This window comes from Alteromonas confluentis, from assembly GCF_001757105.1.
Lineage (GTDB): Bacteria > Pseudomonadota > Gammaproteobacteria > Enterobacterales > Alteromonadaceae > Alteromonas > Alteromonas confluentis.
In genome coordinates this window covers 1-230,686 of sequence record NZ_MDHN01000021.1, presented here as the reverse complement: position 1 = coordinate 230,686, position 230,686 = coordinate 1, and the positions used below count along the sequence as shown (strand labels likewise).

The 230,686-nt window shown below is 47.4% G+C and carries 183 protein-coding genes, 4 tRNA genes and 2 pseudogenes (1 of these 189 cut by a window edge); 100 read left to right on the top strand and 89 right to left on the bottom strand.

Annotation, left to right across the window (positions count from 1 at the left end):
• The 10 genes from fabB to purF form a co-directional block, all read left to right on the top strand.
• Positions 1-291, top strand: the 3' portion of a protein-coding gene (gene fabB, locus BFC18_RS09850) for a beta-ketoacyl-ACP synthase I (RefSeq protein WP_070125375.1). It extends 924 nt beyond the left edge of the window; 291 of the gene's 1,215 nt are visible here — the last part of the coding sequence; its start codon lies off the left edge, out of view; the stop codon is at positions 289-291.
• Positions 292-428: 137 nt separating this feature from the next.
• A complete protein-coding gene (locus BFC18_RS09845; RefSeq protein ID WP_070125374.1) occupies positions 429-1,580 on the top strand; it encodes a 4-phosphoerythronate dehydrogenase in 1,152 nt (383 codons plus the stop codon).
• Positions 1,581-1,630: 50 nt separating this feature from the next.
• Positions 1,631-2,647, top strand: a complete 1,017-nt coding sequence (locus BFC18_RS09840) for an aspartate-semialdehyde dehydrogenase (protein WP_070125373.1) — start codon at positions 1,631-1,633, stop codon at positions 2,645-2,647.
• Between the two features lie 374 nt (positions 2,648-3,021).
• A complete protein-coding gene (locus BFC18_RS09835) occupies positions 3,022-7,200 on the top strand; it encodes a FimV/HubP family polar landmark protein (RefSeq protein WP_070125372.1) in 4,179 nt (1,392 codons plus the stop codon).
• A gap of 74 nt (positions 7,201-7,274) precedes the next feature.
• Positions 7,275-8,066 (top strand): tRNA pseudouridine(38-40) synthase TruA, encoded by a 792-nt coding sequence (gene truA, locus BFC18_RS09830; RefSeq protein ID WP_070125371.1) that lies wholly within the window; start codon positions 7,275-7,277, stop codon positions 8,064-8,066.
• A gap of 193 nt (positions 8,067-8,259) precedes the next feature.
• On the top strand, positions 8,260-9,105 hold the full coding sequence (gene accD, locus BFC18_RS09825; protein ID WP_070125370.1) for an acetyl-CoA carboxylase, carboxyltransferase subunit beta: 846 nt from the start codon (positions 8,260-8,262) through the stop codon (positions 9,103-9,105).
• Entirely contained in the window at positions 9,106-10,389 is a 1,284-nt protein-coding gene (gene folC, locus BFC18_RS09820; RefSeq protein WP_070125369.1) for a bifunctional tetrahydrofolate synthase/dihydrofolate synthase, read from the top strand.
• 9 nt (positions 10,390-10,398) lie between these two features.
• Positions 10,399-10,980: an SPOR domain-containing protein gene (locus BFC18_RS09815; protein ID WP_070125368.1), complete on the top strand. Its 582-nt coding sequence runs from the start codon at positions 10,399-10,401 to the stop codon at positions 10,978-10,980.
• Between the two features lie 204 nt (positions 10,981-11,184).
• On the top strand, positions 11,185-11,673 hold the full coding sequence (locus BFC18_RS09810; protein WP_070125367.1) for a CvpA family protein: 489 nt from the start codon (positions 11,185-11,187) through the stop codon (positions 11,671-11,673).
• A 14-nt stretch (positions 11,674-11,687) separates the two neighbouring features.
• Positions 11,688-13,208, top strand: coding sequence for an amidophosphoribosyltransferase (purF, locus tag BFC18_RS09805; protein WP_070125366.1), 1,521 nt, complete (start codon positions 11,688-11,690; stop codon positions 13,206-13,208).
• Positions 13,209-13,288: 80 nt separating this feature from the next.
• On the opposite strand, the gene BFC18_RS09800 is transcribed toward purF, so the two are convergent.
• From BFC18_RS09800 to BFC18_RS09790, 3 genes are all read right to left on the bottom strand, one after another.
• Positions 13,289-13,888 carry a Yip1 family protein gene (locus BFC18_RS09800; RefSeq protein ID WP_070125365.1) on the bottom strand — a complete coding sequence of 200 codons (600 nt, stop codon included), beginning with the start codon at positions 13,886-13,888 and terminating at the stop codon, positions 13,289-13,291.
• A 266-nt stretch (positions 13,889-14,154) separates the two neighbouring features.
• Positions 14,155-15,168 carry a LacI family DNA-binding transcriptional regulator gene (locus BFC18_RS09795; protein ID WP_070125364.1) on the bottom strand — a complete coding sequence of 338 codons (1,014 nt, stop codon included), beginning with the start codon at positions 15,166-15,168 and terminating at the stop codon, positions 14,155-14,157.
• A 152-nt stretch (positions 15,169-15,320) separates the two neighbouring features.
• Entirely contained in the window at positions 15,321-17,537 is a 2,217-nt protein-coding gene (locus tag BFC18_RS09790; protein ID WP_070125363.1) for a TonB-dependent receptor, read from the bottom strand.
• Positions 17,538-17,718: 181 nt separating this feature from the next.
• Here BFC18_RS09790 and BFC18_RS09785 point away from each other — a divergent pair, with 181 nt between their 5' ends.
• Positions 17,719-18,684 carry a nucleoside hydrolase gene (locus tag BFC18_RS09785; protein WP_211481023.1) on the top strand — a complete coding sequence of 322 codons (966 nt, stop codon included), beginning with the start codon at positions 17,719-17,721 and terminating at the stop codon, positions 18,682-18,684.
• 3 nt (positions 18,685-18,687) lie between these two features.
• On the top strand, positions 18,688-19,923 hold the full coding sequence (locus tag BFC18_RS09780; RefSeq protein ID WP_070125362.1) for a NupC/NupG family nucleoside CNT transporter: 1,236 nt from the start codon (positions 18,688-18,690) through the stop codon (positions 19,921-19,923).
• 4 nt (positions 19,924-19,927) lie between these two features.
• Here BFC18_RS09780 and BFC18_RS09775 read toward each other — a convergent pair whose 3' ends face one another.
• The 6 genes from BFC18_RS09775 to BFC18_RS09750 form a co-directional block, all read right to left on the bottom strand.
• On the bottom strand, positions 19,928-20,365 hold the full coding sequence (locus BFC18_RS09775) for a type II toxin-antitoxin system VapC family toxin (RefSeq protein ID WP_070125361.1): 438 nt from the start codon (positions 20,363-20,365) through the stop codon (positions 19,928-19,930).
• Positions 20,362-20,583 carry an AbrB/MazE/SpoVT family DNA-binding domain-containing protein gene (locus BFC18_RS09770; RefSeq protein ID WP_070125360.1) on the bottom strand — a complete coding sequence of 74 codons (222 nt, stop codon included), beginning with the start codon at positions 20,581-20,583 and terminating at the stop codon, positions 20,362-20,364. The genes BFC18_RS09775 and BFC18_RS09770 overlap by 4 nt, the downstream gene beginning before the upstream one ends.
• Positions 20,584-20,679: 96 nt before the next feature.
• On the bottom strand, positions 20,680-21,351 hold the full coding sequence (locus tag BFC18_RS09765) for a 2'-5' RNA ligase family protein (RefSeq protein WP_083273010.1): 672 nt from the start codon (positions 21,349-21,351) through the stop codon (positions 20,680-20,682).
• A 110-nt stretch (positions 21,352-21,461) separates the two neighbouring features.
• A complete protein-coding gene (locus BFC18_RS09760) occupies positions 21,462-22,550 on the bottom strand; it encodes a lipocalin-like domain-containing protein (protein WP_070125359.1) in 1,089 nt (362 codons plus the stop codon).
• The gene (locus BFC18_RS09755; protein WP_070125358.1) at positions 22,547-25,144 is read right to left on the bottom strand and encodes an ABC transporter permease; all 2,598 of its coding nucleotides are present in this window, start codon (positions 25,142-25,144) and stop codon (positions 22,547-22,549) included. The genes BFC18_RS09760 and BFC18_RS09755 overlap by 4 nt, the downstream gene beginning before the upstream one ends.
• Before the next feature lies 1 nt (position 25,145).
• Positions 25,146-25,853 (bottom strand): ABC transporter ATP-binding protein, encoded by a 708-nt coding sequence (locus BFC18_RS09750; protein WP_070125357.1) that lies wholly within the window; start codon positions 25,851-25,853, stop codon positions 25,146-25,148.
• Positions 25,854-26,325: 472 nt separating this feature from the next.
• On the opposite strand from BFC18_RS09750, the gene BFC18_RS09745 reads away from it, so the two are divergent.
• The 4 genes from BFC18_RS09745 (at position 26,326) to miaE (ending at position 29,736) form a co-directional block, all read left to right on the top strand.
• The gene (locus tag BFC18_RS09745) at positions 26,326-27,102 is read left to right on the top strand and encodes a hypothetical protein (protein ID WP_139138986.1); all 777 of its coding nucleotides are present in this window, start codon (positions 26,326-26,328) and stop codon (positions 27,100-27,102) included.
• A gap of 926 nt (positions 27,103-28,028) precedes the next feature.
• Positions 28,029-28,280 (top strand): hypothetical protein, encoded by a 252-nt coding sequence (locus tag BFC18_RS09735; protein WP_070125354.1) that lies wholly within the window; start codon positions 28,029-28,031, stop codon positions 28,278-28,280.
• A 17-nt stretch (positions 28,281-28,297) separates the two neighbouring features.
• Positions 28,298-28,867, top strand: coding sequence for a histidine phosphatase family protein (locus BFC18_RS09730; RefSeq protein ID WP_070125353.1), 570 nt, complete (start codon positions 28,298-28,300; stop codon positions 28,865-28,867).
• Positions 28,868-28,983: 116 nt separating this feature from the next.
• Positions 28,984-29,736 (top strand): tRNA isopentenyl-2-thiomethyl-A-37 hydroxylase MiaE, encoded by a 753-nt coding sequence (gene miaE, locus BFC18_RS09725; RefSeq protein WP_070125352.1) that lies wholly within the window; start codon positions 28,984-28,986, stop codon positions 29,734-29,736.
• A 34-nt stretch (positions 29,737-29,770) separates the two neighbouring features.
• Here miaE and BFC18_RS09720 read toward each other — a convergent pair whose 3' ends face one another.
• From BFC18_RS09720 to BFC18_RS09670, 11 genes are all read right to left on the bottom strand, one after another.
• Positions 29,771-30,412: a pentapeptide repeat-containing protein gene (locus BFC18_RS09720; protein ID WP_070125351.1), complete on the bottom strand. Its 642-nt coding sequence runs from the start codon at positions 30,410-30,412 to the stop codon at positions 29,771-29,773.
• A 46-nt stretch (positions 30,413-30,458) separates the two neighbouring features.
• Entirely contained in the window at positions 30,459-32,309 is a 1,851-nt protein-coding gene (locus BFC18_RS09715; protein ID WP_070125350.1) for a methanol/ethanol family PQQ-dependent dehydrogenase, read from the bottom strand.
• Positions 32,310-32,645: 336 nt separating this feature from the next.
• Positions 32,646-33,281 carry a response regulator transcription factor gene (locus BFC18_RS09710; RefSeq protein ID WP_070125349.1) on the bottom strand — a complete coding sequence of 212 codons (636 nt, stop codon included), beginning with the start codon at positions 33,279-33,281 and terminating at the stop codon, positions 32,646-32,648.
• Positions 33,262-34,548, bottom strand: coding sequence for a sensor histidine kinase (locus tag BFC18_RS09705; protein ID WP_070125348.1), 1,287 nt, complete (start codon positions 34,546-34,548; stop codon positions 33,262-33,264). Before BFC18_RS09705 ends, BFC18_RS09710 begins: the two co-directional genes overlap by 20 nt.
• Before the next feature lie 235 nt (positions 34,549-34,783).
• Complete coding sequence (locus BFC18_RS09700) at positions 34,784-36,541, bottom strand: flotillin family protein (protein WP_070125347.1); 1,758 nt, start codon at positions 36,539-36,541, stop codon at positions 34,784-34,786.
• Between the two features lie 57 nt (positions 36,542-36,598).
• A complete protein-coding gene (locus BFC18_RS09695) occupies positions 36,599-37,225 on the bottom strand; it encodes a YqiJ family protein (RefSeq protein WP_070125346.1) in 627 nt (208 codons plus the stop codon).
• Positions 37,226-37,305: 80 nt separating this feature from the next.
• Entirely contained in the window at positions 37,306-38,046 is a 741-nt protein-coding gene (locus BFC18_RS09690; RefSeq protein ID WP_070125345.1) for a hypothetical protein, read from the bottom strand.
• A gap of 67 nt (positions 38,047-38,113) precedes the next feature.
• Positions 38,114-40,018, bottom strand: coding sequence for an alkaline phosphatase (locus BFC18_RS09685; protein WP_070125344.1), 1,905 nt, complete (start codon positions 40,016-40,018; stop codon positions 38,114-38,116).
• Positions 40,019-40,030: 12 nt separating this feature from the next.
• Entirely contained in the window at positions 40,031-41,614 is a 1,584-nt protein-coding gene (locus BFC18_RS09680) for an alkaline phosphatase (RefSeq protein ID WP_070125343.1), read from the bottom strand.
• A 321-nt stretch (positions 41,615-41,935) separates the two neighbouring features.
• Entirely contained in the window at positions 41,936-42,664 is a 729-nt protein-coding gene (gene lpxH, locus BFC18_RS09675) for a UDP-2,3-diacylglucosamine diphosphatase (RefSeq protein WP_070125342.1), read from the bottom strand.
• A 63-nt stretch (positions 42,665-42,727) separates the two neighbouring features.
• Positions 42,728-43,222, bottom strand: a complete 495-nt coding sequence (locus BFC18_RS09670) for a peptidylprolyl isomerase (protein WP_070125341.1) — start codon at positions 43,220-43,222, stop codon at positions 42,728-42,730.
• Positions 43,223-43,391: 169 nt separating this feature from the next.
• Between BFC18_RS09670 and cysS the strand changes: the two genes are divergently transcribed.
• Positions 43,392-44,771 carry a cysteine--tRNA ligase gene (gene cysS, locus BFC18_RS09665; protein WP_070125340.1) on the top strand — a complete coding sequence of 460 codons (1,380 nt, stop codon included), beginning with the start codon at positions 43,392-43,394 and terminating at the stop codon, positions 44,769-44,771.
• Between the two features lie 88 nt (positions 44,772-44,859).
• On the opposite strand, the gene BFC18_RS09660 is transcribed toward cysS, so the two are convergent.
• The 3 genes from BFC18_RS09660 to gloB all read right to left on the bottom strand — a co-directional run bounded on the left by BFC18_RS09660 (position 44,860) and on the right by gloB (position 48,462).
• Positions 44,860-45,912, bottom strand: a complete 1,053-nt coding sequence (locus tag BFC18_RS09660; RefSeq protein WP_070125339.1) for an ion transporter — start codon at positions 45,910-45,912, stop codon at positions 44,860-44,862.
• 7 nt (positions 45,913-45,919) lie between these two features.
• Entirely contained in the window at positions 45,920-47,599 is a 1,680-nt protein-coding gene (locus BFC18_RS09655) for a lytic transglycosylase (protein ID WP_070125338.1), read from the bottom strand.
• 65 nt (positions 47,600-47,664) lie between these two features.
• Positions 47,665-48,462 carry a hydroxyacylglutathione hydrolase gene (gene gloB, locus BFC18_RS09650; protein ID WP_070125337.1) on the bottom strand — a complete coding sequence of 266 codons (798 nt, stop codon included), beginning with the start codon at positions 48,460-48,462 and terminating at the stop codon, positions 47,665-47,667.
• A gap of 87 nt (positions 48,463-48,549) precedes the next feature.
• Between gloB and BFC18_RS09645 the strand changes: the two genes are divergently transcribed.
• Positions 48,550-49,329 (top strand): methyltransferase domain-containing protein, encoded by a 780-nt coding sequence (locus BFC18_RS09645; protein ID WP_070125336.1) that lies wholly within the window; start codon positions 48,550-48,552, stop codon positions 49,327-49,329.
• A gap of 41 nt (positions 49,330-49,370) precedes the next feature.
• Here BFC18_RS09645 and BFC18_RS09640 read toward each other — a convergent pair whose 3' ends face one another.
• Both BFC18_RS09640 and metG read right to left on the bottom strand, forming a co-directional pair.
• Entirely contained in the window at positions 49,371-50,573 is a 1,203-nt protein-coding gene (locus BFC18_RS09640) for a multidrug effflux MFS transporter (RefSeq protein ID WP_083273002.1), read from the bottom strand.
• 162 nt (positions 50,574-50,735) lie between these two features.
• On the bottom strand, positions 50,736-52,799 hold the full coding sequence (gene metG, locus BFC18_RS09635) for a methionine--tRNA ligase (RefSeq protein WP_083273001.1): 2,064 nt from the start codon (positions 52,797-52,799) through the stop codon (positions 50,736-50,738).
• Between the two features lie 108 nt (positions 52,800-52,907).
• On the opposite strand from metG, the gene apbC reads away from it, so the two are divergent.
• The 3 genes from apbC to BFC18_RS09620 all read left to right on the top strand — a co-directional run bounded on the left by apbC (position 52,908) and on the right by BFC18_RS09620 (position 54,859).
• A complete protein-coding gene (apbC, locus tag BFC18_RS09630; RefSeq protein ID WP_070125335.1) occupies positions 52,908-53,996 on the top strand; it encodes an iron-sulfur cluster carrier protein ApbC in 1,089 nt (362 codons plus the stop codon).
• 85 nt (positions 53,997-54,081) lie between these two features.
• Positions 54,082-54,675, top strand: coding sequence for a dCTP deaminase (dcd, locus tag BFC18_RS09625; protein WP_070125334.1), 594 nt, complete (start codon positions 54,082-54,084; stop codon positions 54,673-54,675).
• Between the two features lie 107 nt (positions 54,676-54,782).
• Positions 54,783-54,859 (top strand) — tRNA-Pro (locus BFC18_RS09620).
• Between the two features lie 215 nt (positions 54,860-55,074).
• Here the strand turns inward: BFC18_RS09620 and BFC18_RS09615 are convergent.
• Together BFC18_RS09615 and BFC18_RS09610 are read right to left on the bottom strand one after the other, a co-directional pair.
• Positions 55,075-55,968, bottom strand: a complete 894-nt coding sequence (locus tag BFC18_RS09615) for a hypothetical protein (protein ID WP_070125333.1) — start codon at positions 55,966-55,968, stop codon at positions 55,075-55,077.
• Positions 55,969-56,729: 761 nt separating this feature from the next.
• Positions 56,730-58,853 (bottom strand): KAP family P-loop NTPase fold protein, encoded by a 2,124-nt coding sequence (locus BFC18_RS09610; RefSeq protein WP_070125332.1) that lies wholly within the window; start codon positions 58,851-58,853, stop codon positions 56,730-56,732.
• Between the two features lie 477 nt (positions 58,854-59,330).
• Here BFC18_RS09610 and BFC18_RS09605 point away from each other — a divergent pair, with 477 nt between their 5' ends.
• The gene (locus BFC18_RS09605) at positions 59,331-59,687 is read left to right on the top strand and encodes a HopJ type III effector protein (RefSeq protein ID WP_070125331.1); all 357 of its coding nucleotides are present in this window, start codon (positions 59,331-59,333) and stop codon (positions 59,685-59,687) included.
• Positions 59,688-59,759: 72 nt separating this feature from the next.
• Here BFC18_RS09605 and BFC18_RS09600 read toward each other — a convergent pair whose 3' ends face one another.
• Positions 59,760-60,491, bottom strand: coding sequence for a TrmH family RNA methyltransferase (locus tag BFC18_RS09600; RefSeq protein ID WP_070125330.1), 732 nt, complete (start codon positions 60,489-60,491; stop codon positions 59,760-59,762).
• A gap of 175 nt (positions 60,492-60,666) precedes the next feature.
• Between BFC18_RS09600 and rlmE the strand changes: the two genes are divergently transcribed.
• On the top strand, positions 60,667-61,287 hold the full coding sequence (gene rlmE, locus BFC18_RS09595; RefSeq protein WP_070125329.1) for a 23S rRNA (uridine(2552)-2'-O)-methyltransferase RlmE: 621 nt from the start codon (positions 60,667-60,669) through the stop codon (positions 61,285-61,287).
• A 19-nt stretch (positions 61,288-61,306) separates the two neighbouring features.
• Here the strand turns inward: rlmE and fdxA are convergent, their stop codons facing one another.
• Positions 61,307-61,630 carry a ferredoxin FdxA gene (fdxA, locus tag BFC18_RS09590; RefSeq protein ID WP_070125328.1) on the bottom strand — a complete coding sequence of 108 codons (324 nt, stop codon included), beginning with the start codon at positions 61,628-61,630 and terminating at the stop codon, positions 61,307-61,309.
• A gap of 158 nt (positions 61,631-61,788) precedes the next feature.
• On the opposite strand from fdxA, the gene BFC18_RS09585 reads away from it, so the two are divergent.
• On the top strand, positions 61,789-63,405 hold the full coding sequence (locus BFC18_RS09585; protein WP_070125327.1) for an NAD(P)/FAD-dependent oxidoreductase: 1,617 nt from the start codon (positions 61,789-61,791) through the stop codon (positions 63,403-63,405).
• Between the two features lie 85 nt (positions 63,406-63,490).
• Here the strand turns inward: BFC18_RS09585 and BFC18_RS09580 are convergent, their stop codons facing one another.
• The gene (locus BFC18_RS09580) at positions 63,491-64,990 is read right to left on the bottom strand and encodes a mannitol dehydrogenase family protein (protein WP_070125326.1); all 1,500 of its coding nucleotides are present in this window, start codon (positions 64,988-64,990) and stop codon (positions 63,491-63,493) included.
• Positions 64,971-66,719, bottom strand: a complete 1,749-nt coding sequence (locus tag BFC18_RS09575) for a purine-cytosine permease family protein (RefSeq protein ID WP_070125325.1) — start codon at positions 66,717-66,719, stop codon at positions 64,971-64,973. Before BFC18_RS09575 ends, BFC18_RS09580 begins: the two co-directional genes overlap by 20 nt.
• A 377-nt stretch (positions 66,720-67,096) precedes the next feature.
• Between BFC18_RS09575 and BFC18_RS09570 the strand changes: the two genes are divergently transcribed.
• Both BFC18_RS09570 and BFC18_RS09565 read left to right on the top strand, forming a co-directional pair.
• Entirely contained in the window at positions 67,097-67,750 is a 654-nt protein-coding gene (locus tag BFC18_RS09570; RefSeq protein ID WP_070125324.1) for an HAD family hydrolase, read from the top strand.
• An 11-nt stretch (positions 67,751-67,761) separates the two neighbouring features.
• Positions 67,762-68,715 carry a sugar-binding transcriptional regulator gene (locus tag BFC18_RS09565; RefSeq protein WP_070125433.1) on the top strand — a complete coding sequence of 318 codons (954 nt, stop codon included), beginning with the start codon at positions 67,762-67,764 and terminating at the stop codon, positions 68,713-68,715.
• Between the two features lie 102 nt (positions 68,716-68,817).
• Here BFC18_RS09565 and BFC18_RS09560 read toward each other — a convergent pair whose 3' ends face one another.
• Positions 68,818-71,880, bottom strand: a complete 3,063-nt coding sequence (locus BFC18_RS09560) for a TonB-dependent receptor (protein ID WP_083273000.1) — start codon at positions 71,878-71,880, stop codon at positions 68,818-68,820.
• Positions 71,881-72,357: 477 nt separating this feature from the next.
• On the opposite strand from BFC18_RS09560, the gene BFC18_RS09555 reads away from it, so the two are divergent.
• Positions 72,358-74,766, top strand: a complete 2,409-nt coding sequence (locus tag BFC18_RS09555; RefSeq protein ID WP_070125323.1) for a glycoside hydrolase family 3 C-terminal domain-containing protein — start codon at positions 72,358-72,360, stop codon at positions 74,764-74,766.
• A 253-nt stretch (positions 74,767-75,019) separates the two neighbouring features.
• Entirely contained in the window at positions 75,020-75,355 is a 336-nt protein-coding gene (locus BFC18_RS09550; protein WP_070125322.1) for a DUF3718 domain-containing protein, read from the top strand.
• A gap of 101 nt (positions 75,356-75,456) precedes the next feature.
• On the opposite strand, the gene poxB is transcribed toward BFC18_RS09550, so the two are convergent.
• The gene (gene poxB / locus BFC18_RS09545; RefSeq protein ID WP_070125321.1) at positions 75,457-77,178 is read right to left on the bottom strand and encodes a ubiquinone-dependent pyruvate dehydrogenase; all 1,722 of its coding nucleotides are present in this window, start codon (positions 77,176-77,178) and stop codon (positions 75,457-75,459) included.
• A 279-nt stretch (positions 77,179-77,457) separates the two neighbouring features.
• Between poxB and BFC18_RS09540 the strand changes: the two genes are divergently transcribed.
• Positions 77,458-78,939 carry a carboxylesterase/lipase family protein gene (locus tag BFC18_RS09540; protein WP_070125320.1) on the top strand — a complete coding sequence of 494 codons (1,482 nt, stop codon included), beginning with the start codon at positions 77,458-77,460 and terminating at the stop codon, positions 78,937-78,939.
• Positions 78,940-79,002: 63 nt separating this feature from the next.
• On the opposite strand, the gene BFC18_RS09535 is transcribed toward BFC18_RS09540, so the two are convergent.
• On the bottom strand, positions 79,003-79,965 hold the full coding sequence (locus BFC18_RS09535) for a DMT family transporter (protein WP_083272999.1): 963 nt from the start codon (positions 79,963-79,965) through the stop codon (positions 79,003-79,005).
• Positions 79,966-80,097: 132 nt separating this feature from the next.
• On the opposite strand from BFC18_RS09535, the gene BFC18_RS22140 reads away from it, so the two are divergent.
• The gene (locus BFC18_RS22140) at positions 80,098-80,220 is read left to right on the top strand and encodes an AsnC family protein (protein WP_083272998.1); all 123 of its coding nucleotides are present in this window, start codon (positions 80,098-80,100) and stop codon (positions 80,218-80,220) included.
• Between the two features lie 159 nt (positions 80,221-80,379).
• Here BFC18_RS22140 and BFC18_RS09530 read toward each other — a convergent pair whose 3' ends face one another.
• The 6 genes from BFC18_RS09530 to BFC18_RS09500 form a co-directional block, all read right to left on the bottom strand.
• A complete protein-coding gene (locus tag BFC18_RS09530; RefSeq protein ID WP_070125319.1) occupies positions 80,380-80,982 on the bottom strand; it encodes a gluconate 2-dehydrogenase subunit 3 family protein in 603 nt (200 codons plus the stop codon).
• Positions 80,982-82,673 (bottom strand): GMC oxidoreductase, encoded by a 1,692-nt coding sequence (locus BFC18_RS09525; protein WP_070125318.1) that lies wholly within the window; start codon positions 82,671-82,673, stop codon positions 80,982-80,984. The genes BFC18_RS09530 and BFC18_RS09525 overlap by 1 nt, the downstream gene beginning before the upstream one ends.
• 308 nt (positions 82,674-82,981) lie before the next feature.
• Positions 82,982-84,145 (bottom strand): AGE family epimerase/isomerase, encoded by a 1,164-nt coding sequence (locus BFC18_RS09515; RefSeq protein WP_070125316.1) that lies wholly within the window; start codon positions 84,143-84,145, stop codon positions 82,982-82,984.
• A gap of 89 nt (positions 84,146-84,234) precedes the next feature.
• On the bottom strand, positions 84,235-85,227 hold the full coding sequence (locus BFC18_RS09510) for a patatin-like phospholipase family protein (protein WP_070125315.1): 993 nt from the start codon (positions 85,225-85,227) through the stop codon (positions 84,235-84,237).
• Positions 85,228-85,407: 180 nt separating this feature from the next.
• Positions 85,408-86,781 (bottom strand): alkaline phosphatase PhoX, encoded by a 1,374-nt coding sequence (locus tag BFC18_RS09505; protein ID WP_070125314.1) that lies wholly within the window; start codon positions 86,779-86,781, stop codon positions 85,408-85,410.
• Between the two features lie 242 nt (positions 86,782-87,023).
• Positions 87,024-89,735, bottom strand: coding sequence for a M14 family zinc carboxypeptidase (locus BFC18_RS09500; protein ID WP_070125313.1), 2,712 nt, complete (start codon positions 89,733-89,735; stop codon positions 87,024-87,026).
• Between the two features lie 207 nt (positions 89,736-89,942).
• Here BFC18_RS09500 and BFC18_RS09495 point away from each other — a divergent pair, with 207 nt between their 5' ends.
• A complete protein-coding gene (locus BFC18_RS09495; protein ID WP_070125430.1) occupies positions 89,943-91,247 on the top strand; it encodes an OmpP1/FadL family transporter in 1,305 nt (434 codons plus the stop codon).
• An 85-nt stretch (positions 91,248-91,332) separates the two neighbouring features.
• Here the strand turns inward: BFC18_RS09495 and BFC18_RS09490 are convergent, their stop codons facing one another.
• The 4 genes from BFC18_RS09490 to BFC18_RS09475 form a co-directional block, all read right to left on the bottom strand.
• Positions 91,333-92,085: a copper resistance protein B gene (locus BFC18_RS09490; protein ID WP_245680366.1), complete on the bottom strand. Its 753-nt coding sequence runs from the start codon at positions 92,083-92,085 to the stop codon at positions 91,333-91,335.
• Positions 92,078-93,913 (bottom strand): copper resistance system multicopper oxidase, encoded by a 1,836-nt coding sequence (locus BFC18_RS09485; RefSeq protein ID WP_139138985.1) that lies wholly within the window; start codon positions 93,911-93,913, stop codon positions 92,078-92,080. The genes BFC18_RS09490 and BFC18_RS09485 overlap by 8 nt, the downstream gene beginning before the upstream one ends.
• Positions 93,914-93,987: 74 nt before the next feature.
• On the bottom strand, positions 93,988-94,374 hold the full coding sequence (locus tag BFC18_RS09480; RefSeq protein ID WP_139138984.1) for a hypothetical protein: 387 nt from the start codon (positions 94,372-94,374) through the stop codon (positions 93,988-93,990).
• Positions 94,375-94,785: 411 nt separating this feature from the next.
• Complete coding sequence (locus tag BFC18_RS09475; RefSeq protein WP_245680365.1) at positions 94,786-95,274, bottom strand: GAF domain-containing protein; 489 nt, start codon at positions 95,272-95,274, stop codon at positions 94,786-94,788.
• Positions 95,275-95,490: 216 nt separating this feature from the next.
• Between BFC18_RS09475 and BFC18_RS09470 the strand changes: the two genes are divergently transcribed.
• Entirely contained in the window at positions 95,491-98,334 is a 2,844-nt protein-coding gene (locus tag BFC18_RS09470) for an ATP-binding protein (RefSeq protein WP_070125311.1), read from the top strand.
• A 28-nt stretch (positions 98,335-98,362) separates the two neighbouring features.
• Here the strand turns inward: BFC18_RS09470 and BFC18_RS09465 are convergent, their stop codons facing one another.
• The 3 genes from BFC18_RS09465 to BFC18_RS09455 all read right to left on the bottom strand — a co-directional run bounded on the left by BFC18_RS09465 (position 98,363) and on the right by BFC18_RS09455 (position 102,139).
• Positions 98,363-98,890 carry a response regulator transcription factor gene (locus tag BFC18_RS09465; protein ID WP_139138983.1) on the bottom strand — a complete coding sequence of 176 codons (528 nt, stop codon included), beginning with the start codon at positions 98,888-98,890 and terminating at the stop codon, positions 98,363-98,365.
• The gene (locus tag BFC18_RS09460; RefSeq protein ID WP_070125309.1) at positions 98,890-99,948 is read right to left on the bottom strand and encodes a sensor histidine kinase; all 1,059 of its coding nucleotides are present in this window, start codon (positions 99,946-99,948) and stop codon (positions 98,890-98,892) included. Before BFC18_RS09460 ends, BFC18_RS09465 begins: the two co-directional genes overlap by 1 nt.
• Before the next feature lie 85 nt (positions 99,949-100,033).
• Positions 100,034-102,139, bottom strand: a complete 2,106-nt coding sequence (locus BFC18_RS09455; protein WP_083272996.1) for a TonB-dependent receptor — start codon at positions 102,137-102,139, stop codon at positions 100,034-100,036.
• A gap of 327 nt (positions 102,140-102,466) precedes the next feature.
• Here BFC18_RS09455 and BFC18_RS09450 point away from each other — a divergent pair, with 327 nt between their 5' ends.
• Complete coding sequence (locus BFC18_RS09450; protein ID WP_070125307.1) at positions 102,467-103,009, top strand: hypothetical protein; 543 nt, start codon at positions 102,467-102,469, stop codon at positions 103,007-103,009.
• Between the two features lie 403 nt (positions 103,010-103,412).
• The gene (locus tag BFC18_RS09445; RefSeq protein ID WP_070125306.1) at positions 103,413-103,799 is read left to right on the top strand and encodes a response regulator transcription factor; all 387 of its coding nucleotides are present in this window, start codon (positions 103,413-103,415) and stop codon (positions 103,797-103,799) included.
• A gap of 83 nt (positions 103,800-103,882) precedes the next feature.
• Here BFC18_RS09445 and BFC18_RS09440 read toward each other — a convergent pair whose 3' ends face one another.
• Complete coding sequence (locus BFC18_RS09440; protein WP_070125305.1) at positions 103,883-104,848, bottom strand: endonuclease/exonuclease/phosphatase family protein; 966 nt, start codon at positions 104,846-104,848, stop codon at positions 103,883-103,885.
• Between the two features lie 244 nt (positions 104,849-105,092).
• Between BFC18_RS09440 and BFC18_RS09435 the strand changes: the two genes are divergently transcribed.
• The 6 genes from BFC18_RS09435 (at position 105,093) to BFC18_RS09415 (ending at position 110,600) form a co-directional block, all read left to right on the top strand.
• A complete protein-coding gene (locus BFC18_RS09435; protein ID WP_070125304.1) occupies positions 105,093-105,695 on the top strand; it encodes a BON domain-containing protein in 603 nt (200 codons plus the stop codon).
• 399 nt (positions 105,696-106,094) lie between these two features.
• Positions 106,095-106,262 carry a hypothetical protein gene (locus BFC18_RS21700; protein ID WP_170826589.1) on the top strand — a complete coding sequence of 56 codons (168 nt, stop codon included), beginning with the start codon at positions 106,095-106,097 and terminating at the stop codon, positions 106,260-106,262.
• Between the two features lie 53 nt (positions 106,263-106,315).
• Positions 106,316-106,657: a hypothetical protein gene (locus BFC18_RS09430; RefSeq protein WP_139138982.1), complete on the top strand. Its 342-nt coding sequence runs from the start codon at positions 106,316-106,318 to the stop codon at positions 106,655-106,657.
• A gap of 190 nt (positions 106,658-106,847) precedes the next feature.
• A complete protein-coding gene (locus tag BFC18_RS09425) occupies positions 106,848-107,537 on the top strand; it encodes an MlaA family lipoprotein (RefSeq protein ID WP_170826588.1) in 690 nt (229 codons plus the stop codon).
• Entirely contained in the window at positions 107,491-109,947 is a 2,457-nt protein-coding gene (locus BFC18_RS09420; RefSeq protein WP_139138981.1) for an efflux RND transporter permease subunit, read from the top strand. The genes BFC18_RS09425 and BFC18_RS09420 overlap by 47 nt, the downstream gene beginning before the upstream one ends.
• A 77-nt stretch (positions 109,948-110,024) precedes the next feature.
• On the top strand, positions 110,025-110,600 hold the full coding sequence (locus tag BFC18_RS09415) for a DUF6942 family protein (protein WP_070125301.1): 576 nt from the start codon (positions 110,025-110,027) through the stop codon (positions 110,598-110,600).
• A gap of 88 nt (positions 110,601-110,688) precedes the next feature.
• Here the strand turns inward: BFC18_RS09415 and BFC18_RS09410 are convergent, their stop codons facing one another.
• Both BFC18_RS09410 and BFC18_RS09405 read right to left on the bottom strand, forming a co-directional pair.
• Positions 110,689-110,883 carry a hypothetical protein gene (locus tag BFC18_RS09410; protein ID WP_070125300.1) on the bottom strand — a complete coding sequence of 65 codons (195 nt, stop codon included), beginning with the start codon at positions 110,881-110,883 and terminating at the stop codon, positions 110,689-110,691.
• Between the two features lie 26 nt (positions 110,884-110,909).
• Positions 110,910-111,086: a DUF1328 domain-containing protein gene (locus BFC18_RS09405; RefSeq protein ID WP_070125299.1), complete on the bottom strand. Its 177-nt coding sequence runs from the start codon at positions 111,084-111,086 to the stop codon at positions 110,910-110,912.
• A 278-nt stretch (positions 111,087-111,364) separates the two neighbouring features.
• On the opposite strand from BFC18_RS09405, the gene yfbR reads away from it, so the two are divergent.
• On the top strand, positions 111,365-112,009 hold the full coding sequence (gene yfbR, locus BFC18_RS09400) for a 5'-deoxynucleotidase (protein ID WP_070125298.1): 645 nt from the start codon (positions 111,365-111,367) through the stop codon (positions 112,007-112,009).
• Positions 112,010-112,042: 33 nt separating this feature from the next.
• Here the strand turns inward: yfbR and BFC18_RS09395 are convergent, their stop codons facing one another.
• From BFC18_RS09395 to BFC18_RS09335, 13 genes are all read right to left on the bottom strand, one after another.
• Positions 112,043-112,501: a DUF2383 domain-containing protein gene (locus BFC18_RS09395; RefSeq protein ID WP_070125297.1), complete on the bottom strand. Its 459-nt coding sequence runs from the start codon at positions 112,499-112,501 to the stop codon at positions 112,043-112,045.
• Positions 112,502-112,812: 311 nt separating this feature from the next.
• A complete protein-coding gene (locus BFC18_RS22025; RefSeq protein WP_070125425.1) occupies positions 112,813-113,343 on the bottom strand; it encodes a type II secretion system protein in 531 nt (176 codons plus the stop codon).
• 152 nt (positions 113,344-113,495) lie between these two features.
• A complete protein-coding gene (locus tag BFC18_RS09385) occupies positions 113,496-114,065 on the bottom strand; it encodes a CC0125/CC1285 family lipoprotein (RefSeq protein WP_070125296.1) in 570 nt (189 codons plus the stop codon).
• A gap of 5 nt (positions 114,066-114,070) precedes the next feature.
• Positions 114,071-114,328, bottom strand: coding sequence for a hypothetical protein (locus BFC18_RS09380; RefSeq protein ID WP_070125295.1), 258 nt, complete (start codon positions 114,326-114,328; stop codon positions 114,071-114,073).
• Position 114,329: 1 nt separating this feature from the next.
• On the bottom strand, positions 114,330-114,863 hold the full coding sequence (locus tag BFC18_RS09375; RefSeq protein ID WP_070125294.1) for a phage holin family protein: 534 nt from the start codon (positions 114,861-114,863) through the stop codon (positions 114,330-114,332).
• 1 nt (position 114,864) lies between these two features.
• Positions 114,865-115,203 carry a DUF883 domain-containing protein gene (locus tag BFC18_RS09370; protein ID WP_070125293.1) on the bottom strand — a complete coding sequence of 113 codons (339 nt, stop codon included), beginning with the start codon at positions 115,201-115,203 and terminating at the stop codon, positions 114,865-114,867.
• Between the two features lie 214 nt (positions 115,204-115,417).
• Positions 115,418-117,517: a response regulator gene (locus tag BFC18_RS09365; protein ID WP_070125292.1), complete on the bottom strand. Its 2,100-nt coding sequence runs from the start codon at positions 117,515-117,517 to the stop codon at positions 115,418-115,420.
• Positions 117,518-117,534: 17 nt separating this feature from the next.
• Positions 117,535-117,987: a response regulator gene (locus BFC18_RS09360; RefSeq protein WP_070125291.1), complete on the bottom strand. Its 453-nt coding sequence runs from the start codon at positions 117,985-117,987 to the stop codon at positions 117,535-117,537.
• Positions 117,977-119,488, bottom strand: a complete 1,512-nt coding sequence (locus BFC18_RS09355) for a sensor histidine kinase (protein WP_070125290.1) — start codon at positions 119,486-119,488, stop codon at positions 117,977-117,979. Before BFC18_RS09355 ends, BFC18_RS09360 begins: the two co-directional genes overlap by 11 nt.
• Positions 119,489-119,495: 7 nt before the next feature.
• Positions 119,496-119,720, bottom strand: a complete 225-nt coding sequence (locus BFC18_RS09350; RefSeq protein WP_070125289.1) for a histidine kinase dimerization/phospho-acceptor domain-containing protein — start codon at positions 119,718-119,720, stop codon at positions 119,496-119,498.
• A gap of 10 nt (positions 119,721-119,730) precedes the next feature.
• Positions 119,731-121,065: a sigma-54-dependent transcriptional regulator gene (locus BFC18_RS09345; protein WP_070125288.1), complete on the bottom strand. Its 1,335-nt coding sequence runs from the start codon at positions 121,063-121,065 to the stop codon at positions 119,731-119,733.
• Between the two features lie 167 nt (positions 121,066-121,232).
• Complete coding sequence (locus BFC18_RS09340) at positions 121,233-123,059, bottom strand: putative bifunctional diguanylate cyclase/phosphodiesterase (RefSeq protein WP_083272993.1); 1,827 nt, start codon at positions 123,057-123,059, stop codon at positions 121,233-121,235.
• A gap of 174 nt (positions 123,060-123,233) precedes the next feature.
• The gene (locus BFC18_RS09335) at positions 123,234-124,151 is read right to left on the bottom strand and encodes a LysR family transcriptional regulator (RefSeq protein ID WP_070125286.1); all 918 of its coding nucleotides are present in this window, start codon (positions 124,149-124,151) and stop codon (positions 123,234-123,236) included.
• Positions 124,152-124,536: 385 nt separating this feature from the next.
• Between BFC18_RS09335 and BFC18_RS09330 the strand changes: the two genes are divergently transcribed.
• Positions 124,537-124,854, top strand: coding sequence for an ArsR/SmtB family transcription factor (locus tag BFC18_RS09330; RefSeq protein WP_170826586.1), 318 nt, complete (start codon positions 124,537-124,539; stop codon positions 124,852-124,854).
• Between the two features lie 49 nt (positions 124,855-124,903).
• Here BFC18_RS09330 and BFC18_RS09325 read toward each other — a convergent pair whose 3' ends face one another.
• The gene (locus BFC18_RS09325) at positions 124,904-125,647 is read right to left on the bottom strand and encodes a hypothetical protein (protein WP_070125285.1); all 744 of its coding nucleotides are present in this window, start codon (positions 125,645-125,647) and stop codon (positions 124,904-124,906) included.
• Positions 125,648-125,860: 213 nt separating this feature from the next.
• Positions 125,861-126,217 (bottom strand): MaoP family protein, encoded by a 357-nt coding sequence (locus BFC18_RS09320; RefSeq protein WP_070125284.1) that lies wholly within the window; start codon positions 126,215-126,217, stop codon positions 125,861-125,863.
• Positions 126,218-126,543: 326 nt separating this feature from the next.
• On the opposite strand from BFC18_RS09320, the gene BFC18_RS21695 reads away from it, so the two are divergent.
• Positions 126,544-126,708, top strand: coding sequence for a hypothetical protein (locus BFC18_RS21695; RefSeq protein ID WP_170826585.1), 165 nt, complete (start codon positions 126,544-126,546; stop codon positions 126,706-126,708).
• A gap of 125 nt (positions 126,709-126,833) precedes the next feature.
• Positions 126,834-127,658 carry a LysR family transcriptional regulator gene (locus BFC18_RS09315; RefSeq protein ID WP_070125283.1) on the top strand — a complete coding sequence of 275 codons (825 nt, stop codon included), beginning with the start codon at positions 126,834-126,836 and terminating at the stop codon, positions 127,656-127,658.
• A 34-nt stretch (positions 127,659-127,692) separates the two neighbouring features.
• Here the strand turns inward: BFC18_RS09315 and BFC18_RS09310 are convergent.
• A pseudogene (locus tag BFC18_RS09310) lies at positions 127,693-128,046 on the bottom strand (GGDEF domain-containing protein); the annotation flags it as partial.
• 121 nt (positions 128,047-128,167) lie between these two features.
• Here BFC18_RS09310 and BFC18_RS09305 point away from each other — a divergent pair.
• The 4 genes from BFC18_RS09305 (at position 128,168) to BFC18_RS09290 (ending at position 136,807) form a co-directional block, all read left to right on the top strand.
• Positions 128,168-128,533, top strand: a complete 366-nt coding sequence (locus BFC18_RS09305; protein WP_070125281.1) for a DUF2750 domain-containing protein — start codon at positions 128,168-128,170, stop codon at positions 128,531-128,533.
• Positions 128,534-128,766: 233 nt separating this feature from the next.
• Positions 128,767-130,932, top strand: a complete 2,166-nt coding sequence (locus BFC18_RS09300; RefSeq protein ID WP_070125280.1) for a S46 family peptidase — start codon at positions 128,767-128,769, stop codon at positions 130,930-130,932.
• 145 nt (positions 130,933-131,077) lie between these two features.
• Positions 131,078-132,388: a ribonuclease J gene (locus BFC18_RS09295; protein ID WP_083273009.1), complete on the top strand. Its 1,311-nt coding sequence runs from the start codon at positions 131,078-131,080 to the stop codon at positions 132,386-132,388.
• Positions 132,389-132,667: 279 nt separating this feature from the next.
• Positions 132,668-136,807: an EAL domain-containing protein gene (locus BFC18_RS09290; RefSeq protein ID WP_170826584.1), complete on the top strand. Its 4,140-nt coding sequence runs from the start codon at positions 132,668-132,670 to the stop codon at positions 136,805-136,807.
• A 66-nt stretch (positions 136,808-136,873) separates the two neighbouring features.
• Here BFC18_RS09290 and BFC18_RS09285 read toward each other — a convergent pair whose 3' ends face one another.
• A complete protein-coding gene (locus BFC18_RS09285) occupies positions 136,874-139,126 on the bottom strand; it encodes a xanthine dehydrogenase family protein molybdopterin-binding subunit (protein WP_139138979.1) in 2,253 nt (750 codons plus the stop codon).
• Positions 139,123-139,575 (bottom strand): (2Fe-2S)-binding protein, encoded by a 453-nt coding sequence (locus BFC18_RS09280; protein ID WP_070125277.1) that lies wholly within the window; start codon positions 139,573-139,575, stop codon positions 139,123-139,125. The genes BFC18_RS09285 and BFC18_RS09280 overlap by 4 nt, the downstream gene beginning before the upstream one ends.
• Before the next feature lie 218 nt (positions 139,576-139,793).
• Between BFC18_RS09280 and BFC18_RS09275 the strand changes: the two genes are divergently transcribed.
• A complete protein-coding gene (locus BFC18_RS09275; RefSeq protein WP_070125276.1) occupies positions 139,794-141,464 on the top strand; it encodes an AMP-binding protein in 1,671 nt (556 codons plus the stop codon).
• 122 nt (positions 141,465-141,586) lie between these two features.
• Positions 141,587-141,967 carry a hypothetical protein gene (locus tag BFC18_RS09270; RefSeq protein WP_070125275.1) on the top strand — a complete coding sequence of 127 codons (381 nt, stop codon included), beginning with the start codon at positions 141,587-141,589 and terminating at the stop codon, positions 141,965-141,967.
• Between the two features lie 57 nt (positions 141,968-142,024).
• Here BFC18_RS09270 and BFC18_RS09265 read toward each other — a convergent pair whose 3' ends face one another.
• The gene (locus BFC18_RS09265) at positions 142,025-142,684 is read right to left on the bottom strand and encodes a dUTP diphosphatase (protein ID WP_070125274.1); all 660 of its coding nucleotides are present in this window, start codon (positions 142,682-142,684) and stop codon (positions 142,025-142,027) included.
• A gap of 494 nt (positions 142,685-143,178) precedes the next feature.
• On the opposite strand from BFC18_RS09265, the gene recC reads away from it, so the two are divergent.
• The 3 genes from recC to recD are packed head-to-tail and all read left to right on the top strand — an operon-like array spanning position 143,179 to position 151,963.
• On the top strand, positions 143,179-146,529 hold the full coding sequence (gene recC / locus BFC18_RS09260; protein ID WP_083272991.1) for an exodeoxyribonuclease V subunit gamma: 3,351 nt from the start codon (positions 143,179-143,181) through the stop codon (positions 146,527-146,529).
• The gene (recB, locus tag BFC18_RS09255; RefSeq protein WP_070125272.1) at positions 146,526-150,104 is read left to right on the top strand and encodes an exodeoxyribonuclease V subunit beta; all 3,579 of its coding nucleotides are present in this window, start codon (positions 146,526-146,528) and stop codon (positions 150,102-150,104) included. The genes recC and recB overlap by 4 nt, the downstream gene beginning before the upstream one ends.
• On the top strand, positions 150,101-151,963 hold the full coding sequence (recD, locus tag BFC18_RS09250) for an exodeoxyribonuclease V subunit alpha (protein WP_070125271.1): 1,863 nt from the start codon (positions 150,101-150,103) through the stop codon (positions 151,961-151,963). The genes recB and recD overlap by 4 nt, the downstream gene beginning before the upstream one ends.
• A gap of 20 nt (positions 151,964-151,983) precedes the next feature.
• On the opposite strand, the gene BFC18_RS09245 is transcribed toward recD, so the two are convergent.
• Entirely contained in the window at positions 151,984-153,015 is a 1,032-nt protein-coding gene (locus tag BFC18_RS09245; RefSeq protein WP_070125270.1) for a M14 family metallopeptidase, read from the bottom strand.
• Between the two features lie 348 nt (positions 153,016-153,363).
• On the opposite strand from BFC18_RS09245, the gene BFC18_RS09240 reads away from it, so the two are divergent.
• The gene (locus tag BFC18_RS09240) at positions 153,364-155,715 is read left to right on the top strand and encodes a zinc-dependent metalloprotease (protein WP_083273008.1); all 2,352 of its coding nucleotides are present in this window, start codon (positions 153,364-153,366) and stop codon (positions 155,713-155,715) included.
• Positions 155,716-155,809: 94 nt separating this feature from the next.
• Here the strand turns inward: BFC18_RS09240 and BFC18_RS09235 are convergent, their stop codons facing one another.
• Together BFC18_RS09235 and BFC18_RS09230 are read right to left on the bottom strand one after the other, a co-directional pair.
• Positions 155,810-156,931, bottom strand: a complete 1,122-nt coding sequence (locus BFC18_RS09235; RefSeq protein WP_070125268.1) for a succinylglutamate desuccinylase/aspartoacylase domain-containing protein — start codon at positions 156,929-156,931, stop codon at positions 155,810-155,812.
• Between the two features lie 3 nt (positions 156,932-156,934).
• Positions 156,935-157,696 (bottom strand): HesA/MoeB/ThiF family protein, encoded by a 762-nt coding sequence (locus BFC18_RS09230; protein ID WP_070125267.1) that lies wholly within the window; start codon positions 157,694-157,696, stop codon positions 156,935-156,937.
• A 104-nt stretch (positions 157,697-157,800) separates the two neighbouring features.
• Between BFC18_RS09230 and moaB the strand changes: the two genes are divergently transcribed.
• The 7 genes from moaB to BFC18_RS09195 are packed head-to-tail and all read left to right on the top strand — an operon-like array spanning position 157,801 to position 161,958.
• Positions 157,801-158,307 carry a molybdenum cofactor biosynthesis protein B gene (gene moaB / locus BFC18_RS09225; protein ID WP_070125266.1) on the top strand — a complete coding sequence of 169 codons (507 nt, stop codon included), beginning with the start codon at positions 157,801-157,803 and terminating at the stop codon, positions 158,305-158,307.
• Positions 158,307-158,783, top strand: a complete 477-nt coding sequence (gene moaC, locus BFC18_RS09220; protein ID WP_070125265.1) for a cyclic pyranopterin monophosphate synthase MoaC — start codon at positions 158,307-158,309, stop codon at positions 158,781-158,783. The genes moaB and moaC overlap by 1 nt, the downstream gene beginning before the upstream one ends.
• A 5-nt stretch (positions 158,784-158,788) precedes the next feature.
• Positions 158,789-159,037, top strand: a complete 249-nt coding sequence (moaD, locus tag BFC18_RS09215) for a molybdopterin converting factor subunit 1 (protein ID WP_070125264.1) — start codon at positions 158,789-158,791, stop codon at positions 159,035-159,037.
• A complete protein-coding gene (locus tag BFC18_RS09210) occupies positions 159,038-159,496 on the top strand; it encodes a molybdenum cofactor biosynthesis protein MoaE (RefSeq protein WP_070125263.1) in 459 nt (152 codons plus the stop codon).
• Between the two features lie 17 nt (positions 159,497-159,513).
• Complete coding sequence (modA, locus tag BFC18_RS09205) at positions 159,514-160,269, top strand: molybdate ABC transporter substrate-binding protein (RefSeq protein WP_070125262.1); 756 nt, start codon at positions 159,514-159,516, stop codon at positions 160,267-160,269.
• A gap of 10 nt (positions 160,270-160,279) precedes the next feature.
• Positions 160,280-160,957 carry a molybdate ABC transporter permease subunit gene (gene modB, locus BFC18_RS09200; protein ID WP_070125261.1) on the top strand — a complete coding sequence of 226 codons (678 nt, stop codon included), beginning with the start codon at positions 160,280-160,282 and terminating at the stop codon, positions 160,955-160,957.
• Complete coding sequence (locus BFC18_RS09195; protein ID WP_070125260.1) at positions 160,945-161,958, top strand: ATP-binding cassette domain-containing protein; 1,014 nt, start codon at positions 160,945-160,947, stop codon at positions 161,956-161,958. Before modB ends, BFC18_RS09195 begins: the two co-directional genes overlap by 13 nt.
• A 5-nt stretch (positions 161,959-161,963) precedes the next feature.
• Here BFC18_RS09195 and hemN read toward each other — a convergent pair whose 3' ends face one another.
• The 5 genes from hemN to BFC18_RS09170 form a co-directional block, all read right to left on the bottom strand.
• Positions 161,964-163,334, bottom strand: a complete 1,371-nt coding sequence (gene hemN / locus BFC18_RS09190) for an oxygen-independent coproporphyrinogen III oxidase (protein WP_070125259.1) — start codon at positions 163,332-163,334, stop codon at positions 161,964-161,966.
• Between the two features lie 182 nt (positions 163,335-163,516).
• A complete protein-coding gene (locus tag BFC18_RS09185) occupies positions 163,517-166,090 on the bottom strand; it encodes a TonB-dependent receptor (RefSeq protein ID WP_070125258.1) in 2,574 nt (857 codons plus the stop codon).
• 339 nt (positions 166,091-166,429) lie between these two features.
• On the bottom strand, positions 166,430-166,708 hold the full coding sequence (locus tag BFC18_RS09180) for a hypothetical protein (protein ID WP_070125257.1): 279 nt from the start codon (positions 166,706-166,708) through the stop codon (positions 166,430-166,432).
• 272 nt (positions 166,709-166,980) lie between these two features.
• On the bottom strand, positions 166,981-167,376 hold the full coding sequence (locus BFC18_RS09175) for a DUF3718 domain-containing protein (RefSeq protein WP_070125256.1): 396 nt from the start codon (positions 167,374-167,376) through the stop codon (positions 166,981-166,983).
• A gap of 220 nt (positions 167,377-167,596) precedes the next feature.
• The gene (locus tag BFC18_RS09170; RefSeq protein ID WP_070125255.1) at positions 167,597-167,992 is read right to left on the bottom strand and encodes a DUF3718 domain-containing protein; all 396 of its coding nucleotides are present in this window, start codon (positions 167,990-167,992) and stop codon (positions 167,597-167,599) included.
• Between the two features lie 241 nt (positions 167,993-168,233).
• Between BFC18_RS09170 and BFC18_RS09165 the strand changes: the two genes are divergently transcribed.
• The 14 genes from BFC18_RS09165 to rpsO all read left to right on the top strand — a co-directional run bounded on the left by BFC18_RS09165 (position 168,234) and on the right by rpsO (position 182,050).
• Positions 168,234-168,539, top strand: a complete 306-nt coding sequence (locus tag BFC18_RS09165; protein ID WP_070125254.1) for a 4a-hydroxytetrahydrobiopterin dehydratase — start codon at positions 168,234-168,236, stop codon at positions 168,537-168,539.
• Between the two features lie 161 nt (positions 168,540-168,700).
• Positions 168,701-168,777, top strand: a tRNA-Met gene (locus tag BFC18_RS09160).
• 36 nt (positions 168,778-168,813) lie between these two features.
• Positions 168,814-168,890, top strand: a tRNA-Met gene (locus BFC18_RS09155).
• Positions 168,891-168,923: 33 nt separating this feature from the next.
• Positions 168,924-169,000, top strand: a tRNA-Met gene (locus BFC18_RS09150).
• Between the two features lie 220 nt (positions 169,001-169,220).
• Entirely contained in the window at positions 169,221-169,529 is a 309-nt protein-coding gene (locus BFC18_RS09145) for a helix-turn-helix domain-containing protein (RefSeq protein WP_170826583.1), read from the top strand.
• Positions 169,526-170,761, top strand: coding sequence for a type II toxin-antitoxin system HipA family toxin (locus BFC18_RS09140; RefSeq protein WP_070125252.1), 1,236 nt, complete (start codon positions 169,526-169,528; stop codon positions 170,759-170,761). The genes BFC18_RS09145 and BFC18_RS09140 overlap by 4 nt, the downstream gene beginning before the upstream one ends.
• 190 nt (positions 170,762-170,951) lie before the next feature.
• The gene (locus BFC18_RS09135; protein WP_070125251.1) at positions 170,952-174,281 is read left to right on the top strand and encodes an MHYT domain-containing protein; all 3,330 of its coding nucleotides are present in this window, start codon (positions 170,952-170,954) and stop codon (positions 174,279-174,281) included.
• Positions 174,274-175,287 carry a response regulator gene (locus tag BFC18_RS09130; RefSeq protein ID WP_070125250.1) on the top strand — a complete coding sequence of 338 codons (1,014 nt, stop codon included), beginning with the start codon at positions 174,274-174,276 and terminating at the stop codon, positions 175,285-175,287. Before BFC18_RS09135 ends, BFC18_RS09130 begins: the two co-directional genes overlap by 8 nt.
• A 287-nt stretch (positions 175,288-175,574) precedes the next feature.
• Positions 175,575-176,033 carry a ribosome maturation factor RimP gene (gene rimP / locus BFC18_RS09125; RefSeq protein WP_070125249.1) on the top strand — a complete coding sequence of 153 codons (459 nt, stop codon included), beginning with the start codon at positions 175,575-175,577 and terminating at the stop codon, positions 176,031-176,033.
• A gap of 47 nt (positions 176,034-176,080) precedes the next feature.
• Positions 176,081-177,583 carry a transcription termination factor NusA gene (gene nusA / locus BFC18_RS09120; protein ID WP_070125248.1) on the top strand — a complete coding sequence of 501 codons (1,503 nt, stop codon included), beginning with the start codon at positions 176,081-176,083 and terminating at the stop codon, positions 177,581-177,583.
• 16 nt (positions 177,584-177,599) lie between these two features.
• The gene (gene infB / locus BFC18_RS09115) at positions 177,600-180,215 is read left to right on the top strand and encodes a translation initiation factor IF-2 (protein WP_070125247.1); all 2,616 of its coding nucleotides are present in this window, start codon (positions 177,600-177,602) and stop codon (positions 180,213-180,215) included.
• Between the two features lie 83 nt (positions 180,216-180,298).
• Entirely contained in the window at positions 180,299-180,697 is a 399-nt protein-coding gene (gene rbfA, locus BFC18_RS09110; RefSeq protein WP_070125246.1) for a 30S ribosome-binding factor RbfA, read from the top strand.
• Positions 180,697-181,677 carry a tRNA pseudouridine(55) synthase TruB gene (truB, locus tag BFC18_RS09105; RefSeq protein WP_070125245.1) on the top strand — a complete coding sequence of 327 codons (981 nt, stop codon included), beginning with the start codon at positions 180,697-180,699 and terminating at the stop codon, positions 181,675-181,677. The genes rbfA and truB overlap by 1 nt, the downstream gene beginning before the upstream one ends.
• Positions 181,678-181,780: 103 nt before the next feature.
• Complete coding sequence (gene rpsO / locus BFC18_RS09100) at positions 181,781-182,050, top strand: 30S ribosomal protein S15 (RefSeq protein ID WP_070125244.1); 270 nt, start codon at positions 181,781-181,783, stop codon at positions 182,048-182,050.
• Positions 182,051-182,186: 136 nt separating this feature from the next.
• On the opposite strand, the gene BFC18_RS09095 is transcribed toward rpsO, so the two are convergent.
• On the bottom strand, positions 182,187-183,002 hold the full coding sequence (locus tag BFC18_RS09095; RefSeq protein ID WP_070125243.1) for a hypothetical protein: 816 nt from the start codon (positions 183,000-183,002) through the stop codon (positions 182,187-182,189).
• Positions 183,003-183,164: 162 nt separating this feature from the next.
• Positions 183,165-184,718: a bifunctional GNAT family N-acetyltransferase/carbon-nitrogen hydrolase family protein gene (locus BFC18_RS09090; RefSeq protein WP_070125422.1), complete on the bottom strand. Its 1,554-nt coding sequence runs from the start codon at positions 184,716-184,718 to the stop codon at positions 183,165-183,167.
• Between the two features lie 173 nt (positions 184,719-184,891).
• Here BFC18_RS09090 and BFC18_RS09085 point away from each other — a divergent pair, with 173 nt between their 5' ends.
• Entirely contained in the window at positions 184,892-185,551 is a 660-nt protein-coding gene (locus BFC18_RS09085; protein WP_070125242.1) for a 2OG-Fe(II) oxygenase, read from the top strand.
• On the opposite strand, the gene BFC18_RS09080 is transcribed toward BFC18_RS09085, so the two are convergent.
• Positions 185,532-189,233 carry a PAS domain S-box protein gene (locus BFC18_RS09080; protein ID WP_483757030.1) on the bottom strand — a complete coding sequence of 1,234 codons (3,702 nt, stop codon included), beginning with the start codon at positions 189,231-189,233 and terminating at the stop codon, positions 185,532-185,534. The genes BFC18_RS09085 and BFC18_RS09080 overlap by 20 nt on opposite strands.
• Before the next feature lie 132 nt (positions 189,234-189,365).
• Here BFC18_RS09080 and BFC18_RS09075 point away from each other — a divergent pair, with 132 nt between their 5' ends.
• Positions 189,366-190,313, top strand: a complete 948-nt coding sequence (locus BFC18_RS09075; RefSeq protein ID WP_070125240.1) for a diguanylate cyclase — start codon at positions 189,366-189,368, stop codon at positions 190,311-190,313.
• Between the two features lie 138 nt (positions 190,314-190,451).
• On the top strand, positions 190,452-192,128 hold the full coding sequence (locus tag BFC18_RS09070; protein WP_070125239.1) for a response regulator: 1,677 nt from the start codon (positions 190,452-190,454) through the stop codon (positions 192,126-192,128).
• Positions 192,129-192,151: 23 nt separating this feature from the next.
• Here BFC18_RS09070 and BFC18_RS09065 read toward each other — a convergent pair whose 3' ends face one another.
• Positions 192,152-193,513 carry a DUF2252 family protein gene (locus tag BFC18_RS09065; protein ID WP_245680364.1) on the bottom strand — a complete coding sequence of 454 codons (1,362 nt, stop codon included), beginning with the start codon at positions 193,511-193,513 and terminating at the stop codon, positions 192,152-192,154.
• Positions 193,514-193,803: 290 nt separating this feature from the next.
• Between BFC18_RS09065 and ahpC the strand changes: the two genes are divergently transcribed.
• Together ahpC and ahpF are read left to right on the top strand one after the other, a co-directional pair.
• Positions 193,804-194,361 carry an alkyl hydroperoxide reductase subunit C gene (ahpC, locus tag BFC18_RS09060; protein WP_425388372.1) on the top strand — a complete coding sequence of 186 codons (558 nt, stop codon included), beginning with the start codon at positions 193,804-193,806 and terminating at the stop codon, positions 194,359-194,361.
• A gap of 76 nt (positions 194,362-194,437) precedes the next feature.
• Entirely contained in the window at positions 194,438-196,018 is a 1,581-nt protein-coding gene (gene ahpF, locus BFC18_RS09055; RefSeq protein WP_070125236.1) for an alkyl hydroperoxide reductase subunit F, read from the top strand.
• A 74-nt stretch (positions 196,019-196,092) separates the two neighbouring features.
• Here ahpF and BFC18_RS09050 read toward each other — a convergent pair whose 3' ends face one another.
• The 4 genes from BFC18_RS09050 to BFC18_RS09035 all read right to left on the bottom strand — a co-directional run bounded on the left by BFC18_RS09050 (position 196,093) and on the right by BFC18_RS09035 (position 200,794).
• Positions 196,093-197,415 carry an MFS transporter gene (locus BFC18_RS09050; RefSeq protein WP_070125235.1) on the bottom strand — a complete coding sequence of 441 codons (1,323 nt, stop codon included), beginning with the start codon at positions 197,413-197,415 and terminating at the stop codon, positions 196,093-196,095.
• A 108-nt stretch (positions 197,416-197,523) separates the two neighbouring features.
• Positions 197,524-198,963, bottom strand: a complete 1,440-nt coding sequence (locus BFC18_RS09045) for an aldehyde dehydrogenase family protein (RefSeq protein WP_070125234.1) — start codon at positions 198,961-198,963, stop codon at positions 197,524-197,526.
• A 35-nt stretch (positions 198,964-198,998) separates the two neighbouring features.
• On the bottom strand, positions 198,999-199,907 hold the full coding sequence (kdgD, locus tag BFC18_RS09040; RefSeq protein WP_070125233.1) for a 5-dehydro-4-deoxyglucarate dehydratase: 909 nt from the start codon (positions 199,905-199,907) through the stop codon (positions 198,999-199,001).
• A 143-nt stretch (positions 199,908-200,050) separates the two neighbouring features.
• On the bottom strand, positions 200,051-200,794 hold the full coding sequence (locus tag BFC18_RS09035) for a FadR/GntR family transcriptional regulator (RefSeq protein WP_070125232.1): 744 nt from the start codon (positions 200,792-200,794) through the stop codon (positions 200,051-200,053).
• Between the two features lie 223 nt (positions 200,795-201,017).
• Here BFC18_RS09035 and BFC18_RS09030 point away from each other — a divergent pair, with 223 nt between their 5' ends.
• The 4 genes from BFC18_RS09030 to BFC18_RS09010 all read left to right on the top strand — a co-directional run bounded on the left by BFC18_RS09030 (position 201,018) and on the right by BFC18_RS09010 (position 208,143).
• On the top strand, positions 201,018-202,388 hold the full coding sequence (locus BFC18_RS09030) for a glycoside hydrolase family 28 protein (RefSeq protein ID WP_245680363.1): 1,371 nt from the start codon (positions 201,018-201,020) through the stop codon (positions 202,386-202,388).
• Positions 202,389-202,425: 37 nt separating this feature from the next.
• Positions 202,426-203,637 carry a glycoside hydrolase family 88/105 protein gene (locus BFC18_RS09025; protein WP_070125231.1) on the top strand — a complete coding sequence of 404 codons (1,212 nt, stop codon included), beginning with the start codon at positions 202,426-202,428 and terminating at the stop codon, positions 203,635-203,637.
• Between the two features lie 87 nt (positions 203,638-203,724).
• Positions 203,725-204,846: an L-talarate/galactarate dehydratase gene (locus BFC18_RS09020; RefSeq protein ID WP_070125230.1), complete on the top strand. Its 1,122-nt coding sequence runs from the start codon at positions 203,725-203,727 to the stop codon at positions 204,844-204,846.
• A gap of 603 nt (positions 204,847-205,449) precedes the next feature.
• The gene (locus tag BFC18_RS09010; protein ID WP_070125228.1) at positions 205,450-208,143 is read left to right on the top strand and encodes a TonB-dependent receptor; all 2,694 of its coding nucleotides are present in this window, start codon (positions 205,450-205,452) and stop codon (positions 208,141-208,143) included.
• Between the two features lie 106 nt (positions 208,144-208,249).
• Here BFC18_RS09010 and BFC18_RS09005 read toward each other — a convergent pair whose 3' ends face one another.
• The gene (locus tag BFC18_RS09005) at positions 208,250-208,768 is read right to left on the bottom strand and encodes a hypothetical protein (RefSeq protein WP_083272988.1); all 519 of its coding nucleotides are present in this window, start codon (positions 208,766-208,768) and stop codon (positions 208,250-208,252) included.
• A 143-nt stretch (positions 208,769-208,911) separates the two neighbouring features.
• Between BFC18_RS09005 and BFC18_RS09000 the strand changes: the two genes are divergently transcribed.
• The 3 genes from BFC18_RS09000 to BFC18_RS08990 are packed head-to-tail and all read left to right on the top strand — an operon-like array spanning position 208,912 to position 213,616.
• The gene (locus BFC18_RS09000; protein WP_070125227.1) at positions 208,912-209,469 is read left to right on the top strand and encodes a TetR/AcrR family transcriptional regulator; all 558 of its coding nucleotides are present in this window, start codon (positions 208,912-208,914) and stop codon (positions 209,467-209,469) included.
• Positions 209,466-210,563, top strand: a complete 1,098-nt coding sequence (locus BFC18_RS08995; protein WP_070125226.1) for an efflux RND transporter periplasmic adaptor subunit — start codon at positions 209,466-209,468, stop codon at positions 210,561-210,563. Before BFC18_RS09000 ends, BFC18_RS08995 begins: the two co-directional genes overlap by 4 nt.
• Positions 210,560-213,616, top strand: coding sequence for an efflux RND transporter permease subunit (locus BFC18_RS08990; RefSeq protein ID WP_070125225.1), 3,057 nt, complete (start codon positions 210,560-210,562; stop codon positions 213,614-213,616). The genes BFC18_RS08995 and BFC18_RS08990 overlap by 4 nt, the downstream gene beginning before the upstream one ends.
• 58 nt (positions 213,617-213,674) lie before the next feature.
• Here BFC18_RS08990 and BFC18_RS08985 read toward each other — a convergent pair whose 3' ends face one another.
• Both BFC18_RS08985 and BFC18_RS08980 read right to left on the bottom strand, forming a co-directional pair.
• Positions 213,675-215,984 carry a YgiQ family radical SAM protein gene (locus BFC18_RS08985; protein WP_070125224.1) on the bottom strand — a complete coding sequence of 770 codons (2,310 nt, stop codon included), beginning with the start codon at positions 215,982-215,984 and terminating at the stop codon, positions 213,675-213,677.
• Positions 215,985-216,155: 171 nt separating this feature from the next.
• A complete protein-coding gene (locus BFC18_RS08980; RefSeq protein ID WP_070125223.1) occupies positions 216,156-216,608 on the bottom strand; it encodes a hypothetical protein in 453 nt (150 codons plus the stop codon).
• Positions 216,609-216,781: 173 nt separating this feature from the next.
• Between BFC18_RS08980 and BFC18_RS08975 the strand changes: the two genes are divergently transcribed.
• From BFC18_RS08975 to BFC18_RS08925, 11 genes are all read left to right on the top strand, one after another.
• Positions 216,782-217,246 (top strand): EVE domain-containing protein, encoded by a 465-nt coding sequence (locus tag BFC18_RS08975; protein ID WP_070125222.1) that lies wholly within the window; start codon positions 216,782-216,784, stop codon positions 217,244-217,246.
• A 59-nt stretch (positions 217,247-217,305) separates the two neighbouring features.
• Positions 217,306-217,509, top strand: coding sequence for an ATP synthase subunit B family protein (locus tag BFC18_RS08970; protein WP_070125221.1), 204 nt, complete (start codon positions 217,306-217,308; stop codon positions 217,507-217,509).
• 300 nt (positions 217,510-217,809) lie between these two features.
• Positions 217,810-218,874, top strand: coding sequence for a Fic family protein (locus BFC18_RS08965; RefSeq protein ID WP_070125220.1), 1,065 nt, complete (start codon positions 217,810-217,812; stop codon positions 218,872-218,874).
• Between the two features lie 353 nt (positions 218,875-219,227).
• Positions 219,228-220,136 (top strand): hypothetical protein, encoded by a 909-nt coding sequence (locus BFC18_RS08960; protein WP_070125219.1) that lies wholly within the window; start codon positions 219,228-219,230, stop codon positions 220,134-220,136.
• Between the two features lie 122 nt (positions 220,137-220,258).
• A complete protein-coding gene (locus BFC18_RS08955) occupies positions 220,259-220,459 on the top strand; it encodes a helix-turn-helix transcriptional regulator (protein WP_070125218.1) in 201 nt (66 codons plus the stop codon).
• Positions 220,452-220,940, top strand: coding sequence for a helix-turn-helix domain-containing protein (locus BFC18_RS08950; RefSeq protein ID WP_070125217.1), 489 nt, complete (start codon positions 220,452-220,454; stop codon positions 220,938-220,940). The genes BFC18_RS08955 and BFC18_RS08950 overlap by 8 nt, the downstream gene beginning before the upstream one ends.
• Positions 220,930-222,030, top strand: coding sequence for a tyrosine-type recombinase/integrase (locus tag BFC18_RS08945; RefSeq protein WP_070125216.1), 1,101 nt, complete (start codon positions 220,930-220,932; stop codon positions 222,028-222,030). The genes BFC18_RS08950 and BFC18_RS08945 overlap by 11 nt, the downstream gene beginning before the upstream one ends.
• A gap of 165 nt (positions 222,031-222,195) precedes the next feature.
• A complete protein-coding gene (locus BFC18_RS08940; protein WP_070125215.1) occupies positions 222,196-222,762 on the top strand; it encodes a recombinase family protein in 567 nt (188 codons plus the stop codon).
• Positions 222,763-222,862: 100 nt separating this feature from the next.
• Positions 222,863-224,746 (top strand): ATP-dependent nuclease, encoded by a 1,884-nt coding sequence (locus tag BFC18_RS08935; RefSeq protein WP_070125214.1) that lies wholly within the window; start codon positions 222,863-222,865, stop codon positions 224,744-224,746.
• Positions 224,743-226,584 carry a UvrD-helicase domain-containing protein gene (locus tag BFC18_RS08930; protein WP_070125213.1) on the top strand — a complete coding sequence of 614 codons (1,842 nt, stop codon included), beginning with the start codon at positions 224,743-224,745 and terminating at the stop codon, positions 226,582-226,584. Before BFC18_RS08935 ends, BFC18_RS08930 begins: the two co-directional genes overlap by 4 nt.
• 71 nt (positions 226,585-226,655) lie before the next feature.
• A complete protein-coding gene (locus BFC18_RS08925) occupies positions 226,656-227,564 on the top strand; it encodes a hypothetical protein (RefSeq protein ID WP_070125212.1) in 909 nt (302 codons plus the stop codon).
• Positions 227,565-227,666: 102 nt separating this feature from the next.
• Here the strand turns inward: BFC18_RS08925 and BFC18_RS08920 are convergent.
• Positions 227,667-228,293 (bottom strand): annotated as a pseudogene (locus tag BFC18_RS08920) (tyrosine-type recombinase/integrase); the annotation flags it as partial.
• A gap of 92 nt (positions 228,294-228,385) precedes the next feature.
• On the opposite strand from BFC18_RS08920, the gene istA reads away from it, so the two are divergent.
• Together istA and istB are read left to right on the top strand one after the other, a co-directional pair.
• Entirely contained in the window at positions 228,386-229,879 is a 1,494-nt protein-coding gene (istA, locus tag BFC18_RS08915) for an IS21 family transposase (protein ID WP_070125211.1), read from the top strand.
• The gene (gene istB, locus BFC18_RS08910) at positions 229,876-230,625 is read left to right on the top strand and encodes an IS21-like element helper ATPase IstB (RefSeq protein WP_070125210.1); all 750 of its coding nucleotides are present in this window, start codon (positions 229,876-229,878) and stop codon (positions 230,623-230,625) included. Before istA ends, istB begins: the two co-directional genes overlap by 4 nt.
• Positions 230,626-230,686: the final 61 nt, after the last annotated feature.

Here is a 230,686-nt window from a genome sequence, read left to right as displayed (position 1 = left end):
GCTGCAATCCAGGAAGTATTTGGTCAGTCAGGTGTGCCTATCAGTGCGACTAAGTCTCTGACCGGTCACGCGCTGGGTGCCGCTGGTGTAAACGAAGCGATTTACAGTCTGCTGATGATGAAGCATAACTTCATTGCACCATCCATCAACGTAGAGCAGCTGGACGACGCCGCTGCTGGCCTGGATATTGTGACGTCTACCCGCGAAGCGGTACTGAATACGGTAATGTCAAACAGCTTCGGCTTTGGCGGTACCAATGCAACACTGGTAATGCAGCGCCACAACGGCTAATACGCAATTGCTGTGGCTGTGATGCAGCCTTGATTGAACGCCCGTTCCGGCTCTGTCGGCACGGGCGTTTCGTTTTGTTTAATCACTTCGATTCCAGTATCATACCGCCCCCGGACAAAACGGCTGAACACTGACACATGACCCGCATCTTTTTTGAAGAAAGTATCCCTCAAGGCGAAGCGTATTTTTCTACGCTTGGCGACGCCACGTCATTTAATGGTCCTTCGTTAGCGCCAGAGCAACTCGGTGATGTGGATTATCTGGCGGTGCGTTCAACAACGGCGGTAACCCCGTCTCTGCTGGCAAAAGCCGACAAGCTGAAGCTGGTTACCACCGCCACGGCCGGTACCAATCATATGGATAAACCTGCATTGGATGTTGCCGGTATTGCATGGCGTTCAGCGGGTGGCTGTAATGCCGTGGCTGTGGCTGAGTACGTGGTGAGCGTACTTATGAGCGCCTATCAGGATAAGCAGCTCAACCTCAGTCGCATAACCGTAGGCATTGTCGGCGCGGGTCACGTGGGAACGGCATTGGCCGAGCGTCTGCATGCACTGAATATTGCCTTTAAACTTTGCGATCCGCCATTGCAACAAGCCGGCGATCACCGCCATTTTGTCGCTATGGATGAAATCATGGCGTGTGATGTGATTACGCTGCATGTCCCATTTGTGAAAGCGGGTGAGCATGCGACTGGTCATTTGTTAGATGCAAAACGTATTGCCGCGCTTAAGCCAAACCAGTTGTTGATTAACGCCTGCCGTGGTGAAGTGGTAGATGAAGCCGCTTTGCTTCATCGTTTGGGGCAACCTGACGCACCCACGGTGGTGCTCGACGTGTTTTTCAGTGAGCCGGAAATAAACCAGGCGCTGTTACCGTTGGTGTGGCTAACTACACCGCACATTGCCGGGCATTCTGTGGAAGGTAAACTGCGCGGTACGCAGATGGCTTATGAACACGTGTGTGAAGCAATGAATGTATCTTCATCTCTGACCATGGACAACTTTCTCGCTGTGCCGGAAGCAATGCCTTTTGCGCCATCAGACCGCACTGCAGAAGCGTTGGATTGGGACAGTTTGGCAACATTATTGTTAAGTATTTACGACATCAGAAAAGATGATCAACTGTTCAGGCAGGATACCTCCCGAGACGGTTTTCTGCATATGCGCAAGCACTACCCGGTAAGACGGGAATGCGGCTCCCATTTTCTTCGTATCCCAGCACCGGTATCCGAAGGTATTGTTGAGCAGTTGTCGGGTTTAGGATTTCAATTTAATTTTGTACGCTGAAATGGCGATTGCCACTTTCAGTGACAACAGAGTAAGTAAGAGGACAGAACATGTCACAGGTTTTTGATGTAGCCGTACTGGGCGCAACGGGGTTAGTTGGCCAGGCGATGATTGAAATGCTCGAAGAGCGAAAATTCCCCATAGGCACGCTGTACGCGCTGGCCAGTGAACGTTCTGCCGGCAGCACGATTAATTTCAAAGGCGAAGAAATTGAAGTGCAAAACGTGGATGACTTCGACTGGACGTTGGTGCAGTTTGGTTTCTTCTCAGCCGGAGGGGATGTCTCTGCCCGTATCGCGCCAATAGCGGCTGAAGCGGGATGTATTGTTATCGACAATACATCTCACTTCCGCTACGAACCCGATGTACCGCTAGTCGTACCCGAAGTGAACCCGCAGGCGCTGGCTGATTTTCGTAATCGCAACATCATTGCTAACCCAAACTGCTCAACCATTCAGATGATGGTGGCACTAAAGCCAATTCATGATGTGGCTGGTATTGAGCGCATTAACGTGTGTACTTATCAGTCGGTATCGGGTGGTGGCAAGAAGGCCATGGAAGAACTGGCGCTTCAAACGGCCAACTTGCTGAATACCCGTCCTATCACGCCGGAAGCTTTCAGCCGTCAGATCGCATTTAACGCCATTCCGCAAATCGATGCTTTCATGGACAACGACTACACCAAAGAAGAAATGAAAATGGTGTGGGAAACCCAGAAAATCCTTGGCGACAGTGACGTATTGGTTAATGCCACGGCAGTGCGCGTGCCGGTATTTTATGGCCACGGAGAAGCCATTCATTTAGAAACACGTATGCCGGTAGATGCGCTGCAGGTGAAGCAGTTGCTTGCCGATGCGCCAGGCGTGAAAGTGTACGATGCCCGTGAAGAATTTCCGACTCAGGTAAGCAGTGCCAGCGGCAACGACTGGGTGCACGTAGGGCGCATTCGCGACGATATTTCTCACCCCAACGGACTGAACCTGTGGGTGGTATCGGACAATGTGCGCAAAGGTGCTGCCACTAACAGCGTGCAAATTGCTGAAACCCTTATAAAAGACTACCTGTAAGTCAAACCGGCGCAGGGGTAAACTTCTGCGCCGGCCTGCCGATAACCTTTCTAAAGCAAATTAACGTGCCTGCACCGAAATTTGCGTTTTTCTAGATAGTTACCGTTAACTGGTTTATAGTTTTGGTAACGGTTAAGTGCAAATTATCATCATGGATTGAAGTTTGCGTAAAACCGTGAATCTACAGGAATATTTCTGATAGTGACGGTTTTCTGACTCGCCAGTCGGACTGGCACGTTACGAGCAAACAAGCTCTGACATTATAAGAATAACAGGCAGCGGTGTGCCGGCTTGTCCGTGTACCGGTTACACCACCTGGCCTGGCCAACTGGAATATCTCTTCCGGTGTACGCTTGAGGGCATATAGGAACGCTATGAAATCGCATGTTACGGGCTTGCTAATTTTTTTATTGCTACTGGCAGCCGCGCCGGGATTCAGTGACGCGCAGGAACGGCAAATGCCGATCCGTGGGCCAAAAAATGCCACCAGTCAGTATTCCGGCAATGTGTATGGCCCCATCGACGATAACGATACGCTGTGGCGTATTGCCAATCGCTACAAACAAAACAAGAACCTCTCTGTATACCAGGTAATGATTGGGATTTATGAACTTAATCCCGATGCCTTCGAACAGCAAAATCTCAATCTGCTGGTGAATGGCGCCATGCTGCAATTACCATCAGAGCGTTATATTGCCCGCATCGACCCTGAGCGCGCGAAAATGCGTGCCGAGCAAGATGACGACAATTTTGCCCGTATGGAAAATCGCCCGGGCAGCAGTACGAACAACATCAAACCGCCGGTACCACTGGTTAATCAAGAAGACCTAACCACCACCCGCAGTGCGATTGAAGATAAAATTACCCGCCTTGATAGTCAGCAAACTGAGCAGTTTGATGAGCTTCGTCAACAATTTGCAGCCTCCCTCGACAGTGTGCAGGCGATTCTGGATGAAAACCGCAAGCTGTACGATCGCGTCGAACAAGTGAATGAAGATCTGGCCTCTTTGCGGAATCAGGTCGAAGGCGACGTTCAGAGTAAAATGGATACGCAAACCAGCCAATTGATGCAAGTGCTGGACATGATGAAGCAGGAACAAGCCGAAAGACAGGCTGAAAAAGATGCTTCGTTCATGAATACCCTGATGCAACCCATGTCGTTGATCATTGGTTCAGGCGTACTTACCTTGTTGCTGGTGGGCGGTTTAGTTGCCTGGTTCTTAAAGCGTGGCAAGAAAAACAACGATGTGGAACCGGTGCAACCTGTTGCCCAGGTTTCGCCTGCGGATACCGCACCTGTTGCCGCTGCAGCCGCTTCAGCTGCCATCATTCCTGATCTGGATGACACGCCAGAATTGTCCGACGATGAGCTTTTCAATGATGATGAACTCCTCGATGACGTGCTCTCTAACGAATTAGAAGAGTCGCTCGATGACGATTTAGAGAGTTTTGCCGATCTTGACGATGACATGCTGGTGCCTGAAGAAGACTTTGCGTTTGAAGACGGAAATTCCGAATTAGGGCAGGACGAACTCGACAGCCTGTTTGACGATGATTTGTTAGCCGATGATTCGTTGGTGCCAGAAACCGATGAAATGGATGGCATCGACTTATCCGGCGATGACGAATCATCCGAACCGCAAACTGAAGAAACGCAAACCGAAGCCCCTGAACCCGAAGCGACGTCTGATGTTGTCAGTGATGACGACATCGATGCATTGCTGGCAGGAAACACGCCAGCGTCTGATGAACCTGCTGCAAGTGCGGACGACGATGATTTCGACGTAGATGCGTTGCTAGACGCCAATGCAGCTGATTTGGGTGATGGTGAAAATGAAGCCGGAGAAAGCGCTCAGGCGGATGCCGTTGTTGAAGAAGATCAGATGGTTGACCCTGACGATATTCTCTCTGAATTCAGTGCCGCGACTGCCGATGAAGACGAAAAACCTGAAATAGACATCGATGATCTGCTAGAGGATAACCAGCCAGGTCAAGACATTACCTCATCCGACGGCAGCGTAGATGAGGAAATGCTGGAAAAGCTTGATCGCGAAATCAACGATCAGAACCAGGAGCTCGACCGTCTCACAGACAACATTATCAACGAGATGGATCAGCTCGACCAGATGGCTGACATGTTAGGTGACGATGAGACTGCCGAAGAGGAAATCGAAACGCAGACCACACCGTCGCCTCAGGCCATCCAGGACTTAGACGCCTTTAGCGAAGATTTGGACGAAATCGATGTTGAGGACATGGAAAATGCGGATGAGTTCACCGATCCGCTTTCAGATGAATTAATCTCGGAATTACAAGGTGAGACCGCAGAAGATGACGGGTCAACTGACCTCGATGCCTCTGACGATCTTACTAACGACCTTTCAGACGACCTCTCAAACGATCTTTCAGACGAGCTATTAGCTGAATTAGAAGATGACGAAATGGACTCGTTGTCTGACGAACTGCTCGCTGAACTTGAAGCCGAAGAATCGGCTGATGATGACATCAATGCCGACACGGATGCGCTGGAAGCCAGCGACGATGAAGAAGATTTCAGCGCTGAGCTTGACGATGATCTCACTAACGAACTATTGGCAGAGCTCGAAGGCGATACAGACGATTTAGACATCGATGAAACTGATGAAGTCGCGTTCGATGAAGATGAACTTGGTAGTGATACCGAAGCGCTCGCTGAAGAAACGAATGAATCTGAAAGTGATTCTGTGGCGGATTCCGATGAAGATGAAGCGCTAGCCGAAGACACATCATTAGATGCAGATGCATTGATGGCGGATATTGAAGCCGCAGCGGAAGAGCCTGCCGCGGCACCAGATAATGACGTTGAACCAGAGGATGAGCTCGACGCACTGGCAACTGAAGCACCTGATGAGGAAGAAGATGAACGGGTAGCCGAAGAGGTTGATTCGCCGGTAACCGAGGAGAATACTGACTACGAAGCCGAAGCCGAAGCCGAAGCCGAAGCCGAAGCCGAAGCCGAAGCCGAAGCCGAAGCCGAAGCCGAAGCCGAAGCCGAAGCCGAAGCCGAAGCCGAAGCCGAAGCCGAAGCCGAAGCCGAAGCCGAAGCCGAAGCCGAAGCCGAAGCCGAAGCCGAAGCCGAAACCGAAACCGAAGCCGAAGCCGAAGCCGAAGCCGAAGACCGTTTCGACGCCGCTCCAGCGCTTGAAGAAGATGAAGCGTTTACCGAAGTGGAAGAGCAAGCAGAGCCAGAGGCAGAGCTTGCACCAGAGCCTGAGCTAGAACCAGAGCTAGAACCAGAGCTAGAGCTAGCACCTGAGACAGATGCAGAGCTAACGCCAGAACCAGCTGACACGGAAGGTGCAGAAGACACTGAGCAAAGTGATGATGTTGCGCCGCCATCGGCAGACGCGTCTCAAGCCGCCGATAGTGAATATGAACATTATCAGCCCGAAGAAGTGGATGCGCTGGCCGATGAGTTGTTGGCCGAACTCGAAGGGCGCGGCGAACCTGAAACGGATGATACGGCACAAGCCGAACCCGAACCCGTCTCACAACCCAGCTCACTGGAAGATTTACTTGAGCCTGTAGCAGACGCCGATGACACTGCTGCAGAGCCAGAGCCAGAGCCAGAGCCAGAGCCAGAGCCAGAGCCAGAGCCAGAGCCAGAGCCAGAGCCAGAGCCAGAGCCAGAGCCAGAGCCAGAAGTTGAAGCTTCAGCGGCCGATCCGCTGGACGAGGCGTTAGCAGAATTTGACCGTCAAATGATGGACGATATTCCTTCTTTCGCCAGCATGGATGCCGACACGCCGTCTGCGCCTGCGTCTGAATCAGACTTTGACGACAGCATTCTCGAAAACGTTGACGACTATGAATTAGAACAGGAAGTTGATGGCGAAATTCCACCCGTTAAAACCGCAACCGAATTTAACGAGCTGGAAGACTTACCGGGCCTTGATGACTGGTTAACGCAAGACAACAGTGAAGATCATAAACTGTTAGACGAACTGGATCAGGCTGATTTTGACGAATTGCTTGGCGGCATCGGCGCTGACGCAGACAGTGAGCCTGCTGCTGAAGACGACATTGCAATCGACAAACCGGATATGTCGCTGGGTAATCCTGATTTGGATTTAGCAGCATTACTCAACGACCCTGACTCAGTCGCAGACACTGCTGAACCTGAAACGGAAGCCGTTGACAGCTCTCCGCAAACATCTTCAATAGAAGAAACCCCGATTGCTGAAGGTGACATTGAGACGCTTGGCGGCAACGATGAAGAAGGTTTCCTCGATGTGGACTCGCTGATCAACGATGGTTTCGACGAGGACACCATTGATGACAACGCGCCACTGGACTTAGATGTCAGCCTGTCTGATTTTACCGGTGTGAGTGATGACGACGACGTTATCGACATCGATAAAGATGCCGGCCAGAGTGCGAACCTGGATTTGGCACGGGTGTATGTCGAAATGGACGATGTTCAGGCAGCCAAAGAACTGCTTCAGGAAGTAGTTGAGAAGGGCAGTGATGAACAGAAAGAAGAAGCGCAAGGCATTCTCTCTGCACTGGGTTAAAATCTCCCGCGCGTCTTGCATCTGGCAGGGCGCCTGACTACACTTAGCCGATTTTTTACAAGAGGCAGAGTTACATGGCAAGAATAGCCCTGGGCGTCGAGTACGATGGCGCCGCACACTTCGGCTGGCAGCGTCAGCAGAAATTACCGAGTGTGCAGGGATATCTGGAGAAAGCGCTCTCCGCTGTCGCCAATACTACCATTGATGTGCAGTGTGCCGGTCGCACCGATGCCGGCGTGCATGCTACCGGGCAGGTGGTGCATTTTGATTTCGATGGTGAGCGTCCTGATCGCGCCTGGACCATGGGCGTGAACACCAATCTGCCAGATTCGATTGCTGTGCGTTGGGTAAAGAACGTCAGCGACGATTTTCACGCGCGTTTTTCCGCCTCACACCGCCGTTATCGTTATGTCATTTACAATGCCACGTTACGCCCGGCCATCTTGCTAAACGGCGTTACCCATGAATATCAGCCATTAGATGCCGCGCTCATGCATGAGGCTGCTCAGGCTGTTATCGGTGAACAGGATTTTACGTCCTTCCGCGCGTCTCATTGTCAGTCAAAAACTCCATTTCGAAACGTAACGGATGTTTCTGTGTATCGGCAGGGGGCTTATGTCATTGTCGATATTCGAGCGAATGCATTCTTGCATCATATGGTGCGCAATATTGTGGGCTCGCTAATTAAAGTGGGCTGCGGCGAGCAACCGGTTAGTTGGATAGCTGAATTACTGGCAGTGAAGGATCGCACCAAGGCGGCAGCTACCGCGAAACCGAACGGCCTATACCTGGTGGATGTGACCTATCCGGAAACCTTCGACTTGCCGCGCAAGCCGTTAGGACCGCTGTTTCTGCCAGAAAGCTGAAAGCCGTGTAAACTGTCGGTGAACAGGCTGACTTCTTAGACCAGTTTTACTTTTTACTGTTTACCGATATGTGGTCTAATAGGCGGCTATATCGATTTTTTCAAATACTGTGCTCCAATAAATAAACACGGTTACAGACAACAGTTAACCACCAACTAAGCATGGTTACAGATAACAAAGGATTTTCCTTACTATGAGCTGGATTCAAAAAATTCTGCCTAAGACTCAGACATCAACCAAAGGTAACGTACCTGAAGGTGTCTGGACAAAATGTACCAGCTGCCAGGCTGTGCTTTATAAACAGGAACTGGAAAAGCTGCTAGAGGTATGTCCTAAGTGTGACAACCACATGCGCATTAACGCCCGTAAGCGTATCGATTCTTTCCTCGACGCGGGCGACCGTAAAGAATTAGGGGGTGATTTAGAACCGCAAGATTTGCTGAAGTTTAAAGACTCCAAGCGTTATAAAGATCGCATCACTGCGGCGCAAAAGAGCACTAACGAAAAAGACGCGTTAATCGTGATGCAGGGCAAGCTGAAAGGCATGCCTGTCGTGGTTGCGTCTTTTGAATTCGCATTTATGGGTGGCTCTATGGCCTCTGTGGTAGGCGCACGTTTTGTTGCTGCGGTTAATGCCTGTCTTGAGCACAACATGCCATTGATTTGTTTCTCTGCATCTGGCGGTGCCCGCATGCAAGAAGCGCTGATGTCACTGATGCAAATGGCAAAGACGTCTGCTGCGTTAGCGAAAATGAGCGAAAAAGGTCTGCCTTACATTTCGGTACTCACCGACCCGACCATGGGTGGTGTATCAGCCAGTTTGGCCATGCTGGGCGACATCAATGTCGCTGAGCCAAAAGCACTTATCGGTTTTGCGGGTCCTCGCGTTATCGAGCAAACAGTACGTGAAACCCTGCCGGAGGGCTTCCAGCGCAGTGAATTCCTGCTGGAAAAGGGGGCCATCGACATGATTGTTGACCGTCGTAAAATGCGTGATAAATTACACGGCCTGTTAGAAAAGATGCATCGTCCAAACTAAGTGAACAATCAATCTTCTCCTTTTACTGCGTCAGAGCATGATTCTCTGACGCAGTGGCTCACTCATCTCGAGTCAATTCACCCGTCATCCATTGACATGGGGCTGACCCGGGTTAAACAAGTCGCTGACAACCTTTCCCTTCAATTTCCCGATCAAACTGTTATCACCGTTGCTGGTACCAATGGCAAGGGCACCACGTGTCGTTTTATCGAGCAAGCCTGTCTAATGCAGGGAAAAACCACCGGTGTCTATTCCTCACCGCATTTGTTAGATTATCGCGAGCGCGCGCGCATTAATGGTGATGTCGAAGCTGAATCAGCCTACTGCATCGCTTTTGCGGAAATAGAACGAGCTCGTGGCGACATTACGCTAACCTATTTTGAGTTCGGCACACTCGCCGCTATGTTAATGATGCGCAAAGCAAACGTGGACGTGGTGATACTTGAAGTGGGCTTGGGGGGGCGTCTTGATGCCACCAATATCATCGAGCCGGACTTAGCGGTTATTACTACCATTGGCCTCGATCACATGGATTGGCTGGGCGATACCCGTGAACTTATTGCCGTGGAGAAAGCCGGTATCATGCGCGATAACGGCATTGCAGTGGTAGGCGAACTCGATCCGCCGGCAACCCTCGATGAATATGTAACGCAGCACAAGGTGGATACCTGGTGGGCAAAGCGGAACTTTTGTGTGGAAACCAACGTCGAAAACTGGCGTTGGCAGTGTGACGATGTCATCACCGACTGGCTGCCTATGCCACGCATTCCGCTGCAAAATACCGCAACGGCACTGGCTGCACTCAAGCGATTGAATTGGTTCCCCACTGCTGAACAACTCAAACAGTTGGTCGAAACGGTAAATGTACCGGGCCGACGACAGCAAATCGCCAGTCAACCGGATGTACTGGTTGATGTGGCGCACAATCCTCAGGCTTGCGCCCTCATGCGCGATTGGGCTGACAAAGGGTTAAACGGTGAATTGCATATTGTAGTGGGTATGTTAGCGGACAAATCTTTAGCCGCGACACTTGATGAACTGGCAACTGTGAAGGCCAAATGGTACCTTGGTAATACCAGTGGCCCCCGGGGACTCAGCGGCGACATCCTGATGTCTCATCTGCAGCCACACCAAAAACAATATGCCGCCGCTTTCGGTTCCGTTACTGACGCTTATAACGCAGCCAGAGAGCAGGCCGGGCAGAATGATCGCATCCTGGTGTTCGGTTCTTTTCTTACCGTTGCGGATGTATTAACGTTTCACAGGGACAGAAGTATCCAATAGGAGTTAATCGTGACCTCGGCGCTATCTAACCGGCTGGTCGGCACAGTGATTGTAGTTGCTCTGGCAGTCATTTTTTTGCCGGATTTTCTTGATAGAAAAAAAGAAACCAATAACGATGCATTCGTGAGCGTGCCGGCAACTCCAGCGAAGAAGCCTATTGTGAATCCGGAACCTTTTCCAACTGAGCGTGTTGCTGGTGTAACCCAGCGGCCGCTTGAAGTGGTAGACGAACCCGCAGTCGACGATTCGCAAACGCAAACCGCGGCGCCGGCTGAAGCCGCCAAAAATCAGGTTGAAGATAAGCTCGCAAGCCAGACCGTGGTAGAAAAGCCTTCGGCTGAACCACAAGATGGCAGTTGGGTTGTTCAACTGGGTAGTTTCAGACATCAAAAGAACGTAGGGCAACTGCTGGAAAAACTTGAGAAAGCGGGTTACCGCGCGTTCAGCCGCCCAATCGAAACACGTTCTGGCCCGCTTACGAAAGTATTTGTCGGGCCAGATATAAACAAAGACAAGTTACAAAAGGCATTGCCGCATCTTCAGGATATCACGGGCCTCAAAGGTAAGGTCGCACCGTTTAAGGTGGACTGATCCCGCATTGCGTTGAATGTCGACGTTCTGGCTTTGGCAATACCCTCTATGGGCGGAAACTTTTCTTACCATAACGGCAGCTTATAAAAATTATCGGGCAGATTTCGCATTGGTAATCTTTTAGGCTTCTGTTAGAATGCGCGCCATCTCGCAGCGAGGCTGATTTACTGCGTGTTCAACGACAGACGGATAACATAACGCTTCATGAATTGGGTCGACTTTTCCATTCTCGGTATTATCGTGGTTTCTGCCCTGATAAGTGTGATGCGTGGCTTCGTGAAAGAAGCCATCTCCCTAGTAGTCTGGTTCGGTGCACTGTTTATTGCCAGTGAATTTCATGCCGATCTTGCTGTCTATTTTTCGCAAATTGAAGATCCAACGCTGCGCAATGGCGCGGCGATAGTGGTGTTGTTTATCGTAATCCTGGTGCTTGGTGGCATGTTCAATCATGTCGTCGGACAACTCGTTCAGGCGTCGGGATTATCCGGCACCGACCGTGCGCTAGGTGCGATTTTTGGCGCTTTACGTGGCGCACTGATGGTAAGCGCACTATTGTTCTTTATGGATACATTTACTGATGCGGTGAATACCGGGTGGTGGGGACAATCACTGCTCATTCCGGAATTCGGTGTCATTATTGAGTGGTTTTTCACCTTTGTGAAAGACGGCTCCAGTTTTCTAAAAACCGCTTGATATAGGTAACGCTCATGTGTGGTATTGTCGGAATTGTTGGTAAAACACCTGTTGCTCAGTCACTGTATGATGGCTTAACAGTGTTACAGCACCGCGGACAGGATGCTGCTGGTATCATTACGATTGACCAGAGTCGGTTCAATCTGAGAAAGGCCAACGGTCTGGTGCGGGATGTTTTCCATACCCGTCATATGAAACGCCTAACGGGCAACATGGGTATTGGCCATGTTCGCTATCCAACCGCCGGTACTTCCAGCTCAGCAGAGGCGCAGCCGTTTTACGTTAACTCGCCGTTTGGTATTGCGTTTGCGCATAACGGCAACCTGACCAACGCCCACGAGCTGCAAGACGAAGTATTTCGTATTGCCCGCCGTCATATAAACACCTCATCCGACTCGGAACTGTTGCTGAACATCATGGCCCATGAGCTGCAGCAGTGCACAGACCTAACCGTGTCGCCGAAAGATGTGTTTAAAGTGGTAACCAACGTACATAAGAAAATTCGCGGCGCCTATGCGGTTGTTGCAGCGATTATCGGTCAGGGCGTTGTGGCTTTCCGCGACCCCCACGGTATTCGCCCGCTTGCATTGGGTAAGCGCGTAACCGAGCTGGGTGACGAATACATGGTTGCCTCTGAAAGTGTTGCCCTGGATGCTGTTGGTTTTACCTTCATCCGTGACGTTGCGCCTGGCGAAGCCGTTTATATCACTGAAAAGGGTGAGCTTTTCACACAGCAATGTGCCGAGAATCCGGTTACCGTTCCTTGTATTTTCGAATTCGTATATTTCGCCCGTCCTGATTCCTTTATCGACGGTATTTCCGTGTATGCGTCGCGAGTAAACATGGGCCGTAAATTGGGTGAGAAAATTGCCCGTGAGTGGGCTGACCTCGATATCGACGTGGTTATTCCTATTCCCGAAACTTCCATGGATGTGGCGCTGCAAATCGCCAACACCCTGGACTTGCCATATCGTCAGGGTTTCGTGAAAAACCGCTATATCGGTCGTACGTTTATCATGCCGGGTCAGGCAATGCGAAAGCAGTCTGTACGTCGTAAACTCAACGCGATCTCTTCAGAATTTAAAGACAAAACGGTTCTGCTGGTCGACGATTCTATTGTACGTGGTACCACTTCAGGCCAAATCATTGAGATGGCCCGTGAGTCGGGTGCGAAGAAAGTGTACTTCGCTTCTGCAGCACCGGAAATTCGTTTCCCTAACGTTTATGGTATTGATATGCCATCAGCGAACGAACTGGTTGCGTATGGCCGTGAGATTGATCAGATCGCCGACCTTATTCAGGCAGATGGTTTGATTTTCCAGGATATCAGCGATCTCGTTGCTGCCGTTCGGGAAGAAAACCCGTCTATCGAAGAGTTCGAAACCTCGGTATTCGACGGTAACTACATTACCGGAGACGTTGACCAGGCTTACCTTGAACGTATCGACATGGCGCGTAGTGAAGCGTCGAAGAGCCCGGTGGTTCAGGCAGAGCTGTCAAATCTTGAAATGCACAATATGGATTCTGATAACTGAGTTAAGTTATCCGCGCCGAACCAATAAAAAGCCGCTCATTCGAGCGGCTTTTGCGTAAGGATATGGATGTAATAATGTGATCAGTGAACGTATACCGGGCCGAAGCCCATACTCCACATGATCACGGTGCTTGCCATTAGAATGGCGAGTAACACCAGGCCGCAAGTCACTACGGAGCTGGCATATATGAATCCTTTACCGTCCGGGATGTGCATCATGATGGGCGTTCCCGAGTAAAGGAGATAAACAGAGTATGATAATCCGACCAGGCCAACGGCCATTACAAACCACAGTTCAGGGTAAAGGCCTGCAAAACCTGTCATAAAAAGTGGCGTGGCGGTATAGGCAGCAAGATCTAACGATTCTGTATAGTTAGGTTTTGCGTCAAACGCATTGGCGAGTTCGTGAATCATGTAAGTGAGGATCAGTACGCCCACGATCAATCCGAAATACATGCCAACCGCCAGCATTGCAGCACTGGATTCGGTCAGTTTGATTAAATCACCAGCCCCAATGCTCCAACCCAAATGCGCGCCAGAGTAGTAGGTTACCAGTGATGGAATAAGTGCTATTACGGCGATATGACTCAATGCGTAAACACTGCTTTCATGTCGTCTGTCTATGTCCTGCCATTCTTCACGGGGATGGGTGTAGATGCCGAGTAAATGATTAAGGATCATTGTTTGTCACCTTGTAATTAGGGCTGCAAGCAGCATTACGCTTATTTTCAATTATTAGTCATCATCAATAGTTAACATAATTAACATTGATTTTACATTTGAGTGTTGATCAGGTTTTGTACAACGTCAAACCTTTTTTGCTTAAAAAGTGTTCAGGTTGGCGGGGTGTTTGATTTTTAAGTAATTTTGAATAGTAGGTTTATAGGGAGGAAATAATAGTGAGGCCTGAACGGGTGCTCAGACCTTAATTTTTAGCGGTGCTTTACTTAAAACGACAGGGGAGCCGTTGAATGGCGAACAGAAAGGCTAACCCCAACCGTGCATTTTTTTCTTGAAGCCATTGGGTTTTCTTTGCGACGTAATAACATGGAAACTGCTTCTTCAGCCATTTCATCTAAAGGCATTTTTATGCTGGTCAGTTGCGGCGTCATAAATTCACACCAAGCAACATCATCAAAGCCTACCACTGACAAATCCTCTGGCACGCGCAGCCCAATCGTTGCCGCGTAGCGGATTATATTCAAGGCGATAGTATCGTTACCTGCAATAATCGCGGTGACATTTTTCTTGTTCAGCAACGTCTTTGCTTCAATCGATAACTTATCAGTAAAGTCGGTTTCGCAAATCCATTTGATTTCAGCGTCGCTGTCTTCTACCACTTTAACGGTGCCATTAATGCGAAGTTGCATGTTATCAACATGACGCGGGCCAGAAATTAATCCAATCTGTTGATGACCCAAATCCAATAGATGCGTAGCCTGTTGCACGCCACCGTCGAAATGGTCTGGCGTTACTACATCGAAATCGGTTAAATCACGGTCGATGACCACCACCGGCATACCATGGGTGGCGTTGTTGATGGTGTTTTGTTGACTGCCAGGAAACCAAATCAGACCATCTGCACCGCTTTGCGCAAAGCGCTGTGTGCGCGCAATTTCCGTTTCTGCCTTAGCGTAGCTGTTCGCAAAGAACACCGAATAATGCTGCTGGGCGCACACTTGTTCTATTTCTGTAGCAAGCTCAGAAAACAGTGGGTATCGAAAATCAGGTAAAAGCAAACCTATGCTGGCGCTGCTGCCGGTTTTCATGGTGCGAGCAGCGGTATTGGGTTGATAGCCTAACTGCTTCACCACTTCCCGCACGCGCTCGGTAACTTGTTTACTAATGGCACCTTTACCATTGAGTGCATAAGACGCTGTGGCAAGGGATACGCCCGCTTCCTTAGCAACGTCTTTTAGTGTTGGGGCTGAGGAGGCGGTTCTTGTTCGTTTTCCGGGCATAGATTTCAATTATAAGTATCAGTAAAAACTAAGTTAACATTTTGAATTTACGACAGATGAGCGCGAATAACCAGTAATAACCACTGGCAGACACAAAACGGGGCAGCGAATGCTGCCCCGTTTATCGGCTCTGACGCAAAGTCAGTGACAACTTAGAAGAACGTTGCTTTCAGTTCGATACCGAAGGTACGAGGCTGGTTAGCAATGGCTGTAAAGTTGTTAAAGTCGATTGCACCGGTGACGGTTTCTACGTCGGTAATATTACGTGACCACAGCGCCACTTCATATCCGTCGTAAGTCTGGTATCCCACTCTCAGACCACCTTCCAACGCGGCTTCAGCTGTGAATTCGGTTGATTCATACAGGAAAAGGTTGGTTTCGCTTTTGTAAGCCCAGTCGGTGAAGAAATACAGATCGCCGTTTTCCATTGGAATGGTGTAACGGGCAGTAAAACTACCAATCCATTCTGGTGCTTGCGGTAAGCTGTTGCCGTTGATAAGTGCAAAGCCGTTGTCGTTGATTGGATCAAGTACTGTACAACCTGAACCACATGCAGCAACACCTAAGTCAGCGTCTTTGATTTCCGTGTCGTTGTAGCTACCCGCAGCGGTGATGATAAAGTCTGGCGTAACCGCATATTCCAGTTCGGCCTCAATACCCTGACCGACAGACTCATCAGCATTCAACAGACGGGTGTCGTTATCTTCACCACCAACAGCCGTTAATTGCTGGCCATCTACTTCGTAGCGGAATACTGCCACGTTCAGGCGAGCATCGCCGTCCAGCAATGTAGATTTCACACCGGCTTCATAAGAAATCAGCGTCTCGGCGTCCACAGCAGTGGTGTAGGTGGGGGTGCCAGCAATAGAAGGTGCACGGAAACCACGGGCAATACGGCCGTAAACCATAACATCGTCAGACAGGGTGTAGTTGGAAGAGATGTCCCAGCTGATTTCTGACTCGTCAGTTTCAGCATAAGCACTTTGCGGATCGGCTACCGTTTGGCCACCGTTTGCCAATACTTCAATTGAGCTGAATTCTTTGGTGTCGTTAGTCCAGCGCACACCACCAGATACCGACCAGTCGTCTGCAATATCGTAAGAACCGCTTACGAATACGCCGACAGTGTGGTTAGTTTGTTTCTGGTCGTTCAGTGAATTCAGCGCATTGTTGTTTTCTGTGCTGTAGCCTAAATCGCCGTTAGTGGCTTTTTCATAGAAGTAGAAAAGGCCGGTTTGATAGTTGAACGGACCGGCAAAGTTGCTGGCAAGACGCAGTTCTTCAGAATACTGCTTAGCACCGTTGTCGCCAGCCGTTTCTACAGAGAAGAACGGGGCAGAGGCAGGATCGCAGCTAGCACAACCACCATCAACGTCGCCCAATGAGTAGAAGCTCATGTCTTCATAGGCACTAATTGAGGTTAAGGTGTACTCGCCCAACTCGAATGTGGCACGAATAGAACCACCATCTTGTTTCATACGAGAAGCATTGTTACCGTCCTGGTTAACCAGGTAACGATTCCAGCCGTCACGGAAACCTTTGGTTCCGCCTTCAATGGCATTCGCGTAGAAGATAGTAGAAGTACCGTTCAGATCGCGGTGGTGATAGTTAAACAGTACGCTGATATCGTCTGTCGGTGTCCAGTCAAGTTGAACACGGGCGGCATTGTCGTGGTATCCGCCTAATGCATCCTCTTCACCGGTATATTCATTCGATACGAAGTCACTACGGTTTTGGGTAATACCAGAAACGCGGCCGGTGAGTACGCCGTCGATGAGGGTGCCGCCAACAGCGCCTTGCAGGTTAGTTTGACCAAAGCGACCAAAACTCGCCGACACATAACCATCTGCATCAGCCGTTGGTTTTTTAGTATCGATTTTTACTACACCGGCTGGTGTGTTACGACCGAACAGCGTGCCCTGAGGACCTTTCAGTACTTCAATACGCTCGACGTCGAAAATTGGAAAGCCTTTCATGTTTGGCGAAGATTGAATGACATCGTCGTATACCAATTCAACAGGCTGGGATGCGTTGAAGCTGAAATCGGTGTTACCGAAACCACGAATGTAGAAACGAGGAAAACTACGGCCCATTGAAGATTCCGCTACCAGGCTTGGTACGCGGGCGGTAAGAAACTTGATGTCGTCGCCAGAAACGGCGTAAGAGTTAACCTTTTCAGCGTTAACCACACTCATGGTGATTGGAATTTCCTGAGCGTTTTCAACACGTTTTTGTGCAGTTACGCTAATTACTTCCAGACTGCCTTTTTTTTCTGCAGCAGGCGTTTCCTGTGCCTGTAGACCAAAGCTCACTGCAAGCGCGAGGGCACTTACCAATGGAGCTGATTTCATTTTGCTTGATAAAGTCATTCGTGTGATACCAGTGAAAAGTTAAGTGAATCGTTTCATCTACATATAACCTTATTATTCACATGGTTGTCAATTAAATGACATAAATCCGTAGTAAATCGAATTTTTCGTTGATATTCTTAAGTGAAACGTTTAATTAAAATGGTTAATTTGTCGTTAATCATTAGCACAAGGTAGTAACGTGAAAGATCATAATCTACAGGTATCACTGACAGAAACGCGCAGAGCGGCGTTAATGACAGTGGATACGCAATCGCCGGTTTCAGTGGTAATCGACTGTGACGCGGGTAATGAAATTGACGATCAGTTTGCCATTGCCTGGTCTCTGCTTCGCCAGGATCGTCTTGATCTTCAAGCCATTTATGCTGCTCCTTATACCAATGCTTTTTTCGAAAATCAGGATGGTGAGCCGACTCGTGTAGAACATGCGGCAGAAGGCATGAAACGCAGTTACGATGAAATCTTGCGGGTGCTGTCTTTAATGGATGCCACTAATACTGTACCTGTGCTTAAAGGCTCTGAACATTATCTTAAAGACATGCAGGAGATTGAAAATTCACCAGCAGTAAATGATCTTATAAACCGAGCGCGCAACGCTGAAAAACCTCTGCATGTAGTCACAATAGGCGCGCCAACAAACATTGCCTGTGCTTTACTGTTAGCACCAGATATCGCTATCAACATACACGTACTTTGGCTTGGTGGTCATAGCCAGGACTGGTACGACACGGAAGAATTTAACTTAATGCAGGATATGCCCGCCAGCCGCGTTTTACTTGACAGCGGCGTGGCGCTCACTCTATTTCCGTGTATGGGCGTAACGAACACCCTCGCGACTTCCATTCCTGAAATGCAGTTTTATTTGCTCAATACCAGCCGAATTGGTGATTATCTTGCCAACCTGGCACCTACCTTTAACTGGATCACCTTTGCATCGAGAAAGGTGATGTGGGATATCGCCAACATTGGCTACTTACTCGAACCGTCATGGTTTCGCTGCTCGCTGGAATCGTCGCCTGTACTTAACGATAATCTAACCTGGAGCCGTGACGACAGACGTCATAACATACGCATTGTTCGATACATTGAACGGGATCATCTCTTTAAAGATATCTTCCGCCGCATAATGGATGCAGATAAGAAATAAGCAATGACAACAATAATAACATTACTCGGCAGCGTCTTGTTGCTACTCGCAGTGGGATGGCTATGTTCAGAAAATCGCCGGGCAGTGAAGCCGCGAGTTATTTTCGGTGCGCTGGGTCTGCAATTGGCCATCGTCGCCTTTATCTTATTTGTACCTTTTGGCAACAAGGTTTTGCTGGCGTTGTCGGGCGGGGTGAATAACATTCTGGCGTATGCCAACGAAGGTATTGCGTTTATTTTCGGTGATCTTGGCAGCAGTGAGTATGGTTTTATCTTTGCCATTAAAGTACTGCCAGTCATTGTATTTATGTCATCGCTGATGTCGCTGCTGTATTACTTCGGCATAATGCAGTGGATTGTTCGCCTGGTGGGCGGTTCGTTACAAAAATTGCTGGGTACCAGTAAAACCGAATCTATGGCGGCCACGGCGAATATCTTTGTCGGCAATACTGACGTGTTTGTGTTGATGCGTCCTTACGTGGGCAGCATGACGCGCTCTGAACTCTTCGCTTTGATGACCGGCGGTGTCGCGTCGATTGCCGGAGGCGTACTGCTGGGTTACGCCGGTATGGGCATCAACATTGAATATTTGCTGGCAGCGGCGTTTATGTCTGCACCGGGTGGTTTGTTAATGGCAAAACTATTGTATCCAGAAACGGAGCAAACCAGCCCGCCGGAAGATATTGAAAAGCAGCTCGCTGAATCGAAGCCCTCTACCATGATTGAAGCTGTCACTGAAGGTGCATCCAGCGGTCTGCAGCTCGCACTTGGCGTAGGCGCGATGCTGCTTGCGTTCATTGGTCTGATTGCTTTAATCAACGGCGCTTTAAGCGGCGTACTGGGTTGGTTTGGCATCGAAGGTGTGACGTTGGAGCTGATCTTCGGTTATCTTTTTGCACCGTTTGCCTGGCTGTTAGGCGTGCAGGGCGATGAAGTGCTCACCGTTGCCAACTTGCTTGGGCAAAAGATGGTGCTGAACGAGTTTGTTGCCTATGTGAGCCTGTCAGGCGTTCAAGACGCGTTAAGCGCACATTCGCAGCTAGTAACGGTAATTGCACTTGCCGGGTTCGCGAACTTGTCAGCCCCGGCCGTTTTGCTTGGCGTACTCAGTCAGATGCTGCCAGACAAGAAAGACTATATCGCTAAAATGTGCCCGAAAGTGATTTTAGGTGGTTTTCTTTCAAACCTAATGAGCGCCAGTCTGGCCGGACTGTGTTATCAGCTTTCGCTAACTTTATAAAGACTTATGAGGGCAGGGCTGTGCCGTGTATTTGCAGTGCTGCTTTGTCGAAGGTATAGACCGTAGTTACACTGTTATTATTGAAAAGGCTGTGTCGCATGGCTTTATTCACAATTAAAGCATCAGGGAAATCGGCTTGCTTTACTTTCCCACCAGATTTGATTGGTACGGCATCTGTGTAGTCTCTCAGCGCTCCCCAAACGGATAACCCATCCTCAAAAACGATGTTGGGCTCAGCAAATAAACCGTGAATGACATCAATTATCTGGCTTTTTGATATATTGTAGCGTTTGCCTTTCAAGGTCCACACGGTCTCTGCTAGGACGATGTCGGTAATGAGTACAGAGTTGGAACCCGAAATTAATTGAGTGGCTGCTGCAGCTTGCTTTTCATCATCCTGCAGCAGATAGCGAAGCAGTACGTTTGTATCAATCGATATCATCGGTCCAGTGCACTTTCTAAAGATTCTTGCTCACTGAACTGTGTTTCTGTTCTCAGATTGCTGAGCAAGCCCTTTGCTGCGCCTGACTGCTTCTTCACAATGGAGATCACACCGTGCCGGTCAACATAGCTTTCAACGCTGTCGCCGGGCTGAATCTGTGCTAATAGGCACTGCTCAACTGGGAGTGTAATTTGTCTTTTTGTACTGACTTTAGCCATAACCATTTCTTTACTCTAAAGGAATAAGTAAAGAGTAGCGGTTTATAATTTGTACGCAACTGGTAATTCGTACTGTTTCACAATTGACAAACAGACCTAGGGTTTCAACGGGTAGACTTTCAGTATTTTGCTAACCTGTCCCTTGTCATCGGCAAGCCCCACACCAATAGCGGTGACACTGCCTTTCGTATAGGGCGGTTTAAGTTTCATTTTTTCTGCCACCGCTTTCAACGCTTCAGATTGTTCGGCTGCTAGCAGTGTCATGTGCGGTTCGAAGTTTTGAAATACATTCGGGCTGCCGTAGCGCTCGAATGCGGCCTTTTTCACTGGATAAGCATTTACCCAGCCCGGAAGTGGCGCTTTGTTATCACGCATTGGTTCCAAAGCCAGAGTCACGGTGTCGGCAAGACGTTGTAACTCATGGCTGACTTCCGCATCTACAAATACCCAGTTTCCAGCGGTAACAGTAAAGCCGTTGGCAGTAAGTGGAATAGTAGTTTGAGTTGCGGTTAACGCCTCGACCTTTTCTAGTATGGATGGCACCGCTGACTCGTCGAACTGTGTGAGGTAAAGCGTAACGTGAACTGGAAATCCTTTTTCATAAAAAGTTTTCATGCCTTCGTTGTTGAGTTCAGCACTCACGTCTGCCACGGTGTTCTCGATGTTCTGTGAGGGAATAGCGAATACGTTAACTGACACGGAAGCTGCCAGCGAATTGAAAGACAAAAGGGTGAAAGCGGCCAATGCCGCAGATTTCAGCGTGTTCAAAAAGGCGTTCCAGAAAAAATAAAAACCATACGCTACACAAATTGCTTTGCCGGAACAACTATCCGATACGGGCGCCAGCAATAAACTATGAAAGATGTCCTTTAACTATCTCAATACCCGGTCAATTCCATGAATCCATTACCCGAATGGGAACCGGCCACCTCAACTCTACCTTCATAGTAAGGGAAGCGGCCGTTGTTATGCTGTCCGGGTTTGAACGGATGCAGATTAATATCCAGTGACTTCATGGGAATTTGCAAGCGCCAGTTAACGGGATAATCATGTTCGTCGATTGACTCGTTCCCGGTGGGCGTTAGCTGGATTGTCTCGTCTGTCAGGGTTTGTTGCTCACCGGTCGCGGTGATGTAAGTACCGGTAACATAGGGCGGCTGCCCATTCACATGCATGCGGAACGCCATCAGTTTATCGCCGTTATCCAGATGCAGAGAAAACCAATCCCAGCCTAGCGCATTGTTGTTTGCCAGTTCGCTGGTCCATTCATGGTCGAACCAACCATTGCCGTTTACCTGCAGATTGTTTTCGCCAATTTTAATTTTGCCGCTGGCTCGAATAAAAGGTTGGCTGTAATAGTAAGAGCGATAGGTTTCATCTGCGGTTTTAATACTGTATCCGTTATCACCTTGCTTTATTACCGGCCCATCGGCAGATAATTGTAATGACACTGAGACAACATCGTTGATGGTAAAATCCAGCGTGGAAGGCGTTAGCGACGTCGATTCACTTTGCCAACGCCAGTTATCTATTTGTGCCGAAAACGTTTGTGTATCGGTTGATGGATCTGTCACAAACACGTTGCCCACGCCGCCTGAACCAAAACGTTCTTCAAAGAAATGCTCGGTGGGGGAATGCAACGAGGCGTGACCCATCCATAACTGGCCATCAGACCAATTACTCACATATTGCTGGTCGCCAGAAAAACGGAATAAGGTGAATTGCAAACCGTAAGGACGGTGCTGTGCATCTTCCAACACAAAAGTGAGATACCACCATTCGAGGTCGAACGCAGGGTGACTTTTGTGGTCGTTAGGCAGTATCACCGGTTTGTCACGACTCACCAAAGTAACGACAGGCTTTTCTGCATCAGCGGCAAATAGGCTGGTGTTGGGTTGTGGGTCAGTGCAGCTTATTAGCAGTACACTCAACAAGAGCGCTAAAACAATGATGCTCACGTTTTTCATAAGCGCTCTTCCTGCCTCAGATCAATTTTGCTGTTTAATCTCCCCAGCGGTAACAGTAGGACTACCAGCACCACCGCCAAACTCACTGCTACACTTTTCAGCAGCACAATCCAGTTTAGTGACAAGGGATAAACCCAGTAAAACGCGAAGCGATTCACATACTCAATAAAAATCCACGCCAATAAAATACCAAATGGCACGGCAATAGCCGCTGTGGCCGCGCATAACAACATGTACTGGGCAATTAGCGCGGTTTTTATGCTGCGTTGACTGATCCCCAGTGTGCGAAGCATGGCGAGTTGAGGTTTTAAATCCATGGTGAGCAGGGTTACGGATACCGCAAAGGCCAGTCCAGCAACCAACAGCGTGGCAACGTTTAAGGCATCAGTCACTACGAATGTGCGGTCGAAGGTTTCCATAGACACGGCAATTAACGAGGCTGAAGAAATCAGGTTCGCATCGTCTGGCAGCGTTTCTTGCAGTGATGATAATTCCTGCGCGGCTAAACTAGACGACGTGGCAAGCGCCGGGTAAATCGCCGCCACATTTCTGCGCGCCTCTGGCATGCCAATCAAGGTTTTACTCACTATGATTTGCATCTCTGGGTTGCCGTAGTCTGGATAAATGCCAGCAACGCGGAATACGTGTTTTCCGCCGAGGAGTTGTTGCTCCAGCCCCAGCGTGAAAATCGGTCCAGTTTCTAAACGGTCTCCAGTTCTCACACCTAAACGGAAAGCCAACTGCTGGTTCACATACACGGCTTCACCGGCATAGAAATCCGCTGGCGTACTCGGTGTTTCTTGTTCTAGGGGTAGATTAATCTGGTTGGGAGACGGCGACGGATAAGTACGTAATGTTACTTTGGAATTTTTCATAGCGGCTACATCACTCAGTCCAGCTGCATCACTCATACCGGCGTCGCTTACTGAGGTGACACCTTGATAGACAGGGAGTAGTCGAAGGCTGTCCGGCAAGGATGTTTCGTTGATAGGCTGCATGGAATATAAGTAAGCGGGTGCAGTAAGTCGTTGTTCTAGCCAGTCCAGGGTGGCCTGACGAAAGCTATCCGTCATCACGTTCATACCAATGTTGGCGCTGAGCGCGATGAAAAAGGCACATACCGCAAACCGACTTTTTCCCGATAGCATTTGGGCGCTGGCAACCACATAGCTGGCGAGGGGGCGAGTAGGCGGAACCAGTCTTCTTACCACGCCGAGAAGCGGTGCCAACCACAAGATCAAAAGTGCGCTGGCGCACAGTAACACCGCAGCAACGCTTAAAAGTGCCGTGGCGGTGGATGACGCGAATACGAGTGTCAGGGCGATAAGCAGCAACAGAACAAAGGAGCAAAGCAGTCTTTTTAATGGCGGGAGCGTCGCTGTTTGCACCCTGTTGCGACTGAGGGCCCCCGCGAGCTGCTTTGCTGGCGCAATAAAAAATATTGCTAATGCCGCCAGCGAAACAACAAAAGCCCCCGCGATTAACTGCGTCAGCACCGGCGATGGCGCAACAAAAGCGGATTCAAACAGACCGCTAAAAGTCGCCTGAAGCACGGGTGTTAGCGAAAGCGTTAATGCCGCGCCGGCAAACACGCCAACGGGGCTCGCTATGAGGCAGTAGAAAGTCAGCTCGGTAAACAGTGCTGACAGCAACATCCGACTACCCACGCCAGCTTGTCGCAAACGAATAAACGCAGGGAGTCGGGCACGGTACATCAGCATGAGGGCGTTAAGAATGATAAATATCGACACTACCGCCATCAACGCGCCCATTGCCCAAAGGTTAAGCTGAAAACTGTCTGCTAAGGTGCCCTTGCTGGTGAATGTTGGCGGAATAGTCAACTCAAGGTGGTCTGGCAACGCCTGCAGAAGCTGTGCCTGCTCCTTATTTGAGAGTGCTCTTGCGACGATCAAGGCCGTTAATGGGAAGTTTTCTGGCGTGCGGCCTTCGGTGTAGAAGGCATCAATGGGCAGTACCAGGCGTTCATCAGGTAAGCCTGTTACTACTTGCTGCGTGCTAAAAAGGAGATTGCCAAACCCTGTCAGTGGCGAATTGCAATTTAAGTAACGCGCAGTTTGCTCAGATACCGCTGCTCTTACGGTTGTGCGTTGAGTCGAGGCATTTGGGTTTGATGCTAACGTTGCATCAGTGGGGTTGGCGATGGGTTTGTTAGCCGTTTGCCGATTTAGCATACCCGACATACCACCAAATGCGCCCGCGTTACTCAAGGCCGCCGTGATATCCACGCCAGTTATCGTGATTGGTAGAGAATGGAGTTCGTTGGCCGGGCAGCTAACCTGTGCTTCCGTTTCTGTTATGGCAACAAGATAGGTAAAGCCCGCCGTGCGAAGGGCAATATAGTCGGCTCTAGTGATGGGAGTATCAGTACTTTGGGTGGTCACGCTGCCGCCTGCGAACCAGCCTGGTTGCGACGATGCCAGTTCGCCCTCGCTGGCCCCTTGATTGATGAGTGTAACCGACGAAAGGCCCGCGGTGGCTATAACAATAGCTACAATAATTAACAGCGGTTCCCAGAAGCGTTTGCGGGCCATTGCCAGCAGAACACGACACACCAACAGCAAGCGATTTACCATATTAGCGTTCCAGGCTCTTCTGTTCTGCATGTGTTTGTGAGGGGCGCTGCTGTTCACGATGCTGCTTTACATACAGTTGCCCATGACGCAGCCACAAAGGAACGTCGGCTTTTTCTGCCACTTCGTGACTGTGAGTAACAACAATGAGGGTGGTATTGAGCGTTTGGCACTGTGCAAACAAGGTGTTTGCGACCTGCTCGCTGGTCTCTTCATCTAAGTTTCCTGTAGGCTCATCTGCTAATACCAACGAGGGTTTGTGAACCAACGCGCGGGCAATGGCCACGCGCTGTTGTTCACCGCCGGATAACTGTTGGGGGAGCTTTTCTGACAGGTGAGCAATCGCCATGTCGTTCATCAACGTACGCTGAAAATCCTTATCGTGATTGCCTTTCAGGCGGGCGGTGAAGGCGATATTGTCCCACACGTTGAGGCAATCCAGCAGGTTAAAACTCTGGAATACCACGCCTAGATGGTCCCGGCGAAAAGCATCAGCGGCTTTGTCGCTGGTAAAGGGCAGGGTGACATCGTCAATATGAATGGTGCCGTCATCGGGGAGTTCGAATCCGGCAATGAGCGACAGCAATGTGGATTTACCTGAACCTGAGGCGCCGCGAATGCTGGCCGAGCTTCCACTTTCTAACGCAAAAGATAAATCTCGCAAGATCTGAATGTCACCAAAAGATTTTTGCAGGTTTTTCAGGTTTAGCATGGCCGGTCAGAACACATTATTTATAAACGATGGTCACCGTTATACGGCAAGTCAGCATTGAAGGTACAGCTTAACCCGATATTTTTCATTCTGTTACGATCGAATGCTGAACCCGAAATAAGATAATAAATGTACAATTTATGGTTGACAGGTGTTAGGAAGGCAACTGTGTGTTGGAGTTATTCTAAGGTCGCTAAACAATTAGAGTATGACCAACTGTCATAGTAATTGAAATGGAAAGTGGACCGGGGGACATCGAGACCAATTAGAGGCCTACTCACGCGAGGCTATCTAAATCTGTAAAAATTGTCCTTCGAAGTTGAATTCGTAGGAGACTAACGTCATAGAGTTTCCCAGAACTATTTTCTTCCTAATTTCTATTATTGATTGCATTTTTTAACAATTCGTGATTAAAAGATAGTAACAAATCTAAGAATCTATATGCATTAAGGACATGTAAATGTACTCTAGGATGAAAGCAACACTGTTCAAAAAAATGGATAACGCTGAGTACATTCAACATTTCTACGACATTTTCCATTCTGAGTACGCTAAAAAGGTTAAAAAAAAATATAAATTAAACCACTATCCGTTCGTCGAAAAAAGAAATCACGGTGTGAACTCCTATCAATTACCGATCGGGAATTCCACCTTCGATTTATCAACTTATAATTACCATCATAGTTTTGTAGAACAAATCCTACTTAACTATTATGTGATAGATGTTGCACTCATCCTGTTCAAGAATTCTCAAGGCCAAACATTGTCAAAAGCACAAGTTTCGGCTTGTCAGGAGGTCGCTCGAGCTTTCATAAAATCAGCTATCGAGTTCAGCGCTGATGTCGCTGTAAATTTCGGATGTAATACTCGAATTGGGACTAGAAATGTCTGCTTACCGCAAACATTGTGGACGAATAATAATCTTTTAGGAATTTTGAGTATCCAACAGTTCTACTCTGAAGTATGCAAGCCTAGTCGCATAAAAAAGCACATGCGTATCTCTGTTATTCGCTACATGAAAAGACACAATTTAATTAATCAGAAGTTTGAAGTTGAAGATCAGAAACAGTTTGTTTCACATATGAGACGAATAGGTGCTGGTGCTCTGGATGAACTCGAAAAGCTTGCCACTGAATTTATTGAAAATGACAGACCTCTGTCGGACGGTTTGAATCCGATCCTTAACTTACTCATATTTAATACACCTAAGCGTCGATTCAGAAAGGTAATAAAAACCTATGGACAATGACAAACTAATTTTTAGTCTAGAAAAATTTTCAGGAAGTCTTCTTATAACGATTTTCGCTATATTTGCATTTACATCTGGAGCGTTGCTAAGCACTAATAGCTACATCGTCAAGTCAATTTTTCTAATTTCTCTATCACTAGCAATATTGGGTCTTGTCTTTAGTTACCGAGCTATCTCTATACCTATTAATGTCTATGCCAGCCAAGACATAAAACATTTAACTGGAACAACATCGAGAGGTAGGAATCTGAATGTTGTTGAGCGAAATAAAATGATTCGTTACGTTAACTATCAGTGGCGTCTTTCTATAATCTCACTTCTACTACTCACCATATCTGTAGCTTTCTTCTTATTCACTGATAATACACCGAGTTTTAGAATTAAGGATTCAGTTAAAATTAGTGCAACATCCGAGTGAAATGATTTTTTAACATTGTTTTCTGGGGGCTAACTTTTACTATTCTAAATTTTCCCGAATTAAGACAATAATTGCACTACTTATTGTTAAAGGGTGAGATGGACAACTGTCTGTTAGTGGTGTTCTAAATTCGCATATCAATTTGAGTAGTACCATGAGTTATAAGCAATTTTTCTAGCGACATCAATCCTAGATTGAAGTTTATTTATGAGAGTTCAAATTACCGGGGGAGCCGGTGATGTTTGAGACTGACCCACAAAGCAATCATATGAGCTTAGATGTTTTATAGTATGAAATAGCAATTGATGCTAAGCCGTGCCGTTTCACAAACTAACAAGTAGTTTCTCATTATACTGACTCGTAGCAGACTATGCAGAAAGAAAAAACTTCGTGATAACAAACATAGCAACTTAGCTTGAAACAGTCTGTTACACAGGTTTAATCTGCCCCCCGGTATTATTTGAGCCAGCCCGGTGAATGCGATACATTGCTGCTCACGAGGTATCATATGGCAAAACCCAACAAGAAAGGGCCGGTTCGCACAGTGCTCATTTCCTGTCAGCAATGCAAATCCCCCATTTTTAAATACCGTAAAGGCGGCAAAGGTGCGCTGGTAAAATGTTTCATTGAACGCATTGTGGAAGACATGACGGTAAAGCCCTGTCATTGTCCGGGATGCGATCAGGAATTTGCCAGAGAAACCCTGATCCGCGGCACGCCAGCCTACAAGATGATTGGCGGCAAAGTGCATATGAAATGAATTCACAAGGAAACTTCATGGAAAAACACATTTATCTCTGCCGTCACGGTCAGACCGAATGGAATCGTGACAAACGCCTACAGGGTCAGCTCGACAGTCCGCTGACTGAGCAGGGGCGGGCACAGGCAGCGCAGCTGGCTGAAAAAGCAAAAGACTGGGCACTCGAGCTGGTGGTGAGTTCTCATCTCGGCAGAGCGAAAGACACCGCTGGGATATGCGCCAACACGCTGGGTACCGAGCACAAAATCTACGAAGGCTTTTGCGAGCGTAATTTTGGTGAATGGCAGGGGCAGCATACGGCAAACCTGGCGGCGTATCAGGCGTTTAAAGCCCATCGCTACACCCGTCCCGACCTGATGCCGGAGAACGGCGGTGAAAGCGCCAATATGGTGGTGGCACGGTTCACCAAGGAGTTTGAAAAGCTGGTTAGTAGTGAGTCGGCTGAGTCGCTCATGATTGTTAGTCACGGCGATGCCATGGCGTGCATAGCGCACAGCTTTGGCGAAGGGCGCACCATTGATAACTGCGGTGGTATGTTGCTTGGCTGGAAAAACGGCAAACTGCACTGGCAGCGCTGGATAGACTAATAACTCTTATCGGTTTTATGATAGGATCCGCGCCCACGCCCGCTGGTGGGCGTGTTGCTTCACCCTGTAAGTATTAAATCGATACCATTAAACCTGATAAGCAGTGCTAAAAGCCGATGAACGAATTACTCGCGCCAATCCATTCATTTCTACAATGTGAAACCCCGGACGCCTGGGTTGATAAAGCCGCAGACAAAGACAATCTGGCGGTGGTGTTAACCGATCATCTCATCTGCGAGTTAAAAGCTGCGCAAAGCGCTATGTTTCTGATCCGTCGCTATGCGGTAGATAAAGAAAGTGGCGATGCGTTGCTGGCCTGGTTGAAACCATTTGAAGATTTTGCCTACCGCAAGGAAGGTGACTGGCAGTCGCTGCTGAAACACAACAAGCTGTCGAAATCGATTATCCCCAAATCTGGCACGCCTTACGGGCAGGAGCTAATTGATAAAATGGTGCTGCTGATCAAAGAAGAGCTACACCATTTCTTTCAGGTGCTGGAAATCATGAACGAGTACGACATTCCCTATGAAAATATTGCCTCTAGCCGTTATGCGAAGGGGATGCTGCGTCACGTTCGTACCCATGAACCGGCAGCGTTAACAGACAAACTCATCTGCGGTGCATATATTGAAGCACGCTCTTGTGAGCGCTTTGCCAAATTGGCTCCACATGTGGACAAGCGCCTGGGCGATTTCTATGTATCCCTGCTGCGCTCAGAAGCCCGTCACTATCAGGATTATCTTACCCTGGCAGAGGAAATCGCCGGTGCTGATATTGCAGAGCGTATTGCTTTTTTCGGTGAAATTGAAGCCGAATTGATTGCTTCGCCAGATGAAGATTTTAAGTTTCATAGCGGTACGCCAGCGTAATTCTGCTAGTTTCGCTGGCGCTGAAAAATAAGTGTTACCAGTCGAAGGGGCAGTCTGTACAGCCTTCCATGTAGGTACCCTGAAACGTTGCAAAGTGAATGCGTGTACCGGTTAAAACGGCCCGTGATAAATTGGCGTCATTCAATTTTGCTTCCTGAATATTGGCGTTGGTTAAGTCTGCGCCTTTCAGCTGTATTTTGTTCATCCATGCCCTTTCCATTCTGGCACTGCGCAGTATTACGCTGTTCATTTTGGCGCCGGAAAGACGGGCCTGATCGAAATTGATGCCACTGAGGTTCGAGTTATCAAACTTTACACCCTGAGCAAATAATGCCCATCCTGTAGCACCTTCCAGATTACTGTTGATCACCGTTGAAGTTCTCAGATCGCTGTGGTTCAGGTTCACCATAGCCATATTCACATTGTCCAGATGACTTTTTTTGAAGGTGACATAGCTGAGGTTGCTGTGACGGAGATCGGCGCCATTAAATCTCACATTGGTAAACGTGGAACCTGAAAGGTCAATATTACGCAGGTCGGCACCTCGTAAATCGGCGTTAGCGCATTGGGTGTTTGGTGCCAGCGCGCAGCCATCAATCATCTTGATGTCGTCTTCAAAAGGGGGCGGGGCGGCTTGGCTAATAGCAGGAAGCAAGAGTAGTAAAAGCAGTCTCATTGTTTGTACTCCATGAGAAGGCGGGGCAAGGCCCCGCCGCGAGTGATTATCGGCTTGCTAGCTTTTTGTCGAAGTTAGGGATTTTAAATACCCAGAATGAACCGCCCTGAGCAACAGGTTTGGTTAACTCGGCCATATCGCCACCCCATAATGGTACAGCACCGCCGTAGCCTGAAGCGAAACCGATGTACTGTTCGCCATCCATTTCCCAGGTGATTGGGCAGGAAACAATGCCTGAGCCAGTCTGGAACTTCCACAGTTCTTCACCGGTTTTCTCATCGAAAGCTTTGATGAAACCATCACCGGTACCGGTAAAGATCAATCCACCTTTCGTGGCCAGTACGCCAGCCCAAAGTGGTAATTTCTCTTTGTGCGTCCACTTGATTTCGCCTGAAACCGGATCAACCGCCCGCAGTACGCCTACATGGTCATCAAATAGGGTTTTGATTCTGAAACCCTGACCCAGGTAAGCGTTACCTTTTACGTAGTTAACTTCTTCTGTCCAGTAGTCTTCTTTCCAGTGGTTCGCACCCAGATAGAACCAGCCGGTATTCTGGCTATACGCCATAGGGTTCCAGTTTTTGCCACCCAGGAAAGGAGGTGAAACTTCAATGGATTTACCTTTCTCTTCGCCTGGCTCAGGCAGTGGAGGACGCTGTCCTTCTACTTCCACAGGGCGACCGGTATCTGGGTCGATGTGGGTCGCCCAGGTGATTTTATCGACGAACGGGAAGCCTTTGATGAAGTCGCCGTTTTCGCGGTCGACAACATAGAAGAAACCGTTACGGTCGGCATGGGCTGTAGCTTTTACTGTTTTGCCATTATCTTCGTATTCAAACAGCACCAACTCGTTGTTGCCGGAGAAATCCCAGGCATCATTCGGTGTGTGTTGATAGAACCATTTTACTTCACCGGTGGTTGGGTCAACGCCCACTTGCCCTGAGGTATAAAGGTTATCCCAGTTGCGCGGATCATCACCTTTCGCTGTGCGCTTCCAGGTATTCCACGGCGCCGGGTTACCCGCACCAATGATGATGGTATTGGTTTCCACGTCAAAACTTGCACTTTGCCACGGGGCGCCGCCGCCATGGTGCCAAGCTTCAACTAACTCACCATTTTCGTCTCTGGGCCAAGTTGGCGCATTTTTATCTCCGGTTGGTGTACTCTCTTCACCATTCAAGCGGCCCATATGTCCTTCGACGAAAGGACGCATCCACACTTCTTCACCAGTGAGTGGATCGCGGGCGAATAGCTTACCTACAACACCGAATTCATCACCGGATGAACCGTGAATTAGCAGTACTTTTCCGCTTTTTTGATCTTTAACCAGGGTAGGAGCACCTGTCATGGTGTAACCCACACGGTAATCTTCGAAGCGTTTTTTCCACGCGACCTTACCGGTGTGACGGTCAAGCGCAACGATACCGGCATCTAACGTACCAAAGTAAACCAGATCGCCGAAGATCGCGGCACCACGGTTAATTACGTCACAACAAGGGCGGATGCCTTCTGGCAAGCGATGCGAATAGGACCATTTCTTTTCGCCTGTTCTGGCGTCGAAGGCAAAAATTCGCGAGTAGCTGCCTGTTACATAAACAACACCGTCATAAACCAGAGCCTGCGACTCCTGACCACGTTGTTTCTCATCACCAAAACTCATCGTCCAGGCGGGCGTTAGCATATGTACGTTGTCTTTGTTTATTTGATCCAGCGGGCTAAATCGCTGGGCCTGCGGACCCATTCCGTACATGAGCACGTCTTCTGGCGTATTTGCATCGTTCTCAATGTCTTCCCAGGTTACGCCTTTCGCGAGGGCGTTTTGGCTGGCCAGCGCTGCGGCAATCAGCACTGCCGATTTAAGCAGGCCTGTTTTCTTCAGAGTGTTACTTACTGACATATCGCACCTTTCATTTTGTTTATAAAGTGTTAACAGTATGCGACTGAATACAAGCAGAAAAATATAGACTTTTACCCAAAGAAAGTAGGGCAAAATTCCCGATCTTGGTGGGAATAAGGCCTTGATATAAAAGCAATTTATAGTTGATATAAAAAGTGTGAAGCAAAAAAAATGCTAACCCCCATTGAGGGTTAGCATGCAATTGTGTGAGCTGTTGAACCTCACTAAATCAAAGGGCGTCGAACGCTTTCCCCTTAACCTGAATAGAGTGTGTCAAAACAGCGTGAATATGGATACGGAACTCTTCCCGGTTTACGCTGGGGAAATTCCCGAATGTTAATTTGCTACCTTTACATAACCATTATCGATAGCTAAGTGCACCAGTTCTGTGCTGGTTTTTACCTGAAGCTTGTTCTTCAACTGGGTAATGGCATTCGATACCGTTTTGTCTGAAATATTTAAGTCCATGGCAATGCGGTTACGTTTCAGGCCTTTGGCCACGCCCATAAACACATCAAATTCACGGCGTGTGAGTTGGTCGAAAATATCGCGCTTTTCACTGTAGGTATAAGAAGCCAGATTAATAGCCAATTCATGTTCAATATAGGTGCGCCCCGCCATAACCGTTTTTACCGCATCCAGCATCACTTCAGGGCGGCAGCGCTTGCTGATATAACCCGATGCTCCGGTGTGCATGGCACGGTTCACAATAGATGCTTCTTCGAACATACTGAAAAATATAATTTTTAATTCTGGATGGCGGGAAAGAAATCGCGGTGCCAGATTCAGCCCACTCGCCTGGTCCAGGTTAATGTCCAAAATCATCACATTCACATCATGTTGCTTCAGGCACGTCATGGCATCCCGTGCATTTTCGGCTTCGTGAATGGTGGCGTCCGGCAGCATCATTGCCAGCAAAGCGCTGTAGCCTTGTCTGACTACAGCGTGATCATCAACAAGTAGTATGTGCATTTTTTTGTTTCTCCCTAAGGGGTTGCAGCGCAGGCTGCATGGGTGCCTTTAGCGTTATTGTTGTTCCGGCCAGCGCTGTAATATTGAGCGTACCGGCAATAAGGCGTGCTCGTTCGCGCATAGACTCCAAGCCAAGCCCTTCATTTTCTGCCAACGTATTGGGTGCCATGCCTATGCCGTTGTCACTGATAGTCAATTTCACATTTTCGCCCGCGGCATTTTCCTGGGTGTCACTTTCAACTTCGAGCGTCACGTTCGCTCGGGTTGCATGAGCGTGTTTAATAATATTACTGAGCGCTTCCTGCACAATTCTATAAATGTGCATATCACTGTCTGAGCTTACCGACACTGATGTGTCTGGCAGGGAATAGGTAATGGCAATGGTGTTCATTTCTGCCCAGCGCTCCAGCATTTCCTGTAATGCCGACACTAATCCCATTCGGCTCAACGTTACCGGATAAAGTTGTTGGACTAACTGGCGAATGCCCGACTGCATATCGTCGCACTGCTGTTCCAGCAAGGTAGCTGTACGCTCTATAAATTTAGGGCTGTTACTTTGTTGCTTAAGCATAAAGCTTTGCACCCGCAGTCCAGTAACGAGCTGACCAAGATTGTCATGAAGCTCTCTGGCCAGAATTTGACGCTCGTTTTCCTGCAACGATGCCAGACGTGCGCGTAACTGGTGTACTTTCGCTTCGCGCTGTTCCAGGGCGCTGGCCATGTCTCTGGAATGCACAATGACGCTGTCTATTTCTTCAATATCGCTTGGCGCAACATCAACTCGATAATTGCCCTGACCCACCTCGCGCAGAGCATTGCTGAGCTTGCGCAGTGGTTTCATGCGGCTCTGCACTGCCAGGTGAAGAAACGACAATGAAACAACTAACGACAGGGTTAGAATGCCAAAGACCTGGTAAACAGTTGTCAGTACTTCAGCGCGCTCAGCGGCGGGATTTGCAAAAATCAGTAACTGCCTGCCGTCATTATCTGAGGAAGTGAATTGGTCAATGAGCGGGTAGGGAAGCTGTGAACGTAATTCCGGGGTATCGGTGATGACCGCAGTGATGTGGCGACTATGCTGCAATGCCGCACCGATTTGCTGAAAACTCACGCCTTGCTCAACCAAAGCAATGGCCAGTTGATTGGCTGCATCAATTTCGGTTTCCACATCTTCAATGGCCTGACTATAAAGAGCAAACCCAAGCAGGCAGCCCAAAAGCAGGTAGATTGTAGATATAGACAGAACTATCTTGCGAGAAGCTTTCATCTGTTTACGTTTTATTAACCATGGTTACATAGTATGCAGTATTAACAGAAGTTGCTTTGCCACTTTAGCCAAACATTTATAGTACTTTGGTAGCGGTGGGTCATTACGGCGTTATCACAGTGGTGGCGTTTGGGTTTGCTTCGCCGTTCATAAAAAAGCGGAGTACTGGTGTACTCCGCTTTTACAAAATTGCTGGCCTGACTTCCAGTCAGCGGTGATGCTTCGACAAGCTAAATTACTCGGCTGGCGCTGCACCGTTTGACTTTGGCTTTTCAACCGGAGAAGCAACTGGCGCTGGCGTAGTCATGCTGTTCAGTAGCGTGCTGTCGCCTTTCAGCAAATCCGTCAGTGAACCGCCTTGCTTGTCTACCAAACCCACTTCACGGAGCAGAGCATCTACAACCGGGGCATTGGCGCGATAGTTGAGCGCAGCCTGCGTAACCTGGTCGGCCATGCTGCCATTACCTGTACTTAGCGTGCCTTCCTGACCGCTTCCGGAAGCGCCCACACCATAGCCCTGCAGTATTTTAATGCCTTCAATATTCTCCAGTGGCTTAACCGCACTGGCGATAACTTCAGGCAGCACTTTAAGAATAGCCAGCGCTTTTTGCAGCTCAATCTGTTCGTTCTTCAGGGTGTTTTCGGCATCGTACAATGCTTGTTTACCCGCCGCTTCAACGGCCAGTACTTTCTCATCGGCTTCGGCTTGCAGCATTTTCGCATCGGCAGAGGCTTTGGCTTCGGTGAGAATAGCCTGGGCTGCGTTTTCTGCTGCTTCTTTCTTCGCCTGTGCTTCAACGGTAATACCTACTGCCTCACGCTCAGCCTCTTTACGGGCATCGATAACTTCGATTTCCATGCGACGCTTGGCGTCGGCAACCTGACGGGCAGTAATAACCGCTTCTTCTTTTTCTACCTTGGCTTTTTCAGCTTCGGCGGCTTTTGCGCGGGCAGCAGATTCTTCTTCAGACTTGGTGGCAACGGCAATCTGTTTAACCTGCTCGGCCACTTCCACATCTTGCTGCTGAGAAATACGCGCTTCTTCCAATGCTTTTCGCTTGGCAATTTCACGGGTTTCGAGCTCGCGGGATTTATCGATTTCTGCCGCTTCAATGGCCTTTTCTTTGGCGATGGCCGCTTCGCGCTCTTCGCGCTCTTTTTGCTCACGCTGCTTGGAAATTTCTGCTTTCTGCTCCTGGCGCTTAAACTGCAGTACCTGTTCCTGAGTCAAACGGGCTTCTTCTTCTTCTCGTTTGATGTTCAGTGATTCTTTTTCAGCTTCCAGATTCCGGGTTTCAATTTTAATCCGGTTTTCCTGCTGAATGTCGTTGGTTTCTTTGCGCTTTTCTTCAATGATTTTGGCAAGGCGGGCACGACCTTCCGCATCGAAAGCGTTATTTTCGTTGAAGAAGTCTAAATCGGTTTGGTCGAAGCCAGTCAGACTCACCGATTCCAGCTCGAGACCGTTTTTCTCCAGATCGTTGGCCACACTCTGCTGTACTTTCTGCACGAAGTCTGCACGCTGTTCGTGCATTTCTGTCATCGTCATTTCTGCGGCTACTGCACGCAGCACATCAACAAACTTCGATTCCATGAGCTTTTTCACTTCCTCGGCGCGGGTGGTACGTGTGCCGAGTGTTTGTGCAGCCATAGAAATACCACTGGCGTTAGGGGCGACGCGAAGATAGAAATCGGCTTTTACGTCAACCCGCATGCGATCTTTGGTGATAAGCGCATCTTTCTGGGTTTTCTCCACTTCAATGCGCAGCGTGTTCATGTTCACAGGAATGATTTCATGCACCACTGGCAGCACGATAGCACCACCGTCTTTAATCACTTTTTCGCCACCCAGACCGGTACGCACAAAAGCGGTTTCTTTGGTTGCACGTTTATACAGTTTGGCGAATATCAGCCCGATAGCGAGCAGGGCGATGATGACAATCAATGCCAGGATCAGGATCTCCGGCAGATTATTCGATGAGTATGTTTCCATGTTTACTGCTTCCTTTGTTACTACTGTTTCCGTCGTTTATGTTCCCTTAAAGCCGGGCTAGCGATACCTTGTCGCCAACCAGCTTTGCGGATTTTTCTTCACCAGAATGATTTTCTCTCCTCGGGTGAAGGTGTCTTCTGTTTCGAATGGTTCAACAAGTACATAGTGGACCTGACCATACCTGTCAGGAAATTTGGCTTCTGCCGGGCTGCCTGTGCGAGCAACGCCAATGGTAATTTCCGCCACGGTGCCAACAAAGGAATCGGTATCCATTGCGGATGATTCGTTTTTCGGCAGCAAACGTGCCAGCGCGCCACCGAATCGACCGGTAAGGGGCAGGGCGATGAACATTGCAATGGGCACGCCAACAAGTGCAGATAAATAGCGTCCGCTGAAAAAGCTGGAATAGGTCAGATTCAACAGGTAGCCGGTTAATCCGAATAACGTTAACAACAGGATAAACCAGATCATCACGGGCAGACGGTCGAGTGAGAGCCAGCTGGTAATGCTGGACAATCCGGTTACTGTATCTGTACTGCCGTCTATGTCTGGTAAGTCGTCGAACAGACCCAACAAACTGGTGCCCAGCAACATGCCAAGGCATTCAATAATAAAGAAAAGTATGACTATGCCAACCGCTGCACTAAACAGAAAATTGGCATCGTGAAAGAAGAAAGTGGACATTCTTCACCATCCTTGATGAAAATTAAATCCCTTCTTTTATAGCACAAAATTTTACATTGAGGCGAATTTTGCGACAGAGATCAATGATGATGTTCACCAATGGCATTACCGTTGGCATCATAGAAGCCGCTGGCACCCGCTTCAATGAAGCCCTGGTGAACCATGTTGGTGAGAAATGGGTCGGTATGATCGTCGCCGATGTCGGCAAAATCCGTGGTCTGAAATTCTGATCGTTTGGCAAAGAACGCTTTGATGGCCTGTTGATCGTGATCGATGGAATCCTGCTGCCAGCGTATTTCCTTATCACCACGTTTTACACTAAACGAGACCAGTAAATCCTGCGCAGGCATCCAGACGAGATCTATGGTTTCATTGTCTTTTTCCAGATGATAACGGTCTTCCCGGGCACAACCTTCGCCGCGAGAGCTCACTTTCGTCAATTGGCTTATAAAGGCATCTTTGATCAGTTGGTTGCGGTATTCCCAATCGTTATCTACCCGGCCGTGAATGGCTTCGCCTGGTTGATATTCAATGGCACGGGCATGGCTATCGAAAAAGCGGGTAGCTTTCACTCGCTCATGCACATGTTCCCACATTTGGGTAATGTTGTTGGCCGGATATTCGTGGGCCACTACGTTGGGTTTGCGCCACAAGCCCAGGTGTTTTTGACTTTGTTTTTCACCGTGTTTCTCAGTGAAGGTGTATTCAGCGTGTGCCCAGTTTTTCTGTGCGTCACATTGTTGGGCGCTGGTGGAATCGCTGGTAGCAAAAGCGGAAGCCGAGAGTAGCAAGCTGCTTAAAGTGAGTACAATTTTCTTCATAGTTATAACCTGAAAAGGGATGCCCGCAGGCACCCCATAATTTTACTTTAAAAACGTGTCGAACGCGTTACTCAACGGCTGAATTAGCCTGTTCGGTTAGGTCAGCGGCAAAGTCCATCACGTGGAAGATAACGCTTTGCTCGTTGGTGCTGTTGATCAGGAAGGCACCCGGACCTTTTGCATAAATGCCAACGTCTTCACCTGAGTGAGTTTCTGACGACAGTGGCACTAATGCTTCCTGGTGGTAACCTGGTGTTGTGGTATCGACATCGGTGATGTCTTGACGACCAGCAGCCAAATCATAGTTGTAGCCTTCATCAGCATCAGTTTCTGCGCCGAGGTTACGGAAACCATTACCGTTCATGTAGCCCACGGTGGTATATGGCATGCCGTCAGCCGCTGTGGCCGCTTCTTCCGCACCCACGTTAACCACTTTGCCCAGAATTGGGTTACCACGCTTCGGATAACCGGCAATGGTGAACACGTGGCCGTGGTCGGCTGTCACGATGATCAGCGTGTCATCGTCATTGGTTAACTCGTCAGCAACTGCTACGGCGTCGGCCAGCGCGACAGTATCAGTCAGCGCATTGTAGGCGCTGCCCGCGTGGTGACCGTGGTCGATACGGCCCGACTCAACCATCAGGAAGAAACCGTCATTGTTGTTGTTCAGAACGTTAATGGCGGTCTCGGTCATTTCTGCAATTGAAGGTTCACCGGCTACATCGTTAGCGCGGTCGGCTTCGTACTGCATGTGTGATTCATTGAACAGGGCAAACACGCGCTCAGTGGTTTCAGTATCAAGACCATCGAAGCCAGCTTGATCGTAAATGTACACACCGTTTGGATATTGCGTCGCCCATTCTGCCGTTAAGTCACGGCCATCAGTACGATCACCTTCCACAGAACTTACTGCATCAGGGCTGTTAAACGCTTCGTCACGAGGCAGGAATGAACGACGTCCACCGCCCATTACCACTTCGATACCGTCGATGTCTGCACCGAAACGGGCTTCCGTAGCGGCTTCAAAACCAACCAGCTGTGAAGCAATGTCGGAACAGCCTGCTTCAATGGCTTCTGCTGGCATATCGCCATCGTCTTCCCAGTTGCGATCAGCCGATTTGGCGTAAGTCGCTGCAGGTGTCGCGTGGGTAATACGTGCCGTTGACACGATACCGGTAGATTTACCGGCCAGTTCAGCCAGTTCCAATGCGGTTACCAGTTCAGTACCGGCAACCGTGCTGCAATCGCCACGCACCACACCTTCGCTTACCCCGATAACACCCACGTCAGTTTTCACACCGCTCATCATTGCCGACATGGTGCCGGCAGAATCTGGTGTTTGCGCATCAACGTTATAGGTTTTAGACAAACCAGCGAATGGGAAGCGGTCAAAGCTCAATTGGTTCTCTTCACCGCTGTCACCGTTCATCTGGCCTTCCAGAATACGTGCAGCAGTCACCGTAGATACACCCATGCCGTCGCCAACGAACAGAATCACGTTCTTCGCTTTACCGTTTAACTGGGCAACCGCGGCTTCCAGAGATTCGTGCTTAGTAACCGTGGTGTTGCTGGTAAGGTTACGGGTACTTTCGGTAGAAGAGGTGCCGGTAGCCTGCAGCCACACATTTTTGTTTGCTTCTACTTCTGCCTGACCGGCAACGAAGTAGTCGTTGTTCAGGCTGGTCAGCAGTTCAGAATTATCGACCTGGGTATTTGCCTGCACACATACATAGCTGGTGTCTGTGATTTCGTCTTCACCCAGTGCGCCGTCAGCATTGCTGTCCAGACCGCTGTCGAAACGCACGCCACTGTTAGGGCAGTTTGCATCGCCAGTTGCCAGTTCAGTTTGTACTGTCAGGCTGTTCAGGCCGTTGTTGCCATCGGTACCGTCAGCACCATCGTCGCCGTCCAGAGAACATGCGGTCAGGCCAGCCATGGCCAAAGCTAATACGCTATATTTAAATGCTTTCATGATGTCCTCTTCTTATTCTTCAAGCAGACCAAGAGACTGGTTAATCAGGTGGAAAACAACAGACTGTTCAATAACACCCTGAATTAACTGGCTGCCAGGGCCGGTGCCGTGCAGTGAAATGTCTTCACCAGAGTGGGTTTCTGATGTCAGTGGGATCAGCGCTTCCTGGTGATAGCCAGGCGTGGTGGTGTCTACTGCGGTGATGTCCATACGGCCTGCGTTCACTTCTTCGCTGTAAATCGCATCAGAGTCGGTTTCAGTGCCCAGGTCGTTAAAGCCGTAGCCGTTCATGTAACCAACGGTGGTATACGGCATATCGTCGGCAGCGGTGGCGGGTTCGTCAGCACCCACGTTAACTACTTTGCCCAGAATTGGATTACCGCGCTTCGGATACCCAGCGATGGTAAATACGTGACCGTGGTCAGCCGTAACCAGGATCAGGGTTTCAGATGGATCTGTGTTTGCAACAGCAGCTTCGATAGCCGCTTCCAGTGCCAGTGTTTCAGACAGTGCGCCTGAAGCGTTACCGGCATGGTGCGCGTGGTCAATACGACCAGATTCAACCATCAGGAAAAAACCTTTGTCGTTATTGTCCAGAATATCAATTGCTTTGGTGGTCATTTCGGCAACAGAAGGTTCACCGGCAACATCGTTAGCGCGGTCTGCTTCGTACTGCATGTGAGATTCGTTGAACAAGCCGAACAGGCGCGTTGTGGCAGCCGCATCGACGCCATCGAAGCCTGCCTGGTCAGTGATGTAAACGCCATCGCTGTACATTTCTTGCCATTCCGCGGTGAGATCCCGTGAATCGTTACGGTCACCTTCCACTTCGCTAACTGCATCTGTGCTGTTAAATGCTGCATCTTTAGGCAGGAATGAACGACGACCGCCACCCATGACCACGTCAATACCGTTTACATCGATACCGGTGAAGCGGCTTTCCAGATTCTCTTCGAAGTGAACCAGTTGGTCAGCGATATCAGTACAGCCCGCAGTAAGGGCTTCTTCTGGCATATCGCCATCATCTTCCCAGTTACGGTCTGCAGATTTAGCGTACGTGGCCGCTGGGGTAGCGTGAGTGATGCGTGCTGTTGAAACCACACCCGTAGACAGACCTTTAATTTCTGCCAGTTCCAGTGCAGTTACGGCTTCGTTGCCAACAACCGTTGAGCAGTCGCCGCGCACAATGTCTTCATCCACACCGATAACCCCAACATCGGTTTTCAGGCCCGACATCATAGCGGTCATGGTACCGGCTGAATCAGGTGTTTGCGCGTCTACGTTGTAGGTTTTTACAAGTGCAGTTCCTGGAAAGCGTTCCCAAGCCAGATATCCTTCTTCACCCATTTCACCGGCGAGCTGACCTTTACGAATGCGCGATGCAGTGAGGGTAGAGACCCCCATGCCATCACCAACGAACAGGATGACGTTTTTAGCACGGAAATTATTATTGGTTTCCAGCTTTTCTGCGATTTTTGTCTGTGCATCTGTGAACCATGCGCTTTCCGCCTGATAGGCTGGAAGTACGTCGGCCTGCAAACCAGACGACACTGCCAGTGCAAGCGCGCTGACAGAAGCTTTCCAGTTAAATTTCATTGTGACATTCCTAATTTATGTTTTCGTTATCGGCGCTGTAGGCCGTTTGCCATCAGGAACAGGGGAAAGGGTGTGACGACGATGTGTAGCCGAGATCACCCTTGGTCAGTGGAGGACATCCCTATCCTGGGTCGCAAGATAGCCTAGGGATGATTTATGACGTAACCGTTAATGCTCCATGAAGGATTTATGGCAATGTGTGACGTTTCTGTGACGGGTAACGGTGAGCTAAGTCGTTGAAAATGTTATAACGTAACGAGTCTGTGATTGAGGTGAAGCCGTTTTTCTCGTCGGAGCTGCTATCGAAATGTTAGAGGAGTGTTACTGACTGAACTTTCTATTTTCGAGGCTAATTTCGTCAGTACTGACCTTTAAAACTGAGCCTTGATCATACCAGTCACCCAACACGATGCGGGTTGCGGGTTTACCATTCGCTTCCAGAGAATGAATGTTGGGGCGGTGTGTATGGCCATGAATGAACCGCTGCACGTTGAATTTTTCCATGGCTTTTACCACTTCTTCCGGAGTGACGTCCATGATTTCAGCCGTCAGGCCGCTCTGGTTCATTTTACTTTTTTTACGGCCGTTCTCAGCCACTTTACGGCGGTAAGAAAGGGGAAGGGCAAGCATTAAACGGGGCCACCACCAACCACGGCTTTTCTTACGAAATTTCTGATACGCCACATCCATGGTGCACAGTTCGTCGCCATGACTGATTAATGTTGGATTACCATATAAGTCGATAACCGCCTGCTCTGGCAGCAAGGTCATACCGGCTTGTTGTGCCCAGCCATCACGAATGGCGAAATCCCGGTTACCATGAATAAAGAACACGGGGGTGTTTAAACTGAGTGCTTTGAACGCTGCAGCGATTTTGTCGTTAAAAGGCGTTTTATTGTCATCGCCAATCCAGTATTCAAAAAGGTCGCCTAGAACGTAGAGGGCTTCAGCCTGTGGCGCTTCGTCTTTAAGAAAGGCAAGCAGACAGTCGGTAATATCAGGACGGTCTTCGCTTAAATGAATATCAGCAATGAAATAAGTAAATGGCATGCGACTACATCAGAATAAACGAGGCAGCAGGGCGCTGCCTCTGATTTTCAAAACTGCGAGAGATTACTCTGTAATAACAGCAGATTCGATGATGACCGGCTCTACCGGTACATCTTGGTGGAAACCATTGGTGCCGGTTTTAACGGCTTTGATTTTTTCAACCACGTCCATGCCGTCGGTTACTTTACCGAATGCGCAGTAGCCCCAGCCGTTTACTGATTCGCTGGTGTGGTTCAGGAAGTCATTGTCGTTCACGTTAATGAAAAACTGACCTGTCGCTGAATGCGGATCGTTAGTACGTGCCATGGCGATAGTGCCTTTTTCGTTGGCAACACCGTTATTCGCTTCGTTTGCGATTGGCGCGTTAGTGGCTTTTTGATCCATGTCAGGCGTAAAACCGCCGCCCTGGATCATGAAACCATTGATTACGCGGTGAAAAATCGTGTTGTCATAGAAACCTTCTTTCACGTAGTTTAGGAAGTTTTCTACCGTTGCAGGCGCTTTGTCTGCAAATAATTCGATGGTGATATCACCGTGATTGGTTTTTAAAGTAACCATGATTCGCCCCTTATCTGTGTCCCAGGCATTTAAAGTGGGCTAATGGTAGCCGATTTCCTGCGGGAGATAAATTATTCACTGATAAAAGGCGGCAAAACCTGTGCGACCGCTATCGGTAGTGCTACACTTTCGCCCCGAATTGATTCCATGTAAAAAATTGAGGATACCTATGCTACACCTATACAACACACTGACCCGGGAAAAAGCACCATTTGTTCCGTTGAAGGAAGGATGCGTGGGGTTATATGTGTGTGGTATCACGGTGTACGACCTCAGCCACATGGGCCATGCCCGTACGTACCTGAGTTTTGATATTCTGGTGCGTTACCTGCGTCACAAGGGCTACGACGTGAACTACGTGCGAAATATCACAGACGTAGACGACAAAATTATCGCCCGGGCCAATGAGAACGGTGAAACCACTGACGAACTGACCGCTCGCACAATCGCGATGATGCACGAAGATTTCGCGGCTATTAATTTGCTGGAGCCGGACATCGAGCCGCGCGTGACTACGCATATGGCGGAAATTATCGACATTATCGAAAAACTGCTGGATAAAGGCTACGCCTATGTGGCAGAAAGCGGCGATGTACTGTTCGATGTGAGCAAGTTTGGTGATTACGGCAAACTCAGCCGCCAGAATCTGGAGCAGTTGAAGGCCGGTGCCCGGGTGGAAGTGGCAGCAGGCAAAGATGATCCGCTGGACTTCGTGTTGTGGAAGCAGGCGAAAGCCGGCGAACCTTATTGGCAGTCACCGTGGGGTGACGGTCGTCCTGGCTGGCACATCGAATGTTCGGCCATGAACCATAAACACCTTGGCGCGCACTTTGACATTCACGGTGGCGGTTCTGACCTGACCTTCCCGCACCACGAAAACGAAGTAGCGCAATCCTGCTGCGCGTACGATACAACCTACGTGAATACCTGGATGCACACCGGCATGGTGCAGGTGGATAACGAGAAGATGTCCAAATCACTGGGCAACTTCTTTACCCTGCGCGACGTGCTTAAGGAGCATGATGCAGAATCGTTGCGTTTCTTCCTGATGTCAGCGCACTATCGTAGCCAGCTGAGCTATTCACTGGATAACATCACCCAGGCGAAAGCCGGTCTTGAGCGTTTGTACACGTCACTGCGTGGCGTAGATGTAAACTCTGCGACGGATTTATCCCACGGCGGTTATCTGGAACGTTTTGAATCGGCCATGAATGACGATTTGAACGTGCCGGAAGCGATTTCCGTGTTGTTCGACATTGCCCGTGAGCTGAACAAGCAGAAAGGCAATGCGGAGGAAGCCGGTAAGCTGGCGGCAGTACTGAAAGGCATTGGTGGCATTGTCGGTATTCTGCAGGCGGATCCGGAAGCCTGGTTGCAAGGTGGCAGTAACGACGATGAAAGTGCTGAAATTGAAGCGCTGATCAAGCAACGTAACGATGCCCGCGCCGCCAAAGACTGGCCTGCAGCGGATGCCGCCCGTGATGCACTGGCCGCCATGAACGTGGTGCTTGAGGATGGCCCGAACGGCACAACCTGGCGCAAAGGCTAAGCCTTCTTTAGTTATTAGCAATTAAAAAAGAGGTGCTGTTCAGCACCTCTTTTTGTTTTCAGCGATCATTGCCAGTTAAGCGTACGATTCACTCCAACGGACCGGGAGTCGTGTTTTTCACGCCGGCTTCTGGTACGGGTTTGTTTTGATTAGCGAGTTCGTCTTTCCAGCGCTGCTGCGCCACGTGGGCTTTGACCAGTTCCAGACATTCATTAATCACATTTAAGACTTCTTTATCGAGGTCGTCAGCCACTGGCGTGTAGTCGTGTAAACCGGCATCAACAAAATGGTCGATTTGTTTGGCATCGAGGTCTGAAAGCAGGTTGATTACCGAGGCGGTAACAATATCAGTAACGGCAGATTCCAGCGTATTTTCAATGGTTTTTCCAACCACAGGAATATAGTGGAGGGTGGAAACCTGATCGTTGCTTTTCACCGCTTTGCCTACGGATTTACGTACATGCTCGCGGATGACTTCGCCGTAGTGGCCGTGGCTGATGGCGTCGCCGAAATGATTTAACACCCCGGCCAGCCATTGGGTGAGAATAGGGCGGCATGGCGCCAGCACTTGTCGGCTTATATCATCAACCAGCGGCGAGCCAGCTGAAATGTCTTTTTGCGCATCGCTCAGTATTTTCACCACAATGCGATCTGACAATTCTTCTACCAGCACGTCATAGTAAAAGCGAAAGAATCGAAAAACGGCGGTTCGGTTCAAATCGATGATGTGCTGTTTATGCATGCGATGCAAAATGGAGAAAATGCGCAGAAAACGGAATATACGCGTCGCACCCAGGGGGATCAAACCGACAATATCGTACCAGTGCAGAAACGGGAAAAAGTACCAGCGCAGATGTTCTTTGCGCACCACTGACACGACCCATCGAAAACAGAATTCAACAAAGAAAATGATAATGAAGGTGAGGTCGACAAGAATAAAGTTCTTGTGAATGGGGTCGTAGGCGGCGGTAACACCGGGAAACCATGACTCGAGCTGGTCATGCACCAGCCCGGTACCGTACATGGCATCGAACAACAGCCAGGCCAGATTTATCAATAATAAACCCAGCATGACAAGGTCAAGAATTAACCAGGGTGTTTCATGACTTTTCCGTAAGTTTGCCCAGTTAATTCTTAACATGGTTGGTTTATCCTACATTTTTGAGTCTCGTTACATCCACGTGGAGTTTCAGCTTCTGACCCGGCTGAAGGTATCGCTTCTTGCTCAGGCTATTCCAGGTGGTGATGTCTGACACTTTTACATTAAACTTACTAGCGATACGGGAAAGACTGTCTCCCGGTTTAACCGTGTAAGTCAGAGAACGCATAATGGCAGAAGCATCCGCTTTCGGTTTATCACCACCTTGCCAGATAACTAACGTTTTACCCGGACGCAGCGTGTCACCCGGTGCCATGCCGTTCCACTTCGCCAAATCACGTGTGCTCACCTTATATTTACGGGACAAATCCCAGAAGGTATCGCCGGATTTCACTGTGTGCGTTACCTTCGTCGAAGATTGGGCACGGCTTTGCAGTGAAGCCAGACGTTGATCTTTCGAGAGTGAGTAGGCATCAAGCTCTTTGAGTGCCACCGGGATCATCACAAAATCACCCACGCGAATCATGTTGCCCGACAGACCATTCACTTTTTTGATGATGTCGGCAGTAGTGTGATATTGCTTGGCAAGTTTCAACAAGCTGTCGCCACTTTTTACTTTATGACGGGCCCAGTTAAGACGGTCGTGACGGTCGATGGCGGCCAACTCTTGTGCAAAACTGTCAGCTTTTTCTATTGGCAATACGAGCTGATGCGGACCATCAGGATCAGTGGCCCAACGGTTGAAGCCAGGATTCAGTGCATGTAAATCTTCTAAATCCATGTCTGCCAATTCGGCAGCGAATGCCAGGTCGACCTGGGAACCGATATCGACCAGTTTAATCACTTCCACGTTATCAATGGTGGGCCAGGCAAAACTGTACTCATCACGGTTTTTCAGGATGTCGGCAAGGGCCAGTAATTTGGGCACATAAGCGCGAGTTTCACGGGGCAAATCCAGCGACCAGAAATCGGTTGGCTTGCCGGCTTTACGATTTTGCTTAATAGCGCGAAGCACACGGCCCTCGCCCGAGTTGTAGGCGGCGAGGGCATGCAGCCAGTCACCGTCGAACATTTTATTTAAGTAGGTAAGGTAATCTAATGCGCCTGCGGTAGACGCTACTACGTCGCGGCGGCCGTCATACCACCAGGTCTGACGAATACCAAAGCGTTTGGCTGTGCCAGGAATAAACTGCCACATACCCGCTGCGCGACCGTGAGAGTAGGCAAAAGGATCAAAGGCACTTTCGACAATCGGCAACAGCACAATTTCCAGAGGCATATCGCGCTTTTCAATTTCTTCGGTAATGTAATATAAGAACGGACGCGCGCGATTCACCACACGGGCCATATACTCAGGGTGCTTTAAATACCAATTACGTTGACTGGTGAGACGACGGTCGTCAGGAATAGTAAACGCCATTTGCGCCGCGACGCGGGTCCACACGTCGTCTATGACCACTTCCGCCGGCGCCTCAGGTTCTACTGCTTCTTCCAGTGTCTCGTCTACATCTTCTACCGGGTGAACCACTTCGATAACGCCTTCTTTGGCGATTTCGCAGTCTTCCGCATCTTCGATTGGCGTTTGGCCAATCTCGCAGGTATCGGTATCGCTGGCAGCATTCATTTCTGCCGCTTGCTCATCGGCAATAGCCTGCTCGTCTGTCGTCTGGCAACCACTTAACAGGCTGACCAGGGTAATGCTGGCGAGAAGGCTCTTTACTGATTTCATTAATTTACTGCCCCGCGATTAAACTTCAAAACGTGATATTGTATCGGTGTCTGCCCCCGAATGCATTAAAACTCATCTTTCCACTTACGAATTGCAGCAAAAACGGCCACTTCATCGGCTGGTTGTTCACCTTTAAATGATGCCGCTGAATGGGCAACATCAGGCTGATTACTGCGCATAAACGGATTGATGGCTTTTTCTTTCTGCATGGTTGAAGGCAGTGTAATGCACTCTTCAGACCTAAGTTTGCGCACAAGGTTCGCATGTTCCTGCAATACCGTGTTGTTGGGTTCAACGGCAAGTGCAAACTTCATATTAGACAAGGTGTACTCATGTGCACAATACACTTTAGTCTCATCAGGCAGACGCTTCAGTTTATTCAGCGAGTGCAACATTTGTTCAGGTGTACCTTCAAATAAACGTCCGCAACCGCCGGAAAATAACGTATCTCCACAAAACAGCACGCCGTGACCATAAAAGCCAATATGATCGAGAGTGTGACCAGGCAGTTCAACCACCACCAACGTTAAATCAAGCACATTGAGGTGCACGTCATCACCTTCGTCAACCCGTTTCGTCAGACCGCTAATTTGATCGTTGGCGGGGCCAATGACAGGTAATGAAGGATTGGCTGAGACCAGGCGCGGAATGCCGCCTGTATGATCGTGATGGTGGTGAGTAATTAACACCGCCGCGAGTTCCAGTTCATGCTGTTGGCAGAATTGCATAACGGGCTCTGCGTCACCCGGGTCAACCACTACCGCATGGTGATCGTTATGCAGACACCAGATGTAATTATCGGAGAAGGCGGGAATGGCAGTGATGTGTATTCCGTCAGGGAGAGTCGAAGACGTCCGGTTCATGGGATACCTGCTTGTGAAAAGGGATTAATGCGATACTATAAGAACTTGATAGCAGCGACGCAACTAATTGGATCAGCCTGAAATTTAATGAAATTGGCTTACCGGGCGAAACCGCCCAGATACCCACTGTCGTGGTCAGAACTTCCTGCGGGTGAAGCAATTCACGACGCAGTGCAATCCGTCAGCAACAGCCTGTCGTCGCGGGTCTTTGGCTATCACTTCGTGAAATTAGGGGCGCTAAGCAGTGCCGTGGAATTACCAAAATGCGGTGTTTCTCATCACATTCGGCAGGCGCCAGAAAAGATAGATAACGCGTCTGTTGTTAGCCTTTCCTCTGAATTACCTTACGTTGAAAACAGTATCGACGGTTTTCTACTCGCCAACGAACTGGATTTCTGTCAGGACCCCCATCAAATCCTTCGCGAAGTCGACCGGTGTATAACGCAAGACGGCTACGTGATCATCAGTGGGTTTAATCCTTTTAGTCTCACCGGTATTGGTAAATATCTGCCGCTGAAACGGGGGAATTTACTACACGATGCCCGGTTCTTTTCATCGGGCCGGGTAAAAGACTGGCTGCAACTACTGGGTTTTGAAGTGATTGAAACCCGTCACATCTTGTTTTCTATGCTGTTTCTCAAGAAGCAGTTTTCGATTTCCGCGAAGTGGCACAGCCGCGTAAGCCGGTATTTTCCCTGGTGCAGTTCGGTGTACGTGATCATCGCCCGCAAACGGGTGGTGCCGATGACCACCATTAAACCGCAATGGAAACTCAAGCCACGTTTTTCAGCAGTAGGCGCGAGTATGCGCCTCTCTGATGGTGCCTGTAACGAGCAACTTGGCCAGCGTCGTCAGTCTTGTAAATAACAGACTTTTAAACAAACCGTTTGGCCCATTTGGCTTAGCCATTATGCCGTATGCGGATGTTGCGCATTAACGTGTACGCGTACTAAAAGTAATGCGCTAATCAGCGTAAAGACCAGCATGATGCCCGCCATCGGCAGTACTGAATCATTACCAAGCCAGGCCAACAATAACGACGACACAATGCCGCTGCCATATTGCAGCGAGCCTATCAGGGCAGAACCAGAACCGGCTAATTCCGGTACCAAATCCAGTGCGGCCGTTGTGGCGCAAGCAGCAATAATGCCGTTCATTGAAAAGAACACCAGTACGGTAGTCATTACGAAGGGAAGGGGCGGGTCAAAAAATACTACGCCGCCCACCAATACCAACATCGCTAGGGCAGACACGGTAGTGGATATTTTCAATAATTTTTCCAGCGACCATATTTTTACCAGCTTTCTGTTCAAAAAGCCCACGCCAACAATACCAACAACGTTAATCGCAAACAGCCAACCATAGATGTCGGGCGATACGCCATAAAGCCGGATATATACATGAGACGAGCCTGTGATGAATGCGTACGCAGCCACGTAGAAACTGGCCAGACTTAGCGTGAAGCGCATGAAAGGACCGTTTTTCAATAAGGTTGCATAGTGGCTGAATGCATGGGAAAGCGGCGCTGTTACGCGTTTTTCAGGCGGGTGTGATTCGTTAAGCAGAAACAACGCTGCAAACATGGCCACACCCAGTACCACCAGTAACCAAAAGATCCAATGCCAGGAGGCATAATGCACAATGAAGCCACCAAGAATAGGGCCACCAATCGGTGCAATCGCCATGATCATCATGAGTGTGGTTAAGGTATGCGCCGCTTCTGTTCGCTCAAAGGTGTCTCGCACTATGGCGCGAGCCAGCATGGGCGCAGTACAGGCACCAATAGCCTGAAATACCCGCCAGCACACGATTTCAGTAATGCTGTTAGAAAGGGCGCAACCGGCTGAGCCTATAATGAACAGCACCATGCCAATGAAAAGCGGTTTCTTTCTGCCAATGCGATCGCTTATTGGTCCCCAAACGAGCTGCGCAATCGCAAAGCCAATCAGGAAACCGGTAATCGTTAATTCGACGTTGCCATTCAGTTCCTCTTCCATCACCGGCATGGCAGACAAATATACATCCGTCGACAGCGACGTAAATGCCATCAGTGCACTCAGAATGAGTAATAAAGAAATATGCGAAAGGCCATGATTCTGGGACGTTTGCAAAGCGCAGCTCCGGAGCAGGTTTAATGAGTTATCACTATTATTGGGGAATAATCCAGATGAAAGAAATTAATTGATGTGCATTGGTTTATTTATTTTATTCATAAAAAACGGTGCTCTGAAGCACCGTTTTTGTCGTATAGCAGAGGTTTAACTCACCGGCGTTTACTTCACGCGCATACCAGGCTTAGCACCTTCGTGAGGCTCAAGGATGTATAAATCCTTGCCGCCAGGGCCAGCTGCCAGCACCATGCCTTCAGACATACCGAAGCGCATCTTACGCGGTGCCAGGTTAGCCACCATCACGGTGTGCTTACCAATCAGATCTTCAGGGGCGTAGGCCGACTTGATACCAGCAAATACCTGACGGGTTTCACCGCCTAAGTCCAGTTCAAGACGCAGCAGTTTGTCTGCTTTCTCTACGTGTTCTGCATTGGCGATGCGGGCGATACGGAAATCCACTTTAGCAAAATCGTCAAAAGTGATTTCTTCACTGATAGGATCTTTAGCCAGCGGGCTTTCAGGGTCCAGTTTAGGCGCGTTTGCTGCTGCCAGACTTTCTTTGGAATCTTCAACCATGGCGTCAATTTTCTCCATCTCGATGCGCTGCATCATTGCTTTAAATTTGTTGATCGCGTGACCTTTCAGCACTACCTGACTGCTTTCCCAGGTGAGGGTGTCGTTCAGGAAGGCTTCGGCTTTTTCGGCCAGAACAGGCAGCACCGGCTTCAGATACGTCACCAGAATGCGGAACATATTGATACCCAGCGAGCACACATCGTGGGTAAATTGCTGCTTGGTTTCATCTTTAATGGTTACCCACGGGGCATTGGCATCGATGAACTGGTTGGCTTTATCTGCCAGCGCCATAATTTCGCGGATGGCCTGGTGATACTTACGGTTCTCGAAGTTTGCCTCAATGGTATCCGCTGCCGCGTGGAACTCTGCCATCAGCGCTTCGTCAAGAACGGTGTCTGACAGCTTGCCGTCGAAACGCTTAGTGATAAAGCTGGCACAACGGCTAGCGATGTTCACCACTTTACCAACAAGGTCAGAATTCACTTTCTGGGCGAAGTCAGCAAAGTTCAGATCGATATCGGTAACACCATCACCCAGTTTCGATGCGAAGTAATAACGCAGGTATTCTGGGTCCAGGTGGTCGAGGTAGGTACGACCTTTAATAAAAGTACCGCGAGACTTCGACATTTTAGCGCCGTTAACCGTCACGAAACCGTGAATGTTCACACCGGTAGGCTTACGGAAACCCGCACCTTCCAGCATGGCTGGCCAGAACAGACAGTGGAAATAGGTGATGTCTTTACCGATGAAGTGATACAACTCGGTGTCGGTACCCTGGTTCCAGAAATCGTCAAAATTCACGTCGTTCTGGTCACAGAAGTTCTGGAAGCTGGCCATATAGCCAACTGGCGCATCAACCCATACGTAGAAGAATTTATTTGGCGCGCCCGGAATTTCAAAACCGAAGTAAGGTGCATCGCGGCTAATGTCCCACTGTTGCAGGCCTTCTTCAAACCACTCCTGGAGCTTGTTTGCCATTTCTGATTGCAGGGCACCCGAGCGGATCCATTCTTTCAGCATGCCTTCAAATTGCGGCAGGTCGAAGAAGAAATGCTCTGATTCTTTCAGTACTGGCGTGGCACCGGAAACCACACTACGTGGATTCTTTACTTCAGTAGGGCTGTACGTTGCACCACACACATCACAGCTGTCACCGTTTTGATCTTCCGCATTACAGCTCGGGCAGGTACCTTTTACGAAGCGGTCTGGCAGAAACATTTCTTTTTGCGGGTCGTACAATTGATTAATGGTACGCTTGCTGATGTAACCTGCTTCATCCAGACGGTTATAAATGGTTTCACACAGCGCCTTGTTTTCCGGCGAGTGAGTCACATAATAGTTGTCGTACTGAACGTGGAAGTCCAGTAAATCCTGGTGGTGTTCCGCACGGGTGCGGGCTACCATTTCTTCAGGCGTGATCCCCAGTTCCTGAGCTTTAAGCATGACGGGAGTACCGTGAGCATCGTCAGCACAAACACTGTAACATTCGTTACCGCGCAGGCGCTGGAAGCGGGTCCAGATATCAGTCTGGATATGCTCGAGTAAGTGTCCGAGATGGATAGAGCCGTTTGCGTACGGCAATGCACTGGTTACCAGAATGCGACGTTGCGCATTGGCCGGTGCAACAGAATTCGACGTGTTTTCAGACATAGTGTTATGTTTCTGTTCTCAGGCGTTAGAAAAGGCTGCAAATACTAGCGGAATCGCGCCACTTTTGCATTACGTAAATGGCACGAACGCTTATTTTAAAGGTGAATTATGTTCTTTTCCCGTAAGGGTGACAAGCGAGTGCAAACCGCTGCACAAACTCTGGCCGATTATTACTCTTTGTCGGTGGAGGAAACCAGCAAATGGTGCGACATCGACGGCAACAGTATCGCAATAACACTGCCGTTTTGTGCCTTAACGCAGCATGGTGCGTTACGCGACGTACTCACCGCGGCGTTGGATAAAGCCGGTCACGTTAATACGGCCATCGCGATAAATCAAAAAATCGTCGGTGCGAAAACCGCGCAACCACCGGTAACCAATATTCGCAATGTGGTGGCTGTGGCCTCTGGCAAAGGCGGGGTAGGGAAATCTACCACCAGTCTGAATCTGGCATTTGCGCTTATGCAGGAAGGTGCCAAAGTCGGTATTCTCGATGCTGATATTTACGGCCCATCCGTGCCCATTATGTTGGGAAACCCGTTGGCGCACCCGTCTACAGACGACAATAAACACATGAAACCCCTTGAAGCCTGGGGCATGGTCGCCAATTCCATTGGTTATCTGGTGCCCCAGGAAGATGCTGCGGTGTGGCGTGGCCCTATGGCCAGCAGGGCGCTAAAACAACTGCTGGATGAAACCTTGTGGCCGGTACTGGATTACTTGATTGTGGACATGCCGCCGGGAACCGGCGACATTCAATTAACCATGGCGCAGCAAGTGCCATTAAGCGCTGCCGTGGTAGTGACCACGCCGCAGGACCTCGCCGTGGCCGATGCGCAAAAAGGCATTTCCATGTTTGAGAAAGTGAACGTGCCGGTAGTGGGACTGATTGAAAACATGAGTTATTACCAGTGTTCAGCCTGTGGCCACACCGATTACCTGTTTGCGCAAGACGGCGGAAAAGCATTGGCCGAACGTTACAATTTACCGCTTCTGGCGGCGTTGCCACTGGATGTGTCAATTCGCGAGCAGGCAGATATCGGTAAGCCGCTGGTGGTAGATAAGCCAGATAGCCCGCTGGCCGCCATTTATCGTGATGCTGCCCGGGCACTTTCTATGCAAATGGGGCTGACATTACCTGCTCGAGAGAATGAATCGTACATTCGTGGTGAAACCATCGGCATCAACATTGTTTAAGAATAAATTCTTCCTTATGCGTTGTCTGACAAGCCCTGACAACGCATAATACCCCCCGTTTTATTCTCCCCCTTGGATAAGTTTCATGCGTTTATCAGACCGCGATATATACGAGTACCTGCAATCAGGCAAAATTAAGATTGATCCCACTCCCGAATACGAGCGCATTAGCGGCGTAACGGTGGATATGCGGTTGGGCAATAAATTCCGTGTATTTGAAGATCACCAAGCCGCTTACATTGATTTGTCCGGTCCTAAGCATGAAGTGCAAGAAGCGCTGAACTCAGTAATGAGTGACGAGATTGAGCTGGAAGAGGGCAAAGCGTTCTTCCTGCACCCAAAGGAACTTGCGCTGGCGATTACCCACGAATCTGTCACCTTGCCTGACAACATTGTGGGCTGGCTGGATGGCCGCTCTTCGTTGGCACGCTTGGGCTTGATGGTGCACGTAACGGCGCATCGTATCGATCCAGGTTGGTCTGGCAACATCGTACTGGAATTCTACAACTCCGGTAAGCTGCCGCTGGCCCTGCGCCCACTGATGAAAATCGGCGCGCTGAGTTTTGAAGTACTTTCCTCGCCAGCAGAAAAACCGTACAACGCCCGTGCTGATGCGAAATACAAAGGTCAGGCCGGGGCAGATGCCAGTCGGATTTCTTCTGATGATGATGGTAAATAGGTGAGGGTAATCAACGGATTGCTCATCAAATAATCGCTCGAACAAGTTTAGTCATAAATGTCGTTGCAATGTAGGCAAAAATGAGTAGACTTGTCGGCTCTTTCGGTCGGTGTGTGGCGCAGCTTGGTAGCGCACTGTCATGGGGTGTCAGGGGTCGGAGGTTCAAATCCTCTCACACCGACCAACTTCTCCGCTTTAAAATTAAATGCTTAATTCCATTTATCAAATGGTTCTTCAGGCAGGACACCCAAATTTAAAGCACTTCTCCAAAATATAATTCCTACTTCTCTTAAAGCTTAACAAAGTTAATTTTTATTGTTCCTAGGTGCTGTGTACTATTCCGTCAGTGAAGATTGTTGTCTTCGGGAGAGAAGCGTAAATTTGTCTGTTGCAGTTGTGCTAAACCTCATCCAAATGCCGACCAACGAACTCCATTGAGCCATTCCATGCAAGCTTAATCTCATTCGAATCAGGATCTCTATACCATGCATCAGACCAAGTATTCTCATGACTCCACTCCCAAGTGACTTTTCGTCCCTTTTCGAAGTGAGTCCGAGTAGTTGGGAAAACTCGGTAAAAAACTTTTTCACCATTAAAAGAGGCACTTTTCAAAATCACTCCTTTTCCGTTCTTAATTGGAACTGTGCATTCAGGATCGGAATAAATTAGCACCCCAGGGTCGTGTACCCAATTTGTCTGCCTAGGGAGTGCTCGGAGTGATTTTAGAATACTAACCCCCGAGTCTATTGCACTTAAAATGTTGCGTTCGTCAGTTTCACCACCGTGAATTATTTTATTTCTGGTTTCCCAAAACAGCCGAAGGCTGCTAGATATGTGCCTTGGCAAACCATAATGGCTATCTAATTCATCGATTGCTTGCCTCAGGCTTACACTTTTTCGACCCTTGAGCTTACCTATGCTAGCTAGAGTTTGTTTCGCCTCTTTTTCAATCTCAGCAGCGAGCAAAATCAAAGCTGCTTTGGGAGACTTTGAGGCCTCGTGAATTATGGTTTTTACCCCCGATTCATCACTTTTTAGCTCATTGTTGTTTTCGTCTGAACTATCAACCTCACTTGATGGAATAGCAGAAACTTCTTCAGACAATTGCGACGCTGAACGCTGGAGACTAACCAGAGAATCATTTAGCTCTACTTCTTGACCAAGCAATTTGCCTTTCTTAAATCTACCGATAGCTTCTGCCAGCTGACTTTTGAACAAGAATAACGCTACGAACGCAAAAATTGGCCACAAGAGACTTGCTAATGCTTTTAATAATTCAGATATTTCACTCATGTTTCAAATTCCATGGGTCACTCAACGCTCCTAGCAAGGGCAATAATACGTAGGTTAAAATACGGAACCAAGTGACGGGAGCCTGCGCGTTAGTGTCCCGCCGGCTTGGTTTGTTAAGCATTTCTTGCATTTTCAACAAGGGTGAGTGCCCTATCGAAACTGCGACCATACTCCATAGCTTCTTATAATGAAGCAGGTGAAACAAGATGCACATTTCCAGATAATTCGTTTGAGTCGTATTTTTGAGTCATATTTTTAACTCTTACTACCCTGTAATAATCCCAATCTTATTTCATAGTTGAAAGAAAAGGTAAATCACGTCAGACGCATTTTTAAAAAATTCAATAGTCTTTTCGTATGACGGGAATTCCCTTTTGTGACCAACGCTATTTCGAAAGGACACTATGCTTTTTGATAGCATCGGGGCTAGTTCACTATTTTCTATTGTCTAAAGAAAAATATATGCGCCTAAATGCCTTTCTGATTGAGGAGATACTTTTTCCATGCTTAGTAATAAATCTCTAATCGGTCTTATTTACACATACTAAGCTGGATATAAAATTCCTGAAACCTTTCTATTGCAGCGTTCATACGAAGCAACTGCATCACAATTTAATTCATAGATACCATTATCTGATACCAGAAAAGGTTATCTTTTCGTATCAATACATTTGTAACATTGAAGGTAAATCTTCATAAGTGCCTAACGCTGATCTTTGCGGAAAATTTGTGCAACAGCAGTACTTTGTTAGCGATTGTGGCTACCATAATTCACCTAGCTCCCCATCTCTGAGGTAGTATTTTTTTCCGTCAAGAATACTTTTTAGTGTAGCCTGAATATGAATTGGTTGATTTTCAATATCTACTTCCTTGACTTGATCTCTAAGTGCCTCGAAATCAATGACATCGCGGAAGCTTTTTTCATTAATCTGAACGTAAGGTCCGTTGGTAGAATCACAACCCGAGTTGCCAATTATTTCAGCCACCCTAATTGCGCCATTATCATTGCTCAAAATTTCTGAAATGAAGACAGAAGTCTTTACTTTTGACGATCTTTTCAATTCGTAGAAAATGTGTGACTCAAGGTGGTTGTTGATGAATGCCATATTAGTAAGTGCTTTCATCGCCATCTCTTGATAATCACCTTCAAGTTCTTCCAGCTGCTGTTCGGTGATCCATTCTTCATCATGGTTCTTCCCGTGCACCTGAACTCTAATTTTATACAGAACATCGGCTGCTATAGGGGCACTTTTTTCCCTATCTACCAAATATTTTATCAATGTATATTTATTGCCACTCTCAGATATAACCTTATTTGTCAGCCAATTCATTTGGCGATATAGATCCTTGGACATAAAGCCATAATTACTTTCTAAAGAGGATATAAGCTTGTCAGAATTAAGAAATGCATCATAAATGCTGGCCAGAATATCAGAACTATTGTCGCCGCATTCTCTCGCATAGTTCGTCATCATCTCAAGGAATCGATCTTCGGCGTCCTCAGTACTCACTTTTTCAAGAAAATCTGCTCGGTTAATTTCTCCAGAGATAAAGTCAAGAATCTCTTGATCTGAAAGATAGCCTATTGGCGTTTTGTAGTGAAATGCAACATGAAGTCTTTGAGGGGCTGACACTCGACCGGCGGAATCTGTATGGGAAACTCCATATTGAGAATAACCACCCGAATCCAGAAGTGGAAAGGTGTCACCAAGAAGTCCCTCAAGTAATTTGCGATCTCCTTCACTAAATACTTTGAGGAGAGAGTCTCGTTCATCCTTAAACGACTCGACCACCTTTTCTGGCTTATCCATCATAAGACCGTCATTTGACAATCTTTTACCGATGTAAGCTTCTGGCGAGTTCTTGATGTGCTCGTAAACAGAATTAGCTTTAGTAGCAATTATAGATAACGAGAAAAGATCTGAAAAACAAACCTGACCTTCAACCTGCTCCAAAACAAATCTCAAGTGATTAAAGGATCTTTTCAACTCCCTGGGGTTTTTGATTAGATGTTTGAAATAATTATAGTATATCCAGCTTAACCTCTCTTGATCACTTTCAAATCTATCAGTTAGGTTTCTATCGCTTAAGTTTTCCAGCTCAACATTAGCAAGCTCATTCATACCTCGTTCAGAAATTACAGGTAGAGGCACCCTGAGCTGTATTACCTTATTGATGTATTCGGAGGCATTAACTATGTCATTTTTATCCAAAACAGAGATAAGGTACTTTGAGTCAAAAGCCAATAGAAAAGATGTTCCAGAAAAGTCTGCTACAGCCTTAACGAGACGTAGGACTTGAAATGTTTCAGATGGGGTCAACCTATCAATATCATCTATAACAACAATTATTGGTGTTTTTATTTTATCTATTGCAGATACAACCTTCTTCTTTTTTCCGAGCAAATCTAGTTTTTTCAACTCTGCAATCTTTTTAGTTGAATTTCCAACCCCAGAAAATACTTTTTCAACAATTGACGCCCAAGGCTCTGCACCAGGAACTAGCTTAGCGACGCTAAAAAGGCTCGAATATGCTATTAATTCTTTGGCAGCTTTTAGAGCTGCATCAGAATTATCTTGAATATTTAGCTGTGATGAAAATTGAAGTAAGAAATCCTGAATTAACGATTCGGGTTTGCCAGCCAACCATGGGTTATATTCTATAATAATCGGTACAGATTCTTTTTCATTTAATGCGCCTTTGACTAGGTTAATTACTGACGTTTTTCCATAACCCCATTCCCCTTCCAAAGAAACAGTTAAACAATCATCATCATGATTCAATAGAAGTACATTAGCTAATTGGTTGGCAAAGTCGAGTCTATTTAGTAAATCCGGGTCATTGGGACCCCCCTGTATCGGTTGGTCGTTATGGTACTTTCCCATTCATAGATCCATCATATTGTGAATTTTACTGTTACTTGATAGTAACACCCGCTTCCCATGGAAAACCATATACTGTGTTTTCATAGTAAATAAAATAAAATAAAATAAAATGTCTATTTCACGCACAAACCAGCCATTCAATACACACGATTAGATTTCCATTACTGCTATCATAACAACATACATCAATCAGAGGCTGAAAAGAGTGCATTCGAACCACATAAGCTAAGTAAATGAATGCATTTATCGGCGCTGATGCGGCATGCGCAAAAGACGAGTATCAGCCACGTTCCATATACTACTGGCAAGATGGACGGGCGGCTTCTGTCCATTTCCATTCGACACTGCATCAGTACAGCCACCGAGAATACTGGGTAACGCTAATCTTATTCACATTAAAATAGATACCCAGAAAGCTGCAACTCCCAAACAAATCCGCCATAATGCCGCGGATTTTTGAAAATAGCGGAGTTTGAAATGGCTTATAACAGTCTGGATGAGCTGGTGGCTCAAGTTGAAAGTACGCCGGAAACCATTGAGTTTGCTGACGTGATTGCGCTGGTCGACAGCAGCTTTATCTTCACGCCGACCAACTTTACCAATGGTGAAGTGACGAATGTGGCGAATACTAACAACGGTTCTTGCAAGTTACTGGCATTGGGTCAGCACTTGAAGTTGTCAGAAGCGCAGACGCTGGCATTGTTTGGTGCGTTCTATCGAGACGATGTACTTCAGCACCCTGAAGGTGATGACCACGCCAATATCCGTAATTTTATGGTTACAGGTCATGCTGGTGTGTCTTTCGAACAATTTCCGCTGACGCTGAAAAACTAAGTTAGATCCATTTCCACACCTACATTCACAATCCCAGCCGGTTTAATTGTCTGGTAAACCGGCTAGTGCAGGTTAATTGCTCGACAGTTGATACGCACAAATGCCTACTGCACTACCTAAATTCAGCGATTCGATGTTGCCGCTACCTGCAATGGTAAAGGCATCTGCATTGGTTTGCTGTAACGCTTCTAGCGGCACCCCGCGGGCTTCGTTGCCGAATAAATAACAGGGGTAATCTTTGAAAGAACCATCGTTGATTGGCGTTCCCTGCAAATCTAAATAAGCGAAGCGGCTAAACCGGGCTTCCAGATCTGCCAGGGTGATGTCCATTTCCACTGGCATATGGAAAATGGCTCCCATGCTGGCGCGCACGGCCTTGGAGTTAAACGGGTCGACGCTGTTGGGGCTTAGTAGAAGACGAAAGTTACCGAACCAAGCTAATGAGCGAAGAATGGTGCCAAGGTTACCGGGGTCCTGAATCTCATGCAGGTAAATGCAACGTTCATTGCCGTTACCTTGCGCATTAGACGAACCGGGCAGGGGGACGCGGGCGATGACGCCCTGGGGCGTTTTCGTGTCGCTTAATGCTGCCATCTGGCGATCGGTGATGGTGACTACATCAAACCCGTCGGCCAGCGATTGCCCTCGGCTTAACCAGGCTTCTGTGGCATACAGGGTTACCGCAGCAGGTTTCAGCGGTGATTGCTTCAGTTCCTGAATCAGATGCTCCCCTTCCACTAAGTAAAATCCAAACTGCGAGCGGTACTTTTTTTGATGCAGTTTTTTGACGTCGTCTAATTTCATAGTGGAGGTAATTCCGGGCAACAGTGATAAATGCAGTAAAGATGGCGCGCATTGTAGCCTGTTCCAGCACTTAAGTCAGGCGGCCTCTGAAAGATTATTGTTGTGTGTCATTTGCAAAACCGGCATGCATGATTACAATAAACGCCGATTTTAAACCCATAACCGCAGAGTAAATATGGCCCGCTCAAAAACCAGTAAAAAATGGATGGAAGAACACGTAAACGATCCCTATGTGAAAAAAGCACAGGCAGACGGGTACCGTTCCAGAGCGAGTTATAAACTTCTCGAAATCAACGAAAAAGATAAGTTGTTTCGTGCGGGCAGCGTGGTAATGGATTTAGGTTCAGCGCCAGGCGGTTGGTCACAAATTGTTGCCCCGATTGTTGGAGATAACGGCCGGGTTATCGCCTCCGACATTTTGCCCATGGACAGCATTATTGGTGTCGATTTTATTCAGGGTGATTTTACCGACGAAGCCGTGTACGACAACATCTTACAAACCCTGGGCGACGATCGCGTTGATGTGGTTATTTCAGATATGGCGCCAAATATGAGTGGCGTGAACACCACCGATCAATATGCGTCTATGTATTTGGTCGAACTGGCTTTAGACATGGCGAGAAACGTATTGAAACCGGGTGGTAGCTTTTGCGCCAAAGTTTTCCAGGGTGTGGGCTACGACGAATATGTGAAGGATGTACGCTCGTCTTTCAATAAAGTGATTGTGCGTAAACCTGCGGCTTCCCGCCCACGTTCACGTGAGGTGTATTTGGTGGCGACAGGCTTTAAAGGTTAGCTTTCGGGTTAATCGCGCCTTACTTTTCTAGCAAGGGCAGTTTGTCTGGTACACCATTCCAACTGTCTGCGTCTTCAGGGGGCGGGATCACTTCGGTGATATTCGGCCACTGCTGACTTAACTCGGCGTTAATGGCGAGGTAAGGCTTTTGCTCATCGGTTAAATGGGTATCCTGAATAATCGCTTCTGCCGGGCACTCAGGCACGCATAATGCGCAATCAATACAAATAGCCGGGTCGATGGCCAGAAAATTTGGCCCCTCAAAGAAAGCATCAACCGGGCAAACTGCTACACAGTCGGTGTATTTGCATTTCACACAGTTGTCAGTCACTACAAACGTCATTATCAAATAAGTAAAAAGCTCAATTTGGCCGAATTATAAGGGTTCTGGCGCAGGATCGAAAGACAATTGCCATTGAATGGCTATCCCAACGACGGCATCTGCATTACACTATGCGGGCTCTGACAGACAGGCTGTCCGGCAAATTAGGATCTTCCCCCATGTTACGTTTAACCGATATAAAACTTCCCCTAAACCATGATGAATCTGCACTGAGTGAAGCTATTTTGGCGAAACTCGGTATTGCTGCCGATCAACTCACCGAAATCAGCGTGTTTAAGCGGGGTTACGATGCCCGTAATAACAAAGACATACAGCTTATTTATACGGTTGATGTAGCGGTAAACAATGAAGCGATTCTGCTGGAGAAGTTTGACCGCGATCCTCAGGTGCGCGTAACACCGGATATGACTTACAAATTTGTCGCTCAGGCACCAGAAAATATGAATAACAGACCGGTTGTTGTGGGCTTGGGTCCGTGCGGCATTTTTGCCGCCCTCATTCTTGCACAAATGGGGTATAAACCTATTGTGCTGGAACGGGGCAAAGCCGTGCGTGAGCGCACCAAAGATACCTTCGGATTCTGGCGTAAACAGCCTTTGAATCCGGAATCCAATGTACAGTTTGGTGAGGGCGGTGCGGGTACGTTCTCCGACGGAAAACTCTACAGTCAGGTTAAAGACCGCAAGCACTATGGCCGCAAGGTATTAAAAGAGTTTGTTGATGCGGGGGCGCCGGAAGAAATCCTGTATGTGAGCAAACCGCACATTGGTACCTTTAAGCTGGTGAGCATGGTAGAAAAGATGCGTCAGCAAATCATTGATTTAGGCGGTGAGATCCGTTTTTCCACTCGGGTTGAAAAGCTTGATATGGATGGAACTGACGGTGAGCTTTCGGTGAAAGGTTTGCATTTAAACGATGGTGGCTATCTGGCGTGTAAACAAGTCATTCTGGCTCTGGGGCACAGTGCCCGCGACACCTTCGAAAATTTATATGAACAGGGCGTGTACATCGAAGCCAAACCGTTCTCAATCGGATTTCGAATCGAACATGAGCAAAGCATGATTGACCAGTGTCGCTTTGGTGATAATGCCGGAAACCCGATCCTTGGTGCTGCCGATTATAAACTGGTACATCATTGCAAAAATGGCCGTACGGTTTACAGCTTCTGTATGTGTCCGGGCGGCACCGTGGTTGCTGCGGCTTCAGAGCCGGGAAGAGTGGTTACCAACGGTATGAGCCAATACTCTCGTCATGAAAGAAATGCCAATAGTGCGATTGTGGTGGGGATCACGCCGGAAGAAGACTATCCAGGACACCCTCTTGCAGGCATTGCGTTGCAGCGCAGTTTGGAAGAATTAGCGTATAAAGCGGGCGGTGAAAATTACAACGCGCCAGGCCAATTAATTGGTGATTTCCTGGCGGGTAAACCCAGTTCTGAATTAGGTGAGGTAACGCCATCTTATACGCCGGGTGTAACGTTAACCGATTTAAGTAAAGTGGTACCCGACTACGTTACCGCAGCCATTCGCGAAGCAATCCCCGCGTTCGACCGTCAAATCAAAGGTTTTGCCAAAGCGGAAGGTACGCTCACCGGTGTTGAAACGCGTACGTCTTCCCCGGTATGTATCAAACGCGGAAAAGACTATCAAAGTATTAACGTAAAAGGTTTGTTCCCTGCGGGTGAGGGAGCTGGATACGCAGGCGGGATCTGGTCTGCAGGTATCGACGGTATTCGTGTTGCTGAAGCATTGGCAGAAGTATTCGACAATGCCTGAGTGCGAAGTAGCGTAATATCAGGCTACGACTAATCACCAAGGGCCACGTTTCAACGTGGCCCTTTTTTTAGTGTGTCATATGATGCTAAGCATGCGCAGCTTGCGACGATGTTGCTATGGCCTGTATTATCGCGGCAACCGATGCATCATTGTTTAGCTGACTGAGAAAGCCCGCGTACAACTTTGCAAAGGCTGGGTATTCTGCCAGCTCACCAAAAATTTCTTTCTGACGTAGAAATATCAGCGGTTCATCTTTACTCAACGTTGCAAACTGCTTCAGTTTGCTGGCCTGAACATCAATAATCTCAAGCGGATTTCCGTGCTGATCTTTACCTGAATAGCTATATCGACACCAGGCTGCAACGATGAATGCGGCACAGTGCACGCTGCCACCTGATGCCAGATTTTCTTTAATCGTTGGTACCAGAAAGGTGGCAAACTTCGACGAGCTTTCAGAACAAATGCGACTCAGGTGATCTTTGATGTTCGGGTTACTGAATCGGGTAAGCAGGGTATCTTTGTACGCGGATAAATCGATGCCGGGAACGGGTTGAAGAACCGGTGTGGCTTCAGTATCCATAAACATTCGCAGAAAGCGGGCAAAAAGCGGGTCGCTTACGGTTTCATCTATGGTGCTGTAGCCGTGCAAAGAGCCTGATATGCCAAGCACTGTGTGGCCGGCATTAAGCAAGCGAATCTTCATGGTTTCATATGGGGTTACATCATCGACGAGTTGCGCGCCGCAGCGTTCCCAACCAGGGCGCCCAGTACTAAAACTGTCTTCAATTACCCATTGATGAAATGGCTCACAGGTTACCGGCCACGCATCATCAATGCCGCATTCCTGCAATTCATCGATTACCGCGGGCGTTGTCGCGGGGGTGATACGATCAACCATGGCATTAGGAAAACATACATTGGTTGAAACCCAATCGGCCAATTCTTCGTCGAAAGCACTGATGTAGCTGGTCAGCATTTTTTGGGTAACATGCCCGTTATGCTGAATGTTATCGCAAGATTGCACGGTGAATGGCTTCTGGTTGCGATCGCGCCGGAGCTTCAATGCCGCGGCCAAATAGCCAAATACAAGACGCGGTGACTCTGGATGGGCAATGTCATGTTTGACATCTGGGTTTGAGAAATCAAATTCGCCTGTAGCCGGATTAAAATTGTAGCCACCTTCGGTGATGGTAAGCGACACGATTTTAGTGTCAGAGGCGGCCATGGTTTCGATAACGGCAGCAGGGTTGTCTGGTCCAATCAGAAAATCTGTCAAACAACCAATAACCTGAACGTCACTTTGTCCATCAGGATGTTTAATAAGCAACGAATACAAGTAATCTTGTTGTTCTAAACATTGCTTGAGTTTCCGGTCTCCTTCCCGCAAACCTACGCCACAAATGCCCCACTGGGTATCGCCAGTTTCAGACATGTAGTTGTCGGTATAAAAGGCTTCATGAGATCGGTGAAAGCCGCCCACGCCCACATGTACGATACCGGGTTTAAGGGTTTCACGATTATACTCCGGCACTTTAATGTGTGCCGGTAGTTGATGAAGGTTTTGGTTATTCAGAGTGAGTGGCATTAACGAAATCCTGTTGTGAAGCTGTGGCCTGCTGCTGTCTGCGTTTCATCGCCCAATAAGCGGTAACAAAATAGCTTACCGTGCAAGCAAAGCCGATAGAGAAGAAGAGGCTGCGGTTAGATGCATAGTCCTGCATGTCGGGTGATAAAAACATGGTATTGACGGCTAGCGCCAGGGTAACCAGTAGACTGCCTACCGATACTGTGCTGAGTAGACGAGTAAGCGCTGACGTATCTTCTTGGAGTGTGGGTTCTGCAGCACCTTGCTTTGCCTGATGTACTTCAACACGTTGGTCGAAAGCTTCCATTTCTGCTTGTTCTGCTGGATACGATTCTTTAGCGCCATGCTTTCTGGCTAGGAAGATATACACGCCAATGGTGAACACCCACGTAGGCAGGAACAGGTAGTAGAACGAAATGACATCCAGCACATTCAAGCCGAATCCGAATACCAGTCCTAACGCCCACGCTGCAACGGCTGGCGTGCTGTGATTGAGCTTTTTATAACTGGCCCAGTAGCGTGTCATACCGAGTTTAGGAAACAAAAAGTGCTCGGCAAATACAATGGCGCCAACGGGCACCACCAGTAGTCCTGCGTAGGTAAGCAGTGGCAATAACTTGGTGAATACAAAAGGAAAACAAGCAATAACAACGGTCACCAGACCAACAATAAATGTTGTACGGTTACGAGAATGATTAGTGAAGATAGCTTGTGCAGCCAGGCCCGCGCGATACAGGTTTGCATTCGCTGTGGTCCATCCTGCAACGATTACGATCACCAGGCCCGACAAGCCAAGCGCATGGAACGCCACGTCACCGGGGTCGAGTTCAACAATGGATTTTTGCACCAGTATTGCGGTCCCTGCGCCCATGATACCGGCAGAAATCCAGGCAATATAGTGGCCGAATAACATGCCAGCAGAAGTACATAAACCATAGCTACGTTTACGTGCGTAGCGCAGTAAAGCCATATCGATAAGGCCAAAATGGGTGATGGTGTTCGCTGCCCAGGAAAAACCGATCACTTCCATGAGCCCAATGCCCGGTTCGCCGCTGGCATCAACGCCAGTCCACACAGAAACACTGCCGATGTGCATAAAGTCAGACCAACCGGAAATGGTTGTTTGCCCGATAACGGCGTTGGCCAATTCAGGCATCAGTACTAACGGCCCGCAAATAAACATTACGAAAAGCCAGGGCGCACAAATGCCGGAAAAGTTAGATACCGCATTGAATCCATACATGGCAACCAGTACCACGATAATGCCTACAGCCAGAACAACTAAAACAAACCAGGCATTGGTTGGGTACCAGTTAAGTTGCGCCGGAATATTCAGTGCGAAGCGCACCGCCGTGGCGGACACGGTAATCATTGCCGCTGAAATGACGGTGAAAATAATCACATTGGCCCAGTTATAGAGCCGCGTCATAGAACTGCCAGCAATTTTTTGCAGGTAGGTATACAAGCTAAGACGGGTTTCAACCGCGATTGGGGTAGTGATAAATGTCCAACTCAACACAGCAAGTATATTGCCGATTAGCAAGCCCAATAAAATATCAGTCATAGATGCACCAAGCGCTACAAAGGTGGCGCCAAATACAAATTCTGAGGCAGCGACGTGTTCACCGGCATAAAGCCCGAGAAAGTGCCGCCAGCCTTTAAGCTTATGTTGGGCAACGGGGAGTTGTTCTTCTTCAATCTGATGTAGATCGGTTTGAGAATTATGCATTGTTAACTTCCACTGGTTGTTCTCTTATTGTTCAGCGTTGGCACTCAGTAACCATAGTGAAAACTCGACCTGACACAAATTCAGGTCTTCAATATGACTGTTTGAGCATATGCTATTTGTGTGGGCATATTCTCAGCATGGTGTTAATGTGTCAACAGTGCATTAACAAACCTAGCGAGTATACCCAACTGAATTGCCACGCTTATATGAGCCGATTTTCAGTTACTGAACTGATTACGTTGGTTTTTATTTCTCTTTTAACAGTACGGCGAGTAATTCGGGCTGATGTAAAAATTGTTTTTAGATACACTGCGGCTCGGCTGCTTTATGTTTTAACGTTGAAGTCTGAAACGATTTCAAGCTGAACAGGATGTGAAATGGAACAAATCGAACTGGTCATTTTCGACTGCGACGGTGTGCTGATTGATAGCGAAGTGTTGAGTTTGCAGGTGTGGGTTCAATTACTCGCTGCCAGAGGGATCCGCATCGATAGTGCGTATTTTGCGAGCCATTTTCTTGGTCGAAGTATGGAGCACGTTAAAGCAAAAATTCTGCACGACTTTGAGTTAGAAGTGACCGACGCGTTAACGGATGAATTTGCCCACGAACTGCAAATGATATTCGCCAGGAAGCTCACCGTTACTCCTCACATCACAGCATTGCTGGAATCACTGCGTGTTCCTTATGTTTTGGCAACCAGCAGCAGCCCAGCGCGCACAGAAATGGCGTTGTCGGTTTCTGGCTTAAACCGTTACTTTACCAAACCGCAGATCTTTACCGCTTCTATGGTGGCGCGAGGAAAGCCTGCCCCAGATCTGTTTCTACACGCGGCATCCTGTTATCAAACTGCGCCGTCTTCTTGTTTGGTACTGGAAGATTCTGCCCCTGGCCTGGCGGCAGCAAAAGCGGCAGGTATGCATTTCCGGCATTACGTGGGTGGAAGTCATCTGACGCATGTGGGGCAGCAGGGCGAAGACACATTAGTAGATTGGCGTGATTTTGCCGTACAATTCTCAGAAATTATGAAGTAGTGAATAAACCGATGAAATCGACTTCTGCAGGTGAACAACAGAAACTGGAAGACGCCGCCCGAGCGGGCTGGTTGTACTATGTTGCGGGTAAAAGCCAGGACGAAATTGCACGGCAAATGCGTATCTCCCGGCAATCTGCACAGCGCCTGGTTGCGCTTTCGGTTTCTGCGGGCCTGATTAAGATGCGCCTGGAGCATCCGTTGGCCGCTTGCATGACGCTCGCCGCGCAATTACAGGAAACCTTTGGTTTAAGCACCTGTGAAGTGGTGCCCAGTGCTGAAAATAGCCCAACATCGACCGCCGGACTTGCTCAGGCGGGGGCTGCTGAGATGGAACGCTACCTTAAAGGCGCAGACCCCCAAGTGGTGGCATTTGGCACTGGTCGAGTTTTGCGAGCTTGCGCCGATGAGTTGTCTGTCATGGATTGCCCACAGCACAAAATTGTTTCGTTGGTGGGAAACATTACCGATGATGGTTCAGCCAGCCGCTATGAGGTTGCAGTGCATGTGGCAGAAAGAATTGGTGCTGTGCATTATCCCATGCCGCTACCTGTTATTGCCGGTAGTGCTGCCGAGAAAACCAACTGGCACAACCTGCCCAATGTTGCGAAAGTACAAACATTGGCTGCACAAGCTGATGTAGTGTTTGTCGGCATTGGGCAATTGGGCACGCAGTCGCCTTTGCACGATGATGGATTTATTATTGAATCAGAACTTGCTGAGTTGGAAACGCAGGGGGCGGCAGGCGAAATTATCAGTTGGATCTATAACCAAGATGGCATCATTCTCGACTGCTGCGTGAATACGCGCGTAACCAGCACTTCCTTATCTACCTTCGAGTATAAGCCGACCATCGGCATTGCCGCTGGGGAAGGGAAGGTGGCCGCAATACGTGGCGCACTGCGTGCGGGTTTGATAAACGGCCTTATCACCAATGAATACACGGCACGTCGATTACTGACTTGATTCACGATGTTGGAGCGTCGGGCACTGCAGGTCGCTATTGCGCTTGAATAAAAAAACGGTCACTGCTGAGTGACCGTTTTTGTATTTATCACACGCAAAACACTAGAACTCGATACCTACGGCGAGTTGGATACGGCGAGGGTTATAGAAGTTACGTGGTTGGCCGAATAACTCACTGGTCATCAGCGGGTTGGCACTGTAACCGGTTTGATTATCAAACACGTTAAACAAATCCGCACGGAATCGTGCCGTGTAGCCTTCCACAAATTCCCAGTACTGGGTATAACTTAAATCGAGCTGCCAGTGACTGGCGTCGCGGCGGGTTCCCGCCGGTTCGGCATAACGGGTTGTGCTTGAAGAATAGCCGTAAGGCGTTCCATCCCATGCTGTCCAGGCACCGCCAGACTGGAAGATGAAAAACGCGCCCAGTACGCCATCCCAGTCGGTGGTGTAGGTACTGTTAATTTTCACCTTGTGCGGCTTGTCGCCTGCCAGATTACCGTAGCGGAAATCCCAAGGCATCCGACCCGGGCCATCACCATAGTTCGATGAGCCAATGAACAGGTTGGCATCGTTGCCGGTTGAAGTGTTGTCCTGATCGAAGTTTCCGTAGTAGTGGCTCCACACGTAAGAGGCGTTCACAAAAACTTTATCGTTGTTGTATTCGCCTTCAACACTCCATTCCCAGTATTTGGTTTGACCGTCGTCAACTTCGGCAATGACATAACTGGAACCGCCCACTTCAGCACGCATGTCGTCGAGGTTAGGAATATACAAACCCTTCGCCGCAATGTTTTCCGGTACGCCGCCAGCAGGGCCGTACTCGCCATAGAGACGAGCGCCGTTAGGCATGTCTTCCCAGAAGTGGCTACCATAGCGATAACGCAAATGGGAACGCACGAAGAATTGGTTAGTCAGCAGTTTTGAGGTACCTAGTGTCCACTCGTCAATTCGGCGAGGGCGTAAATTGTCGGCAAAGAATTTGCCCGATGATCCTGGCGCACCACCGGCTGCGAGATATTCACCGTTTTCATCGAAGTGAACCAACAAGGTACCGCGGATGTTGCGATCCCACGAGGCTGCGCGGGCCAGAGAACTGGCGTTCGGGTTATAGCTGGCGTAGTTGGCGAACACGTTGGCGCCGTCCTGGTATTCCCATTTCACACCCAGGCGAGGCTGAAACATATCTTTCCAGTCTGTTTTGTACATTTCGTACTTTTCGCCCGGGGCTAACTCGTAGCCGGAAAGATTATTACTGTTCTCTCTTAAACCTTGCCCGTAAAGGGTGTCCTGACTCAGCAAGAAACCAATGTTATAGGTAAAATCACCGTGCTGAATTTCATCATTAAACTCTAAATCAATCGACTCTGAAGACGATTTCAGCGAGGGAATAATGGTACCGTCGGGATTAAAACTGGCCGCTTCAATGCTGACTTCATAGAACACATCCGACACATCATTTTCGCCATCAGAGCCTAAACCACCCACATAGGCGATAGACCCCCAGCCATTTGAAACTCGGCGCAAATCTTCGCCGAGTTCAGACCAGCGTGCTCCCAGGTGAATCATATGGGTGAGGTTACCGGTGTAAAGTTCGGTATCAAAGCCTACCTGGAACGACTCGCGGGAATATTCCACAGAGTCGATGGTAGGATAAACGCCCACACCACCACCGCCGCTTAATTCTCCGTCATCGCCCACATAACCGTACTGATTGATATATTGTTGGGCATAGCTGTTAAACAGGTCGTATTGGGCCATTGTCGCTGCATCAGCGCCCTCCGGGTAGTCGCGCAAACTTTGAATGCCAAATGCGCCCTGACTCGCTAAATCACTTGAATCTAGTGCATCGCCCATAACGGGCGTGAAGTTAAGCATCACATCCGGCAGGGTCGCACCTTCTTCTTTATATTTTGCATACTTGAAAGTGAATGAAGAGGCATCGCCAACCAACCAGGAGCCGTCAATTGAGGTAATGTTGATTTTCGATTCACTTCCCTGGGAGCGGTCATCGGTTTCAAATTCACCAATGGAAGCGCCGGTGATCTCTTTGTCTGATACACGGTGGCTGGCATTCAGTAAAATTTCTTCGGTGGGCGCCCAGGTTAGCTTGCCGAAATATTCATCGCGGGTACTTTTATACGATTTTGCCGGCCCATAAGCGGTGACTTTATCTTCGCCGGTTTCTTCAGGTCGGTAGTAAGAACCGTAAAAATACAGGGTATCTTCAATGATGGGGCCGCTCAGAGAGCCGATTATCCAGCTTTGGTCTACATCGCTGATCACGCCATCTTCAGGCGTTGCGGTGAAATCAGCATTTTGGAGTCGATATTCCAGGCTACCGTGGAACTCATTGGTACCGGATTTTGAGGTGGAGTTCACCGAGAAGCCACCTGCACGGTTAAAGCCAATTGCCTTGGCACCGCCACGGTCGACAGAAAGATAAGCGATATCGTGAGTAGCAGGTTCAGAGGACAGGTTACCGAACATGGGCAATGACAAATCTACGCCGTCTAAGGCGTAACTATTATCTACACCAGAGCCACCGGCCGACGGTCCTAGCTTACCGTTTTCTGTGTACTCCACACCTGGCAGTATTTTCAGCATCTCGCGATAGGACTGTCCGACAGGCATGTTAGAGATAACATCTTCTCCGAAGGAGTTAGAGAGCGAAGAATCGCCTTCAGTAATAATGGCCGAACCGTAAATTTCGATAACTTCGGTTTCTGCTGGCTGATAGGCTAAATCGACAACCGACGCTTGTTCCAAAAGTACTTGTGTTGAGGTTTTTCTTACCGAGCCATCGGCAAAGGTAAATGTGAGTTCGTAATAGCCAGGCAATAAATAAAGCAGGCTGTACGAGCCATCCGGGCGTGTGGTAGCGGTACGCGGTTTTGGCATAACATCACTGGTTGCCGTTACGGTTACGCCGCTAACGGAAACACTGCCGCTCGGCGCGGTTACGGTACCTTTAACGCTACCAGTAATTTGTTGGGCCTGGGCGGGGGCCACTATCATGGTTGTGGCAACCCCGGCAGTAAGTAAAAGCGCTGAAGAGATGGAAGAACGGTTTTTCCAGTGAGTGTGAATTGCGTGGTTTATAGCACGGCTGAGATACCCACCGACAAAACACGCTTTGGTGGTGTGCGTGAATCCCTGTTTCATTATTATGACCTTTTAAAGAATTAAAGATTTGGAAACTACTCCCTTCCAATGACTAACTTTCACTATTGTGTAAAGAGGGTCAAGATTTGTTTTGTCTTAAAAACGTAATATTGCTGTTCGTTTAGCTTAATAATGAAAGCTATGACGGGAAAAGTTATTTAGTTTCTGCAAGTTAGGGGTAACTGGTCACACTAGGAATTTACTTTGAATGGTTCTGTCGCCCACGCTTTTTAGACCGACATTAGCCTGTGTTCAACGGCGGTTAAATGCTTATCTCCAATCGACTGCCTGTTAACCTTTACGCAACTTTTTCTTTTCAATAACAACCGAAATAAGCAATAATGATATCGATGTCATTATTTCTGCCGATTAATATTTCCGTAAACTAATGAAATTGGCGGGCTACGTTTTAAATTGATACAAATTTCTATTGTTAAATGACATCGATATCTTCGTTCTAATTACAAGAGTAAACTTATGAGAAACCGTTTCCAATTTTCTTTAATTGCCTGTGCTTTAGCCGGCGTGGTGGGCTGTTCTGCTGATGTTCAGCAGGTAGCATCACAGGCAGGACCAAACGCATTGTCATTTAACGATCGAAACCACAACAACAAGCTGGATATTTATGAAGATACCAGTGCGCCTGTAACGGCTAGAGCAGATGATCTTATCAGTCGGTTGACCCTTGAGCAGAAAGTAAAAATGGTCACTGGAACCGGTTTCTCTGTAAGTGGGGTAGGCGGCTCTGAAAAAGTGCCGGGTGCGGCGGGTTCTACTTTCGAAATTCCTGAGTTGGGCATTCCCGCAATGGTATTAACCGATGGTCCTGCTGGCGTGCGTATTGAGCCAAAACGTGAAAACGACGACGCTACCTACTATGCCACAGCCTTTCCTATTGCCACTTTGCTGGCGTCCAGTTGGGACAAAACGCTGGTGGCCGAGGTGGGAGCTGCCATGGGCGAAGAAGTGAAAGAGTATGGTGCGGATATCTTCTTAGCACCGGGCATGAATATTCACTACAACCCATTAGGTGGGCGAAACTTCGAATACTATTCTGAAGATCCTTATCTGAGCGGCAACCTGGCAGCATCAATTGTTAACGGTATTGAGTCGAATGGTGTAGGCGCAACCATTAAGCACTTTGTTACTAACAGTGCGGAAACCAGCCGCATGTGGATGGACGCGCATGTGAACGAGCGTGCTTATCGTGAACTGTATCTACGCGGATTCGAGATTGCGGTAAAAGAGTCCCAGCCTTGGGCAATTATGACGTCATACAATAAGGTAAACGGTACCTATACCTCGCAAGACGAAGTGCTACTGACAGACGTGCTGCGCGGAGAGTGGGGCTTTGAAGGTTTGGTGATGACGGACTGGTTTGCAGGCGACAGCGCACCAGCGCAAATGCAGGCGGGTAACGATCTCATCATGCCGGGCATGCCAGATCAGCGTCAGGCCATTATTGATGCGGTGAAAAATGGTACTCTGGATGAAAGTACCCTTGATCGTAATCTGCGCAAAATTTTCACCGTGATGTTTGCATCACCGTCTTTCAATCATTATGACTACTCTGACAAGCCGGACTTAAAAGGCCATGCTGAGGTTGCCCGTCAGGCGGCAGCTGAAGGTGTTGTATTGTTGAAAAATAAAGGAGATGCGCTGCCGTTAACCGGTTCGCAAACGGTTGCTGCTTTTGGCAACACATCTTATGAATTCATTGCTGGTGGTACCGGTAGTGGTGATGTTAACGAAGCCTACACGGTTTCTTTGGTGCAGGGGCTGGAAAACAGTCCGTTGAAAGTCGAGCGCTCGCTGCAGAAATCCTACGATGCCTTTATGGCGGCTGAAAAAGCCAAACAACCTGAAAAGAAAAACTTCTTTGATTTGTTGCCGCCGCTGCCAGAATTTGAGCCCAGCGAGGCGATGGTTGCAAAGCTCGCTAATTCCACAGACGTCGCTTTGATAACCTTAGGGCGCAACGCCGGTGAATTTCAGGACCGCGGCGTTGAAGGCGATTTTGACCTGACTGATGCTGAACAGTCGCTGATCACCAAAGTGTCAAAAGCTTTCCATGCAAAAGGGAAAAAAGTGGTGGTGGCATTGAACATTGGTAACGTGATTGAAACGGCCAGTTGGCGAGATAAAGTCGATGCCATTGTTCTGCCATGGCAGGGCGGCCAGGAGGCGGGTAATGCATTGGTCGACGTGCTCACAGGGAAAGTTAATCCGTCGGGCAAACTGGCAACAACGTTCCCCATGTCTTATTCCGATGTAGCGTCGTCTGACTCATTTCCAGGATTCAATGTGAGCGATGAAGAGGTAACAGACCCTTATATCGGATTGTTCGTGGGTCATCACAGCCAACTAAATTACGAAGATGGGGTTTATGTAGGGTATCGTTATTATGATGCATTTAACATTGCGCCAGCATATCCGTTTGGCTATGGCTTGTCGTACAGCAGCTTTAATTACAGCGATTTACAGGTAACCAGCAACGACGGTAACGGTAATGTTACCTTGTCGGCCACCATTTCTAATCAGGGGGATGCCGCGGGTAAAGAAGTGGTTCAATTGTACGTTTCAGCCCCGAAGGGGAGTCTTGCGAAGCCTGTTAAAGAATTGAAAGGCTTTACAAAAACCGCAGCGCTGCGCCCAGGGCAGTCAGAAACGGTCACGTTTACACTTACGCCTAAGTTGCTGGCTTCGTTTAACCCCGCGCAACGGGCGTGGGTGGCCGATGCAGGTGAATACACGCTTATGCTAGGTGCATCGTCGGCGGATATTCGTGCTACTGCCACAATAAATTTGGCTACGCCAGTGGTTGCAGACAAAGTCTCGGTAACGCTTAACCCTTCACCGAAGGTGAAAGAAATTACTGCGCAGTAAATTTCCCCACTTAGAGCCGGCATTGTCGGCTCTTTCTTTTTTACTGAAAATCTGCTGGTCAAATGTCTATCACACTAAAAAATGGTGGTTTTTTAAAATAGGCTGGTCAGTATCGCTAATTCTTGAATCGGGGAATGACGGATTTTTTAGTAAGTCGTTGAAAATATTAAATTAATAATTTTGGCATCCGCCTTGCGATAGGAAGAGGGAGCAAACGGCTCCACTCTTTAAATAATTGCAAAGGATATAAATTATGAAAGTATTAGCGAAAACTCTGGCGGTAGTAGGTTTATTTTCTGGTTTGACTGGTGCGGCAATGGCAACGCCTGAACTGTATGTTGCTGATGATGCGGCGTCTTCAAAAATTTGTGTTACTGCTGCTACCGGCGATAAATTCGCGCTGCGTTCTGCCATTAAAGATGCGGGCCTAACCAAGCAATATGTTGAAAACAAAATTACCTGCAACGACATGCCTATTGTCAGCTTCGTTGCTCAGTACAGCGAGAACCCGCAGTCGGTTAACGATTTCATTACTAGTGGCCGCTACTCAGAAGAAAATTACTTAGCCAGCCTTAACGCTGCTCAGTAATTAGCATGGTAATGGTTTTACCCGCATTGCTTTTGTATCGATGTTGTTCAGTTCACAGGGGTTGGTGAAAAACGATTTGTCGATGCAATGCGGGTTAAACATTATCTCAACAGGTTTGTTTTTCCCAGCTCTACCAAGGCATTACCATCGCCATTCAAAATGGCTTTCAACATATAGAGGCTAAAGCCTTTAGCCTGTTCAAGTTTCACTTTCGGTGGCATAGCCAGTTCTTGTTTTGCCGTTTTCACTGACAACAGATAAGGCCCTTCACTGGCAAGCATGGTTTTTACTGCCTGTTCCAGTTCGCTGCCGTTTTCCACACAGGCCGCATCGATGCCGGCTCCTTTCGCTATCTCAGCAAAATCCGGGTTATCCAAATCGGTATCGTGTGAGTAGAAACCTGCGGCTTTCATTTCCATTGCGACAAATCCGAGTGAGTGGTTGTCAAACACCACCAATTTTACCGGCAGTTTATGCTGTTTAAGCGTAAGCAAATCGCCCATCAACATCGAAAAACCACCGTCGCCACACAGGGCAACCACCTGACGATTCTTATCAATACTCTGAGCCCCAATGGCTTGCGACATGGCATTTGCCATCGAGCCATGATTAAACGAACCCAGCAAGCGGCGTTGTCCATTCATGGTGAGATAGCGGGCAGACCAAACCGTCGGTGTGCCCACATCACAGGTGAAAATGGTGTCTTCATCGGCATGCTCATCGATGAGTTTAGTGAGGTACTGTGGATGAATTAGCGTTTTGTTGTCTGAAGGACGGGCAAGTTTGTCCAGTGACTTTCGCGCACTGTGATAGTGGTCTCTGGCAGCATTAAGGAAACTGGCGTCATCATTGCGTTGTAGCTTTGGCAACAAGGCTTTCAAGGTTTCTTTAACATTACCTTGAATAGCAAGGTCAACGTTAGCATGAGCACCCAATGCCAGTGGCGATTTATCTACCTGAATGATGGTAGCGTCTTGCGGATAGAATTCGCGATAAGGAAAAGCGCTTCCAAGCACAATGAGCGTGTCGGCATTTTCCATAGCGTGATAGCCAGACGAAAAGCCAATCAGACCAGTCATACCAACATCATAGGGGTTATCGTATTCTACAAACTCTTTGCCCCGCATCGCGTGAACAATAGGCGCTTTGAGGGTTTCAGCAAGATGAATAAGCTCTTTGTGGGCATGTTTACAACCTGCGCCCGCAAGAATGGTGATTTGATCTGCATTGTTTAGCAGCAACGCCATGTCGTCGATGCTTTCATCATTTGGTGTGATTGTCGGCAAGGCCGGCGCTTGCCAATTCATTGTAGCCGTTGGCGCATCGAGCAAAGCGACGTCACCAGGCAGTACGATAACGGCTACGTCTTGCTCTAAAATGGCTGTGCGCATGGCAACTTCAAGGACATAAGGTAACTGCTGTGGCGAAGTGATCATTTCGCAATAAGCACTGCACTCGGAAAACAGCATTTTGGGATTGGTTTCCTGGAAATAGCCTGAACCGATTTGATGAGAGGGAATATGGCTGGCAATGACCAAAGTGGGAACATGGCTACGATGGCAGTCGTACACACCGTTAATAAGGTGCATATTACCGGGCCCGCAAGAACCCGCACAAACAGCAAGCTTGCCTGTGATCTGACCTTCCGCGCCAGCAGCAAAAGCGGCGACTTCTTCGTGTCGGGTGCCAATCCACTGTACCGATTTATGTTTCTCCAGCGCGTCGCTAATGCCATTGAGAGAGTCACCCGTAACGCCCCAAATCTTTGTTATGCCCGCGTTAGCCAAACTGTCTACCAGATACTCAGCAATCGTTTTTGACATGATGATGTCCTTGATATCTTTAATAACCCGGGAGCAGAGAATGCGCATCCGGGTTGAAGGTGTGAAAAAGAGGTCTGTATAAACTGATACGCAGACAAAGAGGCTGTTGGTTTTCTGTTCGTCCACATCCTCGGTAGATTAAACGCATCGGACCAATTTCGGCGAGACATACAACGCCCAAGATGTTAATTTACTGTTACTAATCAGCAGTTTGATAACATATTTTTCAACTGCATCATCGATAGCTCGTCTACAAAACTCTGTAAATAAGGATAATCTATGGGCGTTTCTTCCCGGAAGTTTCTTTCAGCGGCAGCATTGCTTGTTGCATCCGTCGCCTTTACTTCACAAAGCGCGGCACAAGAACAGCCATTACGCCATACGCCGGCGGGTGACATTGTGGGAACGAATGTCAACGGGGTTAACGCTTTCAAAGGGATACCGTATGCAAAGGCGCCGGTTGGTAAACTGCGCTGGCAACCACCGCAGGCAAAAGAGGTCACATCAACCCCATTAAAGGCTACCGAATATGGCAGCAGCTGCCCGCAACGGAACAAGGCGGATACCAGCGAAGATTGCCTTTTTATTAATGTCTTTACGCCGCAAGACGTCAGTGCTGATAGCAAGCTACCCGTTTTCGTGTGGATCCACGGCGGTGGTTATGTCGGTGGTGCAGGAGATTTACCAGAAGAGGTGGTTGCGCGCTGGGTAAAAGAAGGCATGGTGGTTGTGTCGTTTAATTATCGACTGGGCGCGCTGGGCATTTTTTCACATGGCCAACTTGCACAATCTGAAGGGGCAAATTTCAGTATTATGGACATGACTGCCGCGCTGGCGTGGGTGCAGACCAACATCGACAGTTTTGGTGGTGACGCAGATAAGGTAACCATCGCTGGCAACTCTGCGGGCGGCATGGCCATTCAAATGATGATGGTGACAGCGAAAGGTGCAGGGCAGTTTCGCGGGGCAATATCGCAAAGTGGTTATGGTAGCTGGCCGTTACCACGCACCGCTGATGTCGCCACAGTGAAGGGCAGTGCCAGTGCGGAAGCCATTTCCCGCGCCATTGCCACAAAAGCAACGGGCTCATTACAACCCTCGCTGGAAACATTATACGCAACACCCGCAAACGCGTTTGTACACGCCATAGACGGTTTTCATTTACCCGTGGTAGACGGAATGACCCTTACCGATGAGCCAGCCAGATTATTTGAACAAGGTAAGCAGCACGCGGTGCCTTACATCAGTGGCGGTAACAGTTATGACGGTAGCGTTTACCCTTATGCTGGTGTCGCACCAAGCCGACTACTAACCATGATTACGCCGGTGAAGGACAAAGTAACGGCTGCTTACGGGTTGGCCGAACCTGCTTTGACAGCACTGCCATTTCAACATTTGTTTGGCGATATGCGTTATGTCATGGCTGGCTCTATTACTACCCGCGCCATGGCCAATGTGGGGCAGCCGGGATATCGGTATTTCTTCGACGTAGCACCATCCGATAAACCAGGCGCTGGCCACGGCTCTGAAACCGGCGCATTATTTGCCGGCAACGAGCCTGCAGTAAAGGCCATGCAGGCATATTGGCGTAATTTTATTCTAAACGGTAACCCCAATGGGAAGGGTTTACCGCTGTGGCAAGCTGTCTCTGATAACAATCAAAACTGGATGGTATTCGACGATAAAGCGCATCTTGAAAAGCAGGTGAGGGAAAACAAGTTAAATCTGCTGGAGCAAGCTTATCAACAGTGGCGTGACTAACCCGTTCTTGTCGCGCAGAAAAGCCTTACTGTAAAGCGCTTGCCTTTTAAGGGCCTGAGTTTATCAGGCCTTTTTTGTTTTGGTTCTACTGGCTCTTACCGAAACAATTGCAATACCGCAAAGAATAATTGCGCCACCAGCAGCCAGACTCACAGACAGCGTTTCACCCAGAAAAATCACCGACAGCAGTAAACCGGAAACAGGCACACCGAGCATCGCGTTAGACATAGCTGAAGATGACATCCACCGGCTTGCACTGTTTATAATGACAAAACAAAAAGCAGTAGCCAGAGGGCCTACATAAGCCATTACGCTCCAGAAGTTTGCCGACACCGTCATGTCAAAGGGGCCTTCTATATGCCTAGCCATGAAAAATAGCGGTAATGTCGCAGTGAGCATTTGCCAGGGTGCCAGTTCATAGGCTGAAGAATCACCCTTGTAATGGCGAACATGTAAAATTGTCATTGCCCAACAAAGTGAACAGAACAGCAACAGCATATTGCCCGCAACCACATTGCTATCTTGCCAGTCTATTGCCATCGGATTCAGCATTACCAAAACCCCAGCCAAACCCACAAGGGTGCCAATGGTTTGTCGACGGGTTAATCGTTCACCAAGCACGAAAACCGCAACAGGCATAACCCACAATGGCGTGGTATATCCCAACACGGCTGATCGGCCGGCATCGACAGATTGCATGGCCACGGAACCCAACGCCGTGAACATCATCATTTGAACGAGTCCGACGCTGGCGATTAAAGGAAAATCCCGCTTTGTGGGTAGTCGACATTTTCCTGTTAGCAATTGCAGCGCAAACAAACAGGCGCAACCCGTGGCAAAACGCAGGGCAGAGAACCAAAGCGGAGAAACATATTGAAGACCGGTTTTCATTACCGGCCAGTTCCCACCCAACACAATGATTGCCAGTGCCAGAAGAATAACCGCCCAGACCTGACGGGCAGCACTGATAGAAAGAGAAAGTGATGGAGCCTGACTGGAAAGTCCGGTTGCTGCAGGAGATTTCATATACCCTCGATAACCAACATTTTAGGGCGGTAAGTTTACGTTGGCTCGGCCAGAAAGTTTTTCCTGAAAATCTTGAAATTGGCGCTATAAAAGAATATTTTTCTTTAAATTGTGGTTTTAGAAGAAAATATAATGGTAAGTCTCGATAAGACAGATATAAAGATCTTGAGCGCATTGCAAGACAACGCTCGTATCACTCACGCCGAATTAGCAAAATTCCTTGTGTATCGAGTATTCGTTCGAGTTTTGCCCTGAAGCAAGTTCGCTACAAAACGGCTTTACCGTTGCCAGAGAAAGGCGTCACCCTTAAAACTGACTGATGTCAGCGTTCGGGCTGGTGGGTTTACTTTTAGAGAATAAAAAACGGGAGTGAAAAACTCCCGTTTTATCTGCGTTAACCTTGGCGGGTAAGACTTAAAGTGGCCACACCGTCATCCAGGCTTTATCGCCTTTTTTGTATTCGATATCGCGGTAGTCACCGGGAATATCCACGTGACGCAGTACCTGCGTACCGCCGACTTTTGAAGTGAAGAAACCGAAAATCATCAGCTGTTTGTACAGCGTGAAATAATGTGGTAACCCTTCATAATCGCTGCCATCCCAACCTGTGCTCTCGCCATTGTTAAAGGCAAGCGCTTCGGTATCTAGCGCTGAAGCGAGTTCGGTTTTTTGCTTATTATTCAGGCTAACAAACAGTTTTCCGTACTGATTTTTAGCGCGGGCATCGACATCTGCAAAGCCAGCCTCCATCAGTTTTTGCTGTTCGGCAGTGTAGCCCTCACGCATCATACCAATGAAGAAAGTAGGCAGCCCGGCATCTTTCGCTCCCGGCGTGTCAGTGCGAGGCAGAACGGTTTCACACAGTTCGGTGATTAATGCCACGGTGGCATCAGAAAGTCCGGATTGCGCAACGGTAGTTAGCGGGGCTTGTTCTTCCCATACGGCCATGGCCGGAGAGCAAACCAGCCCAGCACCGGTAGCGGTAGCAATCAGTTTTAATAGTGCACGACGTTCCATTATAGGTTCCCCCGCTTCAGTTCTTCTACTGCAAAGTCAGCGGCGCGGGCTGTCAATGCCATGTAAGTCAGTGATGGGTTTACGCATGAAGACGATGTCATACAAGCGCCATCTGTCACAAATACGTTGGGTGCATCCCACACCTGGTTGTGCTTGTTGAGCACAGAGGTTTTCGGATCGCGGCCCATGCGAGCAGTACCCATTTCATGAATACCTTTACCCATATGGTAAGTGGTTTCCCAGGCGGTGGCGTTCTTAAGACCAATGCTGTCGAACATCTCAACGATGTCTTCTTTCATTGCCTTACGCATTTTCAATTCGTTGTCGCGAATTTTCGCGTCCATTTCCAGTACCGGCAGTCCCCACGCGTCTTTCACGTCATGGTTGAGGCTCACTTTGTTTCTGTGATCTGGCAGAATTTCACCGAAGCCTACTGTCGACACGCTCCACGGACCTGGCTCACTCAGGCCGTCTTTCAAACCTGCACCAATACCCATTCCACTGGCATCGCGACTGAAGCCTGAACGAGAGGCATTACCCTGGAAGCCGAAGCCACGCAGGAAGTCACGTTTGTCGTTACCCCAGTTAGCAAAGCGAGGAATATAGAAACCGGTAGGGCGGCGACCATAAATATACTTGTCGAGATGCCCTGGTACTTCAGCCATACCGCCAAGCATGTAATGGTGATCCATCACGTTGTGGCCCAGTTCACCAGAGCTTGAACCCAAACCGTTGTCCCACACGTCGCGTGCAGAGTTCATTAGCAACCACGCTGAGTTCAGTGCTGATGCATTCAAGAACACAATTTTGCTGTGGAACACTTCGGTAAGGCCGGTTTCTGAATCAACAATTTCAACGCCGGTTACGCGTTTGGTGTCTTTGTCGTAAATCAGTTCTTTTACAATAGACAGAGGGCGCAGTGTCAGGTTACCGGTTTTCAGCGCTGCGGGCAGGGTAGCCGACTGAGTACTGAAGTAACCGCCGAATGGACAACCCGTCCAGCACTTATCACGGTGCTGACATTTTACTCGACCTTGTTCTGGGCGCTGTTCGGTAATATGCGCAGTACGGCCCATGATAATGTGACGCTCGCCTTTGTATTGCTTTTTCAGGCGTGCTTGTAAGTCTTTTTCTACGGCGTTGAATGCGAAAGCAGGTAGGAACTCGCCGTCTGGTAATACGTCCAGACCGTCACGACTTCCTGAAATACCAGCAAACTTTTCAACATAAGAATACCAGGGGGCCACGTCTTCATAACGAATTGGCCAATCTACACCAACGCCTTCTTTGCCATTAGCCATAAAATCTTCAGGGTTAAGGCGGTAAGACTGACGACCCCACAGCAATGAACGGCCACCTACCTGATAAGCACGGAACCATTGGAACGGCTCTTTTTCAACGTAAGGAGAAGTACTCGCGCTGGCCCATGCCCCCATAGTCGGTTCATTGAAAGGATAACCTTTACCGCGGGCCATGTTGGGTTCAGCAGCTAACTGTTCCAGACTTGGACGACCGTGGTGAGGGTAGTCCCATAGGTTTTTGGTCATGTTGGTGTAGTCTTTAACGTGCTCAACATTTTGACCACGTTCAAGCATCAATACTTTCAGACCTTTTTCGGTGAGCTCTTTGGCGGCCCAGCCGCCACTGATCCCAGAGCCTATAACGATAGCATCGTAGGTATTCTTAGACATTTTCGCCCCTGTTGCTGTTTTTGTTTTCCGGCCGTCTCTCAAAGAGTTGTGGTGAGCCGAATGGTGGATTGACCTTAACCGGATCGTCCGGAATTTCAATCAACGGAGTTAACAAAAAGTAAATTTAATAACACTATAATGTATTAATGTCATCGATGTCATTAATAATTTGTATAAAGAGGGCGGTTAAGAATAAATTTTTATGAAAGCGCTTACTCGCATGTGGCATATGGCCTTGTTTTGCTGCGATAAAGCCATCGAGACTAAACAGTGCGTCATTGTTAAATTTGCTTTTCTGGCTCTCGGTGTCAGACCAGCTCACTGTAAAGTGAGCGGGCTTCTTGGTGTGCCATACATAAGTGATACAAGGTACTTGCTGGCATCATTGCTTCCACCGGCGTGCCGTCGGCGGCAATCACATACGTATAATGAGCCGGTAGCGTTGGGTGGGAAAAGCCGTCTATAAGTTGGTTAATGGCAAATGTGGCATCAGAAATGTAGTGATTGCTGGTGGAGGCGTCGGCGTGATCCCGCATGACCAGAGCAGCTTTAATCCATTCTGTCATCGGCCAACTTTTAAAAGTTTCAGAAACCACTTCTCCCTGAGGGGTTACAGTATCTGCCAGCCAGCGATAACCGTCTGGTAGACCCATTTGACGGGCGTTGGTGTAAAGCGTTTGCTGATAATGCTGCGTGCTGATGCCACTGTGGCGTTGATACTGATTTAATAACCACACCCATTCCATCATATGACCCGGTTCCACAACGGTGCCTTTATCTGGGCAGGGTTGCCAGTCCACGGTGAAAAATTCGAGCAACACGCCATGTTGGGCGTCGTAAAAGTGTTTTTCAAATAACGTGTAAATGCTCGCAGACATGTCTAGCCAAAACGTATCTCGACTTGCCGCGTACAGTTCCAGAAATGCTTCGAACAAGTGCATGTGCGGATTTTGACAACGCACGTCATGAATGTAAGTGCCTTCTAACCAGCCCCCATGTTCACTGGCTAATACATCGTTAATGTGCAAGGCCAGAGCGCGGGCTTTTTCAAGTGCGCTGTCGTCATTAAAAGCAGATTTTTGCCAGGCAAAGGCGAGAAAGAAAAAGGCGATGTCATAGAGGTCGGCGTGCGCGTTTTTGATGTTGTCAGATGCATCTAACGACATAGGGTAATAGCCGGGTAGGCTGTCTTGACACACTGTGTCTATAAAACGATTTACCCCAGCGGCTAACGCTTTTGCCTCAGGTATCAGACCATTTTTGTAGCTGTACGACAACGTAAATAGCTGTCTGGCTTGTACCCGCAAACGTTTATCTGCCTGCCAGTCTGGCTGGCCTTGCGCGTTAAAACGCTCTAATGCAGCACCACTATCGGCAAAACCGAGTGTTGTCCATTTTGGCAAGAGCTCCTGCGAGAGCCAGCGATCAAAGCGTTGAAAAGCTTGCTGAAATTCACGTTTGACCGTGTCCATGGACTACTCCTGCCGGGTACTATCTGAAAAATCTGAGCTGATATTGTAATCATCAACGGCGGGTGAGGGTAGTCTTTTCGTTTTCTATACTAACTAAACAAACCCACGACATCGCAACTGTCTCGCTTGCCGAGATCGCCGCTATTGGTCTCAAGCCAATGTTCAGCTGTGGCAACGCCTTCGTCATATAAACATTGAAGAAACTCACTTGAGCTATTGTACTTACTAAATTGGTCAAGCGAATTCATAAGTTCTTCGTTTTCGATAAGGTGCGTATGCATCTGACGTATTTTTTTCTCGAACTCGCCAGATACCAAGCCCCAGCGTTGTGATGACATTTTCACATCGAGGATACCTCGCATTTCTCGCAGAAACGCACAATGAAAGGTAAGTTCGTTCACCCGATCTTTAATTTGCGCGGTTTTTTGTGGCAAAACGGTGCGCTGCAAGGGCTGCAGCAGCACAATTAACACGTCTTCTGCTTCACAATCGTGAATTAGCGGATATACCGCAGGATTACCAGAATAGCCACCATCCCAGTAGTGTTTATTGTGAATTTCTACGGCTTTATAGAGATTCGGTAAACACGCGGAGGCCAATACATGTTCAACGGTTAACTCTTGTTCGCGAAATAATTCCAGTTTTCCGGTGGTTACTTCAGTAGCAGCAATAAACAGCGAGTGCGGGCAGGCAAGCTGCAGCGCTTTAAAATCGACCAGGTCGACGAGCACATCTTTTAGCGGATTAATATCAAGCACGTTAATGTCATACGGGGAAAATTGTTCAAACATGCTCATAAAGAGCTTGTTGACTGACTGCTCAATAAAATTAGGCACTGGCATTTTAATGCCTTTTTCTGCAATGGCATGCCAGAAATCGCGCAATTGGTCTTTTGCACCCTGACGCCCGCCTTTCCGCCAGCCTTCCGCCAGCATTACCGCATTCATTGCACCTGCGCTGGTGCCGCTCACTCCCTCGAAGCTCAGCCACTGCTCATCGAGAAGTCGAGATAATACACCCCAGGTAAATGCACCATGCGCGCCGCCACCTTGCAATGCCAAGTTGATGGTAAGTGGTTTCATTTGGCTTCCCTCGTCAAATTTTTGCTGCTTTGCAGCATTTTCATTGTAACTATACGAAGGAAATCGGAATTGGAGTAGTAATTTGTTTGAAAATTAATCTGTTTGCGGCGCATGTCGTTGTCGACAGGTGTTATTTTTATTCAAAAACACCTGCCGACATTGGCGGGATAGGGGGGAATTTTAGCTTCTCACCGACCAAGGGCCGGTTATTGCGAGGGTTTTCGCCGGGGCATACAAATTAACGAATAAGGTGCTGCCATCAGGGGAGAAACAAGCCCCTGCCAGTTCCGTTTGGGCCCGTAATTTAGCGAAGTTGTACACCCTGCCTTCAGGTGTGACGCCCCGAAGATGATTGTCGACGATATCGGTGTATTGATCTTCACACACAATGAGGTCGCCAAACGGGGCCACGGTTAGGTTGTCACCAAAATTGAACAGGGCTTTATCTGTGCTTTCTAAAAATAGCTGAATCCGGCCCGGATTGGCTTTTTCACCTTCCGTGCCTTCAACCGTTGAGGGTTGATAACGCATGATCTGACCAAGCTGTTTATTGCCACCATTGGTACAGCAAAAATAAAGTTCACCATCGCCCCAGTGAATACCTTCGCCCCGGGCAAATAATGCAGCGCCATCCGCGTAGCCCCGTTGACGCAAATCATCTTCCGGGCTTTCCGGATTTTCCAAATCAATCCATTCGGCATCAAACCATTGGGCTGCAGGCATTTTGACATCGGCCCAGTTTCGGCTATCAAACTGCTTACTCCCCTTAATGACCAACGCTTGTAAGCGTCCACCTTCAGCGAGTTTACCTGCCACAGTTGGGATGAAGCGGTAGAACAAGCTGTCGCCACGGTCTTCCGTCATATAGACAATGCCGGATTTCGGGTCAACTGCTGCCGCTTCGTGATTAAAGCGGCCCATGGCTTTAAGCGGCTCTGGCGCAACCAACTGCTCTGCAGAAGCCGGGACTTCAAATACCCAACCATGTGACTTGCTGTTTTCTACGGAGGGTACAGCCACACTTTCTTCGCAGGTTAACCAGGTATTCCATGGCGTAATACCACCAGAACAGTTTCGAATGGTGCCACAAAGGCTAATAAACTGATTTTCAACTTCACCGCTAACCATGTTGTACACAATGTTACTGGTGCCACCAGGTAGGGCAGTTCCCGCAGCGTTGGTATCAAAGGCCTGGGTGGTTTTGTGCGAGGCAATGCTTGTATGCTGCTTGGCGAGATCGCCGGGTTTGAGCTCATGGTTACGTACCAGCACAACGCGATGGTCATCAACCCGGAAACAGCCCATTCCATCAGCTTTATCTGGCACATGCAGCCCGTCGTTCATGGGGTCACCCAGCTCAGAGATAATTTGGTAGCTAAATCCTTCGGGCAGGTCTAGTAAGCCTTTTGGATCTGGCATAAGTTTACCAAACCCTGCGGCGGTCTTAAGGCTGCCTTTTCCATAAGCCCCGGTGGCATTTGCAAGACCACTGAAAGCGGTACTTCCGGCTGACAAAGCAACCATTCCAAAGGTAAATTGTCGACGTGAAATCATATTGTTTTTCTTTGTGGTGATTAATCCGCTTCAAAAAGCAGAACAAAATAAAAAAGAGATATTGTTATATTGTAACAATACCTCTTTAATTAACAGTCGTCTGTGACGTTTACATTAAACCGGGTTGAGTGAAACGGAAAACCCGACGAGTGTCAGTCTTGCTCCATTTTGCACTGCCGTTTTCCGTCACGGTTCGTTCTCCGGTTTTGGGTAGTCTTCCCAATCATCACAGTGCTTCGGGATTAACGGTAAGGTGTTGCGTGTGCCGCGCCACGGAATACCGCATTTAGCATCATCACATTCAGGCCGTCCATAAATGCCCGGCTGGATGGGTCTTGGGTAAAGCTGATAACCATGCCATTGCCTGAAGGTTGATACATCAGGTAGGGCTTGTAGGCCATCTGCTTTTGATTTTCTTTCCACAAGTAACCCGATGCCAGTAACTCATCGCCTCCTTTAAACCAGGCCAGGTTTTTGCCTGCATCTAATTTAATAGGTGCATAGATGTCGTTACCCACCACCATGCTCACTACATTGGGGTTCACACCCGCTGTTAGCCAGTGCTCTTGATCAACTTCCACATTGGCTAATGCACCGGCTACATAGTCTGGTGATCGCTTTTCATTTTCAATGCGCTGAATAAGGTGAGATTTATCCTTAATGAGAGAACCGTCCACGTGACCGCGATGGTCTGCGGTTTCGTCCGGGCTCATGCCATCCTGATTCAGCGCATATTCCATACTGGCATCCAGTAAACCCGCTTCAGAACCCGCCACGAAAGCGGTAGCTGAACCAAGGGTAATGAGTACACCGCCTTGATTAACCCAGGATTTCAGATTTGCGGCGCCTCGTTCGCCCAGCGCGCCTTGATAAAAACCGGAAGGCAGAATAATGACTTGATAATGGTTCAGGTTGCGGCTGGCCAGCATGTCGCTGCGAATAGCGGTAACCGGGTAGTTAAACTGGCGTTCGAGAATAAAACGGGTGCTACCCGCACTCAACGAACTGGTGGGGCTATCCCACGCCATTGCTATTTTCGGTGCCACCATGCGCGGCGTGCCGCGGCTGCCAAAGCTCGGGCCATCGACTACCCAGCTTGTGTCGACGCCGGTCACCAGTGCACCGGTATCCGCAGCAATGCCTTCTATACGCTGCTGAATATCGCCATCGTTGGCTTTCACTTCAATAATCAGTGACCCGGCAGGAAATGCGCGCTTGTCATCCAGGGTAAACGCTTCGTCAGCGCTTTTCAGGTGAATACCTTCACGCAACGCTGCTGTTAGGAAGCGTCCAGCGGCGGCATCGCCCCAGGGTACAATATAAGCAACAGACGCATCCGCGTTTTCAACGTTGCCTTTTAATTTGTCGTCGGCTGCAACCAGCGAACCTTTTACCGATAAGCCATCGTCACAACTGACGGTTTCGATATTGAACAACAGCGGCAATGACCAGGCGGTGACATCATATATCTGGTCACGAAGCTTGCGACCACGACGACGCTCTTGCTCTTTGATGAAGTCTGCAGACATATCAACCTGCTGAGTGAAGGTGGTTTTCACAAAGCGGCCACGTGGCTGCGCAGTATCGATAATGTAGGCACCTTCGCTGTAGCGATTACCACAGGCTTTAAATGCTTCAGATGCCTGCGTCACTTCTACGCCATGTTGTGCCATCAATGTTGCAAGACGGTGACTGCCTGCACGGTCGGTGGTAGCGGGAATAATAAAGGTGCGCTCGTCATCTTTTTTACCCATGTCGATGGCATTCACCGAATACTGGTAAAAATCGCCAAGGATCTTTTCCCGGTTATCTGCCGCGGTCTCCAGAGTAGCCATAGAGGCGACAAAGTGTTTCTGAACCGGCTCGCGGAATAAGGCAACATGGCCATCGGTGGTGCGATAGGCCATGCCGCGGGTGGAGGCAACTTCATAAGTTGCCGCTGATGCACCATAAAACGTTGGCCAGCTGTCCCCATAGCCTGGATAGAAAGCGTCGTAGACTTCACGGGTAAAATAGTCGAAACCAAAACGATCGAAGTGCTTGGCGTTGTTTCTGCCAATTAAATCATTGTTATCTAACTGCGCCTTCTGCATGTGCGGGTTAATAGGGCTGGCAGAAGGTACGAAGAAATAGCTCGAATCGCCGCCCATTTCATGTAAGTCAATTACGATGGTAGGTTTGTAGTGATTCAGTGCGTCGATACGGCCAGCGGTTTCTGGCTGGGTAATGGCAAGCCAGTCGCGGTTCATATCAAACAAATAGTGATTGCTTCGACCACGAGGCCAGGGCTCGTTCTGATCAACACTCAGTCGATCTGCACTGTCTTCTAAACCCACCATGGAATAGTAATTAGCAATGAAGCGGCTGCGACCATCCGGGTTTTGCAGCGGATCGATGAACACCAGGGTGTTGTCCATGACCTTGTTTACTAAGGGATCATTCTGGGCGGCAAGTAAGTGGTAGGCTGTCATCATGGCAGCATCGGTACTGCTAATTTCATTACCGTGTACGCTGTGCTCTAACCATACTGAAGACGGGGTAGACTGAATCAGCTTTTTCGCGTCCGCTTTAGACGTTTCACGTGGGTCAGCCAAACGGTTCATGTTCTCTGAAAAGGCGTCTAGATTGGCAATGTGCTCAGGCGAGCCAATGGCCACATAAATTAAGTCGCGGCCTTCCCAGGTTTGCGCATATTTAACCAGTTTTACCTGGTTAGGGGCCGCCTCAGCCAAGGCTTCGAAATAACGCAACATATCAGGGTGCGACGTAATGCGGTCGCCGGTGTTATAACCCAATACGTCTTTTACCGAGGGGATAGATTGCTTATAGGTTGCGCCCGGCCACATCTGTCGTTGTGTGTCGGGCGTATCAGAATAAGGCGCAGCCATGGTCGCGGGCGCTAGCATTAGCGCGGTGGCCAACGCTGATACAGTAAAGAGTTTTTTAATTGTCATAGTGTGTGTCTTTTTTCTTATGGTAGAGCCAGTTTAGCAAGGAATAAATCAGCTCAACAATTCGCTAATCACCCCATATCGAAGCTTTATCGCATTCAAATTACTGTTATTCGTCGTAAAAATGCGCACTTGTCATAATTTAAGTTGAAGCCTGCAGGTCGAACCAGTAGGATGCCGACCCATTTTTTTAACAACCGTGAGACATTCATGACACATCGTTATTTTGTACGTTCTTCTCTCGCGCTTACCTTGGCCGGTCTATTTTCTTCTTCGGCACTGGCTGCGGGTTTTCAGGTAAATGAGCACAGTGCTAACGGTCTGGGTCGCGCCATGGCCGGACAAGCCGCCAAGCCCGAAAATGCCAGCATTCTGGCTACTAACCCTGCGGCAATTACTGCATTTGATAAATCTGAATTCAGTGCTCAAATCAGCTATTTAAACCCAGAAGTTGATATTCGTGGTGAGTCTACCGCTACCACCGCAGTAGGACCGGTTACGTTAGACGCAAGCGAAGAAGATGTGGCTAAATCAGCAGTTATTCCGTCATTATTTTATACCAGCCCGGTTAATGAACAGTGGTCGTGGGGCTTAGGTCTCTTTTCCAACTATGGTCTGGCGACAGATTATAGCGATAGCTACAACGCGCTGAACTTTGCTGACGAAGCAGAAATCACTTCTATTACCGTGAACCCTGCGGTTGCCTATAAGCTTTCTGATACGCTGAGTTTAGGCCTTGGCCTTAACATTACCTATGCAGATGCCAAGATAAGCACGTCTATTCCTCAAGGCGTGGCGCCTTACTTGGGTAACCCTGCGCTGGGTAACCTCACCATGGTAGAAATGTCGGGTGACGACGTAGGTTTTGGTTGGAACGTGGGCGCGTTCTGGACGCCGTCTGAGGCAACTTCTGTCGCGCTGAGCTATCGCGCTGAAACTCAGTTAACGCTTGAAGGGAATATCTACTCTGATCTTGGCGTGTTAAATCCTGACCTTGGTACCCTGTACAATCAAGGTGGTAGTCTTGATTTGAATTTTGCCGCGATCACTGAATTAGCCGTTGATCAAAAGCTGGATGAGAAATGGTCTGTACAGGCAAGTGTGAATTACACTGACTGGAGTACGTTTGACAAACTCGAAGCGAATCTGGACAGCGGCTACGATTTATTGCTGAAGCAGGAAGATTTTGAAGATACCTGGCGCTTGAGTGCCGGGGTAACGTATATCATGAATGATGAACTGACACTGCGAGCGGGTTATGCCTACGATGATGGTGCGGTAAGTCGTGCACACCGTTCATTAAGTATCCCTGACACCGACCGTCACTGGGTAAGTGCAGGTGCAACCTATTCTCTCACCAAAGACACAAGCATTGATGCTGCGTATGTATACATTAAAGGTCGCGAGGCCAATGTGGAGCAACAGCGCGCTATCGGCCCCGTAGTGACCAATTTAACCGCGACAGAGCATGCTAAAGCCCATATCCTGAGCGTGCAGATCAACACTCGCTTCTGAGTATTGCGCTAACAACAAAACAAAACGGGGCGCACTATTTTCACGTAACGGTGAAAAAGTGCGCCCCGTTTCTTTTATGTCAAATTCAGAACCACATTCTGACGCCGGCAATTACACCAAATTCCGAAGTGTCTTCACCCAGTCTTTGCGCACTGTTCGCCGTTTGTCCCAGTTGCTTTTGCCAGTAAACACCCAGGTACGGGGCAAACTCTCGCACAATTTCTTGTCGATAGCGTAAGCCTACCCGAATCGATTCCACGCCTGCTTCGCGTCCAAAACGGGTTGAATCTGTGATGTTGGTATTCACGCTAAGGCGAGGCTGAAGGTAACTGGTTTGTGTGAGCAGGAAGTCGTATTCCACTTCATTCAGCCACTGCACATCACCTTGCTCATTAATTAATAATGAAGAATCAACTTCAAAATAATAAGGCGCGAGTCCGGTAAGACTGAACACCGCATAATGCTCTAAGTCATTGTCAGACGACAGTTCACCTTTGACTCCTAAACCCGCCTGTACCGACCAGAATGTTGAAAGTAAATAGCTATAGCTAACATCAGTTCGCTCCAAATCGGTAGGCGCGCCGTCGTTTTGTTGATTTTCACCTTCGGTTCTCAGCACAATGCGATGATAATCGCCGCCGTACCAGGCTGTGGTATCCCAGGTAAAAACATTTTCCTGGTTATCGTTCCGCGTGACTTCCAGTCTATCGAACATAACCTGGCCGAAAAACATTTCGCTCATAGGAGAGGGCCAGTCAGACTTGTCTGTTTCGGCGTAAGCCGCTAACGATGAAGAAACGGCAGCGGCGAACAGTGACATCTTCATCAGTTTATTCATGATGATGCCCTCCGTGACTGACTTTCACGACACGAAACATGCCTGCATCCATATGGTAGAGCAGGTGGCAGTGGAAAGCCCATTCACCCATGGCATCGGCGGTGATCAGAAGTGACACTTTTTCCGCAGGTTTGACGCTGATGGTATGTTTTCGTGGTCGCGGTGACTGGCCATTTTCCAGTTCCATCCACATGCCATGCAAATGAATGGGGTGGTCCATCATCGTGTCATTCACCAAAATAAGCCGCAGACGCTCGCCGTGGGTAAAGTGAATTGGCCCATCAACTTCACTGAATTTCACGCCATCGAAAGACCACATATAGCGCTGCATATTACCGGTAAGATGTAATTCGAGATTGCGTGTGGGCTCACGTTCGTCGCCCCAACTCTGTGCCCCCACTAAATCCTGATAAACCAATACCCGGCGACCATTGTTTTCCAATCCTAACCCAGGTTCATCTAAACGCGACCGGGGATTAGCCGCAATCATGGCTGCGCCAGGCCCATGGCCATCTTCGTCGTGATGAATGGGAATATCGTTTACCGGTACTTTTAGTGGCATATGTCCGCTATGCGCCATTGAGGGCATATCGTGATTCATTTTGCTGTGATCCACGGACGGCATGTCATGATTCATTTTGCTGTGATCCATAGCCGGCATGTCATGATTCATTTTGCTATGATCTTTACTGCCATGGTCCATGCCTTCATGATCCATGCTCATCGCATCCATTCCCCGTTCGGTGATGGTGCGTCGCGGCGGAATTGCGGCAGTCAGCCCCGCTTTGGGTGTTAAGGTTCCGCGTACAAAGCCACTTCGGTCCATACTTTCGGCGAACAGGGTGTAGGCTTGGTTTCCAACCGGTTCAACGATAACGTCGTAACTTTCGGCAATAGCGATACGTAGTTCTTCAACGGCAACGGGTTTTACGGGTTGGCCATCGGCGGCAACCACGGTCATGGTTAGACCCGGAATGCGGAAGTCGAAATACGTCATGGCAGAGCCATTCACCAATCGGAGCCTGATTTTTTCGCCTGGCTTAAATAACGCTTCCCAGTTCATCACGGAGTCACGGCCGTTCATCAGATAGGTATACACGCTGGCGGACACATCAGCGATGTCACGTGGGTCCATGCGCATGTCGTTCCACATCTTGCGCACTTGCCAGGTGTCCATCAAGCCCTTTTCTTCCACGTCTTTCAAGGTGTCGAAAATAGTTCGTTTTTGATAGTTAAAGTAGCCTTCTGATACCTTCAGGTTGCGGAAAATATCGTGTGGATCTTCAAACGACCAGTCAGATAACAAAATCGTATGTTCGCGGTCGGCACCAATATCTCCGTCAGCTGGTGTGATAACCAGTGGCCCTAAGTGACCAATTTGCTCCTGTAAGCCGGAATGGCTGTGATACCAGTAAGTGCCACTTTGGTTGATATCAAATTCATAGCGGAAAGTTTGACCTGGACGAATACCTGCAAAGGATAAACCCGGTACCCCATCCATATTGGCAGGAAGAATGATACCGTGCCAGTGAATGGAGGTGTCTTCCTGCAGGTTGTTGGTTACGTCTATCACCGCCCGTTGACCCTCAGTGAAGCGTAACAACGGCCCAGGCATCTGCCCGTTAATGGTTATACTTTTTGCACTGCTTCCATTAAAGCTAAACGGACGTTGATCAATACGCAACGCGACGGGTTGGTTAGACACAACACCGCCTGTGGTTCCTTGGGCATGGGCCCAACGTGGTGCAGCTTGGTACAGCGACATGGCTGACAGCGAAGTCACGGCGCCACACAGAAAACGGCGTCGTGAAGAATTAGTTTCACTCATTATTTTATCCACATTTCAGATACAGAACATTCTCCGGACATTTCGTTTATCCGGTATTGAATCGTAGGTTTGTATCAGATGTGAATTGGGGGTCTGTAGGGTGGGCTGGAGAAGGCTGCCAGTGCCGGTGAGGTTGACGCTATGGTCTGCCCGGTAAAACCGACGCTAAAGGTGATAGCCAATCTCGCAGGTAGCACCAGTCCGGCATGGCAAAGCGACATATCACAGTGACAATCTTGTTGGCAGCACTCTTCGGACATGCCGTGGGCCGACATAGTCATCGCAGTTACACCCGCGTCGCTATTGGCGCTCACAGACATGTGCGCGCTCGCAGACATATTGGCACTTGCAGATGAATGGCTATGATTCATCATGTTTGCCTGCATTGGCATAGCATAAACCGTGCTTTGTACCAGCACAGCAATCACGCCAATTAATAGGTAAACAGCCAAGGCTTTCATATCTGCAAAAAATTCCAAAAGCGATATATCAAGATTCAGGCGCTAGCGTACCTTGAAAAGTTTTTGCAGTGCAAGCGTATCAAGATGTTTCGTTGAGTTTACACAATGAATTGCAGTTAAATTCGCTTCGGTGTGTGATTTTTTGTTAAATATTGGTTAATTTGTTGGGTGTGTATAGCAAGGAACTATTGCCTTTGAATTGTTTTTTTAAAACAAACGCCGAGCGATAAATAGCTTGGTGGCAATGGGTTGGTAGGACAGAGAAATGAAAAACAGATTAAGCCTTTGTAGACATGACATGCAGCATGAACATGCCGACGCTATTCTTTATCTTTGTGCCGTGGCGCTCGTGGTGCTTTTGAGCATAGAAAACAATGTTATGTTTATTTGATGAAAGCGGGCGCTAACTGTTTAGCGCCGCTGATTGTTTAACACGAGTTCGATTTTTTTACCGAGCTCACGTAATACTTCAACATCCTGCGATGAAAACTCTCTGGGTTCGTCATGAATGACACACAGTGTGCCGAGTTCATATCCTTGCACAGACTTGAGGATCATGCCTGCATAAGCGCGTATAAATGGTTCGCCTTTTACCAGGGGGCTACCCGCAAACCGATAATCCTTAGTCGCATCAGGAATGATAAGATATTCTTCTTCCGCAATCGCGTATGTACAAAACGATACATTTCGCGGTGTTTCTGTTGCGTCTAAGCATTGTCGGGATTTAAACCATTGACGATCTTCGGCTACCAGACTAATCAGGCATATTTTGCAGTTAAAATAATCCTGTGCGGATTTGGTGATGGCATCTAAATGTTCGTCTGGCTCAGTATCTAAAATATTTAGCTCTTCAAGCGCGCGCAATCTTTCTGCTTCATGGGGCAACAGCGGATAATCCATACATTCCTTTAAGAAAAACGTTACTAATAATTTAAATTAGCTAAATAATGGTTAGCGTATTTTATATGAAGTTTGTGTAATGAAGAATGGATTTTTGAAGTTTTAATGATTCTTGCATGGCTTACGTGTAATCTTCGCTGTCGTTAGTATGCATATAACTAATTGTCACCTAAGCTATATTGAGATAAATAACTCCATTTAGGAATGGAAGCCTTGATGTTTCAGACTTCGCCTCTTTTACAGCGAATATTTGCCGTTTTAATTGTGATGGCAGGCTATCTGCTTTTCGGCACTATCAGCATGTTGGTCGCCATACCGCCTGGCTATGCAACGGCGGTATGGCCTGCGGCCGGCGTGGCCTTATTGGCCGCTTTATTGCTCGGGGCACCCGCTTATTTAGGTATCTTCATTGGTGCTTCGCTGCTTAATTTCGGTATTTCCACGAATTACAGCGAAGCAGAGCCCTCAATACTTATGTCATCAACGATGGGGGCGTTTGCTGTACTGCAGGCGTTTGTTGGCCGGTTTCTTATTCGCGCAATCATCCCGCGTTCGGTTAACTTTAATCGGGCCAGTGCGGTGGCTAAGTTCATCTTGCTTGGCGGCATCATTAGTCCACTTTTCAATGCAACGATCAGCAATATTTTTCTTTGGACGCAGGGCATTATTTCCGATGCTGACTTTTTCAAAAATTGGGTTAGCTGGTACATGGGGGATGCCATCGGCATTATCTTTATTGTGCCCTGGCTGCTCGTATTCTTGCCAAAAACACTGTCAGCCAGAGTGTCGAAGGCACGTTTCGTTCTCTATTCACTGATATCTGTCACGTTATGTTCTGCGCTGTTGGGGTACTTAGTCACCAACACTGAAAAGCAGAAACACAGTATTGAGTTTGGTGTAAATGCGAATGTGCTGGAACGTTCACTAACAGGGCAATTGGCTCGTGTGTCCGATATTTTACAGGCTATTGCAGGCTTTGTAAGAATTCAGGAGCAAGTGACTCCCGCCGAATTCAGAACCTTCGTCACCGAATTATTAAAAAGAAACCCTGCTATACACGGCTTGTCCTGGAATGAACGTTTAAGCGAACGCGAGCTGGCTGCGTTTGAATCAGCCATGCAGAAACAGTATTCCGCATTTGACCCTGACATCCATTTTGCCGTTAAAAGCTTAGCTGCGTCTACTCAAGACGGCGCCAATGGTATCCATGTTGTTGTGTCGTATATCGAGCCGCTTGCCACTAACGTGGAAGCGCTTGGTCTGGACGTGTATTCAAACGCTTCTCGACGTGAGGCGCTGAATGCCGCGTGGCGCACAGATTCTCTTTATCCTACTGTGCCAATTAATCTGGTGCAGGGAGATTACGCCGAGCCCGGTGTCTTGCTGTTTTTGCCTGCTGGCCAAATCTCCGAATCTGAACATGGTGGTTACGCCACAGGGGTACTAAAAGCGCAGTCGATGATTGCAACGGCTTTCGAGGGTGCGCTTCTCGAACATGGTGCGGTGTTGGTTTTCGACCCCGACGTGACAGAAGGTAATGCGACGCTTTTTCGAAATAATATCGGCGAGAAAGAAGCCAATGCGGTGATTAGCCAGTGGGCGGCAATTCGCGATGGTGTAGACCAGCAGATAACCGAAAAGTATCCGTTGTTCGAAAAACGTATTATTCAGGTTGGCGCGAGGCAGTGGGTTTTACTGCAACTCAGTGAAAGTCAGTTTCTTTATCAGCCCTGGGGCGTTCACCTGTTGCTTGCAGGTACCGTGCTTTTCGCAGGTTTATTAGGGTGGTTTATCATTATTGTTGCGGGCCATACGGATGAAATTGAATTTCAGGTAGAGCGTCGAACTCTTGATTTAACGGAGGCCAATAGTCGCTTACGCGAATCTGAAAAAGCGCAGGCAGAAGCTGTGAAAGAAGCACAGCGTTCTAATCGCGCTAAAAGTGAATTCTTAGCGAATATGAGCCACGAAATCCGCACGCCCCTGAACGCCATTTTAGGGCTAAGCCGACTTGGGCTAGCACAAAATCCGCCAGCCAGTTTCGGCGATAAATTTTCCAAGATAAGCCATTCAGGCGAACTGTTGCTCGCCATCATCAATGACATTCTTGATTTCTCCAAAATTGAAGCCCAAAAACTCCAACTTGAACATCGGGTATTCTCGCTGAAAGATATTGTCAGCCAACTGCGTGATCTCTTTGAAGAGCAAGCAAAAGCGAAAGGGATTGCGCTGAATTTCCGCTTTGAAGGTAAGCTCACACCATGGATGCTGGGTGATTCACTCAGGCTGCGTCAGGTACTAGTGAACCTGCTGAGCAATGCCATTAAATTTACCCGTCATGGCAGTGTCACCATGACATGCCGAGCAGAGAAGATAAGCGAATCTGCCAGTGAGTTAATCATTACCGTCGAAGATACCGGCATTGGTATGTCAGCATCGCAGTTGTCAGTGGTGTTTGATGCGTTCACGCAAGCGGATTCATCAACCAGTCGTAAATATGGCGGCACGGGGCTGGGTATGGCTATCTCACACCGACTGGTGACGGCTATGGAAGGTAAAATTGAAGTCAGTAGTGAAGAAAACCAAGGCACCTGTTTTACCGTTTCGTTGCCGTTTGGCATACCTTCAGAGCAAGACGTTGCGCAATACCGGGAACAATCAAAATCGGCAACAGCCAAGGGACAAGCCGTTACCAGCGGGCATATCTTGGTGGTAGAAGACAACCAAATCAATCAGGAGGTTGTTGGTGAGCAATTACGTCAAATTGGCTTGCAGGTAAGCTACGCCGACAACGGTGCGTTGGCTGTTTCTGCGGTACGAGAAAACACCTACGATCTCATTCTAATGGATATTCAAATGCCAGTAATGGATGGCTATGAGGCGACACGACATATCCGCGATGCGGGTATAACCACACCCATTGTGGCGTTAACCGCTGCAGCCATGGTAGAAGATATGCGAAAAGCGAAGGCTTGTGGCATGAATGATCACTTAAGTAAGCCGTTTCGACAGGAAGAGATGATTCGAGTGCTAAATCAGTGGATAACGCACCGTGATTAGGTGCTCGTATTTGCAGAGGGCGGTTAAGTTAAGAAGGCGACAACTTCTGTAACTTTCGTTGCAATGTGCGCCTGTGCATACCTAGTGCTTTCGCGGTAGCCGAAATATTGTTGTTATTGTCGTGCAATGCCCGCTGTATGTGCTCCCATTCAGCTTGCGCAGGGGTCATGGGTAAGTGGGGTTCCGTTTGCTCGTGGTTAGGCTGTGCACCTTCGAGGCGCTGAAGCAACGCCTGAAACGTCACGGGTTTAGAAAGGTAGTCAGTCGCCCCTTTTTTAATGGCCTGAACAGTAGTGGGAATACTGGCGTATCCCGTCATTATGATGAGGTGCTCTGGTGAAAAGTGCGTTTTCAATTGGGTGATGAAGTCGAGCCCAATTTCATCTTCCAGCATCATATCAAGAAACACCGCAAACACAGATTGGGGTTCATGGGCCAAGGCTTCCGACGCGGACGAATAACAGTGTACAAGGTAGTCGGTTTTGGCTTTAAAACGGCGCGACAACACTTCTGACAGCCTCACGTCGTCGTCGATAATCAGAACAGTTTTCTTCATTATTGAACCGGTAAAAATACAGTCGTTTTAAGCACAGCGTTAGCTTTTGTGTGCATAATTTCCCAATTCACATGGCCATTGAATTTTTCAATCGTTGCATTGGTGATCACACTAGCCACACCATTCCCTTTGTCGCTGAAAACCAGTTTACGACCTAAATGTTGCACAGAATCGGATGACAGATTTTTAACCGGATTGGTAATTTCTAAGGTCCAGGTTTTATCTGTTACAGAAGTGCGAACCAAGGCTTGTTGGGTATCGTCATCTGCAATTTCTTCCCACGCGTTAATAATGATATTCGTCAGCGCTGGTAGTAGCGTGCGGTCTGCACGAAGCACCCCCTGGGCGACTTCGTTTTGCCATTCAATACTGGCTTCGGGCCTCGCGAGTTGCAAACTGTATCGCAGCGACTTAATAAGCTCATCGGTTCTATACACGGTGATTTTCGCTTCTCTGACTTCATCGGCAACCTGTCGCCAGTTGCTCAGCAATTGATTCAGCCGCGTGATTTGGCCGCTCATTTCGTCAATTAACGCATCATTACGTTCTTCTTGCCATTCCTCCAGTAGCAGGTTAATGGTTTGCACAGGCGTGGCTGCATCGTGGGTTAATTGCGCTGCGGCAGTACCAATGGCAAGTAATTGCTCATTGCGAAGTTGGGTTTCTCTTAACTGCAAAATAGCAGCATTGCGCTCACGTAATTGCCATCGATAGTAGCTGATAATGGCGGCGATGAATAAACTGGTGCCAACAAAGCTAAAAATCATATTTCGGGCATGCTGTAACATGCCGCCGTGATGCAGGCTGCTCTCTGGATAGAGTTGGCTTAACTGACCGCCAATACTGACTACTAATACAACGAATGCTGCAGGGAAGGGTAGCTGAATAAGCCCAATGACCAGGGGAACCAGCAAAAGGATGGCATAAGGGTTACTAGCACCACCATGGAGGGCGATTACCCAGTTTCCCAGCCCAATTTCAGCCAGAACTGAAAATAAAGCGGGCAAGACAGGCAACCGCTTTTTCCCAGCCAGCAGTGTGAATAATAGCAGTAACATAGTGGGTTATTTGTCGAATGGTGTTGCGCCATTGTACGTGCAGCGGCGAGGAAATGCTGCACGACAATGGCAAATACTGACAATATCAGAAGCTGTAGCTAATGCCTGCATCAAACGAACGGCCTCGGCCAGCAATTTGATTAAAGCCATTGGTGTTGTCTTGCCTGAACTCCGCCACGTTCACGCCACCCAGCGGCGCTTGGTAGTACTCGTCGAAAAGATTAGTGATATTAAAGTGCAGGGTGAATGACTGCCAGGTATACGCGGTGTTCACATCGACAACGGAATAGGCATCTGTGCTGTTTTCAAAACGACTTAAGTCCACATCGTTTTTATTGCCAACCCACTGCCAGCTTACCGATGATGAGAATGCATCGCGCACATATTCTACTGAGAGCGTGTTTTGCATTGGCAAAATTTGGTATAAATCGCCGCCGTCATCACGTTCTCCCCGCTGCCACTGGAATGCGTTTTTCAGCGTGAGTTTTCCACTTGTGCTGTCTATTAAAACCCGAGACGCTTTTACGCTGGCGCCGTAGAGTTGGGCATCGGTATTGCTAAACTGCAGAATATTACGTGCTCCGGAGGTAAGGCCCGAGCGGTTGAAGGTGCCAATGACTTCGACATCAATATAATCGCTGACATCGCTATACCAGGTGCTGATTTCAGCAGCCCAGTCACCGTTGAGAACAGAATAGGTGATCGAAGCAGTATGGGCCGTTTCCGGGTTTAGGTCGATATCGCCTACATAACCATTGCCATCGCCAAACCAACCGATCATCGATGTTGCCATTGCGCCGCGGCCCCAGGTATATCGCTCGTAAAGGTTGGGCGCGCGATTTTTGCGCGCCAATCCGAATATCAGTTGACCATTGCTCTCTAATTCGCGCATTGCCTGAATAGTCCCGTCAATCAGGGTGTCAGATTGTCCGCGGTCAGACATATTAAACATCATCGCCGCTTCCGCATCTGGGCTCTGCATGGCAGTCATACCGCCCATTCCACCCATGGAGCCCATTCCCATCATGTTGCCGTCGTTGTATGCCTGTACATCGCCGGTATCGGTGGTGACATATTCTAGCCGTGCGCCAGCGCTCAAATGCCAATCGCTTTCATGTGCAGACGACCACTCAGCAAAGGCTGCCAGTCGCTCTCGCTCACCGTCATTGATATTTACGTAATCGTTCGGCCCCATCATCATAGAATTCTCAACAGCGGGCCACCAATCGTCCAGATTATTGCGATACCATTCTTGACCGAATACCCATTGACCTTGCATTGATGCGGGGAGCAGCCATTTTAACTTTAATGTGAGGTCTTCACTTTCTGTGTTCATGGGCATCATGCCGGTTTTCTCTGGCGTGAAGAAACCCATCTCATGGGTAGTTCGACGCAGACTCAGCGTACTGTCCAGAGCAATATTGCTGAACTGATGTTGGTATAAAGCAGTAAAACCGGTACTACTGTTATCTGTCATATCCATGTATTGATTAGGAAAGCCCTGATAAGGGATAGACTGATGAGTCAGACTAACTTGTAGTCGTTGCTCATCATCCTGATAACCGGTATTAATGATATGGTTGGTAGACTTGTAAAGTGTATCGATAACCTTATTTCCGCGGCCATCTTCGTAGCTGTCTGCCGATACCCGGGTGCCGGCGTAGCGTATGTACCAGGTGTCATTGGCAACTAATGCGCTGGCTGACACGGTACGTGCGTTGTCGTTGCTTTGGAAGAAATAGCCAAGTTCCGCTTCCTGAACTTGAAAGTTACTTGTGTTTGAAAAGGCCGGTTCGAAGGTGCTAATGTTGATAACACCGGCAATGTTGTCACCGCCTTCACTGACTAACGACACCCCGGGAAAAACGCTGATGTTGTGTACCTGATTGGCTGAAACATAAGACAGCGGCGGATTCATCTGATTACCACAGGCTGCAGTAATGGGGGCGCCATCTGTGAGTAATTGAATACGATCTCCCATCATGCCATTCATGACAGGTAATGCGGAAACTCCTCCTGCTGCGGAAAATTGTAAACCGGCATCGGCTAAGCGTTCAGCGAGGGTTTTATCGTTATACAGTTTTAGTGGATGAGAAGAGACTTCAATAATTTCAACAGCGTCTGGAGTGGCGTGAGCTAACACACTCAATAATCCGGCACTGGAAAGCACAGCAAAAGGCAATAATTTCACGGCAAGTCCTGCTTTTAACTTGGGAACGATTAAATTGTGATGAAGCGCCGGCGATGGTGAATCTTTAAATTGAGTGCCGGTTTAGTTGGACCGAAGTGTATCGACTAGGTATGAAAAAGCGATGCGACATATTGTCGCACCCCGTATGTTTTTCGCTCAAAATGAAGTGCTTAAGCAAGAAGTGAATGAAAATTGGACAATTACGCTGCTAAGTATGAAAGAAGTGTCATGATCGAGTCATTTCTCATTGTCATACTAATGTTTAGTTGTCATCATGACACATAGGATATACCTTTTTTGTATATACTTATTCTGTAGGAATTCGTTGTGTCTGAGAATCAAGTTTCTGTAAAGACGTTCAGTAAAGAAGAATTGAAACACGCGGTTATTTTTTCCGGCATTAGCCCTAAAGCCATGCGTCGCGTTTTTGCGGCATGGTGCGTGTTCTGTGTAGTCGTAGCAATTATTGTGGTAATGGCGCCCGACTTGAGTCAGGTGTTTCAACTTACCGTTTTCGGTGTGCTCATTGCGTTTTCAGTGGCGATGTTCGCCCAAAGCCGTATTGCTGAAGGTTGGCCGGCGATGCTGTCGTGTGAAGACCAAATTTGTGTGGTGAGAGACCCGCAGATGCGCGAGTTTGTTTGTGTTCCATCGTCGTTAGTAACTGCGGCCGAACCCACATTAATCAAACCAAACAAAAAAGCTATTGCCCTAAAGCTGAACACCGAGAGGCTCACTGCCACGGATTTAGACACACTGAACCAAGCCGTTTGGCCTAGAGACGACCGGCTGCTGGCATTGGCTCAATTCATTTCACGAGACAAAGCTTGCACCAGGCTGCGTAAATCTTTTCCACACCTGGCATCATAGTGGTTGATGCGCGCAGTTTGGTTGCACAAAAAATGCACAGTGCGTCGGTTGTTGTGCATTTTTTTCCGACATTCCGTTAATTATTCCCGTCTGATTGCTGTTCTTAAGCATGTCTAAATGGTAATGTTGTCTTACCATTAAATGTAAGAATTTACGCAAATTAAGCTAACATATTGAATTTGTTTGCCTAATTTACATGGCTTTTGCAAGTTGATAGTAAAGCTTACGCTTTTTTAATCACCATGCAGTAAATGGCGTGAAATCTGCAATTCAATTTTTACGGCGATGCACGCACTGGTAGTGCAACGTGTCGTTGGGTAAGTTTCCTTAAGTTTTAGGTCCTGATGAACCAGTCGCAAGGTGTGTGGGCGAGATGAGTGCGAATAAACCGCAAGGAGGCAACATGACCCCGAATACTATTTTAAATATTCTCGTTGTTGAAGATGATCCAACCTTAGCAAGCCACTTAACCAGCTTTCTTACTGGCCTGGGTTGGAACGTTGATTTTGCTGCCAGCGGACGAATGGCAGTTAGATTATGCAAGAGCAATCAATACGACGCTGTTTTGCTTGATGTGGTAATGCCAGACTTGAGTGGTACGGCTATCTTGCAGCATATCAAGAGTTGCTGTAATGCACCGGTTCTGTTGATGAGCGCCAGTGAAAACAGTGATATCTCTACCCGATTTACCGACGCAGATGACATTGTACCCGATCCGGCAAATTACCGAGATATTGTGTCTCGCTGTCAGCGGTTCGCAGAAGCTTCCGCTATGGCTATCACAGCCTAATATTCATATCTTCAAACAAAACCCGCGACTTGCTCGCGGGTTTTTTTATATCTAAATCGTGAGCCGATGGTTCGCACGCATACTCACGGCTTTAATCTTAACGTGGTTAAAAGCGGAAAATGGTCCGAACCTATGCTTGGCATGCGTTTTATGTGTACGAGCTCAAAATGGGACGAATGAAAAACGTGATCAAGCGGCCAGCGCAGAGGCGGATAATCGGCATGGAAGGTATTGAAAAATCCGCGGCCACGGCGAGGGTCAGACATCCCGCTGATTTTACGGAAGTCTCGCGTAGTCGGAGACCAAGCAACATCATTAAGATCGCCGGTAACAATGGCGGGGGCATCTAGCTTTGCCATTTCTTTACCTACCACAGTCAGTTCTCTATCCCGTGGCTCCGCCGATTTGTTTTCCGTCGGGCTGGGTGGCTTGGGATGAACAAAATGAATTTTCACATCTTGTTGATTGATTGTTGTCCAAATTTCCATAGACGGCACGTCGCCCTCGATGATGAATCGGATTTTCTCATTACTAAATGGTTTGCGGCTGTATAAATGCATCCCGTAGAGGTTTTCCAATGGACAGAAAAGCCGGTGAGGGTAGTCATCATGCAAAACTTCCAGTGCTGCTTCCCAGGCAGCGTTACTTTCTAGTGTGACCAGAATGTCGGGTTGATGCTGTTCCACTAAATCAATGAGCGCTTGATAGTTATCGTTTGGCATCAGCACGTTGCTGGTAAGAATAGAAATGGTCTGTGAGTCGTCGTTACCGCGATATTGGTTAACTTCTGTAGGCCACAAAGGAGTATAGGGGATGACCCAGATAAGTTGATAAGCAAACGCAATGACACAACCAGCTTGCATCCAAGCAGCCAAGACCGGTTCATCGACATACCAAAAGCACCAAAAGAGACTCAGTACGGCCAGAACAAATGCCTGTTGTAAACGAGGAAACTCCCAAACCCGAATTAACCAGTGTTGCCCTGGAAGATGGGGAATGAGGGTTGTAAGTATAAACAGCACTGACAGGATGATCATCACAGTAGTCATGGCAAGTCCATTCACTCAGAGATAGAAAAAAGTTCGTTATCTATAGTGAAATCCGCGTTGATTCGATCAATATGGTTAATTTGTAAACATAAAGTAAAACATTCCTTAAGTTGCGAAAAAATTGCAAGGTGTGGCACGCCAAAATGTGTTTATATTCTAAAAAAGTTATTTAAATCAGCGTTTTATTTAATTGGTATGAAGTTGGCATCAGCTAATGTGCTTGATAATTAAGGAGAGCAAAATTATGAAACGTACAATTCTTTCACTGTTAGTTGCTGGTACATTAACGACATCTGCTTTTGCAGGCACTATGGACTCTTCGAATAAGTGGGAAGAAGGTGCTAAAGATGCCTGGATTGATGGCAAAGCTGAAGCAACGTTGTTGTTTAACGGAAATCTGAATTCTTTTGACATTAATACCGACGTGCAGAACGGCAAAGTTGTGCTTACCGGTAAGGTGGAAAATTCGGTAGATAAAAAGCTTGCGGAAGAACTTGTCGCTAACATTGATGGCGTGACCGATGTCGACAACCAGTTGACCATTCTAGCGGACCACGATGATGCTGATGTCGATAATAACGATATGGATGGTGAAGCAGCCATGGATAAACTCACCGACGCAAAAATAGCGACAGTGATTAAAACCCGTCTGCTAATGGACACAGACATTTCAGGATTCGATATCGACGTAGATGTGAAGGCTGGTAATGTTACGCTTACAGGTACGGTCGATTCGGACGCTGAGCGCGACTTGGCGGTTGAGATTGCTAAAAATGCGTCTGATGTAACAGATGTGGAAGACAACCTGAAAGTGGTTGAGCCTCAAAAGGCAATGGCATCTGAATAACTAGCCAATTTGATAAGCTAATCGGAGTCGTTACTCCGTAACAAACGCCCGGTGATCCGCACCGGGCGTTTTCGATCTTGGCTTTCAGCGCTTTGTGTAGGTAAATAGCATGCTGTGAAAATCTTTCCTGCCTCAGGTAAAAACTATCCATAAGTCTAAAGTTGGCATTCTTTTACAGAGCTGAACTACCCGATATTAGCTTTTTCTAATAAAAAAGTGCTATTCATTGCGATTCTTTTAAGTTATTGATTAAATAGATTTTAATTGAGTTTTTTCGACTAATTAAACCATTTTCCAAGTCCGGCTAAAGCCTTTCTAACCCATTCACTCTAATCTGGCCTGAAAATTGGAAGTATGAAAGGTGTGTAAGTTTACTAATACCCTTCTAAAAGGATTTGTATGAAATTTTTAAAAACCAAGCATCGCCCACTTCCAGAAACGTCTTTTGAGCGGTTTATCCATTCGCAGCCTGTTTTTAACTGGTTCGATCGTTACAACAAAGCCGATAAAAAAGTGGGACGAGTGAGCCCTGTTTTCGGAGCAGAAGCGCAGGTAGTTGGTAAGTAATCAATTTTATAACGTTCTCGACAGCGTTCCGCTTAACCAAGATGGTGATAAACATGAATTACTTAAAAATTGCAGTAATGACAGTGTTACTTACAACCAGCCTTGTTGCACTGGGCTCAGGAAAGCAAATTTCTTCCTGGCTCGGCGAAACGCAGCCCATGTCCAAGCCTTCAGGCGATTTAACGCACGTTGAAGCACTCTATGACGAACTTGAATTTGATCCGCAAAATCGAATTCATCAAATTCGAAAATCAAGAATTGAGCATTATCTTCAGCAAGCACGTAGTTATGAAGAGAATGATTGGGATTACAACAGGGATGAAGCTCTGGAACGTGCCCAAAATATAATGATACACCACGAGAGGAAGGAAAGTGGTACCTATGCAAGTATCTAAGTCGAGCGCGTTAGCTCTCTGTTTTTTAATACTAGGGGGCTGTGCTTCAGCGCCACAAAATACTGCAAAATCGACCGCAGAAGTCAATTCAGTTCAGGCTCCAAAGGAGCCTGAACTTGCATCTGAACTGGCGCGAGGTGAGAAGGTTACAGTACAGACAAGCCAGGGACCGATCGAAATCGAGCCCACGGTGGTTGCGATTGGAGATGGCGGCCAGCCAGGCACGGAGCAGGGCGGTGAGCCGGTTTATAACGACCCGTGGGAAGGGTTCAACCGTGCCATGTTCAGCTTTAATAATGTCTCTTATCGTTACGTCCTTATTCCCCTTTCCGATGGCTACAAATTTGTTGTGCCGGGTGTTGTCCGAGACAAAATAGGCAATGCTTTTGATAATCTACGAGAGCCCCTTAACCTGGTAAACAATACCGTTTCTGGCGAGTTTAGCCACGCTGGTTCTAATCTTGGTCGTTTTCTGATTAATTCCACCATTGGGTTATTAGGATTGTTCGACCCCGCTGAAGCGTGGTTCGATATCGCGCCACAAAAACAAACTATTGCCAATACTTTGCAAGACTACGACATCACATCCGGGCCGTATTTAGTTATCCCGATCCTTGGCCCCAGTGATACCCGAGGCGCATTCTCTACCCTTACTGAAGGGTTTGTTCATCCTGTTAATTACATTGCGGATCCCCCCGAGCGTTATCAACTGAGAATGTTCGATGGTCTGGACGATTTTTCTGAGCAGTCTGATATCTATCAGCAGCTCTACGACCAGGCTGACGATCCTTACATCTACTTCCGTAATCAATATATTCAGGGACAGCGACGCGATGAACTCTTCGAACTCAGCGACAGCGAACAACAAAATAACGAGTAAACTCGCACGTGGAATCATCAGTGCACGCTGGTTTATTCTTGTTGCATTTGTCATTGCGCTAACGGGACTTGGTTTTTACATTAATCAGTTCCGTATTGATGCATCTGCCGATACCTTACTGGTAAAAGACAATAAGCTATACATTCAAACGCAGGTGGCAGACCAAACGTTTAATCCTCAAGAGTTCATATTATTGGCTTATCAGCCCAAAGGGCATGAACTCTTCAGCCGTCAGACTTTTGATGACATTGAAATGTTGTCAGCGCGAATCAAACAAATTGACCGCGTGGAAGCGGTGACATCGATTATCAATGTGCCACTGATCAACGATACGAGCGCATTAACCGGCGACACTAGTGTGGATTCCCTTACCTGGGAAAATCAACGCTATTCTCCGGCGCAAATGAAGCAGTTGATTGTGGGTCATCCCATCTTTACCGATTTGCTGGTTAATCGTCAGGGCACCGCCACGGGCATGCAAATCGTGTTCAAAGATAATCCTGAATTAGTGCGTATTAACAACGAGATTACCAATATTCAGAAGAAGGTGCTAAAAGGCGAAGCGCTCAGTGAAGAAGATAACGCCCGCATCGCATCGCTGCAGCAACAGGCCGATCCCATCCGCCAACAGCTTACCGAAACCCGAAAGCAAGAAATCGCACAGATAGAGGAAATTACCCAATCGGTTGCTACCAGAGCGAACACGTATTTAGGTGGCGCTTACGTGGTAGGGCAGCATCTCATTGATATCATCAAATCTGATCTCATGACGTTTGGTAGTGCCATCGCTGCGGTGATTATTTTGTTGCTGGCATTGTTGTATCGCTCTTTTAAGTGGGTGTTTTTCCCGCTGTTATCTTGCTCCGTGAGCGTGTTCCTTACTATGAGCCTGTTCGGGTTTCTGGACATGCGCACAACGGTGATATCAGCCAACTTTGTTGCGTTGCAGCTTATTCTTACTTTGGCCGTCATGATTCATATCATCGGGAGCTACCGAGAAATCAGTCGTGATAACCCTGACTTCAGTCAGCGCCAGCGTATTATTGCCACCCTTGAGGACAAACTATCACCTTGTTTTTACGCAACCCTGACAACGTCTGTGGGTTTCGGCTCGCTGATCTTTTCCGGCCTGCAACCTGTGGTCGCATTTGGTTGGATGATGCTGATGTCGATGCTCATTACCATGGCGGTGAGCTTATTATTGTTCCCGGCGTTACTGTCTTTCCTGCCTGCCAGTAAAGAGACTACCGAGTACCGTTTTATTACCGGTTTTCTTGCTGCTACCCGTAAGTTGTCATTAAAAGCACCGTTGGCGGTAAGTGCAGCTGTGCTGGCGTTGTTTGTTGTTGCGGCTCTGGGGATCAGTCGCCTTAACGTTGAAAATTCTTTCATTAACTATTTCGACACCGACACGCAAATTCACCAGGAACTGGCATTTATTGATCGTGAATTCGGTGGCTCAACAGCACTCGATATTGTGTTAAAGCTTGATGACGAGAATGCTGACGGAGAAGTGGTGCTGAATGCGAACACGGTAGCGCAATTGCAATTAGCGCAAGCGGCGATAAAAGCGTTTGAAGCGACCGGAAGCGTTACCTCGGTTGTGAATTTTACTGAATTAGCAAAGCAACTAAACGGCGGACGACCGTTAACAGAGTACGAGCTAAATACCATCTATGTCTTGTTGGACGAAAAAGTGGTGAATCAGTTAGTGGGTGCGTATTTTTCTGAAGCGGACAATACATTTCGTATTTCCACGCGCATTCAGGACACCACGGAAGGCCTGAATCGCCAGCAATTTATGGATCAGTTAAATAGCGACTTACAAGCTGTCGGACTGGAAAAAGACCAATATCAACTCACCAGCTTGTTCGTGCTTTATCAAGATATCCTCAGTCGTTTATTTGATTCGCAGATAAAAACACTGGGTATAGTGTATGCCGTTTTGGCGGTGGTGCTGTTTGCGATTTTCCGTTCGATAAAAGTAACGTTTATCGCATTATTGCCAAATGTGCTAACAACGTTGGGCATCCTTGGGGTGGTTGGTTGGGCAGGCATTTCGCTTGATATTATGACCATTACCATAGCAGCTATTGCGATGGGCATAGCGGTAGACGATACCATCCATTTCTTGCACAGCTATCTGCAGGGAATGAAATCGTCTGATGGCAAGACCGCAACCGCGGGCAGTGAGTCCGCATTTGGACATTCAGGATTAGCAATTCTGTTCACTTCAGTGATCATTGCCACGGGATTTTCACTCTTCGGGTTTTCCGATTTTCTGCCTAGTGTGTATTTTGGACTGCTCACTGCACTGGCCATGCTGTTTGCTTTGTTCACCGATTTAACCTTATTACCGGCTTTGCTAAATCGCTTCGTTGGCAATCGTAAATCCGCCAAGGCTGAATAGCTGGCACCTCAACAATAATGCTATGCAATAATAGGCACACCTTTCCCGGTGTGCCTTTTTTTATTTTGGAGTGTTAAATGCAGATATGCGGACCTGATGGTGTTGGTAATGTTCATGGGCCGGTGCAAGTTTATATGGCAAATCGCCCCGCGTTTGACCTACCCGGTGAAGCAGGTGTCGTTACTCCCATCGATATTCACATTATTAATAGTATTAACGCAGAATGTGGAAACGGTTGGCGAAAGGTATTTAACGTCTATGCCAAATGGATATTTAGTTTGCGTGAAGGCTTAGCTATTTCAAAAACGAGTACATGGCAAACGTATCGAGACGAACAGTTACTTACGGCCCAGGGCGATACGGCTTTATGGTTCGCACCGCCAGCAGCATTTAATCCGAAAAATCTAAACATCGTGATGGGCAAAACCTATGCGGGCCAGCTTGAACTGACTCAGCGCGTAAACTGGGTAAGCGCTGATTTTGCCGTTTGTCGACAACGAAACCTCATCGTGACGCCCTATTTCGATTATCGGCAACTCACTAACGAGAAAATCGGCTTTCTGAATTATTTGATCCGTAGCCAACTGCTCGACGAAAGTGCTACGCGGCAGGAGGGGAGTTGGCTACAGGTTTTGGGAAATAAAAAGTGTTAGTGGATTTCTTCTGGTATAGCTTTTTTACACAGTAATTCGGGCACAAAAAAACCAGGCGTAGAGCCTGGTTTCATTGTATCGATTGGTATTAGCAATCGGTATCTTTAGCGTCAGCGCCTTCTTTCACGTCTTCACAGGCGTCTTCAACAGCGTTACCAGCGTCAGTCATCACTTCGTCCAGTTCTTCGCCTGCGTTTTCTGCTTCACCGTCGCCACAAGCGGCCAGAGTAAATGCAAAACCTGCTACCAACATCGCTTTTAAAAATAACTTATAGTATTTCATCGTCCTTTCTCCTTGTTCCAATTAAATTATACTCTAGGTGATTTACCGCGTAATGCATTGGCGATAAGTGAAATCACCAGCAGCGCGACAAATACAAAGAATAAAAATTGAGCAATGCCTGATGCTGCACCAGCAATGCCACCGAAGCCAAAAACTGCTGCAATAATGGCGATAATGAAAAATGTAACTGCCCAACCTAGCATAATAATTTCCTCATATTGCTCTTCGTAAAGTTCGTTTAACTTTCGTTAAGTTCGTATTGTTTAATGCTGGTATTGTGCCAATCATGAAAGTTGTTATTAATCAGTGCTTTAGTTTGTTCCTGCTCGTTCATTCATGAAGCTGTTGGCAAAGAGTTACAACTAATCTGCATTTTTTACACATCAATTCCCAAAGCGACTAGCATCACTGGGTAAGCTTGATAAACTAGCTGAAGTAACAAAATACATTTATTCAATGGCATTCATTAAAGTAGAGCAACATGACAAAACATCATTCAGCATTTATTGGCCTTATGCAGCGAGCAAGAAACGTGAAGCGATGGCCGTTAATGGCACAATTTCAGGAAGAGATGCTCTCTACGCACATCTATGAAGCGGCAGTGGTGGCGCATATGCTTGGCGCCATAGCGAAAGATGTGTTTAACGAAGCCGTAGAACCAGATCGCGTTGCCAGTATGGCAATTTTCCACGAAGGCAGTGAAATAGCCGGCATGAGTGATATTCCAAGCCCTGTGAAATATCACGATCCGGAAACGACAGCAGCGATAAAGAAACTAGAACGACGTTTTGAGGCGATGCTACTGCAAACCTTACCTGAACCGCTCAGAGAAAGGTATCAGCCCTTAATCGAACAAGACAAAAAAGATATCCATGTTGCACTGGCAAAAGCGGCAGACGTCTTGTGTGCATATCTCAAATGTGATTATGAATTGTCGAAGTCAAACTCGGAGTTTTCTAATGCAATGCACGAAATGGAAATTCAATTAAAAAAGTATCGTGAAACTTTCAAAAGTGTCGACTATTTCTGCCAGGTATTCCTGGAGGATGCAAAGGGAACGTTAGATGAACAAACCCGCGATTTAGATTGGGTAGAACGGGCAAACACCATCAATATCAAAGAGTAAAGAAGGGCGCGTCGTCGGGCAGCATTGAATCAATTAAGCTTGATTGTGAATAAACCTTTTTCGCGCCGATTTAATTAGCTGAAGCTCGTCATAACACTGCAACAACCGGGTGCGGATTTTACGAAGCAACTGTGCGATATGTTGTGGCAGTTGCTCTTTTAAAACATCATCAAAATAATGCAGTACTTTACGTTCCATCGACGCCAGTTGCTCGGTAAACATCTGGTCGCTGTGTGATGTCACACGGCTAATGAGTCGAGTATATACATTTCTTGCATCGACGATAAAGTTGGAACCTGTGTCTTTCACGCCAGAGCAATGGCGGCGTAACTCAGTACAAGCCTGTTCTTTTTCTGTCAGAATACGTGTAAACATTTCTTTTGTATCGTCGCATTTAACCGCTTTAATACCTGCTTTATAAAAACGTATCCCACTCTGCAATACCTTAATAAGGTCAGCTAATTTTTCAGAGGGAATGGCGACTGATGACACTGTAAACTCCTGACGTAATAATTAACCAAATACAATAATAAGTTGCACAAATTGGGCCATTGCAAAAATGAATTGATTTTAATTAATTTATTGATTTAACAGCATAATTACCGACTCTTTGAAAGGATTAAAAGCGCTGAATTGTGCGGAGTGAAAATCTTTACAGGCTAGTATGTAAAAAATGGCAAATTTGTGGCGCAGCGCAAGGTCGATTTTTTGCACTACACCGCGAGTTTTACGGTAAGTGTTTTACGGTTAAATTTTTGTATTAAGGACGTGTTATTACACGGTACGTATTTTACAGACCAAAATTAAAGGTTGTAGATCTTCACTTCACCCGGGCTACCTGTATAGCCTGCACTTGGTTCGCTAAAATTCGTCATGTAATAAGCAAAGTGTGGCGTATTGCTGGGGTAAACCGTACCGCCACCACTCTGGCTTTTAATGTAGCCGCACACTTCGCCATAATAAAAAGCGTTCCATCCTGCAGATAATGTGTCAGTGTAATTGTTCAGCACGGTCACGGGCTCTGCGTCAGCAAAAACCTCACTCCACAGCTCTGCACAACCGACACTGTCATCGGTGGAGCCTTTCGGCCATCCATCATCGGTAAATTCAACTGTTTGACCAGAAATCGAAATACTGCTCTGGCGACGGATCTGCCATTTCGCATGTAATAGATTGACACCTGATTTAAATGCGCCCATCTGAGCCAGCGTGACAGAATCATTGGCATCGTCAGATAAATCGATGAAGCGAGGTGCTGCGGTAACGGCCAGAACGCCAAGGATGACGATAACAATTACGAGTTCGATAAGCGTAAAGCCTGCATTGTCATTCATATTTTTCATCATGGTATCGGTTTGTTGTAAAAGACAATGGCAGGATAGTTCACTGGTGGCGGAAGACCAATAGCAAAAAGCCCGGAACGGTTATGCCGGGCTTTGAATAAGTATTTGCTTTAATATGTAACGCTATTTTTTAAAACCTGCTTTTACATGGGTTTACGGGCTAACAGCTTTGCAACTTCAAAAGACTTGCTGCCTAAGGCCGTTTGAGACTCAGCCATGCGAACAAGAATGGAATAATACACGTCTTCTGTGTTTTCTGTTTGCACACGCAGCTCACCGCTCTGGTTTGGCATTGTTTGTCCCACCTCGTTACAGCCAGACATTGTGCATTGCGGATCTGTCAAAATGGGATTTTGCGAAATTTCAGGCGTTTCTTTAACAATGCGTTTGGCGACGGTATTTTTTCGCTCGATGTCAGTTTTAACAATAGTGAGATATTGAAAATCGTTTTTCTTGGCAATTTCAGCCGCACGATAAAGTGAATATTCTTGTACTAGTGACGCATCGGTGACTTCCGTTGCCCGAAACATAATGCGGTATTCATTGTCTGATAATTGCGTTGATGAGTAACCGTATTGTTTATCCGACTTCGCAGCCTGATAAGGAGTGGGTGTAAGGCTCGATACACTGCTACAAGCTGTAGCGGCAAGTAAACCCGCTCCCAGTACAACATAGCACATGCCTTTTTTTATCACTGATGCGGTAAAACTCATTATTGTTATCCTAAAAAATTGAAAAGTGCTGTCCTTGCGAACGTCATCATAGCCTGACGTTTGCGGCTAGGCGGGTTATCCGTGGTTGCGCCCTTGTAAGCGCCGGCACCAAAGCACGCCAGCAAGGTTTCTGGACGAGCTGCGAACAACTTCAACGTGACTTTAGCATGATTAACGGCAATGGCACTTTCCTGTTGCGATATAGCGTAGTTATCTTGCGCCTTATTTCTTGCCTTAATTGCAGAGTTAATAAAAACGGGCATTTTACTCATCCTTTTGAGGTTTGTTCTCAACGCCAATGCCACGAAGGAAAGTATGAATTGCTGGCATTAACGTAATGTACGCGTATGACTGCTTAGCAATCAGGAATGCACCAGCTGCAAGTCCAAGATTAATCAAGAACACAATTAGCGCGGTAACGCCGTTATGTACGTCGAAATGATGCAGGGTTAATGCGATACCTATGTTGGCAATTAACCAACAAAAACAGGCGAAGACAAAAGCTGCAAGGGTGGCGATTCCCGTCACGATAATCGACCGCTTTGCAATGTTTACTTCTGCTGCTGACAAATCGGCAAGGGCTGTGAGTTCCTGTTGTTTTTGGAATATCACCCATTGTGCGTTCGTGATCAGATCATCCAGCGACGGGTCGGACTCGTCATCAGGCGGATTGTCATCAATTTCCTTGGCCTGCTCAGGATCGAAAGAAGCCCGATCAGTAAAACTGACCGGGTCCTGTTTGCAAGCATTGCCAGTGACCATCTCTTCACTGGCGCTGTCGTTGCTCTTTTCCGTCATATTACTTCTTACGCAGTAATGACGTAACTAACATACCTGCGGCGAATGCGATACCTGCTGCTGCTACCGGATTATCGACAGCATATTTACGTACGCCTGACGATTTCCATTTGGCATCCATTTGAGCTTTGCGAGCAGCCATGTTGTCGGCAGAATCAGAGGCAGTGGCGCGTAAATTCTCTTCAGCGCGAGCAGCTGATTGCGCTAAACGGTCTACTGAATTTTGCAGAGTTGTTTGTGCTTTATCAGTAAAAGGATGAGTAGATTCGTCTACACCGTTTGTTGCTTTTTTCGCTGCACCGTTAGTCGCAGTAGTGTTTGGGGTTGCTGCGGTAGCCATTTTAAAATCTCCTTGTGGGTATATTCAATAAGGAGGGTTGCAATCGGAATACCAGATTTTAATATTAATTAAGTTGTTGATTTTAATGGTTTAAACTTAAATCGGGATAAAGGTTGAGTTTGTGAGAGAAGCGTTGTTACAAGGTTAATGTAATTATTGCAATGTTGATGTAATAAGATGCCCACTCAAATGTGGACATCTTATTACAGGTATACTAAAACAATGCTGCGAGATCGCTTCTGCTTACTGGTTTAAGAAGTGTACCGGAGATGTTGAGCTCTTCGAGTTCTGTATTGTCTGGCTCACGGCCGCTAACAATATAAATTTCCATTGCATCACTAACGGTGCGAATATTTCTTGCCAAGCTGATACCGTCATCATCCGGCAGTGTAAGGTCGAGAAGGGCGGCGTCGTAAGGGCGATGTTTAACCTTATCAAGGGCATCTTTCGCGCAATAGGCAACGTCCACGTTATGACCAAGATGACTCAGCAGAAGCTTCATCAGCTCAGCAGCATCATGATCATCTTCCACCAACAGAACCTGCTTGAGAGACGGGTCTGTCACTTCTTCTTTCGTTGCACTGGCTTGTTCTTGTTGTGGAGTAGGTGGAGTAGAAGCTGCTTCTCCATCAGGTGCACTCTCATTAAAGGCATCTTTTGTTCCCGAATAGGAAATAGATTGCATCGCTTTTTGGTAGTTAGGCTCTTCTTCTACGGAGTGACCTGAAATGCCTGGTGTGCTAATGAGGTAGCGATCTAAAATGGCAAACAATTCAGTTTTTTCAATGGGCTTACCTAATACATCATCGAAACCTTCATCAAGTAACGATTGCCTCAAACCCTTGCGGCTCGCTGCAGTAATGGCCACTACCGCCACGTTGCACTGGTGTTTACGCATGGCCTTTAGTGCATCGATACCATTCATCACTGGCATATGAATGTCCATCAACACCAGGTGATAAGGCTTGCCAGATTGCTCTGCCTGTAATACCGCTTCTAAGGCTTTAACACCGTTCTCAGCATAGGATACGGTGGCGTGGCACTGGCTGACCATGTGACCGGTAAGTTTACGTAGCTCCCGCAAGTCGTCGACGATAAGTACACGACCTGTCACATGTAATTTGTTCTTGTTCTGTTCATCAACCGTTGGGGCAGTGAGTTTGAACATGTCAAAATGTTGGTTACTGATATCACCCGGATCGATGGTAAAAGAGAACGTACTTCCGCGGCCAAAGACAGACTCAACGCTGATTTCGCCGCCCATTGTGTTCACGAGTTCGCGACAGATAGCCAAACCAAGACCTGCACCGCCATGATTAGCTCTCATGACATCTTCAATTTGCTCGAAGGGCCTGAATATGTCATCCAGTTTATTCGGCGGCATACCAATTCCAGAGTCGATTACCCGGAAAAGTAGCATCTCTTTATTGTCTTCGCGGCGTGGCGGCAAGGTTTCAACGGTAACCTGAATGGTACCGGTGTCTGTGAATTTAACTGCGTTACTGATTAGATTGATTAAGATCTGTCGAAGTCGCGTGGGGTCAGCAGAAATGAAGTCAGGTATATCATTACGAGACGATACTTCCATCGTCAGGCCCTTGTCTTTCGCTGCCAGGTTCATTAACGAATGAACGTCGGTGAGAAAGCCATTAAGGTTCACTTCGCGACGGGCTAACTCGAGCTTGTTGGCCATAATTCGCGACATATCGAGCAAGTCATTCAATAGACTAAGCAAGTGCTTGCCGTTGGTATGAATGATCGATAGCTCCTGGCTCATGTCGGCATTTGCCTTGTCATCCAATAGCAATTCGGTGTAGCCGAGAATAGACGTTAATGGCGTACGAAGTTCGTGTCCTAAGTGGGCGAGGAATTTGTCTTTCGCTTTATTCTGCTGCTCAACTTTGTGACGCTCTATTCGCTCATTTTCCATTTCCCGGCGAACCATGGCATAACGCATGGTTCGCATGAAGCGGGGCGACTCGATTTCGCTTTTATTCAAATAGTCTGCGGCACCTGCGCGCATGACCATATCATCAACCTGACTGTCAGTCTGGCCAGTAAGTATGACCACAGGAACCGTAATACCTGCAGCTTTAAAGGTGGCCATAACATCCAGTGCGTTTTCTGCACCAAGAATGTAATCCAGCAAGCAAATATCAAAGGTGCGTTTCTGGAACGCATCAATTGCGGCTTTGCCGTTTGTCACCCACGTAATGTGAAAGCGGGGTTCATCACACTGTGACATGTAGTCGGCGGTGAGGAAGTAGTCGTCCTCATCATCTTCTACCAGCAAAACCCGTATAACTTCAGACACGATTAATTCCTGTTTATTTAATCATGGGGTAACTCAACAAACTCAATCCAGTAGCGGCCTAACGCGCGCATCAGGTCGACCAATCCTTCAAAGTTTACCGGTTTGGTAATATAAGAAGCACAACCAAGGTCGTAACCTTTCAGCATGTCTTCTTCTTCTTTTGAGGTAGTTAGGATCACAACGGGAATGCCGCGCAGTGACGGATCTGCTTTAATTTCTTGTAACGCTTCGCGGCCATCCTTACGAGGCATGTTTAAATCAAGCAAAATCAGACTGGGACGGGGCGAGTCTTTCGGATCGCTGTACTTGCCCTCGCGGCGTAGAAATTCTAGCAACTCTACACCGTCTTCTACGCAAAAGAGGTTATTGAGTACGCGGCTTTCTTTCAGTGCGTCTAACGTTAACAAACGATCATCTTCGTCATCGTCTGCCATGAGAATATTTATGGGTGTTGAATGTTTAAGAGACATTGCTTAAAACTCCTTCACTGCCAGCGGCGAAAGGTTCACCGTCAATAGGGATAATGATGACAAACCGAGCGCCTTTGCCCGGTTCGCTAAATGCTTTAATGGTGCCATTATGACGTTCAACAATGCGACGGCATACGGCGAGCCCTATCCCCGTTCCCTTGTAGGCGCTGCGGCCGTGCAGACGCTGGAACGGAGCGAATATTTTTTCTGCAAATGACTGTTCGAAACCAATACCGTTGTCTTCGAAAGTAAGGGTAACCCACTCATATTCGTCTTTCATCAGGTTGTTTGCCAGTTCATCTTCCGTAGAAGGAGCGGCCGTAATGGTAATGAGCGGTGGTATTGCTTCAGAACGAAATTTGAGGGCATTCGAGAGCAGATTCAGAATAAGTTGTTCAATCTGTGATTTATCGCATTCGATAGTAGGTAAAGCACTGACATTTATTGTTGCATTACATTCTTCAATGGCGATTTCGAGATCACTGGTAACATCATCAACGATGGCATTTAAATCTGCACTGCTAAACTCTTTGCCTCGGGTCGTTACCCTCGAAAATGCCAGTAGATCGCTTATCAACATGGACATTCGTTCTGCTGCATTAAGCATGCGCTGAAGAAAGTCGCGGCCACGTTCATCCATGACTTCAACGTAACCTGCCTCGAGACGATTACCAAACGCGCGAATTTTTCGCAGTGGTTCCTGTAAATCATGAGAAGCGACAAACGCAAAATCTTCGAGTTCACGGTTACTTCGAGAGAGTTCGTCTGCAAACAGCTTTAATTCCTGGGTGCGTTGCTCAATTTTATCTTCCAGTTCTTCATTGTATTCCTGCAACTCAAGCTGATGTTTGAGATTATCTCGCATGTTTAGCCGCAGTAAGATCAGAATGGCGATGATGAGTAAGCCTGTGGTGACACCCGAAATAATCAAGGTATTCACAGAGTCGGCACGAAGTTTCATCAAACTGGCTAAGTGTTGCTCTTGCGCATCCCTCTCCGACGAATCAATAAATACATAGCGTCTATCGAACTCATCATATAACTTAAGCCCAAGATCAGTATTTAACATTTTTATTGCAGCTTCGTATTCTCCCTGACGGGTGAGCTCAACTGTCTCGATTAACTCATTCAGTTTGGATTTCGTCAGCGTAATCAGATCGTGGATATTCTCTTCTTGCTCGGGGAGATTACTATCCAGCGAGGCATTTTCTACTTCGTTGAGTAATTCGGTGAGGTTGTTTAACGTGACGGTATAGTCGTTGAGGTAAGACTCATCTTTGGTTAGCAAGAAACCACGCTGACCTGATTCTGCACGGAGTACCGCAACATGCAACTTATTAATAGCATTGATGACGCGGTTCGTACTAAAAAGTTGGCGCTCTAAGGAGGCCAGCTCATCTAGTGTGCTTATCACGTAAAATGCATTTCCGGTGATGATAATGATGATTATCGTCACCAGAGAAATCCAGCTATATGCCGACTGAACTACTTTATTCAGCATGAACTAATTATTCCGTTTTGCCATTTGCGAGCTCTTCCATCATTTCAGCCAGTGCATGACTGCAATCTTTGGTGCTTGCAATAATTTTATCCAATGCATCCTGTGCTTTTTCTGCCGGTATGTCGCCGTTCAAGGCCATCTTTACTAGCTCGGCCTGCATGGATATTCTATTTAACGGTTTACGAGCATCGTGGACCCAACGCGCAATTGCACCAATTTCTTCGTCTTTCATCTGCGTAACCTTACGATTCGTCTTTACTTAAGTCGCCGTAAGCGTGCAGGCGGTTGTACAGTGTCTTTGTGCTGATCCCGAGCATTTCAGCAGCCAATGTTTTGTTGCCATTCACTTTTTCCAACGTGGCATAAATCAATTCTTTTTCCACATCTTCAATGGTTCGTCCGGCTTCCAACGCTGGCGAGGTCGATTGCTTCTTCGCAAACGGAGATTCGATGGTTTTTGGTAGTTCGATATCGGTTTTGTCCGGATCGCTCATAATGCCCGCACGATGCACAAAATGGCGTAACTCACGGACATTACCAGGCCAGTCATAGGTCATCAGGTTGTCTAATTGCGTCTCTTCCCATTCAAACCGGGTACCATTTTCTTGGTTAAAATCGGTAATGAACTGAGACGCCAGTAATGGAATGTCTTCTTTGCGCTCTCTAAGAGGGGGAATCGTAATGGGGAATACCGCAAGACGGAAATAGATATCTTCCCGAAGCACCTTGCTCTCTGCGATTTCTTCCATTTTACGGTTGGTGGCAGATACTACGCGACAATTAACCGGAATGGTTTTTGTACCACCGACACGAATGACTACTTTATTTTCCAACACCCGCAACAAGTTAGGCTGCATATCGATTGGCATTTCCGTAATTTCGTCTAAGAAAAGGGTCCCGCTTTCAGCTTGCTCGAATACACCTTCCTTACGGTTAACGGCACCGGTAAACGCGCCTTTTTCATGACCAAATAATTCACTGCCGATCAATTCTTTAGAAAACGCGCCGCAGTTAGTTGCGATATACGGGCCGGTGACGTCAGAAGCCGCATGAATCGATTCTGCGACGACTTCTTTACCCACACCACTTTCACCAAGAAGCATCACGTTTGCACTGGTTCGGCTTACTCGCTCAATAAGCTTATAAAGCTCTTTCATTGGGGCAGATTCGCCAATCAAGTGACCAAAGTACTTCTTAATACGGGGGCCGCCGGAGTTCGGCTTCTCTTTCTTACCTGTTAAGGCAGCTTCAATGTCTTCACGTTGAATGGGCTTAACCAGGTAATCGATATTCGGGCCGCATAATCCTTTAATAATGCCGCGTACGGAAGGGTGACCAGTAATAAGTGTCACTTTCGGGCGTTTGGGTAGCGCGTCGAGCTCGTCAAAAAGATGTACGCCACTGCCGTCAGGTAACATAAAATCGAGCAGGATATGGTCGAAGGTTTCTTTCGTGAGCCATTCCCGGGCTTCAGCCAAATTGGCTGCGGTGAGGATATCATGTCCCAGGAATTCGATAATGGTGCAGGCAACCTCTGTAAATTCCGGGTCGTCATCCACAAGTAAAACAGTTAGCACGCGCTAGTCCTTTATTAATTTTTCTCGCAATATATGTATTACAACTTCACAGAAGTTTAAGATCAACTTCTGCGGCACAGATTTTGAAGGCAAAACGTAAATAAATCAGGTCTAAGCGCTGGATTCGCTTTCAAGTGATTAAAATCAGCAGGTTATATAAGCTTTTTTCACTGAGTAAGCCGTTCGTGACCGTTCAGATTGATGGTGATTTCACTGGCTGGTACAGGTCGACCATAGAAATAGCCTTGTACAATATAACAATGTAGTTGTTCGAGTACGTCTGCTTGTTCTTGAGATTCAACGCCTTCTGCGACGATTTCAATATTAAGATTACGGCACAGTGAAACAATGCCTTCCACAATTTTTGCGTCGCGAGGTTCGTGGGTAATGCCAGCGATAAATGATTGGTCTAACTTCACGGTATTGATATCGAGTTCGCGAAGATAAGCAAACGAGCTCATGCCGGTACCAAAATCATCGATAGAGGTTTTAATGCCCATCTCCCGGAAGTTGGCCAGCACTCTGCGACTTACTGCAATATCAACCATTGTGGCGCTTTCTGTAAGTTCAAATTCTAGTAGCTCAGGCTTTATGTTCGACTTATCTAACAATTCCCGCACGAAAGGGATAAAAGCGCTATCCAGCAGGTTGTAGGCCGAGAGATTAACCGATACGGGCAATTCATAACCTAGTGCAGACCACGCCTTGATTTGTTTAACTGCAAGTTCGAGGGTGTAGCGGGTGAAGGCGTGGATAATGCCGCTTTGCTCAACTAAATCAATGAAAAGCCCCGGCTGCAATAAGCCCTCGTCAGGGTGATTCCAGCGAACAATGGCCTCAACACCGGCTAAACGTTTTTGGCGGATATCTACCTTAGGCTGGTAATAAAGAACAAATTCATTATTCGTTAGGGCAGAGCGCAGTTGCCCGCGAAGCGTCACTTTTATTGTGCTGTTGTACGCTAACCGGTCATTGTAAATCTGCACACCTAAACGGAGTCTCTTGGCGCGGTGCATGGCATTTTCAGCATTGCGTATTAGCATTTCCGGGTGATGACCATGATCCGGATAGCGAGCAGCACCAATACTGCAACTGATCTCGAATGCGCTGTTGCCAATAAAAAGTGGCTCTCTGCACTGGTAAAGAAGGGTAAATGCGCGGTTTAAAATTTCGTCTGATGCAACGTCTGGCAGACAGATAATAAACTCATCACTGCGATAATGATAAACCGTGGCGGTTTCTTCAACAAGGCCAGACAAACGCTGGGCAAACGCAAAAAGCATTCTATCGCCCATACTGTGCCCTAATGCATTGTTAATTTCACGGAAACGGTCCAAATCGATAAAAAACAACGCCCCATTACCTTCGTTAAACACCGTGTTCGCAAGCAGAGCATTCCTGTTAGCGAGTTTGGTCAGCGGATCTTCCAGTGCAAGTTGTGCGAGCTTATCGTTTGCAGTCTCAAAACGTTTGGCGATAAATGCCGACATCAACAGGGCTATCCATACCGCAATCCAGAAGGTAATGAATGCCGCGATGGAAAGGGTATTAATAATTTCTGATGAGACAACGGTCTGATCTTTTGTGCGCCAGATGATAGTTAACGGGTCATTATTTTCGGATGAAGGAAAATATTGACGGTAGTAGCGCTGATTATTGATTTCACGAAATTTGTCGGGTGTGCTGTTAAGCTGGGAAACGGTGCTGCTGTCTATGTCGGCCCGTTGGAACAACAATGTCGTGTTGTTAAATACGGCAACTACACTGTCTGGAATGATGGTTTGCGGTTCGGTTTCTAACGTAATTGCTTTGGCAATTAGGGGCCCTTGTTGGTTGAAGTATTCGGTTTCAAAGTCTCGCTCCAAATCCATCAGAATACCGTGCCCAAGGTAGGTAATGATGCCTATGAGCAACGTCGACAATCCAATCGAGCCCATTAATAGTCGCTTACGCAAGCTGGCTTTGTTGTGTTGAATCTCGACGATATTTGCCATGTTGAGTATTTATTTAGGTCGTGTTTCTTCGCACAGACTTTGCGCTATGAGACTAAAAGGCAGGGCATTAAGGAATGACATCTATTTCCTGTTGTTTTTATTATAGGGAAGTTTAGCTTTTATACCCTGTAATAAGGCGTCAGGCAAATGAAGCTGAAAAACTGTACACCGGCGCTAGAGACTCAGAAAACCTTCTGCCTCTGCAGTGGGAAGGGTCATCGACTGATAGCGTAATTCACCAATAAAGGCCCTGGCCGCAGGCCCGAGTCGGTCTCCGTCTTCGAAGCACAGATATAACAGCCCTTTGCGCACACCACTTTTATCCAACGGTAAAGGTTTCAGCAATCCCTGGTTTAACTGGGGCTTTATAATTGCTAATGGAAGCCAGGCAAAACCGAGCCCCTGACAAATGATGTCTACCGAGGTTCTAACATGACTGACTGTCCAGCGCTGGTCGGCACCGAGCCAGCCTGATTCTGCTTTTCTTTCCGCAGAAGAGTCGCGTACCACAATTTGACGATGTGATTTAAGATCTTCAATAGTGAGAGGACGGTTCAGCTGGTGTAGCGGGTGATCGGGGTGCGCTACGGCAACAAACTCTATTTCGCACAAATCTTCGCTGAAGCCATTCTTAATGGCAAAGGGAGATATGGCAATATCCACTTCAGCAGATTTTAGCAGTGAGTTGGCTCCATTGAGTACTGTTTCCATCAGTTCAATACGTAAAAGCGGATATTCCTGGGAAACTTTGTTCAACACCTTATAGAGCAGAGTAGGAGGAAAAATAATATCAACGGCAATCCGAAGCTGTGTTTCTGTTCCGCATTGCAGATTGGCAGCCACCGCTTCCAATTTGTGTGCTTCATCAAGTAGAAAGTTAGCTCGGCGCAGCATAAGTTCACCGGCTTCTGTCAGCCTTACCCGACGACCGTCATTCTCAAACAACGGGATACCGAGGGCGGTTTCAAGTTTGTGAACCGCATGGTGAACGCTAGACTGACTTTTATGCACTTGTTGTGCTGCCTGATTGAAGCCGCCAGCTTCTACGACAGCCTGAAACATTCGCCACTGCTCTAAGGTTGCTTTCAACATAACTTTTTCAGATTTATTAAAAACTAAAGTTTACCCGACAATGCCAAGAGAAAAAACAGCGCAAGTGCTGTCTTTATGCTAATAGCATCATGGAGTTCGACGTTCCCGGTAAATTTGGAAAGCGAAATATTGATATTTGTCTATAGCTCAATTGCTGACCATATCATATTTCTGCTTGTTTAACTGAAGGGGCGAGATGTGTATGAACAATAGTCACCGGATTAACTCTAGCTACATAAAACGTAAAGTTAATCTTATATATGTTGCCATAAATAGACAGCGGGTTACTTTCAGTGGGTTATAATTCGCGATGAATCCTCTTGATGATTGAGAACCATTCGCGTTTAATTGACCGTGGTTTCCTAGAATAAGAAGTAGAACTACCATGACAGCAATTAAAGAAGAAATTAATACCGAAAAATTGTTGGCCCACGCAGCTGATGCCGAGCGATTCCTAAAACAATTATCCAATAAAACGCGCCTTATGGTGCTTTGTTCTTTGTTAAAAACTGAATATTCAGTGTCTGATTTACTTACCCGAATTCCTGTTACCCAACCTGTGTTATCTCAACACCTTGCGCTTTTACGTGAAGCAAAAATGGTTGCAACGCGCAGAGACGGTCAAACTATTTATTACAGTTTGGCTGATGAGCGTGTAAAACAAACCATCGGGATGCTTTATCAGTTTTTCTGTGCAGAATAATCAGTAAAGGCGGATCTACTCCGCCTTTTTTCATTTTTCATATTCTTTGTTAGCCCGAAATTTGAGCCTGATTCACCAAACTTGTCAGGTAATCGGAATCATCCAACCTTTCATCATCCACTTCTGGTAACGCCTTCAATACTTCATGAGATAGGGTGATATTCACCTTATGTGCCGACCAGTCTATGTCCTTTATCATTGCCGTTGATAGCGCTACTTTCTTACCTCCAGGTAACCAATCACGACTATCAACGATAAAGAGTGTGACCTGCCAGTTGTGCTTATCAATAATGAAGTCACAGATGTGGCCGCTGTCTTCGTCATTTGTACTTACTGTGTAGCCATCAATTTCGTCACATGAGCGCAGGTGGTTGGCGCCAGGACGTTCAATTTCTTCGATATCTTCCTGCATATTTTGTTGGTGAGCGAGTTCGGTGGGATGTGAAAAGTCGCCCCATGCACCCGGACCAATCCAGTAATAGCCATAACCGAAGTATTTAAACAGGATTTCTTCATACTCCCGTGACAGTGGCTTATGCTCATCAATTGAAGGGCTGTCTTTGAGCGCCTGCTTCGTCATGTTTACATGCAGTTTCTCTTCCGTGGTATTAACTTCCAAAAGCGAGATAGGAGACAGTACCACCTTACGGCCGAGTGGCAGCCATTTATGGGTATCTGCAACAAAATAGCGGGTAACATAATCCTGATCGTCAAAAAACACGTCCTTGCATTGCCCGATATCACCGTCTCTAGCATGAATACCGAAATGTTTTAATGAGGAAAATGCAATCATTCCTGTTGTCCTTATAGTTCTTGAATCACGATGTCAGCTTTTACTGCAAGCCTTTATGCTGTTTCGTAAGGGGCATCAGAACAGATCACAATTTTTGTGAGAGATAACAGGTAGGGAAGAGATTTAGGTGGGTGAGCAATCAAAGTAAACCGCCACAGCGTTGCTCTGGCGGTTTAATGTAAAAGGAAGCTTGCTGAAAACGCGAGTGCGAAATCAGGCTACATCAAATTCCTCGTCGGAATAGTCGTCATCAAATTCTGACGCATTGCTGGCAGAGCTGTGCAAGGTGTAAAAATGCTTTTTGCCTCGGGCAAGGTGCACGTATTTTTGCCAGGCCTTTTCCAGTGCATTTTCTGCAGGCACGCTACCTGATACGAAAGCAACAAAGTGTTTTTCGTCTTCGGTTTCGGCTTGCAGTGAACCGGTTTCTAATTCAGAAAGAATTTTTCCGTGTCTGCTTAGCAGGTCAGCTTCGGAAATACTAAAGTCTCCAGATTTTTTAAATCCGTAAGGAAATTTAGCGCGATCGATAAAAGGTTTTGGAGCAGGGCGAATATCAAACGTTTTCATGGCGAAGTCTCGATAAGGAGTGAACTCAGCAGACTTTTAAATCAATAAAACCATCATGGGAAACAAAAAATTTTTACCGTTAGGACAAATAATTTTTTTGAACTGTTTAGACCTACCGAAGTTGTCGAAAGGAAGCTTTTTCCTGTCGTTTGCATGCACAGCCAAACACAAACAGCATAGCGAACGGACATGGATTCTGGATAGTCCCTGAGCATATTTTATCCAGTTAAATTTATCATCGTGACGATGAATAATTTTTGTTTCCTATTTTCTGTACGAGCCTGATAATGAAGATGTGTCCTTAACGCAACAACTATGAGACTGCAATGAGTAAAGACTATCGTTACCACCGTGAAGAATGGGACTCGGTAGAAGATGGTGACCTTCAGGGTAAAAAAGGCCAGGATCGTCGGCATCAGGTGAAAACTAAGCAAAAGCGCGACGAACAACGTCGTGAAAAGCAGCGAAGGCTTCACCAGGAAAGTTTCTGATAACACCCACAAGCTGTTATCTGCGCAACGCACCAGATTTCTGGTGCGTTTGCTATGTTTTGTTTTACATCACCTACAACCTGTGAGAACGTATATCCGTTAACGTAATCAGCTGCGTAGCTTCTATGGATATCCGTTTTTTATCTACTTTTCTCGAGGTCGTAAAGACCCGTCATTTCGGCAAAGCTGCTGAAAATCTCTATTTGACACAATCCGCTGTCAGTGCACGAATAAAACTGCTTGAAGAATATTTTCAAACCACGTTGTTTATCAGGCACCGTAACAGTATACAGCTCACCCAAGCAGGTGAGAAGCTGTTACCTTTTGCCCATCAATTAACCGATACACTTAAAGAAGCCAAACGAGAACTGCAATTGGAGTCGGGCGAATATGTGGTTTGCGCGGCAACGCAACTGGCGAGTGAAATGGGCTTTTCTTCGGTGTTGGGTAAGGTGCATCAAACCTTTCCAGAGTGGTCAGTAAAAGCCGAAGTGCTAACCCTGGACAGTTTATCGCGACAATTACATGAAAGAAGTATCGATATTGCCCTGTCTTGTGAACCGCTAAAATCGGAAGAAATTGTAAGCAAGGAATTGCTTTGCGAGCCGCTGTCGTTGTTCGCTTGCAATACTGACGACACTGAACCAACTTCATCCAGTTTTGTGTCTGTAGAGTGGGGCAGTAAAGTCCGGGAGAAGCTTTTTCATCAGTCTCCACAGTTACGGGATGCCAGGCTGAGTACTAATTCACTTGGGCTTGCTGCCCGCAGCCTGATTGAAGAAGGCGGATTTGCTTATTTGCCCACTTCAGTGGCAGATTCTATTTTGCCAGCCGCTTCTCGTCGTCACATTAAAACCTGTGACGACATGATGGCTACCGTATACCTAAATACAATGAAAGCCGTGAAACGTCCGGGCTTATCAGAATTGATCACACTACTTACTGAGTAAAAGTCGGTCACTGAGTAAAGCCGGCTAAGCTGCGTTAAATCAGCAATGCATTGTCTACCGTATCGTTTTGACTAAACAGTGAGTCAACGCGGTTTCGCCCTTTTTCTTTTGCTTGATACAGGGCCTTGTCGGCCCGTTTCATTGCGTTTGTCATGTCATGGTCGCCAAGGTCAGATACGCCTATAGTTACTGACAGCGGGTAGTCGTCAATGATATCTGTTAAGTCTAGTTCGCAAACCGCTGCACGAATTTTTTCTGCAACCCGGTGGATACCGGGTTGATCAGTAGCTGGCAAAATGGCCGCGAACTCTTCCCCTCCCGAACGGCATATAACATCAGAACGCCTGACGGTGTTTTTGATTGTTACCGCGATAATTTTCAATATGGCATCGCCTGCATTAACAGTTAACTATTTTCAGGTCTATTGGTAGTATCGACACCATTCTATTTAGTACTCGCGCAAATGTTTACCTGATTGCGCTGGTGCGTCACTTATACAGAGGACTACTATGTCACTTTCCCACCCACTTCTGGAAGTTAACGCCGAAAAACGCCTAAGCGCGACAATCGACAGCATCATCAGTAATGAGCAGGTTTGGATCCTTAAAGATGAAGACGGATGCGTTATGCTTACGTCAGATGAAGAGGATGGCGTTCCAGTCTGGCCTGACAAATCACTGGCAACGTTGTGGGCCACTGACGAATGGGACCACTGCGAACCGCTGAGCATTTCTTTGCAGGATTGGATGCAGAAGTGGACGCCTGGTTTGCTTAAAGATGGATTGGTCATTATGGTGTGTCCGGTTCCTGCTGAAGAGGGCGAAATCATTGAGCCAGATGTACTGGCAGAGAAGATCCTGGCTGCAAAGAAATAATAGCACCCTCGTCTTCACCGGCTATCTAAGGCGTTATCCAGTTGGCTAACGCCTTCATACAGAAATATTTATTAACACTTCTTCTCTCTTTTCAGCGGCGTTTCGCCGGAATATGATTCACATTTCCTCCATGACAAAGCTACACTACCGCACTGCAATTACCGACGGATAAAACCTGCCACATCAACGGCGTGTCGATAACAGGTTTGACTTACAATAAGAAAGGAACAGTTATGTCTCGAAAACACTTACTTAGTGCTTCCCTCGCGATTATTTTTGCCAGTGCCGCTGTGCAGGCCAAAGAAGGTATGTTCACACCTGAACAATTACCTGATATTGCTGGAGATTTGAAGAAAACCGGGTTGGAAATATCCCCCCAAACGCTCAAAGATCTGACCGGCTTTCCTATGGGAGCCATCGTGTCATTAGGCGGCTGTTCCGCGTCATTTGTGTCTGAAGAAGGCCTCGCTGTTACCAATCACCATTGTGCCCGTGGTTCAGTGCAATACAACAGCTCGCCTGATCATAACTATTTAAAAGACGGTTTCCTGGCTAAAACTAAACAAGACGAATTACCTGCTGCGCCAGGCACCAAAATGTTTGTTACCGTTGATTTTGCTGATGTTACCGACCGCGTTATTGGCTCAATCAGCAGTGATGTGCAAGGTCGTGAGCGTTACGATGCCATTGAGAACAATAAAAAAGCTATCATTGCTGAATGTGAAGCGGAAGAAGGGTTTCGTTGTTCTGTACCGGCTTTCTTTCAGGGATTGGAATATAAGCTGATTAAGCAAATGGAAATTCGCGATGTGCGTATTGCCTATGCGCCTGCGGATTCTGTGGGCAAATACGGTGGAGACATTGATAACTGGATGTGGCCTCGTCATACCGGCGATTTCTCTTTTTATCGCGCATACGTAGGCAAAGACGGCAAACCTGCAGATTTCAGTGAAGAAAATGTGCCTTATCAACCAGAGCATATTATTAAAGTTTCAGCTGCTGGTTTAGAAGATGGCGATTTCGTCATGGCTGCGGGTTACCCAGGGGCGACAGATCGCTACGCACGACTGGGCGTCGTGTCTTATACCTTTGACTGGATGTACCCTACCTACGTGGATTTGATTGGTCAGTGGATTGACACCATTAACCAGGCTTCTGAAGAAGGCAGCGATGCGCGCATTAAGTACGAGGCGCTGTTGGCCGGTTTGAACAACTTCCTTAAGAATACAAAAGGCCAACTGGAAGGTGCAAAGCGTGTCGGATTGGTTAAACGACGCCAGGATCGTGAGAATGCCTTAAAAGCTTGGTTGAACGGGCAGGGTAAAACGCAACTGGTGGATAACATCGAGCGCTTGGATGAGGTTACTGACGAGCGAATTAAAAACAGTAAACAGAATTTCTGGTACAACAACTTGTCACGGGCGCAACTCTTCTCTGTCGCCCAGCAGCTTTATCGCAATGCTATCGAGCAAGAAAAACCAGACGCAGAACGGGATCGAGGTTTCCAGCAACGGGATCAGTCTCGTCTTAAAGAAGGCTTATCGCGGATTGATCGTCGTTTTGACGTAACCGTCGATAAAGCGGTATGGAAGAAAATGATTTCGCTTTACCTGGACCAGCCGGAATCTGCCCGGGTAGCGGCATTCGATGATGCATTGGGCATTACAAGCGAAACAACTGCCGAGCAACTTGAAGGCATTCTGGCAAATTTCTATCGCGAGACCAAACTCACGGATACGGATATTCGCCTTAGCTGGTTAACGGCTAAACCCGCTGATTTTGAGAACAGCAAAGACCCGTTCATTCAGCTTGCCGTTGCCCTGAACGACACGGAAATGCAGATTGAAGATAAAAACAAAGCGCTGGAAGGGCAGTCAGCTGCACTGCAACCCCAATACATGCAGGCAATCATCGAGTGGCAGAAATCACAGGGTAGTCTGGCATATCCTGATGCAAACAGTACGCTTCGCGTTACCTACGGCAATGTGTTGGGAGGTTCACCTAAAGATGGCTTAATCTATGAACCGTTTACCCGTCTGGAAGGTATTTTAGAGAAAGACACAGGTGAATCACCGTTTGATGCCCCCGAGAAATTGTTACAACAAATCAGGGATAAACACTATGGTGCTTATAAGCTGGACAGCATAGGTAGCGTGCCAGTGAATTTCCTCACCGATTTAGATTCTACCGGTGGAAACTCGGGTTCTGCTACCCTTAACAGCAAAGCGGAACTGGTTGGCCTTTTGTTTGACGGTACGTTCGAAAGTGTTAACTCTGACTGGGACTTCGATCCTCGTACTACCCGTACCATTCACGTTGATACGCGGTACATGCTATGGGTGATGGAGTATGTCGATGGTGCGACGAATCTCATTGAAGAAATGACAATAGTGAAATAATACTGTTAAGTCATGAATAAAGCGGCCTGCATACTTTGTGTCAGGCCGTTTTTTGTTTACGAATCAGGAGAATACTATCAGTAATCTTAATCCCGGAGCGGATGATCTTTGGTTTCTGCCACTTGGCGGAACCGGTGAAATTGGGATGAATTTAAACCTTTATGGGCACCAGGGTAAATGGTTGATGGTTGATTGTGGCGTATCCTTCAATGAACCCCTCGTCCCAGCAACTAAAGCGCCAGATAGCGCCCTGGCCGACACGTTCGCCGTTGTTGCGCCTGATCCCACCTTTATTGCTGAAAACAAAGACGCTCTGGCTGGCCTGGTTATTACTCATGGTCATGAAGATCACGTTGGCGCCGTACCGTATTTGTGGAAGCGGTTTCGCTGCCCGGTTTATACCACCCCTTTTACTGCTGAATTATTAAGACGAAAACTGGCAAGGGAGAATTTAGGCGGTCAAATTCCCATCATTGAGGTGTCTGGAGAATCAACGCACACCATAGGGCCGTTTGTGGTGTCCTGGCTCGCTATCACTCACTCAATTCCAGAACCCTATGCGGTTAAAATTGCCACGCAAGCGGGCACCGTACTGCATACCGCCGACTGGAAAATTGATGCTAATCCTATTAGCGGGAAACCGTTTAAGCACAGTTTGTATCAATCGCTTGCCGAGGAAAATATTCTTGCCTTGGTGGGCGATTCAACCAATGCATTAAAACCTGGCATGTCGTTGTCTGAGCGTACCTGTTATGACGGTTTGCTTTCCACTATCAAGCCGTTGACTGGACGGGTAGTAGTAGCGTGCTTCGCCAGTAATATTGCCCGTTTAATTTCATTAGCCAAAGTGGCAGCGAATACGGGACGATACATGGCATTGCTGGGATATTCCCTGGTTAATATGGTTGGTATTGCCCGTGCACAGGGCATTTGGCCTGAAGAGGCTACCCTGGCCGATGCCAGTCACATAGGATACCTCCCACCCGAAGAAGTGCTGGTTGTTGCTACCGGAAGTCAGGGGGAGCCCCGGGCTGCATTGTCGCGTCTTGCATTGGATAATCACCCGTTGCTGGAATTGAGTAAAGGTGACCATGTTATTTTTTCCAGTATTGTCATACCGGGTAACGAGAAAGAAGTTGAAAAACTGGTTTCTCGCTTTAATGCACGGGGTATAAGTACTTTGCTAAGTGAGGACAGCCAACTGCCAGTGCATGCCAGCGGTCATCCGTGTAGTGAAGAACTAAAATTGATGTATCACTGGGTAAAGCCGGAAATTGCTGTGCCTGTTCATGGAGAGCATCAGCACCTTGAAGCCCATGCGCAAATTGCAAAATCTTGCGGAGTGAGAAAAACCTATGTTGGTCAAAATGGCGATTTGTATCGTTTAGCGCCCCAAGCAGGCATTCGCCGTGGTCTAGTAAAAACAGGGCGAATTCCAATCCGGCAGAAAAACTAACTGACTTTTTTTTTTATTAATTGAAAGTCGATGTATTTTTTGTGATTTGATTACATTTCATGAATTTATGAGTAAAATACCACCACGACAGTAGCTCATTAATAAAGAAACTAACGCAGGGTTCTTTAGCTTCAGCGTTAACAAAAGAGCTGAATAAATTAAATCAGATGACATTCTGAAGTTCTGCGACGCTTATTGATAACAATGAAAAATCTCTGGCATTCCTTTCTACCTGCAAAACTACACTTAATCTGTTTGTTTTCCTTTCTGCAACTGTGTTTGATTACAACATCAGTTAAAGCTGTTCCGGTTATTAAAGATCCTGCTCTGAGACAGTTTGGGACTGCACAAGGTCTGGCGCAGGATAGCGTCCGCGATATTGTGCGTGACAAAGACGGGTTCATTTGGGTAGCCACCGAAGGGGGCTTGAGTCGCTGGGATGGTTATCGGTTCGTGACTGTTGAGGGACCGGAAGGCGCTTTCGTGAATAATCTGATCAGTAACCTGTTTGTCGACGACATGAATCGATTATGGATTTCCACCGACAATCAAGGCGTTTTCTACATTGATCTTAAAACCGATAATTATCAGAAAGTATTGAAAGTCGCTGATTTTCTAGAGCCCGACTGGGTGCAGAGTGCAGATGCCTTCGAATACCTGGCAAACGGCGATATGGCCATCGCTTTAGATCAAGTGGTGGTTCGCTACTCACCAGACAAACAAACTTCGACTGATATTTTCCGCCTAAGTGAACAAGAGCTATCGGCTAACGAAGCCATCAGAGATATCAAGAGTATAGGCAACCAGCTTTTCGTTGCGACCACGTCGCGGCTGTATGTAACTTCGTTACACGACAACGGTCAAACGGTAAAACAACTTCATTACCTGAATGAGCAAACGCGAACACGGGCTACGCAAAATGCCAAAGTACTGTATCAATACGCCGCAGATAAACTATTTGTGGGTACCGTGGGGGGATTATTCAGCATCGATGTCGATGATTTTTTGACGGCAACTGACGATGAAATTAATGTAAACACCCAGCTGGTATTGAACAACCGCAATATCTGGACAGTGGTGCCAGGGATCCATGGCGAATTCTGGTTGGGTACAGACCGAGGGCTGCACAGGCTCGAAAAAATCGAAAACGAATGGCAATCAGAACATATTCTCAATCCGGTCTCCGGGTCATTAGAACTGGCCGATAAAACGATTCATGCTATTTTGCCCGATGAATTAGGTAACCTTTGGTTAGGCAGTAACTTTGGTGGCTTATTGTTCTGGTATGCCAAACCACTCAGTATCGAGACATTTCAAAACACCATCCGTGATAGTAAGCCTGCGCTTGCCAGCAATATTGTCTGGTCGTTTTTGGAACTAGGGGATGATTTGTGGGTGGGGACCGAAAACGGTCTTACGCGATTTAACCTGAAAACACAGCAAAGCCAGCATTTTCTTCAGGTTGATGAAGATGATTATTTATCTCCCATGCAGTCAATCAATGATATTCATCCCGCTGGCCCCAATAAACTTATTCTCGAAATTAATAATAGCCTGAAACAATTTTCTATAGATACAGGCGAATTAACTGACATGCCGCTCACCACGCCGCTTGCAGAAAAGGTATTCAGCGATTGGTGTTTTGGTAGCGCCAGAGACAAACAAGGCCGGATTTATTTTCTGACCCATGGTTTCTACCGTTATGATCCTGCGACAAAACGCGTTGAAGAAATTCCCCTTGAAGAAGAGGGATTATCCGCGCTGCACGGTGGCATGTTTCTGGATGAAAGTGCGGGGTATCCCGGAAAAGTATTACTGTCGTTAAACGACGGGATCTATCAACTCGATACGCAGACGCTGTCCATTGAAACGGTGTTCGCACTGTCTGACGATATGCAGAAAACACTCAATTTTGTGTCTACCTATGTTGTCGACACCCATGGCATGTTGTGGTTAGGGTTTCTCAATAAAGGATTAATAGGGCTCGATGCTAAAACCTTTAAGGTTAAACAGGCTTTATCCTCGAAAAATAAACTCTACTCCGATATTGTTTACAGCCTTATTACCGACGATGCCGGCGACATCTGGTTTGCATCCCATGGCTATTTCGCCCGCTATCAGCCGCTAAGTGACACCTTGGAACGTTTCCGCTACGGCGAACAGGTGAGGGTGTCAGAATTTAACGAAGGTGCTGGCATTCGATTGCGGGACGGCCGCATAGCACTGGGCTCTACAACCGGTTTTATCCTCTTCGAGCCAGCGAAGTTAAGTGCAGAAACAACCACGAAAACGATAAATATCAGAAAAATGGTGATCAGTGGTGTTTCACTCGACTCCCGCACCATTACCCAGCCGCTGCGTAATTTCAGCGGTGAGCACATCAATTTTGAACACAGTGATTTTGGGTTAACCATACAATTTTCTGCACTTTCGTCTAGCTATATGTCAGACACAAAATTTCGCTATAAACTGGTGAGAGGGAATACGGTGGTCAACGAATCGATTATCGAAAATGGCAGTGTGAACTTTGCCTTCCTCGCACCGGGTGAATACCATTTCGAAGTCGCCCCGCTTAAGCAGAATACCGATATGTTGCTGCTTCCCGCGTCATTGTCTTTCAGTTTGCCATATCCGCCATTAAGGTCGCCGGTAGCGTTTGGCGTTTATACCTGTTTAGTCTTGGTGTTACTCAGTGCGTATCTGTTTCACCGGCAGCGCCAGCTACGACGCTTGCAAGATGTTCAGCACCAGGTAAAGCTGTTTGGCGACGCATTTCAACATACCCGCGATTGGGTAATGATTTTCGACAGTCAATTTGTTCCCGTGGCTGTGAACCCCTCCTGTTGCGCGGCGTTTGGTATAGAGCGAAATAAAGGTCTTGAGCGTCAACTTGGTCGCATGTTCGAAAATTCCCCGCGCTTAGGGGACAAGTTAAAAGAGAAGGTCACCTCACTGAATGCGGGCGAGTTCTGGAAAAGCGAAGAAAGGCTAACCGGCGCTGATGGCCGGCATTACGACGTGCTCGTCGAAGTCTCGGTAACCGGTTTTGGTGATGCTCAGAACAGCCATGTAGACCACTACCTGATCATCATGTCAGATATTACCGAGCAAAAAAATGCAGAGCGCAAACTGATTAAAATTGCTAACTACGATGGCCTCACCGGACTGGTGAATCGAACCCTCTTACTCGAAAAGCTCGAAGAGGCAATTGAACGTGCGGGTAAGCAGCGCCAGGAAGTCGGTATCTTATTTGTCGACCTAGATCGGTTTAAAGGGATTAACGATTCGTTGGGTCACGATTATGGCGATAAGCTGTTGCGTGTGGTGGCGAATCGCATGCTGAACCTCTCCAGTGAAACCGACACTGTGGCCCGGTTAGGCGGAGATGAATTCGTCATCGTGATGGAAAATGTCAGTGACAAAGTTGCTGTTGGCGCGTTTGTCAGACAATTGATCGAATCGGTGGAAACACCTATCGCATTGGGTGATGAAATCGTGCGGGTTTCTGCCAGTGTGGGCATATCTTTTTATCCTAATGATGCCCGAGAGCCAGCCGAATTGCTAAAACATGCTGATGTCGCCATGTACTCAGCGAAAAAAGATGCGCTGACGGGATTTAGTTATTTCACCGAAGAGATGAACGCCCGGGTGAGAGAGCGTCTCGTTTTGGAAAATCGCGTCAAAAAGGCTTATCAGGAAGACGGTTTCTACAATCAGTATCAGCCCATTGTAAACGCAAAAACGGGTAAAACGGTGGGTGTAGAGCTGTTATTACGATGCTCGTTGTCTGATCCTCCCCTTTATCCGTCGGAATTCATTCCTGTGCTGGAAGAACTCAGGTACATCATCGACGTGACCCGCATGGCGATGAAACGCGCTATTAGCGATTTACGTGACTGGTATGCCGATGGGTTCGACGGTTACGTTGCGATAAATCTATCAGCGCTGCACTTTAAAACCGACTTTGATGTGGATGGCGTTGTCGACATGCTGGAAAAGGCCGGGTTACCCAGTAAAGCATTACGGTTTGAGCTCACCGAAGGTATCTTGATGGATGATGCCGAAGGTGCGCTGCGTCAGGTTAACCGCTTTATTGAAGCTGGCTTTGTGCTTGCGCTGGATGACTTTGGAACAGGCTACTCTTCTTTGAGTTACTTGAAAAAATTCCCGTTGCAGGTGCTAAAAATAGATAAGAGCTTTGTTGACGATATTCAAATGGGAAGCGACGGCGATACGCTCGTGGTAGCCACCATCAACATGGCGACAAGTCTGAACATGGGGTGTGTCGCTGAAGGCGTGGAAAACCGTGAGCAGGTTGAGTATTTGCTAGATAAAGGGTGCTTGTTACATCAGGGTTACTATTATTCCCGCCCTGTCGATGCTGTGATGATACCGTCTTTGTTAATGAGACAATGGTAACAGGCCCAGAACATTAAAAAGCCCGGCGTACGTCAAGTAAGCCGGGCTTTTTTGTGACAAGTTACGTTAGCTGTTTTTCTTCAGCCGCATTGGAATTGGCAGTTCACGAATTCGCTGGCCAGTGGCAGCAAAAAGCGCATTTGCCAGTGCTGGTGCGAATGGTGGCGTGGGCGGTTCACCAACACCCGCTGGTGGCGCATCACTTTCAACAATATCCACTTCAATTTCTTTCGGCGCATGTTGCATACGCGCCACGGTGTAATTATGGAAATTAGACTGTTCTACTGCACCATCGGTTGCCGTGATTTGCCCCATGGCACAGCTAAGACCGAAAATGGAACCACCTTCACACTGTGCTCTCACGTGCTCGGGGTTAACTATCGTGCCTGGGTCGATACTGATATAGGTTTTCGGAATCGACCAGGTGCCATCTTCGTTCACAACCACTTCAACCACGGTGGCCGTATAGCTAACAAAAGAACGGTGGGCCGCTAAACCGAGAAAACGTCCCTCTTTTTTACGGTCATCCCATTTCGCCATTTTCGTTACCCGCTCAATAACATTAATTAAGCGAGTGGTGTCTACCGGATATTTCTCTAAGGATTCACCATAGTTCCCGGGTTCTGCCTTTTCCGCTGTAAGGTCGATAATGCGTCCTGGGCCAATAAGCTGTAACAAGTGAGCCTTGCTGTCTTTGCCTGCCGCATGGGCAAGTTCATCAGCAAAACTCTGGATGGCGAAGGCATGAAAAACGTTGCACACACTTCGCAACCAACCGATGCGCACATGGTTTACCGCTTTGCCTTTTTCCAGTTGCATGTTGGCTACATTGAACGGGTTGTCGATAAAGCCGAGGTCTAGTTCGCCACCGCTAGGCATATCAACGCCGGGGGCAAAGGTGCTGGAAATAGAAGGAAACGCTGTGCAATGATGCCAGGTAGTGGTGTTTCCATTTTCATCTTGTACGGCTTTAATATGCTGAGCACTCACAGCGTGGTAGTAGCCATGCTGAATATCGTCCTCGCGACGCCAGACAAGTTTCACTGGGGCGCCAACCTGTTTGGCCAGAATCGCGGCCTCTGCCACATAATCTGGCTTCGATTTACGACCAAAGCCACCACCGAGTAACGTTACATTCACCGTTACATTTTCTTCGGCAACGCCAAGGGCGCCGGCCACGTTGCTTCGAGCAGCTTGAGGATGCTGAGTACATGCCCATATTTCTACTTTATCGCCATTCACTACGGCAGTGGCAGCAGGCGGTTCCATGGGAGCTTGAGCCAGCATGGGGACAAAGTAAGTGGCTTCCATTAAGGTTTCAGCTTCAGACAGGGCTTTTTTCGCATCGCCTTTGGTGCGAACAACTTCACCGCCTTTTTGCGCCGACGCGATCAGAGCGGCTTTCTCATCATCATGGTTGTAATCGCTGTGTTCGTTTGATGTCCATTCAATGTCCAGCGCATTCGCGCCTTGCATGGCTGCCCAGGTAGACTCGGCAATTACCGCGACACCGCCTAAAGGATTAAACACAGCCGGTGCTTTCGCTGCTGGCAGAGTAATAATGTGTTTTACCCCTTTAACTTGCTTGGCTTTAGTGTCGTCTACCGATTTAGGCGATGTAAACATAACCGGTGGGCGTACAATGACGGCGACCAACATGCCATCGAGTTCCACATCCTGGCCATAGGTGGTGTTACCGCTAACAACAGCGGGAAGGTCAATACTGGCAACCGGTTTACCCACATATTTATATTTCGACTTTTCCTTCACCGTCACCGTCGCTTCTTCCGGTACCGGCAAAGAAGCGGCAACCGCAACCAGTGTGGCGAAGTCGGCTTTACGGCCACTCGGGGTATGCACGACCTGATGGTTCTCGCAATGACAGCTAGCTGCATCAACTCCCCAGCCTTTAGCGGCGGCTTGTTTCAACATCGTCGCGGCTGTCGCGCTGGCAAGCTGCAAGCGATCAAGATTACGACGAATACTGCGGGAACCATCGGTGTTCTGATCGCCATATTTAGGGTCGCCGAGGGCCTGAATGACATTGATTTTATCCCAGTCAGCATCCAGCTCGTCAGCAATAATCTGTGCAATGGCGGTGCGAATTTGCTGGCCCATTTCAGAGCGATGGCAAGTGATGTTCACGATGCCATCTTCTGCAATATTGATAAATACATTTGGCGCGAGTGCTTCGCTGGCTGCGCCTTGTGCTGCAAACGCGTGCTGGGCAGACAGCATCGACACTGACAAAGTAAGTCCAGCGGTGGCTGTGGTCTTTTTAAGAAAATCCCGACGGCTCATGATTTCAGGCATACTCATTTTCCGGCCTCCGCGACTTTCTTAATTGCACAGCGAATGCGAGGGTAGGTGCCACAACGGCAAATATTGCCTGACATGCCACGCTCAATATCTTCATCGGTAGGCGACGGGTTCGCAGACAGCAAGGATGCGGCTTGCATGATCTGCCCGCTTTGGCAGTAGCCACATTGCGGCACGTTTTCTTCTGCCCAAGCGATTTGCAGCGGGTGAGCGTGGTCTTTATCCAGCCCTTCAATGGTGGTGACAGATTTACCGGCAGCCCCAGACATGGGGAACTGGCAGGCGCGAACAGCATTGCCTTCCACATGCACCGTACAGGCACCGCATAGTGCCATACCACAACCGTATTTCGTCCCTTTCATTTTCAGGTCGTCACGGATAAACCAGAGTAACGGCATTGCGGGATCGCCGTCGTAATCATGTTGCTTGCCATTGATGGTGATTTGCATAGTCTTGCCTTGTCTGAATGCCTTCGCCGGTGTGTTCCCAGGATAGGCATGGTTGCCTGATTGCTGACTAAAAGCGTAGCAAGTTAGTCAGGTAAGCGTGGTGTATTGTTCTATAATTAATCAAGGTGCTGTTGAATGCACTCACTATTTTTATCACTGCTTTGTAAGTTTGATGTTAACCTGTCGACACAATACCTATAAAAACGGATGTACTGCCTATGTGTGCTGATTTCATTGCTGAAGATCAACAAGTTTTACTGACGCCACTTGCCATGATGTATCGTTGGGAGCGTGAACGCCCTGACGAAACGTATCTGGTGCAGCCGGTAGACGCGCTTTACCAGTCTTATTCCTTTTCTCGCATTATGGACCTAGCCCGTCGTGTCGCAACGCGGTTGGATGACTTAGCCCTACCAGCGGGCTCCCGTATTGGGATCTTTGCTAAGAATTGTGTTGAGTGGTTTATCACAGATTTGGGCATCATGATGGCAGGGCACATCTCCGTGCCAATTTTTGCTTCCGCTGGCGGTGAGACTCTCAATTTTGTTATCCGTCATGCCGACATCAAATTGTTGTTTGTAGGCAAGCTTGATAAGCCTGTCTTGCAGCATCCGACGATCCCTGCAAACCTTCGCACGGTGGCGTTTCCATACCCTGATATACCAGCAGGGCAACAGTGGGAGGAATTCATCGACTGTGCGCCTATGACAGATTCGCCAGACCGCGGTCTGGACGATGTTATGACCATTATTTATACCTCAGGCAGTACGGGTGAACCCAAGGGAGTGGTGCATAGCTTCAGGTCGGTGTGTTGGGCGGCAGCCAATTCGTTGGAAGCACTTACATTTTGTGCCAGCGACCGAATGATGAGTTATTTGCCGTTGGCGCATATTACTGAGCGAGTACTGGTGGAGCTGGCGAGCTTTTATTCTGGTGGCAAAATTTATTTTGTGGAATCTCTCGATACGTTCCAACGTGATGTCGTGCATTGTCAGCCCACGTTATTTATTTCTGTACCTCGCCTGTGGACAAAGTTCCAACAAGGCATTCTGGCGAAAATACCACAGAAAAAATTGTCGTTGTTGCTGAAAATTCCGTTTATTAGCAGCATGGTGAAAAACAAAATTCAGCAGGGGCTTGGATTGTCGCAGGCCCGGTTATTTGCCAGTGGCTCTGCGCCTCTTGCACCCGCGATCATCTCATGGTTTAACAAAATTGGTATTCCTATCAGCGAAGGTTGGGGCATGACAGAGAACAGCGCCTACGGCACTGCTTGCGTCCCCTTTCGAAGTGACAAAATTGGGTGTATCGGTTCTGCTTACCGTGGCGTGAATATCCGTATTGGCGAAGACGGCGAAATTCAGGTGAAGTCGCCTTGTAACATGGTGGAGTATTACCTGGACCCGGTAAAAACGGCAGAAGTGCTTACCCCGGATGGCTTCCTTAAAACCGGTGACAAAGGCGCCATAGATAACGACGGCTTTGTGCGCATTACCGGGCGACTGAAAGATATCTTTAAAACGGAAAAGGGCAAATATGTTACGCCTGCGCCCATTGAAGCGAGGATCATGGAAAATGATCTTGTCGAGCAGGTGTGTGTGGTGGGCACCGGGCTGCCACAACCCATTGCCTTGGTTGTGCTGGGTGAAAAAGGCGCGTTACAGCCGAAACTTACGCAGGAAACCCGCCTGCAAAGCACGCTCACCGCCCTTAATAGCACCCTTGAGAGCCACCAGAAATTAGACCGCATTGTAGTGATGCCAGAGGAATGGACTATAGAGAATGGATTGCTTACGCCCACACTGAAAGTGAAGCGCCATATTCTCGAAGACAAATTCCGGGATGTGATTATGGGTAGCTATACCGATTCTGTAGTATGGGTAAAATAATAGTTAAGTATTATTGAAGGTTGTTTTTTGTTCAGATAACTTGAACAGCTAAGCTGGGCTAAGTAAAGCTGTGCCAAAGATTAGAAAGCATCATCTAGCGAACCACTTACAGGGAAAGAGGTATGAGAAAACTTCTGGTTGTTACTACGTTATTACTGGCATCTAATGCCATTGCGGGTGTTGAAGAATATAAAGCTGCGGCAGCAGGTTTCTGCGACAAAATGAAAATGTGCATCAGCGAGAAAATGGAAAAGGAAATGGGCGGTAATGTGCCACCGCAAATGCAAAAGATGGTCGACAACATGTCTTCGCAAATGTGCGCGCAGTATGTGCCTCAGATGTTTGAGGAAAAGTTCAGCGAGCACGATGACTTAATTGAAAAAGGCACACAGTGTCTCACCGAAATGCAAAGTGTGTCGTGTAGTGACTTTGAATCTGGTACTACGCCGGCTTCCTGCAAGGAAATGGAAAGCATGGCGAAAAAGGCGGGTTTAGTAGAGTAGTTATCTTATCGATGTTGATAAAAAACGGGCTTTAAAAGCCCGTTTTTCGTAGGTGTACTATGCCTGCTGCGGGTAGCGAGCCGTGAGGCCTGCGTAAACCTGGTCACTATAATCAGCGTGGTTACTGTCGAGTGCGGCTAAAACCTCAACCAGATGTTCGTTATCCTCGCGGCCATTCCATACTTTGATGTAGGTACCTGCTTTGTAGCCATTGTTCTGGCGGAAGAAGTTGAGAATATTTTTCCCTACGTACTGGCGGAATAGCTCATCACTCGTCATTTCACACTGACCGACAATGTGCATGAATAACGGTACGCTAAATCGTTTGGCGGCACACAGTCCTGCCATCAGTTCCAGATTGTCCAGAAGTGAGAGGTGTTCTGGTTCGTAATCCTGGTTATCAAACTGCACATGCGCAGATGCTTGCGCCAATTGGGCCGATAAAGCATTGGCCGTTGCCAATACGTCACCTTGATAATCGATAATGCTAGCTGAAAGGGCAAAGTGCCAGATATCCACCAATTCCATTTGTAACTGTGGTAAATCTTTTTCCTGTGCCTTCCACCATTTCCAGCCGTGGTGCTCGATGGCTTCCACTGATTCCACCATTGCTGCACGCAGATAGCCGTATCCGGCGGTGAGCCACTGCGGATTCACTTTAGTGTTCATTTTATTTTGCAGAGAAAGCATGGTGGCAAGTTGTTGTTGGCTTAGCATGGTCGTGTTCACAATGTAATTCAGAAGCAGGAATTGTAACGGAACTGATGCAGACAGAAAAGCATAGCGGCACGCTTGCAGTGCGCTGGAGAAGGAGATGGTAATGCATTTATTTGGTGCAAGCGCACCAAAACTAAATACTGGGATGCCTTGGCAGAAGCATCGTTAACATCTAAGTTTTTGACTTTACGAGTTTTTTATTTTTGGCACGCATAGTGCCTTTATAATTTGTGTTATCTGCGCTTGTTCTTGGCGCTAACCTTATCCGGTGCCAGGCAACGCCGTGATTCGGTTGTCATGAGCAAGCCCGTAACCTTGCCCATACAGATTTTTCGTGTCCTGAGGTCTGTATGGGTTTTTTTCTGTCCGCTATTCTATCTTAAGCCCATTTTTTCGCCAATCATTTCTTCATTGAACTTTTGTCTATTCCTGCCACTGGTCGACAACCGTTTTATCCCGTAACATGACAAAAAACGTGTTGATATAGGTGATGTTTGTTAGCCCTTTACCCCTCCAATAAACTCGAACACCTTAGTTACCTTCTTTCCTCGTTACTAAAGCATCAGGGTATCAGTGATGGCCCGGTATCCTTGTTCAGGCCGCAAACAATCTTGGTTGAAAGCCCGGGCATGCAGCACTGGCTGAATATGGCCCTGGCTGAAGAGCATACCGTGGCGATGAATTTATCGTTTCCATTGCCGGTAAGGTTCATGTGGGATACCGCACGTCAGATCCTGGGTGAACACAGGGTACCTAAACAGTCAGCCTATCGCCGGGAAGTGTTAGTGTGGCGTATAGATGCCATTATCCGTAGCGATGCGTTTTCTGCCAGTGCTGAGGCGAAGACAGTTAACCGCTATTGGCAAGATATCGACAATGAAGATGAAGCCAGTCTGCAACGTTTGCAACTGGCTACCGCGCTAGCAGACGTTTACGAGCAGTACTTGCTGTTTCGTCCGCAGTGGCTGTTCGCCTGGGAAAATGGCGAGTTAGCAGAAACGGGATCTGACGATGAAGCATGGCAGGCGTCTATTTGGCGCATGCTGGTCGCAGAAGAAGCGGATCATCCCGCACGCTTGCATGCCGATGCCGTAGAGGCATTGTGTAACGGTGAAGCCGTCAACACGTTGCCGGATAACATTATTGTGTTCGCAATTAATACCATGGCTCCACAGCTTATTCAGTTTCTTGATGCATTGGGTCGTCATATCGACATTCATGTATTCCACCTGAACCCCAGCGTAAACTACTGGGGCGATGTAAAAAGTAACAAAGAGCAAGCCAGGCTGTTGCGGGAGGAAGGGCTGACGCAATGGCAAGAAAGCCGTCAGGATAATCCCCTGCTTGGAAACTTAGGGCAGCAGGGGCGGGACCTTTTCAATTTGCTTACACCGCTGGAGAGTTACGAAGTCAGTGCGTTCGAACTCGACGCGCCAGGCGAGGGCGATGCACAGCAAAGCCTGTTGCATGCGCTGCAGCAGGATATTTTCAACGCCATTGCTCCAGATGGCGGTTTTCAATACGACACGGCCGATACCAGTGTTTCAGTGTGTAGTGCGCACACCACGTTGCGCGAAGTTGAAGCGTTGCACGATTACCTGTTGGGATTAATGCAGGCAGGCGACGATACCAGCGACACCAGCGACGTCTTGAAGCCCTCCGATGTGGTGGTGATGTGTCCTGCCATTGAAGAGTATGCGCCTTTTATCGAAGCCGTTTTTCATCGCGTTGGTGCGCCGGAATCCCATGATCAGGCGCCTCCCCGTATTCCCTGTTCCATAGCTGACAGGGCGCCACTTGACGCTGAACCCATGATCGCTGCATTCATGCAATTGTTGTCGCTGCCCGATAGTCGCTTCGAGGTGAGTCAGATCATCGATTACCTGCGCTTGGAACCCGTACAGCGCAAATTCCGACTGAATGGCGATGATATTGAATTGATGAGTCAGTGGTTACACCAGGCGCACGTGCATTGGGGGCGGGACAAAACCCATAAATCCCGGCTGTTAAATGCCGAAGTGAGTGAAACGTTCAGTTGGGCGTGGGGGTTAAAACGGTTGCTCCTTGGTATGACCATGGCAGATTCGCCACAGTTTGTGAACGACCTGCTCACGGTGCCGGAAGTAGAAGGCCAGTACAGTGTATTGCTTGGGAAGCTCATTCAGTTATTAGAACAGCTTCAGGGGTTTGCCCAGGAATTGGCGCATCCTCGCACCGCGCAAGAGTGGCATCAGTACCTGGAAGAGATGAAGCAAACGTGCTTTGAAGTCTCAAATGACGATTTGTACAGCTGGGAGGCGCTGAGTCGCGCCACCGCGGATTTGGTCACCCATTGTGAGCAAGCGGGCTTTGAAGATACATTAACACTGTTGCAAATCCGCACTGTGCTGGTGAAAAAGTTTACAACGCCCGATGCCGCGAACCATTTCCTTACCGGTCAGGTAACTTTTTGCTCCATGTTGCCCATGCGAAGTATCCCATTCAAGACCGTCTGTATTCTGGGCCTCAATGACGGTGAGTTCCCCCGTCAATCCAATCCTTTAAGCATTGATTTGATGTCCCGGGGGCCACGTAAGCAGGGCGACCGCTCTCGTCGATTAGAAGATCGCTATTTGTTTCTCGAAGCGTTGATTTCCGCCCGTGACTATCTGTATCTCAGTTATCAGGGGCGGCGGGGCAAAGATAATACCGAACGACAACCCTCGTTAGTACTGGCAGAGTTGCTGGCACTACTGGAACAAGGGTATGGATTTACGCCTCAGAACATAAAGCAATTACCGCTGCATCCATTTAGTCCCGCTAACTTCACCGGCGAATCGCCTGGGTTCGAAAGCGGCTGGTTCCGTTTGGCAAGTGCGCTACAAAACAAACAAGCGCTCACACAAGGGGCATTCAGCGCGACAGCCACACCAGAACGCACAGACAATTTGAGTGTTGATGAGTTGGCTCGCGCTTTCGATAACCCGCTAAAAACCTTTGCTAACAAGCGACTGGGCGTTTATCTGGAAGAATCGTCACCACTGTTGAACGATGAAGAGCCTTTCGAAGAGAACAGCTTGCTACGGTTCAACAGTATTCGCGCTTTTGTCGAAGCCGATTTTAAACAACAAGACAAAACTGAGATCGCCCGCGTTCTGCAACACAGTGGGGATTTTCCTGATACGCCGCTTACGCCAGGCTTGCTTGACGATTGGCAGCAGGAAGCATCTGCGTTGTTTCAGAGCCTCGGCCTGCATGTAGTAGAACAAAACGTGATGCAGGTAGAAAGTCAGCAACATATCATCGAAGCCAGAGCCTGGCAGGGCGGTGATGGTTTACAGATGTTGCATTACGGCAGTCAGAATACCAAACGCAGCGTCGAGCAATATCTCACCCTGTTATGTTTTAACGCCAATGGCAATGCACTGCCGTTAAACGTTCATTTCATCAAGCGAGAGAAAGGTGAAGCCAAGATTTACAAGCAAGTCTATCAACCTGTACCCGCAGAGTTGGCGAAAAGACGGCTGGATATGATGATGTCGGCTTACCTGAAAATCTTGCAAAGTCCGGTACCTGACTTCGCCGATATCGGCGCTGGGCTTGCGCAGAAATACACCGGCGGCCCATCTGGTCGGCAGTGCAAAATACCCGATATCGGCTTTGACGAGTGGCTGATGAGTGCCCGAGGCGTAATGGCCTGGGATGCTGTACTCGACAACGGCAGTGAATTTCGTAAAAGCATCAGCGAAGACCCTTACAGCCGCTGGTTTTTCCCACTCGGTATCCAGCAGTCTCAATGCGATTTAGGACTGGTTCTCGACTTTTATGTGCCGCTGCGTCTTGGCAGCAAAGGAGAAGCCCTATGAGTGATATGAATCAGGCGTTTCAGACACTGGACGTGGCCGCCATGCCACTGCGAGGTCGGCATTTAATCGAGGCTAGTGCAGGCACCGGGAAAACATTCAATATTACCCGTATCTATTTGCGCCTTTTGCTAGAGAAAAAACTCACCATTCAACAAATCCTGGTAATGACATTTACGAAAGCGGCGACGGAGGAGATCCGTGGCCGTATTGGTGAGACGTTACGCGATGCTGTGAAGTTGTGGCACAAGGTCAGTGCTGACCCGTCAGCCCTCGACGATGTTGATGCGTTTTTTAGCGGCCTTTACCGCATTGCGCCCGCCGAAGAGGGATTACAAATACTTGAAGCCGCCATGCTAGAGCTCGACGAAGCGTCGGTGTTTACCATTCACGGCTTTTGTAACCATGTCTTGTCTCAGCAGGCATTTGCCAGTGGTTCTCCCATGTCGTTGTCGCTGGAAACCGATACCAGCGAATTGTGGGAGCAAGCAGCCGCAGACTGGATAAGAACGCTGGTGGTCGTACCGGAAAAATACGCATTACTGACTGAAAAAGGCTGGCATGTGCCTGGCAACTTTATTGGTGCTTTTGGTAAACCACTACGGGGCGATCTCACGCCGAAATATGCTGACGCGGCATCGATAGCCGATAATTACGAGAGTGCCATCACACTGCTGCGACATCAGTTTCTACCTGGTTTTCCCCATCACGTCCAGGCGGCACAAGAGGTGGAACCGATAGTGATGGGTAAAATCGCTGGCCATAAAAATGAAGCGCAGTGGCGCGAAGAATGGCAGGCGATGATGGCGTACCTCTCACAGGGGGAATTACTGGTTGCGGAAAAGTCAGTCACCGATGCCTTAAATGGCAGCCGCGGTTACATGAAAGATGCCACCGCGAAACCCGTGCTGGTGGCGGTAAAAACGTTTGTAACCGGCTTAAGCGATGAACTGAAAAAAGTCGACGCGCTGAAAGAAAAAAACGAAACACTGCTGCCTATCCATACCCTCATTGCCGATGGTTTCCAGTACATTCGGCGTCATGTTGCCGAAGCGAAGCGCAAGCTGGGCATTGTCGACTTCGATGATCTCATTCGTTTATTGGCCGATAAACTCGACAGTGAAGACAGCACGCTGCGCACTGTGCTCAGACAGCTTTATCCTGTTGCGCTGGTGGACGAGTTTCAGGACACCGATGCATGTCAGTACCGAATATTATCCGCGGTGTATCCCCGGTCGAGCGACGCACTCACGCTGATGATGATTGGCGATCCTAAACAGGCAATTTACGGCTTTCGTGGGGGCGACATCTTTACTTACCTGCAAGCGGGTGAAGGTGCCGATTTTCGTTGGGTGATGGACACAAACTGGCGTTCTACCGCGAATATGGTCACCGCTTACAATCGGGTATTTCATGGCGCGCCGCTAAATGAAGCGCCTGAAGATGTGTTCGGCTACGGCATTCGCTACGAGAAAGTCAATTCAACGGCCCATGCAAAAGCGGCAAAAGAGGTGTTCGAAGACCCTGCAGAACGACGTGCCATGAATTACGTGGTGCTGGAGCAGGAAGAAGGCGAGCCCTCCACTAAACCGTACCTTAGTCGCAAGTTAGCCGACTGGATGAGCGACGAAATTTTGCGTTTACTCAGTGATGCCAGATTCAACGGAAAGCCGGTAGAGCCCGCTGATATCGCGATTCTGGTACGTTCAGGGGCTGAGGCGGATATCGTTCAGCGCAGCCTGAAGCGAAACGATCTTGGCGCGGTGTTCCTCAGTACCAAGACATCGCTTTTCGCGTCTGAAGAAGCCAGTGACTTATACCGTGTGCTCGATGGAATTTGGCACAGTGAGCAATTAGCCCGGTTATCGGCGGCGTTGGCCAGTCCGCTGCTGGGCTATGAGCATGAGAAGCTGGTGGCCATGCTGCACGACGAAGATGACGTGCTCTGGGAAGCTTGCATGGCAGAAGTCTCTGCCTTACGTGCCATGTGGGTTAAGCAGGGATGTATGGCAGTGGTGTTAACATTGCTACGCCAGCATTTCGCGGTAACCGACGACAACACCGAGCGCCATCTTACCAATTACATGCACCTGGCCGAAGTGTTGGAAAAGCAGGCTTCTGCCACACCGCAGCCGGAGCAATTGCTTATCTGGTTGCATCGTCAGCTGGAAAATGCGGGTGATAACGAAGAGCATATTCAGCGTCTGGAAAGTGATGCCAGACTTATTCAGTTGATCACCCAACACGGTTCTAAAGGGTTGGAATATCCCATCGTCTTCGTACCTTTCGCCAGCATTTATAAAGATCCCGGCCGTGCCAATAAATCCCTGATGGATTTTTATCAGTTTAACGATCCCGCCACTCGACAGCAGGTGTTGCAGCTTGGCCATTCCGAGGAAGCCGAAGCACTGGTTCGCAAAGAAGGCGAGGCGGAAGCCATGCGCTTGCTGTATGTGGCGATAACCCGGGCTGCCCATCGTTGTTATTTAGGCATCGCCGAATTTGATAATGCGAGAAAATCATCCATTGCCGCCGCACTGGGTTTAACTGACGCGGTTAACTGGCATGGGGCTATCAGTAAAGTGGAACAGGAGGGAGAGCACACCCTTTTCCTGCCTGGGCACATCACGCCTGAAGCGACCGGCGAGCGAAGTATCGATGGGGCGCCGCCAGCGCTGAAGCTGTCGCAGTTTACCGGTACGGTAGAAGACGCATGGCGGTTATATTCATTTACCGCTTTAACCCGTCAGCAGGTGGCGGTAAAGCACACCCAACGTGATGAAGAAATCGCCGACGTGGTCGTCGAGACCGTCGCAGTTAACGACACGCTACCGTTCAGGTTCACGCTGGAGAAGGGCGCATCAGCGGGTAATCTTCTTCATGATATGCTGGAAGTCACTGACTTTTCGGCACCGGACTGGAGTGAGTCCCGCTCCCTGGCAAACCGGCTTGCCCTGACAGACGAAGACTACACGCAGCTTTGTGACTGGATGAATGAGGTACTATCAACGCCGCTGAATAATGGTGCAACCGAGGTTTGTATGCATGATTTACCGCTTGAGCATACCTTGCGGGAAGCCGAGTTTTATTTTCCCGTGAAACAGGCAAACTGGTGGGCACTAAGCCGAATTTTAACGGCTCATCGTCAGCAGGTTAACGGCGACAATGCGCAGCCTGTGCCGAAAATATCCCGCCCTATGCTGGAAGGCATGATGCACGGTTTTATCGATTTAATTTTTGAACACGATGGCAAGTATTATGTAGCCGACTATAAATCTACCCATCTTGGTAATGACATGGCGCATTATCAGTTTGCTCAATTGGCCCGCAATAATCAGCATCACCTGTACGACCTGCAATATTTACTTTATGCATTGGCGCTGCACCGTTATCTGAAAAACGGATTGCAGGGCTATCAGCCTCAACAGCATTTTGGTGGCGTATTTTATCTGTATCTACGAGGGATGCATCCAGACAATGCGCACTCTGAAGGGGTGTTCTATACACCGGTGGATATGGCAACGCTAGAAGCGCTGGATAATGCCTTTAATGGTGAAGCGGTGGAGGAGTTATCATGAGTACAGCGCTGCGCACGCAGTCAGATAAACGTTTGAGTCATTTGGCCGATATCGAAGCCATCGATTATTACTTTGCCTGTCAGTTTGCTGAAGTAACGGACGCAACACCGTTTTATCTATTGGTCGCGTTATCATGGCATCTTCGTCAGGGCCATACCTGTTTGTCACTGGCCGATATTGCTGGCAAGCGACTGTTCGATGACGCCGAACAGAACTGTGAAGGTGTGCAGTTTGATGACCTGACGACACTGGTGAAAGCGGCCAGGGAACTCAGTGAGCAATTCGGCGAACCACAGCAGTTGATTTACCACCGCGGAAAACTTTATACGGCGCGATATTGGCAATTTGAGCTCACTGTGGCAGAAGGCGTGGTGAGTCGAACGCGCCAGCGGGCGTTTAGCGATGACGACTATGACCGCTTGCACCAGGTGTGGCCGCAGCTTTTCCCCACCATGCCAATGTTAGAGCAAGACTGGCAACAAGTCGCTACCGCCTGTGCGCTCACCCGTGATTTTGCGGTGATTAACGGCGGCCCTGGTACCGGCAAAACCTATACCGTTGCCCGCTTACTACTGGCGCTACAGGCCGCTTCAGATAAACCGCTCACCATAAAACTGGCGGCACCCACGGGTAAGGCCGCGCAGCGGCTGACCGAATCCGTCAGTAACAGTTTACATGCCATTTCTGGTGACAGTATTGAAGGTATAAAGCAACGCATTGTTACCGAAGCAAGCACACTGCATCGATTGTTAGGCATGCGGCCTTTTTCAATAAAACCTAAGCACCACACTGATAACCTGATTCATTGTGATGTGTTAATTATCGATGAAGCCTCCATGGTGGACTTAGCGCTAATGACCCGTGTGTTTCGGGCATTACCTGCAAGTACCAGTGTTTATCTGGTGGGGGATGCTAATCAATTGCCGTCGGTGGAGTCGGGTAATGTGCTTGAAGCACTTACGCCGGATGACGACAGCCATGATTTGAAGGTGACTGACGCACTTGCTAAACACGTTCATCGGTTGTGTCCGCATTTACCTGGCATTGCGGTGGACGAACACAGCCTGACCACGGTTTTTCCGTTGAAGGTCAGTCAACGCTACAGTGGAAAACTGGCTGAAGTTGCCGTAGCCATGCGCGATGGCGACAGTGACAGGGTGCTAAATTTACTGACCAGAACCAGTGAGCCGGTACCGGGGTTGATGGAACTTGAGGACGTTGTGCTCATGCCTGTTCAGCAGGGCAACGGGTTACGCAAATTAATTAAAGACAGTTTCGCGGCGCTGTCACAGGCGAATAGCCCGGCCTCTGCACTTGAGGCTATGAATCACTGCCGCTGGTTAACGCCCGTACGCAATGGTGAAGGGGGCGTGAATACGCTCAATGAGGAAATAGAACGGGTGTTGCAACCCAATCGGATGGCAGGCAACAATGGTCATTATATCGGTCGTCCCATTATGGTGCTGGAGAACGACTACACGCAACGCCTCTTTAATGGCGATACCGGGGTGATATGGCCAGATGATTCGCAACAGTTAAAAGCGTGGTTTTACGACCGCCACGGCGAGTTACGGGCGGTAAGCCTTTCGCGGTTACCGGCGGTGCAAACTGTGTACGCCATGACGATTCACAAATCTCAGGGCTCTGAATTTCGCAATGTGGTGATGTGGTTACCACCCGCTCAGGGGAAAGCCGCGTCTATGGTGACTCGGGAGCTTATCTACACCGGATTGACCCGGGCCAAAAAGGGCTGTGTCATTCTCGCTGCGTCGGAACGGGTGAGTGCCGTTATACAAACCCGAGCGGTGCGTCATTCGGGGTTGGCTGAGCGCATTGATGAGAAATGGGCCGGTGCATGACACCGGCCTTGTTTGAAGCGCTAGCTACCGGTACTGAAGTAAAACAGGCAATTCGATTTGGCCAGGTCGGTACTTTTACCTAACACAAACAGTTTCATCGGTTGGGCTACCGTGAGACTGTTATCATCGGCACAGAAAAAGTCAGACACTTTCTCTCTCGGCGCTCGACCCACCACACGAAAATGCGCGAGCTTGTTATGATCAACCCAGCCCAGTACATCGCCGGGGTGCTGAACGGTAAAGCTGCAATTTTCAATATCCTGCCGTAGAGTACAATTCACACCGAAAACCGGTTTATCAGAAAACGTCAGCGCCGCACTGCGTCGTAGTTCCAATCTTCTGGGTTGTGAAAGCACGCTCACTTCTTGTTGTTGCTGCAACACATCGGTCTGCCAGAATCGCATGAGGTTTTTATACAGGTTGCACTGCTGAATACCTGCATAATCACTGGGCGCATGCACTGAAATGATCGGACACCCAATGTTTAAATCGGTTAAGGCGCCAATACTGATGGGCGAAAAAATCAGTAAATCGGTGAAGTAAGACGCAAGCACTTTATGTGCATGATTTTCACATACTGATATTGCAAAGGCGTGCGTCATGGCCAGGGTATCGTGAATATCGACCACGGATTCCGGACGCCATGTTTCAAGATAATTTAACAGCCGATTGGCAAGGTGATCAGATTGATAGAGAAAGGGCTCGCGAAAACAACGATTTAAATCTCGCTGGCCGGGTAAATATGAATGGCTAAACACCGGTGTTAATTTTGCCGCTTCGACAGAGACAATAATCACCTTCACGTTGGTTGCCGGTGCGCCTCCGTCTTTCAGCGTTGCTAACAGGGCACGCAAACTGTTCGCACTGTCGCCGTGGATCAGCGCGGTGATAACACGACAGCCATCAGTTCGGCCGTTAATGTGCAGCACGGATGGGCCGGGTAATTGTTGAATTACTTCTGAAGGTGTTTGAGGCAAGATCCCGGGATTGAGATCATAAAAATGGTACACACCATTCTGTTCGATACTGTAGTCCCGAAACGCTGCGGTCATAATTCATCCTGTATTCGCTTATCGTTTAGCATTCATTGAGAGCATAGTCACTGCGGTTTTTTGTGCGTTGACGCAGATCAACGGGACAGGTCATCTTGGCTATCTACTGGCCATGCACCTTAATCGCAAAACCGCCCATATTGATCGAGAGCGGTTGCCAGCGTTTGAATTTTCAGGGTAGGGTAGGATAGTAAATGGCAGCGAATAGCCGTTTTCAGCTGACTTAATAATTTAACAAGGTGCCTTCGATGCTTCGCCACCAGTCAGCCAGTAGAAAATAAATAACAACAAATGCAGCATTAACATGGAGAACTCACTTTGCGCAAATCCCTGACGTTTCTGTTATTGATGGTTAGCACGCCACTGTGGGCCGCGTTGCCGTCGGTGACAGAATTCACCAAAGACATGATTCGCAAGGATGGCTATTTGCCGTTCTATTACGATGCGAGCAGCGACAAAATATACCTGCACGTGAACAAACTCGATGAACAGATGTTACTGCAGACCAGTCTGCCTCAAGGTGTAGGTTCCAACGATATTGGTTTGGATCGCGGTCAGTTAGGGGAAGCCCATCTGGTGGCTTTTGAACGACACGGTAATAAGTTGTTGATGAAAGAGCTTAATACCCGCTATCGCTCGGTGTCTGAAAATGCCGCTGAACTGGCAAGTATCGATGAAGCTTTTGCCGATTCCGTGTTGGCTGGTTTTACTGCCGTTGCGGCAAGCAGCAACGGCGTGCTGGTGGATTACACCCAGTACCTGCTTAGTGATGTGCATGGCGTGGCTAAACGGTTATCGAGAGCTAAGCAAGGCAGCTATAACGTTGATGCCGCCCGAAGTGCCGTATTTATGCCTCGCAGCAAAGCGTTTCCAAAAAATACTGAACTGGAAGCCATTGTTACCTTTGCGGGAAGCAATCCTGGGGACTACGTGAGCCAGGTTACGCCATCAGCAGAAAGCCTAACAGTGCATCTGCATCATTCCTTCGTTGAATTACCTGAAGAGGGCTATTCTCCTCGCGCGTATAACCCTTATTCGGGCTTCTGGAAACAGGGTTACTTTGATTACGCCACGGATATCACCGAACCCACAGAAGTGAAGTATATTTCTCGTCACCGGTTACACAAAAAAGATGTGGATGCCGATGTCAGCGAAGCCGTCGAACCGATTGTGTATTATCTCGACCCAGGTATCCCTGAACCTGTCATGAGTGCACTTCGTGAGGGAACGAGTTGGTGGAATCAAGCGTTTGAGGCCATAGGTTACAAAGATGCGTTTCAGGTGAAAGTGTTGCCTGAGGGCGCCGACCCCATGGATCTGCGCTATAACATGATTCACTGGGTACACCGTGCTACCCGGGGCTGGTCTTACGGTTATTCTGTGCGTGATCCCCGCACCGGTGAAATTCTGAAAGGAAATGTTACCCTGGGCTCATTACGTGTTCGTCAGGATTTTCTCATCGCACTGGGCCTGACCAGCCCATTTGATGGTGAACAAACCACAGAAGCGCAAAAGGAAATGGCGTTGGCCCGCATCCGTCAGTTGGCGGCACACGAAGTTGGCCACACTCTTGGTATTGCCCATAACTTCGCCGCCAGTGAGAACGGCCGTGAATCGGTGATGGATTATCCTCACCCCATGTTGTCGGTGAAAAACGATAAAATTGTACTGGATAACGCCTATGCAACCGGTATGGGCAAATGGGATCTGCATACGATTGCCTATGGTTATCAGGATTACGCCACGGCAGAAGCCGAACAAGCGGGCCTGGCTGCATTATTATCGCAATCGAGAGCGCAGGGACTGGCGTTTAAAACCGACTGGGATACCCGTTCCTCCTCGCATCCATCAAGCAATGGTCATATGTGGGATAACGGCAGTGACCCACTTAAAGCGTTCGACGAGATGGTAAAAATACGGAAGCTGGCCTTGGCAAATATGGGGCTGAATACCATTGCTGACAATGCGAGCTTATCGTCTATTGAAGATGCGTTGGTGCCCGTGTATCTCTCGCATCGCTATCAGCTTGAATCCGTGGCGAAGCAAATTGGCGGATTGAATTATGAGTACGAGCGCAAGGGCGATTATGACAAACCGAAAGGGGTGACGTTTGTGGCGGCAGAGCGTCAGAAGCAAGCGCTTAAGCAACTTTTGGAAGCGACATCCCCAGCGTTCCTCGAGCTGCCTACTGAGCTGCTATCACTTATTCCTCCGACCGCCTTTGGCGATGATATTACCCGTGAGCAATTTAATAGTCGTATGGGCTTGGCTTTTGATCCGGTCTCTGCCGCTGAAGCCGCAGCAAACTACAGTTTAACCTTGTTGCTTGCGCCAGAGCGGCTAAACCGTCTTTCCTGGCAGGCCAGTCAGAGTCGGGGTATTCCCAGCGTTGAGCAAATCGTGGAGCGGATTTTCAAGCTGCATTGGTACGACAACAAACAAGCCGACTACGGACTCAACGCCCGTCTTCGTTTAGTTGCACTTAATGCGGTAATGAAAACCGCGATGTCTGATGATCTGGCACCGGAAGTGAAGCTGGTAATCGATGATGCGGTACTGAAATTTGCCGACTGGCTAGACGACGACAGCAAGTTCGCCGGCTCTGAGGTGCTACATGATCAGCTTGGCGTATACTTCGACACAGGCAAGTGGCCAGGGGCATTCGACGTGAAGCCGCTTCCACCGGGCTCGCCAATTTAAAAAATACGCTCCTTTACACATCAAAAAGCCCGATCTCTGTGAGAAAATCGGGCTTTTTTATTGTGTGATTATGCGCCATATTTTTGCGCTACGTTTACTCCGTGAGTGTGAAGTAGTTCGTGAATACCTTAAATAATTGTGTGCCGCTGAGCACTGACGCCGACGGAAAATGCAGCATTGGTATTAGGTCGCAGGGGGCTTCTACCGCAAAACAGCCAGCTTCGGTGTCCAGTTCGTCGATGTTCAGCACCCTGGCAATTGTCTCGCCACGCTTAACCCAATCCCCGGGCTTCACGCAGTATTCCACCATGCCACCCCATTGGGTAAACAGGGTTTTGTAGTCCTTGAGCATAACGCCCACTCTTTTCATGGCCGCAGGCGCAAGGGAGGAGTGGGGTAAAGCATTTTTGGCCGTCAGATAGGTAAGAATACTCTTTGCATCCACTTTCCCTTCAGAGAATTGAATGACTTCCTGACTGCCCATTTCCAGGGTGAACGCCTCGATACCAAATTGAATGCTACGACCAAATCGGGCTGAAAGTGCGTCTTGCAACGTCCACCACGGGCAAAAGGTGGCCTCGTCTAGTGCGCCGGCAAATTTGTTAGGAATAAAAATACAATGTGGAAAGTTAAACAGCGTGGCTGAATCTTTCGCATATTCAGGAATATAAACGTGGCGGGTAGACACTGGCCCATTGTGCAAATCGAGCACAAAGTCTGCGTTCACCGCCAGTTGTTGTAGTTTCAGGTTTAGCTGTTGGGCTAAGCCTAATCCCCAGGGAGAAGCCAGTTTTTCCGCGATACATTCTGCCCAATAGGTAAGAAAGTCATCACGAATGGTACTAATATCGTCGTTCTCGTTTACCGTATCGGCGAATGCATACACCTTTTCTTCATCGAAGAAATACCCTCGGTTCCAGTTGGTACCGTTAACCGGGTCGAAGCGGCCTAACGTGTACTCGCCAGCTTTTATATTTGTGCCAATAGGATTACAGTTCGGCACCAGAATGATTTCACCGGCCACATCCTGCTCTTTTAAAGCCTGGATTAGCTGATAAATCACCACATTTCCCTGTACCTCTGCACCGTGAATAGAGCTTTGAATGTACACCGTTGGCCCTGGCACCGCGCCTTTGAACCGGTAAATCGGCACATTCATACTTCTGCCAGAGGCATTTTGTGCCACCACCATGTGGGACTTGGTCATTGTTGTCATTATTTATTCTGCCGTATTGTTACAGATGTCGCATGCTGGATGAGGCGATACTTTAAATTTTTGCCACTGAAAATTGAGGCCATCGAATAATTGCAGTTCACCCGTGGGTAGTGTGCCAAATCCGCTGAGGCATTGCATTACCAGGTGTGCTTGTGCAATACCAATCATACTTACCACCGGTGAAAGAATGCCGGCTTCATTGCAGCTTAGTTCTGCCATGTGAAAGCGCTTTTCTACACAGCCGTAGCAGGCCTTACCGTCACCCGGTACGCTAACAAATAGCTGTCCCTCAAAACGGATTGCTGCCCCGCTTATCAGGGGAATACCCGCTTGAACGCTCACCTGATTAATTTGTCGCCGACTGGCAAGGTTGTCTGTGCAATCGACGATGATGTCATGCTGACTGGCTTGCTCCAGCAATGCTTCATCACTTAAGCGGGCACGCAGGGGCGTAATGCGGCAGTCCGGTGCCAGTGCGCCGAGCCGGGAGCGGGCCGCGTCGACTTTAAATTGGCCGCAGTCAGCATCGGTGAACAAAATTTGGCGGGGTAAATTATGTTGCTCTACCTTGTCGTCGTCTATCAACGTGAGTGCACCCACGCCGCCAGCAGCCAGGCTTTGTGCTACAGCATTGCCCAGGCCGCCCATTCCAATGAGCAGAATACGGGCGTTCAGCAGTTTTTCCTGTCCATCTATATCAAATTGGGGCAATACAATGTGGCGGTTGTATCGCATAGCTTGAGTATGCGTTAAAGTATCTGGCATAGTAATTTATTAATCTCAGTCACCGACCAGGTTGGTCGATTTTCAGATATCGTATTGGAAACGACGATTTGTCACAACCTGGATGAAATTTATCAGGAATTTTCATGTCATCAGCAGTATCACTGAATCTTGCCGTTCTTACTATCTCAGACACACGAACACTGGAAAGCGACACCTCTGGTGCGTACCTGGTTGAAGCCCTGGAAGCCGCTGGCCATACACTAACCGCCCGCGACCTGGTGAAAGATGATATCTACGCCCAGCGCGCCATTGTATCGGCCTGGATTGCCGATGCTGATATTCACGGCATTCTGGTAACGGGCGGAACGGGATTTACACACCGCGATTCTACCCCTGAAGCCTTGTCGGTACTGTTTGATAAAACCGTTGATGGTTTCGGTGAACTGTTTCGTCATTTAAGTTTTCAGGAAATTGGCACATCTACTGTGCAGTCACGGGCCATTGCGGGTTTTGCTAACCGCACGGTGATTTTCTGCTTACCAGGCAGCACAGGCGCTTGCCGCACTGCTTGGGATGGCATCATTAAAAGCCAACTAGATTCAGAATACCGCCCTTGTAACTTTGTGAAACATCTCACCGGAGAGCTGTAATGGCGGGGTTTAGTCATTTAAATGCTAGTGGCGAAGCCAACATGGTGGACGTATCTGACAAACAGGAAACACGAAGAGAAGCGATGGCAGAAGGGTTTCTGCATGTTTCTGATGAAGTGATTACAGCAATATCTGATCACAAGGTGATGAAAGGCGACGTGTTCGCTGTGGCCCGGGTGGCGGGTATTCAGGGCGCGAAACGCTGTGCCGACCTTATTCCATTATGCCATCCGCTGGCGCTGAATAAAGTCGATATTGACTTTGAATTGCAGACCGATTTAAAACGCATTCGCACCACCTGCTTTTGTAAAGTTAGCGGTAAAACCGGCGTGGAGATGGAAGCGTTAACGGGGGTAAATGTTGCACTTCTGACCTTATTTGATATGTGTAAAGCCATCGACCCTGGTATGCGCCTGGAAGGTGTGCGCGTTCTCGAGAAGCGCGGCGGTAAAACTGGCGAGTGGCTGGCGGAGTAAGGTGCATGATTAATATAAAGACCTTTGCTCAGGTCCGGGAGATCACGGGTGAAGACAGCCTGGCTTTACCATTGCCTGATGGATGCAGTACGGTTTCTCAGCTTAAATCGATGCTCGCAGCGCGTTCAGCGAATTGGCAGCAGGTACTGGCAGACGGCGTACTGTGTGCGGTAAATCAGGAGTTGGGTGACGACGATAGTCAGATCAAAGACAACGACGAAGTGGCTTTTTTCCCGCCCGTAACCGGAGGCTAAATGTTTGCAGAAGTCACCGATGCCGCCCTTGATGAACAGGCATACAACACACGATTGAAAGCAAAGGCGACGAATGCAGGTGCCATTGTTACCTTCACCGGCTTGGTGCGGGATTACAACAATGAAGGCGGCATAGACGGCATTAGCCTGGAGCATTATCCAGGAATGACTGAAGCCGCGATGATGAAATTACTCGAACAGGCGAAAATGCAGTTTGATCTTCGCAGTGCCGGTATTGTGCATCGATATGGGTTTGTGGGTAATCACGAGCCTATTGTGTGGGTGGGTTGTGCCGCTAGTCATCGTAAGGCCGCATTTGAAGCGGCTGAATTTGTTATGGATATGCTGAAAAAATCGGTGCCCCTATGGAAGAAAGAGCATCAAGACGGCGACGCAACCTGGGTTGCAGCAAAAGCTAGCGATGAAGAAGCGGCCATGAAGTGGCTGAATCAAAAATAAAATTTATCAGGATCATTATGAACAGATGGATAGTAAAAGCGTTGTGTGTCCTTGTTGTGATGTTCAATGTTTTTGCCCATGCCGACGAGCAGCAGGTGAATATTGCTGTTGCTGCTAATTTCGCCCAACCTGTTAAGCATTTTGCTGAAGCGTTTGAAAAGAAAACCGGTATTAAACCCATTATTACAGTAAGTTCGAGTGGCACGCTGTATGCGCAAATTCAGCACGGCGCGCCGTTTGACGTATTCCTTTCTGCTGATGCTTTGCGTCCTGAAAAGCTGGTGGCGGAAGGATTGGCAGAAAAACAAACCCTTCGCTCATATGCTACTGGCCGCCTGGCATTAGTTTCTCGCAGCGGTGCGCCGGATTCACTTAACGCTTTTGTTTCCCGAAAATTCGACAAGCCTGTGGCCATTGCCAACCCCAAATTAGCTCCATATGGGCTGGCCGCCTCTCAGGCATTGGGCACACTACCAGCTGACACTGCGCTACCGTTCAGACAAGTACAGGGCAAAAATATACTGCAGACGTATCAGTATTTTACTTCGGGAAATGTGGATGATGCGTTTGTCGCTTGGTCGCTGGTTAAGCGCAGCAATTATTCTTATCTGCTCATTCCTGATGATTATCATGCGCCAATCGTTCAAAAAATGGTGATCATCAAAGACAGCGCGCATCCGTATGCCGCCCGTCGCTTTATGCAATATCTCCTTTCTGCAAAGGTGCAAAAAAGCCTCATGGATTGGGGATACCAATCAGCCGGTAAAAGGTAGGTGCCGATAAATGCAAAGCGATATTGACGCTATCTGGTTAACGCTGAAATTGGCGCTTTTCACCAGTGTGTTATTGATGCTTATTGCCACGCCGCTGGCCTGGAAGTTGTCGCGTTGGCAACACAAAGCGAAAAACCTGGTGCTTGCTGTCGTCGCGTTACCGCTTGTATTACCGCCCACCGTTCTGGGATTTTATCTGCTGGTGGTTTTTTCTCCGAATGCCGTCGCAGGAGAACTTTGGCAGCTTATTACTGGTGAGCAATTGGCGTTTTCATTTGCCGGGCTAGTGATCGGCTCACTAATATATTCTTTGCCGTTTGCAGTACAACCGCTTTACGCGAGTTTCCTTCAACTGGATAACCGATACATTGATGTGGCGCGCACCATGGGCATGTCGAAATGGTCCCGCTTCCGCCGCATCATTATGCCAATTTGTAAGCCAGCCTTTATGGTGGCGCTGGGCTTGAGCTTTGCTCATACAGTGGGCGAATTTGGTGTAGTTCTCATGATTGGTGGCAACATTCCTGGCGAAACGCAGGTATTGTCTATCGCGCTGTTCGAGCACGTGGAAGCCATGGAGTACGGTAAGGCGCACGCGTTAGCGTTTGGCTTATTGGTGTTTTCATTCCTATTGATGGCGCTGTTGTACCGCTATAACCGCAACGGGGTGACAGCATGGAAGTCGTAGTTAATACAACCGGCGACAACCTTAGCCTGAATGTTCGGTTAGATTTCCCTGCCAGTGCCAGATTTGTTGGGCTAAGCGGTCCGTCGGGGGCGGGCAAGTCTACGCTTTTGCGCTGCCTTGCTGGACTTAGTCGTGCTGCTAAGGTGAACGGACAGTGGGACGCGCTGCGCATTGCCCGGGTTCGTACTGGACTGGTTTTTCAGGACAGCTTGTTATTTCCCCATTTATCGGTAGGCCAAAACCTCTTACTGGCTGCAGACTTTGCTAAACAGCAAACCCATCATTTCGATGAGGTGGTGTTGGGTTGCAAATGTCATCATCTCATGACGCGTATGCCAGAGACGTTATCCGGAGGAGAAGCCCAACGGGTGGCTATTGCGCGCGCCATCCTCAATTCACCGGCTATTTTATTGTTAGATGAACCGGTGAGTGCACTCGATGACAGTCTGAAACATGAAGTACTGAAATATCTTGCCACACTGAGCCGTGGTGGATTGAAGATTTTGATGGTTTCTCACGATCTACGAGAACTGGCGTTGTATACCGATTACATGGCCTGGATGGATGCGGGAACCATGGTTCATCAAGGGCCAAGCGACAATGTGCTGGCTGAACTGACTTCACAATTACCCGGCTTTGAACAACGCTTCTCTGTATTTACGGGAAAGCTCGAAGCGCATCTGGAAGAGCAAAATTGCTATGCCATACGCTGTGAAGGGCAGCTGATTTACGGTCGCTTCCCGGTTATTGATGGCAATGAAGCCATGCTCACCATCGACGCCAGAGATATCAGCGTCGACCGCGAAGCAGCCAATGCTTCCTCTATTGTGAACGGCTTGGAAAGCATCATTGAAGGTATTTCTGACAGCCAGGACGGGCAATTAATGCTCACACTTAAAACCGGACAGACGCAGATATTTGCACTTATTAGTCAGCTATCTCAGGAGCGGCTGCACTTTAAAGTTGGGGAAACCGTCACCGCTCGCTTTAAACTTCGATAGGCAAACTAAATCACTCGTGAATAACGGTGCTGATGCGCCGTGTCTTTCAGGTAAGCGTCAAAGGTCATACAGATAATACGTATGAACAGTCTGGCTGATGGGAGTACCGTGATCCCGTCAGCGGTTATCTTTAGCAATCCGTCCTCAGCAAATTCTCTCAATGCCTCCAACTCAGCGGCAAAGTGATGGGTGAAATCAATGGCGAAACGCTTTTCCACCTCGTCAAAACGCAAAGACAGGTTGCACATGAGCTGCTGAATCACATAGCCCCGCAACATGTCAGATGCCGACAGAAATAACCCGCGATGGGCGAGCTCCTGTTGACTATCTAGCTGACCATAATAGTCGTTTAAGGTTTTTGGGTTTTGCAGATACGCATTACCAATGGCACTAATGGAAGATACGCCCAAACCCAGTAAATCTAAATCACCACGGGTGGTGTAGCCTTGGAAATTGCGGTGCAGTTCACCATTGCGCTGGGCAACGGCGAGTTCGTCGTCGGGCAGGGCAAAGTGATCCATGCCAATCAGTTCATAGCCTATTCGGGTAAGGCTTTCTACAGCTTGCTTCATTAGCGCTGTTTTTTCCGCAGGCTTGGGCAGCCATTCATCTTTAATTTTACGTTGAGCCGCAAAGCGTGTGGGCAAATGGGCATAGCTGAACAAGCTAATTCGCTCTGGTTGCATGGCTTTAACTGCAGCCAGTGTGGTGGCAAAGGTATCAGGTGTCTGGTGGGGCAAGCCATAAATCAAATCGAGGTTCACTGATTTAAAATTCATGGCTCTGGCGTAGTCCACCAAATGGGCAATATGAGAAGTACTTTGTACCCGGTTGATGGCATCTTGTACTTTGTAGTCGGTATCTTGTACGCCGATGCTCAGCCGGTTGAATCCCAGGTTGGCTAAATGTTTGAGGTATTGGGGCGTTACCCGGCGGGGATCTATTTCAATTCCGATTTCGGCATCATCGATCACATCAAAATTGGCTTTTATCAGTGTCATTAATCGCGTTTGTTGGCGTTCACTGAGAAAGCTCGGTGTGCCGCCGCCTAAGTGAATTTGTTCTACTTTTCTACCGGCAAAAGCTACAGAGCGGATTGCCATTTCCTTGGCAAGATAATCTAAGTAGCGGTCAGCTTTTTCACTATGTCGGGTAACCACTTTATTACAGCCACAGTAATAGCAAAGGCTATGACAAAACGGAATGTGCAAATAAAGCGAAACGCTTCGCGCCTTTGACTGCGATAATGCATGCTCAACCGGTGACAAATGCGTGATTTCACCGAATTCAAGGGCTGTAGGGTAAGAGGTGTATCGAGGCCCGTTGATATTGTATTTCTGCATACGTGCGGGGTCGAAGAGTTCGCTGATAGCCATGCTTTTTCCGGTTTGTCTTTTAATACCTGGAAAGTATACCCACCGGCTAGCAGGCAAAAATTGATCTGATTCAATATTTTGCAGAATGTTGAAAGGAATTAGCAGTTCGAATATTGGCGCACAAAAAAAGCACTGCCAGCGGGGCTAGCAGTGCGCATTAACAACGCTCAATGAATCTGTAATTAAAAGGCTTTTCGTAGGGTAATTCCGTAAGACGCTGGCTGACCTGGATAAGCCATTAGCTTACCGGCTTGCACGGGTACATCGAAGCCATTGCGGGCGATGTACTCTTCGTCTAACACGTTGCGGCCCCACAAAGTCACGTCCATATCCCATTGCGGTATGTTCATGCTTATACGGGCGTTAACGATATCGAAGCTGTCCACATGTTTGTAAGGATCGTTGGAGTCGTCGAGGTACAAATCGCCTGTATACTGATAATCTAACGCCAGCAGGAATGAATAGGCGCCGATGTTGATAGTGTGCTCAAGATTAACGCCAAGGGTTGTTTCAGGTTCAAAACCCAGTCTGTCTCCCGTACGAGAACAGTAGGGGGCATCAGTTGAGGGGCGACCGGGATCATCGATGCCCGTGTGCCAACTATAGGCAACCCAGCATGTGCCTTTTTCAAACTTGTCGAATGTGGCTAAGGTTCTGGCCATATTTACGCCTAGCCGGGTGTCTGTGGTAGGAAACCAAATCATTTCCAGTTCAAAACCTTTAGTACTCAGGTCGCCGGCATTTTGCAGGTTGAAGCCAAATCCGGTAAAGGTAGATGCCTGGAAGTCATCAACGCGGGTGTGATGAGCAGCGGCATTGATACGTAAATTCAGTGCATCGATATCTTGTTTCAAGCCCACTTCAAACGCGGTGGCTTTTTCGGCATTAAACTGCGGGTCCAGACCTTCGGCAATACGGTCGGTATTCATACCGCCAGATTTAAACCCGGTGCCGACACTGGCGTAGTACAGGCGGTCATTGTCGGGCTGCCAGCTCAGTTTTACCGTGCCCGTGATTTGGTTGTCTTTACGGCTTTCATCTAATGCCGTCCGCGGCAGCACGGAGGCAGTGCCAAGGAAAAAGTAACCCCATCCAGCTTGTTGAAAGGGCGTGAGGGCGGCTAATTGTGACAGTTCCGGTTGATTCCCGCTTGCCAACGCCTGCGCAATCCCACCAAGGGCTGCGCCGGCCAGTATTGGGTTGGGGAGCAGCGCAGGGTCTTGTGGTAAACCATTGATACCCGGCCCTTGTTCAGAGTAGCGACCCACCAGAGTTTTCTCTTCGCGTGTGTAGCGTAATCCTGTGGTAAGGGTGAAATGCTCGGCAAATTGCCAGTCACTTTGGCCAAATACGGCAATGCTGTCTTGCTCTTGATAAGCAGTGTGGGCGAACTGGGTGTTGGCCGGGGTAGCTGCAGCTGCAGGCGCTATCAAGCCGCCAGTAGCAGCGCTAAGACCATTGATCCCCTCTATAAGCGGCGTGAGTTCTGCTGCGGAGGCTGCAAAAAATAACGGAAATTCCTCGCCCGTGGTGATGTCAAAATTTAGTCCGAGATTCTGACTGAAATAATAGAGTCCACCTATTACGGTTATTGAATCTCGACTGTACGTTGCCCGGAGTTCTTGGGAAAACGCTTGCTGACCCGCATCGTTTGTGGTGCTGAGCATATCTGCATCGGTAAAGTCGGTATCGGTAGTGTCGAGACTGTCAAAGCTGCGCCAGCCACTGACTGATGTGACAAGTAGCGTGTCGGATATTTGCCAGTTTACTTCGGCAGAAAGTCCTTTGTCGGTCATTGCTGAAACGGGTAGGGCCGAAAGGGCTGTGGTGTAGTCGTAAAAAGACTCGCCACCGAATAAAGTGGCACTGACGGGCGGCATCATAAGCAGCGCATCAGAACCAAATTTGCCAGCGATATCATTTGCGATAGCATTGCTTTGCAGTGTTAGTGCCCCGCAACAATGCTCATCAAGCTCTGCATAATCGGCGATAACGCGAATGCTTACATCTTCATTCGGCGTATAGAGGGCTTGCAACCGCACACCTGAGCGGTCTCTGTTATTAATCGTATTTTTGCCAAGATTTACATCGTCAATCCAGCCATCCCGCTGGGTGGTGAAACCTGATACGCGAGCAGCAAGTCTATCGTCAACGAGGCTAATAGAGGTGGCACCACTTAGGCGGTACAGGTTGTCACTGCCCAGTGTTCCACTGACAAAGCCATCGCCATTTTCAAAGGTCGGCGCTTTGCTGCGGAATACCACGGCACCCGCCGGTGTATTTTTACCAAACAATGTGCCTTGAGGACCACGCAGAATTTCTACTGCGTCGATATCTACCAAATCGTTAATGACCGCATTCTGACGTGAACGGTAGACACCATCAACATAAAGCCCGACAGAAGATTCAAAGCCAAAATTTTGCGATGATGTGCCTATGCCACGCACAGAAAAACTGGAGTTTGTTGCACTTTGGCTTTGGAAGGCCTGAAAAGCGGGAACGTAGCCTTGTAGATCATAGATATCCAGCGACACGCTCTCTGCGATATCGGTGCCAGATACCACCGTAAGTGCAACAGGCACATCCTGAAGATCCTGCGTCCTCTTCTGTGCGGTAACCTCAATCCGTTCTAACGGATGTTCTTTTTTCTTGTCGTCGACTTCTGTTGTTGCCGCTACAGCGATACCGGAATGCATGCATAGGGCAAGAGCAACAGTTGAAAATGAAAAAGGGATTGAGTATGTCACTGATGACATGAGCGTATCCTTTCGAGTGTTTTTATTTTATGTCGCTCATTCCATTGAAAATGCCGAGTCGTCTTACATCCATGACGAAGCGTGGAAAATTCGCGACGAATTGTAATCGGGTTTTGTGACCGATAAAAGTCATACAAAGCTAAAGTTGTATATAAATGTAAATGGACTACGAAGAATAATGCTCAGAGAGAGCGGTGCTTGGATGACAAGAGTATACGAGATTAGCGAATGATAGGAGCGCAAGAGGCCAAATAAGATGCGGCCCAACAAGTGGGCCGCGGAGATGCAGATTTTACTCTGCGTACCATGTTGAAGGTGTCACCCTCCCTGGTGAACTTGCTACGGATTTGCCGCAACAAGATGGTCTGGTAGTTTCTTAAACAGGCGGGATTTTTCGCTGCTTTGTAATGCGTCTGCAGCACTTAGCGAATTTTCATTTGGCAGCGATTTAGCCGAAAGTACGCGTTGAAAATTAATGTCTAGTCCTGAGCGGGCTTTTTTCTCAATCGGGTCGGCAGTGGTTGTTGCCGCGTCAGCAGATGTTCCCATATTTGCAGAGGCGGTTGCACAGGCCAGGAGCAATGCGTTTAGTAAAACAATTTTAGTTAGTTTATTCATTGACTCACCTTTTTTAAAAAGCGTTTCGGACGCCTGAGTAAGATGTTGTTTGTTCGGCTGTAATTAAAGATTAGTTAACAACGCAAATAAAGGCTAAAGCTAATACCAAGGTATGTAGGAATATACTGTTACGGCATTAATTAACTAAAATTCAGTAAGTTATCTTTATTTTATGTTCATTCCAAAAAAGAAAGCGGCGTTATCGCCGCTTTCAAAGTACAGGTGTTAAACCTGTTACCATGTTGAAATGGTAGTGGCGTTGCGCTTAACGATTAGAGACGCTTTGCCAGTTCGGCAGCTATGGGACTGCCTTGATTACCTGTTTCACTCACCCATGCCTGAAGCGTCTTACCGTCAGTTTCCGGCGACCCTAAATCACTCTTTGGCATTTTCTTAACCAGTAAGGTGCCGGTTTCAACCGCGTTATTCATAATCGCGGTACGAATCAGGCTGTTGCCACCGCAGCTTACGCCTGAATAGTAATCACGGAGCTTTAAGCGGTAGTCGGACTCGACTAAACGAATTTTCTTACGCAGCTCGCCCTTGTCGTCGGCCTGTACAATGGTACAAATGTTTGCAAGTGCATCGTTAATATCTGCATGCGCTGTACCTGCAAACCCCAGGCCCGTAGCAGCGATCAGAAAGGAAGTCTTAACAATTTTCAACATGGTTAATTCCTCAGAGAATAATGGTTTAAAAAGGGTGTTGTTTGTTCGCTAATAAGTAAACACCAGAACCGTCATTGGTAAAAGAAGTGCGCTAATACTTAGGTATAAGGTGTAAAACCTAATTCGCCAGGACAATGAAAAAAAGCGGCCAGGGGCCGCTTTTTGAGTGCAGGCTCAAGCCTGCAACCATGTTGAAATGGTTATATAAATAGCATTTTTGTTACAGGCGCTTAGTTAACTCTTCAGCGATAGGGCTGGCTTGATAGCCTGATTCATTCACCCAGGCTTGCAGCGTCTTGCCGTCGGCTTCTGGCGCAGACAAGTCGCTTTTAGGCATTTTTTTCACGAGCAGCGTACCTGCTTCAATGGCGTTGTTTGCAAATGCTGTTCTGATCAGGCTGTTGCCGCTGCAGGTTACGCCTGAATAGTAGTCGCGAAGCTTCAAACGGTAATCTGATTCCACCAGGCGCATTTTCTTACGCAATTCGCCTTTGTCATCGGCTTGCACGATAGTGCAGATATTTGCTAGTGCTTCATTTATATCTGCTTGCGCAGTGCCAGAAAAACCAAATGCCATTGAAGCTACGATCAGAGAAGTTTTAACAGTTTTCAACATGGTTAAGTACTCGTTAGTAATTGTTATTAAAATAAAGTGGTGTTGTTTGTTCGCTATCTAGTAAACCGATTTTCCGGTGACGAGAAAAGCATTCGAGCGACACATAGGTATTAGGAGTTATAACCAAAAATAGGGCAGTGTAAACAAGCTAATCCACTGAATGGATTAGATTAATTATCTTCAAGGCTTGAATCTACGGGGCGTAGAGAGGAAAGTAGAAGCATTGATAACGGAGGTCAGAATGACGGCAAAATTGAATATTGATGAAGCAAATAACGCGCTTAAAGATTTAAATTCGTGTTTATCTGAAGATAAAAAGTGGATCCTGCAAGATGGCAAACTAACAAAATCCTTCACCTTTCGTAATTTTATCAGAGCATTTGGTTGGATGACGGAAGTGGCCATTTGGGCAGAGAAGCTTAAACACCATCCGGAGTGGTTTAATGTATATAACCGGGTTGATGTGGCGTTAACCACCCACGATGCAGGTGGAATCTCGGAACTCGACTTCAAATTGGCAGCAAAAATGGAGAGTCTGCTTGCTTGAATTGGCGTAAGTTTGAGCGCTATGCTGGTTTATTGTCCATTTAGTCAATAAAATGAAATATAAATGATGCGATCCCTTGCCAAGGTATCGTGCGTATGTATAATACGCACCACTCAACGGCGAGGCGGAAATATCCAGCCAAGCTAATGTAGTAATTCGGACGCGGGATGGAGCAGTCTGGTAGCTCGTCGGGCTCATAACCCGAAGGTCGTAGGTTCAAATCCTGCTCCCGCAACCAATTCCTAATTACTTGTTGAGACTTATCTTTTACGGACGCGGGATGGAGCAGTCTGGTAGCTCGTCGGGCTCATAACCCGAAGGTCGTAGGTTCAAATCCTGCTCCCGCAACCAATTCGTAATTATAGATAAGACCCCCTTTTCGGACGCGGGATGGAGCAGTCTGGTAGCTCGTCGGGCTCATAACCCGAAGGTCGTAGGTTCAAATCCTGCTCCCGCAACCAAAACCCTTTCTCTGTAATTTAATATTACTCCAAGTAATAACAGTTTCTTTTTCAGAGATTAGTTTTTTTACTAAATCTGTGACTCTTAGATTAATAATCCATTTCTTCACGCTATTACTCAATTTTATTTTCCACTTGTGTTTTAAGTTTTGTTCGTGACATATTTGCTTAGTGACATTATAGTGTCATTAATCGTGAATATGACTGGTTAAGTAACATAATGATGTCATTTTTAACTTCTTACAAAGCGCAAAAAAAACTTGCGGCGAATGCGAGAGCTAAGCGTCTGACTTTGGCGTTAACGCAAGAGGGATTGGCAAATCGCTCGGGCGTGCCTCTTCGAACATTGCGTAAGTTTGAGCAAGAGGGCGCTATTTCGTTGGAATCATTTTTGAAAATCTACATGGTTCTTGGGGATTTGGACGACATTGTTAATGCCACTGCTCCCAAAGAAACTTCATTTTCATCAATTGATGACGTATTGAATGCGTCAAGTAAATCAGTACGCAAGCGGGGGACGCGTAAATGACTTTCGTTAAGTCAGTTGATGAAATAAAAGTTGCTTTAGACTTCGGAACAAAGCAGATAGCTGTCGGCCGCCTCGCTATTAATAACCGTAAGATATATTTTGAGTATGCTCTCGACTTTATCGACCGCCACATTGAAATATCGCCGTTCAAGCTACCCCTGCAGCCTGGTTTACAGACATTCGAGCATAGATTGTTTGAGGGTTTACCCGGTGTATTCAATGACAGTTTGCCTGATGGGTGGGGGCGATTGTTATTTGACCGTCTCGCACGCAGTATAAATATTCCATCCTCAGCTATCACGCCGCTGGACAGGCTTAGTTATATTGGCACTAATGGATTGGGGGCTTTGGTATTTGAGCCTGACTTTAGCTCGCACGATCAAAGCGATATTGTGAGCCTTGATAGACTGGCCATGGAAGCGCAAGACGTGCTCAGAGGTGAGAGTGTTGATGTTTTGCAAGAGCTTATCGCACTTAATGGGTCTTCTGCTGGTGCGCGGCCTAAAGCTCTTATTGGCGTAAACAAAAGCCACGACCATATTATTCATGGTGCGAGCGAGCTTCCGGGAGACTTTGAACCATGGATGGTAAAATTCCCCAACATGCAAGACGGCTCGGATGCCGGGGCAATTGAATATGTCTATGCCTTGCTTGCAAAGAAATCCGGTATTGATATACCGGATGTTTACCTTTTTCCTGCGGAAGTAGGCCCCGGATATTTTGCAATCAAGCGCTTTGATCGTGATGGCCTAAGGCGCTATCACATGCATACTGCCTGCGGGTTGCTTCATTCAGATTTTAGAGCGCCGTCGCTGGACTATGAAGACCTGCTAAATCTAACTGCAATTCTGACGCGCGATTTTCGTGAAATTGAGAAAATGTTCAGACTGGCGGTTTTTAATGTGTTAGCACATAATCGCGATGATCATTCCAAGAATTTTAGTTTTCTTATGGATGAAATGGGTCAATGGCGAGTCGCTCCAGCATACGATTTGACGTTTTCTTCAGGTCCTGGCGGGGAGCAAAGCACCACGGTTATCGGTGAAGGCAGGAAGCCGGGAATACCGCATTTAATTAAGCTTGCTAAAGAAGCCAATATTTCAGAAGCAAAAGCGTTAGAGGTAATAGAAAGTACTCAGTCTAGTTTAATGCTATGGACTGACTTAGCGAAAAAATACCGAGTTACAAGTGAAAACATCGAGTTAATCAGACAGCATCTTATAACAGAGTAACGATTCAAAGTTATTCAATGCTAACCCATTAAAAATAATTTAACGACTATTTATGTGGAATTATTGAATTCACATCTGAATAATAATCGCTTCAGTTGCCGCATCCGTCTCTTTTGTATAATCAATGATTTGAGACAGAATAAATACCTGCTAGTCTTACCATAGATAAATAACAATAATAGGGCGTCCTATGCTCGAATGGCTGATGTCGTTTTTCGTCATTCCTGAATCTTCACTATTACTCACTGGCGAATACTCCCCTTCATTAATGGTGCTTTCTATAAGCATCTCAATATTTGCGTCTTATATGGCTTTTCTTGTGGCAGGGCAGGCTGCGCAATCAGTGAACCGTAAACGCAAGGCAATCTTACTTGCGTTAGGTAGTCTTGCACTGGGCGGGGGCATTTGGGCGATGCATTTTATTGGCATGCTTGCTTTCGAATTGTGTACGCCAATTTCCTACGATACCAAAACCACGTTTTTGTCTTTCATCCCTGGCATGTTGGCGGCGTACGTCGCGTTGCGAAGCCTGACTCGCCGGCAGGTTCGTTTTGTCCAAGTGTTGGTGGGTGGTGTGCTTGTTGGTAGTGGTATTGGCGCCATGCATTATTCAGGCATGGCTGCAATGGAAATGGCACCACTTCTTCGTTACAACTTGCCCATGTTTAGCCTTTCAATTGTCGTGGCCGTTTCACTGGCTATGTTAGCTCTGTGGATTAAATTCGGGCTCAAACGCATCGCTATGGCAAAGGGGTTCAAAGGCACCCGGGTTATTGCCAGTGTGGTGATGGGGTGTGCGATTACTGCCATGCATTATACCGGCATGGCCGCAGCCCGTTTTGTCGCACCACCAGGGTTTGAATCCAGTATGCAGGATCAGAGTATTTCCTATGTGCTGGCAGGTTATGTGAGTTTCTTCACCTTAGTCATCATTGGCGTAGTTATTGGTGTTACTTCCTTGTTTCGCTACATGGATATTTCGCAAAAAGCGGAAAATAGCCGACGCACCCAGGTTGCGCTTATGGATACCGCAATCGACGGCATTATTACGGTAAACAGTCTGGGTACTATCCTTAATATGAACAAAGCGGTGAGCAGAATATTGGGATGGGACGAGTCGATGCTTATTGGTCAACCCTTTGCCTCACTCATGGAAAAATCTCAAGAGCAAACCTTCGATTCCCACTTTTTCGCAAAAATCCAATCTTCGCAGCAAAAGCAGTCATCCCGTTTTAGTAAAGATCTGTATGCCCTGGATAACCATTCTCAACCGGTTCCGGTAAGAGTCGGGATCGGACACACCCAATTGGGTGAACAACATTTATTCGTGATTAATATGTCGGATAATCGCGAGCGAATGCAGATGGAAAAAACCATTCGCGACAATGAGGCGCGTTTCCGTTCGTTCTTCAACAATATTCCTGGCATTGCTTATCGCAGTTTGAATTCCGAAGGTATGCCTCTGGTATTTGTGAACAATGCGATCCAGGAAATAACGGGCTACACCGCAGATGCCTTTACCCGTGAAGATGAACGCATCAACCTTTTTGATCTAGTACATCCTGACGATAAAGCGGCATATCAGGCTGCCCGCCAAACTGATAGCGAATTTTATGTGGAATACCGGCTTATAGACCGTAATGGTGAAACAAAATGGATGCGCGAATATGGGTCTATTGTCGACATCGCTGATAATGAAGTGAGTTGGGTTGACGGCTTTATTATGGATATAACTTCCCGTAAGGAAATGGAAGTCGCACTACGTGATGCCAAAAATGAAGCTGAAGAAGCCGCGGCGTCTCGGGCAAGTTTCCTGGCGAATATGAGTCATGAAATTCGTACTCCCATGAATGCCATCATTGGTTTCAGTGATATTTTGCTGGATGAAAAGCTAACAGATGGTCAGCACAAACACCTGACTACGATAAACCGTTCAGCCCGTTCGTTGCTTCATTTACTGAATGATATTCTCGACAGTGCCAAGCTTGATAAAGGAAAGCTAGAGCTGGATTACAGAAATTTTGCCATTTCTGAGGAAATCGACACGGTAATTTCAACTTATTGGTTAGATGCGAAACGTAAAGGGTTGGACCTGCAAGTCAGCGTTTCGCCTTTGCTGAGTGATTACTATTATGGTGTGCCGGAAAGACTCCGCCAAGTATTGAATAATCTAATCAGTAATGCTGTGAAATTTACCGCACATGGTGAAATTACGCTGAGTGTTCATCCCCAAGAAAACGGGGTTGAGTTCTCTGTGTCTGATAGCGGTATCGGCATGACCGAAGAACAACTGAGTCGTGTATTTGATGCATTTGCTCAGGCTGATGCATCGATGAGCAGAAAATACGGCGGCACCGGTTTGGGCACTACCATCTGTAAACAACTGGTAGAACTCATGGGTGGAGATATTCAAGTATCCAGTGAACAGGGCAGAGGAACGAACTTTACTTTTCGATTGCCAATTACCCCGGTTAGCGAGCAGGAACAGGTGACTCAGGTTGCGTCTATTGACCTTCCGCCGCTGCATGTTCTGGTGGTCGACGACATATCACAAAACGTTGATCTGATTAGCTTGTTGCTTAACCGCGCTGGTCACAGTGTGGATTTTGCTGAAAATGGCAAATTGGCATTTGAAAAAATGAAAACCGGCAATTTTGATGTGGTGCTCATGGACCTCCAAATGCCAGTGATGGATGGGTTGACAGCTGCAGCTAACCGACGGGAGTGGGAGCAGGCGAAAGGTTTAAAACAACTTCCCATTATTGCCCTTACTGCAAGTGTGTTGGTGCAAGATAAACTGGATGCGCAAAACGCGGGCATGGAAGGTTTTGCCAACAAGCCCATCGATTTTCCGACACTTATTGCTGAAATTGCCCGGGTACTCGGGTTCGAATACACAACGGTTGCAGAAGCCACTGACGCGACAGACAGCGACCCAAATAGCGTGATTGATTTTAGACGGGGAACGCAGCTTTGGGGCGATAAAGCCACATTAGAGCGAGAAATCCGTCGTTTCTTGTCTACCGCGTCAGAAATGCTCACTCAGTTGGTACAGTGCCTGGTGGTAGAAGACATGGAGCAAGTGATCAGTCATTTACACGGCATGAAAGGAGTGAGTGGTAACCTTGGGTTGGTCAGAGTGATGAACGTGGCAGGTGAATTTGAGCGCAATGCCCGTAACGACCATTTATCAGCTGAAGATATTCCCACCTTAAAGGCAGCCCTACGAGAAGTGGAAAATCAATTAGCGCAACAGACTGCCTCCACTCAAGAAGAGGCTTTAGAAGAAGTCGATAAAGGGGCATTAAAGCGAATTTTAGCCTCTTTACTTGATTCGGCTAAGCAAAATCAGTTTGACGAAACCATTGTTACTTACTGTGAAGGGCATTATTTTGGCAGCTACAATGTACAGGTACAGTGCATTTTGCAGGATATGGACGACTTTGAATTCGAACGCGCAGTTGTGCGTATAAACGAGCTCATTGAGAAGCTTGAAGAAACAGGAACAGACTATGACTAACGGTACAGATAAACCACGCTTACTGCTTGTGGATGATGAACCGGTTAATCTAAGGGTGCTAAAGCAGTTGCTATCGAAAGATTACACGCTTTACTTTGCTAAAAGCGGTGACGAAGCCATTAAATTGGCTGAAAAACAACAACCCGATCTTATTTTGATGGATGTGATGATGCCGGAAATGACAGGTTTCCAGGCATGTACCCATTTAAAAAAACATCCTGTGCTTAAATCTATCCCGGTTATTTTTGTTACTGCATTGAGTGAGGCGACTGACGAAGCAGAAGGCTTTGCTGTGGGCGGCGTAGATTACATCACCAAGCCAATCTCACCACCTGTGGTACTTGCGCGGGTGAAGACCCACCTTTCTCTTGTTCAGGCCGATGTACTAAGACGTACCCGGTTGCAAGTAATTCAGCGTTTAGGTCGAGCTGCGGAATATAAAGATAACGAAACAGGCATGCATGTGATGCGCATGAGCCACTATTCTAAGGTGATTGCACGGGCGTATGGGTTTTCCGAAGCCCGTGCGGATATGCTATTACATGCCGCGCCCATGCATGATATTGGTAAAATAGGCATTCCAGACAGCATCATGCTTAAACCAGGTAAGCTGACCGATTCCGAGTTCGAAATTATGAAGACACACCCGCAAATAGGTGCTGAAATTCTTGGTGATGCCGACACTGAATTATTGAAGCTGGCACGTGATGTGGCGCTTACGCATCATGAAAAATGGGATGGCAGCGGTTATCCTGGTGGTCTGGCGGGCGAGGATATTCCAATTGAAGGACGAATAGTTGCCATCGCGGATGTATTCGATGCGTTAACCAGTCGTCGACCTTACAAAGAAGCATGGCCCGTAGATAAAACCCTGGATTTTATCCGATCGCAAAGCGGTATTCATTTCGACCCGGCGCTGGTTCCGTTACTCGAACAATGCCTCGACCAAATCCTGGAAATTCGCGAACGCTGGAAAGATGACGATCCAATGCCGTTACTGAGTTGATATCTGGTCAGAGTACCAGTATACTGCGCCACGATTAGTTAGTCAGCGGGCTTACCGGAAACGCAGTTTAGCGGTATACGCCTAACTAAATTTGCAAACTTTTCTACGATTATTACGTAGTTAAACCTGTAATGTTTGCAACTGCCGTTGGCAGACAGGGTTCAGATTCATGCAAATAGCCCCGCTGGTCCGGGGCTTTTTGTTGTTTTTAAACTGATTTGCGCGTCATTTTTAAGCAAATCAGGTAGTTGGGCTTTATGCCCTTTTTTCGTTTTTGGAGGTAAGGATTGGCAAAGCTTGAAGATAAACTGACCGAGATGCTTGAGCCGGGTGTAGAAGCACTGGGTTATGAATTAGTGGGCGTTGAATTTGTACGTGCCGGAAAACATTCTATTCTGCGCGTTTTCATTGATCACGAAAATGGCATAACTGTAGACGATTGTGCCGAAGTCAGTTACCAGGCAAGTGCAATTCTTGATGTTGAAGACCCCATCAATACGGAATACAACCTGGAAATTTCTTCTCCGGGTATGGATCGCCCGCTGTTCAAAGAAAAGCATTATGAACAGTCTCTCGGTGAAGTTGTTCAGGTACGTTTAACGGTACCCATGAACGACCGACGTAATTTCAAAGGAAAGTTGTTGTCATGTGAGAATGGCATGATCAACGTAGAAGTGGATGGCCAGCAGTTCCAGTTAGCTGTGGCGAATATCGAAAAAGCAAACATTGTTCCCACATTTGACTAATGGAACAGCAGCCGCTTTCGGCGTAAGAAAGCATCAGTGAGGCGAAAATGAATAAAGAAATTTTGTTAGTGGCAGAAGCCGTTTCAAATGAAAAACAAGTGCCTAGAGAAAAGATCTTTGAAGCACTGGAATACGCAATCGCTAGCGCGACCAAAAAGAAAAATGAAGGCGAGATCGAAGTGCGCGTCAGTATCAACCGTACTAGCGGTGATTTCGATACCTTCCGCCGTTGGTTGGTTGTTGCTGATGACCACGAGCAGGAAAATCCTTACGCGGAAATGTCGCTGTCTGCCGCACAGGTTGACGATCCTGACGCACAGCTGGGCGATTACGTAGAAGAACAGATTGAATCTATTAAATTCGACCGTATTACTACGCAAACCGCAAAACAGGTCATCGTACAGAAAGTACGTGAAGCTGAGCGTGCGCAAATGGTTGCTGAATACGAAGACAAAGTTGGTGAACTGGTAACCGGTACCGTTAAGAAAGTAAACCGTGACAACATCATCATCGACTTAGGAAACAACGCCGAAGGTGTTATTTACCGTGATGACATGCTGCCTCGCGAAACTTTCCGTCCGGGCGACCGTGTTCGCGGCCTGCTTTATGTGATTCGTCCAGAAGCACGTGGCGCACAGCTGTTTATTAGCCGCACGCACCCTGACATGCTGGTTGAGCTGTTCCGTCTGGAAGTTCCGGAAATTGCGGAAGAGACACTGGAAATTAAATCTGCGGCTCGCGATCCGGGTTCACGTGCGAAAATCGCCGTGAAGACAAATGACAAGCGTCTTGACCCTGTTGGTGCGTGTGTAGGTATGCGTGGTTCACGTGTACAGGCGGTATCGGGTGAACTGGGTGGCGAGCGTGTTGATATCGTGTTGTGGGATGAAAACCCTGCACAGTTCGTTATCAATGCAATGGCACCGGCTGAAGTTGCCTCTATTGTTGTTGACGAAGACAGCCACATGATGGACGTTGCCGTTGAACAGGACAACTTAGCACAAGCGATTGGCCGTAGCGGTCAGAACGTACGATTAGCCAGTCAACTTACCGGCTGGGATCTGAACGTAATGACAGTGGCAGATCTGAACAAGAAGCACGAAGAAGAAACTGCAAAAGTGCTTCAGGTTTTCGTTGAAGGTCTCGACATCGACGAAGATTTTGCAGAATTACTGGCTAGCGAAGGTTTCAGCACACTGGAAGAAGTGGCGTATGTACCTGTTAGCGAATTACTGGCCGTTGATGGCCTCGATGAAGACACCGTTGAAGAACTGCGAAACCGCGCACGTGCCGCGTTGACTACCCGTGCTCTTGCTAATGAAGAGACACTGGAAGGCGCCGAGCCAACAGAAGCGTTGTTGAACCTTGACGGTATGAACAAAAACATTGCCTATATCCTTGCTAGCCGTGGAATTACTGACCTTGAAGAGCTGGCTGAGCAGGGAACAGATGATATCAGTGATATCGAAGGACTGACCGAAGAAGACGCCGGAAAATTGATTATGGCGGCACGGAATATCGTCTGGTTTGGTGAAGAAGAAGGTCAATAAGGGGAAAAATACAAAGATGGCAGAAGTATCTATTGAAAAGCTCGCCAGCGACATTGGAACAACCGTTGACCGACTGGTAACCCAGTTTAAAGATGCCGGTATCACTAAAGCTGTAAACGACTCAGTAACAGAAGACGAGAAGCGTCAGCTTCTTGATCACCTGAGTAAGCAGCACGGTAATGCAGCAGCGGGTGAGCCAACGCGCATGACATTGCAGCGTAAAACCACGAGCACTCTGAGTGTTGGTAAATCTAAATCTGTAAAAGTTGAAGTGCGTAAAAAGCGCACCTACGTGAAACGTAGTGAAGTTGACGAGCAGAAAGCCGCGGAAGAAGAGGCACGTTTAGAAGCTGAACGTGCTCGTCTGGAAGCAGAACAGAAAGCGGCTGAAGAAGCTGCAGCAGAAGCGGCCCGCAAGGTTGCTGAAGAAAAAGCACGTGTAGAAGCTGAAGCGAAGAAAAAAGCGGAAGAAGAGCGTGCTCGTAAGGCTGCTGAAGAGAAAGCGCGCAAAGAATCTGCACAGGACGAACCTGAACTGACGCCGGAAGAAAGGGCGGCTCAGGACGAAGCCCGTAAAGAAGAAGAGCGTCTGCGTAAACAGCAGGAAGAAGAAGCTAAGAAGAAGCTTGAAGAAGAAGCCAAGCGTGCCGCTGAAGAAGCGCGTAAGCTGGCTGAAGAAAACGAGCGTCGCTGGAAGGAAGAGGAAGAACGTCGTAAGCGCGATGAAGCTGCCGAAGTTCACATGCACTCTAACCGTTATGCACAGGAAGCTGAAGACGAAGAAGATATGCAGGTAGAGCGTTCTTCGCGACGTCGCAAGAAGTCCAAGAGAAACGCGGGAGAGCATTTGAAGCAAGGTTTCAATAAACCAGCACAGCCTGTAGAGCGAGTTGTTAAACTGGGCGCCACTATCACCGTTGGTGAACTGGCAAACCGTCTGGCAGTTAAATCTAACGAAGTTATCAAAGCCATGATGAAGATGGGCGAAATGGCCACCATCAACCAGGTTCTTGATCAAGACACAGCCACACTTGTGATTGAAGAAATGGGTCACAAGTATGAGTTGGTTAACGATAATGCCCTTGAAGATGAATTGATGGCAGAATCGAGCCACGGTGAGAAAATCACCCGTGCACCAGTTGTCACCATCATGGGTCACGTTGACCACGGTAAAACCTCACTGCTTGATTACATTCGTCGTGCCAAAGTGGCCGCGGGTGAAGCCGGAGGTATTACCCAGCACATTGGTGCTTATAAAGTCGAAACCGATAACGGTGAGATTTGTTTCCTGGATACGCCTGGACACGCCGCGTTTACCGCAATGCGTGCTCGTGGTGCTACCGCAACAGATATCGTTATCCTGGTGGTTGCAGCAGACGATGGCGTTATGCCGCAAACAAAAGAAGCGGTACAGCACGCGAAAGCGGCAGGCGTACCTCTGATTGTTGCTGTAAACAAAATGGATAAAGAAGCCGCTGATCCAGACCGTGTTAAAACGGAACTGTCTCAACTGGAAGTTATTTCAGAAGAGTGGGGTGGTGAGCACCAGTTCGTTAACGTATCGGCGAAAACCGGTATGGGCGTTGACGACCTGCTGGAAGCCATCAGCCTGCAGGCTGAAGTACTTGACCTGAAAGCGGTGCCAAATGGCCCAGGACGTGGTCTGGTTATCGAATCCCGTCTGGATAAAGGTCGTGGTCCGATTGCTTCTGTACTGGTTCAGGAAGGTGAAGTTAAGTCTGGTGACATTCTGCTGTGTGGTGAAGAATACGGTCGTGTTCGTGCCATGCGTGACGAAAACGGTATCGAGCTGAAAGTGGCTGGTCCTTCTACACCTGTAGAGGTTCTGGGTCTGTCAGGTGTACCGGTAGCCGGTGAAGATGCCGTAGTGGTACAAGACGAGCGTAAAGCCCGTGAAGTTGCTGGTAAGCGTCATCAGAAGAAACGTGAACTGAAACTGGCCCGTCAGCAGAAAGCGAAACTGGAAAACATGTTTGCAAACATGGAAGCCGGTGACGTTAGCGAACTGAACATTGTTCTGAAAGCAGACGTACAAGGTTCTGTTGAAGCGATTTCTGAATCACTGCTGAAACTGTCAACTGCTGAAGTAAAAGTAAACATTGTGGGTAGTGGTGTAGGTGGTATCACTGAAACTGACGCTACCCTGGCGGCAGCGTCAGGCGCGATTATTCTTGGCTTCAACGTACGTGCCGATGCAACTGCACGCCGCGTGATTGAAGGTGAAGAAATTGACCTGCGTTACTACAGCGTTATCTATAACCTGATCGACGAAGTGAAAGCGGCAATGAGCGGTATGCTTGCCCCTGAATTCCGTCAAGAAATCATTGGTCTGGCTGAAGTTCGTGACGTGTTTAAGTCACCGAAACTGGGCGCGATCGCTGGTTGTATGGTTACCGAAGGTAACGTGAAGCGCAGCAACCCAATCCGTGTACTTCGTGATAACGTTGTTATTTATGAAGGTGAACTTGAATCACTGCGTCGCTTTAAAGACGACGTACAAGAAGTTCGTAACGGCATGGAATGTGGTATCGGCGTTAAGAACTATAATGACGTGAAAGTTGGCGACCAAATCGAGGTCTTCGAAGTCATCGAGGTTGCCCGTCAAATTTAGTCCTGTTAAGGCATATTGATTAAAGCGGGGGCAGCAGCCCCCGTTTTTGTCCGTATCGTATTTTCAGGCATGAGGAGTCGAATATGGCACGGGAATTTTCTCGTACAGACAGAGTGGCGCAACAGGTTCACAAAGAAGTTGCCAGCATTCTGCAGAATGAATATAAGCATCGCGTGGGCGACATGCCAATGATTACTGTGGCAGATGTTGAAGTATCCCGCGATCTGGCGCACGCAAAAATCTTTATTTCCATTTATGGTGCTGAAGAAGATGAGGCGAAAGCGCACACCAAACAGCTGGAAGAACAGAAGGGCTTTGTCCGTTCGCTGCTGGCCAAACGCCTGCGTATGCGCAGCGTGCCGCATCTGCATTTCTTCCGCGATGAATCGCTAACCGAAGGTATTCGTATCTCTAATCTGGTTTCTGAAACCATTGCTAAAGATGAAGCGAAAAATAAACAGCGGGATGAAGAGCAGGATTAATGGGCAGACGTCGTAAAGGCCGCAGTATCAATGGCGTATTGCTGTTGAATAAGCCATTGGGCGGTTCATCTAATCAGATCTTGCAAAAGGTGCGCTGGTGTTACAAAGCGGCGAAAGCCGGCCACACAGGCGCATTAGATCCTCTTGCCAGCGGTATGTTGCCCATTTGTCTGGGCGAAGCCACCAAGTTTTCCCAGTTCCTGCTGGATGCCGATAAAACCTATGAAGTGACCATGCAGCTTGGTGTGCGAACGACTACCTCTGATGCCGATGGCGAAGTGGTGGAAGAGAAGCCTGTGAATGTGTCTGAACAGCAGGTACGCGATGCCTGTCTGAGTTTTCTTGGTCAAAGCAAGCAAATCCCTTCTATGTTCTCTGCATTGAAGCATCAGGGTAAGCCGCTGTATCACTATGCTCGTCAGGGAATAACCGTAGAGCGTGAAGCCCGTGATATCACCATCTTTGAGCTGGAAATTACCCGTATGGCGTTGCCAGAAGTGGATATGCGTGTACGCTGCTCCAAAGGGACGTATATCCGTTCACTGGTTGATGATATTGGTCAGCAGCTTGCGTGTGGTGGTTACGTAACGCGCTTGCATCGCACCGAAGTCGCCGATTATCCCACCGACAGAATGGTTAGCCTTGATGACGTCATCGCCATTCAGGAAAGCCTGGAAGAAGGCAAATTTGATAAGCTGGACTGCCTGCTATTGCCAATGGATACAGCGGTATTGTCGCTACCAGCTATTTATCTGGATAACGAGCAGTATCAACGGTTCGAGCATGGTCAAAGTGTATGCGGTAAAACGGAAAGTGCGTTAGAGGCTGGTGTGCAATATCGCGTTTACGTGGAAAATGCCGACGGAAACCTGTTCTTAGGCGTCGGTGAAGGGGTATTAGCGCCTAAAGATCAGCCCAGAGCTAACGCCGGTGAGGTTTTTGTGTCTCCCCGACGCCGTGTGGTCTACGAGGCGGTCTGAGTCGGAATTTACTTGCGAATTATAGCGCCATCGTTATAATACGCGCTCTCATAATTTCGCTGAATTAGTGATCGGCGAAATTTAATCCAATCAGGAGAATATTATGTCACTAACTAAAGAAGAAACTGCACAAATCGTTGCTGATTATGGCGTTAAAGAAGGTGATACTGGTTCACCTGAAGTACAAGTAGCTCTGTTGACTCACAACATCAACAAACTGCAAGGTCACTTCTCTGGTCATAAGAAAGATCACCACTCACGTCGTGGTCTGCTGCGCATGGTTAGCCAGCGTCGTAAACTGCTTGACTACCTGAAAGGTAAGAACGCAGAACGTTATCTTGATCTGATCAAGCGTTTGGGCCTGCGTCGCTAAGACAAAGTTTCAAACGAAAAAAGCGCCTCAGGGCGCTTTTTTTGTGTCTGCTGATTGGCTAGCAACATTTATCATGCAGCAAAGAATAAAAAGGCAACCCGAAGGTTGCCTGATAAGCCTTGCAATATTACGGTTTCTACTGACCCTGAGGCACATTTGGTGTTGTGGCACCTGGTTGGCTCACCACCACCTTGGTCGCAATATCGCGAATTTCATTTTCCATACTGGTTAATCGGCTGGCCAAGCTGGCGTTACGATTTTCCAACACGGAGATTTTTTCGGTCAGATTTTTCACTGTTTGCTGTTGAGATGATTTATCACTGGTGGCTTGTTCAAGCTGCAAATTCAGTGCAAGAATTTCATCTGCAATGCCGCTCAATTGATTGTTCAGCGACGCAAGTTTGGTCTGATCGGCGGTGACATCTTCAGTCACCGTGGTAATTGATTTCTTTAGGCTGTTTTCAGTGGCGTTGAGTTTGTCGCCCAAATCAGTAATTTCCTTCTGATTACGACGCCAGGCTGACGCCCAAAGTTTGTCCATTTGATCCCACAACTCTTCAGATTTATCGGTAAGCTCACTTACTTTTACCTGCAGCGCAACGGTTGATTCACCCATTTCTTCGCCTGTCGCAGATAACTTACGCTCAAGTTGTGCAATACGCGATTCAGCATCGGCAGCGACTTCTTTTTGTAGTTGAAGTTGTTGGAATAAATAATAACAACCACCGATACCTGCTAGTGCAACGACAGCGACCAGGGCAATCCATAAACCGTTATTGCCACCGCTCGTCTTCGCTGGCGCTGACGTAGATTTGCCTGAAGTACTCGTTGAATCGCTCGTTGGCGCTTTAATAGTATGGCTGGAAGGCTGTTTTTTATGCTGGTAGTCGCGACGATCTTCCTCGTCTAATCGGATAGTCGGGAAATCATCGTTTCTGGAATCGTTGGACATACTTACTCTTTTAGATAACTAAACTACAGGACTCAGGTACTTATTCAAAGAATGGTACTCTTTACCTCATACCAATACCATTCTCTGGCTCAAATAACAATAAACAACTGCATAGAGCGGGCCAGACATTGTCTTTTCCGCTCTTTTTGTTGTTAACAGGGGTTATTTATCTCCGAGCCACTGTACCCGATACAAATCTCTGCGTCGATCCAGATAGTTTCGTACCGAACCTTCATTTTGCAGTTTGGTAAGCTTATCGAGGTCAAGATCGACAATCAGGGTCATTTCTGTATTTGGCGTGGTCTCAGACACAATGGCATCGTGTGGGAACGAAAAATCTGACGGTGAGAACACCGCAGTTTGCCCATATTGGATATCAACGTTATCCACTTTCGGAAGATTTCCCACACTACCGGCAATGGCCACGTAGCATTCGTTCTCAATGGCGCGGGCTTGTGCGCATCGACGCACACGCAGGTAGCCATTTTTGGTATCGGTCCAGAACGGCACAAACAAAATTTGCATTTCTTGTTCAGATTGCAAACGGGCCAGTTCCGGGAATTCCACATCGTAACAAATCAAAATACCGATTTTGCCGAAGTCAGTATCGAACACATTGAGGTCGTTACCTCCTTTCATGATCCAATCTTTTTTCTCATGAGGTGTCGGGTGGATTTTGTATTGGCTGTCGATAGTACCGTCGCGACGACACATGTAGCTCACGTTATACAGTTCTTCATCTTCTACTACCGGCATAGAACCCGCAATGATGGTAATGTTGTAGCTCAACGCCAGGTTCGAAATGGCATTAAGAATTTCATCGGTATAGCTGGCAAGGTGCCAGATAGCATCGATTGATTCCTGAGATTCACTCAATCCCATGAGCGGTGCGTTGAAAAATTCAGGGAACAACGCCACATCACAGCCGTAGTCGGATAGGGCATCAACGAAGTATTCTACTTGTTGCAGCAGTTCTTCAACATTTTCAAAATAACGCATCTGCCATTGAATACAGCCGATACGGGCACTGGATTTCTTGCCGCCGAACAAGCGCGGATTGCCAGGTTCGTAGTAAATGTTGTGCCACTGTAAAAGGGTGGCGTAGCCGCGAGACGCTTCATCCTCGGGTAAGTACGCTTTGAGGATCTGTTTTACTTCGAAGCCATTAGACAACTGGAAGGTGAGAATAGGGTCATAAATGTCTTTAGACTTTACCGCTTCGATATATTCGTACGGGGTCATTTCATGACTATGCTTGCCGTAGTTAGGTATCCGGCCGCCGGCCATAATGGACTGCAGATTGAGATTTCTGCACAGTTCTTTCCGCGCTTCATACAGGCGTCGTCCAAGGCGCAAACCGCGGTACTCAGGGCAAACAATCACTTCAACACCGTAAAGAACATCACCATTTGGATCGTGGGTTGTCAGATAGGCATCACCGGTAATTTCATCGTAGGTGTGTTTGTCATCAAACTGGTCGTAATCGACGATAACAGAAATAGCAAAAGCCACTACCTTACCTTTATCCTCGATACAAATCTGTCCGTCAGGGAAGGTGGTAACTTGCGCCTTGTAGTTTTTAAACGGCCAGGCGCCACCTACATTCGCATAAACCTTATCCATCAACTCTTTAACGTCGTTGTAGTCGTCGAGGGTTAAGTTGCGTAGTTCAAGGTGGTGTTCTGTTTCTTCAATATGATTTGGGTCGTGACTCATTAATGTGCCTATATAACGGGGTTTTACTTCTGACAGTGTATACACAATGACAGAAAGAAAAGATCCTTTCCAGCGACCTGTCGACGACGGTCAAAAATGATGCGAATAGTGATTGCGCAGATGGCGGTTTGGGCGTATAAAGCGGCCAGTTTTTTCACACCAACAATTCATCAATGAGTGCACTTTTAGCAAGCCATCTTCCCACCGACACGAGCTTGTTTGCTCGCATCGCAGACGACATTTATCAGCAAGGATTCAGTGTTCAGGAATATGCCTTACCTGAAAGCCTTGCCAATGGCCTGTGGGAATATAATCGGGCCATGACAGAGAAGCAGTTTCAGCAGGCTGGCATTGGTCGTAAAGACGATTTTCAGGAAAATGATTTTGTGCGTCGAGACGAAATTTGCTGGATTGACGGTACCAGCAAAGCCGGGGCTGACTGGTTGCACTGGACCAGCGAGATGAAAACGTTTTTGAATCGAAGATTGCTACTAGGCTTGTACTCTTTTGAAAGCCATTTCGCGATGTATCAGGAGGGCGCATTCTACAAGCGGCATTTTGATGCATTTAAGGGCCAGGCAAACCGCGTACTTTCATTGGTCACGTACCTTAACCGTGACTGGCAGGAAACCGATGGCGGCCAATTGGTGATGTACATGAATGAGAATGACACCACCGGCATTAAAGTGCTACCGCGGTTTGGCACTGTGGTTGTGTTTCTAAGTGAGGAATTTCCCCACGAAGTGTTGCCCGCCAGCCGTTGTAGAAATTCGATTGCCGGCTGGTTTCGGGTAAACGGTACTATTGGCGATATTATAGATCCCCCTCAATAGCCATCAATTTGGTGGCTGTTTTATAGTCGAGATTCATCACCGCATTAATTATGAGGGTGCTGTTTTCTTGTCCATAAATGGCTTCCAGCAAGCCTCGATAGGGTTCGATATCACTGAGTCGCAGGTACTGGTGGCTATCAATTTTTTCAACCAGATCAGGCAAGCTTACGTTTTGCTGCACCGGCTCCGTTTTCAAATGGCGCTCGCAGGTTTTTAAGGCCTTTCCAATATGGCGATAGACCAGACTAAACTCGTCCTCCAGTTCCCGGGTTGAAGGTAAATTGCCGGCAACTAGTAAGTGTTCAGCCTCTTTTACCAATGTTTCTAAGCGAACGGCTCCTATCGACATCGACATGCCTTTCATTGTGTGCAGGCGGCGAGCTAGGGTTTCTGTGTCGTCGGGAGCAGAAATTTCACGTTCAAAATCACTAAAATGCAGATGAAAGTTTTTGAGCAAACCTAGGTAGGTATGTACGTCGTTGCCCAATCGTCCGATTGCGACATCAAGGTCGAAACCAATAAGTGTTGTTGCCAGCCCACGAAGAAGCGCTTCATCATCGGCGGCTTGCTCTTCATCATGTGGTTTTTGAATGGGTAAAGGCGATCTTTTCTTACCCAGTACGCGTTCGAGCAAGGCATATAAATCTTCACGCACAACGGGTTTAGCGATATGTCCGTCCATGCCAACAGCCGTCACTTTTTCTCTGTCTGCATCCATAACGGCGGCGGACATGGCATAAATTGGTACCGTCTTACCTACAGCCAATTGGCGAATTTTTTCTGCCGCGGTAAAGCCATCCATATTCGGCATCTGTAAGTCCATCAGCACAAGATCGAATGGGTGTTTTTGAAACACGGTGATGGCTTCGTAACCATCTTCGGCCACCTTCACATCCAGGCCGACTGCACTGAGTAACTCAATGGCAACGAATTGATTTGTCGGGTGATCTTCAACAACTAACACCGACGCGTTGTTGAAAATGGGCGTGGTCGATTTGGTATGGGTAGAATTTAACGTTTGTTGTCTTTCTTGCAGGCTAATGACGGAAGCCTCAAGATCAGATAAGAAAAATGGCGTTAGCAGCCAGGCAGAAGCCGTGTTAAGTATAATCTCACTGGCGTTTTGGTGGTAATAGCCCTCTGTACTCAAAAATATGATGCCGCACCTGATGTTAGCAGTGGAGTGGGTGAGTAGTGTTTCTACCAGGCGGGTTTTATCGGCGTCGGTGAGTATGGTGGTGTCGACAATCACGATATCCCAGGTTTCAACCCCACTGGGCTCGAGGCGATGCAGGTTATTATCCAATGTCACTGTGGCTCGCATAGATTCAAAAAATTGCATCATCAGTTCGATTTCGGGCGACATACTGCCTATCAATAAAATATCTTGATCATCCAATTTGCCATCGACAGGGGATTTAAGTGTTTTATCTGTAGTGAGGGGCAATACGAGATTAAATTGGCTTCCTTGATCCACAACGCTATCAACGGTTATCGAGCCATTTAATAGCTTTGACAAGTGCTGCGATATGGCAAGGCCCAAGCCTGTGCCACCGAAACGGCGGCCGATGGAACCATCTGCCTGAGAAAAAGATTGAAACAATGAATCCAATTTAGCTTCTTCAATACCAATACCAGTATCAGCGACAGTGAAAGCCACTTTGTGCGTGCCAGAAATAGTACTTTGTTGGCTGGAGACCGTCAGCGAAACGGTGCCTTTTTCAGTAAACTTGATTGCATTACCTAATAAGTTATTCAGTATTTGTGCTATACGTGGGGCGTCGCCTACAACGAAGCGTGGTACCTCACTATCAATATGGCATTCAGTTTTCAGGCCTTTCTGGTTGGCCGTAGTTGAAAATAAATGAATGCAATTTGAGAGCATTTTATAAAGGTCGAAAGGCTCATTAACGATTTCAAATTTACCCGCTTCGAGTTTCGAATAGTCGAGGATATCGTTCAGAATTTGCAGCAATGAGCGTGACGAAGACTGCACTTTCTTCAAATATTCACGCTGCTTGTTGCCCATTTCCATTTTTAACACCATATCCGTTAATGCGATGACTGCATTCATTGGCGTGCGAATTTCATGACTCATGTTTGCCAGAAACTCACTCTTGGAATGGTTAGCGTTCTCCGCTTTGTCTTTCAGAGAAACCAGGTTCTCCTGCATCCTTTTTTGCGGGGTAATATCTAGAAAAGAGCCTATGAGTTGGGTTGGCTTGCCTTTATTGTCACGCTCGAAAACTAGATCCTGCGCCATTAGCCAAAGCCAATGGCCGTTCGCATGGCGGACACGATAGAAAAGCGTGAATGCGCTGTTTCCATCTTCTCCTTTCATCAGGTGAGAAAAATGATTGATTACCTTTAACTGGTCATCCTGATGAATAATTGAATTGATGCCGGTATCCAGATTATTAATATCGTTCAGGTTGTAGCCAGTAATCGTTTCAAAACGGTCATTAACAAAACGGTTCTTTCTGGTTGCAATATCAAAAATATAAACGCCAGCAATAGACGCATTGATTGCTCTATGAATAATGTTTTCGCGCTCAATCAAGCTGTCTTCAAACTGTTTTTGCTCGGTAATATCTTCAAACATGATGGCCAGCTTGCCAGCAGAGACATAGAACAAATAAAGTTGAAATTCGCTGTGAGATATTCCCGACGTTGTGAAGGGCATTTTTAACGTTTGGCTACTTTCTGCGCAAAAAAGTGTCATCTTCTCTTTTAGTTGCGTGTCGGCCAGGAAAGGGTCATCCGCATGTGCCGAAAGCAGTGTGTCTGCCACCGGGTTTTGATGCACCAGGTGAAACGCATCACCGTTTTGTTGATAAATACACACGCCAAGCGGAATGTGGGCGAGCAGATTTTCCGTTGTAGCGACGCTGCTGGCTAATGCTTCCTGGTGCTGAATACGTTCACTGATATCCAAAAGCGAAACGTAAATTATCTCGGGATCATGTTGTGCTCGGGTTAAACGTATTTCCAGAGGGACCGACTTTCCACTTTTAGTTACCCCATTTACAATGCGGTTTCTGGCCATATCACGGGTTGTTTCATCACTGTTGATGAACTGCGCCATAAGCGATGTGTGAATCGCTTTAAATTCTGGTGAAACAAGCAGGTTGACGTGCTGATTTTCCAATTCTGATTTTTCATAACCAAATATCTGGCAAACAGCTTTGTTGGCAACTGAGATGATGCCGTCGCCGGTGATCACCAAAATACCGACATGTGCACTGTCTGTGCTGTCGCGTAATACTCGTTCTTGTCGGTTTTTATTTTCCTGTTGGAGCAGTTTAATCTTGGTTTGATTCGCTTCTTCAACACTTTTTTTCAACTGATCGACGGTAGGTAATTGCAGAGCGGCCGGAATAGAACTATAAACCTTATAAGCAGTAAAGCATGAAACGATTGCCGTAAGGAGTTTTAGCATGCCATGGAGCCCATAAGCTCCGTTCCAAATGATAAATATGCTGACAAAGTGTGTAATGCCGCAGAGGGCGATAAATAGGGAAAAAAGCAGAAACAAGCCTTTGAATTTAAGATCGGTTCTTCGCCTAACGAAGTAGTAAAGTGCTAGGGGAATCGAAAAATAGGAAGTGGCAATAAGTAAGTCAGCTAGAACGTTTAACCAAAGGACTTCCGGGATCCACTGATAACAAACGCCATGAGGCATGTAATCGGTTCTGAGCAAGTTTTCCAGGGATGAAGACATAAAATTAATTTTTGTTTGCCATGTGTCTCATAATAGAAAGGTTTTTGTTGAACTGCTAATTGTTGTTGAATAAATGAAACAGGATTTCAAAAAATGTCTACACCACGCTCGCGGATTTTAATTGTCGATGACGACGTTGCGACTATCAGACTTATCGCGGAAGCATTAGCGCCAGACTACGAAGTTATTATTGCTACCAATGCTGAAGAGGGATTGGAGCAAGCCAAATGCACTGAGCCGCAATTGATCTTGCTGGACGTGCTGATGCCCCAAATTAACGGCTTTGCGTTGTGCCGCAAATTAAAGTCTGATGAGCAAACACGTAAAATCCCCGTCGTTTTTGTTACGGGTCTGGCGGAAGTGAGTGATCAAGCCAGAGGATTCGAAATCGGCGCCGTCGATTACATCACCAAACCCATAGAGGTGCCCCTATTACGGGCCCGGGTAAAAGCCCATATCCGACTGTATTTACAAAACCTGCAATTAGAATCTCTGGCCGCAACGGATTCACTGACCGGGTTATCTAACCGACGCAAATTTGACGAGAGCCTTACCCACGAAATTGAGCGCTGTCAGCGAAGTCAAAGCGAACTCGCCTTGATAATGATTGATATCGATGATTTTAAAGCCTACAACGATACCTATGGTCATGGAAAAGGCGATGACTGCTTGGTAACCGTGGCCAATGTTTTGAAAAATAGTGCCAGACGGGGTACCGACTTATGCTGTCGACTTGGTGGTGAAGAGTTTGCCATTATTCTCGGTGAAACAGACCGTGTGGGCGCCATGTCATTAGGTGAAAGCATTATTTCGAAATTTCGCGACCTGCAAATAGAACACGTCAGTGCTAGTAGCCATCCTTATCTTACAGTCAGTATTGGCGTGTCTGTGATGGATTTAAGAAGCGCGCTGAGAAATCGCGTTGAGGGTAGGGAGTTGGTCGATAAAGCGGATGAAGCCCTTTATCGAGCGAAATCCATGGGTCGCAACAGAGTTGAATTCACCCCTCTTAATTTTCCTATGGTTAAGAAGATCAGTTAGCCGCGCTTACCCTGAATACCAGGGATTGCCAGATACCGGGTATCCGTTTATTGTAAGTGATACTCAAGACGCACCGATGGATTAAGTTCAACGATTGCGTCTGCTATTCCTCAGATTGCAGTAAAATTGGACAGAACATTGGAAAAGTTTCCCCCCGTCACGCCTGTTGATGATTTAAAAGCACTTATTATTGATAATCAGGGGTTAGTCCATGATGTGGTAAGTAATGCGCTGAAAGATGCGGGCATTCTTCGCGTCGACAGTGCATTTAATGCTTTTCATGCCATTCGGTTGTGTGATGAAAACGTGTACGACATCGTCATGATCGCATTCAATGTCAGCAGCGATAAAGACGGCTTCCATCTGTTTGAAGAACTCAAGCATTATCAGCATATTACTGATAAAACGACGGTTGTGTTTCTTAGTGCAGAAACGAGCCAGGCACTGGTCAATTGTATTGTTGAGCTACAACCGGACGATTTTTGGGTTAAACCGCTAGATAAAAAGCGCGTCACTCAGCGATTTCAATATCTACTCAATATTCGTAGAAAGTTACATAAGCTACTCTGCTGTCTACAAAATCACGACTACTCCTCGGCAATTTATTATGCAGAGCGCCAACTAACGGATAAAACCGTGAGTGAATTTCATCCACGGTTGAAACGCATTATTGGTGAAAGTTACCTTGCACTGCGAGACTACAACAAAGCAGAGGCTTATTTTCACGACCTGTTGAAACAGTACGATCATGCCTGGATACACATTGGTCTTGCTCGGGCGCTGCTACGGCAACATAAGATGGAAGAAGCCGAAAGTTTGCTGGAAGACTTACTGGCGCGGGATGATACCCGTTTTATGACCTACGACTTGCTGGCGCAATATTACATCGAGAAAGAACAGTTTGATAAAGCGTATGAGCAAATGCGCGAGGCAAGTAAGCTAGCTCCCAGGAATATTGAGCGAAATAAACGGGTTTGGGACCTGGCAAGGTTGAATCATGACAAGTTAGGGCAACTGCTCGCCGTTCAAAATATGGCGAAATATGCAAAAAATTCTATCCATGATTCTCCCGAGCTGACACTCAATGTACTGCGAACGACGGTCGATGTGGCGACATCGGCTAATGGGGCTGAAGCGGAGAAGTTAGTTAAAAAAGTTGAAACCGACCTTATTGAATTCGAGCGTCAACAAGGGCTAGACAAAGAACTCGCCGATCAACGCGCAGTGTTACAAGCAAGACTGCTGTGCTTGAAAAATGACAAAAAGTCAGCTGAAGCCATCATGAAGACGAAGCGTCCGGATACCGACGGATTATCGATGGAGGACAACCTCGACAAAATGAAAGCGTTTCATGAGCTCGGCATGCGCGAACATTGCTTATCGATGTTAGAGAAATTACATCGTCAGATTGCAGGTGATACCTTTACCAGTCAGGTGGTTGATGAATATCTCAAACAGGAATCTATTGAGAGAAAAGAAATCAACTTTACTACCCGCGAACTGAAAGAAATGGCGGCGGTGAACTACAAAGAAAACCGTTTTGGCCCGGCTTATCAAAATCTTAAACAAGCGCTGACGCTTTCTCCCGACAACAAGCAGATTGCGCTCAGTTTGTTGAAAATCATGGTACAGCTTAATAAGAAAGAACCGCTTAACGACGCGCAAATCGAAACCGCGGTGAAAGCGGCAGTGTTACTGAGTGACGATTACCTGGGGCCTGCCCAAGCGGCGAAGCGAGATGAGTACGTTGCGCAGATGAATATCGCCGCGCAAATCCAGGAGAAAATGACGGTTTCAGAGAACCTGTTGAGTTAACTACTCCGGCTTTCAACAATCGCTCAGCATGTTGCTGAGCGTTGTCCTCGAAAGTAAGCTACCCAATCGGCATGGTCTGACTTCACTTGTTCTGCATACTCCAAACTGATCCTGCGCAGCGCATCCCGGGTTGTTTCCAATACCGATAATGCCGCCAATTCAAATTCCACAGAGCGGCGGTCACCGCGACAATGTGCAAATGCCAGCGCTTCTCCGCAAACTTGTGCAAAATCGACAAATCCCCCGTCAATACTACGGTTACCCATACAGATATCTTCTGGATTTATACCCACTCTCGCGTGGTGTCTTGAACGAATAAGCCAGTGTTTATCCGACCATTCTGCTTCATCGAGTAAGAGATCTGGCCGTCGCTTCATTTTACGCTGACAGCGCGCGGTTAAATGGGCGGGGTTTAATCGGTTTACCGGTGATAAGTCTGGATAATAAAACAGGGGTGCTGCTTCCCGCTGCTGCTTTACTTCGACAATATGGCAACGGGAAAAGGTGGCTTCATTATGGGGCTTGGCTGGGCCGACGAGAAAATAAAAGCGATCGAGATTGTTCGAACCGGTACCAGCATGATTGCGCTGAACAATATCAATGACATCGTCATCCATATACGGGGCAAAGGCTTGTTTAACCGCAGTATAATAATGCGGAGCTAATGGGGTGAATTTGTCACTATTTTTGCGAAACGCCAAACCGTCATCCCGCATTTGTACGGCCTTTGCCAGCGCACTTTTCGTTAAAAATTCCTCACCGCCTGCGGCTCTGGCGCAAGCCTTATTGTAAAACTTATGCAAACGGGTGCCGGGCATGATGTCTTCTACGGCATCATAGAGTGCCGTGGGGTCGTCAGCAACCCGTTCGCATACTGTGAGGTAGCCATCGAGGAATGCGTCCATGGCGAGCTCAACGTGTTCACTATCGATAACGGCTTTATTCGTAGCCTGCTTAGCCGATTCATATTTACCGCTGCGGACGCCTTCACAATGTTCTCTGGCAAGCTCAAGTGACACAAGAAAGCGAACAATATCCCATCCGGCGTGACCTACGCAGGCATCGTCAAAATCATTGGGAGAAAAAATAATAATATCGCCATGAGAGCCTTCTTCGGTCATAAAGCCAAAGTTACTCATGTGACAGTCGCCTACCACGCACGTTAACGGCAAGGAGAGCAGGGCAGCGTCAACTTGTACATTTCCAGCCTTCCAGTCGGCGTAAAAAAGCTGGGCACTTCCACGATAGAACGTAAAAGGCGACTGTGCCATTTTAGCGTGCTTGATAAGCAAAGGATCGGGAGATCGCCCATCGATTCGAAGAATGTGTGTATCGACAAATTGGTGTCGCGGACTCAGTCCGGTAAAGCTATTTTCTGTCATCATAACGTCACTTGAACTTATTATTTGAGTTTGTCAGAATCGACCATTGAGTTTTTTCGCTCAAACATTGGCTTGATAATCGCAAAAACTGATTAGGCCGTTCAACATTACTAATTATCTTTTTAAACTCAGTGAGTTTAATCTTGTCTCAAGTCAACAGAACAGGGTTTGTTACTCAACACAGGGCAAACCAAGTTCTAAATTATTACGTAAATACCGTGTCACTTTGTCAGCCGGTTTAACCGGCGCGAAAGACACAAAATAAACTACATTAATGGAGATTAACAATGGCAATTATTAACACTGCTATCAAACCTTTTAAAGCAAACGCATTTAAAGATGGTGAATTTGTAGAAGTAAGCAGCGAAGACATCAAAGGAAAGTGGGCGGTATTTATCTTTTACCCAGCTGACTTCACTTTTGTATGTCCTACTGAACTTGGCGACATGGCTGACAAATACGAAGAGCTGCAAGCACGTGGTGTAGAAGTATTCTCAGTATCTACTGATACTCACTTTACTCACGCAGCATGGCACGCATCTTCAGACACCATCGGCAAAATCAAGTTTGCAATGATTGGCGACCCTACTGGTGAAATCACGCGTAACTTCGATTGTATGCGTGAAAACATGGGTCTGGCTGACCGTGGTACGTTCGTAATCGACCCAGACGGTATCGTTCAAGCGATGGAAATCACTGCAGAAGGCATTGGCCGTGAAGCAGATGACGTAGTACGTAAAGTTAAAGCGGCGCAATACGTAGCTTCTCACCCAGGTGAAGTTTGCCCAGCTAAATGGAAAGAAGGTGAAGCAACATTAGCACCTTCACTGGACCTGGTAGGCAAAATCTAAGCTTACTTAGCGTTCCTGATTGGGTGCAGGCCACTGCCTGCACCTTCTTAACACTGATACAAAAGGCAGATATACCGTGTTAACTAAAGAAATTTTGCAAGCATTGAAAGGCTACACCGCGTCAATGCAGAAAGATGTAACATTCGTTGTCCAAACTGGCGAGCACAGCAAGCGTAACGAACTGGTTGAATTTCTGTCTGGCGTAGCAAGTGTTAGCGATAAAATTACATTAGAAGGACGAGACACCGACGGCGTTCTTCGTAGTCCAGTAAGCTTCCTGATTGAAGCTGATGGTGAAGATACGGGGATCCGTTTCTCTGGTGTTCCAGGTGGTCATGAGTTCAACTCGCTTATCCTGGCACTGCTTCACTCATCTGGGACTGCATTAAAAGTCGATGAAAATGTTCAAAACATTGTGAAGGGTGTAAATGAACCCTTGCACTTTGAAGTGTTCATTAGCTTGAGTTGTCACAACTGTCCGGACGTGGTTCAGGCGCTCAACCAGTTTGCGTTGCTGAATCCTAACATCACGTCAGAAATGATTGATGGTGGTGTATATCCGAAGTTGATTGAAGAACGTGATATTCAAGGTGTACCTAGTGTGTACCTGAATGGCGAGTTGTTTGCTAACGGTAAAGTAGACGCGTCTACATTAATCGACAAGCTATTAGAGCGTGACCCTAGCCTGAAAGAGGCGAATAAGGGTAAGAGTATGCCATTGCAAGACGTTACCGTTATTGGTGGCGGTCCGGCTGGCGTAAGTGCCGCGATTTACAGCGCACGTAAAGGCTTAAAAGTGACTATCGTTGCTGACCGTTTTGGTGGTCAGGTTAAAGATACGATGGGCATTGAGAACTTAATTTCTGTTTCCAAAACTACTGGCCCTGAGCTTGTGGGTAACCTTCTGACACACATGAAGGATTACGAAATCACGCTTAAAGAGCACGTGAAAGTCGAAAACATCGAGCGCGGCGATATCAAGGTAGTTGCCCTGTCGTCGGGTGAAGAAATTCGCACTCGTACCATCATCGTTGCCACCGGTGCACGTTGGAGAGAACTCGGCGTTCCAGGCGAGAAAGAAAACGTAGGTAATGGTGTGGCATATTGCCCGCATTGCGACGGTCCTTTCTTTAAAGGCAAAGATGTAGCGGTAATCGGTGGTGGTAACTCGGGAATTGAGGCTGCACTTGACCTGGCGGGTATCGTGAAATCGGTGACGGTATTTGAATTTATGCCGACGCTAAAGGCTGATGAAGTACTGGTTAAACAGGCAGAGAAACGCGACAACGTGACGATTCTGCGCAACGTGGCAACTAACCAAATTGTTGCTGAAAACGGTAAAGTAACGGGTATTGAGTACAAGAACCGTGAAACCGAAGAAGTTACAACGTTGCCACTCGCAGGTGTGTTTGTACAAATCGGTTTAGTGCCAAACAGCCAGTTCATGCAAGGCGTGGTCGATATGACCAAGCATGGTGAAATCATCGTTGATAACAAGTGCGTGACATCTGAAAAAGGTATTTTCGCTGCCGGTGACGTAACGACAGTACCGTACAAACAGATTGTGATTTCAATGGGTGAGGGGGCGAAAGCATCGCTGTCTGCCTTTGAATATCTGTTACAGCACGAAGTGCCAGAGTCTGAAAAGACGGCATAACCATTTAGTGTAAAACGAAATAGCAAACGGCACCCATCGGGTGCCGTTTTTGTATACAAATTGATGTGTGAACATCACGGGTTCGTCGCCGTTGCCGGCAACTCGACGCGCTCTATTTTGCCAACAATGAACAAATACGAGAACACCGCCAGCGCCGCATTTGCCGCTACGTATACCAGCGCCCACTCAAATGAACCGGTCGCGGTGACAATGTAGCCAATAATGATGGGCGTGGTGATAGATGCAACATTACCGAAGGTGTTGAACAGCCCACCAGACAAACCGGCGATTTGTTTCGGCGATGTATCAGACACGACCGCCCAGCCGAGGGCGCCTAATCCTTTACCAAAGAATGCTAATGCCATAAAGGCGATTACCATCCATTGAGTATCGATGTAGTTACAAACCAGAATACTGGTGGAAAGTAACAAACCCACTACGATAGGGGTTTTTCTGGCAACGCTTAAAGAGTAGCCCTTACGTAAGAAAGTATCGGAAATCACACCACCCAAAATACCGCCGATGAATCCGCAAATAGCCGGTAATGAAGCCACAATGCCCGCTTTAAGAATGGTCATATTGTGTTCTTGTACCAGATAGACCGGAAACCAAGTGAGGAAAAAATAAGTAATAGCATTAATGCAGTATTGGCCAAAATAAACGCCAAGCAGCATTCTGCTACTGAGCAAATATCGTACGTGAGAAAATGTGGGTTTGGTTTTTTCAACATTTGGGGAATCCATATTAATAAGGCCCCCGTTATTGCCAATGTAATCGAGCTCGGCAGCATTAATGTTGGGGTGGTTTCTTGGGCTGTAAATGACCTTCAGCCAAATTGCTGAAAAAACAATGCCACATGCACCCATCACAAAAAATACATATTGCCAACCGGCGGTGTAGGTTATCCAACCCATCAACGGGGCAAACAGCACGGTGGCAAAATATTGCGCAGAGTTAAACACCGCCGATGCCGTGCCTCGCTCGGCAGTCGGAAACCAGGCTGAAACAATTCTGGCATTGCCCGGAAAAGAGGGCGCTTCGGCAATACCCACCATGGCGCGCAGAATGAACAGCAAAACAACAACATTGATAAAGCTGAAATAACCCACGAAGGATTGCAGTAGGGTAAATAAGGACCAGGTGAAAATACTGGCCGCATACACTTTCTTTGAGCCAAATTTATCGAGTAGCCAGCCACCTGGGATCTGACCTATCACATAAGCCCAACCAAATGCGGAGAAAATATAGCCCAGGCTTACGGCGTTAATTCCCAGATCATCTTGAATACTAGAGCCGGCTATAGACAGTGTAGCTCTGTCGGCATAGTTGATCGTGGTGACCAGAAAAATCATTAACAGGATCTGATATCGAACCCGTGTAGGCTTTGCTGAATTCATTATTCTCTCTTTTCTATTCAGTGAACGTAAAATACCGGGCAACAGCATCTTACCGGACAACACGGGTACTGCAAAACGGCTTGCTGTACCCGTGTTACATGCAGTGACTTACAATCCCAGATAACTGGTTTTCACTGTGGTATAGAATTCCTGCGCATATTTACCTTGTTCACGGGAACCGTAAGATGAGGACTTGCAGCCGCCAAACGGCACATGATAATCCACCCCTGCCGTAGGCAGGTTTACCATCACCATGCCTGCGCGTGCGTTACGTTGAAAATGACGGGCATATTTTAATGACTGGGTAGCAATACCGGCAGATAAGCCAAACTCTGTGTCGTTGGCTAGTGCCAAGGCGTGTTCATAGTCTGACGCCCGTAATACACTGGCTACTGGCCCAAACACCTCTTCGCGATTTATCCGCATTTCTGATGTGGTGTCGGTGAATAACGCCGGCGCCATAAAATAGCCATCGGACTCTCGTTTCAATAACTCACCGCCAAGTGCCAGCGTCGCTCCCTCATCCTGAGCTATTTTTAGATAAGACTGGTTCTGATCTAACTGACTCTGAGAAACCACAGGTCCGATATCCGTTGCGCTGTCTAATGCATGACCGACTCGAATCTTACTTAATCGCTGTTGCATTTTTTCAATGAACTGAGGATAAATTTTATCGGTAACGATAAGGCGGCTTGAGGCCGTACAACGTTGACCAGTGGAGTAATAGGCGCTTTGTACTGAGAGCTCAACCGCTTTGTCTAAATCGGCATCGTCGAGAATAATTTGCGGGTTCTTGCCGCCCATCTCAAGTTGCACTTTCGCCTGACGAGCAACGCATCGCGACGCAATATGGCGGCCGGTTTTTACACTGCCGGTAAAACTAATTGCGGCCACATCGGGGTGCTCTACCAGTGCGTTACCCAATACGCTGCCTTTACCCATTACCATATTAAACACGCCATCAGGTATGCCTGAACGGGAAATGATTTCTGCCAGCGCCCAGGCACTGCCTGAAACCAGCTCAGCCGGTTTCAGTACCACACAGTTGCCGTAGGCTAATGCGGGCGCAACTTTCCATGCCGGAATGGCGATGGGAAAATTCCATGGCGTGATGAGGCCCACCACACCAAGCGGTTCCCGGGTCACGTTGATATCTATGGCGGGGCGTACCGAAGGCAATATTTCACCACTCAGACGCAAACACTCGCCAGCGAAAAATTTAAATATCTGACCAGCCCGGTTCACTTCTCCGGTGGCTTCGCCAAGGGTTTTCCCTTCTTCTCTGGCTAGTAGTTCGCCGAGCTCTGAGGCCCGGGTGAGAATTTCATTGCCGATGAAATCCAGTGCATTTGAACGTGCCTGAATATTACTTTGTGACCATGAAGGAAAGGCCTGTTTTGCCGCTTCGACAGCCTGATTAATAGTATGCTCATCGCCGCTAGCATAGTTGCCGATAATGTCGCTAAGATCGGATGGGTTTATATTTTCGCTAGTGGAAGTACTTTCAACCCAGCTGCCGTTGATAAAATGCTTTTTGTAATCGTCCATTTGACGCTCCGTTATAATCTGTTATCAGTGAGAATTTATGCTTCCAGTTTATCGATAAGTGCAGCGAGCTTGTCCATTTCATCGTTTTTCAAGTCGGTAAGTGGGGCTCTTACCGGGCCAGCGTCGCGACCGATGATTTTCGCACCGGCTTTAACAATACTCACGGCGTATCCCGGGCACTGATTTCTGATTTCGAGCAGTGGAAGGAAGAAGGTATCGATTAAATGTTCGGTAGTGGCGGTATCACCACTGGCCAATGCGTTATAAAACTTCATGGCAGTTGCGGGAATAAAATTAAATACTGCAGAGGAATAAACCGGTACGCCAATGGCTTTATAGGCGGCCGCATAGACTTCAGCCGTTGGCAGGCCACCCAAATACGACAGGCGATCACCAAGGCGTCGACGAATGGTAACCATGGGCTCTATTTGACCAAGGCCGTCTTTAAATCCGATAAGGTTAGGGCAGCGCTCAGCCAGTATTTCCAAACTGGTGGCGGTGAGCTGACACACATTACGGTTGTAAACAATAACGCCGATGTCGATAGCATCACAAACGCTACTGACATAGTTGATAAGACCTTGCTGGCTCGCTTCAGTGAGATAGTGCGGAAGCAATAAAATGCCCTGAGCGCCAACACGCTGTGCTTCCTGTGCCTGAGCAATGGCACAGGGCAGGGAACCGCCAGCACCAGCAATAATGGGGACTTCGCCTCGACAGGTGTCTACCGCCGTTTTTACTACCTGACTGTAATCATTAAAGTCGAGAGAGAAAAATTCACCGGTTCCACCGGCTGCAAACAATGCGCTGGCACCAAACGGCGCGAGCCATTCAAGTCGGCTCGAATAACTGTCTGCATTGAAACTGCCATCATTGTTAAAATCCGTCACTGGGAATGACAGTAAGCCTGATCCTATGGTTTGTTTGAGTGCGTCAGGGGACATGGGAAACTCCAATTTTTTTGATTTAAGTTGTAGGACATCGTACAACTCAAAAATAAGGAGAGTCAAGATTAAAAGTTAATTGTATGTAAAGTGTTTGATGTTTTGCGAGGGTGGCCAGCTTGTTTTACTAAGCTGGCGAATGATTAATGCGGGCGTTTTTCACTGGCTTGTGCAGCCATGTAAAGGGTGCGGTGGCGTTCTTTACTGTTGGTCAAATGCATTCTCATTGCCGCCCGAGCCGACGACGAATCTTGTCTGGCGATGGCGAGGTAAATGTCCTCATGCTCCATATTTACCCGGTTGAGATAGGCCTGTTGATTAGCTTCAGAAATCGCTGTGCCTTTGATCCGGTTGCGGGGAATGATCACATTGCCGAACTGATTCAAAATATCAATAAAGTAACGATTGCCTGACGCTTTCGCGATTTGAGAATGGAATCTGAAGTCCAGTTTGGAACCTTCATCCTCCCTCGGATCCAGTGCTGTCAGGGCGTCCAGCGTTGCTTTGAGCTCTGCGAGTTGCGCTTCAGTACGCCTTTCTGCCGCTAATGCCGCACTTTCTACCTCAAGGCTTATGCGCAGTTCGAGTATCTCAATAACGTCTTCTAATGTGTTTAATTCTGCTGCATCCAGAATGAGTGGGGCGCCGCTGGAACTCGCTAAAATGAAGGTGCCTACGCCGTGACGGGTTTCAGCTAAACCTGCAGCTTGTAAACGGGAGATAGCTTCTCTAACGACAGTACGACTCACACCGTATTGCTTCATTAAAGAAGATTCCGTAGGCAATTTATCGCCTGGCTTCAGTGAACCCTGGGCTATGAGGGCGGTTAGTTGGTCGACTAATTCCTGAGTCAGACTGGTGGTGCGTTTTTTTGAAGACGAAATCATAAGCGAATAATTTGTTGCTTAACTTTAAACTTTTGTTAACATAGTTGTACGATGACATACAACCTGGCGCTTGTACATTGTATTTTTTGCCGATATTCAGGCACCAGTATAAAGCAATTGTATCGCAAGAGAAGGCTAAGCAGTGAATTCGCCCATGCCACTTACAGGCGGTTAGTAAGCGTTTGTCATGCAAGGTCAACTTGGTAATCAAAAAGGATTCTTCATGGGAATGAAAAAGGTAACACGGCTCTTTTTTAGTTTGGCAGTGCTAGGCTGTGGTTTTCAGGCAATGGCTGATAGTGACGTTATGCCGTCGGTAGAGAGTATTGTTAGAGAAATAAAAGCACCACAAATTCCCGCTAACGATTTTAATGTAAGTGATTACATTAACCACGATATGGCCAAAGCGCCTATCGACATTCGTGATGCAGTCATCAAAGCAATCAACGACGCTGCTGATGCCGGTGGCGGCCGGGTTATTGTGCCGCAAGGAAAGTGGTTGGTGAATGGACCTCTACACTTAAAAAGTAATATTGATCTGCATATTAGTGAAGGCGCCCATCTGCTCTTTAGCGCCAAACCCGAACATTACCTGCCAGTGGTAAAAACGCGCTGGGAAGGAACAGAAATGTTCGGCTACTCGCCATTTATCTATGCTCACAATGTTCATGATATTGCGATTACCGGTACAGGCATTATCGACGGCAACGAGAACAGTGAATTTTTCTCCTGGCACCCGCAAGAAAAGCCAGACCAACTGGCATTAAGAAAAATGGGCATTAACGGTGTGCCGGTTTCGCAACGTCAGTTTGGTGAAGGGCACCTCTTACGCCCCAGTCTTATTCAGATAATCGGTGCAGAGCGCGTACTGCTCGAAGGGTATGAAACCCACAACTCCCCATTCTGGGTTAATCATTTGGTGTACACCACCCATGCCACCGTGCGTGATCTTAAGGTGAACAGTCATCACGCGAACAATGATGGCGTGGATGTAGATTCAAGTTCGTGGGTATTAATTGAAGGTAATGTATTTCGGACTGGCGATGATTCTATAGTGGTTAAGTCGGGAAGAGACCGTGATGGCAGAGACGTGGGTGTGCCCTCTGAGTACATTGTGGTGCGCAATAATGATATGGGCGGTGAAGACGGCATTGCACTAGGTAGTGAGATGTCGGGTGACATTCGGTATGTCTGGTTTACCAATAATATCCTTCGTTCAGGTGTGTCTGCGGTGCGCTTTAAAGCCAATATGGATAGGGGCGGTGTAGTGGAACACATTCGGGTGAGCGATCTTCAGGTTGAAGCCTTCGACAGCCTGTTCTGGTTTCAACTGAATTATCCCGGCGAGTTAGACGGTAAACACCCTTCCAGATACCGCGATATCGTGTTCGACAATGTGACGGTGGAAAAAGCAGGGATGTTTTTGGAAGTTCACGGGCCCGATGAAATTCCCGTTGAAGACCTAGTGTTTCGAAACGTAACGGTGACCAAGGCAGAACATCAGATGACATTGGAAAATGTGAAAAACCTGGTTTTCGACAACGTCAGTGTGAATGGCCAGCGCATTAACGGCGCTCTCGACTGGCACAAGTGAAGTTACGGTAACCAGATAAAAATTGTTGGACGCAAAAATGAAATTATTTAGAAAAATCATTACTACGCTCACCTGCACATCACTTTTAACGGCATGCGTGGCAATACACAGTACTGCAGACGAATTGACGTGGATAGAAAAAGTCGCCAATACCACCATGGCGCGTAGTCCTGAGGCTTGGGCGATGCGCCCACACAAAGGGCTAACAGAGCCAGATTGGTCTTATACCTATGGTTTGGTGTTACTCGGCTTTCAGCGTTTGTATCAGGAAACCGGAAATGAGGCCTACCTCAATTATGCCAAAACCTGGGTAGACTCGCTCATTGACGAGAATGGCAATATTAAAGACTACGTGATTTACGAATTTAATATCGATGATATCAATGCCGGTAAATTGCTGTTTATGTTCTACGAGCAAACGCAAGATCCCCGCTATTTAAAAGCCATGCAGCAATTGCGTCAGCAACTCGATTGGCAGCCGCGAACCCGCGAAGGTGGATTTTGGCACAAGCGCATTTACCCCTGGCAAATGTGGCTAGACGGACTGTACATGGGCAGTGCATACCTTGCTCAATACGCCCACACTTTCGGCGAAGACAGTGCTGTGTTTGATGATATCGCGTTGCAGTTCACCTTAATCGAAAGCAAAACCAGAGATGAAAAAACCGGCTTGTTGTTTCATGGCTGGGACGAAAGTCGCCTGCAACAGTGGGCCGATCAGGAAACCGGGTTGTCACAGCAATTCTGGTCCCGAGCCATGGGATGGTATGCCATGGCGCTGGTAGACACACTGGAAGTGATGCCTGCTGATCACGGTAAAAGACAACAATTACTCGATAGTTTCAAGCAACTGATGAACGCCCTTAAACCTTGGCAACAAGCATCGGGTATCTGGTTACAAGTGACCGATCAGGTGGGTCGGGAAGGCAACTATGAAGAAGCCTCTGGTACCGCCATGTTCGCCTATGCCATCGCGAAGGGCGTACGGCTTGGGTATCTCACCAAAGATTGGACATCTATTGCGCAAAAGGCGTTCGATGGTCTGACTGAAGAACTCATCGTTACAGATAGCGACACCGGCCAAGTGCATCTTACCAATATTTGCGGCAGCGCAGGACTGGGCGGGAACCCTTATCGTTCAGGCAGTTTTGAGTATTACGTCAATGAAGCAAAAGTGACCGATGACGCCCACGGTATTGGCCCGTACATTTTGGCGGGTATCGAACTGATTAAATTGAAACAGAAGTAACCGGTGCCGCAACGCAGTAAGCCTGTATTCAACAGAGACTGCGCCTTGCGAGTGCTCGTTAAAACCAAGACTTAAAGGAATGCAATCATGCCAGATGCAATACGACATATTAATTTGTCACATGTAGTGTTACCTATTGATAACCCGGTGAGCGATGCCAAGGTACTTACCGGCAAACAAAAGCCACTGAGCGAAATGGTGATGTTGTTTGTGGAAGTGCTGACTGAAGATGGTTTCCGCGGCATGGGATTCAGCTATTCGAAGCGCGCGGGTGGACCTGCCCAGTTTCGTCATCTTAAAGAAATTGCTGAAGTCGCTATCGGTCAAGACCCTTCTGATATCGCCAAAATTTACGATACGTTGTTATGGGCCGGTGCGTCCGTTGGCCGTTCAGGTGTTGCAACGCAAGCCATTGCAGCACTGGATGTTGCACTGTGGGACCTGAAAGCCCGCAGGGCAGGGCTGCCGCTGGCAAAGCTACTTGGCGCACACCGTGATTCTTGTCGCGTTTACAATACTTCAGGTGGTTTCTTACAAGCCTCAGTGGATGAAATTAAAGACAAATCCACGGCATCATTAGAAGCCGGTATTGGTGCCATTAAAATTAAAGTCGGGCAACCAGATTGGCGACTCGATTTAAAGCGGGTTGCTGCCATTCGTGAGCACCTCGGAGACGTGCCTTTAATGGTTGATGCCAATCAACAGTGGGACAGAGCCCGGGCAAAAAGAATGTGCCGCGAGCTGGAACAGTTTGATCTGGTATGGATCGAAGAGCCGCTAGATGCCTGGGATGCCGTGGGCCATGCGCAGTTGTCGACCACATTCGACACGCCTATCGCCACCGGCGAAATGCTGACGTCCGTTAGCGAACATATGGCGCTGGTCAATGCCGGCTATCAAGGTATTGTGCAACCAGATGCCCCTCGCATTGGTGGTATCACGCCTTTCTTACGCTTCGCGACTCTGGCAAATCATGCTGGACTGGCACTCGCACCGCACTTCGCCATGGAAATTCACTTACATTTAGCAGCGGCGTACCCAACAGAGCCATGGGTTGAGCATTTTGAATGGCTGTCTCCTCTATTTGAAGAACAACCAGAAATTCGCGATGGCCGTATGTGGGTGCCAGATCGTCCGGGATTGGGCTTCAGCCTAACGCCTAAGATGCGCCAGCTTACCCGAGAGTCAGCATCCGTTGGACGGCCTTAATGGCGAAATCTCCACGCTGATATGTGGTACTGACTAAATAAATTTAGTTAGCTTTGCTACCGGTGGCAGTTTTTCGTTTTGAATGTGCTTTAACCACATTCAAACGATAAGACTCGCCGCCAATAATAAAACAGTGAATTCACGGAATACCTGCCGTTTGCGGCCTGGGTAGGGATTTTTACACCCCGAGTTCGCTTAATTTTTTCCTTAATTTAATTGTTAAAATAACGAAAAAATTGTTTGCCACCGATGGACATTTTGGGTAATGTGTAAACTCAATGTTAACTAAATGTTTGTAGTGGTTGGCGTTGAAGAAGGTGTGATTTGTTACTTCATCAGCAAGCTGTAACAACGAAGCATGTTCTGAAAAGTGCCGGCGATAAATAGGTCGCTGGTCAGAGTAATAATAAACAGGCGAAGCACAGCCTACTGAATCGCTTTTTAACATAGCAGCTGGTTAACGTACGCCCTTTATCGTTAATCAGTAGCCAGAGAAGCGACGTCAGAACCTTGGAAAAGCACAAGGTGAGAAGAAGATATCAAATTGACATATCTCCGACCTTCTACAAACAGGCTTTTCCGGATAAAAACGGAGAAACAACAATGTACCCTAAGAAAAAGCAACTCGCAGCACTTGTAACACTCGCGCTTTCCGGCGCTCAACTTCACGCCCAAGAGGTGTCAGAAAACCAGACCACTGGTGCAGATGATATGGAAGTGATAGAGGTTTCCGGCTTCAGAGGCTCACTGAACAAATCTCTGATGGAAAAGCGCACGTCGGTTAACAGTAAAGAATCTATCGTTGCTCAGGATATTGGTAAATTTCCTGATCTGAACATTGCCGAGTCTCTGCAACGTGTTCCCGGTGTTGCTATTTCCCGTGAAGGAGGGGAAGGTCGCCAAATCACCTTACGTGGCCTGAGCCCATCATTTACCCGCACCACATTAAATGGCATGGAAGTACCTGCAAGTACAGACGGTACCGATTCCGGTGGTGGTGTTAATGGCGGTCGTGGCTTCGACTTTAATATCTTCGCATCTGAATTGTTTAACCGAGTAGACATCCAAAAGTCTCCCACTGCTTCCATGGAAGAGGGCGGTATTGCAGGTACAGTAGATATGTATTCTGCGAAACCGTTTGATTACGATGGCTTCAAGTTTGTGTCGTCGCTGCAAGGTGGCTACAACAATATTGCTGATGAAGTTGACCCTCGTGCTGCATTTATGGTGAGCAATCGCTTTGCAGACGATAAAGTGGGCGTGCTGTTTTCAGCTGCATTTTCTGAGCGAACAGTGAGACAGGAAGGTTACGGTACTGTGCGCTGGACCACACCGGTTCGCGATGGCGGCGGTATTTTTGCAGACACCTCTAATACCGTAGTGACAGGCTCACCGGATGTGGGCGATTGTCAATATAATGATGAGGCGGTTGATCCCGTAAACTGTTTATGGACGCCACGTCTTCCGCGCCCGGATTATTTCGGTAACGATCAAGAGCGTACAGGTTTCACGGGCTCACTGCAGTGGGCACCAAACGATGATCTAACGCTTACCCTCGATGGCTTGGTTTCCAAACTGGAAAACACGCGGACAATGTATAACTTCTTCCACATGTTCCGTAGTACCTTCAGTGAAATTACTCCAACCGCGATTACTGTACATCCAAATGGACAACAAGTGGTAGCCGGAAGCTACGACGGCATCCGCTCTCGTATAGAAAGCCGTCTGCAAGAATCATCCACCGAGTTCAGCCAGTTTGTATTGTCTGGTAAATGGTTTGTGAGCGATAACATTCAATTGGATATGATGGCAGGTACGGCTGAGTCGGACGCTCGCTCAGAACAGTATCGTTACAACATGACTCTGCTTGAAGACACCAGTTTTGGTTTCGACTTCAGCAACAATGCGAATGCGCCAACCGTCACCTACGGTTACGATATCAACGACCCGGCAAACTACAACTTAAGCGACGGACGTTTACGTGCTACAGATGTACTGCGTGAAAACGACACCGTTAAACTTGATGCAACTTTCCTTGCTGACGACGTAACCGTTAAAGCCGGCTTGGCCTATAACGACCGAGTTGTGTCTTACAGCGAAGAACAAATTAATGGTTTCCCTGATCAAGACTCAGCCGTTGGCTTTGCTCACATGATGCCTGTTGATGACTACGGCAGTGGTTTCGATGGCCCGCTTGAGCCGTTCCTGGTTGCCGACTTTGGCGCAATCAGCGACCAATTGCTCACTGTTAACTGGTCGCCACGTACTGCGCAAAGCTGGCAGGTGGGAGAACAGACCACCGCCGCTTATGTTGAAATGAACGCTGGCTACGACATCGCTGATATGTACCTGCGCACCAATTATGGTGTTCGCTATGTGAAAACAACCACGACTTCCGAAGGCTTCATTCAGGGCGAAACGGTAGAAATTGAAAACGAGTACAATAACTTCCTGCCAGCCGTTAACCTGGCGCTGGAAGTGAATGATGAGCTGATTGTTCGTCTTGGTCTTACTCAGTCAATGACCAGACCAGGCCTGAACTCGCTGAACCCAGGTAATCCTTCATTCGATTACACTAACGGTTCAGTAAGCGTAGGTAACCCATTCCTCGACCCGTTCACGTCAAGCAACGTAGACTTTGGTGTGGAATGGTACTTCGATGACGAAGCGCTGTTCGCAGCAACTGTGTTCTATAAAGATATCGAGAACTGGATTGTTCGCTCATCAGAAGAGCGTCTGGTTGATAGCGCCTATTATGGATTTATCGATAACGACCCGCAGTTCGACCCGGTCATCGCGCTAGACCCTCGTACTATTCCGTACGAGCACAGTAGCCCAATTAACGCGGAAGATCGCAGCATCAGTGGTTTCGAGTTAATTTACCAGCAGCCATTTAATTTCCTGCCTGGCCTACTGAAAAATATGGGGGTGGTTTCAAACTACACCCATGTGAATGCGGATAACGTAGAAGGGATGAGTGAAACGTCTTATAACTTTACGCTTTACTACGAGACAGACGTCTATGGTGCACGTGTATCAGTGAACAAGCGCGATGATTATCTGACCGACTTCACCGGCAGCAACGGTAATGCGGAGCATGGTACCACGGGCCCAACCCAGGTAGATTTCTCTTCATTCTATAACGTGAATGATGAACTGACGTTAACCTTTGAGGTTATTAACCTGACCGATGAATATGAGCGTTTATTCACAACTGGTGACGGTTCGCTGAATCTCATGCGTGAATACAATCACACAGGCCGACAGTTCTTCTTAGGCGCAAGATACACGCTGTAATTAACGGATAAGTTTTTGGCAACCCGGTGGCAATACGTTTTTCACGGTGCACCGGGTTTTTTCGTTGGTTACCAATGAAGTGGTCAGTCTCACGCTTTTCCCGCGCTTAACGCCGCCATACCCAGTCTTCATGATGCAAACCCAGTAACGCAATAAAGTGCTCGTAGTCTTTTTGTCCCATGGCCATTGCCACCGTTTTGAACTGTGTTTTTGCCCGGGTAGATTTGGTTTGCAGTAAATGTAAGCGCTTCTCAGAATGGGTATCAAAATAATCATCCAGAATGCCGTGAATTTTGGTTTGCGCATCCCAGTATTCCAGCACATAGCTAATTAAACGCTGATAAATACCGATCAGAATTTTGTCTTTAAACGTGTGTTCTAGCCCGGCGCTTTTCACCGCGTTGTGAAAAGAGGCAACGGTTTCGTATTCCGCTTTTTCGTTTAACACAGCCAGTGCTTTCTCAAGACTACTTAAAAGCCGAATGTGCTCAGGTGAGGCATAGGCATCATGCTCAAGCATTTCGATGTCTGAGAGCAGAATGTCTATATTAACTAATTGCCGTTGCGTGGTTGCAATCATAGCCGCGAAGAAATTCAGGTAAAACAGTAAACAGCAAGAATACACGAATCCGCCCTGATTTGTGAATTACACCTGTTTGTAATCTCAAATTTACTGATCGGTACCGTTAAATGCAGATCTCTATTTGACAGCGGCAGCAATTTAATCTAAAAACCGACCGGTTGGTTTGTAATTTTAGTGGAGTGCGCATGTCGCAATCAAAATCAGATTCATCAAGAAAGCGAATTCTCGATGCTGCAACACAAATTGCTTTAGAGCGAGGCCCGAAACAACTGACGTTAGATAACGTGGCTAAGCAGTGTGGTATGAGCAAAGGTGGCTTGATGCATCATTTTAAAAATAAAGATGCGCTTTTAGCGGGCATGGTCGAAGCTATGATTTCACTGTTGATGACAGACACTGAAGAAACACAGCAACAGCATGATGACGGGTTAGCCATCACCACATTATTGCGTAGCAGGCAGCTCCATCACGAAAAAATTGCCATGTATCAGGCAAAAATTCTGCTGGTTGCTGCGGTAGAAAATCCAGAACTGCTAAAACCCATGCAGGAACTGATGAAGTGTAAGAAACAAGAAATTGAAAGCCAGGATGCCATTGATGAGAGCACCTTACTTTGGCTGGCAGCAGATGGTCTAAGCTTTCAAGAATTAATGGAAATCAGTCCGTTTGATGAAACAGAGCGAAATGCCATTCGTCAAAAACTGATAGCAAAAGCGGTTGCCTTAGAGGAAGCAAAACAATGAAAAACCGGATCAGCATTAATCGTTTAATGGCAGTGATGCTTACAGCACTTGTTGCGCTAAGCGCTTGCAGCGATGATAAGCAAGGCGAGCAGCAAAAGCAGCCACCCCTGGTGCAAACATTTACAGTAAGTGCAAACGATCAAACCGTTGTACGCCATTTTGTTGCCCGGGTAGATGCATTGAGCACGGTTGATTTATCTTTTCAGGTTGCTGGCCGCATCAACCGCTTGGCTGAGCGTCAGGGCGTTGTGATCCCGAAAGGAGATTTGCTGGCCGCACTGGAACCGCAGGATTACGAATTATCGCTTAAACAGGCTGAAGCCAGCTTCCGCAAGGCAAAGTCTGATTTTGAGCGTGGCAAGCAACTGCAGCAAGACAAATATATTAGTCAGAGCGATTTTGATGGGCTGGAAACCGCCTATGAAAATGCCGAGTTGGCGGTGGAAAATGCCCGATTGAACATCGAGTACACCGAGTTACATGCCCCTTTTGATGCGTTGATCACCAATCGTCTGGTTGAGAAGTTTTCCTATGTGCAGCCTAACCAGTCGGTGTTGCGGGTACAGAATATTAATTATTTGCGGGTTCATGTGAATGTACCGGAACAATTGATGCGTTATGCCGTTGAAGAAAACCCGGTATACCAGGCTTTCCTCGAAGATGAGAACGGCGAGCTGATCACCAATGAAAACGGCAAGCCAGTTTCTTTAAGTTACCTGGAACACAAAACGGAAATCAATGCCGCCACCCAAACCTATCAGGTGACATTTAAACTCCCTCGACTGGACTCCATGGATTTACTGCCGGGTATGGCACTCACCGCACGTATTGTGGTTGCCAATCCGGTTGGGCCAGCAGGTTTCTGGGTACCATTGTCGGCAGTCGATTCTTCGGGGAATGCGCCTTTTGCGGTTTGGCTAATAGAAAATGACACTGTTCATTACCAACCTGTTGAAGTGGGCATCATGCGTGATGATCAGGTGCAAATCGTCAGTGGCCTTCAGCCGCAAACCAAACTGGTAGCAGCGGGTGTTGGCAGTTTGAAAGACGGTATGTCGGTGCGTAAGTTTACTAACCGGAACAACGCGCTATGAGAATTGCCACCTACTCAATAAACAACCCCGTAACCGTCTGGTTGCTGATGGTCATCTGCCTGGTTGGCGGTGTACTTGGCGTGATTAATATTGGCAAACTGGAAGATCCGGCATTTGCGGTGAAAACCGCCATTGTTACCACAAACTACCCCGGGGCCACCGCAGAGGAAGTTGAACAGGAGGTGACAGAACCGCTGGAATCAACGATTCAGCAGTTGGCGACGCTGGGCGATATTACGTCGCGCTCGTTGCCCGGCCAATCTCAGATAACGGTAGAAATCCGCGACGATTTTAACTCTGACAACTTGCCGCAAGCCTGGGACGAATTGCGCCGTAAAGTCAGTGCTGCTGCCATGCGGTTGCCTTCGGGCGCTAACTCGCCGGTGGTGAACGACGACTTCGGTGATGTGTACGGCATGTTCTATGCGGTGGTGGCTGAAGGCTACAGCAACCGCGAGAAGCAGCAATTGGCAACGCGATTGCGCAGAGAAATTCTGACTGTGCCTGGTGTCACGCAGGCCCAGCTTGCTGGTGTGCCGGAAGAAACCATTTATGTGGAAGTGTCGCAGGAAAAACTGGCGAGTCTGGGCATTTCCATGTCGAGCATTGCGCAGGTTTTTCAAACCGAAAGCGCCATTGCCAATGCGGGGAGCATGCGTCTGGGAGAGCGTCGGGTGCGTTTGGTCATTCCCGCCGGTGACGATTCTGAGGAAACGATCCGTAAACTGAAATTTGGCGTGCCTGGCACCACAGAACAGCTGCATGTTGGCGATATTGCCCGGGTGTACCGGGTAGAGTCTGAAAGGCCCTCACAGGTAGTGCGCCACAATGGCCAAGAGGCGTTCACGCTGGCCATTGCCGGACGAAGCGATCAAAACATTGTGGATATTGGTCATGAAGTAGAAGAACACCTGAATGAACTTCGTGAAACGCTGCCGTTGGGCGTGGATATTCTGCCCATTTACGAGCAGCATATTGTGGTCGATACCGCAATTAGCGACTTTTTGGTGAACCTTGCAGCGTCTGTTGCCATAGTTGTCGCAGTTTTGCTTTTAGTGATGGGCTGGCGCGTAGGCGTAGTGGTAGGCAGTACCTTGTTGCTAACGGTGCTCGGCACTGTGCTTCTCATGTGGATTTTTGAAATTCAAATGGAGCGGATATCCTTAGGCGCATTAATAATTGCCATGGGCATGCTGGTAGATAACGCCATCGTGATTGCCGAATCCATGCTGCTGAATATGCAAAAAGGCCAGGCGTCTACGGAAGCGGCAGAAGATGCCGCGCAGCAAACACAGTATCCACTGCTGGCGGCGACGGTCATTGGTATCCTTGCCTTCGCAGGCATTGGGTTGTCGCAAGATACAACCGGCGATTTCATGTTCTCGTTATTTGCCGTTATTTGTATTTCATTGTTGTTGAGTTGGATTCTGGCCGTTACCGTCACGCCGCTGTTAGGCCACTATTTCTTTAAGCAAACAACAAACGGTGACAATGGTGAGCTGTATAACTCAACCGGCTACCGTTTTTATCGTGGCCTGTTAGGCTCGGCACTGCGGTTCCCCAAATTCACCGTTCTGTTGCTGGTTATGCTGACAGGGCTTAGTGTTGTTGGCTTCGGGCTAGTGAAGCAGTCGTTCTTCCCACCATCGAATACGCCTATCTTTTATATCAATTATACTTTACCTCAAGGCAGTGATATTCGGGCAACAGAAGCCGATATCGCCGCCATTGAAAAGCAAGTACTGGCGCAAGACGAGGTCGTGAACGTATCGAGCTTTATTGGGATGGGAGCAAGTCGCTTCATGTTGACTTATTCGCCGGAATTACCCAATCCTGCGTTTGGTCAGCTCATTGTACGTACTCATAATAGAGACGAAATTCCGGCTGTAATGCAGCGGTTAAACGAAGACATTCGCAAACAGCATCCGCAGGCTGAAGTTTTCACTCAACGGTTGTTCTTCGGGCCTGCAACGGGCGCGAAAATCGAAGCACGCTTTAAAGGTAGCGACGATGAAGTCTTACGCGATTTAGCTGCCAAAGCAGAAGACATCATGCGTTCGACCCCATCGGTCACTGATATTCGTCAGGACTGGCGTCAGCGCGAATTTACGGTTTACCCGGTTGTGGATGAACAAAAAGCCAAAATTGTCGGTTTGTCTCGCACTGATATCGCTGATGCGACTGAGTTCGCCACCGTGGGTAAAACCGTTGGTGTGTATCGTGAAGATGAGCAACAAATTCCCGTGGTTATTCGTCCGCCCGTGTCAGAGCGTCAAAGTATGCAATGGCTGAAAGACCGTTTGATTTGGAGCGAGGTGCAGCAAGATTTTATTCCCATCACGCAGGTGATTAAGTCGTTTGATGTAGAAGCCCACAACGGCGTTATTAAACGTCGAAACCGAGTGCGAACCTTATCTGTATTGGCCGAACCTGCTGATGGCTTTACTGCGGAAGAAGGTCGCAAACAATTGGCGCAGACGCTTGCTGAACTGGATATGCCCGCGGGATATGAACTGGAGTGGGGCGGTGAGTACGAAAGTTCCAGAGATGCACAAGCTGCACTGGGGCAACAATTGCCGGTAAGCTTTCTGTGTATGATTTTGATCACCGTGCTGCTGTTTAACGCGGTTCGTCAGGCGCTGCTTATTTGGTTCATTGTGCCCATGGCCATTTGTGGCGTAAGCGCGGGCCTTATTCTTACCGGATTACCCTTTAGCTTTACTGCACTGCTCGGTTTGCTGAGTCTGTCTGGTATGCTGATAAAAAATGCCATCGTGCTGGTGGATGAAGCCGATTTACGCAGAAAACAGGGCGGATCTATTCGTGAGGTGATCGTAGGCGCAAGCCTCAGTCGTGTGCGACCGGTTATGCTTGCCGTGTTAACTACCGTACTCGGTATGATCCCGCTGCTGTGGGATGCATTCTTCGCCAGTATGGCGGTGACGATTATGGCGGGACTGACTTTTGCCACCTTACTGACGCTGGTGGCGGTACCTGTTCTGTACGAATTGTTTTTCAGTAGTCAGTCTGAATCGGCAGAAACAAGGGCATAAAAAACGGCCGTGATGAAGTTAATCATCACGGCCGTTTCTTAACGTTTGTAGTGCAGTTTTACTGCTGGCGGGAACGTGATTTCCCCGGTTTTCCGCCACCAGCGGTCACCTTGTTACCGTTGCTGTTTCCATTGCGGTTGCCGTTATGGTTGCCGTTATGGTTCTGGCGACCTTCGCCGTTGCCGTTTGCCCGTGTTCCGTTACTGCTGGAGGAAGGCTTTTTACCTTTTCCTTTGCTGTCGCGGAAACCTTTCGGCGGCAGGCCAGTATGCTTTGTCAGTGCCCGTTCACCGCCACGCCCTTTCTTCACTTTCTGGCGTTTCTCATCTGCCGTTTCAGGCGGAACCAGATGCTGTGGCCCACGACCAATCAAGTCTTCGCGGCCCATTTTGCGCAAGGCTTCGCGGATCTGCGCAAAGTTTTTTGGATCATGATAACGCAGCATCGCCTTGTGCAGACGGCGATGAATTTCACCTTTGGCCGATGGCACGTCTTCGCTGTCTTTGTTCACCTTACGCAGCGAGTTCACACCCGAATGATACATGGTGGTGGCGGTAGCCATTGGCGACGGATAGAAGTTCTGCACCTGATCTAACTTAAAGCGGTTCTCTTTCAGCCAAATCGCCAGATTTAACATGTCTTCGTCGGTGGTACCCGGATGAGACGCAATAAAATACGGGATCAGATACTGCTTCTTACCGGCTTCTTCTGAGTACTTATCGAATAACTCTTTAAAGCGATAGTAGCTGCCCATGCCCGGTTTCATCATCTTACTCAGCGGGCCATCTTCAGTATGCTCAGGGGCAATCTTCAGGTAGCCGCCAACGTGGTGCAGTGCCAGTTCTTTTACGTATTCCGGATCTTCCACTGCCAAATCGTAACGTACACCAGAGGCTATCAGCACTTTCTTCACGCCAGGCAATTCCCGGGCGCGACGATATAAATCGATAGTGGGTTTGTGATCGGTATCCATGTGCGCACAAATTGAAGGGTACACACAGGAAGGGCGGCGACAGGTCGCTTCCGCTTTCGCGCTTTTACAGCGCAAACGATACATGTTTGCCGTAGGGCCACCAAGGTCGGAAATCACACCCGTAAATCCGGGGACTTTATCGCGGATTTCTTCAATTTCACGAATGATTGAATCTTCGGAACGGCTCTGAATGATGCGGCCTTCGTGCTCGGTAATCGAACAGAACGTACAGCCGCCATAACAGCCACGCATGATATTTATCGAGAAACGAATCATGTCGTAAGCCGGAATTTTAGCGTCACCGTAAACCGGGTGAGGCACACGCTGATACGATAAATCGAATACCGCATCCATTTCATCGGTTTCCAGCGGCATGGCCGGTGGGTTTATCCAAATATGGCGATCGCCGTGACGCTGCATTAACGCGCGGGCACAGCCCGGGTTTACTTCCTGGTGCAAAATGCGCGAAGTGTGGGCGTAAAGTACCTTGTTGTCCTTTACCACTTCATAGGCAGGCAGTTTGACATACACGTGTTCCCACGGCTTTCTGCGTTCTACCGGCTGAATAACAATGGGTTTCGCCTCAGGTGCTTCAGAAGACGTTTTATCTTCTTTGTCACACTCAGGTAATTCCTGATAGGGCGAGTGAATGGGATCGATTTTGCCTGGGCGATCTAGCGACGTGGAATCCACACCTTGCCATTCAGGTAAGGCTTCTTTCACAATAATCGCGGTGCCGCGAACATCACGGATGTCGGCAATGTCTTCACCTGCTGCCAAACGGTGGGTCACTTCAACCAGTGGACGTTCGGCATTACCGAAAAACAGCATGTCGGCTTTGGAGTCGAACAGCACCGAACGGCGTACCTTTTCCGACCAGTAGTCGTAGTGAGCAATACGGCGCAGGCTAGCTTCAATGCCACCTACAATAACCGGCACGCCTTTAAAGGCTTCACGACAGCGCTGAGAATACACGGTTACCGCGCGGTCAGGGCGCTTGCCGCCCACATTGCCCGGTGTGTACGCATCGTCGTGACGTAACTTTTTATCCGCCGTATAACGGTTAATCATGGAGTCCATGTTACCGGCCGTCACACCGAAATAAAGATTCGGTTTGCCCAGCTTCATGAAGTCGTTTTTGTTGGTCCAATCAGGCTGAGAAATAATGCCTACACGGAAACCGTGGGCTTCTAAAACCCGGCCTATGACCGCCATGCCAAAACTTGGGTGATCCACATAGGCATCGCCGGTCACCAGTATGACATCGCAGCTGTCCCAGCCAAGCTCATCCATCTCCTCCCTGGACATGGGTAAAAAAGGCGCAGTGCCGTAACATTGCGCCCAATATTTTGGATAAGAGAAAAGGCCCCGATCAGCCTTAATGGTAGCTTGCATGACAATCAACCGATGACGACGTAAAAAGGGGAATTATAACAGTTCCAACGGGGGCGCGGATAGTTAAAACTAAAAAAGCGTGCCGCGATTGGGCACGCTATTGCCGTAAAAGCGGCAAACACTGTCGGTGGTGGGCAACATCGGCGAGAATAGCATACGACGGCAAAACGCTTATGCCTGAGTGTTAATGCCAATGCTCGCGGTGAGCTGATCGGACAACTGGCTGCTTGCTGCGCCCATTTTTTCCGTATTGGCGTAGGTATCGGCGGGGGCTTCAGCGGGACGCATCGGAGGCTGTGAGGTATTCGATTTCATCGACTGAAACTGTTCATGTTTCTGCTGTAAAAATTCAGCCAAATCAACACCGTTTTTTTCGGCAAACGCTTGCATGGAAGCTGGCGCCGACGCAGCGAGGGTGGCTGCATCGAATTCGCCGGATGCTTCCATCTCCATAATGCTTTCCATAAACGCTTTTACTTCTTCGCTGTCTCCGGATTCCCCCATGAATTCCGACAGTTCATCCTGAGGGGGCGGAGGTGGCGGTTGACGGTTAATGCCATTGGTACCCGTCAGGTTGTTAATCGAAGTGCTTTGCATTGCACTGTTAAAGGATGAGATTTCCATAGCTTTGCTCCGGTTGTCGTGTCTCTATTGACACACCGTAAAGGTAGCAACCCACATTCCGGCTACTGTCAGCATTGCGTAAATCTTTGCAAAGGCCTAATTGACGTAGGGTTTAGCCGCAGATGGCGCTTCTGTGGTAACATCGCGACAAGAAAAACGAGAGAGAAAAAATTATGGCTTATTGGCTATTTAAATCTGAGCCTGACACGTTCGGTATTGATGATCTTGCAGCCCGGCCAGAGCAGACAGAACCCTGGGACGGGGTACGCAATTATCAGGCGCGTAATTTCATGCGTGACGACGTGAAAGTGGGCGACAAGTTATTTTTCTATCATTCGAGTTGCAAAGACGTGGGCATTGCTGGTGTAGCTGAAATAACCCAGGCTGCTTACGCCGATCCCAGCCAGTTTAATCCGGAAAGTAAATATTTCGACCCCAAGGCATCGCCCGACAATCCGCGTTGGGTGTGCGTAAACGTCACCTTTGTGGAAAAATTTAAACGTGTGCTGCCATTGGCAAAAATTAAAACCATGCCCGAAATCACCGAACTCGGCGTGGTGAAAAAAGGGCATCGACTGTCCATTATGCCGGTTCAGCCTGAAGAATGGGATGCCTTGTATCAGGCGGCGAAAGGCTAGGGCATAATCAAATCTCGGTACGTATGTAACGTTCGAAACTAAATCGACTGGATGTAGTAATGAAAAATAATATTTTGTTCATTTTACTGATGTTAATCGCTGCGCCTTCTTTTGCAGCCACGGGTACGACTTATATCGGTATGATTATTGTGGTGGTATTCGTCACTGTCATGCTTATTCTTTATTACATGGTGGTGTACGGTTCAGACAAAGGGGATGCCGACAAAGAAACGGAAAGTGCAGAGTCAGAGCGGAAGCAGTAAACAAGGCTCTGTTGTATTCTATTTTGGTATTGGTGGACGGGGACGGCTCTTCTTCGAACCAATCTAAGGTTGATTTTAATTAAGTTTTCGAAGCGATGGCGCTATGGCGTAAGGTTTTAGAGCCATGATTGAAGCTTTAAGTGGTATTTGGGTTCAGCTCAGTGATAAGAGTTGAGCCCAGTCCAACTTATTACATCTCAGAATTATTGTTTTTTGAGAAAGTGAGTGACAATCTTCTCAAAAAGTGTAATTTTTGAGAAGTAATGTAAAGTCATGCTCAAAAGCCAAAGATATTGAACAATGGAAAAATTGCTCGCACCTCTGCCTCCTCAAATAGACCTAGAGACACCATCAGTCCTGAAAGCACTTATCGCTGCGCATCGTCACTTAGCAGAGCTAAAAGGCGTTGCTAAAACTATTCCGAATGAAGGTATGCTCATTTCGACGCTAGCACTGCAAGAAGCGCAAAGTAGCTCTGCAATTGAAAATATCATTACGACGCAGGATCAGCTTTATAAATACCAACTTCATAGTGACAAGGTTGATCCCGTTACGAAAGAGGTTGCTTTTTATGCTCAGGCCTTACATCTGGGATATAAAGAGGTCGTGAAGGTTGAAGCGCTGACGCTGAACACCATTATTGAAATGCAGGAAGTACTGGAAGGGAACCGCGCGGGTTTGCGTAAAACACCTGGCACAATATTGAAGAATGAACTGACGGGGGAGGTTGTCTTTCAGCCACCATCACCTGATCGGCTGCTGGCGTATATGACAGGGCTTGAGCAGTTTATTAATCACGAGCAATCTCTTGATCCGCTTGTCTGTATGGCGCTAATTCATCATCAATTTGAAACGATCCATCCGTTTTACGATGGGAATGGTCGAACAGGGCGGATTATTAATATCCTGTATTTAGTTCTCAGTGGCTTATTGGACACGCCGATCTTATATCTCAGCCGCTATATCAATCATACAAAAGATCAATATTACAGCTTGCTGCAAACTGTTCGGGATACAAATGAATGGGAAGCGTGGATTTTATATATTCTAAAAGCCGTTTCTGTAACGGCAAAACATACAACGGCTGTGGTTGAAGCTATCGGTGATTTGCTGATTGAGCAAAAGCAACATATACGCACTAACCACAAGTTTTATAGCCAGGATCTCATGAATAGCTTATTCAGTCATCCTTATACAAAAGTGGCCTTTATAGAAGAAGCCTTGGGTGTATCGAGAGCGACTGCAACGCGTTACCTTGATGCTCTATGTAACGGAACGCTGAGCAAGCATAGGCTCGGGCGTGAAAGCTACTACGTGAACGATGCCTTAGTTGCACTGTTGTTTGAGTTGCCACCGATTGAGTGAAATGAACGTTAAAATACGCTAAGTCATTGATTTTATTGTTCTAAGGATAAAGAAAAAGGCGCCCTAGGACGTCTTTAAACTTTGAATTGGTGGGCTGGCGCAAGTTGAACTAACTTGCTAAGTAATTGTTGTTAAACGTTTATTATCAACTTGATTTATGTCTGTGTACCCTTCGATGTACCCATTGTTTGGTCTTATCGGCATTTTTTTCTAAGTTACCATTTATTTCTGCCATAATTCCGCACTCTGCAGTTCGGCTGTTTATCGCTCGTGCCCTGGTATCTAGCATTAACGCTACGATTGCCGTAGTTCGCTACAGACGGGCGGTGTAGTAGCCTTCGATAAGGTTTTTCATGAGTAAATTATTAAAATTAAAAAAATATCTCCCTCTTACTGATGCGACTAATTATTTGTCCACCGTCTTAGAGGAGCAGGTTTCATTGGCAGACTTATATGAGCTTGCATTAGATGGCCATTTGGCAATCTCAATTCGCTTTCCTGAGCAGACTTTCGCTACGGAAACAAATCTGGTTTCAGATAAAGATTCAGAAGCCAGACAAACTAAGGCGGAGACTGTTCTACCGACTAACACTGAAAAACGGATTCACTACATCAGTGGAACCTATGACCTAGCGATGCTTGGGTTAGAGAAGTATGAAATCAGGAAGCTTCACCAGCGGGAAACCGATGGCCCAGTTCCAACGCTAGCTGAAATGAACGGTTACTTTATCAAAGACGAAGGTAACGTATATCAATTACTAGATTCTCTTCCTGTATCTAAAAGCGAGGAGATGCAAAATGCTGTTGAGACAGAACTTGAGGCCCTGCTGATATCTAAGGGAACTTCTGTTCAAAGTTTGCTCGACAATCCTAGTGCTATATTTGAGCAATTCGATAGTGAAGAGATTGAACAAGTTATGGGACTTCTCAATCCTTTCGAAGTCGAGCAGGATGGTACTTATCTGCTTTCATTAGAAGATACCAATCATCAATTTGTTGTTAGACGTGAGGAACTAGATCGGTTTGTAACCGAGTTGGAAAAACCGTCCCAGTCAGGCGAGAGCGGTGACACTAAACTTTATCCTATAGAGAAAAGAACCCATCTTAATATGATTAGAGTTTTACTAAATGAGTTGAAAATCGACCCTGCACAACGAGGCGTTTCGTCCTCGATACTCCATATGTACCAACTCATGGGAGTAGATATAACTGACAATACTATCCGAAAAGTTTTAAAAGAAATTGTGGATATTTCTGCCTAAATCGACAATGCCTAGCTGTTAGCGAAAACGCAATTGCGTTTTTGCTTTCCGCAATTGCGTTTTTGCCCCCGCCTTTACTCATAACCTCTTGGACATCTTTTAACGAACCAAGAGGTTTTTTTATGTCTCATAAAATCATGCGGTTACCAGAAGTCATCCAGATGACTGGTTTATCGCGAAGCACAATCTATTTACGCATGGGTAAGGGAAGCTTTCCTCAAACCATTTCACTTGGTGAGCGTGCAGTCGGATGGCTACTCAGCGATATTGAAGCATGGCTAGATGCTCGCGTTGTTGCATCCAAGGCGGTTGACCATGTCTAGACGTAACACTCCCAGCCGAATAAAAAGTAATCGTAATTATACGGTTATTGATGTCAGTGAAACGCTCGGCGTTCATCCTAAGACAGTCCGCAATTGGATTCGTGTTGGTCTGCCAGTTGTAGATTCAAAACGTCCACTGTTGATAAATGGTGCAGATCTGAAAGTTCATTTTAAGCAGAAGCGTAGTGCGATCAGATTCAACGTTGCTAAGCATGAAATGAGCTGCTTTCGATGTCAGGGTGCTATGAAACCTAACATTGAATCTGTTCAGTTTATTGAGCAGCCTGCAGGAATGGCTCTCATGAAAGGTGTCTGTAATGAATGCGGATGTCGAATGAATAAGTATGTCTCTTGGCGAGATGTTCATGAAATCTGGCTAGAACTCAAGGGTAAATTACCGATAGCACAAAAACACATAATCCTAAGAGATCAGAACCTCTCAAATTATCCTTTCAGCGGAGTTTCCAGTGATGAAAAATAATAGTACAAATAATGCTCGAATTATCTATGAATTTACTAAGTATCTGAAGGAAGCTAAGCGACTGGATGACTCGACGATAGATGGTGCACTCAAATCGATTAATCGATTTGAGGAATTCACTGGATACATCGATTTTAGGAAGTTTCGGGCTAAGCATGCTATCGGCTTTAAGAAACACTTACTAAATAAAAAGTCCCTTGTTACAGGCGAAAAGCTGAGCAAGGCAACTGTACTCACAGCGACTCGTCATATGAAGATGTTCTTTCAATACTTGGTAACGCAAAAAGGTTATCGGGCTAAGATCAACTACAGTGATATTGAGTATTTCAACTTGTCTGAAAAAGACACCCGAATCGGTAACACGAAACGAAAAAGGAACGTTCCAAAGATAGAACAAGTTATGCAAGCTCTGGAAGGCATGCCCAGCTCTACGGCCATTGAACTGCGAGACAGAGCTTTACTGGCTTTTGTTATTCTTACGGGAGCAAGAGACGGTGCGGTAGCATCAGCTAAGATAAAGCATATTGATATCGAGGAGCAGAGCTTTTATCAGGATGCGAGAGATGTGAATACCAAGTTTAGCAAAACGTTTATAACTTTCTTTTTTCCAGTCGGTGAGCTTGCGTTAAACATTCTGAAAGATTGGATGGACTATTTAGTACTGGAGCTGGGATACAAACAAAACTCACCATTGTTCCCGAAAACAAAGCTAGCTCACAATGCTAATCAGCAATTTGAAGCAGTCGGTTTGCTGGAGGAACATTGGAGTAATGCTAACCCAATACGCAAAATATTTGGGCAAGCTTTTGAGGCCGCAGGGTTACCTTACTTTAATCCACATAGTTTCCGAAATACGTTGGTGCGGCTCGGAGAAAAGCTTTGTCGTACACCAGAAGAATTTAAAGCGTGGAGTCAGAACCTGGGGCATGAAAGTGTTCTCACCAGCTTCTACAGCTACGGAGATGTACCTGACTACAAACAAGCAGAGTTATTGCGGAAATTGGCTGAACCAGCGGAAGGAACTTCATCAGATATGGAAGAACAGTTCAGGCAATTTATGCAATTTCAACAAATGAAAAAAAGCGCGTAAGTTACCGAAGATTAGCCTTGTCTGACTGGTATCAATAAACATTCGTATATTGATACCAGTTTTTTTATGATTGAAAGGGTATCATTAAACTAAGGTTGTTGATTTGTGATACCAAAAGTATATGATACCTCAATAGTTGATACCAAAATTCAAAATGAGTAGCTAATGCGCATATTTGCCTATTGCCGAGTTTCAACAACAGAGCAAACGACCGAAAACCAAATCATAGCCATTCGTCAGAAAGGATATGAGGTTTTGGATTCTAGGGTTGTGAGCGAAACTGTATCTGGTTCTGTCGAGGCCATGAAACGAGAAAAATTCAAGATGCTTATCAACCATCAGATGGAAAAGGGAGATATGCTGGTGGTTTTAAAGTTAGACCGGTTGGGTCGGGACAATATCGATGTTCAAAGCACCATAAAATTACTCACTGAAAAAGGAGTGAAAGTAGTGTGCTTAGATTTACCTGTGGCAGATCTTTCAAGTGCTGAAGGTAAGCTGATGCTTCAAATGTTCTCTGCATTTGCTGAATTCGAGCGTAACCGTATTCGTGAAAGAACGAAGGAAGGTTTAGAGCGAGCGAAGGCTCATGGGAAAAAGCTTGGAAGACCTGTAGCAAAGGGAACCACAGTATCTGTACAAGATAAAAAGGCAGAAGGGCTCTCTCAATCGAAAACTGCTGAGGTGTTAGGATTAGGGATTGCCACAGTAAAAAGGCATTGGAACAAATAGGCACCATTTTCCAATGATGAAATATTTCACTAGCAATTGAAATGAAACCGTCTGCCCAATAGACTGTTTTTAATGTATTTTATTTTGACAGGGAATGTATATGTACTTAGCTAGCATGAAAGCTGAGAATTTTAGAGGCTTTGAATCGACCCAGGTCACATTCAACAAAGGCTTAAATATTTTAGTGGGTGAAAATGATGCAGGTAAAACAAGTCTAATCGATGCAATTAGATTAGTGTTGGATACTAATTCAGCTGATTGGGTAAGGATTAAATACTCAGATTTTAGATCCGGGACAACAAAGCTTAAAATAACTTTAAAGTTTTGCGAGCTGAGTATACGAGATTTAGGTGCATTCGCAGAATATCTTACGTTTGAAGAGACGGGAACTGGAACTGTTAAAACCGTTCTTTACATTACGCTAATCTCATCAATAAATGAATTTCAGAAGAATAATACCCAAGGTATACGTACAGAAATCAGAGCTGGGTCAGCTGAAGATGGCCCTCACATAGATAGAGACACACGACTGTATTTGTCTTCGACCTATCTCAAACCTCTAAGAGATGCTGAAAATGAGCTTTCTGCTGGGAGGATGTCACGGTTATCACAATTATTAAACAGTAAAGGTAGTATAGGTGGTAATCAGGTTGATATTGAACGCCTTATTACACTTATAGTCCAGGCCAATCAATCAATAAAGGCGGATACATCAATATCGAGCGTACAATCTAGTGTAGAAAGGCTCTTAAAACAAATTACATTTAAGGAAACATCATTCAGACCCGTTATTGATATGCTAGGTAGCAAAAATTTCGACGATATGAGTACTGCGGAGAAAAACTTGGCGTTTAAAGCAGTGGTAGAGCGATTGAGTCTTGGATTAAATGAAACCGGATTATCTCATGGATTAGGTTACAGCAACCTACTGTTTATGGCTGCGGAGTTGACGCTTCTAACTCAAGCCGGTGATAGCTTTTCTCTTCTGTTAATTGAAGAACCAGAAGCCCACCTTCACCCTCAGTTGCAGATGAAATTCATGCAATACCTCGTTGAAACGCAAAAAGATTTACAATGCATTTTATCAACACACAGCCCTAACTTAGCTTCAAAAGCCTCTCTTGATAACTTAATTTTAATGAACAAAGGTCAGTGTTTTCCATTAAAAAAAGGGAAAACTTTATTGGAAGATGATGACTATCCGTTTCTAGAAAAATTCCTCGATGTAAGTAAAGCAAATATGTTTTTTGCGAAGAGCGCTTTGCTAGTTGAAGGGGATGGTGAAAATATACTTTTACCTACGATTGCTAAACTTATTGAGCGTCCCCTTGAAAACTACGGAGTATCCATAGTAAATGTGGGTAATTTGGCCTATAAGCGATATGCAAAAATATATCGAAGAAGAAAATCTACTGGGAGATCATTTCCCATGAAAGTTGCGTGTATTACAGATCTGGATATTTGGCCGGATAAAGCAGATCAAAAGCATCCAAGTGGTGTGGGTTTTAAGACTAGAAGTTTTCCGGATCGAGGGAATGGTAAAAAAGGGAATTTAAATCGGTGGCTCAGTTATTATGACGATAAGCCAGATAAGCTAAAAGAAAGAAAAGATACAAAGCGTGAGCAAGACGGTGAAAATGTAAAAACTTTTATATCTGAAGAATGGACTTTTGAATACTGCCTAGCTAAATCAGGATTAGGGAAAGAACTTTATTTAGCATTAAAAGGCTCTGAGGAAGGGTTTGATAGTCTGCGAGAAGATGCTGAAGAAAAAGCTATTCAAATTTATAAAATGATTGAGAGCATGAGCTCTGGAAAAACAGAAACAACATATAAATTAGTTGATGTTTTGAACAAGGAGTTCGAAGGAAAGCCAATAGAACTTAGAAAAAGACTCCCGTCCTATATTGTAAGTGCAATCGAATATGTAACAGAACCGTTCGAAGAAACTGCGTCGTCACATGAAATAGAAGGTATTCAATGATTCCTTTTATTACCGATGATGATATTGATGAAGTTCAAGTTAAGACGGGCCTTATCTTTGATAACGAACGTCGGCAAGCTATTAAAAGTTATTCCGACATACAGGCGTGCCCTGGGAGTGGCAAGACAACACTTATCGCCGCAAAATTAATATTGCTCGCAAGAAATTGGCGAGATGAATCAAAAGGAATATGCGTACTTAGCCATACTAATGTCGCTAAAAATGAAATTATTCAAAGATTAGAGAAGAGTGAATCTGGTCGAAAGTTGTTATCTTATCCTCATTTCATAGGTACTATCCAAGAGTTTGTGAACCGATTTTTAGCAAAGCCCTTTTGTAGATCAAAAGGTATAGCAATTAAGCAGATTGATGATGATGCTTGTGTAAAATATATTGAAAAAAGATTGTCTTGGAAAACGAAGAGGTATCTAGAAGGAAAACCGAAGGCTAATATATCTGATTTACAAATCAGATACGTCGATGGTGATTTTGAAAAAATAATACCAGGATTCACTAAGCATTCTTCATCAGATAGCTATAAGTGCCTACTTTCAATAAAGGAATCCATGATTGATGATGGGATATTCTTTTTTAGAGAAATGTTTGAATATGCTCAAGCTTATTTGAAAGTTAATTCGGATGTCATTTTAGCTATTCGTTCAAGATTTCCTTTGGCTCTCGTGGATGAGATGCAAGACACTTCACTCATTCAAGATGAAATACTTAACAAGATTTTTTTATATGAAGGAAGTTTATTTCAGCGTTTTGGTGATGCTGATCAAGCAATATTTTTAGGTGATGATGAAAATAGTAATAGCTATAACACATCTAAGTTAAAAGTTATTAATACTAGTCACAGATTTAATTCAAGTGTTGCTCTACTTGCAACTAGATTAAGTACTAATAGAATATCGCTAGTTTCTACTCAGGCTGATGCTACATGCCAGCCTCATACAATATTTATTGTAGACGAAAGTAGTCGAAGAAAAGTTTTAAAGGAGTTTGCAATTTTATGTAGTAGTCTCCCTATTGATAATGAACTCGCTTTTAAGGCCGTAGGTGGGGTAGGTAAAGCAAAAAAAGACGGACTGACTCTTCAGCATTACTTCCCTACCTTTGATAAAGGTAATTCAAATAAACATTTTAAACCTAAAAAGTTAATAGGATACTTTAGACTCGCAAAAGAGTTTAAAAGTTGCACATCGTCTGGCTATAAAATTATCTTGGAGGGTATAAGCCGCCTTTTATCTTTAGCTGGATATAATTATTTGTCAGTATCTGATTTAAGAGAAATCATAAGAGATAGTAAAGAAAAATTTAGCGTTAATGAAAAGATAATAGTTATTCTGATTTCAGATCTTAATGATGAAGCTTCGTGGTATAAAAATTCTTTGGAATTGTTGAGGCTTATTGGCTTGAAAGAATGGGAGACTGAAGTTACTGATTACATTTCTTTCTCCCCTTCAAGCCCTGAATTAAGTAATGAAATTGAAATTAATAATTCTTTCGTTGAGGTAGTCAATGATCGAGATGTTGTTATTGAAATTGATACTATTCATTCCGTCAAGGGAGAAACACATTCAGCAACTTTATTGTTAGAGACAAAGTATTATCAATATGATATTCATCAAGTTCTCGATAATATAGTAGGTTTAAAAAGCGAGTTACCGAAAGGTGCCAGGAAGAAAAAGTTTATGAAACAAATTTATGTTGCGATGACTAGGCCAAAGTATTTGATTGGTATTACTGTCGATAATTCTCGCATCACTTCGACTCAGAAAGAAGCTGCTGTGATGAACGGCTGGAGGATTGTAGATCTGACTGAAGCGGATACTTGAAAATGGATATATTATTTGGTGTTGTTGGATATATACTCAATTCAGCGTGCTTTTATTAGGAAGAATTTTTTATGACACCTGAAGAATGGTGGAAGAACTTTGCCCTGAATAGAGAAATAGATACGTCCGGCACCTTTATTTATAATGCAGTTAGAGCGTTGGAAGAGATGGAATCATTTCAACACTCTGTTGATACTTTTGAAGTTCTATATGGATTATCTGTCGGCATTGAGAGGCTAGCTAAGATTGCTATTATATTGGTAGAGCATACATCACAAGCAGATATTGAAAAACTTGAACAGAGCTTAATTTCACATAATACTCTAGCATTAGTTGAGAGAGTATCATCTCAGAGGGAACTGAAAATCAATGCGCAGGGTAAAGAGTTTCTTTCTCTCTTAACTAACTTTTATAAAAAACATAGGTATGATCGTTTTTCTTTTTCAAGTATATCTAATATTGAAAAAGAAAAATTTGCTTATCTAAAATTTTTAGATAAACACCTTGGTTCCTCTTTAAGCGCATCTGGTGACTTTGATCCAATTCCCAATAACGATAGGATTCGAAAATTTACGGGTCGAGTCGTGCTAAAAATCATAACTGAATTGTATAATGTTATTAGAAATGAAGCTCGTCGACTTAACATATATACTCCAGAAGTAAGAGGTGATTCTAAAGCTTTAAAGGTTTTTTATGGTAAACGCTTAGATTTGATTGATGAGCGATATGTCAGAAAAGAAATATTACTTTATCTTATTAGTAAGAAAGCAGGTGGAAATCATTACGAGCTTATAAAATCAATTGAAGCATTGGAATTAGATCAAGGGTTCATGCCAGAGTATATACAAGCTCTTTTAAACGATAGAAAAGTTACTTACGTGTCCGATCAAATTGACGATATTTATTTTGATATTGATGATGTCAAACGCCGTATTGAATTTCTTGATATTATAGACTGTGCACACCTTTCTTATAAGTAACTCGTTAGTTAAAGCGTTAGTAGGACATATTTTGTAAATTATATTTTTTATTTTATCGCATTTTACAATTCTTATTATTAAGCCCTTATATAATAATTGAATCTAAATGGCATTCTTAAGGTGAGTTATGCATGTTACAGAAAAGTTCCCCTTTGCGGCTTTGTGTATGTACCCACTCCACCAAGTCATCATTGGTCTTCGACGCTCAAGATAATCAGTTCTGTTGTAAGCACTACGTACTTGGTTATCATCTACATGTGCTAGCGCTGACTCAATCAAGTCGCGGTCAAAACCTTGCTCATTGAGCGTCGTACTTGCCAGAGAGCGAAGGCCATGACTGACTAAGCGACCGGCGAAGCCCATGCGTTTAAGTGCCATATTTGCAGTCTGGCTGTTGCACGGCTTTTTAGGATCGCGGTCAGAAGGGAATATAAACTCACGATGGCCGCTAATAGGCTTCATGACTTCAAGTAGAGCCAGCATTTGGTCGGTGAGGGGAATACGGTGGTCTCTGCGCTTCTTCATTCGCTCTGCAGGGATCGTCCAGACCCGACTCTCCCAATCAATCTCTTTCCAGCTTGCGCCAGATGCTTCGCTAGGGCGTGTCATGGTATGAAGTTGCCATTCGATTAGGCAACGAGTCGTTCTCTTGATACTAGCATTCGCTATTGCAGCCATGAGTTCCGGCAGTTCTGCAGGCTTAAGTGCAGCCATGTTCTCTTTCTGGGGTATAGAGCGACAATTAACTTGAACGGTTGAGCGACAACTATCTTGACCGGTTGTTCTGTTAAGGTTCGACACGACAATTCGAGGAGAATGGCGTGTCGGGAACTCACATCACAGAAAAACAAGTCAGGTTATATATGAAGTTTCGAAAGGATTTCACGCAGGAAGTTGCCGCCAGCAAAGCGAACATTTCTGTCAGTTCCGCCAGACGCATAGAGAACGGCCGTCACCAACCTAAAAAAGCCCACCGTCATTGGCGCACCCGGCCCGATCCCCTTGAGGCAGTCTGGGAGAGTATTGTTATCCCCCTTCTGAAGCAAGATAAGCTAATTACGCCAGTGGGCGTATTTGATTATTTGTGTGATTCGCATAGCGATCAGTTTCCTACCTCAGCGCGACGTACACTTGAGCGCAGAATTAAGAAGTGGCGACAATTACACGGTGGTGCTCAGGACGTAATGTTCTTACAGCACCACGAGTCAGGTTTATTGGGTATTTGCGACTTCACGCATGTTAAGTCTCCGGTCACTATCGGGCATGAGCCGTGTAAGCACATGTTGTTCAACTATCGCCTGGCCGCCAGTGGCTGGCACTACAGTCATGTAATTTATGGTGGTGAGAGCTTCGCTGCCTTCTCTGATGGGTTACAGAATGCCTTCAGAGCCAGTGGCGGCGTCCCCAAGGAAGTCCGCACCGACAGCTTGAGTGCAGCGTACCGGAATCATGATGATGCCGGTAAATTTACAGAACGGTATGCTTCACTGATGGCACATTATGGTTTTACCGGCACACGCAATAACACCGGTGTCGCGCATGAAAATGGCGTCATCGAGTCCAGTAATCGCCATATTAAAGCGCAGCTTGAGCAGGCGCTGCGCATTCGTGGCTCGTATGACTTTAATTGTCGCGACGATTATGAAGACTTTATCCGGCAATTAGTGGCGAGACGAAACAAACGCATTAATACGGCATTTATTAAAGAGCAGCGACAATTACAGCCACTGCCGCCGGCGGGCAGCGTCAATTACTCAACCGAATATGTGCGCGTCTCGCGCACCAGTACCATCAGCATTAAACGCGTCACTTATACCGTGCCTTCGCGTCTGGTAGGCAGTCGCCTGCGGGTGCAAGTGTATGATGACCGCTTAGCTCTATATCTCGGTCATGAGCTGACCTACACCTTAGAGCGGGTATATACCACGGGCACCGCGCGTAAACGCAGCGTCAATTACAAACACGTTATTGATGCGTTAGTAAAAAAGCCTCAGGCCTTCCGGTGTTCACAGTGGCGGGATGAGTTATTACCTAATGAGGATTACCGGAGTATCTGGCAGTACGCTAATGGCAATATGAAGGCTGATGATGCCTGTCGCTATATCGTCAGAGTACTTCACCTCGCGAGCAAGGGGGATAATGAAGTCAGGCTGGGTCGCTTCATTATGCAGCAACTGAATAGCGGCCGGTTACCCAGCTTGTTCGACTGTCAGGAACGCTTCCAACAGCAACCTCGCCACATCCCCCAGCTTCAGGTGGGGCAACACCCGTTAAAGCTGTATAGCCTGTTATTACAGGGAGGGAGGCAGACATGACTAATACAGCATCCCTGCCACTCATGCTCAAGAGCCTGCGACTGAGTGAGTTCAGGCTCCACTGGGAGAGCCTGGCTGAAAAGGCATTGCATGAACAATGGCGGCCAGAGCACTACTTAAGTGAGTTGTGCCACATGGAGTTGTCGAGCCGGACAGACAAGCGTCAATTACGTTATCTGAAAGAATCCAATCTGCCATCAGGCAAGCATGTTGGTGGGTTCGATTTTAATGTCATTGAAGGTCTCACCAAAGCCCGCCTCCATGAACTGGCGGATAACCATGAGTGGGTAAAACACGCCACCAATCTGCTGCTGTTCGGCGCAAGCGGTGTCGGTAAAACCCATCTGGCCAGTGCATTGGGCTACAGCCTGATAGAAGCCGGAACCCGCGTAAAGTTCTATGCGGCCACCGCGTTAGTGCAACATCTGCAGGAGGCAAAACAGCACCTCAAACTCCAGGACGCACTGAACAAACTGGATAAATACCAGGTGCTTATCATTGACGATATCGGCTACGTGAAAAAGACAGAGCAAGAAACCAGTGTGCTGTTCGAACTCATTGCTCACCGGTATGAAAGGTTCAGCCTCATCATCACCTCCAATCAATCGTTCGAAGACTGGGATGCACTGTTTACTGATACCACCATGACAGTCGCAGCCATCGACAGGCTCGTGCATCACTCACACATCATTCAATTAGAGGGAGAAAGCTACCGCAGAAAAGCAGCAATAAAACAGGAAGAATAACTCAGCGACAACCGGTCAAGTTAATTGACGCCAGACCGGTCAAGATAGTTGACGTTCTATA

Coding starts and splice junctions, on each gene's coding strand:
- BFC18_RS09760 (WP_070125359.1), bottom strand. CDS start 22,550: ATGAAAAACGTGAGCATCATTGTTTTAGCGCTCTTGTTGAGTGTACTG.
- BFC18_RS09380 (WP_070125295.1), bottom strand. CDS start 114,328: ATGCCCGTTTTTATTAACTCTGCAATTAAGGCAAGAAATAAGGCGCAA.
- BFC18_RS09295 (WP_083273009.1), top strand. CDS start 131,078: ATGAATTTAAACCTTTATGGGCACCAGGGTAAATGGTTGATGGTTGAT.
- BFC18_RS09180 (WP_070125257.1), bottom strand. CDS start 166,708: ATGAATAAACTAACTAAAATTGTTTTACTAAACGCATTGCTCCTGGCC.
- BFC18_RS09335 (WP_070125286.1), bottom strand. CDS start 124,151: ATGTTGAAAGCAACCTTAGAGCAGTGGCGAATGTTTCAGGCTGTCGTA.
- BFC18_RS22140 (WP_083272998.1), top strand. CDS start 80,098: ATGGTAAGTCTCGATAAGACAGATATAAAGATCTTGAGCGCATTGCAA.
- BFC18_RS09020 (WP_070125230.1), top strand. CDS start 203,725: ATGCCAGATGCAATACGACATATTAATTTGTCACATGTAGTGTTACCT.
- BFC18_RS09045 (WP_070125234.1), bottom strand. CDS start 198,963: ATGGACGATTACAAAAAGCATTTTATCAACGGCAGCTGGGTTGAAAGT.
- BFC18_RS09025 (WP_070125231.1), top strand. CDS start 202,426: ATGAAATTATTTAGAAAAATCATTACTACGCTCACCTGCACATCACTT.
- BFC18_RS09600 (WP_070125330.1), bottom strand. CDS start 60,491: ATGAAATTAGACGACGTCAAAAAACTGCATCAAAAAAAGTACCGCTCG.
- BFC18_RS09330 (WP_170826586.1), top strand. CDS start 124,537: ATGACAGCAATTAAAGAAGAAATTAATACCGAAAAATTGTTGGCCCAC.
- purF (WP_070125366.1), top strand. CDS start 11,688: ATGTGTGGTATTGTCGGAATTGTTGGTAAAACACCTGTTGCTCAGTCA.
- BFC18_RS09385 (WP_070125296.1), bottom strand. CDS start 114,065: ATGAGTTTTACCGCATCAGTGATAAAAAAAGGCATGTGCTATGTTGTA.
- BFC18_RS09485 (WP_139138985.1), bottom strand. CDS start 93,913: ATGAGTGAAACTAATTCTTCACGACGCCGTTTTCTGTGTGGCGCCGTG.
- BFC18_RS09355 (WP_070125290.1), bottom strand. CDS start 119,488: ATGCTGAATAAAGTAGTTCAGTCGGCATATAGCTGGATTTCTCTGGTG.
- BFC18_RS09265 (WP_070125274.1), bottom strand. CDS start 142,684: ATGCTAAGCCAACAACAACTTGCCACCATGCTTTCTCTGCAAAATAAA.
- BFC18_RS09270 (WP_070125275.1), top strand. CDS start 141,587: ATGAGAAAACTTCTGGTTGTTACTACGTTATTACTGGCATCTAATGCC.
- BFC18_RS22025 (WP_070125425.1), bottom strand. CDS start 113,343: ATGAATGACAATGCAGGCTTTACGCTTATCGAACTCGTAATTGTTATC.
- BFC18_RS09750 (WP_070125357.1), bottom strand. CDS start 25,853: ATGCTAAACCTGAAAAACCTGCAAAAATCTTTTGGTGACATTCAGATC.
- BFC18_RS09440 (WP_070125305.1), bottom strand. CDS start 104,848: ATGACTACTGTGATGATCATCCTGTCAGTGCTGTTTATACTTACAACC.
- BFC18_RS09305 (WP_070125281.1), top strand. CDS start 128,168: ATGTCACTTTCCCACCCACTTCTGGAAGTTAACGCCGAAAAACGCCTA.
- BFC18_RS09495 (WP_070125430.1), top strand. CDS start 89,943: ATGACACATCGTTATTTTGTACGTTCTTCTCTCGCGCTTACCTTGGCC.
- BFC18_RS09800 (WP_070125365.1), bottom strand. CDS start 13,888: ATGATCCTTAATCATTTACTCGGCATCTACACCCATCCCCGTGAAGAA.
- BFC18_RS09080 (WP_483757030.1), bottom strand. CDS start 189,233: ATGCCTCATGGCGTTTGTTATCAGTGGATCCCGGAAGTCCTTTGGTTA.
- BFC18_RS08960 (WP_070125219.1), top strand. CDS start 219,228: ATGAGTAAATTATTAAAATTAAAAAAATATCTCCCTCTTACTGATGCG.
- BFC18_RS09010 (WP_070125228.1), top strand. CDS start 205,450: ATGTACCCTAAGAAAAAGCAACTCGCAGCACTTGTAACACTCGCGCTT.
- moaD (WP_070125264.1), top strand. CDS start 158,789: ATGATTAATATAAAGACCTTTGCTCAGGTCCGGGAGATCACGGGTGAA.
- BFC18_RS09230 (WP_070125267.1), bottom strand. CDS start 157,696: ATGCCAGATACTTTAACGCATACTCAAGCTATGCGATACAACCGCCAC.
- BFC18_RS09730 (WP_070125353.1), top strand. CDS start 28,298: ATGGAAAAACACATTTATCTCTGCCGTCACGGTCAGACCGAATGGAAT.
- BFC18_RS09710 (WP_070125349.1), bottom strand. CDS start 33,281: ATGCACATACTACTTGTTGATGATCACGCTGTAGTCAGACAAGGCTAC.
- BFC18_RS09135 (WP_070125251.1), top strand. CDS start 170,952: ATGCTCGAATGGCTGATGTCGTTTTTCGTCATTCCTGAATCTTCACTA.
- BFC18_RS09235 (WP_070125268.1), bottom strand. CDS start 156,931: ATGACAACAATGACCAAGTCCCACATGGTGGTGGCACAAAATGCCTCT.
- BFC18_RS09370 (WP_070125293.1), bottom strand. CDS start 115,203: ATGGCTACCGCAGCAACCCCAAACACTACTGCGACTAACGGTGCAGCG.
- infB (WP_070125247.1), top strand. CDS start 177,600: ATGGCAGAAGTATCTATTGAAAAGCTCGCCAGCGACATTGGAACAACC.
- BFC18_RS09030 (WP_245680363.1), top strand. CDS start 201,018: ATGGGAATGAAAAAGGTAACACGGCTCTTTTTTAGTTTGGCAGTGCTA.
- BFC18_RS09210 (WP_070125263.1), top strand. CDS start 159,038: ATGTTTGCAGAAGTCACCGATGCCGCCCTTGATGAACAGGCATACAAC.
- BFC18_RS09350 (WP_070125289.1), bottom strand. CDS start 119,720: ATGAAAGACGAAGAAATTGGTGCAATTGCGCGTTGGGTCCACGATGCT.
- BFC18_RS09705 (WP_070125348.1), bottom strand. CDS start 34,548: ATGAAAGCTTCTCGCAAGATAGTTCTGTCTATATCTACAATCTACCTG.
- BFC18_RS09780 (WP_070125362.1), top strand. CDS start 18,688: ATGACAACAATAATAACATTACTCGGCAGCGTCTTGTTGCTACTCGCA.
- BFC18_RS09460 (WP_070125309.1), bottom strand. CDS start 99,948: ATGTTACTGCTATTATTCACACTGCTGGCTGGGAAAAAGCGGTTGCCT.
- BFC18_RS09585 (WP_070125327.1), top strand. CDS start 61,789: ATGTTACGTTTAACCGATATAAAACTTCCCCTAAACCATGATGAATCT.
- cysS (WP_070125340.1), top strand. CDS start 43,392: ATGCTACACCTATACAACACACTGACCCGGGAAAAAGCACCATTTGTT.
- BFC18_RS09555 (WP_070125323.1), top strand. CDS start 72,358: ATGAGAAACCGTTTCCAATTTTCTTTAATTGCCTGTGCTTTAGCCGGC.
- BFC18_RS09510 (WP_070125315.1), bottom strand. CDS start 85,227: ATGAAACCACTTACCATCAACTTGGCATTGCAAGGTGGCGGCGCGCAT.
- BFC18_RS09275 (WP_070125276.1), top strand. CDS start 139,794: ATGTGTGCTGATTTCATTGCTGAAGATCAACAAGTTTTACTGACGCCA.
- BFC18_RS09170 (WP_070125255.1), bottom strand. CDS start 167,992: ATGTTGAAAACTGTTAAAACTTCTCTGATCGTAGCTTCAATGGCATTT.
- BFC18_RS09500 (WP_070125313.1), bottom strand. CDS start 89,735: ATGACAATTAAAAAACTCTTTACTGTATCAGCGTTGGCCACCGCGCTA.
- BFC18_RS09565 (WP_070125433.1), top strand. CDS start 67,762: ATGAAATCGACTTCTGCAGGTGAACAACAGAAACTGGAAGACGCCGCC.
- BFC18_RS09000 (WP_070125227.1), top strand. CDS start 208,912: ATGTCGCAATCAAAATCAGATTCATCAAGAAAGCGAATTCTCGATGCT.
- BFC18_RS08995 (WP_070125226.1), top strand. CDS start 209,466: ATGAAAAACCGGATCAGCATTAATCGTTTAATGGCAGTGATGCTTACA.
- BFC18_RS09410 (WP_070125300.1), bottom strand. CDS start 110,883: ATGAAATACTATAAGTTATTTTTAAAAGCGATGTTGGTAGCAGGTTTT.
- BFC18_RS09465 (WP_139138983.1), bottom strand. CDS start 98,890: ATGAAGAAAACTGTTCTGATTATCGACGACGACGTGAGGCTGTCAGAA.
- BFC18_RS09245 (WP_070125270.1), bottom strand. CDS start 153,015: ATGACCGCAGCGTTTCGGGACTACAGTATCGAACAGAATGGTGTGTAC.
- BFC18_RS09360 (WP_070125291.1), bottom strand. CDS start 117,987: ATGTCTCTTAAACATTCAACACCCATAAATATTCTCATGGCAGACGAT.
- BFC18_RS09540 (WP_070125320.1), top strand. CDS start 77,458: ATGGGCGTTTCTTCCCGGAAGTTTCTTTCAGCGGCAGCATTGCTTGTT.
- BFC18_RS09670 (WP_070125341.1), bottom strand. CDS start 43,222: ATGGTTACTTTAAAAACCAATCACGGTGATATCACCATCGAATTATTT.
- BFC18_RS09130 (WP_070125250.1), top strand. CDS start 174,274: ATGACTAACGGTACAGATAAACCACGCTTACTGCTTGTGGATGATGAA.
- BFC18_RS09605 (WP_070125331.1), top strand. CDS start 59,331: ATGGCTTATAACAGTCTGGATGAGCTGGTGGCTCAAGTTGAAAGTACG.
- BFC18_RS09480 (WP_139138984.1), bottom strand. CDS start 94,374: ATGAAAGCCTTGGCTGTTTACCTATTAATTGGCGTGATTGCTGTGCTG.
- BFC18_RS09695 (WP_070125346.1), bottom strand. CDS start 37,225: ATGTCCACTTTCTTCTTTCACGATGCCAATTTTCTGTTTAGTGCAGCG.
- gloB (WP_070125337.1), bottom strand. CDS start 48,462: ATGAACCGGACGTCTTCGACTCTCCCTGACGGAATACACATCACTGCC.
- BFC18_RS09575 (WP_070125325.1), bottom strand. CDS start 66,719: ATGCATAATTCTCAAACCGATCTACATCAGATTGAAGAAGAACAACTC.
- BFC18_RS08970 (WP_070125221.1), top strand. CDS start 217,306: ATGAAAAATAATATTTTGTTCATTTTACTGATGTTAATCGCTGCGCCT.
- BFC18_RS09420 (WP_139138981.1), top strand. CDS start 107,491: ATGAACTCTTCGAACTCAGCGACAGCGAACAACAAAATAACGAGTAAA.
- BFC18_RS09375 (WP_070125294.1), bottom strand. CDS start 114,863: ATGACGGAAAAGAGCAACGACAGCGCCAGTGAAGAGATGGTCACTGGC.
- BFC18_RS21695 (WP_170826585.1), top strand. CDS start 126,544: ATGAGTAAAGACTATCGTTACCACCGTGAAGAATGGGACTCGGTAGAA.
- BFC18_RS09745 (WP_139138986.1), top strand. CDS start 26,326: ATGAAAGCAACACTGTTCAAAAAAATGGATAACGCTGAGTACATTCAA.
- BFC18_RS09095 (WP_070125243.1), bottom strand. CDS start 183,002: ATGTCCAACGATTCCAGAAACGATGATTTCCCGACTATCCGATTAGAC.
- nusA (WP_070125248.1), top strand. CDS start 176,081: ATGAATAAAGAAATTTTGTTAGTGGCAGAAGCCGTTTCAAATGAAAAA.
- BFC18_RS09560 (WP_083273000.1), bottom strand. CDS start 71,880: ATGAAACAGGGATTCACGCACACCACCAAAGCGTGTTTTGTCGGTGGG.
- BFC18_RS09525 (WP_070125318.1), bottom strand. CDS start 82,673: ATGTCTAAGAATACCTACGATGCTATCGTTATAGGCTCTGGGATCAGT.
- BFC18_RS09770 (WP_070125360.1), bottom strand. CDS start 20,583: ATGGCTAAAGTCAGTACAAAAAGACAAATTACACTCCCAGTTGAGCAG.
- BFC18_RS09195 (WP_070125260.1), top strand. CDS start 160,945: ATGGAAGTCGTAGTTAATACAACCGGCGACAACCTTAGCCTGAATGTT.
- BFC18_RS09470 (WP_070125311.1), top strand. CDS start 95,491: ATGTTTCAGACTTCGCCTCTTTTACAGCGAATATTTGCCGTTTTAATT.
- BFC18_RS09435 (WP_070125304.1), top strand. CDS start 105,093: ATGAAACGTACAATTCTTTCACTGTTAGTTGCTGGTACATTAACGACA.
- BFC18_RS09690 (WP_070125345.1), bottom strand. CDS start 38,046: ATGAAGAAAATTGTACTCACTTTAAGCAGCTTGCTACTCTCGGCTTCC.
- BFC18_RS09795 (WP_070125364.1), bottom strand. CDS start 15,168: ATGCCCGGAAAACGAACAAGAACCGCCTCCTCAGCCCCAACACTAAAA.
- BFC18_RS09280 (WP_070125277.1), bottom strand. CDS start 139,575: ATGCAAATCACCATCAATGGCAAGCAACATGATTACGACGGCGATCCC.
- BFC18_RS09065 (WP_245680364.1), bottom strand. CDS start 193,513: ATGATGACAGAAAATAGCTTTACCGGACTGAGTCCGCGACACCAATTT.
- BFC18_RS09285 (WP_139138979.1), bottom strand. CDS start 139,126: ATGAGTATGCCTGAAATCATGAGCCGTCGGGATTTTCTTAAAAAGACC.
- fdxA (WP_070125328.1), bottom strand. CDS start 61,630: ATGACGTTTGTAGTGACTGACAACTGTGTGAAATGCAAATACACCGAC.
- BFC18_RS09645 (WP_070125336.1), top strand. CDS start 48,550: ATGAAATTGGCTTACCGGGCGAAACCGCCCAGATACCCACTGTCGTGG.
- BFC18_RS08955 (WP_070125218.1), top strand. CDS start 220,259: ATGTCTCATAAAATCATGCGGTTACCAGAAGTCATCCAGATGACTGGT.
- BFC18_RS09790 (WP_070125363.1), bottom strand. CDS start 17,537: ATGACTTTATCAAGCAAAATGAAATCAGCTCCATTGGTAAGTGCCCTC.
- dcd (WP_070125334.1), top strand. CDS start 54,082: ATGCGTTTATCAGACCGCGATATATACGAGTACCTGCAATCAGGCAAA.
- BFC18_RS09415 (WP_070125301.1), top strand. CDS start 110,025: ATGCAGATATGCGGACCTGATGGTGTTGGTAATGTTCATGGGCCGGTG.
- BFC18_RS09405 (WP_070125299.1), bottom strand. CDS start 111,086: ATGCTAGGTTGGGCAGTTACATTTTTCATTATCGCCATTATTGCAGCA.
- BFC18_RS08980 (WP_070125223.1), bottom strand. CDS start 216,608: ATGGAAATCTCATCCTTTAACAGTGCAATGCAAAGCACTTCGATTAAC.
- BFC18_RS09490 (WP_245680366.1), bottom strand. CDS start 92,085: ATGAATAAACTGATGAAGATGTCACTGTTCGCCGCTGCCGTTTCTTCA.
- BFC18_RS08965 (WP_070125220.1), top strand. CDS start 217,810: ATGGAAAAATTGCTCGCACCTCTGCCTCCTCAAATAGACCTAGAGACA.
- BFC18_RS09700 (WP_070125347.1), bottom strand. CDS start 36,541: ATGGAAACATACTCATCGAATAATCTGCCGGAGATCCTGATCCTGGCA.
- recB (WP_070125272.1), top strand. CDS start 146,526: ATGAGTGATATGAATCAGGCGTTTCAGACACTGGACGTGGCCGCCATG.
- BFC18_RS08940 (WP_070125215.1), top strand. CDS start 222,196: ATGCGCATATTTGCCTATTGCCGAGTTTCAACAACAGAGCAAACGACC.
- BFC18_RS09680 (WP_070125343.1), bottom strand. CDS start 41,614: ATGAAATTTAACTGGAAAGCTTCTGTCAGCGCGCTTGCACTGGCAGTG.
- BFC18_RS09505 (WP_070125314.1), bottom strand. CDS start 86,781: ATGATTTCACGTCGACAATTTACCTTTGGAATGGTTGCTTTGTCAGCC.
- BFC18_RS09475 (WP_245680365.1), bottom strand. CDS start 95,274: ATGGATTATCCGCTGTTGCCCCATGAAGCAGAAAGATTGCGCGCGCTT.
- BFC18_RS08950 (WP_070125217.1), top strand. CDS start 220,452: ATGTCTAGACGTAACACTCCCAGCCGAATAAAAAGTAATCGTAATTAT.
- BFC18_RS09775 (WP_070125361.1), bottom strand. CDS start 20,365: ATGATATCGATTGATACAAACGTACTGCTTCGCTATCTGCTGCAGGAT.
- BFC18_RS09845 (WP_070125374.1), top strand. CDS start 429: ATGACCCGCATCTTTTTTGAAGAAAGTATCCCTCAAGGCGAAGCGTAT.
- truA (WP_070125371.1), top strand. CDS start 7,275: ATGGCAAGAATAGCCCTGGGCGTCGAGTACGATGGCGCCGCACACTTC.
- BFC18_RS09240 (WP_083273008.1), top strand. CDS start 153,364: ATGGTTAGCACGCCACTGTGGGCCGCGTTGCCGTCGGTGACAGAATTC.
- BFC18_RS09085 (WP_070125242.1), top strand. CDS start 184,892: ATGAGTGCACTTTTAGCAAGCCATCTTCCCACCGACACGAGCTTGTTT.
- lpxH (WP_070125342.1), bottom strand. CDS start 42,664: ATGCCATTTACTTATTTCATTGCTGATATTCATTTAAGCGAAGACCGT.
- BFC18_RS09840 (WP_070125373.1), top strand. CDS start 1,631: ATGTCACAGGTTTTTGATGTAGCCGTACTGGGCGCAACGGGGTTAGTT.
- BFC18_RS09035 (WP_070125232.1), bottom strand. CDS start 200,794: ATGATTTCGTCTTCAAAAAAACGCACCACCAGTCTGACTCAGGAATTA.
- BFC18_RS09615 (WP_070125333.1), bottom strand. CDS start 55,968: ATGAGTGAAATATCTGAATTATTAAAAGCATTAGCAAGTCTCTTGTGG.
- BFC18_RS08975 (WP_070125222.1), top strand. CDS start 216,782: ATGGCTTATTGGCTATTTAAATCTGAGCCTGACACGTTCGGTATTGAT.
- BFC18_RS09720 (WP_070125351.1), bottom strand. CDS start 30,412: ATGAGACTGCTTTTACTACTCTTGCTTCCTGCTATTAGCCAAGCCGCC.
- BFC18_RS09175 (WP_070125256.1), bottom strand. CDS start 167,376: ATGTTGAAAATTGTTAAGACTTCCTTTCTGATCGCTGCTACGGGCCTG.
- BFC18_RS09300 (WP_070125280.1), top strand. CDS start 128,767: ATGTCTCGAAAACACTTACTTAGTGCTTCCCTCGCGATTATTTTTGCC.
- BFC18_RS08935 (WP_070125214.1), top strand. CDS start 222,863: ATGTACTTAGCTAGCATGAAAGCTGAGAATTTTAGAGGCTTTGAATCG.
- truB (WP_070125245.1), top strand. CDS start 180,697: ATGGGCAGACGTCGTAAAGGCCGCAGTATCAATGGCGTATTGCTGTTG.
- modA (WP_070125262.1), top strand. CDS start 159,514: ATGAACAGATGGATAGTAAAAGCGTTGTGTGTCCTTGTTGTGATGTTC.
- yfbR (WP_070125298.1), top strand. CDS start 111,365: ATGACAAAACATCATTCAGCATTTATTGGCCTTATGCAGCGAGCAAGA.
- BFC18_RS08985 (WP_070125224.1), bottom strand. CDS start 215,984: ATGCAAGCTACCATTAAGGCTGATCGGGGCCTTTTCTCTTATCCAAAA.
- istB (WP_070125210.1), top strand. CDS start 229,876: ATGACTAATACAGCATCCCTGCCACTCATGCTCAAGAGCCTGCGACTG.
- modB (WP_070125261.1), top strand. CDS start 160,280: ATGCAAAGCGATATTGACGCTATCTGGTTAACGCTGAAATTGGCGCTT.
- moaC (WP_070125265.1), top strand. CDS start 158,307: ATGGCGGGGTTTAGTCATTTAAATGCTAGTGGCGAAGCCAACATGGTG.
- BFC18_RS08990 (WP_070125225.1), top strand. CDS start 210,560: ATGAGAATTGCCACCTACTCAATAAACAACCCCGTAACCGTCTGGTTG.
- BFC18_RS09735 (WP_070125354.1), top strand. CDS start 28,029: ATGGCAAAACCCAACAAGAAAGGGCCGGTTCGCACAGTGCTCATTTCC.
- BFC18_RS09320 (WP_070125284.1), bottom strand. CDS start 126,217: ATGAAAACGTTTGATATTCGCCCTGCTCCAAAACCTTTTATCGATCGC.
- BFC18_RS08945 (WP_070125216.1), top strand. CDS start 220,930: ATGAAAAATAATAGTACAAATAATGCTCGAATTATCTATGAATTTACT.
- BFC18_RS09185 (WP_070125258.1), bottom strand. CDS start 166,090: ATGTCATCAGTGACATACTCAATCCCTTTTTCATTTTCAACTGTTGCT.
- poxB (WP_070125321.1), bottom strand. CDS start 77,178: ATGTCAAAAACGATTGCTGAGTATCTGGTAGACAGTTTGGCTAACGCG.
- BFC18_RS09140 (WP_070125252.1), top strand. CDS start 169,526: ATGACTTTCGTTAAGTCAGTTGATGAAATAAAAGTTGCTTTAGACTTC.
- miaE (WP_070125352.1), top strand. CDS start 28,984: ATGAACGAATTACTCGCGCCAATCCATTCATTTCTACAATGTGAAACC.
- BFC18_RS09835 (WP_070125372.1), top strand. CDS start 3,022: ATGAAATCGCATGTTACGGGCTTGCTAATTTTTTTATTGCTACTGGCA.
- BFC18_RS09535 (WP_083272999.1), bottom strand. CDS start 79,965: ATGAAATCTCCTGCAGCAACCGGACTTTCCAGTCAGGCTCCATCACTT.
- BFC18_RS09610 (WP_070125332.1), bottom strand. CDS start 58,853: ATGGGAAAGTACCATAACGACCAACCGATACAGGGGGGTCCCAATGAC.
- BFC18_RS09570 (WP_070125324.1), top strand. CDS start 67,097: ATGGAACAAATCGAACTGGTCATTTTCGACTGCGACGGTGTGCTGATT.
- BFC18_RS09445 (WP_070125306.1), top strand. CDS start 103,413: ATGACCCCGAATACTATTTTAAATATTCTCGTTGTTGAAGATGATCCA.
- BFC18_RS09580 (WP_070125326.1), bottom strand. CDS start 64,990: ATGCCACTCACTCTGAATAACCAAAACCTTCATCAACTACCGGCACAC.
- BFC18_RS09530 (WP_070125319.1), bottom strand. CDS start 80,982: ATGGAACGTCGTGCACTATTAAAACTGATTGCTACCGCTACCGGTGCT.
- hemN (WP_070125259.1), bottom strand. CDS start 163,334: ATGGCTATCAGCGAACTCTTCGACCCCGCACGTATGCAGAAATACAAT.
- rbfA (WP_070125246.1), top strand. CDS start 180,299: ATGGCACGGGAATTTTCTCGTACAGACAGAGTGGCGCAACAGGTTCAC.
- BFC18_RS09075 (WP_070125240.1), top strand. CDS start 189,366: ATGTCTACACCACGCTCGCGGATTTTAATTGTCGATGACGACGTTGCG.
- metG (WP_083273001.1), bottom strand. CDS start 52,799: ATGTCTGAAAACACGTCGAATTCTGTTGCACCGGCCAATGCGCAACGT.
- BFC18_RS09090 (WP_070125422.1), bottom strand. CDS start 184,718: ATGAGTCACGACCCAAATCATATTGAAGAAACAGAACACCACCTTGAA.
- BFC18_RS09315 (WP_070125283.1), top strand. CDS start 126,834: ATGGATATCCGTTTTTTATCTACTTTTCTCGAGGTCGTAAAGACCCGT.
- BFC18_RS09685 (WP_070125344.1), bottom strand. CDS start 40,018: ATGAAAGCATTTAAATATAGCGTATTAGCTTTGGCCATGGCTGGCCTG.
- recD (WP_070125271.1), top strand. CDS start 150,101: ATGAGTACAGCGCTGCGCACGCAGTCAGATAAACGTTTGAGTCATTTG.
- rlmE (WP_070125329.1), top strand. CDS start 60,667: ATGGCCCGCTCAAAAACCAGTAAAAAATGGATGGAAGAACACGTAAAC.
- BFC18_RS08925 (WP_070125212.1), top strand. CDS start 226,656: ATGACACCTGAAGAATGGTGGAAGAACTTTGCCCTGAATAGAGAAATA.
- BFC18_RS09755 (WP_070125358.1), bottom strand. CDS start 25,144: ATGGTAAATCGCTTGCTGTTGGTGTGTCGTGTTCTGCTGGCAATGGCC.
- BFC18_RS09655 (WP_070125338.1), bottom strand. CDS start 47,599: ATGAAATCAGTAAAGAGCCTTCTCGCCAGCATTACCCTGGTCAGCCTG.
- BFC18_RS09145 (WP_170826583.1), top strand. CDS start 169,221: ATGATGTCATTTTTAACTTCTTACAAAGCGCAAAAAAAACTTGCGGCG.
- accD (WP_070125370.1), top strand. CDS start 8,260: ATGAGCTGGATTCAAAAAATTCTGCCTAAGACTCAGACATCAACCAAA.
- BFC18_RS09715 (WP_070125350.1), bottom strand. CDS start 32,309: ATGTCAGTAAGTAACACTCTGAAGAAAACAGGCCTGCTTAAATCGGCA.
- BFC18_RS09325 (WP_070125285.1), bottom strand. CDS start 125,647: ATGATTGCATTTTCCTCATTAAAACATTTCGGTATTCATGCTAGAGAC.
- BFC18_RS09810 (WP_070125367.1), top strand. CDS start 11,185: ATGAATTGGGTCGACTTTTCCATTCTCGGTATTATCGTGGTTTCTGCC.
- BFC18_RS09340 (WP_083272993.1), bottom strand. CDS start 123,059: ATGGCAAATATCGTCGAGATTCAACACAACAAAGCCAGCTTGCGTAAG.
- BFC18_RS09660 (WP_070125339.1), bottom strand. CDS start 45,912: ATGTTAAGAATTAACTGGGCAAACTTACGGAAAAGTCATGAAACACCC.
- BFC18_RS09165 (WP_070125254.1), top strand. CDS start 168,234: ATGACGGCAAAATTGAATATTGATGAAGCAAATAACGCGCTTAAAGAT.
- moaB (WP_070125266.1), top strand. CDS start 157,801: ATGTCATCAGCAGTATCACTGAATCTTGCCGTTCTTACTATCTCAGAC.
- apbC (WP_070125335.1), top strand. CDS start 52,908: ATGTTCTTTTCCCGTAAGGGTGACAAGCGAGTGCAAACCGCTGCACAA.
- kdgD (WP_070125233.1), bottom strand. CDS start 199,907: ATGTCCCCTGACGCACTCAAACAAACCATAGGATCAGGCTTACTGTCA.
- BFC18_RS09550 (WP_070125322.1), top strand. CDS start 75,020: ATGAAAGTATTAGCGAAAACTCTGGCGGTAGTAGGTTTATTTTCTGGT.
- BFC18_RS21700 (WP_170826589.1), top strand. CDS start 106,095: ATGAAATTTTTAAAAACCAAGCATCGCCCACTTCCAGAAACGTCTTTT.
- rpsO (WP_070125244.1), top strand. CDS start 181,781: ATGTCACTAACTAAAGAAGAAACTGCACAAATCGTTGCTGATTATGGC.
- BFC18_RS09515 (WP_070125316.1), bottom strand. CDS start 84,145: ATGGACACGGTCAAACGTGAATTTCAGCAAGCTTTTCAACGCTTTGAT.
- BFC18_RS09050 (WP_070125235.1), bottom strand. CDS start 197,415: ATGAATTCAGCAAAGCCTACACGGGTTCGATATCAGATCCTGTTAATG.
- BFC18_RS09430 (WP_139138982.1), top strand. CDS start 106,316: ATGAATTACTTAAAAATTGCAGTAATGACAGTGTTACTTACAACCAGC.
- BFC18_RS08930 (WP_070125213.1), top strand. CDS start 224,743: ATGATTCCTTTTATTACCGATGATGATATTGATGAAGTTCAAGTTAAG.